Raw genomic sequence first — 226,772 nt, forward strand, 5'->3', positions numbered from 1 at the left:
TTTGTGTTTGGTGGGGGGTTTTCTACCCTTTATTGGGGGGGGTGGTGGGCTCCTACACCCGTGTGGGGGGGCGGCGCGGCCCGCCCGCGCCCCCCACCCCAACGACGAGAAGCTGACCCTGCTGATCGTCTTGGTCTTCGGCATCCTCGTCGCGCCGACTGCGTTCGGGCAGGGCCTGCGTACGTCGTGGGGCAGCTCGCCGCCGGTATCAATGTCTCCAGTCGCTGACCCCAGAGAACCGTGGCCACGTTCCGGCTTCGCTCGCGTCACGGTGCCCGAAGCGGCACGCTGGAAGGGTGACCAGCGCGCCCATCGTCGTGCACCGGCCCTCCCTGTCGGGAGGCCGGACAGTCACCGTGCACCGTTACGGACGCGACGAGATCCTCGGCACCGCCTATAGCGACCACGACCTGGTGGTGTTCCTAGAGGACGCCGGCATCGCCGACCCGGAAAGTGTCCTCGATCAGCCGCAGTGGGTGGAATGGCGCCAGGGTCCCGCCCACGACTTCGGTGCGGCATGACACCCGGGCTGCGCTCGCTCCCTGAACGGCTCTGTGTACGAGCGGGCGCGGGGCAGGCGGTCTAGCGTGACGGAGACGGCTTGTGTCGGCCCCGCACGCCTGCACAGCCGTGTGACGTGTCCGGCCGGGGTCGCCGACCTCTCCTCCCCGGCCGGACACGGCGCGTCAGTCTCCCCGGCGGCTTGATGCACGAGAACGGGTTCTGGCACGACTTCTGGGAGGTATTTCGGGGAGCACCCGAGTCGATTTGCTCGCGGATCGAGACCGGCACACCGGACAGCGGCCCTGGGGCTCACAGCATGCCGCTCCTGAGGAAATCCAGGCTCTCTTCCACGGCTCGCTGGTAGATCTCGTTGTGTTGCTGAAGGCGGCGCCAGTGGCGGGTACGGCACGTCGTGTCGCAATGGTGCATGTTCGGGCCGGCGTCTGTGGGCAGCGGTCCTGCCCGCATCGCCGCGTCGGCTTCCTTGGCCTCCAGAGTCCCAGAACGTGAGTCTCGCGGGTGCCGTCAGGTGAGGTGGGGCCCTGGTACCGGGCGCGGTCACCCAGGGCCCCCGCGTGCGTCCCCGTGGGGGCGAAAAAGCACGCGTCACCACGACGAGTAACGACCGGTGGCTTCGTGGGACACGGAGTCTCACCCGCAGGAGCGCTGACACACCGCTGCGGTCCGCTGGACGCCAGCGGTGACGTCGGCGAGGAGGATGGAGTTGAGGTCCGGAGAATGGCATGGGACCGGTATGTCCGGGTAGTTGCTCGCCTCGGCCGGGAAGGGCTGTGACACCTGGGGAGGTCGAAGCAGTTCTTCCCAGCCGGTCCGGTCGCTGACCGCGGGATTGCGGGCAGGGCTTCGACACGAGGTGCCGTCAGTGTCCTGGCCAGGCGGGTCGGCAGGCGCGGGGCCATCCTTCGTCGTGCTGGCCGGGGACGAGGCGGCCGTTAGCCTCCCACGTCCGTCCGAGTTCGGTGAAGATCGGTTCCAGGCCGGGGTGCGGCGCCGCGCCGACGTTGCGTGGGTGGCGGGGGACGGGCGTGAGCCGCATCGTCGCGCCTGCGCCGGATGCGGTGCTGTGCGGGTTCGGGTCATCCATGGGCGGTACCGACTTCCCGGAGTGCGGCCTGGGCCTGATCTGCGAGCAGCAGGGCGAATTTGTGGCAGGCGAGGTGCATGACGTCGTCGGGTGTGTCCCGGCGACCGGCTGGTGCGCGGGGCGCGTGGCGAGGTGGGCGGGGCCGCGGGCGACGATCCGTGTCCGCTCCACGTCCTCGAGCGTGCTGTCGTTGAGAGCGGCCAGGACGTGCGCCACAGCGTCACCGAGGCAGGGCATGCCGTCGGTCACGCGCTCATTCTCCCCTGGCCCGGCCACCTGCTGTGAACAGCGCTACAGGCAATGTTCGCCCCGGAAGATCGAAAGTCCCGGCCCTGCCGCACACAGTCGAGCTCTATGCTGGCCGTTCTGATACAGCCAGGCTGCCCCCGTGGTCCCCGCCGCGGCAGGCAGCTTCCCGGGTGCCCTGGGCACGCCCCCACCTCCGTGCCCGGGGCACCGTCCCCCGCGGCCTGGTACGCCAGCCCCCGAGGACGGTGAGTTCAGCGGGCACTGGGAGAAGCCGCGCCGGCAGGACCGCCTGCGCTGCGAGGCGGCTTGATGGCCCAGCGTGCTGCATAGCCGTCACGTGGTGACGTGGCCGCCATGCTCGTGAGCGTCGGTCCGGGCCGGCGTCTCGGGAAGCGGCGCCCTGCAGTGCCCGCCTCCCGTGTCGGCTTTCTTGGCACCTCCCCAGAGTCCCATCCGGACCGCCCGTTCGTTCCAGCTCGAACGTCTGGCGACAGCAAGCACGGACCGATTCTCCTAGAAGTGGGATCTGGTGGATCCGCAGTGGATGCCGCTCTCCGGTGTGCAACAGCGGCCCGTGCGCTCAGGTGATCCGGTAGGGCCTGAGGTAGCCCATCTGCTCATCCCGCACGACATCGGATTCGAGCTGTTCCAGGGCCGGGTGCGGCCGTGTTCGTCCAGCAGCATGATCGCGGCAGACCGCGATGGCATGGACGCGGTCCAGTGGGGCCAGGCCTTGCACCGCTGCGGTGAGCCCTGTCTCCTTCATGGGGCCCGGCGCATCGTTGTCATCACCGCCAGCTCGGTCTCCAGCGGTGCCAAGGCAGCCGCCGCATGGGGTTCCCGCACCGACATGCACGGCTCCTCCAGGGCGCCGAAGAGTGCGTTGGGATCAAGAACCAGCCACGTCAGGACGCGACCGGCTGCGGCGGACAAGCCTGTTCGGACAGCCATGGGCAATCTATGGGTTCGGCCCCGGTTGCCGCCTCGGCCACGCGTGCCGGCATGTCGCGGGTTCCTGAAGACTGACCCCCAGGAGTCTTCCGAAAGTTGACCCCCCTTGTTGATCATGGAGGGTGCTAAAGGTGGAGGACTGGGCCGAGATACGTCGTCTGCATCGAGCGGAGGGCGTGCCCATCAAGGAAATCGCGCGGCGGTTGGGGGTGGCCCGAAATACGGTGCGGGCCGCGTTGTCCTCGGACCGACCGCCCAAATACGAGCGGGCACCGCGGGGTTCAGTGGCGGATGGTTATGAACCACAGATCCGGGCCTTGCTGAAGGAATGGCCTCGGATGCCGGCCCCGGTCATTGCGGAGCGGATCAGGTGGCCGCACTCGATGTCGCCGTTGAAGAAGCGACTGGCTCTGCTCCGGCCGGAATACGTGGGGATTGACCCGGTGGACCGGTTCCACTACGAGCCCGGCGAGATCACGCAGTGCGATCTGTGGTTTCCCGAGCCAAAGATTCCCGTTGGTGCCGGGCAGGAGCGGATCCTGCCGGTGTTGGTCATGACCCTGGGATTCTCAAGGTACTTGTCTGCGGCGATGATTCCGACCCGGCAGGGCGGCGACATCCTTTCGGGCATGTGGTCGCTGATCAGCGCGATCGGCCGGGTCACCAAGACGCTGGTCTGGGACCGGGAATCCGCTATCGGCGGCACGGGGCGGGTGACCGCGTCGGCGGCGGCATTCGCCGGAACGTTGGCGACCCGGATACAGCTCGCACCACCGCGCGACCCGGAATACAAGGGAATGGTCGAGCGAAACAATCTTTTCCTGGAGACCTCGTTCCTCCCCGGTCGGCACTTTGCCTCACCGGCAGACTTCAACGGCCAGCTGGCTGAATGGCTGGTGCGGGCCAATTCCCGCACGGTCCGCTCAATTCAGGGCCGGCCGGTGGATCTGCTGGAGACCGACTATCTGTCGATGCTCCCGCTGCCGCCGATGGACCCGCCGATCGGACTGAATAGCCGGATCCGTCTGGCCCGTGACTATTACGTCCGCGTCGACACCGTCGACTACTCCGTGGACCCGCAGGTGATCGGCCGGTTCGTCGACGTGGTCGCGTCGCACGAGACGGTGACGGTGTTCTGCGACGGCCAGGTTGTCGCACGTCACCAGCGGTCCTGGGCCAAGCAGGCCGTGGTCGCCGACCCCGCCCACGTGGCCACCGCCGCCCGGATGCGCCAGGCCCTCGCCCTGGACCGCCGCCAGCGCGAGGCCGCCACCCGCCATCACCCCGACGGCCACGCGGTCACGCTGCGGGCCCTGCCCGACTACGACGCCCTTTTCGGTGTTGATTTCGACCCCACGCCCACGAAAGCGAGCAATGAATGAGCACTGTCACCATGGATAGTTCGGGCCACAAGGACGGACTTCCGTCGATGATCGCCTATCTCACACGGGCGTTGAAGATGCCGACGATGGCCGCCGTCTGGGAAGACCTCGCCGCTCAGGCAAGGGACGAGAACTGGTCCCACGAGGAGTGCTTTGCGGCCCTGCTGCAACGGCAGGTCGCCGACCGGGAATCGAAGGGCACCGTGATGCGGATCCGCACCGCTCACTTCCCGCAAGTCAAAACACTGGAGGACTTCAACCTCGACCACATGCCCTCGCTACGGCGTGATGTTCTCGCACATCTGGCGACCGGCACGTTCGTCGCGAAGGCAGAGAACGTAATTCTCCTCGGTCCACCGGGACTTGGGAAAACGCATCTGGCCATCGGGCTCGGAGTCAAGGCGGCCCACTCAGGCTACTCGGTTCTGTTCGACACCGCGAGCAACTGGATTACCCGTCTCAGCGAGGCCCACCAGGCCGGCCGTCTGGAAGCCGAGCTGAAGAAGATTCGCCGCTACAAGCTGATAATTATCGATGAGGTCGGCTACATCCCGTTCGACCAGGATGCCGCGAATCTGTTCTTCCAACTCATCGCGTCCCGTTACGAACAGGGATCGGTGATGGTCACCTCAAACTTGCCCTTCGGACGCTGGGGAGAGACGTTTTCCGATGACGTCGTGGCCGCCGCGATGATTGACCGTCTGGTCCATCACGCGGAGGTTCTCACGCTGACCGGCGATTCGTATCGGACCCGCCAACGGCGCGAACTCCTCGCCCAAGAGAACCGCGCAAACCGGGACTGAACCGACCTCAGGGGGGTCAATTTTCCGAGACCCGCAAGGGGTCAGATTTGAGGGAGCGTTGACACGGCACTCTGCATTGCCAGGGCGGATACGCGAAGAGTGCCTTTCACGGGTCGCGTAGCGCGCGGCGTCGGTCCCGGCCCCGCCGAGGCTGCCGCGCAATCGGTGGACTACAACTACGGCAACGACGTACGCAGTGCAGCGGGTAGACGACGGGGCCGGGACATGAGTAATGAACACGACTTGTATGTGGACGGATACGCTCGGATCATCGCGGACGCCTCCGCGACCGGGCGTCGTCTGACCCGTGAGGAACTCGACTCCCGTCGGGCACTGGGTGAGCGGGCCGCTGAAGCCGGCATGGGACTGCGCCCCGCAGTCGCCGCCCATCTGGCTGCCACCCGGACCAACTGGCTCATCGATGCGGGAGTCACCGCCGACGCCGTGCTGTCCGCCGCGGCGCAAGCCATCGACGCGTTCGCCGAGGGACACGAACGCGCCCAGCGGCGAGCCGTACGCCAGGAGGAGGCCGCTCGTCGGGAGTTCATCGACGATCTGCTTTACGGGCGAAGTGACCTGGGGCGGTTGGCCCAGCGCGCGGAACGCTACGGACTGCGGTTGTCCTACGAGCATGCTGTTGCTGTGGCCAGCGGCGGTGTCGCTTACGACGAGGGGGACGCGGTTGCGCAGGAGGTGGAACGCGCCTTGATCGGCCGGTTCGGTGACCGGAGCATCCTGTTGACCACGAAGGATGGCCGGCTCGTGTGCATCGCCCCTGGCGACCAGGACGAGGTCCTGACCTACTTCGCCAAGCAGGCGTTCGCCGCTACCGGCGGCGGGCGGGTGGCGATCGGCCGACCTCAGCCCGGCGCGGCCGGCGTAGTCCAGTCCTACGAGGAGGCTCTGAACGCTCTCGACCTGGCCGAACGCCTTGACCTCGACGGCCCCGTACTGCGCGCCGCCGACCTCCTCGTCTACCCGGTCCTCACCCGCGACCGGCAGGCCATGGCCGACCTGGTGCGCAGCACGCTGGGTCCGTTGCGCCAGGCGCGCGGAGGCGCGCAGCCGCTCATCGACACGCTCACCGTGTACTTCGATTCCGGCTGCGTAGCGGCGGAGGCAGCCCGCAGGATGTCGCTGAGTGTGCGCGCCCTCACCTACCGCCTGGAGCGAGTACACACGCTGACCGGTGCGGATCCGTCCGACCCGGTGCACCGCTACATCCTGCAGACATCGGTGATCGGGGCGCGGCTGCTGGACTGGCCGGAGAAGGGATAATGCTGGTCAGGCTAGTTGGCGGGCCAGCCCCCGCAAGTACCACGGCCCTCGTCATGGTAGGCCGAAAGTGAACGCAAGGTATCCCGCTCCCTTGCCCATGTCCGCACCACTGCGCCTATCGCGTCATCCGCTTCATGAGCGAATAAGCAGTGCTGGACAATTGCAGCCGCCCCCTACAATGGCGAGACCGGGCCCTGCACGCGCGCATCGGTCGTAAGAGGTGTGTCATGGATCTTTGGCTGATCTGGTTGATCATCGCCGCCGTGCTGGCTGTGGCGGAGATCTTCACTCTTACTGCTGCGCTGGGAATGTTGAGTGCCGCCGCGTTGATCACGGCGGGGTCCGCCGCAATCGGGCTGCCGCTGCCCTTCCAGCTACTGGTGTTTGCCACCGTCGCAGCCGTCGCCGTGCTGTTCGTACGCCCCCTCGCGTTGCGCCGTGTTCGGCAGCCTCAAGGGGCGCGTTTTGGTATAGACGCACTGGTCGGCAGGGCTGCATACGTGGTTGCGGAGGTGTCGGGCCGGGATGGAAGGGTTCGTATCGACGGTGAGGAGTGGACGGCCCGCGCTTATGACGAGACGTTGGTGATCCCTCTCGGGAAGACCGTCGATGTCATAGAGATCAGTGGTGCTACCGCGTTTGTCTACCCCCGGGACTGAAAACCATGGAAATCTCTGCATTTCTCATCGCCGGCCTGATCGTCGCGCTGATCGCGGTCTTCACGGTTGTGCGGGCGGTGCGCATTGTCCCGCAGGCGCGGGCTCGTAACGTCGAACGACTCGGGCGCTACCACCGCACCCTGAATCCCGGTCTCAACCTCGTCATCCCGTACATCGACCGTGTTTACCCCGTGATCGATCTGCGGGAACAGGTCGTCTCCTTCAAACCACAGCCGGTCATCACCGAGGACAACCTGGTCGTCGAGATCGACACCGTCCTTTACTTCCAGGTCACCGACCCGCGGGCCGCCTTCTACGAGATCGCGAGCTTTCTTCAGGCGGTCGAGCAGCTGACGGTCACCACCTTGCGCAATGTCGTGGGGTCCATGGACCTGGAGAAGACCCTCACCTCACGGGACACGATCAACAGCCAGCTCCGCGGTGTACTGGATGAGGCCACGGGCAAGTGGGGGCTGCGGGTGAACCGGGTGGAGATCAAGGCCATCGACCCTCCGCAGACGATCAAGGACGCGATGCAGAAGCAGATGCGGGCCGAGCGGGACAAGCGGGCCGCTATCCTCGGCGCCGAGGGCCAGCGTCAGTCGCAGATTCTCACCGCCGAGGGCGACAAGCAGGCCGCTGTTCTGCGCGCGGAGGGCAACCGGACCGCCGAGATTCTGAAGGCCGAGGGGCAGTCCCGGGCCATCGACGAGGTGTTCCAGGCCGTACACCGCAACGATCCCGACCCGAAGCTGCTTGCCTATCAGTACATCCAGACGCTGCCGCAACTCGCCGAAGGCTCCGGTAACAACTTCTGGGTGATCCCCAGTGAGATCACCGCCGCTCTACAGGGTGTGTCCAAAGCCTTCACCGAGGACCTGCCTCAGTCGCCGGCCACGCGTGAGAAGCCTGCCGCCGACAGTGCCTCGCAGGCCGCGGACGACACCGCTCGGGCCACGGAAGCAGCTGCTGCGGCCGTCGCGGACGCGGCCAAGGCCGATGGCGTGCCCTCCGCCGGTCTGTCGCCTCAACAACCACCTCGCTGACGGCATTTGCTGATCAATGAGCACTTACCTCTCGACTTCGGTACGTCGTTCCTGGGTTGTCACAGCTCGCTGAAGCGTTCGGTCTCCCGGGTGCGTTCGGCGACGATGATGGTGTCGTCGGCTCCGACGACGATGTCGGCGGGCGGCTTGGTTTTGACCATGGCGAAGTCGTCCTCGAACTCGATGTAGTCAGCGTGCGGCCTCGTACCAGGTGGGCGACGCGCTGGCCCATGTCGTGTTCGGGGTAGACGACATGGCGGACGCCGAGCTGGGTGAGGGTGCGGCCATGGGCTTCGCTGATCGCTTTCGCCCAGACGTCCTGTATGCCGAAGGAGATCAGCAGCGAGGCGGTCAGGATGCTCGCCTCCAGGTCGGTGCCGATGGCGGCGACGGCGCGGTCGAACTCGTGGACGTCCAGTTGGCAGGACCTGCACCCACGCGCTGGACCGCAACCTGCTGATCCAGGATCAACTCGCCGACCTCCTCGCCCGGGACGGCACGCCACTGGAAGAACTCCCGCCGCAGGAGGACAGGGAGCGGTGATCATCGGCCGACTCGACGGCTCCTCGGTGATGGTCTCGCGGATTACGACAGGGGCTGACCGGTGCCGGCGCCGGCCTCGCGACCACGTCGGGTAACGATCAACGCTTCCTGGAACACAGCCGACGCCCATCGCCGCGTCAGGTCCTCGCAGAAGAAGCGGACGATCTCGCCATCACACCCACCGCCACACACCTGTGCCCGGCGCGCGCCGGCCTACATGCTGCAGAGCGCCACCATCGACGCCCGGCTCCTGGACTGGTCCGCCCAAGAATGCTGTGCACGCTCCAGAACGCCCTCGTCGACACAGCAGACATCCGCCCGTCGGCCACCCGGTCCGCCCCGCATAGGTGCAGACGACACGCTTCCCGGGGCCGGATAACGGTCCGGTCTCACGTGCTGGGATTCTTGCCGGTCACGAACCGTAACGTGAGATACATCACTAAAGGTTCGGCAAAGACGTGGTAGAACAGCGCAACTCCGCAGGTGACTCGGTCGGCCACCGCGATCTGCGGGGTTGGCCTGCATCCCCACTACGCCCGGGCTGATCACGTTCCGAAACCGCACCGTATGGCCCGGGTTCGCTCATCGGACAACGACGTTCGCCCAGAGACCGCTCACCCAGGCGGCTCCCCGCCCGCCACACCTGCGTCACCGAGGTAGCCACGTGTCACTCGACTCCGTCACCCAGTCCGTCGACGAAGCAGTCAGCGGATTCTTCGAGCCCATAGCCAAGTGGCTGGGGGAGGTGGTCTTTTACGCCGTCCCCGTGGGCGGAACCGACCTGCCCCTCATCGTCGCCTGGCTGGTCGTCGCCGGTCTGGTCTTCACCGGCTGGTTCGGGTTCATCCAGCTCCGCAAGTTCAGACTCGCCGTCGACGTGGTGCGGGGGAAGTACGACGAGAAGGGGTCGGCCGGTGAGGTCAACCACTTCCAGGCACTGACCGCGGCGGTCTCCGGCACCGTCGGTCTCGGCAACATCGCCGGTGTCGCCGTCGCCGTGTCCATCGGCGGTCCCGGTGCCACGTTCTGGATGATCCTGTGCGGCCTGCTCGGCATGGCCACCAAGTTCGTCGAGGTCACGCTCGGCGTGAAGTACCGCGACGTGCACGCCGACGGCACCGTGTCCGGTGGCCCCATGCACTACCTCCCCAAGGGCCTCGCCGAGCGCTTCGGGAAGAACGGCAGGACGCTCGGCAAGGTCCTGGCGGTCCTCGCCTCGTTCATGATCCTGTTCTTCGGCCTCTTCGGCGGCAACCTCTTCCAGGTCAACCAGTCCTACGCCCAGCTGGTCTCGGTCACCGGCGGCGAGGACGGCGCGCTCGGCTCCTCGGCCGGTGCCCTGTTCTTCGGCATCCTGATCGCCGCCGTCGTCGGCATCGTGCTCCTCGGCGGCATCCGCTCCATCGCCAACGTCACCAGCAGGCTCGTACCGGCCATGGCGGGCATCTACATCGTCGCGTGCCTGGTCGTGATCCTGGTCAACGTCACCGCCGTCCCGGACGCCGTGGTGTCGATCGTCGAGGGCGCCTTCAACCCCGAAGGGGTCGCCGGCGGTGTCCTCGGCGCGCTGATCATCGGCTTCAAGCGGGCCGCGTTCTCCAACGAGGCCGGTCTCGGCTCCGCCCCGATCGCCCACTCCGCGGTCAAGACCAAGCACCCCGCCAGTGAGGGTCTGGTCGCGCTGCTGGAGCCGTTCATCGACACGGTCGTCATCTGCACGATGACCGCGCTGACCATCGTCATCGCCAACCCGGCCAGCTGGGGCGAGGCCCGCGCGGGCGAGGACATCGGCGGTGTCACGATCACCTCGGACGCCTTCGAGACGGTCCTGCCCTGGTTCCCGTACATCCTCACCGTCGCGGTGCTGCTGTTCGCCATCTCCACGGTGCTGACCTGGGGCTACTACGGCCTCAAGGCGTGGACGTACCTCTTCGGCCGCAGCCGGGTCAGCGAGATCACGTACAAGGTCGTCTATACCGTATTCGCCATCGCCGGGTCGCTGCTGACGCTGCAGACTCTGATCGACCTGGCCGACGCGGTCCTCTTCTCACTGGCCGTCATCAACATCATCGGCCTGTACCTGCTCGCCCCCGTCGTCAAGCGCGAACTCAACACGTTCCTGGAGTTCGTCCGCGCCCGGAACGCGGGCGGGAGCGCCGGGGGCGACGACGATGACCAGGAGTCGGTGAAGACGACCGTCTGACCGCTCACACGGTCCGGCTCCTGAACGGGCCCGTGCTCACCTCGCGCCTTGGTGAGCACGGGCCCTTCGCTGTGCTGGCATCCGCGAGGATCGCCATGAACGGGCCGTCGAACCATGAGCTGGACCAGTGCGGTCGGGTCTGGGCGATGTCCGCGCGGCTGCCCGGCCGGACCGGGCTGCAGAACAACACCCGCCCTTCGGCGTCCGGGAGGACTATGGCCTTCACGGCGTTCTGCGGAAAGCCCAGGCCAATGACTGGCGCAACGGTGCAGCCCCGCTGCGTGAGCGGGGGCCGCACCTCGCCGATGGACGGGGTATGGAGGCCTGGCTCGGGGAGGCGAGGAGATCAACGATCTCCTCGGCACAGCGGCGGGCTCCTGATACCGGACACGCGGGGGCGAGGTGCAGCTGATAGCCGTCACTGAATGTGACAATTTGCCCCGTCGGTGCGCGTGACGGTGAATCGGTCGGGTGCTCCGAGTGTCGGGGAAGGCGCGTGCGTTCTCCCTGTGCCGGCCGAAGCGAGTCGTAGGCGGTACGGGGCTCTGCTGAACGGTCTCGCGTCACTGATCATGCGGTGCAGCGAACGCTGCACCGCATGCGCTGGAGCCGGATCGAGCAGGATGCAGCAGAACTGAAACAGGCCGGTATGTCCCCTTCCCCAAGAAAAGTGCAGGTGAGAGGCATCACTTGAATGGGTTCGAGTCCCACCCGCCCCACTCCTGCCCTCTCGGGCAAAATCGTTCTGACCTGCGTCGGAGCGCCCAGCCTCGGACTCGGCTACCGGGCCCGCGGCCGATTCTTCCCGCGGAGTGGTCACGGACCGGTCATGCCGCGCCGGAAGATCGCTCGGACGGAGTCTTCCGGGCGGGCCAGTTGTCGATCAGGGTGGGAACGGAAGGTGGCGGGCCAGCTCGGTCAGTTCGGCTGGAGTCGTCGTGTCCGTGCGCGACCATTCCTCGTGCACCGCTCCGGCCAAGCGGTACTCGTCATGCGTCAAGCCCTTCGCAGCCAGCCACCGCAACTGATCCAGAAGCGCGGACCGCACCGTGGAGTCCCGGGACTCCACGGCCCGGCAGGCGAGCAGATGGGCGGTTCGGGCGGTGCTGGGCGGGAGCGATGCAGCGAGTGAGCGGGCCGTCCGCAGCGAGGTCTCGCGCTCGCCGTCCGACATGGACGAGCGCAACACCATACGCAGCAGACGGTGCAGTTGCAGGGATCCGGTCTGGTGGTCGATTCGGGCCAGCGAATGGTGGTTGATCGCGCGTACGGCCCGGGAGACCGCCAGGGGACCGCCCGCCGGCCCGTGGTCGCCGTCGCGATGGCGGAACGCCGACGTCGGCACGGGCTCGGGAGCCAGCCAGGCGAGGGTGTGGAGGAGTTCCACGGCCGTGAGGTTCTCCTCCCGCAGCCGGTCCAGGGCGAGGTTCCATGCCGCGTTGACACTGTGTTCGTAGTCGTACGGGGGTGTCTCGTCGAGGAGCGCCGTGACCCGCCGTTGGAACAGCGCGAGATATTCGCTCGTCGGCATCCCGGTATCCACCAACCAGGCCGTTGCCACCGCCAGGGCGAGAGGGAGGTCGCCCAACGTCTCGGCCAGTGCGTCGGCCTCGTGCTCGTCGAGGAGGGGGAGGCGGCGGCGTACCAGTGCCGTGCTCTCCTCTCGGTGGAAGACGTGGACCTCCAGCGCCCGTGCGACATGCGCCCACTGCGACGAACGCGCGGTGACCAGCACGGCCCCCGGGCCGCCGAGAGGGAGGAAGGGCCGGACATCCTCGACGGACTCGGCGTTGTCGAACACCAACAGCCACCTCCGCCGCAGGTCACCGGCGCGCAGCGCCTCCCGTACCGTGGACACCGCATCGTGGGGGGCCGCCTCGTGGGCGAGCGGCAGGCCCAGCGCCGTGGCCAGGTCGTGGAAGCCCGAGAGAATCGTCGAGGGCCGCTCGGCGCGGATCCACCAGACGAGGTCGTACTCGGAGCTGTGCCGGTAGACGTATTCGACGGCGAGCTGGGTCTTGCCCACGCCGCCCAGGCCCGTCAGCACATGGGCCGTCTCCATCGACCGGTCTGGGGCCAGTAGGCCGTGCAAGGTGTCCAGCAGGTCCTGCCTGCCAATGAAATGCACGTTGCGGGGAGGCACTGCACCCCAGATCGTGGACGCGAGACGGGGCTCGGGCCGAGGGAGGGACACGGGTGGCGGCTCCGGCACGTCCAGGCTGGGGGCCGCCGCTTCCGCGGCGGTGTGACCCGGTCGGGAGATCGCGGTCTGCGGCCCTTCGTCGGGGGCAGCGGAGCCCTCCTCCTGCCGAAGCGCCGCCCGGGTGCGTCGTACGGTGGCGCCATACGGACCCGACAGTGCCGTCAGCACTGTTGCCGCGAGCGCGACCGACTCCCGGTTGCCGTCGGTGATCTCGGGCACCGGCGGCTCCCGTCCGTCGAGCGTGTCGATCAAGAAGCGCTGCCCGTCGCTCCACAGCTCGGCGGGCATCGAGTGGATCACCTCGCGCACGACCCGAGTGGTCTCCTGCAGGGTGCCGTGGGCGAGCAGCTCTTCCCGTACGCCCGGCTTGAAGTCGAACGGGAAGTGAGCCGCGTCTGCTTCAGCCGTGCCCTCGACCTGCTCCGGTACGTACCGCAGCAGGCCAAAGGCGAGAAGTTCGCCCAGGTGCTCCGGCGGGGAGCCCGGCAGCACCCGCCGCACGGTATGGAGAGGCTGCGGCACCGAGGCCAGACGGACGGCGAGCAGGAACACGGCCGGTGACAGGGTGCCCCGGGCGCGCCGCACCACGTCCGCGCCCGTGGCTTGGGCAAGAGGGGTCCCCGCGGGCGGGGCCAGGGGCGGCTCACGGGTCGCCGCCATCACCGGCAGCAGATCCGTGGCGCTGACATTTCTGCCCGCCATCAGCCGGGCCCAGATGTGCAGTCCGCCGCCATCGATCTCCAGCACCGGCACCGGGACGTGCGTCTGCCCTGAGCCACCGGACTCCCGCAGGTCGGGTGGTCGACGCTCGTCGTCGGACCAGTGCAAGGCCGCGTTGCTCGCAGGCGCGGCCTTGGCGGACACGCGCAGACGCACCAGAGCGGTGGACACCCCGGTGAGGCGCCAGAGCTCGGACGGCATCACCTGCAGGACGGCCAGCGCCTGCCGTCGGCCGAGGTGGTGCAGCAAGGGAGTCACGGTGCCCGCGAGCCAGGCGGGACCTAGCCCGTCGGTCAGAACCAGGATGAGCCTGCTGCGCGCCGGGGAACCGAGGTCACTGGGGTGCACATCACGCGAGCGTGAGCGAAGCCTGGGCACGGCGGGCGCGCCGTCCGGGCCGGATCCGTCACCGGGGCCGGTGAGCAGCTGAACGGTGCGCACGGACCCGAAGGCGCCGAGGCGGGAGAGTAGTTCGGTGAACTCCCGGACCTTGGCCCGCCAAAGGACCATGGAAGGGCAGTCGTCCACAACCAGCACCACCTCGGTCCAGGCACGCTCGGACGCGGGGCGCAACACCGGCAGCCACAGGCCGCCTTCGACGGCGCGCTCGGCTGTAGCCTCCTCGTCCAGCACCTGCGTCACCCGGGTGGGGCCGCCCCGCCTGCGCAGAGGGCGCAACGCGCGCTCCACTAGAAGAGGGTCGGCGAGAGCCCGCCCTCGTGGCGGGGAGAGAGGCCTGGCGAGCTGCCTTTGAAGCCGGACCTCGGCCCCGTCAGCGGGCATGCCGCCCCGGAGGGATGCTGGGGGAGGGGCGGCGTCGGAAGATGTCCACGCCTGGTCGTCCTGGCCGGAGAGCGGAGGGGCGGGTATGCCGTCCCGGAGGCCCTCCTGCGCCGTGGGTTCGGCCGGCGGCGGTCGTTCGGTGTCGGGGAGGGCGGGGGCATCGGCGTCCGAACCGTCGGGTGCCGCGCCTCCCCGGGGCCCCACCAGCGACGCCAGCCACAGGAGTTCGGCGATCTCTGTGGCCGTCAGACCGTCCGGGTGCACGGGTTGCTGCTCGTCCACCGTGTGCCTCCCGGGCTGCATGGATCCGTTGATCAAGGACGCTCCGCGACTGCCTGGCGGTCAGCGCCGGCGCGGACGGTATCGGTCAGTGGTCGTTCAGCCGTCGCCAGACCGAGGCCATCAACTCGTCCCAGTGACCGTCCCGCGGTGGCGGACTTCCCTGGGTCTTGAGATGGACGGCGTTGAGCAACTGGTCGATGGCCAGACTGCCGTGGTCGACGCTGCGCTGATGGAAGGCCGCGATGATGTCCCGGGCCTCCTCGGCGACCTGGGTGGAGAAGTGGGCCGCCACCATGGTGGCCAGCGCGTCGAGACCCGGGATGGGCAGGTCCAGCCGCAGACAGCGCCGCAGGAACGCCGGGGAGAACTCCCGCTCGCCGTTGCTGGTGACGACCACCACGGGGAACTCCCGGCACAGCACCCGCCCTTGCGTGATCGGCGCCCTGCTGTGACCGTCCTCGGTGAGCACCGACACCTCCCTCTCGCGTGACCGGACCAGCTCGGGGACGACGTACGCGCCCTCCTCGAACACGCTCAACAGGTCGTTGGGCAGGTCCAAGTCGCTCTTGTCCAACTCGTCGACGAGGAGGACACGGGGCCGCGCATGAGGGAGGAGCGCGGTGCCCAAGGGGCCGAGGACGATGTAGTCGCCGATGGAGTGCGGCTCGGTGAGGTGATCGGGATCGCCGGCTCGCGCCGCGGTGGCGGCCGACTTCGTGGACTCCCGCAGTACGGCGGTGTCCTGTACGCGGCCGATGGCGTCGTAGGCGTACAGGCCCTGCTGGAGAGTGGTGCGACTGCTGACAGGCCAGTACAGCACCGGGCCCAGCTGCAGTTCATGGGCGATGTGGTAGGCCAGGGTCGACTTGCCGGAGCCGGGCGGACCCGTGACGAGGAGAGGCCGACGCAGACACAGTGCCGCGTTGACCACGTCCAGCGCCGCTGCCCCCAGGGGCGCGGTGTGGGCGAACGCACCCAGCCTGCGGTCCGTCTCGAGTTCCTCCTGGAACGGCGGCGGCAGCAGCGGCCCGCCGTGGAAGGTGCGCCACGGCGGCGCGGGCGGCAGCTCTGCCGCTTCGCCCGGGCGGAGGACGCCGTCGCCGCGGAAGACACGCCACTCACGGGTGGCGCTGCTGTCTGAGCTGGGCACGGTCACGGGTTCCTCCCCTGACGGCGACATGTGGCGCGTCCGCTTCCGCCGTCCCGGCGGAGGTTCACGGACCTCCATCCTTTCCGAACAGACCGGTCATGGACCACCGATGCCGGAGGATTGCGTCTGTTCGGGCTGCTCGGCCCCTTCGGTATGGGTGAAATGCGCCAACTCGCCTTCCAGGCGGCGCGCGTGCGCGTCGTAGGGGCCGGACAGTGCCTTGAGCACAGCGAGTTGCACGCGCAGGAACGGCTCGGAGCGTTGCGTAACCGTGCTGGTGCCCGGTTCCTGGGGGTTTCTCAGAAGCCGGTCCCAGCCCTGGACCTCCGAGACCCCCAGTTCGTGCTCCAGGAAGTGGGTGGCATCCTTGAAGACGTCGGCGGTCGTCGGCTTGTGCAAGGACGCGAGCAATAACTCCCTCACACCTGTGCGGAACTCGAACGTCACACGGTCGTGGCTGCGTATCTCGGCGCGGTCCACAACCGGTACCAGGAGGTCCGCGATGAAGATCTCCGACAGCAGGTCCGGAGCCGTCCCCGGCAACAGCCGGGACTGCATCCGGTGCATCACCGGCAGATTGAGCGGCACTCCGGACAGTCGGGTGGCCAGCTTCTTGGCGTCCTTCGAGGCCGACCCGAAGTCCCGCAGCAGGTCCTGTGCCGTGGCGGACACCGTGCGGCCGGATGGCTGTGGTGCGGGAGCGGCTGTGGCCGTGGCGGGCCCGGGGGCGTCGGCGGACACCAGGATGGTCGGCAGATTGCTCCAGCCCTCGGGGCCCCGGGCGAGGAACTTCGCCCAGCGGTGCAGGTGGTGCTCGCGCAGTGCCAGCACCGGCACGGCGACCGTCCCCGGGACCGCGCCCTCGCAGTCGACCTGGGCTGCGGGTGCTCCCCGCAGCGGTGAGCGCAGCGCTCGGGGCTGGGGCACGATCGCGGTGCTGGGCCACAGCGTCTCCGGCAGCAGATGAACGACGGCGACCGGGGACCGCAGAGCCCAGGAGTGGAGTCGGGGGACGACCGCACTGGTGCGCCAGGCCATGGCCAGCCCGTCGGTGAGCAGGAGCACGGGGCGCGCCGCCCGTGCAGCACCGGACGGATCCGCGCCGTCCGGAGGTGAGATGTCGAGGGGGCCCGGCGCCGACTCCGTGTCGAGCGTGACCAGGGACTCCTGGCGGCACAGCCCCATGCGGACCAGAAGCGCGACGAGTTCCTCCACCACGGGACGCCAGAACTCCATCGTCAGGCTTCCGTCGGCCACCACGGTGAGCTCCCAGGGAGCCGTGTCCGCGGGACGGGGGCCCTCCGTCTGCCAGACCGGGCCCGGCGCGGGTGGCCAGGCGAGGTCCCGCGGTGCCGCGCCGGCGACGGACGTCGTGGGCAGCAGCGGCTGAAGTGCCTGGGCGATCCGGCGCTCCGCGAGGAGTGCCGCCGCCGGAGACGTGTTCGGCGCGACCCAGGCCGGGCGGCGCAGCGACCGGCCCATCACCCACTGGCCGGCGGCGTCCTGGGCGCCTCCCGAGTCGCCCGGCCCCTCGGGTTGAGCCGACCGCGTGTTCACGAACTGCTCCAGGGCGTGCCGAGGGGTCCGTCCGCGTCGGGCTGTTGCGTCGGGTCGTCCCACAGCACGACGACATGCCGGTCCAGCTGTCCGTCTCGCCGCAACCGCCCGAGACGCTGCGGCAGTTCGGCCAGCCGCCCACCCGACAGCAGTTCCTCAGCGGCCGCGCGGAACCCGGGCCGCTGACAGTCGAGGCGGTCCCACACCACGATCGGCAGGCCGTGCCAGAGGGCCGCGCGGACTTCGGCGTACCCGTCGCCGTCGTACGAGCCGGGAGGTCTGCTCAGGACGTACGCGACCAGGCCCGGGTCGTCGGCGAGCGCGTGGGTCATCCGCTCCAGAGCTGGGCGGCCGTTGGACGAACTCCACAGGACGCGCCCCTCGCTGCGCAGCAGCCGCTGCCAGCGGGTGTGCCAGTTGTGGTGCGTGCCACGGGCACGCATCCGGTCCAGGCTGCGGACGATGACCGGGCGGCTCGGGACAGTGGCGCCGGTGGCCTCTCCGGCCGGCTCGGACATGCTTGAAGCGCCCCATCGTTCCACCGGGGAATTGAGCAGCTCCAGCGGCAGGATGAACTCCACCGCAAGGTCCGGCACTTGCCGCCAGTGCGTCTTTTCCTCCGCGTCCGTCAGCATCCGGGCAACCGCCTGCTCCAAGTCGTCCCGGGGCGCCACGCTCTCCGCCAGACGGTACGGTGACCAGCGGTCCGGGTCCGCCTGTGCCCAGCAGGTGAGGTGGTAGCGATCGGGGTCCAGGACGTTGGGGACGAGCTGCACGATCACCGACCGGGTCGGAGGACCGGACGGCTGCTCGGTGGCCTCGGAGCGGTACTCCTCCGCCTGACGGTCGTACTCGTCCTCCAGCGCGCTGTGCCGTGCCCAGGCGCGGGCCCGGGTCTCCAGTTGCCGACGGCGTTCCTGACCCAGCTCCGAGCGTACTGCGGGGGAGTGGACGAGCAGGAGCAGGAAGGCCAGAGCCGGTGGCAGACCGGAAGGCGGCGCGTTCCACGTCGTCAGATGCACCAGGGCGTGCCAGGCCGTGCCGCCGGTGGGGCCCTCACCCGGTGGGAGCCTGCCCTCCGTCGCCCGGTTGACCAGCCGTGGCAGGTCGGTCGGCACCAGCACCGAAAGGAGAGCCCGCAGAGCGTCCCAGTCGGTGTCGGGGTGGAATGACAGGGCCTGCCACTCCTCGGCGAGCTGCTCCACAGTCTTCGTCGTCTGGGGCGAGGCGCCCATGAGGTGCAGCGTTCCCGCGAGGCCGGCGAGTCCGAACGGCTCCCTCATGCAGGCCCTGACGAGCGCTTCGACACGACCGTGGGCGCTTGTGGAGGGCTGGAGGGTGTCCACGGCCGGGTGCTGTCCGAGGTGACGGCTCAGTTCGTCGAAGCGCGCGAGCCCCGTGTCCAACAGCACGGGATCACTGATCAGCACGTGGACCACCTCGGATGCCACCCGGAACTGCGCACGGACGGCAGACCGCCCGGGCTCCGGGCCGTCCGCCCGCAGGTCTGTGACGTCACTCACCACGACCACCGCCCGTCGTCGGTCCGTGCCCCGTCGGACCCTCGATGTACCGGCCCAGTCGCCGGCTCAGCGCCGTGGCCATACCCGTCAGGACATCCCTGACTTCGGTGCTGGTCACCTCACCGGACGCGAGGCGGTCGGTGATCCAAGCCGCGGTGGTCCGGGCGTCGCCCGGTGGGCTGGTGTCCCAGGGGACGGGCAGCCAGTGCAGCACCACCTCCGTGGCGGCCTCGTGCAGGATCGGGTCCGCGGGTGTCAGGCCGTGCAGGATCGGCAGCCAGTCGCCCAGCAGTCCCAGCCCCACCAGCCGTGCCCGCTCCAGGCTGGGGTGGTGGCCCCGGGTGTCCAGCTGCCGCAGCCAGGAGCGCGCTTCCCGCATGGCTCTCAGCCGCTGCCCCTCGCCCGCCAGCCGACCGAACCAGCCCACGGCGGTGACGGCATGGGCGGCCAGGGCGAGCTCGACGATCCCGTGGTGCGAGTGGCCGTACGTCACCAAGGTCCGGGCGGCCCACTCGGAGCGGGCCACGTCCTCGACGAACGGCCTCGCCTCCACGACCCCCGCATAGGCAACGGCCTGGACGAACCGCAGCACCTCGGCGGGGGAGGCGGCCGCCTCGCCTCCGGCGGCCGCCGCATCGTCCCAGCCCGCCGGGCGGTGTGCGAGGACACGGGTGAGGGCCTCCTGCGACAGCGTCAGGCGTTCCGGACGGCCGACCGCGGTGAGCAGGAAGTCCATGCCGCTCATGTGGTCCATCGCGAGCCGATGGCCCTCCTCGTCGTCGTGCTCCAGGAGGGCGGCGAGCACGTCGTGACCGACGTCCGCGACGTAGTAGGTCTGGGCCCATGTCCCTCTCATCGCGTGCTCCGCGTCCAGGGCCCGCACCACCCGGGAGGCCGCGTGCAGCAGCTGGACGTGCAGCACGTTCGACTGCTGCCCCACGGCCCCGATCAGAGCGGCCAGCCCGTCCAGCCACCGCGGATCCCCGGGCCGGGGGCGCGCGATCAGGCCCCTGACCAAACGCTCGGCCAGTGACATGTCCGCGAGGGCGAGACTCTCCACCACGGAGGCGGCGGCGAGCAGCCGCTGCCCGGAGGATCCGGGGGTGACCAGGTCGAGCAGCTGCCGGGGCGGAACCTCGCCGTCGGACAGCAGCCGGTGGGCGGCGGCGACCGCCTCCCGGTCGGACCCCTCGGCGAAGGCGTCCATCGCCTGCCGGCGGCCGTCGCCTTCGGCGCCGGTCAGCAGCAGGCCTGCGAGCGGATCGCCGGGGCAGGCCGCGCGGCGGTGCCCCGCCGCGGTGGACAGCATCTCCGACCAGTTCGGCAGCTCGGTGAGCCCGGGATCGAAGCGATGGTCCAGCAGCACTTCCAGGGAGTCCGCGTCGTGCGACTGCGCCACGACGGACAGCAGTTCGCCGCGTTCCCGCGCCAGGGCGGCGCTGTCGGTCAGGCGCGTGGCTTCCCGGGCTTCCCGGTCCGCGGCGGCGAGCCGTCGGCGGCATGCCGCGTTCCGCGCCTTCCGGGCGTCGGGAGTGAGTTCTACATCGAGCGCGGTGAGCGCGGCGGCGGCCTCCTGGACGACCGGCCAGGGCCGCCCGGCGTCGAGGCGTTCGGCCGGATAGCCGGACAGGGTGAGCAACTGCCCCTGGCCGATGGCCCTCAGGGCGGCGGCCTCCACCTCGACGGGCACCGTACGGCCCAACACGGCGACGACCGCGCTCCGCAGGGACCTCCGCGCCGCGTCCTCACCCGTGGCGCCGGCGCCACGTACGGCGGCGCTCATGGCCCGCAGGCAGGCCACCACGGCTTTGGCGGGAGCATCGTCGGACGACACCACCTCTTCGAGCACCGACCAGGCGGCGTCGGCACGCAGCAGGGTGAGGGCCACGGCTGCGCGGTCCCAGTCCCGCACCGCCGCCGGATCCGACGCCAGGACGTGCCCCTGCCGCTCGACGAAGCTCCGCGTCAACTCGGTCGGTACCCGGGGCGCTTCACGCATCAGCCACGCCCCGTACCGGGCGTCCGCATGGGCGGCGCGCTGCCACACCCGTTCCAGGACCGCCCGGTCGACGTCCGGAAGCCCGACGAGCATGCGTGCCGGCTCCTGCCACTCGAACCGCAGGACGCGCCGAAGCAACTCCGCCTCGTCGTGCGTCGCCAGCCGGGCCAGCAGACGCCCCGCGCAGTAGGCCTGGAAAAGCTCGTGCCGGAACCGCACCAGCCCGTGCGCCACATCAAGGAACTGGGAGGCTACGACCTCGTCGATCACGGCCCGCCAGTCCTGGCGCACTTCGGCCAGCCGGGGCTCCATCCGCTTCAGAGGCATCGGGCCGTGCTCGACGAGCAGTTCGGCGACCGATTCCAGCAGGTCGAGCTTCTCCTCAGGAGTGAACCGCAGGTCCGGAGGCTCGTCCAGCCGGTCTCGGTGGTGCCGCTCGGCCAGATACCACGTGGAGAACACGGCGAACAGCTCACCGGCCGTGCGCGGCGGCGTCGCAGTGGAGCCGTGGGACTCGACAGCCATCCACAGGAACAGTGGCGTGTGCAACAGCTCCAGCAGTCCGGCGGAGACCAGACCCTCACCCGGTTCACCCTCCCGACGTCCGGCCGGTGGGAGCCCTTCACTGAAGAGCGAGGTGAACCACGGCGTACTGTTCGGGTCGGCGAGGCGTTCGGCCGCATAGTGGCGGGCCTGTTCCGTCGTGACGGGGTGCAGGGTGATCGCCGGCGCCGTGAGCGGTTCGGCCGCCGGAGCCGTGGGGTAGGCCGAAGTTCGCTGACCCAGGACCACCGGCGTGTCCCGGTACTGCGTGCGTAGGGTTCGCAGCCACCGCAGCACATCGGCGCGCTTGTGCGGGGGCACCTCATCCAGGCCGTCGACCAGCAGCTGCAGCCCCCGCAGCATCAGGAGCCGGTCGCAGGCGGCGCCACCGAGCCGGGCGCCGGCGGTGCAGGCACGGGCCAGGACCTCGCCGTAGGCACCGGGTGCCGCCAGTGCCGTCGCGAGGTCCGCGGCGTGCATGGACAGCGGCATCCGCGGGGGCAGTGCGGGATCCGTGGCCTCCCCGGTCACGGCCCCGGCGTACAGACGCTCCAGTACTTGGAGAATCGTTGACTTCCCGGCGCCCGCCCGGCCGACGAGGGCCACCGAACCGTAGCCGGCGGCAAGGCGCAGGGCGTCTTGGGGCCGTTCGGGGGGCGTCCCGCCCGGTGAGTTGGAGGACGGCGGGAGCGCCTCGCCGGACACGGATCCGTGCAAGGGGATGAAGTTCGTCCCGGTGCGCAGCAGTTTGCGCAGCCGCTGATCCGCGGCGTCGGCGCACATCACGCGCACGGCCCGGTCGCAGGCCGTCCGCACCGCCTGCCGTACCGGGGGGTGTGCGCGACCGCCCGGACGCCGGTCCAGTTCGGACACGAGCTCCAGAAGCAGCCGCAGTTCGTCGTCGTGTCCCGGCTCCAGCTCCGGGAGCACCCGGGCGGCCAGCTCGTGCAGTTCCGTCGACGGCCAGTAGGCGAAGCAACCCGGTGTGCCGGTCTCCTCGCCCTTCAGGAACTCGCCCGCCACACCGGCGGCTATGAGCGCCGCCGCCACGGTCTGGGGTGTCTGCGCCTGCCGGGGCCACTTCAGGGTCCGGCAGGCCGCGAGCGTGAGCTGCGCCAAGTACTCGTGCCACCACGGCTGCCGGCCCTCGGCCGGATAGCCGAAGCGGACAGCGGCGCGCACGTGCCAGAGGAGGCGGAACGCCACCCGGAAGGCCGGGGACTCCCCCGCTAGGGCCCATGCCGGCGACTCGGCACCGTCGCCGTCCGCCTCCCGGCCGCCGTCCTCCTCGCCGTCGGCGCCGTGGAGGGAGGCGACGGCGAGGCAGCGGTTCAGCCGGATCAGTTCCGGTGGGCTCAGCGCCGGGGCCACCACATTCCGCAGCAGATTGATCTCCAGCCAGGCGGGATCGCCCAGCAGGGGAAGATCCTCGTCGACCCGCGCGTGATCGATGAGGTACGGCTGATCGTCGGCCTGAAGCACCTTGCGGGGGGTGTACCGGTCGTCGGCGGTGAGCACATTGCGTGGATTGAGGTCGTCGTGGACGGTGGCGGTCACCCAGCCCTCCGTGACACCGCAGATGATGGACCGCAGCCGGGCGAACGGATGACCCACGAGGTGCTCGCCGAAGCGCAGGCCGTGAGTCTCCGGTACCGCGTCGTCGCCCAGCAGTTCGCGTACGAGACTCCAGTAGCCGAGAACGCGCGTGCTCACCACCCGGGCCCTCAAGGGCCCTTGGACGGTGCACGTGCCGTCGGCCCGCACGTCGGAGACCTTCAGCTGCCTGGTGGCCCTCGCCGTCGGCCGCACCTCGATCCGGGTGTCGTCCGACGGGTGAACGGTCAGTACCCCGCTCTTCAGCCGTCCCTTCTGCACCGGTACGGAGATCCAGGACCCGACGGCGAAGCGGGGATCGCCGTCGCCCGTACCGGCTGAGCACGAGGCCGCGAACAGGTCCGCCGGATACACGTGCCGCACCGCGTCACCCGGCTGTGCGTCCTCGTCCAGCTCCACGACCAGGTCGGCGCCGAGCCGGGGGTTGAGCCGCTGGAGCCGTCCGCTGGTGGGGTGGGGGCGTGCCGCGCGTGACAGCGTCCCCCGCAGCCGCCGCACCAGCCGGTCCACGAGCAGCACCGCGCGGCGCGCCGCCTCCTCGGAACCCTCCATGGCCGACTGTGCGAGCTGCTCCAGGGTGACCACCGGAAACCCCGGTTCCCCCATCCGCTCGCTGACGTGCACATACACGACCGCCGCACGCTCTCCGGCCGGTGGCCCGCCGGGCTCCAGCAGAGACTGGCTCACGGCGGCGATCTCCGTGAGGTAGGCCGCCTTCAGCTCGGACATGTGGTCGCGGTAGGCCTGCCACTCGGTCCGGGCGGTCTCGGCGTCCTGGAGTTTCACCACGTACCACACCTCGGACCCCGGAGAACCGCAGAGGACCTTGATCTCCAGAACCTGTGCCCCGCTGAGCCCACCGGAGATCTGCCGGACGACCTCCACACCGTGCACCGGTCCCCGCAGACGGCCGTCGCCTTCGCCCTCGTCGATTCCGTGCAGAAGCCAGTCGATCTCCGGCCGCTCCTCGTCCGGGATCTCACAACCGGGCGGGAATCGCACTTCCACCTTGTCGCCCCCCAGCCCAGTCGGTTCACTGTAGTTTGGCATCCGGGCGGGCACGGGGGGACGGGGACGCGAGTGCTGGAAGCCATCTGGACCGGTCTACTGGTCGCGCTGCTGTGCTGGATCGCATCGGTGCTGTGGAACAACCGCCGCAGGTTGCCCGTACTGGTGGCCTCCTGGCGCCTCTTCGGCGAAGTGCGCGTCTCCGTCGCGTCGTTGCTCCGTGTCCAGGACGACGACCGGTATCTCCTGCTGCACTCGCCGTACCGGCCCGACTCCTACGGTCCGCCCGGTGGTGTGGTCAAGTACCACCCGGCGGCGCGCCCGGCGCTGGACCGGCTCGGGTTCCGCGAGGAACCGCGGGTGGACCAGCGCATGCGCAGCGATCTGCGTGGCTTCTTGCCGGGCCGTGCGCTGCCTGGCTTCGTCCGCTGGCTCGACCGTCAGGAGGACCGCGAGTCGGCGCTCGAATGCGTGCGCCGCGAACTGGCCGAGGAACTCGCCGAGATCGGCCACCAAGAGCTGACCGCCGGCATCGACCGCCTCCACTTCACCCATGTGCGGCACGTGGTGGACGGCCCGCTGAAGGTACCCGGACGGCCCTACCGCGTGGTCCGCCTCTTCGACGTCTGGGACCTCAGCCCCGACACCCCCGAAGCCGTGGCGCTGCGGGACGCGTTGACGGCGCTGGCCTCTGACTCCGCGGACCACGGTGTGCTGGTCGCCACTGCGGACGACATCGTGCACGGTCGCCGCCGCCACGCCTATCTGGCCCCGCACGCGGCCTACTTGATGGGGGAACGCCGCTTCCACTCGGACCTGCCGCCCCTGAACTCGTGAACCGCTCTCGCGGCGGGTGGCCGGTCCGCGCCATGGCGATCCCAGTCAGGAGTCGCCGAGCTCCGTGAGCCGGTCCAGTGCGGTCTGCTTCGCCTGCTGGAACCGGGCCAGCTCCTCTCCGGCCTTCGCGCGCACCGGCTTCTCCGCCCGCGCCTGGACGTCGACGATCCGCTGGTGCGTGTCCGTGGAAAGCTGGCAGGCCAGATCGTCCCCGGCCAGGTCCAGTTCCCGGTCTCCCACGGCGAGAACCCGGTCCCGATCACCCTCCGCCTGCGCCAGTCGGTCCAGGATCTCCTTGCGGGGGTCCTCCAGCGTGGCGTAGGAGTAGCCCAGGTCCGCCATGCACCCGGCCCAGCCCCTCTCCACGTCCTGGAAGTCAGGTGAGTCCAGGGTTCGCCGGATGACCTCATTGCTCAGGTCCTCGACCGTGTAGCGCAATTCGGCCCAACCTTGGCCGTATACCTCGTCTCGCGCCTTCTGGGCGCAGGAGTCGGGGTCGTAGCTGATCTGCCGTCCGCTGGGCAGCGAGATCTCCACATGGTCGTCCAGGCTGCCGAGGAGCGCCTTCTGCCAATCCTCCCGCTTCGCTTCCGAAAGACCGGCCAGCATCTCCCCGTTCGGATCGTCCGATGGTCCCTCCAGCGCCTCACTGGTCAGTCCGTAGCCGTCGCTCTTCGACCACTGCGGCGACAGCACGGTGTAGGGGTTGACGGCGGCTGCTCGTCGCGCGTCAGGGGCGGGGCCGATCCGGTAGTCGTACCCGCGCTCACGCATACAGGTCTGGATCAGTGTCTCCTCGGACTCCCGCAGCGCCGTGTGCTCATCGGCCGAGTAGTACATCGCGCCCGCCAGGGGCAGGGGCATGGGTACGTCGGGTTCCGTCGCGGCCTCACGGCCGGGTGCGGCGCACCCGGCCGTGAGGAGCACAGCGGCAGCTGTCCACAGCAGTCGGCGCACGCTCAGCAGACCCAGATGTTGGAGCCGACGCCGTCCTTGAACTTGGTGGTGCTGGTGTCCGAGACGACGTAGCCGCGCAGGAAGCCCTGGGACTCGCCTCGGAACCAGGTCTTGGTGAACAGCGTGACGTCGCAGGAATTTCCGTTGTTGTACAGCGACTTGGCATTGTCGAACTTGTCGTACTGTCGCAGGTCGCTGTTGTTGCCCCAGACCTGGCCGGGGGTGCCGCCCCCCTTGGTCTTCGAGTAGGCGCACAATGCACCAGATTCACAGTCGTCCCAACTGGCCTGCGCCGGGGTCGCCGTGAGGCTGACCCCCAGCGCAGCCACCAGCGTGCCGCCCGCTGTGATGGCCGCGACCCTTGTCCTGAATCCCATGATGGATTCCCCCCAGTAGCTCACCGGCACTCGTGCTGATCACGAGTGGAAGTCGACGATGGTCAGGCTAGGCGGCCAGGCATGGGAAAGGCCCCTGCAACTATCCAGGGTGCGGAGAGACGAAGGGGCGGCCAGCGCCGTGTCGCGGCAGGGTCCGGGTGGCCCGTGCGCAGGCGGAGCGGAACCAGACGCGTTCTTGTGGCTCGCGTCAGGACACCAGGCGAAGCGCGAACGCGAGGGAGTGGGTGAAGATCTGCTCCACCTGGGTGTCGGGTACGCCGTGCCAGCCGTGGTCGGCGTTCGGGATCGTCCACAGTTCGGCCGGTGACGAACCGGCCGTCTCCAGTGCCGCGGCGAGGGCTTCGCTGTGTGAGCAGGCGACCATGGAGTCCTGTTCGCCGTGAACGAGCAGGAACGGGGGCGCGTCGGCGTGGACTTGGGTGAGGGGGCTGGCCGCTCGGGCGCGTTCCGGGGCGGTTGTTGGTGGCGTGCCGAGCATGAGTGCCTCGGGGGAGGCGGGGTCCTCCGGGGTGAAGGGGCCTCGCGCGGTGGTCAGGTCGCTCGGTCCGTACCAGATCACCACCCCGGCCGGTGAGGGGTCGGTGTGGGTGAGGGCGAGGAGCGACGCGAGGTGGCCGCCGGCGGACTCTCCCCACGCCACCGTCCGCCCGGTGTCGATGCCCAGTTCCGCGGAGCGCAGCGTGAGCCAGCGCAGTGCGGCGCGCAGGTCGTCGAGCGGGGCCGGGAAGGCGGCCTCGCCGCTGAGCCGGTAGTCGGCGCAGGCGACGGCGAAGCCCTCGGCCGCGATGCGCGCGAACGGGCCCGGGGACCAGTGGCGCGTCCGCATGCCCAAGTCGTCGCGCCGCCCCCGCCGCCAGGCGCCGCCGTGCACGAACAGCACCAGCGGAAGCCGCCCGGCCCCGGAGCGCTCCGGCAGCCACAGGTCGAGCTCCAGGGGGCGGCTGCCCTCCACAGGGAGGTACGGCACGCCGCGCAACTCGCGTACGCCGTGCTCGTTCAGGGGCGCGGACGGGAGCGGAGCGTGGTCGGGGTGGGGTGCGGAGATCAGATCGCGCAGCGAGGGGCCGGAGTCCGCATCCGTCATGGCGTCCGCCACTGGTGGTCGGGCAGGAAGCGCACGTCGAACCGCTCGGGCACGGTCGCGAACTTGCCGGGGGCCGGGACGACGGGCGCGTGGGGCAGTCCCATGTGATCGGCCGGTACGCCGAGGTTCTCGAAGAACCGCTCGAAGGTTCCTCCGGGGCCGGCCGCGACGCCGACGACCTGGCTGTGGTGGCGCTCCATGCGGTAGGCGTGCCGGCAGTTCTTCGGTACGAAGCCGAAGTCGCCCGGGGTGAGGAGCTTCTCCTGCTGCTCGCCCTCGGTGTCCTCGACGAACAGCCGCACCGCGCCCTGCGTGATGTAGAAGACCTCGTGGGTGTCGGCGTGCACATGGGCGGGGATGACGTCGCCCCTGGGGCCCTCGACGGTGAAGAAGTTGAAGGTGTTCTCGGTCTGCTCGCCGCCCGCGTAGATGGTGATCAGGTCGCCGAACAGGTGGGCCCGGTCGCCCTCGCCCTTCTCGATGAAGTAGGGCTTGCCCGGTTCCGCGGGGATGCGTGACGCCCGCCGGTAGGGGGTGGCGTACTCGATGGTCATGCCGTCTCCCTGGATCGACCTCCGTGGTGAATGTCAGGTAGCCTGACATGAGACACTGTCGGTAATCAAGCACTGGATGTGAGCCCGGCCCCCTCGTGAGGAAACGATGCAGTCCACCCGCCGCTACCTTCCGCAGTTGCTCGGCGAGGCCCGGCGGTGGTTCGAGGAGGGGCTGCTCGCCGCCCTCGAAGCGGCCGGTGCCGTGCCGGTGTCCCCGACGCAGGCGCAGCTCTTCGCCGTGCTGGACGACCAGGGCGCCACGGTCTCGGAGCTGGCCCGGCGTATGGGCGTCACCCGGCAGACGGCGCATCAGGCCGTGCACGGCCTGGTCGCCGCGGGGCTCCTCGATCAGGTCGCCGACCCCAACTCCCTCCGGCAGCGGCTGATCCGGCGGACCGAGGAGGGGGAGCGCGTGCACCGCCAGGCCGGCCTCATCCTCGAGCGGCTGGAGGAGCAGCTTGCCGAGCGGATCGGCGGGGAGGCGGTCGACGCCCTGCGGGCGGCGCTGGAAGCGCCCTGGGGGCGTCCGCCCGGCCCGGGCTCGGGCTGAATGTCCGCATACCTCTTATCGGGCTAAAATGTACATATAAGGTTATCCGGGCTTTCCGGTCTTCTTGGTTGAGCGGCAGGTCCACCCCGCTCGGCGCCCTCTCAGGAAGGCAAGACGATGACGGACACCTCTCAGCGCAGTGACCGTGGGACCTCGACCGGGCCGTCCGCTGTCGGCGGGCGGGGTCAGTCAGCGGGCCGGGGGCGCACGAGTATCGCGGACATCGTGGTGCTGAAGATCGCCGCGATGGCGACCCGCGAGGTCGGCGGGGTCCACGCGATGGGCAACGTCTTCCGCCGTGCCGCGGGCGCGGTACGGGACGCCACTCCCGGCGCGGGGCGGGCGTCCGTGACCCGGGGGGTGAAGGCCGAGGTCGGGGAGCGGCAGGCGGCGATCGATCTGGCGATCGTGGCCGAGTACGGCGCCCGGATCGGCGACGTGGCCGATGAGGTGCGCGAGAACGTGATCTCCACCTTGGAACGGCTGACCGGGCTGGAGGTCGTGGAAGTGAACATCTACGTCAGCGACGTCCATCTCCCCGACGAGGAGGAGGACGAGCCGGAGGGCCCGCGGCGCGTCGCGTAGCGGCGGCCGGTGTCAGAGGCCGAGCCGGGCCAGGGCCGTGCGCAGGGCCGCGCGTACCTCCGGGGGTGGGGGCGGGCCGTCGTTCTCGGTGCCCGCGGTGACCGCGGCGGCGACGTCGCGCAGCTTGGTGTTGGAGAGCTGGGAGGCCTCCCGGAGGATGTCCCAGGCCTCGTCCGAGGTGCAGGCGTGCAGGGCCATCAGTACGCCGCGCGCCTGGTCGATGACCGGACGGGAGGCGATCGCCCGGCGCAGCTGGTCGACCTCCTCCTCCAGGACGTGCAGCCGCTCGGCGGCGGTGGTGGTGCGCAGGGGGTCGGTGGTGTCCAGACCGGCCAGCTCCAGGACGCGCAGCGGCTGGCCCCGCCAGTTCGCCGTCGTCGCCGGTACCGCCTCCCGGTGGCTGTAGCCGCCCAGCAGGTCGAGGAAGCGCAGCCCGCCCGGGTCCATGAACTCCACATCGCTCATGTCCAGGTCGAGCCGGGAGACGCCGGCCGGCAGTGCGGCCAGTGCCTCGGCCAGGATGTCCGTGCACCCGTGGACGAGCCGGCCGCGCGCGACGAGCAGCGCCCGCCCGGCGGTCACCCTGCCGTCGATGACCAGGAAGGCCGGCTGCCCCGCCAGACGCGGCGGTGCCGTTGAGGTCATGTCACCCGCCCTTGTCCGTCCCCGACAGTCCTGGTCGACGCTCGCGACGTCGCTCGGTCCCCTTCGCCGTGGCGCCTGCCCGCCGTACGGCCGACTACACCCAACGCCGGGGAATGAGTGGCCGAAGAGAGGGTAAAGGCAGTGCCGGTGCGCCCCACGTCCACGCGGTCACAGCGGCGACCACCAGGTCACCGTCGTGCCGTCCGCCCGGCGCCCGGCGCCCTCCTCGCCCTCGCCGTCGTCGAAGACCGTCAGCCGTACGCCGTCCCGGCCCCCGTCCGCCGCGGCGCCGGTCGCGTCCACGGTGACCTCGACGCGGGAGACGGCCGCGCGGACGGTCGCGTCGGTCAGTGCGCGGCGCAGGGCGGTGAGCAGGTGTCCGGCCACCCGGTCGGGTACGCGGGTGTCGACGGCGCCCCTGAAGTGGGTGGACGGGGCGAAGCCGAGCCGGGCGGCGGCGGACGCGGTCTCGCGCAGGACCCGGCCGCGCAGCCCCGTCGGCGGCTCGGCCGGCGGCTGCTGGAGCGCGAAGATCGCCGTGCGGACCTCCTGGACCGTGGACCGCAGCTCGTCCGCCGCCCGCGCGAGGATGTCCCGCACGTCCTCCGCGCCACCCCGGCGCTGCGTCGACTCCAGCATCATCCCGGTGGCGAACAGCCGCTGCACCACCAGGTCGTGCAGGTCCCGCGCGATGCGGTCGCGGTCCTCGTAGACCGCCAGCCGCTCCCGCCCGCGCCGTGCGTCGGCCAGCACCAGGGCGAGCGCGGCCTGCGAGGCGAACTGGGTGGCGAGCCGCCGCTCCAGGTCCGTGTACTGGCGTTCGCCGCGCCGGCGGGGCAGGGCGAGGGTGCCGATCAGCCGGCCGTTCGCCTGCAGCGGCAGCATCATGCTCGGCCCGAACCGGTGCCGTACGTGCGTCGTCATCCGCGGATCGGTCGCCGAGTCGGTGAGGAAGACCGGCTCGCCGCCGAGCAGTTGCTCCAGGACGGGGCTGCCCGGCGCGATGGTGGCGCCGACGATGCCCCCCGGGTCGTCGGGCGTCGACGCGGTCACGATCTCCATGCCGCCCTCGGCGGTCGGGTGGAGGATGACGCCCGCGGAGGCGTCGGCGAGCAGCCGGGCCCGCTCGGCGACCGTGGTCAGCGCGTCGTCGGCGCCCTCCTCGGTGAGCAGCGCCGTGGTGACGGCCGCCGCGCCCTCGATCCAGCGCTCGCGCTGCCTTGCCGTCTCGTACAGCCGGGCGTTGCCGATCGAGATGCCGGCCTGGGTCGCCAGCACCCGCAGCAGTTGCTCGTCCTCCGCCGTGAAGGGTCCGGCGCCCGGCCGGCCCGCCAGCCGCAGCTCGCCGAACGCCTCGTCGCGCACGTGGATCGGCACCCGCAGCCGGGGCGCGGTCGCCGCCACGGGTTCCGGGCCCGGGGTGCGGATCTCGGCGAGGCCGTCCCGGCCGGGGTCGAGCATCGCCAGGGCCGCGCGGTCGGCGCCGGTCAGTTCGGCGGCGCCGTCCACGAGGTGCTGGAGGGTGCTGCGCAGGTCGAGGTCGGTGCCGACCTCCAGGACGGCTTCGAGGAGGCGGGTCAGTCGGGGCGCGGGCCGCGCGGTCATACCGTCCGGGCTCCTCGGCGTACTCGGCTCCCTCGGCGGCGGGTCAGTCGGACGCGGCCGGCTGGAGCGAGATCGGCTCCACCCGGCCCTCCAGCATGCTGCCGAGCCCCTGGACCGCGCACACGTCGGGCCGCTCCGCGATGTGCACCGGCATGCCCGTGGCCTGACGCAGCATCTGGTCGAAGCCGGGCAGCAGCGCGCTCCCGCCGACCATCATGATCCCCCGGTCGGCGAGGTCCGCGACCAGGTCCGGCGGGCAGTCCCGCAGCACCCGTCCGATCCCGTCCAGCACGGCCGTCAGCGGCGTCTGGATGGCGTTGCGCACCGACGCGGTGTCGACCTGCACCGAGCGCGCGAGGCCGGTCGCCACGTCCCGGCCGTGGATCTCGGTGGAGGCCGGTCCCTGCGGGGTCAGCCCGTTGCCGGACAGGGTCAGCTGCAGCGGACGTACGGACTGGCTGGGCAGCACCAGCTCGTGCTGGTGGCGCAGGAGCTGCACGATCGCGTGGTCCACCGCCTCGCCGCCGACCGGGATGCGGGCGGCGGTCACGATCGAGCCGAGGGAGAGCACCGCGACCTGGGTGGCGTGCGCCCCGCACACCATGATCATGGTCGCCTCGGGCTGCTCCACGGGCAGCCCGCAGCCGACGGCCGCGGCGATCAGCGTGTCGACCAGCTCCACGCGGCGCGCGCCGAGTCCGACCAGCGTCTCGATCGCCGCCCGCTGCGCCAGCGGATCCGCGTCGTGCGGGGTGCAGGCGGCGGCGCGCAGCCGGGGCTTGCGGCGCAGGGCGCGGCGGATCTTGTCGCCGAGCAGGTGCCGCAGCATGCGCTGGGCCATCTCGATGTCGACGACCGTGCCGCCGGACACGGGCCGCACGACCCGGATGTAGCCGGGGGTGCGGCCGGTCATCTTCTCCGCGAACTCGCCGACCGCGATGAGCGCGCCGGTGCGGGTGTTGACCGCGGCGGCGGAGGGCTGGTCGACGACGAGCCCGGCACCCTTCACGTACACGCGGGTCCGTGCCGCGCCCAGGTCGACGGCGAAGTGGCAGCGGCGCAGCTGCTCCAGACTGGCGGTACTGGCGGTCATGGCGGATCCTCCCGAGAGCGCGACCGTGCGGCCGCCCGGTGGGCGGCCTTGCTGGCATCGTGCGCGGGAGCGGGGGCGGGCGCCCGTTGGAGGGGGCCGGGCGGGGGGCCGCCGAACGGGCGGTCTCCGACGGCGTTCCCTTTCGACGTTCCCTTTCGGCGTTCCCGGCCGCGCCCGGTCAGCCGTTCTCGGCCGCCGTCAGCAGCGGACGCAGGTCCGGTACGAGGAGCGCGTCGTCGTCCGCCGCGCTCAGCTCCCGCCGGACCCGTTCGCCGCCGCAGTGCCCGATGAACGGCAGACCGAGCGCGCGGGCGGCGGACTGCTCGGCGACGGACGAACCGATCAGCACGCACGTGTCGATGGTGGCGTCGAGCCGCTCCAGGGCCCGCAGGAGGACGTCCGGGTCGGGCATCAGACGGGTGAGGTCGGTGCCCCTGCCGTGCACGTCCCCGGCGAGGGCGTCCAGCAGGCCGCGTCGCCGCAGGTAGGCGGTGACCGGGGCGGGGTCCCGGTCGGTGACCACGGCGGTGCGCACCCGCCGGGCGTCCAGCGCCTGGACCAGCCGGTCGGCCAGGGGCACCGGCCGTGCGGTGCGTGCCGCCCGCGCCTCGTGCCGGTCGAGGCGGAGCCGTACGTCGGGGGCGAGCCGGTGCCCCGCCAGGGCCCGGACGAAGTCGAGTGTGCCGGCGTATCCGTCCGTCGAGACCCGGGGCAGCGGCACGCCGGACAGCGCGTCCTCGGGGTCGCGCTCCTCGACGAAGAGCCGTGCGATGTCCAGCAGCACCTCCCGCTCGGCGGCCGGCCGGTACAGCCGGGCCAGTACCTCGTCGAAGCCGAGGAGGACGCAACGGGCGCCCGCGATCAGGTCGGCGGGTGAGCGCGGGGTACGGCGGGGCGTGAACGCGGGGGCGCCGGACTCATGGCGGAGGTTCCAGCCGACGGAGTAACCGGGCGCGTCGATCTCCGCGAGTTCGACCGCACGATCCTCCCGGACCGCGGCGAGCATCTCCCGGTTCCGCTCGGCGACCACCTTGCGCAGGTCGCCCGCCCGGTTGCGCACCGCCTCGACCGGGTCCTCGACCCGCCACGTCACACTGACGCCCGTCAGCGCCGTGGCGAGGCGGTACTCGGCCAGGTCGACCTCGAAGTACTGCCCGGCCGCACGCAGGGCCGGGGGCGTGGACCGGGCCAGGTCCGAGTCCTGCGGGGCGAGTGTGCCGTCGGGCAGCCGCAGGACGACGACCCAGGAGGCGCCGCGCGGGAGGGGGAGCGCGCCGTCGGACGGCATCGGAAAGGGCCCGCTCACCGCTCCGCCGTCCGACGCCTCCACCCTCGGCCCCCCGGCACCCTCGACCGGGCGGTACCAGCCGGTGTCGTCGTCCAGCGGCCGGAACAGGTCCGGATCGAAGGCGGGTCCGTCCTCCGCCGGCTCGTGCACCTCGTCGTGGTAGAGGGAGTCGGAGAGGACGACGAGCGCCTGCGCGTCGGACGCGTCCAGGACCGCGCCGACCGACCCGGCGTCCGCGCGGAAGGACTGCTCCTCGGTTCCGTCCAGCCGGAACTCCACCTGCCAGAACTCGACGAGCAGGTGCTCCCCGCCGACGTGCGCCAGCTGTTCGGGCAGGCCGTCCACGACCGCCCGCAGGAGCCGGGCGGCCTCCATCCGTGGCTGCAGCAGGACGAGCAGGCCCTCCCTGTCGTCCACGAGTTCGTACGCGGTGGCGTCGAGTCCGCTGTCCGCCAGCAGGTTCGTGACCACGGTGCGCAGCGGCGCGAGGTCCGCCTCGTCCCAGGGGTGCTCGGTGTAGGAGAAGCGGACGCAGTCGCGGAAGTCGGTGTCGAAGTCGGCGTCGAAGTCGTCCTGCACCTGCTCGTCCGCCTCGGTCGGCTGTTCGGGCTCCTCCGGTTCCTCCGGCTCCGCCTGCCGTTCCTCGGGCTCCGCCGGTTCCTCCAGCCGCGGCACCCAGAGGTCGTCCTCCGTGGGGAACGGGCCCTCCGGCAGCTCGTCCGGCGCCGACACCGTCCCGTGTGCCGCGTCGTCCCGGTCCGACGCGGTGCCCTCGTACTCCGACCACGGGGCGTCGTCGACCGGCTCGGCGTGCTCCTCGCGCAGTTCGCGGCCCAGCGCCGCCAGGGCCGGACTCCGCCCGCCGGACAGCTCGTACTCCTCGTACAGCTCCAGGGCCTCCGCGCCCCGGCCCTGGCGGCGCAGCGCGATCAGGTAGAGGCGGCGGAAGTCCTCCCGGTGGGGGTGGTCGCGGAGCAGGCGGGACAGTTCGGCCGAGGTCCGGTCGTAGTCGCCGAGGGACAGGTCGAGTTCGGCGCGCTTGGTGTGCAGGGCGAGGCGGAGCCGCAGGAGCCGGGCGCGGGCGGTACGGGCGGCGGGACCGGGCACGTGCGCGAGGGACTCGGGGCCGTGCCAGAGCGACAGCGCCTCGGTGACCAGGGCGCGGGCCTCGGTGGGCGCCCCCTCCAGCCGGGCCGCGTCGGCGCGCCGTACCAGCTCGTCGCAGTGCACCAGGTCCACCTGGTCGGCGCTGGTGTGCAGGGCGAGGCCGTGGGCGGACGTCGCCAGGGCACCGGGGCCGAGGGCGTCCGCCAGCCGCGTCGCCAGCGCGTTCACGTCCCCCCGCGGGTTGCGTGGTTCCTCGCCGGGGTCCCACAGCCCCCACCGCAGCTCCTCGTGCGTCACCGTGCGGCCGTGCTTGAGCAGCAGCATGGCGAGCAGCGCGCGTACCCCCGGTCCGAGGGCGGGGGACCCGTCCGGCAGCGTGACCCGCAGCACGCCCAGGGCGTGGTAGCGGCGCGGCTCGTACGCCTCGCGGGCCCGGGTGAGCGAGTGCGGGTCGGTGAGCAGGTCCACGCCCTGGGCCTGGGTCGTTGGTGAGGCGGACATCAACTGGTCGAAGGCGTGCGCGTAATGGATGCGCAGGGCGGCGGGCAGCCGGTCCAGGTGGCGGGAGTCGATCGGGACGGTCAGCCGCGAGGTGCCCGAGGTCAGCAGCAACAGGATGTCGCACAGGGCCCGGAGGTCCTCGGAGCGTCCGGACGGGCCCGAGGTCCTGCCCGGTTCGAAGAGGCTGAGCCGGACCGTGCCGTCCGGCAGCAGGACCACCCGGGACGCCTCCAGGCCGCCGTGCGTGACGCCCGCCCGGTGCAGGGCGGTGAGGGCACGCGCCAGCTGCGCCCCGACCGACACCGCCAGCGGTGCCGGCAGCCGTCGCGCGTTCGACCGGGCGAGCGTGTGCAGAGCGATGCCGTCCAGGTGCTCCATGACGACGTACGGGACGTCGTCCTCGATGCCGGCGTCGAGGACGGTCACCACGTTCGGGTGGGTGAACTCCGTCAGGCGGCGCGCGTCCCGCAGGAACGCCCGGCGCGAGGCGGGGTCGTGGTCCGGGTCGTGCAGCCGCACCGCCACGGTCCGGTTCGCCTCGGTGTCCTCGGCCAGCCACATCCTCCCGGTCGGCGCGAGCCGCCGGGCCGGCCGGTAACGGACACCCAGCGCGGGCGGGAAGGGGGAGGGGCCCGCGGGCCGCACCGGTGCGGCCAGCTGCCGGGCGCTCTCCTGGCTGATCGCGGCGAACGTCTCGCCGCCGTCGGCCCGTTCGGTGCCGTCCCGGGAGGGGACCAGCGCGCGGAACTCGCCCGGCGACCGGCCCGCCCGCTCGTCGATCAGGCCGCCGGTGCGCAGCAGCAGTTCGTGGGTGCGGTTGCGGGCGGTGCGGGGCAGCCCGCGCAGCAGGAGGTCGCGTACGCCGGGGCGGAAGGCGTACGAGCCGGGCGGCCCGGCGACCGTGGTGAGCATGCCGCTGAGGATGATCTCGGCCAGGTGCTGGGGCCGGGGCTCCGGCTCGACCGCGGCCTGCACCAGCCGCATCACCGGCAGGTCCGGGCGCCCGAGCGCGAGGTGCCCGGCCAGCCGGAAGGCCTGGGGGGACGCGCTCGCGCGAAAACGCAGCACCAGTTCCTCGGGGGACAGGCGCGTGACGTCGGCGCGGTCGTCGGCGTCGGCGGGCAGCGGGCGGTGCAGCACGGCGGCGGCGCCCGGGTGGCGGGTGCCGCCCGGACTCGCGACCAGGGAGGCCCAGTTCGCCAGCCACTCGGGCCCCGGTTCCAGCACGGGGAGGTGCAGGGTGCCGCCGGGGGCCGGGGGTGCGGTGTCGTCGTACGGGGTGAAGGCGAGGGACGCGCTGGGCGCGGCCCGGTGCGGGGCCGACAGCCGGCCCGGGACCGGCGGCAGGGCGGTGTCCCGCCACAACTGCTCGGGGAGCGGCTGGAGAACGGCCAGCGGTGTGCGGTGTGCCCAGCGGCGCAGCGTGTCGAACCAGCGGCTGCCGGCCGGGCCCTCCCGCCACTGCGGTCCCATGCAGTCGCTGATCAGCAGGGTGACCGTACGGCCGTCGGGGGGCGCCTCGGCTCCCTCGCCGCGGACGGTGCCGTCGGCCTCCGCGCGGTGCAGGACGACCGTGCGGAAGACGCCCGACTGGGCGAGCGTGGCGTGCAGTTCGCGCACCAGCGGCTGCCAGACGGGCATCGTCGGGCCCGCGTCGTGCACCAGGTTCAGCCGCAGCCAGCGCTCCCGCACCGGGCGCAGCACCGGCAGCCACCCGTCGGGCCCGCCGCCCAGCCGCGCGATGCGGTCGGCGGTCGCGGCCTCGTCCACCTCGTGGCCCACGGGCGCGTCGGTACGGCGCTTCAGCGGGCGCAGGGAACGCTGCAGCGCCAGCGTGTGGCGCAGCATCGGCGGGGCGGGCGCGAGCAGGGCGCTGTGCGGCTCGGCCGCCGACGTCCCCGGCGCGGGGGCCGGGGAGGGCAGGCGCAGTGGGGTGCGGGAGGCGTCGGGAGTGTCGGGCCGCGCCTCGGGCGGATCACCGACGGGCTTCCGTCCCTGTCGGCGCGGCGGGTTCCGTACCGTCTCCGGCCTCGGCGCGGGAACGGGCGGTGCGGGCTCCCCGGCCGCCGGGCCGGTCGCTCCGTCGTCCGTCGGCCCAGGGGTCGCCGGGTCCATGTGCCCGGCCAGCCAGAGCAGTTCGGCCAGCTCCAGCGGGGTCGGGCGGACACCCGAGGAGACCCGGCCGAGGAGGTCGGCCAGGCGGGGCAGGGGCTCCGGTGAGCCGGGGCGGTCGGCCGGCATCAGAAGGCGTCGGGCTGCGGGGACCTGCCCAGGTAGGGCATCAGCTGCTCGGCCAGCTCGTCCAGGGAGTCGGCGCCGAGACCGGAGGAACGGGCCAGGTAGATGGCGTTGAGCAACTGGTCCGTGGCCAGTTCGCCGCCGCCCACCCGGGACAGGAACCGGTGGATGAGCTGCTCCGCGTACCCGTCGGGCTCGCCCAGGTGGGCGCGGACGATCTCGGCGAGGTGGTCGTCGTCCGGCTGCCGCAGGCGCAGCGAGACGCAGCGGCGCAGGAACGCGGGTGGGAACTCGCGCTCGCCGTTGCTGGTGAGGACGACGAAGGGGAACGCCTTGCAGCGGACCCGGCCGCGCTCCACCGGCACCCGCCGGTCGGTGCCGTCGATCAGCACCTCGGCCCGTCCGTCCGGGGTGTCCCGCGAGGCCCGCACCAGTTCGGGGATCTCGTACTGGCCCTCCTCCAGGACGTGCAGCAGGTCGTTGGGCAGGTCGAGGTCGCTCTTGTCGATCTCGTCGATCAGCAGGGCGCGCGGGCGGGCGTAGGGGAGCAGCGCGGTGCCGAGGGGGCCCAGGCGCAGGTGGTCCTCGATACCCGTGGCCGCCGCCGGGGCGTCGGGGCCCTGCGTGGCGTGGCGGGCCGCGTACAGCCGGGAGAGCGGGTCGTACGTGTAGAGGCCGTCGTGCAGCGTGCTGCGGCTCGTGATGTTCCACCGCAGGACCGGGCCGAGCCGCAGTTCGCGGGCGACCGCGTAGGCGAGGGACGACTTGCCGGTGCCGGGCGGGCCGGTGACCAGCAGCGGGCGCCGCAGGTACAGCGCCGCGTTGACCAGTTGCACCGTCTGCTCCGTGGCCTGGTACGTCACGGCACGGTGCGCGCGGTCCGGCGAGGCGGCCGGGTCGTCGCCGTCCTCGACGGGCGCGTCGAGCACCGGCCCGCCGGCGAAGGCCCGCCAGGGCGGCGGCGGGGGCAGCTCGGCGATGCCGTCGTGGGGGGCCGGGGCGCCGGTGTAGACGGGCCACAGGGGCATGGGTTCTTCTCTCCGGGTGGTCGTGGGCCGGCGGCCCGTTCCTGTGTGTGGGGCCCTGGTCGTCGGGTACGGCGGGTGGGCGGTCATCCGGGCGGGGACGGTTCATCGGCGGCGTCGCCCCGTCAGCCGACGGGTGAGTGCAGCAGGGCCGCGGGCTCGCTGAAGCAGCGGGGGTCGTCCCACAGGAGCTGGACGTCGCGGGCCCAGTGACCGTCGGGGTCCTCGGCCGCCTCCGCCGTCTCGCGCAGCTCCATGACCAGGCGGGGGAGTTGGGACGGTGGCACGTGCGCCACCGACTCCGCCAGCTCGTCGAGGAACGCCGTCCCCGGACAGGGATCGTCGTGTCCGTCGCCCGAGCACCCGCGGCGCGGCCACAGCAGTACGGGCACGGGGACGGTGAGACCCACCTCGAAGTGCTCCCGCGCCGTCGTCGGCGGGGTGCCGAAACCGGCCAGCTCCGCGTCGTCCCGCAGCCGCTTGCGCAGGCCGGCCGGCCGCTCCGGGGTGCCGCAGTCGACGCGCCGCAGCGGTACGCCCTGACTGGCCCCGAGCCTGCCCCACTTCTTGCGCAGTTGGTGGCGGAGCCGTCCGCTGCGGTGGCGGTGGCGGTCGGTGACGACCAGCGGGTAGGCGCAGCCGAGGGGCGTGGAGTCGTCCTCGCCGCACTCCCAGTGCGCCACCGGTTCGTTGAGCCACTCGCGCGGCAGCACGAAGGTGAGCAGCTCGTCGGCGCCCGGATCGAGCTGGGTGCACGCCTCGTCGATATGCTCCTGCACGAAGGCGCGCACCGCGCTGCGGGCCAGCCGGCGCGAGCCCACCGGGCGGCGCTGCCCGTCCCGGTAGGCGGACACCTCGACGGTGACCTGGTCGGCGCCGGCGCCGCTGTGGTCGATCTCCACGACGATCGGCGACCAGGTCGTGGGGCGGGACGGCGGTGCGTGCAGCAGCTCCTCCAGCCGGTCGGCGAAGCGGGTCACCGCGTCCGGCTCCGGCACCTCCCACTGGACGTAGGCGGCGGCGTCCCGCAGAGAGGCGAAGCCCTCGTCCGGGGGCGGCGGGTCGAAGGCGTCCGTGGCGGAGACGTACAGCCGTTTCGGGTCGCAGCTCAGCCCGGTCTCCTCGGCGCGGCGCAGCAGCGCGTACAGCCGTCTGCGCGCGTCCGACCGGTGCCCCGGGGTGGGCACCAACTCGCCCAGGTCGGGCCAGTGGCGCGCCATGACCTCGACGGGCAGCATCCGGCCGACGCGTACGTCCTTGGCGCCGGCGACCGCGGTGACCATGCCGACGACGGTGCCGTCGGCCAGTGCCAGCGCCGCCCCGCTGAACCCGGCCGCCAGCGGCTGCCCGTGCGCCGTGAGCGCCTCCAGCTGGACCCACTCGCCCGAGATGAGCGGTCCGGGCAGGGCGCGGTAGGAGGCGAGCATGCCCTCGTCGTACCCCTTGGGGAAGCCGTAGGCGATCAGCTCGGGGGCGGGCGCGGTCCGTTCGGCGCGGGGCGGGGCGAAGGCGGCCGGGGTGAGCGGCACGTCGCGGTCCAGTTCCAGTACGGCCAGGTCGCCGGGGTCGGCGGCGCCGCCCTGCCAGCCGCCGTGCACGGCGACCGCGGCCGACAGCCCGCCCAGGTCCCGGCGGCCCGGGAAGCTCACCGTGACCGGCGCTTGGTCCGCCGACCTGACGACATGGGCACAGGTCAGTAACCGGCGGGCGGAGACCAGGAATCCGGCGCCGACCTCCGGCCCGCACTCGACGCGGGCGTGCCACGCGGCACCGCTCATGACCGTGCGGCGGCGTCCGGGCCCGCGGGGCGCGCCGGTCCGGGCTCCGGAGCCCAGCTCAGCTTCACCACCAGATGGCCTTCCGCCGTGCCCTTGGCGATGACCGCGCCGGCCTCCGCGCTCAGCTTGACCCCGAACTCCAGCTCCACCGCGTCGGGTCTGAGCGTGCCGTCCCTGAAGACCCGCAGCGCGGACGCGGCCGCCGCCCGGACGCCCTCCAGGGACTCCTCGAAGGTGCGGGCCGCCCGGGCGGGTCCGTCGCCGCGCGAGACCAGCCGCGCGCCGTCCTCGTCCTCGACGCCCTCGACGACCACCCGCACGCCGTCCCCGGTCTTGAACTCGACCAACCCGTCCATGCCGCCGCTCGCTCCCCGTGTGCCGTACGTGTCCGTGCGCAGCACCATGCGCAGCACCATTGTGACGGACGGTACTCGGCCGTGTCGCGGCTCGAGGTGCCGGTCCGCCGGACCACTGGCGGAAACCCGCCAGGGCGCCAATCCGCCACGCTCCGTCAACTCCCGTGTACCAGAAGCCCCCTGAGACTGCTCACAGCACTCTTCACAGCACTCTACGACGACACGACGACGCGAAGTGAGGCGTGGATGAGCAGAGGACCAGTCCGACGCGGGGCGACCCTCCTGTCGGCGGGGCTCGTGATCGCGCTGCTGCCGGCCGGGACGGCGGCGGCACAGGATCCGCCCCCGGAGCCGGCGCACCCCCCGGCCGCCGCCGCCCGGGACACCGCGGCCCGCACCGTCACCCTCGTCACCGGCGACCGGGTGACCGTCACGGACCTCGGCGGCGGACGGAAGACCGTCACGGTCGAGCGGCCCGAGGGTGCCGACGGCGCCGTGCACACCCGCAGTTCCGGCGGCCGGACCACCGTCGTACCCGACGAGGCCCTGCCGTACCTGCGCGACGGCAGCCTCGACGAACGGCTCTTCGACGTCGGCGAGTTGCTGGAGCAGGGCTTCGCCGACACGGAGACCGGCACGCTGCCGCTGATCGTGACCTACGAGAAGGGCGCGCGGTCGGCCACCCCGAAGGGCACCGAGCGGACCCGGGCGCTGCCCAGCGTGCGCGGGGCCGCGGTGGAGGCCGGCAAGGGGCGTGATTTCTGGCGGGAATTCACCCGTGGCGCCGGCATCGACGGGGTGTGGCTCGACGGCCGGGTCACCGCGGCCATGGCCGAGTCCAACGCGCAGATCGGCACCCCGGAGGCCTGGCGGGCCGGGCTGACCGGCAAGGGCGTCACCGTCGCCGTGCTGGACAGCGGTGTGGACGCGGGCCACCCCGACCTGGCCGGACGGGTCGCGGAGAGCCGGAGCTTCATCGCTGGCGAGGAGGTCGCCGACCGCAACGGGCACGGCACGCATGTCGCCTCCACCGTCGGCGGCAGCGGCGCGGCCTCCGACGGCAAGGAGAAGGGCGTCGCCCCCGGCGCCGCGCTCGCGATCGGCAAGGTCCTGGACGACTCCGGTTCGGGCAGCGAGTCCGAGATCATCGCCGGCATGGAGTGGGCCGCCCGGGACGTGGACGCCGACATCGTCTCCATGAGCCTCGGCTCGACCGAGCCCAGCGACGGCACCGACCCGATGGCCGCGGCCGTCAACACCCTGTCCCGCGAGACCGGCGCCCTGTTCGTCGTCGCGGCCGGCAACACCGGCGCCCCGTCCTCCATCGGCTCGCCCGGCGCCGCCGACTCCGCCCTGACCGTCGGGGCCGTGGACTCCGCCGACGAGGCGGCCTGGTTCACCAGCGCCGGGCCCCGCCACGGCGACCAGGCGCTCAAGCCCGACCTGTCCGCGCCGGGCGTCGGCATCCTCGCGGCCCGGTCCCGGCTCGCCGAGGGCAGCGGCGACTACACCGCCATGGACGGTACGTCGATGGCGACGCCGCACGTCTCGGGCGTGGCCGCCCTGCTCGCCGAGCAGCACCCCGACTGGACCGGCGCGCGGCTCAAGGACGCGCTGATGTCCACGTCGAAGGGGCTCGACGCCTCCGCGTACCGACTGGGCGCGGGCCGGGTCAGCGTGCCGGACGCGATCGCCGCCGACGTCACCGCCACGGGCAGCGCCGACCTCGGCTTCCACCCCTGGCCCCACGACGGCGACGAGCCGGTCACCCGGACCGTCACCTACACCAACTCCTCCGACAACGCTGTCGAGTTGAAGCTCTCCGCGCAGGGCGCCCCCGACGGCGTCGTCACCCTCGCCGACACCGCCCTCACCGTGCCCGCGCACGGCACCGCCTCCACCACCGTCACCGGCGTCGTGTCCAAGGCCCCGGCCGGGACGACGAGCGGCCGGATCGTGGCGTCCGGCGCGGACGGAAAGCCCGTCGCGCACACGGCGTTCGGGCTGGTCAAGGAGGACGAGCGGTACACGCTGACGGTGCGCGTCAAGGACCGCTCCGGTGCCGCCGCCCCGGCCGACCTGGTCGTCCAGCACCTCGCCGAGGGCGTCGACCCCGTCCCCGCGCACGTCGGCGACTCCGGCACCCTGGAACTGCGCCTCGCGCCGGGGACGTACAGCCTGACCTCGTTCCTCGACGTGCGCGGCAGCCACGGCGCCGACTCGCTCGGACTCGGCTTCCTCGCCGCGCCGGAGGTCGTCCTCGACCGGGACCGCGAGATCACCCTGGACGGCACGGAACTGAGGGAGATCAGCGCGGACGTGCCGAAGCGCACCGAGACCCGGCAGCTGATCATGGAGTACGACCGCAGCGCGGGCGGCGCCGACCTGTTCGGCGCGGTCCAGGTGCCGCTGAAGTACGACAGCGTCTTCGCCGCGCCGACGAAGAAGGTCACCGAGGGCGGCTTCGAGTACCGGACCGTGTGGCGGCTCGGCAAGCCGCTGCTGGAGGTCAAGGGGATCGGTGAGGCCGTCGTCCAGCCGGGCGGCACCCTGACCGAGGGCCGTGAACGGCTGCCGCTGGTGGACGTCGGGGACGGCCCCTTCCCGGAGGGCGTCCGGGGCAAGGCGGTCCTCGCGCGGCTCACCGAGGGCACCGCACCGGCCGCCCTCGCGCAGGCAGCTCAGGACGCGGGCGTGAAGGCGCTGTTCGTCACCGACGACGCGCCCGGCCGGCTGCTGGCCTGGTGGGGCACGGACGACAACGCCGACCGGCCGCTCCAGATCGCCTCGGTCGACGCGGACGACGCCAAGCGGCTGCGGAAGGCCGGGCGGGTCGACATGACCGGCACCCGCGACACGCCCTACGTGTACGACCTGTCCGAGGGGCACCCCGGTGCCGTGCCCGACCGGGACCTCACCTACGAGCCCGGGCGGCGCGGCCTCGCCGAGGTGCGGACCCGGTACCACGGGGCCGAGCCCGTGAGCGGCGGCGAGTTCCGGTACTCGATCACCGACACGTTCCCGATCGGCCTCGGCTTCAAGGAGCGGATCGCCTACCCGGCCGAGCGCACCGAGTACGTGTCCACCGGTCCCGGCCAGCTGTGGCACGAGTCCGTGACGAGCGCCGGGGAGGCGCTGGAGGAGCGGAGCGGACTGGTCCGGTACCGGGGCGGTGACCGCACGGAGCTGAACTGGTTCAAGCCCGTCTGGCACCCGTACCTCGGCACCGGGCTCGGCTGGGGGCAGCAGCGTTCGGGCAACCGGCTCCAGTTCAACGCCCCCGGCTGGGGCGACTCCGGCCCCGACCACACCGGCTTCGGCGACGTGTGGAGCGAGGAGAGCGGGATGACGCAGACCACGTCGGTGTACCTGGACGGCGAACTGGTCGACGAGGGGCCGAGTTCCGCCGCCTACGTGTGGGAGGCGCCGGCCGACGAGCACACGTACCGGCTCGTCACCGACACCGCGCTCGACGCGGAGCGCTGGCCGCTCGCCACCGAGGGGCACGCGGAGTGGACCTTCCGCTCGGCGGCGACCCCGGACGACCGGTGGACCTTCCTGCCCCTGATCAACCTCTCCTTCGACGTCGACACCGACCTCGCGGGCGAGGTGCGCGGCGGCAAGAGGCTGCGGGTCGGGCTCGGCGCCGAGTACGTGGCGGGCGCCGCCGGGACCGGCAGGATCGGCGACGGCCGTCTCGAGGTGTCGTACGACGACGGGAAGTCCTGGCGGCAGGTGCGGCTGCGCGACGGTGACGGGGCGGCGTCCTGGCACGGGACGCTGAGCGTGCCGCGCGACGCCGAGCGCGTCTCGCTGCGGGCCTCGGCGCGCGACGACCGGGGCGGCTCGGTCACGCAGGAGATCGTGCGGGCCGTGGCCGTGCGGTGACACGCGGACGGCGCCGCCTCCCTGGGACGGGGAGGCGGCGCCGTCGGTTTCTCGGACCGTCAGACCAGCCAGCCGACGAAGTGGACGATGCCGGCGAGGATGTCGGTGAGAAGGTTCATGATCGTGCAGCTCCTTGCGCTGTGCATGTGTGGGACCTACTTGGGACATGTGCGTCAACTACGGTCTGCAGCCCGTTGCTTGCACACCGTAAGTATCGTTGGTCCCTGCAGTCACATACGCTCTTCAGAGCGACGATCACCTGTTCCAGGGAACAACTGATCGCCTGTTCGGATCACGCCCAGCTCGGCCAAGTCCTGCGGACGCAGCCGCAGTTGGTCCGCCGTCGCCTCCACCTCCTCGGGCGGTCGCTTCAGGATCGCCGCCGCGAGCTCCGGCGCGATGACGGAGAAGTAGCTGTCCGGGGTGGCCCAGGTGCGGCCGGGCGCCGCGAGCGCCAGCGCCCCGCCCGAGCCGCCCTCGCCGATCACCAGCGTGGTCACCGGCGTGCGCACCGAGGCCATCACCCCGAACAGCTCGGCGATCGCCGCGCCCACGCCCTGCCGCTCCGCTGCCGCGTCGTTGGCCGCGCCCGGCGTGTCCACCAGGGTCAGCACGGGGATGCCGAGCCGCTCCGCGAGACGGATCAGCCGGGTGGCGGTGCGGTATCCGGCGGGCCCGGTCGCCGTCCCCGTCTGGGCGGCGTACGCGACCGTCCGCCCCGCGTGCTCGCCGAAGCCGCACAGCATGCCGTCCGGGTCGGTGCCGCCGCAGCGGTCCCCGGAGACGGCGACGCGGTGGGTGAAGTAGGCGTCGAGATACGCGGCGGCACGCGGACGGCGGGGTGCCCGCGCCCGGCGGACCGCGTCCCAGCCGGTGGCCGGGAGGCTCCGCGCCCCCAGCGGTCCTGGCACCGGCGCCGGTTCGGCGGACGGCGCCGTCAGCAGCCGCAGCCACCGGCCCAGCGTGCCGCGCAGCTCCCCGGCCGGTACGACCGCGTCCGCGCTGCCCGCCGCCACCTGGGCCTCGGCCGTGTACGCCGCCGGATCGGCGTCCGGCGGCCGGACCCGGGATCCGGCGAAGCCGACCTGTGCGCCGGGCAGCGCGAGGACCACGTCGGCGCCCGCGCCCAGGGTCGCCCAGCCGCCGCCGGTGGCCGGGTCCCGCACCACCGCGATCTGCGCCAGCCCCGCCTCCCGGGTGAGCGCCGACTCCCGCGCCACCCGCTGGAGCTGGGTCAGCGCGAGCATCCCCTCCTGCATCCGGCTGCCGCCGGTGGCGACCAGCGGCACGACCGGCAGCCGGTGTGCGCGGGCGTACGTGTACGCGTCCTCCAGCCGGTCGCCGGTGCGCCGGCCCAGCGAACCGCCGAGGAACCCGAACTCGAACGCGACGAGCACGGCCCGCACGCCCGCCACGTGCCCGGTGCCGCAGACCACCGACTCCTGCTCGCCGGTGTGCTCGGCGGCGCGGGCGCGGGCGGCGTCGTAGCCGGGCCAGCCCAGCGGGCCGTCGGGCGCCGACCGGCCCTCGGGGTGGGGGAGTTCGGCGAAGTCGTCGGTGACGAGGGCGAGGAACTCCCGCGCGGACGGACGGTCAGTCACGGTTCAGCGCCCGCTTCATGATCTTCCCCATGTCGTTGCGGGGCAGCGCGTCGAGGTAGCGGACCACGCGGGGCCGCTTGTGCGGGGCGAGCCGGGCGGCCACGTGGTCGGCCAGCGTCTCCAGCGCGGGCGGCGCCCCGGCGTCGGCGGGCACGATCCACGCCACGATCCGCTCCCCGAGGTCCGGGTCGGGCTCACCGGTGACGGCCGCCTCCCGCACCCCCGCGTGTTCGAGGAGCGCGTTCTCGATCTCGCCGGCCCCGATCTTGTACCCGCCGCTCTTGATCAGGTCGGTGGCCTTGCGGCCGACGATGCGGACATAGCCGTCGGGGTCGCGCACCGCCATGTCGCCGGTGCGGAAGAAACCGTCCCCGGTGAAGGCGGCGGTGGTGGCGTCGGGGCGGTTGAGGTACTCGGTGAACAGATTCGGGCCGCGCACCTGGATCTCGCCGACGCTCTCCCCGTCCGGCTCCGCGATCGGCGTGCCGTCCTCCTCCACCAGCCGCAGCTCCACCCCGGGCAGCGGCACGCCCACGGTGCCGGCGCGCGGCTCGCCGTCCGCCCGCACGCTCGTGTTCATCAGCGTCTCCGTCATGCCGTACCGCTCGATCACCCGCCGGCCGGTCGCCGCGGCGATCCGCTCGTGGTCGTGCACGGGCAGCGCGGCCGACCCCGAGACCAGCAGCCGGGCCCCGGACAGGGCCTTCGCCAGCTCCGGGTCGCCGGGCAGCGACTCGGCGATCCGGTGGTACATCGTCGGCACCCCGAACAGCATGGTCGCGCCGTCGTTCAGCTCCCGCGCCGCGCCCTCGGCGGAGAACCTGCCCAGGTGCCGCACGGAGCCGCCGCGCCGCAGCGGCCCGAGGATGCCCAGCACGAGCCCGTGCACGTGGAACAGGGGCAGCCCGTGCACCAGCACGTCGTCGCCGGTCCACCGCCAGGCGTCGGCGAGCGCGTCCAGGGTCGTCGAGAGCGCGCGCCGGGGGATGACGGCGCCCTTGGGCGGGCCGGTGGTGCCGGAGGTGTAGACGACGAGCGCGGGGTCCCCGTCGCCGGAGCGGTCCTCGGGCACCGGCCCGGTGGCGTGGACGTCGACGTCGACGCGCTCCAGGGCGCCGAGGGCCGACGGGAGTTCGGCGCCGGGAGGCGTCAGGACCAGCGACGGCTCGCTGTCGGAGAGGATGTGCGCCAGTTCCTTGTCGCCGGACTTCGGGTTGAGCGGTACGGCGGGGACCCCGGCCAGCAGCGCCGCCACCACGGCGACCGCGGTCTCCATCGCCGGTGTCGCCCAGACGGCGACCCGGCCGGCGGTCCCGATCCGCCCGGCCGTGGCGCCCGCGGCGGCGGCGAGTTCCGCGTACGTCAGTGAGCGCTCGCCGAACCGCAGGGCGGGCCCGTCGGCGGGGGTCGGGGAGAGGGCCGGGAAGAGAGAGGACACGCGTCGTACTCCTTAGCTGTTGCTCACGATTGCCGGTCTTCCGAGGGGCCTACCCGAAGCCGGGCACGACCAGTACGAGCCACGCCAGCGCGGGCACGGCCGCCACCACGATCCCGCCGTACACCATCAACTGCCGGAAGAAGCGGTCCCGGTCGACGTCCGGCGCCGCGGCCAGCACCAGCGCGCCGTTGGTGGAGAAGGGGCTGACGTCCACGACCGTCGCCGACACCGCGAGCGCCGCCACCATGCCGACCGCGCCGATCTCGCCCTGCGCGAGGAACGGCACCGCCAGCGGGATCAGCGCGCCCATGATGCCCACCGAGGAGGCGAAGGCCGACACGATCGCGCCGATGTAGCAGAGCAGCACCGCGGCCAGCAGCGGGACGCCGATGCCGCCGACGCCCTCACCGGCCCAGGTGATGGTGCCCATCTCCTCCAGCACACCGACGTAGGTGAGGACACCGCAGATCAGCAGGACGGTGGACCAGGCGATCTCACCGACCGCGCGGCGGCTGTCGTCCGGCCAGGCGGTGCTCAGCACCACGGCGAGGCTGACCGCGGTCAGACCGGCGTCCAGGTCGAACCCGAGGACGGCCACGACCAGGGCGACCAGGGCGACCAGGGTGGCGATCCGGGCGGGGGTGAGGCGGGTGGCGCCGCCGGTGCCGTCGGCGTCCTGGTCGGGGCGCACGGCGACGGCGGTGGGGGCGGTTCCCGCGGTGCCGGTGCTCTTCTCCGCACCCCCGCCGGTGCCCCCGCCGGCACCCGTGCCGGTCGCCTCGGTCGGGCCGGCCTCGCCGTCCACCGGCACCGACCCCCGCGCCCACAGCTTCCGCCCGCCGAGCACCGCGAACAGCACGGACGCGATGAGGAGGTTGGCGATCAGGGAGGCGAGGAAGAGGCCGACCTCGCTGCCCGGCAGGTCCTCGCGCTCGACGATGCCGTTGACGATCGAGCCGTAGATGCTGATCGGCGAGAACCCGCCGGCCTGCGCGCCGTGCACCACCATCGTGCCCATGAGCAGCGGGCTGATCGAGTACCGGGTGGCGAAGCTCAGCGCGATCGGCGCGACGATGGCCACCGCGGCCGGGCTGACCGCGCCGATCGCCGTGAGCGCCCCGGTGAGTGCGAACATCACCCAGGGGATCAGCGCGACCCGCCCCCTGACCAGCCGGACGGCCGCGTGCACCAGCCAGTCCGTGGTGCCGTTGGCGCGGGCGATCGCGAACAGGTAGGTGACGCCGACGAGGACGACGAAGAGGTCGCCGGGGAAACCGGCGAAGATGCCGTCCGCGTCGAGGTCGGCGACGAGCGTGCCCACCCCGAAGGCGGCGGCGAAGGCGAGGGCGCCCATGTTGACGGAGCGGGTGGTGGCGATGACGAACACCACGACCAGGACGAGGATCGAGACGAGTTCGGGGGACATGCGGGGGCTCCCGGGTGCTGTCCTGATGGAAACCTGACTGGCTGAGAAACCTGACTGGCTGAGTGGCTGAGCCACTTGGAAGGTGCGGTTGGCAGGTCAGCGTGGGCCCCGGCCGGAGCGCCGTCAAGGGGTCGCGCAGGAATTGGCTCAGCCACTCGGCCACGCGGGGCCCGGTGCTAGGCTCCCGACGAGAGGGGGATCTCCGTGACCGACGCCCTGCGCCCGATGACCAAGCAGCGCCTCTACGAGCAGGTGCTGGAGCGGCTGCGCCAGTACGTCACCGACGGCGGCCTGCGGGCCGGCGACCGGCTGCCGCCCGAACGGGACCTCGCCCAGCGCCTCGGCGTCAGCCGGGCCTCCGTGAAGCAGGCCATCGTGGTCCTGGAGGTCCAGGGCCTGGTGGAGGCGCGGCACGGCGGCGGGACGTACCTGGTCCGGGACAGCCTCGACGTGGAACCCGTCGAGAAGATGGTCGAGCGCCGACGGCGCCTGCCGGACGTCCTGGAGGCCCGGGAGGCGCTGGAGACGAAACTCGCCGAACTGGCCGCGGAGCGCCGCACGGAGGACGACCTGACCGCGATGCGGGCCGCGCTGACCGTGATGGCCGAGGAGATCGAGCGGGGCGACCATGGGGTCGAGGGCGACCGCCTCTTTCACGCGGCGGTGACGGCGGCGGCGCACAGCAGTCTCCTCGCGGAGTTCATGCGCTCCATCGCCCACCAGATCGCCGAGAGCCGCACCGAGTCGCTGCGCCAGCCCGGCCGGCCCGGCCGTTCGCTGGCCCAGCACCAGGCCATCCTCGACGCGATCGCCGCCGGGGAGCCCCGGCAGGCGGCCACCGCGATGCGCCGCCACGTCCGCACCGTCGCCAAGGTCCGCCTGCTGGACTGGGACCCGGAGGACGAGCGCTGACCGTGACCCCGGGCAGGCGTTAGCCGAGAGGCGCCCGGCCGGTGACCGCCGTGCGCTGGAGCAGCCCCCACGTGAACTCCGCGACCACCTCGTGGCGTACGCCGTCCCGGTCCGGGGCGGTGAAGGCGAGGCCCCAGCGGGTGGGCGCCGAGCCCTGGAGCGGGCGCGCGGGGGCGAAGGCGCGGGCCGCCTCGTCGACCGTGCAGGACCAGGGCGTCAGGTCGTCCAGAGTGCGCAGGTCCGGTGCCGCGGCGCCGGGGGCGCGCACCAGCCACTCGTTCCAGACCACGCCCTTGTCCGCGACGAGCACCTCGAACCGCAGGTCGGGCCAGAGGGGCAGCGCCCACTGCCGGGCCTCGCACTCCAGGTCGCCGATCCGGCGGGGAGCCGTCGACTCGGGTTCGCCGAGGACCGAGCGGTAGCGGGCGGCGGCCGAGCGGGAGCGCGGCGAGCGGAGCATCGCCTGCCAGCGTTTGTTGGCCTCCCGCATCTCGGCGAGCGAGGCACCCAGCTCGCGCCGGGCGTCCTCCACCGGGCCGGGGTTGTGGTCGGCCATGCGGCGCAGCAGCACCAGCTGGAAGTCGCGCGGGGTGAAGGGGCCGGCGGGCTGCTTTCCGGTGGGCATGGAGCCCATCGTGGACCATGCGCGGCGACGCAGGGCCATTGCCCCGGCAAACACGATATGAGTAGCCTGTGTTCGCGATTACGACCGCTTGTTGAAATCTCGAACACACCTAGGGAGGGGGCCGGACATGGGACGTCTCGTACCCGCCGTGACCCGGGCTCTCGACATTCTGGAGCTCTTCCTCGACGGGGACGGCACGCTCTCCGCCCCCGACATCGTGCGCCGGCTCCAGCTGCCCCGCACCACCGTGCACGAGCTGGTCACCACGCTCGCCGCCCGCAAGTACATCGTCCCGGTCGCCGGGCAGCCCGGACGGTACCGGCTGGGCGTGCGCCCGTACCAGCTCGGCGCCCGCTACGCCGAGCACCTCGACCTCGCCGCCGAGGGCCAGCAGGTCGCCCGGAGCGTCGCCGAGACCTGCGACGAGACGGTGCACGTGGCGATCCTGGAGGACACCGACGTCATCTACATCGCGAAGGTCGACTCCACGCACGCGGTGCGCATGGTGTCCGCGGCCGGGCGCCGGCTGCCCGCCCACTGCACGTCCGTCGGCAAGATGCTGCTGGCCTCGCTGCCCGAGCCGGAGGTCGCCGCGCGCTTCCCCGACGGCACCGAGCTGACCGCGATGACCCCGAACAGCATCACCGACCCGGCCGCCCTGCGCGAGGCGCTGGCCGGTGTCCGCGCGCGCGGCACGGCGGTGGAGAGCCGCGAGTCCAACCCGGACGTCTCCTGCGTGGCCGCCCCGGTGCGGGACCGCACGGGCCGGGTCGTCGCCGCGCTGTCGATCTCCGTGCCCATGATCCGCTGGAGCGAGGAGCGCCTCGGCGAGCTGGAGGAGCTGGCCGTCAAGGGCGCCGCCGAGCTGTCCGAGCGGCTCGGCCACCGGGGGGCGGCGTGACGGCGGGCGGTACGGCGTACGAGGTCGCCGTCCGGGCGGAGGCGGCCCTCGGCGAGGGGCCCACCTGGGACCCGGCGACCGGCCGGCTCCTGTGGATCGACATCCTGAACTCCCGCGTCCACACCTACGACCCGGCCACCGGGCGGCGCACGGTGCGCCGCACCGACCAGCACGTGGGCGCCGTCAAACCGCGCGCGGGCGGCGGGCTCGTCCTCAGTCTGCGCGACGGGATCGGCCTCCTCGACCCCGACGACACCTTCCGCTGGCTGCACCGCGAGCCCGTCCCCGGCCGCCGCGCCAACGACGCCGCCGTCGCCCCCGACGGCAGCCTCTGGGCGGGCACCATGCGCTACGACGAGGCGACCGGGGGCGGCACGCTGACCCGGTTCACCGGGGACGGCACGGCCGAAGTCGTCCTCGACGACGTGACGGTGAGCAACGGCACCGGCTGGAGCCCCGACGGCCGGCGGATGTACTACGTCGACACCCCGACCCGGCGCATCGACGTCTTCGACACCGACCCCGCCGACGGCCGGATCACGGGCCGCCGCCCGCTGGCCGTGATCGAGGACGGCGCGGGCTTCCCCGACGGCCTGTGCGTCGACGCCGACGGCAGCGTCTGGGTCGCCCTGTGGGACGGCGGCGCGGTACGCCGCTACACCCCGACCGGCGCCCTCGACCGCGTACTCCCGCTCCCCGTCCCCCGCGTCACCGCCTGCGCCTTCGGCGGCCCCGACCTGACCGACCTGTACCTCACCACGGCCCGCACGGGCCTGCCGACGCCGCCCCCGCTCGCGGGTTCCCTCCTGGTGATCCCGGACGCGGGCCGGGGTCTGCCCCAGCCGGCGTTCGCGGGCTGAACCGGGGATCCCGCAACCTCGCGTGAGGGGCCGTCAGACCCCCGTGCGGTCCAGCGTGCCCAGTACCCCGCGTTCCTCCGGGGTCAGGGGCGGACCCGACAGCGGGGGCAGGGGTGAGCCCGTCAGGGCGGCCAGGGCGGCGTCGGGGCGGAACATGCGGGTCGGAGGGGTGCGCATGCTCGTGACGTCCCAGATCGCCGAGGCCGCCGCGAAGGAGCCGGTGGCCGCCCTCGTCATGCGCCGCGTGTACGCCGTCACCACCCGGTCCGTGGCGCCGGGCCGCCCGCCGCGCACCCCGGGATAGAGGACGTCCTGGCCGACGGCCATCGACCACGCCGCGTCCACCGAGCGGGCCGCGCCCCGCAGCACCCGCCGGGCGAGACCGGGCGCGTCGACGCCCCCGGCCCGGTCCAGTTCCTGGCCGAGGACGCGCGCGCCGAACGCGGCCACCGACATGCCCTGCCCGTAGGCCGGGTTGAAGGTGCCGAGCGCGTCGCCGAGGACCACGAAGCCCTCCGGCCAGACCGGCGCCTTCTCCAGGTAGCGCCGCACATTGCTGGTGGACCGGCTCAGATGGATGTCGGTGAGCGGTTCCGCGCCGGAGATCAGCCGCCCCACGATGGGGTCCGGCAGATCGAGCGTGTACCGCAGGAACCCCTCCGGATCGGCCGGCGGTTCACCGCCGCGCGAACCGCCGCAGCTCACCAGCCAGCGGTCGCCCTCCACCGGCATGACCATCGCACTCCGGGCCGGCCGGCCCACGTACGGGTTGGCCTGCACGATCGTCAGCGGGAACCGCTCCGCCCCGGCCGGCACCCGGTACACGCGCGAGGCGTTGACCAGCCCCGAGTCCACGGTCCGCGTCCGGACGCCGGACAGCCCGAGGCCCTCCAGCCAGCCGAGCACCCGGGTACCGCGTCCGCTCGCGTCGACGACCAGGTCGGCGTCGAGGTCCGTGTCCCCGCCGGGCGCCGCGATCCGCACCCCGCGCACCCGCCCCGCGGACCCGGTCAGCCCGACCACCGCGGCCCTGCGGACCTCCACCCGCGCCTGTTCGAGCACCGCGGCCCGCACCGTCCAGTCCACCAGCGCCCGGGTGCAGGTGAGCATGACCGGCCCCTCGCGCCGCCACCGGCGCAGCCAGCCCTCCGGAGTGAGGGCCAGCATGCCCGAGCTGAGGGATATCTCGTGGGCCCCGGCGGCCAGCAGCCGCTTGCCCAGGCTCACCCCCGGCACGATCTCCTCCATCGCCGCGAGCCCGCCGGTCATCAGCAGATGCGCGTGCCGCCCCTGCGGCAGCCCCCGGCGCTGGTGCGGCCCCTCGGGCAGCTCGTCGCGGTCCAGCACGATCACCTCGTCCACGCCGGCGGCGGACAGCACGGCCGCGGCCAGCATGCCGGCCAGACCGGCACCGACGACGACAGCTCTACGCGACATGGGGCTCCTCGGGTTCGGTCAGGGTTCCGGTCATGGCGGACGGTGCCGCGCCGTCGGGCGCGGTGGCCCGCCCGGGCGGGTGAGGCAGTGCCTGCGCCAGCTCCACCAGCCCGCTCGGGCCGGGCACTTCGGTGGCGTGCAGCCGGTAGGTGGCGGCGCTCTGCGGCGGTTCCTCGCGCGCGGCGGCCCGGCGCGCCGCGTCGGTGAGCATGGCGGCCTCCGCCGCCAGCCGGGCCTGGTGGGGGGAGCGGCCCGCGCGCAGGGCGGTGTCCCGCACCCGCTCACGGACCCGGTGGTCGAAGTACGGCGCCAGCGTGAGCAGGGCGTCGTGGATGGACACCTCGCGCCACTGGAGCCGGGCCTGCGGAAGCTGCCACCAGGTCGCCGGAGGCTTGGGGGCGGTGGACACCGAACGCACCAGCGACCACAGCGGATCCAGCCGCCGGTAGTCGTCAAGACCCCGCCAGTGGGCGACCACGGGCGGCAGCAGCCTGGGCAGCACGAACCCCGCCGAGCACAGCAGCGCGGCCAGCGAGGCCATCGGCGGGGCCACCGAGGTGGACAGGAAGTCGAGGTCGTGACCCGTCCAGCGGGCCACCACGGCCGTGTACTTGGTCAGCTGGAACCCCACCACGTCCAGCGCCGCGCCCAGCAGGATCAGCCGCAGCCCGGCCCGCAGCAGGCCGCCGACCTCGCGGCCCCACTTGACGCAGACCGCGCACATCACCAGCATCGCCGCGCTGTGCCCCAGCAGGTACAGCAGGATCATCTCCCGCATGAAGGGCGTACCCGCGTAGTACGTGTCGAGGTCGGTCAGCCGCTCGGTGTCCGCGTCGGCGAGCAGGAACAGCACGACGATGGCGACCACCAGCAGCCCGTAGGCGGCCATGCTGCGCAGCACCATGCGCCGTACCCGCGCCCGGGGCCCGCCCCGCCAGTTGATCAGCAGCACCAGCACGGCGCAGCTGTACGCGGAGAGCATCCCGTAGGTCAGCGGGGCCCCGAAGTTGGGGACGCCGGTGAGTTCGTTGACGGTGGCGAGGGTGGCCGGCGCGGCGCACACGAAGACCAGGGCGCCGAGGACGATCGCCACGCAGGTGGACAGCGTCAGCGGGTTGCGCATGGCCGTGCGCGGCCGCCGGAACAGCAGCACGGAGGTCATACCGAACACCAGCGCCGCCAGGTAGACGACGAGACTCATGCCGGACAACTCCTCTCGTGCGGGGTTTCGTTCACGCGGTTCCCGCCGTGGTCGTACCGCTCGGCACGGCGGCGAGGGCCGGCGCCGGCGGGGCGGTGGCCAGCACGTCGGCGATCCGGCCGAGGGCGGCCGGGCCCGGCGCCGGGCCGACGGGAGGGCCGACGGGGGAGCCGGGGGACGCGCCGGGGGGAGAGCCGCCGCCCGCGGTCGCCGCGACGGCCCGCGCCGGATCCGCCTCGCGCCGTACCGCCTCGGTGATCACCGCGGCCCAGGCGGCGGCCTCGGCCCGTTCCGGGTCGTCCGTCGCCGCCAGTACCCCGGCGCGGGTCCGGTCGTACAGGTCCCGGTCGAGATAGGCGTCCAGATGACCGAGCGCGTTGTGGATGCTGGTCTGGCGCCACATCAGGCGGGTGGCGGGCGAGGCGAACCGCGGCCGGGGCAGCCGCAGCGCCCGCCGGGTGAGCAGGTCGTCCAGCACCTGCTCCAGCGGCCCGAGCCGGGCGTACGTCCGGCCCGCCCGCCGCCACTCGGCCACCCGGGGCGCCACCAGCGGGACGAGCACGCCGACGACCGTCAGCAGCGCGCCGAGCCCGGCGGCGGCCGGGGAGACGGTGGTGCCGAGCGCCGACCAGTCCCGCCCGGACCAGCGCGCGCCCACCGCGACGAGCTTGGCCGTGCTGTACCCGGCGCCGCACAGCGCACCGGCGCCGAGGAGGGTCAGGCCGGCGCGCAGCCCGCCCCGCACCTGCCGTGCCCAGCGCAGCGCCGAGAAGGTCGTGACGGTGACCGCGGTGAGGTGCGCGACCAGGTACAGCACGATCATCTGGGCGATGAACGGGGTCGTCGCGTAGTAGGTGTCCAGGTCGGTACGGCGCTCCACGGGCGCGTCGCCCAGCGCGAACAGCACCCCGATGCCGAGGACCACGGCGGCGTAGGCGAGCGTCCACCGGCGCACCGTCCTGTCCACCCGGGGCCCGCCCCGCCAGCGCACGATGAGGACCTGGGAGGCGGCGCAGTACCCGGTGATGGCCGCGTAGGTGAGCGGTGCCGCGAGGTTGGGCACGCCGCTGAGCCGGTTGACGGCGCCGACCGTCGGCGGCGCCCCGAGCAGGAAGCAGAGCCCGGCGAGGCCAAGTACCGCGCAGATGGCGCCCAGATACGGATCGCGCCGGTGCCGCAACAGGTCGGGCGCCTTGACCACCAGGCAGAGCCAGAGCACTCCGCAGCTGACGTAGTTGATCAGGCCGTTCATCTGGTCGTCCCGCGGTAGTTGAGCGCGGCCCCGATGCGGCCGGCGAGGTCGGGCGGGTCCTCCGGTCCGTCGCCCTCCGCCGCGAACACCGAGTCCGTGGAGGCCTCCAGCCAGGTGCGCAGCCGGCCGCCCATCAGCATGCCGAAGCGGTCCGCCTCCTGCTCCTCGGCCAGGGAGAAGTCGGTACGCGCGGCGACCGGCCGGGGCAGGCCGTCCGGGGCGCCGTCCGCCTCCGCCTGCCTGCGCTTCATGTGCCACACCTCGTGGCAGAGGATGACGATCTGGTGCCACATCGCGGCGCGTTCGTCCACCACGATGTCGTCGTGGTGCTCGCGCTCCAGCCAGAGCCCGCTCGCGGTGTGCGGCGGGAACGCGGCCCGGTGCACGACCACTTCGCGGCCCCGCCACGCGCTCACGGACGCGACGAGCGCCTCGAACAGGACCTCGGGATCCGCCGGCACGGGAACCCGGATGGGGTCGATGAGGGCGTCAGCGAGGCGACGCATCTCCTTCCTGGTACGCACCGCTGTCTCCCCGTTTCCCCGGCTGCTGCTCGGTCACCAGTGCAATATGCCAAGACGGGGGCCGTCCGGGCCAGTTCCAGGTGTGTCTCGGTCACTCGGTGACCGCCATCGTGTCCCCGGGTGCCATCGCGCGCGCCCGGACCTCACGGATCACGTCGGGGTGGCCGAGGGCGCGGGAGACCGCCCCGATCCCGCTCAGGAGGTCCGTGGTGTCGGGTTCGCCGCAACCGCCGTCGCCGTGGCCGTCGTCGCCGTCGTCCGTGCCGGGACGGGCGTCGACCGCGTCGAGGACCACCACGGCCGCGGCGAGCGCCTTCGCCCGCTCCGGGGCGAACCCGAGACCGAGGGCGGCGCGGTACGAGCGCGCGCCCAGCCGTTCGTCGGTGCGGCGGGCCAGCGGCAGCAGGACGTCGCGGATGAAGGTCTCGCGGCGGGTCAGGCGCAGTTCGGGACTGGCCCGCAGGACGAACGGCACCCCGGAGCCGTGCACGGAGCGCATCAGCCGGTACAGCGGCCGCAGTTCGCGGTGGGCCAGCCGGATCCGCCGCCGCTCGCGCAGGTACTGGCCGGCGTGCGGCAGGATGAAGCCGACCGCGATCGACACCGCGGACAGACAGGCCAGGGCCGGGGCCACGTCCAGGCTGAGCCAGTCCAGGTCGTTGCCGGTCCAGCGGGCCACGACGGCGGTGAGCTTGGCCGCGTCGAAGGCCAGGTTGAGCGCGTAGCCGACGCCCAGGAACCGCAGCCCCCGGCGCAGCCAGGCGTCGAATCCGCCGGTGCGGATCCAGTTCCAGATCAGCCGTGAGGTGATGAGGACGGCGGTGGTGTGCGCGAGGAGGTAGAGCAGGATCTCCTCGCGCATGAAGGGCGTGTTGGCGTAGTAGGTGTCCAGGTCCCGGGTGCGCTCCACGGGCACGTCGGCGAGGGCGAACAGCACCCAGAGGGCGACGATCACCCCGCCGTAGACGGAGACGACCCAGCGGGTGGCCCGGCGGGTCGGGGCCGAGCGTTCGGACAGTCCGTCGCGCCAGGCGATGATCAGCACCAGGCAGGCGCCGCAGAACGCGGTGAGCAGCGAGTACACCCAGGGCGCCGAGATGTTCGGCACGCCGGTGACGCGGTTGACCCAGACGATGGTCGAGGGGGCGACGAACACGAACACCGCGCAGGCCAGCAGCAGCAGACCGCCGACCGCGCGCAGCAGCGGGTCCTTCCAGAGCCGGATGATCGTCGGCAGTTTGATCGCCAGGGCGGTGGCCAGGACCGCGGCGGGGATCCACCAGTAGGACGTGTAGAAGGCGCTGAGGAACGAGGCCGGACCCGTGGCCGCGTCCGCGGACTCCATCGCGTCCCTCCGCTCTCGCTCGCAGCCGCATCCAAGGCCGTACGAGCCTACGCGGCCGGACGTGTCCGCGTCAGGCGAGTTCCGTTGTCCGGAGGGCCGGATTCCGGAGCGCCGGCCCGAGTTCCTGCCCGAACCATTGACGCGCAAGCGCTTCACATCTACGGTCCCGTTCGAAGTTACGAGCGATGATCGAAATCTCGAACAGATGGGGCAGGGCATGGGACGACCTGGCCTGGATCGCAGGCACTTCCTGGCCGCGGCGGGCGGCCTCACGGTCGCGGGCAGCTTCGGCTTCGCGGCGCTCGGCACCGGGGCCGACGCGCTCGCCTCCGGAGCGGACACCCGCGTGCGCTACTGGAACCTCTTCAGCGGCGGCGACGGCTACAACATGATCGCCATGCTGGACGCGTTCCGCGGGGACAACCCCGGCATCGACGTGAAGGACTCGACCCTCCAGTGGGGCAGCCCCTTCTACACCAAGCTCGCCATGGCGGCGGCCGGCAACCGCGCGCCGGACCTCGGCGTCATGCACCTGGGCCGCGTCACCGGCTTCTCACCCGGCCGCCTCCTGGACCCCTGGGACCCCGCACTGCTCGCCAAGTACGGGGTGCGGGAAGAGGACTTCAACCCCGAGCTGTGGAAGCGCGCCGTCATCGACGGCAGGCTCTACGCCCTGCCGCTCGACATCCACGTCCAGCTCTGCTTCTACCGCAGGGACGTGCTGAAGAAGGCGGGCCTGCTCGGCGCGGACGGCCGGATGGTGCCCGTCACCTCCACCGAGGCGTGGTTCGACGTGCTGAAGGAGGCCAGGAAGGCCACGGCGAAGGGCCTGCAGACCATCGGCCTGTGGCACAGCGACCAGAACTTCCAGTGGTGGTTCTTCGTCGCCTTCTACACCCAGCTCGGCGGCACCTGGTTCGACGACGCCCGCAGCGAGGTCACCTTCGACACCGACAAGGCCACCGAGGTCCTGGAGTTCCTGCGCAAGCACGTCGCCGACGGCTACGCCAACCCCGCCTTCGGCGGCAACGCGGGCGCCGAGCAGTTCGTCAACGGCTCCCCCTTCGCCTGGGAGGGCAACTGGTCCGTGCCGGTCTTCGACGCCGCGGAACTCGACTACGGGGCGACCCCGTTGCCGCCCGTCTTCGGCAGGCGGGCCACCCACGCCGAGTCCCACGCCTTCGTCCTGCCCCACCAGTCGGACCGCGGCGGCGCCGCCAACGAGGGCGCGCACCGCCTCGCCGCCTACGTCGTCCAGCACGCCCGGCAGTGGGCGGCCGGCGGCCACATCCCCGCGTACACCCCGACCCTGTCCACGGCCGCCTACCGCGCGCTGCGTCCGCAGAACGAGTACGTCTCGGCGATGGACCACCAGGCCACCGAGCCGAAGGTGTGGTTCGCCGGGTCCACCGGCATCCTCGCCCAGCGCGTCGGCCCGGTCGTCGTCTCCGCCACGACGGGCTCGGCGAAGCCCGAGGCCGCCGCCCGCCGGATGCGGAGCACGCTCGCCGAACTGCTCGCCATGCAGAACCCCATGGACGGCACCGCCGCGCGGGGAGGTGCCGCATGACCGCCGCCGGCGCCGAGACCATCGTCCGCCCGGCGCGCGCGAGGACCGCCGTCGCCGGCGCCACGCTCCGCCGCCGCCAGGGCTTCCAGCACGGCGGCTGGTTCGTCGCCCCGTTCCTCGCCCTGTTCGCGCTCTTCGTGGTCTGGCCGCTGCTGCGCGGCCTCTACCTCAGCTTCACCGACGCCAACATCTCCGGCGACGACGCGAGCTTCATCGGCCTCGACAACTACCGCGAGGCCCTCCAGGACCCGCTGATGTGGGACGCGCTCGGCCACAGCGCGTACTTCACGCTGCTCGTCGTGCCCTGCATCACCGTCCTCGCCTTCCTCCTCGCGATGCTCGCCCACCACATCGAGCGCGGCAAGTGGCTGTGGCGGCTCTGCTTCTTCCTGCCGTTCCTGCTGCCGTCCACCGTCGCCGCCAACCTCTGGCAGTGGCTGTTCAACCCCGGCACCGGAATGGTCAACCACGTCTTCGGCATCGAGACGCCCTGGCTGACCGACAAGTCGTACGCGATGCTCGCGGTCGTCATCACCACCCTGTGGTGGACCGTCGGCTTCAGCTTCCTGCTCTACCTCGCCGCGCTCCAGGGCATCCCCGCGCGCCTCTACGAGGCCGCCAAGCTGGACGGCGCGAACGCCTGGCACCGCACGGTCCACATCACCCTGCCGATGCTGCGCAACATCACCGGCCTCGTCGTCGCCCTCCAGATCCTCGCCTCGCTCCAGGTCTTCGACCAGGCCGTCGTGATCCAGGACTTCGGGCCGGGACCCGAGGACTCGACCCGCACCTTCGTGCAGTACACCCTCGAACAGGGCTTCACCAGCTACCGCGTGGGCTACGCCTCCGCGATCTCCATCATCTTCTTCGTGCTCATCGCGGCCGTCGCCCTCGCCCGGATGTGGCTGCTGCGCAACCGAGAGGAGGGCGGCCGATGACCACCGCGGCGACGCAGACCCCCACCGGACCCCGCAGGTCCTGGACGCCCGGCCAGATCGTGCTCACCCTGCTCGGCACCGCCGTCTCCGCGGTGTTCCTCGCCCCGCTCGCCTGGGCCCTGTTCACCTCGCTCAAGTCGGAGACCGAGGCCGTCGAGGTGCCGACCCACTGGCTGCCCGAGGACTGGACGGGCCAGGCGTGGCAGGCCCTCTTCGAGACCGGCAACATCACCGACTGGTTCGTCAACTCCCTGGTGGTGTCGGTGTGCGTGACGACCGTCGTACTGCTGGTCTCCGCGCTCGCCGGCTACGGCTTCGCCCGCACCGAGTTCCGGGGCAAGGGCGTCCTGATGGGCGCGGTGATGGCCGGCCTCATGATCTCCCCGGCCGTCCTCGGCGTCCCGCTGTTCACCAGCGTCCAGCAGATGGGGATGGTCGACACCTACTGGGGGATGATCCTGCCGCAGTGCGCGCCCGCCGCGATGGTCTACATCCTCTACAAGTTCTTCCAGGGCATCCCGCGCGAACTGGAGGAGGCCGCCTTCATCGACGGCGCGGGCCGCTGGCGGGTCTTCTTCACCATCATCGTGCCGCTGTCCCGCCCCTCGCTGGCGGCGGTCGGCATCTTCACCTTCATCAGCTCGTGGAACAACTTCCTGTGGCCGTACATGGTCACCAACAACCCCGACCTGATGACCATGCCCAACGGCATCGCGACCGTCATGAACTCCTACGGCATCCAGTGGGCCCAGCTCATGGCCGGCGGCCTGATGGCGGGCCTCCCCCTGATCATCGTCTTCGTCTTCTTCCAACGCCAGATCGTCGCGGGCGTGGCCCACACGGGCCTCGCCGGCCAGTAGCCGGAGTCTCCTTCGAAAGGACACCATGCGAACCGCCCGCTTCACCCTCGACCCCGCCTTCACCGTCGGAGACGTGAACCCCCGCCTCTTCGGCTCCTTCGTCGAGCACCTCGGCCGCTGCGTGTACACCGGCATCTTCGAACCCGGTCACCCCACGGCGGATGTCGAAGGGCTGCGCCAGGACGTACTGGATCTCGTCCGGGAGCTCGGCGTCACCGCCGTCCGCTACCCCGGCGGCAACTTCGTCTCCGGGTACAAGTGGGAGGACTCGGTCGGTCCGGCCGAGGACCGCCCCCGCCGCCTCGACCTGGCCTGGCGCTCCACGGAGACCAACCGCTTCGGCCTGTCCGAGTACATCGCCTTCCTCAGGAAGGCCGGCCCGCAGGCCGAGCCCATGATGGCGGTCAACCTCGGCACCCGCGGCGTGGCCGAGGCGCTCGAACTCCAGGAGTACGCCAACCACCCCGCCGGCACCAGGCTGTCGGACCTGCGGGCCGAGCACGGCGACAAGGACCCCTTCGGCATCCGGCTCTGGTGCCTGGGCAACGAGATGGACGGCCCCTGGCAGACCGGCCACAAGACCGCCGAGGAGTACGGCCGCCTCGCCGCCGAGACCGCCCGCGCCATGCGCCAGATCGACCCGGGCGTCGAACTCGTCGCCTGCGGTTCGTCCGGCCAGTCCATGGAGACCTTCGCCGCGTGGGAGGCGACGGTCCTCGAGGAGACGTACGACCTCGTCGACCACATCTCTCTGCACGCCTACTACGAGCCGCTCGACGGTGACGTCGACTCCTTCCTCGCCTCCGCCGTGGACATGGAGTCGTTCATCGAGAACGTCGTCGCCACCTGCGACCACATCGGCGCCCGGCTCAAGTCGAAGAAGCGGATCAACCTCTCCTTCGACGAGTGGAACGTCTGGTACATGTCGAAGTCGCAGGCCGAGGTGAGCGCCCTCGACTGGCCCGAGGCGCCCCGCCTGCTGGAGGACAACTACAGCGTCATGGACGCGGTCGTCTTCGGCTCGCTCCTCATCGCCCTGCTCCGGCACGCCGACCGCGTCGCCGTCGCCTGCCTCGCGCAGCTCGTCAACGTCATCGCCCCGATCATGACGGAGCCGGGCGGCCCGGCCTGGCGCCAGACCACGTTCTTCCCGTTCGCGCAGGCCTCGCGGTACGGCCGCGGCGAGGTCCTCGACGTGCGGGTGGACTCACCGACGTACGGGACGGCGAAGTACGGCGAGGCCGACCTGCTGCACGCGACGGCCGTGCGCGCCGAGGACGGGTCGGTCACCGTCTTCGCCGTCAACCGCTCCCGCACCGAGCCGCTGCCGCTGGACGTCGCCCTCGGCGCCCTGGAGCTGACGGACGTCGTCGAGCACAGCGCCCTCGCGGACGCCGATCCCGACGCCCGCAACACGCTCGCCGAACCCGAACGGGTCGTCCCGCACCGGGTGGACGGCACGGCGCTGCGGGGCGGCACCCTGACCGCCGTACTGGAGCCGCTGTCCTGGAACGTGATCCGGCTGCGCTGAGCCCCGGCCCGGTCAGTCGCGGCGCCGGCCGGGGGAGGCGACCGGCTTCACCGGTACCCCTCCGGCCGCGCTGCCCAGCAGCTCCAGCCGTACCGTCCCGGGCCCCGGCGCCGACTCGCCGTCGGCCAGCACCGCCAGGGCCAGGGTGTTGGCGGCGGCCCGGGTGTGCAGGATGCCGTTCGGCAGGACGAAGGTGTGCGCCGCGCCGGTGCGGCCGCCCGCGTACTCGCCCATGTTCCAGCCGTTCAGGAAGACCTGGACGCGGTGGTCACCGTCCGGGGCGTCGTCGAGGACGAGGCCGACCGAGGCGTCCACCTCCGGCGGCACGTCCAGCCGGAACGTGGTCCGGTACCAGGTCACGCCCTGGCGCCGGGCCCCGCGCGGGAGGTCCGCCGGGGACACCTTCTCCCAGTCGCCGTCGTCGTACCCCGGCAGATACCAGCCGTGCCGTTCCCCGTACAGCCCGCCGTGGTTGAGCGGCCCGCGCACGGGGTCGGGCGTGACCGCGCCCCGGATCCGCCAGCGCACGTCCGGCGAGGCCCCCTCGAAGGCGGCCGACGTCAGTCCGCGGGCCGCCCGCGGGTCGTCCTGGCCGTGCTGGGTGCGCCGGACCAGGACGGACAGGACGGCCGAGTCGCCGCCGTCGGCGCGCTCCCGCCGGGTCCCGCGCAGACCCGCCGGCACGCCCAGTTCTGCCGTGCCGGTCCAGGTGTCCGGCCCGTCGTCCCCGCCGTCCGGACGGTGGGCGCCCAGCGGCTCGCCGTCCAGCCACGCCATCAGCAGGCCGCGCGCGCCGGTGGCGTAGGACAGGGACACCGACTCCAGACCGGCGGCCCCGGTGAGACGGGCGCGGTACCAGACGTCGCCGTAGTGGTAGCCGTAGTCGTCGGCGAAGAGCACGGGCTGTCCGTCGGGCACCGGGGTGGTGCTGTGCGACGTCCGCCGGTCGGCGACCGTCCACCCCGAGTCGCCGTACTCCGGCGCGGACTCGGGGTTCTCGGTGCGGCGCCGCCAGCCGTCGAGTCCGGGCAGCGCCACCTCGGGCATGCCGGGCAGCGGCCACACCGTCATCAGGCTCTGGGCGCGGCCGAAGGACCCCTGCACCGCCGTGCCGTTCCAGGTGATTCGGCCGATGCCGCGCGGCGCCCACACCTCCAGCTCGCGCTCGTCGACGGTGTCACCGGTCAGCCGGATCGTGTCCCCGTCCAGCGCGGCCTCGCGCAGCAGCTCCGGGCCGCGGACCAGGATCCGGCCCGACGGCGTCTCGTACGGCCACAGCCGCAGTGAGGCGGCGTCGTCGGCGAAGAGCAGCAGCAGGGTGCGTTCGGACTCGCCGCTGCGCACCCGCACCCGGCTCAGCCGGTCCTCCTCGAGTGGCACCGTCACATGCAGTTTCCCGTGGTCGAACGCCCAGGCGGCCTCCTCGTCCAGCCGGGTCGGCCAGGGCTCCTGCGGGCAGTCGAGGACCAGGTGCGCCATCTCCCCGGCCCGTCCCACGAAGGCGGCGATGTCCACCCGCCCCACGCTCAGGGACAGCATGGGCTGCACGGTGGCGTACGCCAGTTTCCGTCCCGCGCCCAGGTGGAGGCCGGTGGCGAGCAGCTTGGCGTCGCGGGCGGGGACGGTGACCTCGACGTCGGTCCCGCCCATCGGGACGGTGGAGGTGACGGCGGCGGCGGAGTCGTTGCGCAGCACGTAGGCGTGGGCGCCGGTGTCCGGGTTGGCCAGGTGCCGCACCTGGACGCGGTCGTCCGCGGCCCGGACCTCCGCCGCCTCGTCGAGCCGGGTGAAGTCGGGGACGTGGCGCAGCAGGTGCCCGAGCTGGTGGAGCGGGGCGAGTTCGGCGGTGGGCCGGCGTGCCTCGTCGATGGCGGCGGCCGGGTCGTAGGTGGGGGTGGGCGCCGACGGCGCGGGCAGCCAGCCCCACGAGGTGCCGCCGAACGCCATGTGGACGTTGTGCAGCGTGGTCCCCCGCGCCAGGCCGTCGAGGTGCACCCGCCGCGCCTCGGCGGCGTCCCGGGTCGGCTCCGCCTCGTCCCAGGCGAGGGTGGTGCCGGCGTGCAGCAGGGGTACGTCGATGCCGTCGGCGCGGATCCGCTCGTGCAGGTGGGTCAGGTCGGCGCGCTCGGGGGCGTCGGCCCGGTAGAGCAGGACGGTGCCGGTGCCCCGGGTGAACTGGTGCCGGGCGACGACGGCGTTGACCCGGCTCAGCCACTCGTCGGCGTGGCGCAGGTACGCGGGGTCGGTGGTCCTGGGCCGGGCCCCGGTGGCCGCCAGCCAGCCGGGCAGGCCGCCCGCGTCCACGTCGGCGCCGATGTACGGGCCGGGGTGGACCACGACGTACAGACTGCTCTCCGCGGCCGTGCGCAGGAACAGGTCGAGGTCGCGGACGCCGGTGAAGTCGTACGCGCCCGGGGCGGGGGAGTGCTGGTTCCAGGCGAGGCGGACGCTGACCGCGTTGTGGCCGTACGCCCGCATCTTCTGGAGCACGTCACGCCACAGGGACGGGCTGGGCAGCCGGAAGGGGTGCAGCTCGCCGGACCACAGCGACAGCCGTCTGCCGTCCACCAGCAGGGAGTACCGGTCCAGGGTGACGCGGTGGCGCAGCCCGTCGGCGCCGGGCGGCCCGGGCGGCGGGCCGGTGGGCACGGGGCCGGGGGGTCCGGTCAGCGCCGCGCCGCTCACGCTGCCGCCGAGCGCGAGCCCGAGGACGGTGGTGCCCGCGAGGGCGCTGAACGCTCGTCTGCTGAGACTGCTGAGCTCCAAGGGAGCCTCTCCTGTTGCCGTGCTTGTGGTGCTGCCGCGTGAGCGGGACCTCCTGTGCCCGGCCATTCTTCCAGCGGACCCCACAATGGTCGGTATGAGGATCTCGGCGCGTGCGGACTACGCGGTGCGGGCGGTGCTGGAACTGGCCGTCCAGCAGGACGACCGGCCGGTCAAGGCGGAGGACGTGGCCACCGTCCAGGACATTCCGCACAAATTTCTGGAGGGGATCCTCGGCGATCTCCGGCGTGGCGGCATCGTCGAGAGCCGGCGCGGCGGGGGCGGCGGGTACCGGCTGGCGCGCGAGGCGTCGGCCATCACGGTGGCGGACGTGATCCGGGCGGTGGACGGCCCGATCGTCTCCGTGCGCGGGGAGCGGCCGACGGGACTGGTGTACACGGGCACGGCGGGGCCCCTGCTGCCGCTGTGGGTGGCGCTGCGCGCCAATGTGCGCCGGATCCTGGAGGGCGTGACGATCGCCGACCTCGCGGCGGGCACCCTGCCGGACCCGGTCCGGGAGCTGGCGGCGGAACCGGCCGCCTGGGAGAACCCGTAGGTCACAGGTTCACGGGGTGGGAACCGGCCGGTGTGAATGGCCGGGGAGACGTCTGTCCGCACCCGGCGAGGGTGCCTACGATGCGGACGTTGCGTAAATGTCATGTGCAGAACACGTGTAGATGGCGAACGCATTAAACGACATCCACCCCCCACTGACCGGGATGGGAGACCCATGGCCACGGGCCTGCTCCTGAGCGGCACCATCGCCGCGCTGCTCACCTCCGCGCTGCCGGCGCAGCACCAGCCCTCCGGCGGGTTCGAGGACCCGCCGCCGGACAAGATCGTCATCAAGGTCGCCACGGTGAACGGCTCCGGCTGTCCGCAGGGCACGGCGGCCGTCGCCGTCTCCGACGACAACACCGCCTTCACCGTCACCTACAGCGACTACCTCGCCCAGGCGGGCGGCGACTCCGCGCCCACCGACTTCCGCAAGAACTGCCAGCTCAACCTGCTCGTCCACGTCCCGCAGGGCTTCACCTACGCCGTCGCCAGCGCGGACTACCGCGGCTTCGCCGCCCTCCAGCCCGGCGCCAAGGGCACCCAGCGGGCCTCGTACTACTTCCAGGGCTCCCCGAACACGGAGTTCCGCACCCACCCCTTCGGCGGCCCGCTCAACGACAACTGGCAGGCCACCGACTCCACCGACTGGGCCCAGCTGGTCTGGGCGCCCTGCGGGGTGCAGCGCAACTTCAACATCAACACGGAGCTGCGGGTGAGCACGGGCACGTCCGACCCGAGCAAGGTGAGCTTCATGACGATGGACTCGACGGACGGCGAGATCAACACGGTGTACCACCTGGCGTGGAAGGAGTGCCCGGAGTCCTGACCGGCGGCCGGCCCGCGGGCCCCCGGCGGTCAGCCGGCGGCGTCCTCGACGCTCTCCCCGGCGGGACCGCCCTCGCGCGGACCGCCGTCCTCGGGGCCGACGGGCCGGCCCTCCCAGTGCAGGACGCGCCACCCCGCGTCCGGGGCGCCGGACAGGATGACGACACCGGTGTTCCCCAGCCCGTGGGCGGCGGCGAAGGCGGCGTCGATGTTCTCCGCCCGGGCCGCCGCCCAGGTACGGATCACGGCGCCGTGACTGACCATGGCCACGGTCCCGGCCCCGCCGGCCGCGGCCTCCTCGACCACGGCGTCGAAACGCGCCAGCGCCTCCACGCCGTCCTCCCCGCCCGGCACGCGCCGCGCCGTGTCCCCCGCCGACCAGGCGAGCGCCGTCGTCAGGTAGGCCTCGACGGCCTCCGGGTCGCCGCGCATCTCCAGCTCACCGGCGGACAGCTCCCTGATGCCCTCCCGCACCACGATCTCCAGCCCCGTCCGGGCCGCCAGCGGCGCCGCGGTGAGCCGGGTGCGCAGCAGCGTCGACGCGTAGAGGGCGTCGATCCGCTCCGCCGCCAGCGCCTCCGGGAGCGCGTCCGCCTGCTCCTGCCCCAGCGGGGTCAGCGCGGGACCGGGTGCGGCCGTGTCCAGCAGGTGCTTGAGGTTGGACGGGGTCTGGCCATGCCGAATGAGCAGCAGTCGCATCGACGGATCAGTCTCCCTTGAGCCGGGACGGGGGAACCTCCACTGTGCCATCCCCGCCTTACGCCCCGTCCGGGCGGCAGAGCAGGGGCTTGTCCAGTTCGGAGCAGGGGCGGTGGCCCTTGGAGCGGATGACGTCCTTGCCGACCTCGGCGGCGAGGTAGCGCAGGAAGCCCGCGGCGATCGAGTCGGCCGGCGGTTCCCCGTAGGTGTAGGCGATCTCCGTCTGCCAGTACGGGTACGCCCCCTCGTCGGCGCCCTCCAGGGTGGCCGGGTAGCCGTCGACGCGGACCTGCCGGACGTCGTCGCGCGCCGAGGCGGCGCCGACCTCGCTGTGGCCGAGGGCGCCCGGGGTGGAGGCCACCGTGTCGAGCAGGGTCGCGGTGCCGCCCACCTCGCAGCGGCCCGGCCGGTCCGGGGCCAGCCCCGCGCAGTCGGCCGTGGTGACCGCCGGGAGGGACCGGCCGTCCAGGACCTGCTGTTCGAGCGTGGTCCGGGTGCCCGAGCCGGGGTTCCGGCTGACCAGGCGGACGGGTACGTCGTTGCCCCCGACCTGGCTCCAGTCGGTGACGCGACCGGCGTAAATGTCCCTGACCTGCTTCAGGGAGAGGTCCCGGACCCCGGCGTCCTCGTGCACGACCAGGGTGAACAGCGACAGGGCGACGGGCCGGGGGAGCAGCTGCGGGCGGCCGTCGGACTTCGGCCCGTCGCTGAACGACAGCCTGTTCCCCAGGCCCCGGCCGTCGGTGAGTTCGGCGCCGGCGCCCGCGGCGGCGAGCGTGTCGAGACCGTCGACGCTGCCCTTGAAGGAGTTGGCGGTCAGCGGGATACGGGCGTCGGGGCAGGTCCGCTCGTACTGCTCCGCGGCCTCCCGCAGCACCGGCGCGAAGGCCGTGGAACCCGACAGGTGCAAGGTCCCGGCGGCGCAGTCCAGCGGCGCGGCGGTGTCGTCGCCCCCGGCGAAGGTGAGCGCGGACTGGGTGGCGCTCACCAGGATGAGCGAGGCGAGCAGCCAGCGGACCTGCCGGGAGGCGAACGGGTAGTACGCGGTCTTCTTGATGTTCCCGCCGCGAACCCCGCCGACGACGCCCGCGGTGACCTCCGGCTCGGGGAACTCGGGCTCGGTGAAGCCCTCTTCACGGTCCAGGACCGCCAGGACCTTGTAGTGCGCCCTGCGGTTCAGTATCACCTTGGGCAGCTTGATGACCCGGCCCGTGGTCTCGAACCCCTCGGCTCCCGGTACGAAGAAGGTGGGCGGCACCTGGGGGCTGCGCTCCGTCACCGTCATGCCGACCACCCGGCGGCCGGGGAAGGCGATGCTGATGCCCACGGGGTCGTTGACGGGAGCGACGTAGTCACCGGCGACCACGGGGCTCCAGCCGGCGTTCTCGATCCGCAGCAGGACGACCGAGGGGTCCCGCAGGTTCGTACCGTCCCACTGCATGCGCTGGAGCACCGTCGTCTCCGGCCCCGAGGCGGCCGAGTCCCGGATGGTGGTGTCCAACTGGACGCGGTAGCCCAGCCGTTTGCGGCCCGCCAGCACGAACTCCCACAGGGCGGCCACGACGGGCACCGTCAGACCCAGGACGGCGGCCACGGACTCCCACGACAGACTCACGTCCGCCTCCCCCTCAGGACGGTGACATGGGAGGCCATGGTGGCTGCGGAGGGGGGAAGGAGCCCGCGGATTCGGTGAGTCTGCTGTTCGAATTCACGCGCAGGTCATCTGCGACACCCGGTGTTCGCCTGACGCGGGGTCAGTCCGTGCCGTCGTGGCCGCGCAGGTGCAGTGAGCGGAGGGCGACCTCGATGGCGAACCGGTGGTCGGGGTCGGCGAGCCGGTCGCCGAGGTAGGCGTCCAGGGTCCGCAGGCGGTAGCGGACGGTCTGGGCGTGCACGCCGAGCACCTCGCCGACCTGCTCGGCCGGCGCCCGGGTGGAGACGTGGACGCGGAGGGTCTCGACGAGCCGGTCGCGCCGTCTGGCGGGCAGCTCGTCGAGCGGGGCCAGTTCACGCGCCGCGATCCGGTCGACGAGGGCGGAGTCGGACAGCAGCCACAGCGTCGTCAGGTGATCCTCGCAGCGGACCAGCGGAACGTCGGGTATGACATCGTCGTCAACGAGCTGCAGCACACGGCGGGCCCAGCGGACGGAGTCGGCGGCCTGCGCGACCGGTACGGTCAGGCCGAGCGCGGCGCGGGTGCCGGCCAGCGCCGTACGGAGCATGTCGAGGCGGGCGGGGGTGAGGTCCCCGGGGACGAGCAGGTGCGGCTGCGGAATGTCCAGATCGGTGAGGACGTCCCGGTCGAGCGCCGCCTGGAGGTGTTCCGGCGCCGGATGGTGCAGGGCGACGAGGAAGCACGACCGGGGCAGCTCCCAGGCGGCGGCCTTGCACAGTTCCGAGATGGTCGTCCGGGGCAGCGGCGAGGCGGTCAGCAGGAAGTGCAATAACTGTCTTCGTAACGCGGACTCCTCCGAGGCCGCCCGCTCCCGTACCTCCGCGTATCCCTCGCGGGTGATCGCCTCCAGCTCCTCGACGTAGGCGAAGAGGGCGTCGGCGAAGGCGAGGATCAGCGCGGGGGAGAGGCTGTACTGCCGTCCCAGGGTCTTGGCCCGGCGCAGTGCGATGCGGGCGCCGAGCCGGTAGGCGCCTTGCAGGATCTCCAGGTCGCGGCCCTCGTAGGCCTCCACCCGGCCGAATCTGCGCAGCAGTTCGTCCCGCACCTCCGAGCTGCTGCCGGGGTTGTCGACCCGGTCCACGAAGGCGGTCAGGGCCTGCTCGACCCCCTGGCGGATCGCGTCCCCGTCCGGGCCGTTGAGCAGCCTGCCGTACACCGGGTAGCTGCGGGTGACCTCGATGCGTATCTCGTTCAGCAGCCCCGGCAGCAGTGGTCGCATGAAGGCCGCGAACTTCTTGGGCAGGGGGTCGAGCGGTTCACCGAGCACCGAAGGACGCGCGATGGAGGGCATGAGTGTTCCCTTGCTCTGCGACATGTCCGGTGGGGTGGCCGGCCGGGCTCCGTTTCGCGTGGGGTGGAACCTGGCCGGTCCACCAGGCGTTCACCGGCTTGGCAAGCCGACGGTAAATCAACTTCGTTGTGATGTACATCTCTTGGGGAGTAATCGTGCCACTGTTGTGTGGGCTCGTGGCCGTTACTTGACGGCGGAGTGCCAGTTCTCGGCCAGTACCCGGCCGGCGTCGGGGACGACGGTCCCGGGCGCGTTCAGGCCGGTGAGGTGGGTCTGCGTGTCGGCGAGGGTCAGGCTGTTGTTCCCGGCGGCGGAGGGCAGTCCGGTCTTCGCGTTGACCGCCGCGTTGATCAGGCCGACGTTGAGGCCGCAGCCGGTGGCGCCGGGCACCGCGAAGGTGCTGTCGTTCTGGGTGGCGCCGGTGAGGTTGATCCGGCTCATCTCGCCGGCCTCGTCCACGGTGCCGTCGCCCCGGAAGAAGGACATCCCGAACTCCGGATAGGTGCGGTTCTCCGGCCGCAGGACGATCGGCTTGGCGGCGGTGCCGATGTAGCACTTGTCGCCGAGGAGCGGGTTCTCCAGGTGGATGCGGACCGGCAGGGCGACGATCGGCATGTCGGTGAGGACGCCCGCGGTCTGGTCGAAGGCGTAGGGCGCGCCGACGGATTCCATGGTCGCGGTGATCTTGTTGAGGCTGGAGTTCTCCAGCGACTTGCAGATGCCCGTGATCACGAAGATGTCGCTCGGACACATCAGGCCGAGCAGTCCGCCGGGCACCGTGGCGGGCTCGGCGACCAGCGCGCCGGAGGCCGGGGCGACCACGGCGCTGGTGCCGTCGGCGTTCTGCACGACGCCGATCTGGAGGTTGGTCCGGCCCGTGACCACGGTGGTGTTGCCCAGCTTGATAGAGCCGCCGGCCGAGGTGGACACCACGCACTGCGGGGTCTTCTCGAAGCCGTCGGCGGCCAGCATCGCCGGGGCGTCGACCGGGCAGCGGTTGAAGGGGGCCCACTCGCCGTTCAGCGAGGGGTCGGCGGCCGTCGCCGTGCCCAGGGACGCGAAGGCGCCGAGGGCGGTCAGTGCGGAGACGGTGGCGAGTCGGGTGCGGGTGGAGGTCGGACGCATGGTGGTGGCCTTCCGTGGAGGTGGGAGGGACGGGAGGGCTCAGCGCTCGGCGACGGGGATCTCGTAGGGCTGGAGGTCTTCCGTGCACTGGCCGGGGGTCTCGGGGGTCGGGAACACGGGGGCGGCGATCGCGCATGTCTGGCCCTGGACCTGTTTGACGTGGTTGCCGGGGCCGGAGACGGAGGCGGTGAGCAGACGGTCGAGGTCCTCGCCGTCCGCCGTGCCGCAGCCGGTGAAGGCCGGGATGCTCGTCTCGCCGGACAGCGTGCCGCCGCTCAGCAGCAGGTAGCCGGTGGCCTCCTGGCCGATGAGCTGCTCGCCGCGGCCGTAGAGCACCAGGTGGTCACCGGGATGATTGGCCGGATCCGGGTCGGCGGAGGTGAGGGACGTCGTGGTCCGGCACCCCGGACCGACGTCCAGGGGGGTCCCGTTGACCTCCAGATCGGTCACGTGCAGGACCAGCGGCGCCCGTACATAGGTGTCCGTGACCGTGGTGAAGTCGGAGAGGCGCAGCTTGATGCGCGAGTCGATCCTGATGGGGCCCGTCTGCTCCAGCACCATGGTCGCTTTCACCGGGGCGAAGTCGAAGGACAGGAAGGTGCTCTGGAACGGCGGTGTCTGCTTGCGCTCCTGGTAGTGGAAGTTCGCCCACGACACGGTGTCGAAGATGATGTGTTCCGGGTCGGGCGGGCCGTTCACGGGGATTCCCTGTTCGATCAGCAGGCAGGACGGCGGGAGGTGGGCGGCGCCCTTCATCTTGTTCACGTTGGCGTAGCCGGTGACGTAGGCGTTGAGCGACACGTCCGTGGGCGGGTGCTGCTCGTCGTAGCGGCACGGCGGTACGTCGTCGCGGTCCGGGGCGGCGCCGGGCGGGGTCTCCAGCACCTCGGGCGACCGGTCGCCCTGCCGCTCCTCCTGTCCCTGCCCCTGCGCCTCCCGGTCCGGGGTGCGGGAGGGCCCGGCCGGGCCGGACGGTGAACCGCTCGGGCTCGGAGAACCGTCCCCGCCTACCCGCACGGTGGCCAGCAGTCCTTGGTCCGGCGCGTCCTCGGCGAGGGCGCAGCCGACGGTGAGCGAGTCGGAGCCGGAGCCGGAGTCGGGGCCGGAGCCGGTGGTGGCGGGCCGTGGGGCGGCCGGGTCCGTGGCGGCCGGGTCCGCCGCGTCGAGGGCCAGGTCGATGGCGAGGGTGCCCGCCGTGAACGTCAGGTCTCCGTCGCCCCGGCCGGCCACGGAGGGGACGTCGCCCTTCGAGACCAGGGTCAACGGCCCCGACCCGGGCAGGGCGACGGGCTCGGCGCCGCCCCGCCAGGTCGCCTTCGCCGCCGCCTCGTTCTGGGCGACGCCCACCTCCAGCCGGGTCGCCGCCCGCACCTGGGCCGCGCCGCGCGCGCTGAGGTCCGCGACGGCCTCCGCCGGGAGCTGGACGGCGGTGGTGACGTCGGACGGCGAGAACGCCTCGCCCGCGTCGGCCCGTTCTGGGAACTCCGCCGAGATCCTTACCTTCGTGGGCAGTTGCCCCGACGGGAGGGTGCAGACGTAGGGGAGTTCGACCTCGACCTCCTGGGTGCCCGAGGCGGAGGCCGTGGTCGGGATCAGGGCGGCGAGCACGACGAACGCGGCGATCGACGTGGTACGGGCACGGACCCGGGGCGGCCGGGGTGCGGCGGCTCGTTGGGCTTTCATGCGACTCCGCTCGGATGGCTCGGGCAGCGTGGGCGGTCGGGCAGGGGCGGGCAGGGGCGGACGGCTCGGGCCCGCGAACGCCCGGCCGGGGTGCCGGCCGGGCGGACGTGAGGGGCGGCGGTGGCCTACGGGTTGGAGCCGACGATCGTCGGGATGGCGTTGGTGCTCTTCACCTTGACGGCGTAGTTGCCCTTGAAGGTGGGCTTGGTGGCCGTCGTGACCACGGCGCCGCAGTTGACCGGCGCCGGGCTGCTGCTGACCGTCAGGTCGCCGACGGCGCTGTTGACCGCCAGGACGCCGGTGGAGTTGGTGTAGGTGGCCGAGGCCTTGCCCACCACCGTGAACTTGCAGGCGCCGGCGGTGACCTGCGCCTTGACGTTGCCGACGTGGCCCTTGGTGACGCCCGTCGAGGCGTTGTAGTCCACCGCGACGACGTCCCAGGGGGTGACCGAGGTGGTGGTGACGTTGCCCAGGACACTGGTACACGGTGACGCGGACGAGCCGAAGGTCATGGTGGTGATGTCGGCGACGTCCCCGGGGTTGCCGGTGGTGCTGTTCATCGAGCCTTCCGCACCCGAGGTCGTGCAGGTCATCGGGATCGTGGCGGTCAGCACGATGTTGCCGACGTTCGTGGCCTTGAACGCGGCCGGCGAGGGGGTGACGGTCCACACCGTGGAGGGGACCGCCGAGGACGGGCCGACGGCGAGGCCCAGCGCCGACGCGGCCGCGCAGACCACGATGGCCGACCTTCTCGTGTTCTTCTTCATGGCTCGGGACTCTCCTTGAGGGTTGACCGGCGAAGACGGGCCTGACGTTACTCGCGGGAAACTTAGCCGAACAATGCGGTAGTCCATGATTCTTTTAAAAGTGGGACCACCTGTTTCCGGGGTGAGTGATCCGCGGTTCTCCTTGCTCACGTGACGCCAAGTCCGGGAAATGTGAACGGCGTCCGGGCTGTTCACAGCGGTGTCGCTCCCATCGGGTCCCGATGCTCACCGGCCGACAAGTTTCCGAGCGGTTTTTGTGTCCGGCCTGACAGGTTCCGGATGGCCGAAGTCGGCATCCCGGAAAACTCCGATTCCGGTGTTGCCCGCCGAGGTTACTCGGCCGTAACGTGCCGGTGTGGTGCTCGGTTCCAGGTCGGTGGCCCCCGTCGGCCGGAGCCATGACGGATACTTTTCGGCCCTCCCTCCATCGGGCCCGGGTGTCCGTCGGCAGGGTCCCGCGGGGCCACACCCCCCGGAACCGCGCGACCCTGCCCTGTCTCCCCGGAGACAAGTGCGGGGCCGCCGTGTTGTCTGCGCGGTGACAAGTTCGGCAGGGCGGCCGGAGATCCGGTGCCGACCCGTTGTCAGTGCGCTCCGCGCCGAATTAACGTGCGCCCGCAGCGCGTATCCGATTGACGTCCGCTGGAGGTGATATGGGAATCGAAGTAGTGGTCGAGGGTCTGACCAAGTCCTTCGGTAAGCAGAGCATCTGGCGGGACGTATCACTCACTCTTCCGGCCGGCGAGGTCAGCGTGATGCTGGGCCCGTCCGGAACGGGTAAGACCGTTTTCCTGAAGTCGCTCATAGGGCTGCTCAAACCCGAGAAGGGCCGTGTCCTCATCAACGGAGTGGACATGGTGAACAGTCCGGAAAGAGACATCTACGAGACCCGGAAACTCTTCGGTCTCATGTTCCAGGACGGAGCCCTCTTCGGGTCCATGTCCCTTTTCGACAACATCGCCTTCCCGCTGCGCGAACACACCCGCAAGAAGGAGTCCGAGATCCGTCGCATCGTCATGGAGCGGATCGAGGTCGTCGGACTCCTCGGCGCGGAGGGAAAGCTTCCCGGGGAGATCAGCGGAGGTATGCGCAAGCGCGCCGGACTGGCCCGCGCGCTCGTCCTCGACCCGCAGATCATCCTGTGCGACGAGCCGGACTCCGGGCTCGACCCGGTCCGCACCGCCTACGTCTCCCAACTGCTGATCGACCTGAACGCGCAGCTCGACGCGACGATGCTGATCGTCACCCACAACCTCGACATCGCCGCCACCGTCCCCGACAACATGGGGATGCTCTTCCTGCGCGAGCTGGTCACCTTCGGCCCGCGCGAGGTGCTGCTCACCAGCGACGAACCGGTCGTGTCCCAGTTCCTCGGCGGCCGGCGCGAGGGCCCCATCGGGATGTCCGAGGAGAAGGACGCGGCCACGCTCGCCGCCGAGGCGGGTGCCGCCTCGGCCGCCCCCGCCGCGCCCCGGGTGATCGTCCCGCAGCTGGAACCGTCGCCCGGCCTGCCGCCGCGCAAGGCCGTCGCCCGACGGCGTCAGCGTGTCATGGGCATGATTGACAGCTTGCCGCCCGCCGCGCGGTCCGCCATCCGGGAGACCTACGCGAAGGACTCCGAGGCGGCCACCCTGCCGATGCCCGCCGCCGGGAGCGGCGCGTGATCACCGGAGCGCTGCGGCAGACCGGCCGGCTCTTCGCGCTCGCCGCCGAGGTCGTCCGGGCCGTCTTCCGACGGCCCTTCCAGTTCCGCGAGTTCGTCGAACAGTTCTGGTTCGTCGCGAGTGTGACCATCCTGCCCGCCGCCCTCGTCTCGATCCCCTTCGGCGCCGTCATCGCCCTCCAGGTCGGCTCGCTCACCGAGCAGCTGGGAGCCCAGTCGTTCACCGGCGGCGCCAGCGTCCTCGCCGTCGTCCAGCAGGCGAGCCCGCTCATCGTCGCCCTGCTGATCGCCGGCGCCGGCGGCTCGGCCATCTGCGCCGACCTCGGCTCCCGCAAGATCCGCGAGGAACTCGACGCCATGGAGGTCATGGGCGTCTCACCGGTGCAGCGGCTCGTCGTGCCCCGCGTCCTGGCCGCCATGGGCGTCGCGGTCCTGCTCAACGGCCTGGTCTCCGTCGTCGGCATCCTCGGCGGCTACTTCTTCAACGTCGTCATGCAGGGCGGCACCCCCGGCGCCTACCTCTCCAGCTTCTCCGCCCTCGCCCAGCTGCCCGACCTGTACGTCAGCGAACTCAAGGCGCTGGTCTTCGGGTTCATCGCGGGCATCGTCGCCGCCTACCGCGGCCTCAACCCGCGCGGCGGCCCCAAGGGCGTCGGCGACGCCGTCAACCAGTCCGTCGTCATCACCTTCCTCCTGCTCTTCTTCGTGAACATGGTGATGACGGCCGTCTACCTCCAGATCGTCCCGCCGAAGGGAGGCTGACCGATGGCCTCCCCGCTCGTCTGGCTCGACCGGTCCGGCGATCAACTGCTGTTCTACGCACGGGCCCTGCTGTGGATACCGCGGACCCTGCGCCGCTACCTCAAGGAGGTGCAGCGCCTCCTCGCCGAGGTGGCCTTCGGCTCCGGCGGTCTCGGCGTCATCGGCGGCACCATCGGCGTGATGATCGCGATGACGCTCTTCACCGGGACCGTCGTCGGACTCCAGGGCTACGCGGCCCTCGACCAGATCGGCACCGCCGCGTTCACCGGATTCGTCTCCGCCTACTTCAACACCCGCGAGATCGCCCCCCTCGTCGCCGGACTCGCCCTCTCCGCGACCGTCGGGGCCGGCTTCACCGCCCAGCTCGGCGCCATGCGCATCAACGAGGAGGTCGACGCCCTGGAGGGCATGGGCATCCGCTCCATGCCCTACCTGGTCACCACCCGCATCATCGCCGGCGTGGTCGCCATCGTCCCGCTCTACGCGATCGGGCTGCTCTCCTCCTACCTCGCCTCCCGCTACGTGACCGTCCTGTTCAACGGGCAGTCGCGCGGGACGTACGACCACTACTTCAACCTCTTCCTCTCCCCGACGGACGTACTGCTCTCCGTACTGAAGGTGCTGATCTTCAGCGTGATGGTGATCGTCGCCCACTGCTACTACGGCTACCGCGCCTCGGGCGGCCCCGCCGGCGTCGGCGTCGCCGTCGGCCGGTCCGTGCGCAACGCCATCGTGCTGATCAGCGTCACCGACTTCTTCCTGTCGCTGGCCCTGTGGGGCGCGACCACGACCGTGAAGGTGGCGGGGTGAGATGAGCGGACCGCGCGGAAAGACGCTGGGCCACCGGTTCGCCGGGGTGGTGTTCCTGCTGGTGCCCGCCCTGCTGATCTGGCTGGCGGTCGCCGTCTACGACAAGGAGTTCACCGAGTCCGACCCGGTGGTCGTGGAGACCGGCAGCGCCGGCAACCAGATGCACCCGGGCGCCGAGGTGAAACTGCGCGGCGTCGTCGTCGGCGAGGTCCGCGAGATCGACGCCACCGGAGACGGGGCCCGGCTCACCCTCGCCATGAAACCCGGCTCGCTGGACCACGTACCGTCCGACGTGCGCGCGCAGATGCTGCCGACCACCCTGTTCGGCGAGCGGTTCGTGGCCCTCGTACCGCCCGCGAACCCCTCGGCCGAGCCGCTGGCCGCCGGGGCCGTCGTCCCCCAGGACCGCTCCGCCAACGCCATCGAGCTCCAGCAGGTGCTCGACGACGTCCTGCCGATGCTCACCGCCGTCCAGCCGCAGAAGCTCGCCGCCACCCTGTCGGCCGTCTCCCAGGCCCTGGAAGGGCGCGGCGAGCGGCTCGGCGAGACGCTGAGCCTGCTGGACGAGCACCTGGAGGAGTTCAACCCCAACCTGCCCGCCCTCAACCGCGACCTCAAGGAACTCGTGAAGGTCAGCCACGTCTACGCGGACGCCGCGCCCGACATCATCACGGCGCTCACCGACTTCACCACCACCAGCGGCACCCTCGCCGAGCAGGAGGCCGAACTCGCCGCCACCCTCGGCGCCACCACCCGGACCTCCGAGGACGTGACCGCCTTCCTGCGCAAGAACCGGGACAACATCATCCGGCTGAGCGCCACGAGCAGGCCGACCCTGGAACTGCTCGCCGAGTACTCCTCGGCGTTCCCCTGCACCCTGCGCACCCTCGCCGAGTCCGTCCCGGCCATGGACAAGGCGCTCGGCAAGGGCACCGACCGGCCCGGCATCCACGTCGACGTCACCACCGTCCCCTCGCGCGGCGCCTACCGCCCCGGCCGCGACACCCCGGTGTACGACTCCGGCGGCGGCCCCCGCTGCCCCTCCGTGCCGTACGTCGGCGCACTGCCCCGGCCCACCGCGCGGACCGCGTCCACGGCGGCGGACCAGGACCTCGGGCCCGCCAACTCCCCCTCCGAGAACGACCTCGTCAACGAACTCCTCGCCCCCGCCGCAGGCGCGAGCCCCGAAGACCTGCCCGACTGGAGCAGCCTGCTCGTCGGCCCCGTCTACCGCGGTACGGAGGTGACGCTCCGATGACCGGTGCCGACAGCGCGCACACCCGGCGCCGCCCGCTGACCGGGCCGCTGCTCAAGTCCCTCGTCTTCGTGGTGGTCACCGCCCTCGCCACGACCGTGCTCGGCCTCGGCGTCGCCGGCGGCGGTGCCGGCTCCGACTCCGGCGCCCGGACCTACAAGGCCCTGTTCACCGACGTCACCGGGCTCATGGACGGCGACAGCGTGCGCATCTCCGGCGTTCCGGTCGGCGAGGTGACCGACGTACGCGTCGTGCACCGGCGCACCGCGCAGGTCACCTTCACCGTCCGCGAGGACCGCACGCTGCCCCGGTCGACCACCGCCGCCGTGAAGTACCTCAACATGGTCGGCCAGCGCTACGTCGCCCTCGGCCGCGGCAGCGGCGACCTCACCGGCAGCCTCCCCGAGGGCGGCACGGTCCCGCTCGACCGCACCACGCCCGCGCTCGACCTGACCCTGCTCTTCAACGGCTTCAAGCCGCTGTTCGAGGGGCTCTCCCCGAAGGACGTCAACGGACTCGCCGGGTCGATCGTGCAGGTGCTCCAGGGCGAGGGCGCCACCGTCGACAGCCTGATCCGCCACATCGGCTCGCTCGGGACGACCGTCGCCGCCAAGGACAAGGTGATCGGCCAGGTCGTCCAGAACCTCACCACCGTCCTGGACACCCTCAACGACCGCGAGGACAGCTTCGACGACCTCGTCGTCACCCTCCAGCAACTCGTCACCGGCTTCAACGAGGACCGCAAACCCCTGGGCAAGGCCGTCACGGCCATGGGCGAACTCACCACGGTCACCGCCGGCCTCCTCGAGGACGGCCGGGAGCCCCTCAAGCAGGACATCCGCGAACTGGGCCGGCTCTCGGCCAACCTCGGCGAGCACACCCCGCAGATCGAGGACTTCCTCGAACGGACCCCCGCCAAGATGACCGCCCTGACCCGCCTGTCCTCCTACGGATCGTGGTTCAACCTCTACCTCTGCGAGGCCCGCGTGAGCGGAGTGACCACCTCCGACGGCTCCGAACCGCCGACCGGTATCGCGATCACCGAATCGAGGTGCCGCGGATGAGGCGCCCGCACCTCAAGCCCGTCAAGGAACGCGACCCCGTCGGCGTCGGCCTCGTCGGACTGCTCGTCCTCGCCGTGATCGCCGTCCTCGTCTACAACGTGGACCGGCTGCCGCTCGGCGGCGCCACCTCCTACAGCGCCGACTTCTCCGAGGCCGCGGGCCTGGACGACGGCGACGAGGTGCGCATCGCCGGCGTCAAGGTCGGCAAGGTCACCGGCGTCGCCCTCGACGGGCCCAAGGTGAAGGTCACCTTCGAGGTCGAGGACGCCTGGCTCGGCGACCGGACCACGGCTGCCATCGCCATCAAGACCGTCCTCGGCGACAAGTACCTGGCGCTCGACCCGCTCGGCGCCGCCCGCCAGGACCCCGGCAGCCGCATCCCGCTGACCCGCACCACCTCCCCGTACGACGTGACCCAGGCGTTCCAGGACCTCAGCGGCACCGTCGACGACATCGACACCCGCAAGCTCGCGGAGAGCTTCGAGACCATCTCCGACACCTTCGCCGACTCCCCGCCCCACGTCCGCAAGGCCGCCACCGGCCTGTCCGACCTGTCCCGCTCCGTCTCCAAGCGCGACTCGGAACTGTCCCAACTCCTCAAGGGCAGCGCAAAGTTCACCAAGACCCTGAAGAACAAGAAGTCCAGCTTCGAGACCCTCATCGAGGACGGCGGCCCGCTCCTCGGCGAACTGCGGGACCGCCGCGCCGCCATCAGCGCCCTGCTCAAGGGCAGCCAGGACCTCGGCATCGAACTCGGCGGCCTCGTCAAGGACAACGAGAAGCAGCTCGGCCCGACCCTCAAGGCGCTCGGCCGCGTCACCGGTGTCCTGGAGAAGAACAACACCCAGCTCGGCAAGACGCTCGCGCTGGTCGGCCCGTACTACCGCCTGGTCGGCAACACCCTCGGCAACGGCCGCTGGTTCGACAGCTACCTGTGCGGGGTCGTGCCCCGCGCCTACCTGCCCGAGACCTCCCAGCCCGAGACCGGATGCCTGCCGCCGAAACAGCCGGCCGCGGCCCAGGGGAGCGGTGAGTGATGAACCGACGCCGGAAGATCCTCACCGGTCTGCTCGCCCTCGCGGTGCTCGCGGCCGCCGGACTGGTCACCGCCCGCGCCCTCGAAGCCGACGGCACCCGCCTCACCGCCTACTTCGACCGCGTCATCGGCGTCTACGCCGGATCCGACCTGCGCGTCCTCGGCGTCAGGGTCGGCGAGGTGGAGTCGGTGCGGCCGCAGGGCACCACGGTCCGTGTCGGCCTCCGCCTGGACGAGGGGGTGCGGGTCCCGAAGGGCGCGCGGGCCGTCGTCGTCGCACCGAGCGTCGTCTCCGACCGCTACGTCCAGCTCACCCCCGCCTACGCCACGGGCCCCGCCCTCGCCGACGGCGCCGTACTGCCCGCCTCCCGCAACCACGTCCCCGTCGAGATCGACCAGATCTACGACTCCATCACCGAACTCGGCGACGCCCTCGGCCCGGACGGCGCCAACTCCGAGGGCGCCCTGTCCGAACTGCTGCGCACCGGCGCCGCCAACCTCGACGGCAACGGCGAGGCCATCGGCACCGGCATCGAGGAGTTCGGCAAGGCGGCCAAGACCCTCGACGGCAGCAGCGGCGACCTGTTCAAGACGCTCAGCAGCCTCCAGACCTTCACCACCATGCTGAAGGACAAGGACACCGACGTGCGCACCGCCCAGGAACGCCTGGACGAGGTCGTCAGCTTCTTCGCCGACAACAAGGACGACCTCACCGGGGCGCTGGAGGAACTCGGCAAGGCCCTCGGCCAGGTCAAGACCTTCATCGAGGACAACCGGGGCGAGCTGAAGAAGAACGTCGACCGGCTCGTCCCCATCACCCGGACCCTGGTCGAGCAACGGGCCTCGCTGGCCGAGGCGCTGGACGTGGCACCACTGGCCGCGGGCAACGTCGTGAACGCCTACAACCCCGACACCCGCACCCTCGACGGCCGCGCCAACCTCAACGAGATCAGCATCGGCGGCCCCCTGCTGCCGCTGCCCGTGACGGGCGCGACCGATGAGCCGGAGAGCGACGGGAAGAAGGGAGACGGCCGATGAAGCGCCGCACCCTCACCGCCGGCCGGGCCGCCGGACTGACCGCGGGCGGACTGATCGCCCTCGGTCTCGGCTTCGCCCTGGCCCTCGGCGGGATCACCGTCGTGCCCCGCGGCTTCGGCGGCCTCGACGACCTGCCGCTGCCCGGCGGCGCCGACCTCGGCGACCACCCCCGCACCGTCACCGCGGAACTCCAGGACGTGCTCAGCCTGGTCCCGCACTCCGCGGTGCGCGTCAACGACGTCGCCGTCGGCCGGGTCACCGGCATCGAACTCGGCGAGGACGACTGGTCGGCCCGCGTCACCATGGAGATCAACGGCGAGGTGCGGCTGCCCGCCGACACCACCGCGCGGCTCGAACAGTCCAGCCTGCTGGGAGAGAAGTACATCCAGCTCGTCGCGCCCGCCAAGGAGACCGGAGCCGGGCCGCTCCAGGACGGAAGCGTCATCCCGCTGGCCCGCACCGGCCGCAACACCGAGGTCGAGGAGGTGTTCGGCGCGCTGTCCCTGCTCCTCAACGGCGGCGGCGTCAGCCAGCTCAAGACCATCACCCGGGAACTGGGCGCGGCGCTCGGCGGCCGCGAACCCGAGGTCCGCTCCATGCTCAAGCGGGTCAACACCCTGGTCGGCGACCTCGACGACCACCGGGGTGACATCACCGACGCCCTCGACGCCGTCAACCGGCTCTCCTCCACCCTCGCCACCCGCAAGGAGGACGTCGGCACCGTCCTCACCGGCCTCTCGCCCGGCCTGAAGACGCTGGAGAAGCAGCGCGGCTCCCTGCTGACCATGCTGCGCTCCCTCGACACGCTCTCCGGCGTCGCCGTCTCCACGATCAACGCGAGCAAGGACGACATGATCGCCGACCTCAAGGCCGTCGCGCCGACGCTGAAGGCGCTCGCCGACGCGGGCACGGACCTGCCCGACTCGCTCCAGGTGCTGCTGACCTACCCGTTCACCGACGAGGTGCTGCGCGGCGTGAAGGGCGACTACCTCAACACGTACCTGTCCATGGTCGCCGTGCCCGGCACCCAGGTGATCCCGCCCCTCGTGCCCGAGGGCACACCGGCGAAGAAGCGGTCCTCCGCACCGGCGCGGAAGCAGACCTCCTCGCCCCTGCCGCTGCCCTCCGTGTCCGAGCCCGGAGGTGAGCGCGGGTGATCACCCTCGCCGTACGGCTGAAGAACCTCGCCTTCCTCCTCGTCGCCGTCCTCGCCCTCTCCTACCTCGGCATCCGCTACGCCGATCTCGGCCGGTACGTGGGCGTCGCCGACTACTACACCGTCGACGTACAACTCCCGCGCACCGGAGGACTGTTCACCCACTCCGACGTCACCTACCGGGGCGTCTCGGTGGGCCGCGTCGGCCCGATCGACCTCACCGCCGAGGGCGTCGTCGCCGAACTGCGCATCAAGAAGTCCGCACCCCGCATCCCCGCCGACACCAAGGCCGTGGTCGCCGGGCTCTCCGCCGTGGGCGAGCAGTACATCGACCTGCGGCCCGAGAGCGACGGCTCTCCCTACCTGGCCGACGGCGCCCGCGTCGAACAGGCCGACACAAAGGTGCCCGCACCCGTCACCGACGTCCTCACCAGCGTCGACGACCTCGTGGGCTCCGTCCCGCTGGAGGATCTGCGCACCGTCGTCGACGAGTTCGGCAAGGCGTTCGAGGGGCACGGCGACGACCTCCAGGTGCTTCTCGACAGCGGCAGCGACTTCGTGGAGGCCGCCGACCGGGCCCTGCCGTCCACCACGCTGCTCATCAACGACGGCGAGACCGTCCTGCGTACCCAGGCACAGGAGTCCGAGGCCATCCGCGACTTCGCCGTCGGGGCCGAGGAACTGGCCGCCGCCCTCAAGGGCTCGGACGCCGACCTGCGCCGCCTCCTCGCGGTCACCCCCGAGGCCGCCACCCAGGTCAGCGGCCTGCTGCGGGACCTCGACCCGAGCCTGGGCGTCGTCCTCGCCAACCTCCTCACCACCTCCGAGGTCGCCGTCACCCGGCAGCGCGGCATCGAGGAACTCCTCGTGAAGTACCCGGCGGCCGTCTCCGCCGGTGCCACCGCCGTCGACGGAGGGAAGCTGAACCTCGGCATGGCCGTCACCTTCTTCGCCCCCCTGCCCTGCACCGACGGATACGGCGGCACGCGCTACCGCAACGGCCTCGACCTCGGCACCGCGCCCGCCCTCAACACCGACGCGGCCTGCACCGCCCCGGCCGCCGGCGGGTCCAACGTGCGCGGCTCGGGGAACGCCCCGAAGGGCGGCCCGGTACCCGAACCGGCCAGGCCCGGCTCCCTGCCCTCCGGGGGCGCCGACACCACGGGCAGCGGCGGCGGCGCGGCCCTTCCCGGCGCCCTCGCCCTGCCCGGACAGAGCGGCGAGGCACCGTCCGACCTGTCCGCGCTCCTCGCCCCGGCCACCGGCGGTGCGCGGTGAGGCGGGCGCGGATCCTCACCGGAGCGGCGCTCGCCCTGGCCCTCGGCGTCTGCTCCACCGGCGCCTGGACGTACGCCCAGGCACGCACCGACGACTCGCTCGCGTACGGCCGGGAGCGGGACGAGGCGCTCGCCGACGGCCGCGAGGGCATCGCCGTACTCACCACGCTCGACGCCTCCACCCGGCAGCGGGCGGAGCGGAGCATCCGGGACTGGCGCGCCGTCTCCACCGGGCCGCTGCGCGAGGAACTCGGCGGTACTGAGCCCGCCGTGGGGTCCTCGGCGCGCGCCACGGTCACCGAGGCCGCCGTCACCGCGCTCGACACCCGGTCCGGCACGGCCAAGCTCATCGCCACGGTCCGCGTCGAGGTCACGCCCGCCACGACGAAGAAGCCGGCCACCGACCGCAAGCGCCTGGAGGCGGTCCTGGCCCGCACCGGCGAGGGGGAGTGGAAGGTGCGAGCGCTGAGCGCCGTACCGGTCGAGGGGGAGAGGGAGGGCGAGGAGCGATGACGACGGAACCCGTCCTCGAGACCGCCCCCGCGGACGCCCCCGGCGACGCCCCCGCCGGGCGGTCGCCGAGCAGGCGCCTGCGGCGGGCCGTGCTGGCCGGCACCGCCGCCCTCCTCGTCCTCGGCGGCTGCGGCTTCTTCTACGCGGCCCACCAGGTGAGGTCGGCCGAACCCGCCCGCAACCAGGCGCTCACCGACAGCGAGGCCACCTCCCGCGTCGCCGGAGACGTGGGCAACGCCCTCGCCCGGGTCTTCTCCTACACACCGGACGGCACCGCGGCCGCCGAGCGCTCCGCACGCACCGTCCTCGACGGCCGCGCCGCCCGCCAGTACGAGACCCTCTTCGCCCGGGTCCGCGACGACCTCACCGAGCAGCGCGTCACCCTGAGCACCCGCGCCGTCCGCATCGGAGTGATCGAACTCGACGGCGACGAGGCCCGCCTGCTGGTCTTCCTCGACCAGACCTCCCACCGCGGAAACGACAAGGACAAGGCCAAGGACAAGGCCAAGGGCGAGAACGCGACCACCACCGCCGCAGCCCAACTCACGGTCACGGCACGGCTCCAGGACGACCGCTGGCGGATCGTCGACCTCAAGGCCCGCTGAACATGCGGCAGACGGGAGTACCCATGAAACGCGCGGCCCGCGTCCGCACCGCACTCCGCCTCCGGCCGCTGCCGGCCCTGGCCCTCGCGCTCACCCTCGTCGCGGGCGGCTTCGCGGCCTGGGCGGGCCAGGACTGGTACGGGGCGGCCCACGACGAGCGGGCCGCCTACGCCGAGCAGCGGGACGCGGCGCTCAGCGCCGGGGAGCAGGCCGTGCAGAATCTCAACACGCTCGACCACCGCGAGCTGGAGCGGGGCCTGGACCTCTGGGAGTCGTCGACCACCGGCGAGCTGCACGAACAACTGGCCTCCGGCCGGGCGGACTTCGCCGACCAGGTGAAGGAGGCCAAGACGGTCAGCACGGCCCGGGTGCTCTCGGGCGCCGTCACCGAACTCGACGACCGCGCCGGCCGTGCGCGTGTGCTGGTCGCCCTGCGCGTCACGGTCAAGGCGGCCGACGGATCGAAGTCCGACAAGGACAGCCGCATGCTCGGCGAACTCACCCGGACCGACGGCCGGTGGAAGCTGAGCGCCCTGGGCCAGGCACCCGTGGGCGGCGCACCGGCCGGCTGACCGGTCCCGTACCCGCAGAAGCCGGCCGCAGCGAGGAGGACACCGCACATGTCGACGACCCGTCACCACATCAACCGCCAGCGGCGCCGCCAGGCCCGCGAGACCCGGCCCACCTCCGGCGGTACGGCCGTCCTGACGTCCCCGGAGACCGCCGAAGCGCCGCCGCCGTCCTCCGCACGGAAGCCGAAGCCGAAGCCGAGGCCGGCCGCCGCCGAGGCCGAGCGGGCGAAGACCACCCCGGCCGGACGGCGTCGGCCCCTGGGCCTCGTGCTGCTCTGCGCGCTGACGGTGCTCCTCGGCGTCTTCGCGGGCTGGGCGCACGCGGAGGCCGGGGCGCTCCGGGACGAGCCCGCGCGGAGCAACACCGCGCTGACCGACCTCGCCCGCACCAGCGAGATCAAGGGACAGGCGGCCAAGGCCGTCGACCGGCTCTTCTCCTACGACCACGCCGACCCCGGCGCCCTCGACAAGGCGGCGCGGGACCTCCTGACGGGCAAGGCCGTCGCCCAGCACCGGGAGTTGCTCGCCGACGTCCGCGAACGGGCCGACCGGCAGAAGGCGGTGATCACCACGGCGGTCACCGAGAGCGCGGTCGAACGGATCGACGGCGACCGGGCCCGGGTCCTCGTCTACGCCGACCAGAGCAGCGTCGCCACCACCGGCACCAAGGCGGGCGAGAAGACCGGTGACGGGAAGGACGCCGCCAAGGACCAGGGCGTGTACGCGGCGGCCATGCTCGCCGTCGACGTCGTGCACCGCGACGGACGCTGGCTGGTCTCCGCCCTCGACACCTTCGGCCGCTGAGGCCCGCCCCCCACAACGTCTCCGACGGATCCGACAGGAGTGACGACCATGTCCGTACGCCGTGCCCGACACCGGTACGCCGGCCGGAGCCGCAGGCGACTGCGTACCACCGCCCTCGCCGTGGCGGCCATGGCTGCCCTCACCGCCTCCCAGGCCCCCGGCCTCACCGGGGACGCGAAGGACACCCACGCCGGACCGGCCGCCGACGACCTGAACCTGTCGCCGCCGGGCGGCCCGTTCGCCGCCCTCGCGCCACCCGGTGACGGCTCCTACCACACCGAACTCCCGCCCCTGACGACGCGTCACGGCACCCCGGCCTCACCGGTGCTCGGGCGGGAGATCCGCGCCCAGTCCGGCATCCCCGCCACCGTGCTGCGCGCCTACCGCGCCGCCGAGACCGCCGTCGGCGGGACCGACCCCGGCTGCCGGCTGCCCTGGGAACTGCTCGCGGCGATCGGCAAGGTCGAGTCCGGCCAGGCGCGCGGCGGCGCGGTCGACCGGAAGGGCGCGACGCTGAGCCGCATCACCGGGCCGCCGCTGAACGGCCGGGGCTTCGCCCTGATCCGGGACACGGACGGGGGCGCCCACGACGGCGACACGGTCTACGACCGGGCGGTGGGCCCGATGCAGTTCCTGCCCTCCACCTGGGCCCGCTGGGGCGCCGACGGCAGCGGTGACGGCCGCGCCGACCCGAACAACATCTTCGACGCGGCCCTGGCGGCCGGGCACTACCTGTGCGCCGGCGACCGGGACCTGCGCCGGGCGGCGGACCTGGACCGGGCGATCCTCAGCTACAACAACTCCCGCTCCTATCTGGAACTGGTCAGGTACTGGCTGGAGTTCTACAGCCGGGGCGTCCACACCGTCCCCGACGGCGAGGGCGTCGTCCCGAGGAGTCCCGGCGCGGGCGGCGACACCCCGGCGACCGAACCCGTCGACGGCGAGGGCGGCGGCGGGAAGGACCGCGGCGAGGACGACGGCATCGTCATCGGCCCGGACCCGACCACGACCCCGGGCGGCGCCGAGCCCTCGCCCTCCCGACCCGTACCGTCGGGCCGCCCGTCCACCCCGACGACGCCCCCGACGAGCCAGGGGCCCTCCACGCCGCCCACGGAGACACCCACCGAGAGCCCCACCGGGAACCCGTCACCGTCGCCGGACCCGACCGACCCGATCCCTTCGCCGACCGCGACGGACGACTGCTCCCCGGAACCGGGAACCCCGTCGCCCGACCCCTCGGCCACCCCGACCGGCGCACCCTGCCCGACCCCGTCCACCACCTCGCCCACCTCGGCCACCTCGACGGAGCGGTAGCGGCCGGCGCGGCCCGGCGCTCAGCCCGCTCGGCCCATCCCGGCGGCGTTCGGCCAGCCCGTCGCCGGGACCGACTCCAGTCCGTTGGTGCCCCTGACCTGGGCGGCCGTGAGGCCACCGTGGGCGGGGACGCCGGGCGGGGTGGGACCCATGGGCGGGTAGGGGGCCGCGGCCGCCGCCGGGGCGGGCGCGGGCATCGGCATGGGCACCGGCGCCGGTGCGGGCATGGGCTGGGGGACCGGTGCCGGCTGGGGGACCGGCACCGGCCCGGGGTACGGCGCCGGCTGGGGGACCGGCGCCGGGGGCGGGACCTGCGGGGGCACCGCGGCGGGGAGCGGCATGCCGGTGCCGGCGGCCGGCGCGGCGGCGATCCCCGGGACACCGGCACCGGCGGCCTGGGCGGCGATCGCCCGCATGCCGGCCCCGTTGGTCTGGGTCATCAGGCGGTCCACCGCCGCCGTGCCCGAGCTGTAGCCGGTCCCGGTGGCCGGCTCGGGCACGGCGGCTCCCCTCCTGGACCCGTAGAGCACCTGTTCCAGGCCGGACACCAGGCGACGTACGTCCACCTGGGGGCGCACCACGAGACGCAGGAAGCGGCTGGACGAACCGATCTTGTTGCCGCACTCGCGGACCAGGACCCGGTGCTCGGTGAGCATGCGGTCCCGGACGACGGTGCCCTCCGCGCCCACCGGGAGGCGCACGAAGAGGAAGTTGCCCTGGGAGGGGTAGACCGTCAGTCCGGGCAGCGCGGACAGCTGGCCGGCCATCTCCAGCCGGTCGCGGCGGACCTGGTGGAGGCTCTGCGCGTACTCGCCGCCGTGGTCGCGGAGCATGAACACCACGTGCTCCGCGAAGGAGTTGAGGTTCCACTTGGGGAGCATGGCGCGCACCCGGCCCGCGAGCGCCGGGTTGGCGACCAGGTAGCCGAAGCGGATGCCGTGCAGGCCGAAGTTCTTGCCGAGGCTGCGCAGTACGACGACGTTGGGGCGCAGCATCGCCTCCTGGACCACACTGGGTTCCGCCTCCGCGTCGGCGAACTCCAGGAACGACTCGTCGACGACGACCAGGTCCCGGTCCGCCATCGCGTCCATGAACTGCACCAGCGCCTGCTTGTGCAGATAGCCGCCGTCGGGGTTGTTGGGGTTGCAGACGACGGCGACGCGGGTGCCGCGGGTCCGGATGAACTCGGCGTACCGGGCGAGGTCGAGGGCGAAGCCGCTGGACTCCTGGAGCGGGAACATGTCGACCCGCTTGCCGGTCTCCATGGGCTGGTCGGTCCAGCGGCCGAAGGTGGGGACGGGGACGGCGAGGGACTCCCGCACCAGCAGGTGGTCGATCCAGGTGATCAGCTCCGTGGAGCCGTTGCCCATCGCCACGCACTGCGGCGGAAGCTGGAGCAGACTGCACAGTTCGGCGGTGATGGTGTCGGCGCTGCTCGGGTAGTACGTGATGATGTCCCGCAGCCGGACGGCCATCTCGTCGAACATGGCCGGGGTGGGGAAGTACGGATTGCACGGAATGCAGAAGTCCACCGGGCCGGCGCCCGCCTCGTCCCCGCCCTCCCGCGTCAGCGCAGCCATCGAGGGGCTGTGCGCCGCGGTGCTGCGGAACAGCGAGGTGACGTTGCCGGACAAATGGACCTCCGTAGGTGGGCGGCCCGCGATGGGAGGTGCGGGCCGCCCTTACATACGGAGGCGGTAGGGGCGTCGTTCAACGCGTGTGAAGAAAGTGTGTCCTCACGCGCCGAACGAGTGCACCGTCGAGGTCCGGTACGTCTGTCCGGGCCGCAGCACCGTCGACGGGAACGACGGCTGGTTCGGCGCGTCCGGGAAGTGCTGCGTCTCCAGGCACAGGGCGTCGCCCTGGCGGTAGAGCGCGCCGCCGGTCCCGGTCAGGGTGCCGTCCAGGAAGTTGCCCGAGTAGAACTGGAGGCCGGGCTGGTCGGTGGCGATGCGCAGGGTGCGGCCCGAGCCGGGGTCGCGCAGGGTGGCGACGTGCTCGGGGCGGTCGGTGACGCCCTTGTCCAGCACCCAGTTGTGGTCGAAGCCCTTGGCGGTGACCAGCTGCGGATGGTCGTCCCGGATGTCCCGGCCCACGGGCTTGCCCCGGCGGAAGTCGAAGGGCGTCCCGGACACCCGCGCCAGTTCGCCGGTCGGGATCAGGCCCGCGTCGGTGGGCGTGTAGCGGGAGGCGGCGATCGACAGCTCGTGGTCCTCGACGGTGCCGCTGCCCTCACCGGCCAGGTTCCAGTACACGTGACTGGTGAGGTTGACGACGGTGGCCCGGTCGGTGGTGGCCGCGTAGTCGATGCGCCAGTCCCCGCGCCGGGTGAGCGTGTACGTCACCCTCACCCGGAGCGTGCCCGGGTAGCCCATCTCGCCGTCGACGCTGGTGTAGTGCAGGACCAGGCCGACGTCGGGACCGTCGGTGAACGGCTCGACGTCCCACACCCGGTGGTCGAAGCCGAGGGCGCCGCCGTGCAGGGAGTTCTCGCCGTCGTTGACCGAGAGCTGGTACCGCCTGCCGTCCAGGGTGAAGCGGCCCTTGGCGATCCGGTTGCCGTACCGCCCGATCAGGGCGCCGAAGTGCGGGCTGCGGGCCACGTAGTCGTCGAGGTGGTCGAAGCCGAGCGAGACGTTCGCGTGGCGGCCCCGGCGGTCGGGGATCTCCAGCGACTGGACGGCCCCGCCGTAGGAGAGGACCCTCATCCGCGTGCCGCCGTTCTCCAGCGACCAGCGGTACACCTTCGTCCCGTCGGCGAGCCTGCCGAAGAGTTCCTTCACCGGCTTCGTGCCTCCCGTGGCGTGTGCGGTGCCGCCGGCCGCGCCGGCGGTGAGACCGACGGCGGCTGCGCCGGCGATGACCGTGCGCCTGTTCAGTTCCATACGGCCACTCCTCAAGTGGGTTGACAGAACCGCCCCTTCAGGGGCGCGGGGAACTGCGCGACCGGCCACGACCGGCCCGCAGTCTCCGTACGGCCCCGATGGACCGCTTCTCAGGAACCGACCCGCCGTTTGTTCCACACGTCGAATCCGACCGCGGCCAGCAGCACCGCGCCCTTGATGACCTGCTGCCAGTCGGACCCGATGCCGACGAGGTTCATGCCGTTGTTCAGCACACCCAGGACCAGGCCGCCGATGATCGCGCCGAGCACCGTGCCCACGCCGCCGCTCATCGAGGCACCGCCGATGAACGACGCGGCGATGGCCTCCAGTTCGAAGTTGAGGCCCGCCTTGGGGGAGGCCGCGTTGAGGCGGGTGGCGAAGACCAGACCCGCCAGGGCCGCGAGCATGCCCATGTTCACGAAGACCAGGAAGGTGACCTTCTTGTCCCGCACGCCCGACAGCTTGGCCGCGGGCAGGTTGCCGCCGATGGCGTAGATGTGGCGGCCGATGATCGCGTTGCGCATGACGTATCCGAAGCCGACCAGCAGCACGCCCAGCACCAGCAGCACGATCGGCGCGCCCTTGTACGAGGCGAGCAGCAGCGTCACGACGAGGATCGCGGCGACCAGCGCCACCAGCTTCAGCGCGAACAGCTTGACGGGCGGCACCTCCAGCGCGAACTGCTGCTGCCGCTTGCGGTCCCGCATCTCCTGGAACACGACGAACGCGATCAGCGCGATACCCAGCAACAACGTGAGGTTGTGGTAGTTGGTCTCGGGGCCGACCTCCGGGAGATGGCCGGTGGAGACCTTCAGCAGGCCTTCCGGGAACGGGCCGAGCGTCTGGCCCTCGAGGAAGATCTCCGTCAGGCCGCGGAAGATCAGCATGCCGGCCAGGGTCACGATGAACGACGGTATGCCGCCGTACGCGATGAAGAACCCTTGGACGGCTCCCGCGACCGCGCCCATGGCCAGGCAGAGGATCACCGCGAGCGGCCAGGGCAGATCGTGTCTCACCATGAACACGGCGGCTATCGAGCCGATGAACGCCGTCAGCGAGCCCACCGACAGGTCGATGTGACCGGCGATGATCACCATCATCATGCCGATCGCCAGGATCAGGATGTAGCTGTTCTGCACGACCAGGTTGGACACGTTGCGCGGCAGCAGCAGGTCGCCGTCGGACCACACGGCGAACAGGGCCACGATCAGGCCGAGGGCCATCAGCATGCCGTACTGGCGCATGTTGCGCCGCATGCCGTCGAGCACCAGCCGCAACAGGCCGTCGCCGGCGGCTGACCCGCCCTTCCCGGGCGGCGCGGGGGCCGGGGTCTTGGCGGTCACGTCCGTGCTCATCGCGTTACCTCTTTGTCCGTCTTGTCCTTCGTCATCCGACGCATCAGCGCTTCCTGCGATGCCTCGGCCCGCGAGAACTCACCCGTCAGCCGCCCCGCGGCCATGGTGTAGATGCGGTCGCACATGCCGAGCAGCTCCGGCAGCTCGGAGGAGATGAAGACGACCGCCTTGCCCTGGGCGGCCAGCCGGTCGATGACCGTGTAGATCTCGTACTTGGCGCCCACGTCGATGCCGCGCGTGGGCTCGTCCAGGATCAGCACCTCGGGACCCGCGAAGATCCACTTGCTGAGGACGACCTTCTGCTGGTTGCCGCCGGACAGCTTGCCCACCGGCTCGAAGACCGTCGGCGCCTTGATGTTCATGGACTTGCGGTACTCCTCGGCGACCTGCCGCTCGCCGTGCTCGTCGACGACACCCCGCTTGGCGACCTTGCCCAGCGCGGTCAGCGAGATGTTCCGGTTGATGGTGTCGATGAGGTTGAGGCCGTAGTGCTTGCGGTCCTCGGTGACGTACGCGATGCCCTGCCGGACCGCCTCGGGGACGGTCCTGGTCCGTATCTCGGTGCCGTCCCTGAGGACGGTGCCGGCCGCGTGCCGGCCGTAGGTGCGGCCGAAGACGCTCATCGCCAGCTCGGTGCGGCCGGCGCCCATGAGCCCGGCGATGCCGACGATCTCGCCGCGCCGGACCTCGATGGAGACGTCGTCGACCACCTTGCGCTGCTGGTCGATGGGGTGGTGCACGGTCCAGTTGCGGATCTCCAGGGCGGGCGCGGCCCCCTCCTCGGGGTGGTGCGGCGTCCGGTCCGGGAAGCGGTTCTCCAGGTCGCGGCCGACCATCCCGCTGATGATCCGGTCCTCGGTCGTCCCGGCCGCCTTCACGTCGAGCGTCTCGATGGAGCGCCCGTCGCGCAGGATCGTGACCGAGTCGGCCACCCGGCGGATCTCGTTCAGCTTGTGCGAGATGATGATCGAGGTGATGCCCTGCTCCTTCAACTGAAGGATCAGTTCGAGGAGTTTGCCGCTGTCCTCGTCGTTGAGCGCCGCCGTCGGCTCGTCGAGGATGAGCAGCTTCACCTTCTTGGAGAGCGCCTTGGCGATCTCCACGAGCTGCTGCTTGCCCACGCCGATGTCCGCGACCCGGGTCTCCGGGTGCTCGTCCAGACCGACCCGGCGCAGCAGTTCGGCGGCATGCCTGAGGGTGTCGTTCCAGTTGATCAGCCCGCGCTTGGCGTGCTCGTTGCCGAGGAAGATGTTCTCCGCGATGGACAGGTACGGCACCAGCGCCAGCTCCTGGTGGATGATCACGATGCCGTGCCGTTCGCTCGCCCGGATGTCCTTGAACCGGCAGGTGTCGCCCTCGAAGAGGATGTCCCCCTCGTAACTGCCGTGCGGATGGACGCCGGAGAGCACCTTCATCAGGGTGGACTTGCCGGCGCCGTTCTCGCCGCAGATGGCGTGGACCTCGCCCTGGCGGACGGTCAGCGTGACGTCAGACAGCGCCTTGACACCGGGAAAGGTCTTGACGATCGAGCGCATTTCCAGGACGGGTCCCGCCATGGTCGTGCCTTCCAATCCTTGAGGGGGCCCGGTTACTTGAGGTCGTCCGCGCTGTAGTAGCCGCCGTCGACGAGGACCTTCTGGTAGTTGGACTTGTCCACGCTGACCGGCTGGAGCAGGTAGGCGGGCACGACCTTGGCACCGTTGTCGTACGACTTGGTGTCGTTGACCTCGGGCTTCTTGTCGTTCAGGACCGCGTCGACCATGTTCGAGGCGACCTTGGCGAGCTGGCGCAGGTCCTTGTAGACGGTCTGCGTCTGCTCACCCGCGATGATCGACTTCACCGAGGCGATCTCGGCGTCCTGGCCGGTGACGACGGGCATGGGCTTGTTGGCGGAGCCGTAGCCGTCCGACTTCAGGGCGGACAGGATGCCGATGGAGATGCCGTCGTACGGCGAGAGCACCGCGTCCACCTGGGCGCTGCGGTAGCTGGACGTCAGCAGGTCGTCCATGCGCTTCTGCGCGGTGCCGCCGTCCCAGCGCAGGGTGGTGACCTGGTTGAGGGCGGTCTGCTTGGAGCGGACGACCAGCTGGCCCTTGTCGATGTAGGGCTTCAGGACGTTCATCGCGCCCTGGAAGAAGTACTTGGTGTTGTTGTCGTCGTTGGAGCCGGCGAACAGCTCGATGTTGAAGGGGCCCTTCTCGCCCGCCTTCAGACCGAGCTTGTCGAGGATGTAGCCGCCCTGCAGCTCGCCGACCTTCTCGTTGTCGAACGAGGCGTAGTAGTCGACGTTCTCGGTGCCGAGGATCAGCCGGTCGTAGGAGATGACCGGGATGTCGGCGTCCTTCGCCTGCTGCATGACGTTGTTGAGCGACTTGTTGTCGATCGCGGCCACGATCAGCGCGTCCACGCCCTGCGTGATCATGTTCTCGATCTGCGAGACCTGCTGGTCCGGGTCGTCCTCGCCGTAGACGAGCTTGGTCTCGTAGCCCTTGCCCTTCAGTTCCTTCACGACGTTGGCGCCGTCCGCGATCCAGCGCTCGGAGGACTTGGTCGGCATCGCGATGCCGATGGTGGCGCCGTCGGCACCGCCCTTGTCCTCCTCGCTGCCACCCTCGCTGTTCTGGCCGCAGGCGGTCAGCGTCAGGGCGAGGGAGGCGGCGGAGGCTATGGCGGCGAGGGCGGCTCTGCGGTTGCGCATGGTCATCATCCTTGATGTGGGTCAGGGCTCGGTCCGAGAGCAGGTGTGTGGGATTGTGCGCGGCTGTGTCTTCTTTTGTGAAGGGAGTTTCCGGAACGTTATGACGAGATCTCGAACCGGTTGAGCGGACCGGGCAGCCGCGTGCCGGGAGGCGCCATGTCCCCGTCCGCCCCGTGCCGGGCGAGCAGATCGAGCGCGAGCCGTCCGCGCCGCACCCGCTCCTTCGCGGTGGCCAGCGTCAGTTCGCGCAGGTGGTGGCCGTACGGGTAGATCCCGGGCGCCTTGGCGAGGCCGAACTTCAGGTACAGCGGGGCGCCGCGCCGGATCAGCTCGGCGATCTCGTACATGCGCACATAGCCGCCCAGGTCGTCGGGGGCCTCGATGTACAGGTCCATGGGCGCGGCCGAAACCCGCCGTATTTCGGTCAGGTGATCCGGCGTCAGATCGCTGGGCACGTTGATGGAGTCGGCGCCGAGCCGCTCGTAGACCGCGTACGAGGCCGGGTTGACCGGTCCGACGAGTGCGGAGAGCTTGAGCGTGGTGTCGGCGGGCACGAGACCGGCCGCCCGCGCCCGGTGCAGCGTCCACAGCACGCCCTCGTCGGCGACCAGCAGGCACTTCACGCCCAGCTCCGTGGCCCGTATGGCGTCCTCGACGCAGCCGGCGACCGCGTCGTGGCCGCGTGCCCTGAGGCCCGCCCCGCCCGAGTCGGTGCGGGTGGAGCCGCCGATGTCCCAGGTGCCGCGCGGGCCGGTGAACAGGCAGAGTTCGATGTCGCGTTCGGCGGTGGCCTCGACCATCTCGGTGATCTCGGCGTCGGTCAGCATCCACACACCGCTGCCCTGGCTGATCCGGTGGATCGGCACGTCCAGCCGCGAGGACTCCTTCAGCACCACCGCCAGTGCCTCCGGCCCCTCACAGGAAGGGATCTCGGTACGCCAGCGGCCGCCGTCCGGGAAGGAGTGCGGCGAGGCGTCGGCGGGATCGGGGGCGGGCGCGGCCAGCCCGAGAGCGGTGAGCGCCGGCTCACCTGGCCTGCGTACGGAGGCCGGGGCGGAAGCGTCGGTCACAAGCTGTCCTTAGTGTTCGATATGTCGGACGAGGTTCGCGGCTCAGGGCGCGAGCGGCGCGGTCCGGTGGGTGTACGCCGGTACGGAGGCCGTCAGGTCGCCCCCGCACCGGCGTACGGCTCAGGAGCCGGGGCCAGGGGCCGGAGTCATGGACGCAGCAGCACCTTGCCGACCTTCGGATCGCCGGACCCCACCAGCTCGATGGCCTCCGGGAATCCGTCGAGCGGCAGTTCGTGCGTCACCAGCGGACGCGGATCGAGCAGGCCGGCCGCGAAGACCCGCACCGTGTGCGCCCAGGCGTCCGGCGGCGCCCCGAAGACGGTGTGCACCTCCAGCTGCCGCACCACCAGGTCGGTCGGGTCGAGACCGCCGGCGCCCGGCGCCGGGATGCCGGTCAGCACCAGCCGACCGCCCCTGCGCAGCAGCGCGGCGGCCGTGCGGGCGGCGTCCGCGGACCCGGCGGTCTCGATCACGAGGTCGAAGTCGTCCGGGAGCGGCCGGTCCCTGGTGCGGAAGTCGCTCGCGCCGAACCGCCGCGACAGCGCCTCCCGGTCCCCGCGTGTGCCGACGACCAGCAGCTCGGCCGGGGAGGCGGCGCGCAGGAACTGCACGGCGAACATGCCGAGCGTGCCGGTGCCGACGACGGCGACCCGCTCGCCGGGCCGGGCACCCGCCTTCAGCGCGGCGGCGGCGACACAGGCCGCGGGCTCCAGCAGCGCGGCGGCGGTGAGGTCGGCGTCGTCGGGCAGCACGTGCAGCAGCCGCGCGGGCAGGGTCAGCGTGGGCGCCATCGCACCCGGCCGGGTGAACCCCGTCTCCTCGTACCCCGCCGTGCACAGCGTCGTCTCGCCCGCGTGACAGCGGTCGCACACCTGGCAGTTGCGGAACCCCTCGCCCACCACCTTCCGGCCGGCCAGCGACGCGGGCACCCCGGCGCCGGTCCGCTCCACGGTCCCGGACCACTCGTGGCCGGGCGTGAGCGGGTAACGCACGTACCCCTCGGGCCGGTTGCCCTGGTACACCTCGCGGTCGCTGCCGCAGATCCCGACGGCGTGCACCCGCACCAGCGCCTCGCCGGGGCCGGGTTCGGCCGGCTCGTGCGGCACGAGCCGATGCGCCCCCGGCGCCTCGACGACGACCGCGACCGCGCCGCTCATCCCTGCGTCCCCTTGGGCTTGCGCTGCTCCCAGCCCTCGGCCCACAGGTCGAACCGGGCCTGCTGCTGCGGGAACTCGGCCGCCGCGTCGGTGTCCAGCTCGACGCCGAGGCCGGGCGCGTCGGACAGGTGGAAGCACCCGTCCTCCGGGTCCACCTGCGGGGCGCCCTTCACCACCTTCTTGATCTCCGCGTCCGCGAAGTCGTTGAAGTGCTCCAGGATCTTGAAGTTCGGCGAGGTGAACCCGACTTGGAGGGAAGCGGCGGTGAGCACGGAACCCCCCACATTGTGCGGCGCGACGAGCGTGTAGTGCGTCTCGGCGGTCGCGGCCAGCTTCCGGGTCTCCCAGATGCCGCCGAAGTGGCCGACGTCGGGCTGGATGACGTCCACCGACTGGTCCTCGAACAGCTCGCGGAACTCGATCCGGTCATGGATGCGCTCACCGGTGGCGACGGGGATGTCCACCTTCTCGGCGACCTTCCGCAGCGCCTTGAGGTTCTCCGGCGGGACCGGCTCCTCCAGCCAGGCCGGCTTGAACGGCGCGAGTTCGCGGGCGAGCCGGACGGCGGTGGAGGGCGAGAACCGGCCGTGCATCTCCAGCATCAGCTCGGCGTCGGGCCCGATGGCGTCCCGCACGGCCTCGATCAGCGACACGGCGTAGTTCGTCTGCCGCTGGTCCAGTTCGAAGTGCCCGGTGCCGAACGGGTCGATCTTCAGCGCCCGGTACCCGCGCTCCATGACCCCCTGCGCGGCCTTGTGGTACGCCTCCGGCGTCCGCTCGGTCGTGTACCACCCGTTGGCGTACGCCTTGACCTTGTCGGTGACCTTGCCGCCCAGCAGCTGCCAGACCGGGACGCCGAGGGCCTTGCCCTTGATGTCCCAGCAGGCCATCTCGACGACGGCGATGCCGGACATCACGATCTCGCCGGCGCGGCCGTAGTCGCCGTACTTCATGCGGCGCACCAGGTCCTCGACGGCGAACGGGTCGGAGCCGAGGACGTGGTTCGCCTCGGCCTCCCGCAGATAGCCGACGAGCGCGTCGGTGTGCCCCAGCATCCGGGTCTCGCCGACGCCGGTGACGCCCTCGTCGGTGTGCACCTGGACGTAGGTCAGGTTCCGCCACGGCGTCCCGACCACGTGTGTGCTGATTCCGGTGATGCGCACGGCGGCTGCCCTTCGCTCTGTTCGATATTTCGTCACTCGTTCGAAATGCTGGCGTGACAGTAAGGACGGGGTGGTCGGAGTGTCAATGGGTCGCACACATAACGGTTTCGGCGATTTCGAGGGTGCGGGCGGACCGGCCCGGGACGCTTTCCCACACAACCTTCACAGCCGCCTCTAGGAACACGGCCGCCCCGGAACTTAACCTTCCCGCGTCATGGACTACTGCCACCCGTGCCGACGGCACCTCAACGGCGCCCTCGCCTGCCCCGGGTGCGGTACGCCCTTCGAACAACTCGGTTCCGCCGAGCCGCCCCTGACGGCGACTGGGGCGGTCACCCCGCCCCGGCCCGCCGAGGACACGGACGCGGCCAACACGGTCCCGGACGAGACCCCGGACGACGCCCCGTCCGGCGCCCGCTCCAGCCGCCGCGACCGCAAGGCCGCCGCGCACCGCCGGCGCCGCCGCCGGACCCTGTTCGTCACCGCGGGCTTCGTCCTGGCGGCCGGCGGACTGAGCCTCGCCGAACTCGGCACGGACGCCCCGCACTCACCACCTCGCCCTGCCGCCGCCGGCGGCGAGACGGCGGACGGCGAGGCGACGAAGGAGGTGGGGGAGGGCTCGGCACTCCCGGCCGACGCGACCTCGGACCGGAGCACCGCCTCGGACGCCCCGTCCCTCGACGCCTCCACCTCGGCATCGTCGTCCCCGTCGAAGTCCCCCGACGCGGACGCCTCCGACACACCCCCGGAGTCCGACACCCCCGCCGCGTCCCGCCCCCCGGCCCAGGCCGACACCCCGACCCGCGCCCCGGACCCCGCCCCGTCGTCCCCCCGGTCCGACGACCCACCCCCGACCACCACCCCCACACAGCCGGACGAGCCGACCCCGACACCGACGGAGACGTGCGACCGCTTTCTGTGGTGGTGCACCTGACGCGCTGACCGCGGCGCCGGTTCAGTCCTGGAGCATTCTCCGCAACGCGTCCCGCAGCGCCACCCGCTCCCCCTCCGACAACCCCGCCAGCGGCTCCCGGGCGAACCGCAGGGAATCCCGCAGCCCCCGTGCCACCCGTCGGCCCTCCTCCGTCGCGGCCGCGACCTTCACGCGCCGGTCGGCCGGGTCGGGCCGTCGCTCGACGAGCCCCCGGGCCTCCAGCCGGTCCACGATGCCGGTGACGTTCGACGGCTCGCACTTCAGTTTCTGCGCCAGTTTCCGCATCGGCAGCGGCTCCAGTGACAGCAGGCTGAGCAGCTTGGCCTGCGCCCCGGTCAGCGCGCGCTCGGCGGCCGCCTCCTCGTAGTCGGCGTGGAAGCGGGCCACGACCTCTCCGATCAGCTCGACGACTTCGAGGGTGAGTGCGTCGGGTCGGCGCGTGGTGTCGCGTGGTGTGGCCATGCGATCCAGGGTACCCATTTGTTTGACAAGGTGAAATGTTCAGCCGCATGGTTGTTTCAGAACCTGAAGCATTTCGCCCAACGACGAAAGGCGCCCCCATGACCGACTCCCCCTCCCTCCCCGCCGTCAACCGCGAATGGCACCTGGTCACCCGCCCGGTCGGCTGGCCCAAGCCGGAGGACTTCGCCCTGGTCGAGACCGAGGTCCCCACCCCGGGCGAGGGCCAGGTCCTGGTGCGCAACCTGTACGTCTCCGTCGACCCCTACATGCGCGGCCGCATGAGCGCCGCCAAGTCCTACGCCGAGCCCTACGAGCTGGGCAAGGCCATGCAGGGCGGCGCGGTCGGCGAGGTCGTCGCCTCCAACGCCGAGGGCTTCGCCGTCGGCGACCACGTCCTGCACTTCCTCGGCTGGCGCGAGTACGCCGCGGTGAACGCGAAGAGCGCCGTCAAGGTCGACCCGGACGCCGCGCCGCTGTCGACGTACCTCGGCGTGCTCGGCATGACCGGCCTCACCGCGTACGCCGGCCTGCTGCGCACCGCCGCCTTCAAGGAGGGCGACACGGTCTTCGTCTCCGGCGCGGCCGGTGCCGTCGGCAGCCAGGTGGGGCAGCTCGCGAAGCTCAAGGGCGCCGCCCGGGTCATCGGCTCGGCCGGCTCGGACGAGAAGGTCCGGCTGCTCGTCGACGAGTACGGCTTCGACGCGGCGTTCAACTACAAGGACGCCCCGGTGAGCGAGCAGCTGCGCGCCGCCGCCCCGGACGGCATCGACGTCTACTTCGACAACGTGGGCGGCGACCACCTGGAGGCGGCCATCGGCTCCCTCAACCTGAACGGCCGCATCGCCATCTGCGGCGCGATCTCCGTCTACAACAACACCGAGCCCGCCCCCGGCCCGAAGAACCTCGCCCGCCTGATCCAGACCCGCGGCCGCATCGAGGGCTTCCTGGTCGGCGACCACTACGACCTCCAGCCGAAGTTCGTCGAGGAGGTCGGCCCCTGGGTCGCCTCCGGCGCCCTGAAGTACCGCGAGACGGTCGTCGAGGGCATCGGGAACAACCTGGAGGCGTTCCTCGGCGTCCTGCGCGGCGACAACACCGGGAAGATGATCGTCAAGCTGTGACCTTTACTGAGTGACTTCACTGCACTTCCGGCATGCGGTAGCGTCATTCCGAAATCCGTCGTGGTCGTGGGCGCGAGTCACGGCGGACCGAGGAGGAAGACACCGCATGCCCATCCAGCAGTCCGAGGTCCTCTACACCGCCGTCGCCACCGCCGAGAACGGTCGCGACGGACGGGTGGCCACCGATGACGGCAAGCTCGACCTGGTCGTGAACCCGCCCAAGGAGATGGGCGGCAACGGCGCCGGCACCAACCCCGAGCAGCTGTTCGCCGCCGGGTACAGCGCCTGCTTCCAGGGCGCGCTCGGCGTCGTCGCCCGCCAGGAGGGCGCCGACATCTCCGGTTCGACCGTCACCGCCAAGGTCGGCATCGGCAAGAACGACGACGGGTTCGGCATCATCGTCGAGATCTCCGCCGAGATCCCGGCGGTGGACGCCGCCACCGCGCGGTCCCTGGTGGAGAAGGCCCACCAGGTGTGCCCCTACTCGAAGGCGACCCGCGGCAACATCACCGTGACGCTCGTCTGACCGGGGGCGACGCCCGCACGCGGCGGCGCTCAGCAGGCCGACGCCGCCGCGTGCACCGCCGCCACCAGCCGCTGGTTCTCCGGGGCCGCCCCGCCCGGACAGGCGGAACGGCGCCGGGTGTACCCGTAGGCCAGACCGCCCGACGGGTCCGCGAAGCCCTGGCTGCCGCCCGCACCGCCGTGCCCGATCGTCCCGGCGCCCAGGAACGGGTGCCAGAGGTCCGCCGTCGCCTCGAAGCCGATGCCGTACGACCCGTGCGTCCGGGTCACCAGGTCGTAGCCCACCGAGTGGAACTGGCCGAACTCCGCCAGCGTGTCCGGCTTCAGCAGCGGCGCCCTGCCCTCCACCTCACCGATCGCCGCCGCGTACAGCCCCGCGAGACCGCGCGCCGAGGCCACCCCGCCCACGGACGCGGGGCCCCCGGCACGGACCGCCGGCTCGTTGGGCAGGGTCTCCAGACAGGTGCGGTGCGCCGCGTTCCGGTTGAACGCGATCGCCGCGATGGAACGCGGACCGTCCGGGCACGCGGCCTCGGCCCGCTGCACCGGCGTGAGGACCATCGGCCGCGCGGCGCGGAAGCGGTGGTCGAGCCCGGCCGGCAGACCCAGGTGGAAGTCCAGGTGGTGCGGGGCGCGGACCCGGTCCTCGTAGACCTCCTGGAGCGTGTGGCCCGTGGCCCGGCGCACCACCTCGCCCGCGAGGGCCCCGAGCACCAGCGCGTGGGATCCGAAGGCCGTGCCGGGCCGCCAGTACGGACGCTGGTCCGCGAGGCGTTCCGCGATCACCCGGTCGTCCGCCAGCTCGGCGGTGCTGAACCCGGTGTCCGTACCGATCACCCCGGCGCGGTGCGCCAGCAGGTCCCGCAGGGTCAGCGCGCCCTTGCCCTCGGCCGCGAACTCCGGCCAGTAGTAGGTCACCCTGCGGTCCAGCTCCAGCGTGCCCTCCTGGACCAGCAGCGCGGCCACCAGGTGCGCGGCGCCCAGGGTGGCCGTGTGCACCCCGTACAGCGAATTCGCCCCCGCGCCGTCGCCGGTCCACAGGTCGACGACCCGGCGCCCGTGCACGTACACGCACAACTGGCCCTCGTGGTCCGCCGGTTCCCCGGTCACGACGGCCGTGAACTCCTCACGCACCCGTTCGAAGCCGTCGGCGACGGTGCCGTGGACCTCCTGCGTCATCCGCTTCTCCTCACCCACTCGCCGGGCCCGCCCGCGGCCCGCCACCGGTCGGTACGTCCACCGGACTTCCACCGATCGGTACGGCGGGACTAGCGGGTTCGACTCAATCGGGGCGCGGCGGTGGCGGCGCGGACCGGTAGAGTTCCGCCCATGCGCGATCTTGGGGCGGGATTCGGCCATCTCCTGAAGGGCCAGCGCTGGGTGGCCCGGCACGGCAAGAGCTACGGCTTCGGGCTCGTCCCGGGCCTGATCACCCTGGTGCTGTACGCGGCCGCGCTGGTCGCGCTCGCGATGTGGGGCACGGACTTCGTCGCCTGGACGACCCCCTTCGCCGACGACTGGTCGAGCCCCTGGCTCGGGCTCTTCCGCGGCTTCCTGACCGTCGTCCTGTTCGCCCTCGCCCTGCTGCTGGCCGTCCTCACCTTCACCGCGGTCACCCTGCTGATCGGCCAGCCCTTCTACGAGGCCCTGTCCGAGCGCGTCGACCGCGACGTCTCCCCGGACGGCACCGCCCCCGAGTCCAACCTGCCGCTCTGGCGCGAGGTGTGGCTCTCCGGCCGCGACAGCCTGCGGATCCTCGTCCGCGCCGCCCTGTGGGGCGTGCTGCTCTTCGCCCTCGGCTTCATCCCGTTCGTCGGGCAGACGGTGGTCCCGGTGATCGGCCTCTTCGTGACCGGCTTCTTCCTCACCGAGGAGCTGACCTCCGTCGCCCTGCAGCGCCGCGGGGTCGAGCTGCGCCGGCGCCTCGCCCTGCTGCGCTCGCGCAAGAGGCTGGTCTGGGGCTTCGGCACCCCGCTGGCGGTGTCCTTCCTGGTGCCCTTCGTCGCCGTGTTCCTGATGCCGGGCGCGGTCGCCGGAGCGACGCTCCTCGCCCGCGAACTGCTGGGCGAGGAGACCCGCGACGGCCGCGACGACCGCTCCGGCGGCGGCCCGGCCGACCCGGCGGTCAGCCCCGGTCCGGCTCCGGCGCACTGACCGCCACGGCCACGATCGCCCGTACCTGCGCCACGATGTCCAGCCGGTTCCGGACGAACTCGGGGTCGGTGACCGTGCCCGTCGCCGGGTCGGTGTTCTGGGCCCCGAACTGGAGCACCGGCGTGTGGACGTGCCCGCCCGGCAACGTGCCGTGCAGCCCGAGCCGGTCACGCAGCAGCGTCGCCCGGTAGGCGATCTCGTTGGACAGGTAGTTCCCGCCGCCGCCCTCCCGGGCCGTCGAACCGGGCGTGGGCCCGTCCGGCCGTACGACCGCCTGGGTGGAGCCCGCCGGGATCTCGGTCACGCTCGTGTTGTCGTACACCGGGAAGCGGCCGGTCTCCGCCGCCGCGATCGCCGCGTACGGCAGCGTGGTCGTCGTCCACTGCGGCTGCGAGGCCGGGTCGGCGACGGGCACCGTCTCCGTACGGGACACGTTCTCGTTGTCGGGGAAGCCGCCCCGCCAGGCCCCGTTGGTCCGCTCCACGTCGAACTTCCCGACCCGGCCCTGGCTCACCGTGGTGAACAGGTCCGCCCTCGGCAGATACGGCCGCAGCGCCCGTTCCACGGTCCCCTCCGCGAAGTCCCGCCAGCGCACCGGGAACACGGCCGTCTCCACCCGCGCGGGCCCGTCCGGGGTGTCGATCACCGCGCCGTCCAGGGCGAGCGCGGCGGCGCCGGACGGGTTGGAGATGCGGATGTCGCGGTCCAAGGTGAAGGGGTCGAAGCCGGTGAGCAGGACGCGCTTCACGCCCTTTCCCCGGTCGCCGTCGTGCCGCTGCGGCAGGCGGATGTCGGACTGCCCGCGCGAGGTGCGCTCCAACACGTCGAGGAGCGCGTCTCGTTGCCTTTCACCGAGCCCGAACCGGGGCTCCCAGGTGCGCAGTTCCCGTGTCATCGAGAGCCGCGCCCAGTACAGCGGCCGGTCGTCGTCCCGGCTGATGGCCCCGTGCGCCGGCCCGCGCCCCCGCGCCCGGTCCACGGCCCGCCGCCACAGCGCGGAGCCCTCCCGCTCGACCAGGCGCCGGGCCTCGCGATAGGAGTCCGCCCGCCCGAGCCCGCGCGCGAACGCCGGTGCCACGGCGGCGAACCCGGAGCCGCGCAGGATCTCCCGGGGCACGTCCCCGTCGAGCCGCCGCTCCTCGACCGTGGGAGCGGGGGCGGTGGCCGTGGCCCCCGGAGGAGCCGCCGTGGCCGTCCCCGGGGCCGCGAGCCCCGCCACCAGGGCCAGTCCGAGTACGCCGATCCGAACACGTAGGGGAGTCAAGGGAGTCCAGGTCCTTCCGTCGCCGTGGGGTGCGCTGCGGACGGCCGAAGTATCGCGTGACGGGAGGGACGAGCGCTACGGCCTGTCGGCACCCGGTCCCGGTTCGAACGCGGGCCCTGGGGCGACCTCGCCGACGCCCCGGTCACCCGGGTCACCCCGGCCGACGGCGAACTCCCTTACGAGGAGGACCTGTTCATCGGCTACCGCGCCTGGGACCGGGCCGGCCGCACCCCGGCGTACCCCTTCGGCCACGGCCTCGGCTACACCGACTGGACCTACGAGTCGGCCCACGTCGACGGCGCCACCGTCACGGTCCGCCTGCGCAACACCGGCGACCGCCCCGGCCGCGAGGTCGTCCAGATCTATCTCGCCCCCGTCGAACCCGACCCCACCCGCCCCGCCCGCCGCCTCGCCGGATTCGCCGGGGCCGAGGCCGGGCCCGGCGAGCGGGTCGAGGTCACCGTCGAGCTGCCGCGCCGCGCCTTCGAGGTCTGGGACGAGGCGACCGGCTCGTGGGCGTTTGTGAAGGGTTCGTACGAACTCGCGATCGGACGCTCGATCGCCGACCACCGGATCACATCGGCGATTACCGTCTGAACCGGGACGCCCGCGAGGGCCTTCCCCCGCGAACAGCCCCGGCCCGGGACCTGACGGCCGGGCCGGGGCTCGGCGGACCCACTCGGTCCGCTACCGCGCCGAGAACCCGTACACCGTCCGCGAGCGGAACACCTCGCCCGGCCGCAGCGCCGTGCCCGGGAAGTCCGGCCGGTTCGGGGAGTCCGGGAAGTGCTGCGTCTCCAGCGCGATGCCGTCACCGGGCGCGTGCGGCTCGCCCAGCTGGTCGGCGGTGTACACCTGGAGGCCCGGCTCGGTCGTCGCCACCGTCAGCACCCGCCCCGACGCCGGGTCGTACAGCTCCGCGACCTCCTCGGCGGTCTCCGTCACACCCTTGTCCAGGCAGAAGTTGTGGTCGTAACCCGAACCGACCTTGCGCGCCCGCCGGAAGTCGAACCGCGTGCCCGTCACGTCCGCCGGTTCGCCCACCGGGATCAGCCCCGCGTCGACCGGCGTCATCCGGGAGGCCGCCAGCCGCAGCTCGTGGCCACCCGCGTGCCCGGAGCCGCCCAGGTTGAAGTAGCTGTGGTTGGTCGGGTTCAGCACGGTCGGCGCGTCGGTGACCGCCTCGTAGTCGATCCGCAGCGCCCCCGGCTCCTCCAGCGTGTACGTCACCGAGATCGCCACCCGGCCCGGGTAGCCCTCCTCGCCGTCCGGGCTGACCAGGCTCAGCCGGATGCCGTGCCCGTCGTCCCCGACCGGCTCCACGTCCCACACCCGCTTGTCGAAGCCCCGCTCACCGCCGTGCAGCGAGTTCGGCCCGTTGTTCCGCGCCAGCGTGTACGTCCGCCCGTCCAGCGGGAAACGGCCGCCCGCGATCCGGTTGGCGTACCGCCCGACGAGCGCGCCGAAGTACGGCTCCGGATGCCGTACATAGCCGTCCAGGTCCGCGAACCCCAGCACCACGCCCGCGGTGTTCCCGTCCCGGTCCGGGACCTCCGCCGACTGGATGATCCCGCCGTACGACAGGACCCGAACCCGTACGCCGGCCCGCTCCAGGGTCCAGCGGTGTACCGGCGTGCCGTCGGAAAGTGTGCCGAAGAGTTCGTTCATGTGCGAACTCTAGGACACGCCCAGGTCAGGGCCGCTCGGCGGTGACCGCCCGGTACGCGATCTCGGCCAGCCTGGCCTGGCCGTCCACGCTGGGGTGGAACCAGTCCCAGTGGCTCAGCTGGTCCGTGCCGAAGCGGTACGCGTGCACCGCGCCGTCGTCGGTGCGGCAGCGCCGGTCCTTCGCGCAGACCTCCCGCAGCACCTCGTTGTAGTCCGTCACCCGGTCCCGCACGGTGTTCCGCCGCAGGGTCGCCGCCGAGTCCAGGGAGTCCGCGTCGCCCAGCATCGACGGGCAGAGGCCCAGCTTCCACACCTGCTTGCCCAGCGCGTTGGTGCGCCCCTGGGACCACAGCCGCTTCAGGTCCGGGATGCTCGCCACGTACACCTGCGCCTTGGGCAGTTCGCGGCGCAGGGTGCTCATGGCCTTCTCGAACTGGGCCCGGAAGTCGGCCACCGGGGTCATCGCCGAGGTCGTCGCCCGGCAGGCGTCGTTGGCCCCCATCATCACCGCGACCAGCTCGGGCTTCCGCGCCGCCGCCCGGGTCACCTGCCCGGCCAGGTCGGCCATCCGGGACCCGGTGACCGCGTAGTTCCAGCTCCGCTCGGCCGCCTCCGTCTTCCCCAGCAGCCGTACGGCGAGACTGTCGACCTCGGCGCTGCCGCCGGTCGCCCAGGACACGTCGGGGCAGTCCGACAGCACCGAGCAGGCGTCGAAGCCGCGGGTGATGGAGTCGCCCACGGCGGCGACCGAGTCCGGGCCGCGGTCCCAGGCCGGGGCGGGCTTCGGACGCTTCGACGCGCTGCCGGACGGGGCGGGGGAGTCACCGCCCACGGCGTCGCAGCCCGCCACGCCCAGCACGGCGGCGGTCAGGACGGCGAGCGCGCCACGCGCCCGGCGCCGTACACGGCGCGTCTCCCGGTCCTTCCCCTGGCCCATACACGTCCCACCCCTCGCCTCGTGCCTCCAGTGTCCTCAACCCATGACACCGCGCGAGGGTTCCCGAGGGCGGCGATGCGACGGCTCACACCCGTACAAGCGTCCTGCCGGGTGAATGGCGCGGCTTTGTCGGCACCGGGACCGACGGTACGTCACACTCCTTGCCCCGTCGCACGGTAGCCTCGCCCTCAACGTGACCCGCCCGGTCACAGCCGTCCGCCCGTTCCGAGATGTCCCGCTCAGCCCGGAGGTTCCGGTGACGACACGTGGAGTCCTGTACGTGCACTCCGCGCCGCGCGCGCTCTGCCCGCACGTCGAGTGGGCCGTCGCCGGGGTGCTCGGCACGCGCGTCGGCCTGGACTGGATCCGGCAGCCCGCGGCACCCGGCACCTGGCGCTCCGAGTTCTCCTGGCAGGGCCAGGCGGGCACCGCTTCCAAGCTCGCCTCCGCGCTGCGCGGCTGGCAGCTGCTGCGCTTCGAGGTCACCGCGGAACCGTCCGCGGGCGCCGAGGGCGAGCGCTACAGCTGCACCCCCGACCTCGGCATCTTCCACGCCGTCACCGGCATCCACGGCGACATCCTGATCCCGGAGGACCGGCTGCGCGCCGCCCTGGTCCGCTCCCAGCGCGGCGAGACCGACCTGGAGTCCGACATCGCGAGACTCCTCGGCAAGCCCTGGGACGACGAACTCGAACCCTTCCGCCACGCAGGCGAGGGCGCCCCGGTCCGCTGGCTCCACCAGGTGGTGTGAGAACGCCGCCCCCGCAAACGCGCCCCGTTAGGGGCGCGGGGAACTGCGCGATCAGCCACAAACGGCCCGCACCCGGCACACTTCGGACGAAGAACGGCGATGGCCCGAACCCCCAACCGGGGCTCGGGCCATCAATACGTTCAGCGACGCCGATCAGACCGAACGGAACGCCAGAACAACATTGTGCCCACCAAACCCGAACGAGTCGTTCAGCGCGGCGATCCGCCCCTCGACCGGCAGCTTGCGAGCCTCACCCCGCACGATGTCCGCGTTGGCCTCCGCCTCGGGGTCGAGGTTCTCGACGTTGATGGTCGGCGGCGCCACCCGGTGGTACAGCGCGAGCACCGTCGCGACCGACTCCACGCCGCCCGCACCACCGAGGAGGTGACCGGTCATCGACTTGGTACCGGAGACCGCCATGTGGTCCACGTCGTCGCCGAGCACCTTGCGCAGCGCCTTCAGCTCGGCGATGTCACCGGCCGGCGTCGAGGTGGCGTGCGCGTTGACGTGCACGATCTCGGCCGGGTTCAGGTCGGTGCCGTCCAGCAGGTTCTGCAGGGCGTTGGAGATGCCCCGGCCCTCGGGCTCCGGCTGCACGATGTCGTGGCTGTCGGCGGAGATGCCCTGCCCGACCGCCTCCGCGTAGACGCGGGCACCGCGCGCGGCGGCGTGCTCGGCGGACTCCAGGACGAGGACGCCGGCGCCCTCACCGAGGACGAAGCCGTCACGGCCCGTGTCGAAGGGGCGCGAGGCACCCTGCGGGTCGTCGTTGTTCTTGGACATCGCCATCATGTTGCCGAACGCGGCGATGGGCAGCGGGTGGATCGCCGCCTCCGTGCCACCCGCGACGACGACGTCGGCGCGGCCGGTGCGGATCATCTCGATGGCGTAGCCGATGGCCTCGGCGCCCGACGCGCAGGCGGAGACCGGCGTGTGCACGCCCGCGCGGGCGCCCACGGCCAGACCCACGTTGGCCGAGGGGCCGTTCGGCATCAGCATGGGGACGGTGTGCGGGGAGACGCGGCGGACGCCCTTCTCCTTGAGCACGTCGTACTGGTCGAGCAGGGTCGTCACGCCACCGATGCCGGAGGCGATGACCGCACCGAGCCGGTCGGGGTCGACATGGGCCCCGGCCTCGGCGTCCGGCGTGCTCTCGCCCGCCTTGCCGGTGAAGCCGGCGTCCTTCCATGCCTCCTGGGCCGCGATCAGCGCGAACTGCGCCGAACGGTCCAGACGGCGGGCCTGCGGCCGCGGGATGACCTCGGAGGGGTCAACGGCGACCGGCGCGGCGATACGGACCGCCTGGTCGGCGGCCCACTCCTGCTCCAGGGGCTTGACGCCGGACTTGCCGGCGACCATGCCCTCCCAGGTCGAGGCTGCGTCGCCACCCAGCGGTGTGGTTGCGCCGATACCGGTGACGACCACGGTGCGATTGGTCGAGCTCACGGGAATTCTTTCTCCAACGGGATACGGATTCGTACGGCGCCACCGCCGGGTGGCGGGGCAGTCTGCCCGGATACTCGGGACATGCCCGAGTATCGGCGGATCAGGCCTGGTGGTCGAGGATGTACTTGGTCGCGTCGCCGACCGTCTTGAGGTTCTTGACGTCCTCGTCCGGGATCTTGACGTCGAAGCGCTCTTCGGCGGCGACGACGACCTCGACCATGGACAGCGAGTCGACGTCCAGGTCGTCGGTGAAGGACTTGTCCAGCTGGACGTCCTCAACCGGGATGCCGGCGATCTCGTTCACGATCTCCGCGAGACCGGCGACGATCTCTTCCTGAGTGGCGGCCATGATGGCGCTCCTTCTTTGTTGTCCAGAGGGTGTGGCGGCCCGCCGCGTCGCGGCGAGTGTTGCTGCTCTCCGTTCCGGACCGCATGATCCGGCACGGAGTGCCTAGGGGAGGGTAACGACCGTCGCGGCGTACACGAGACCCGCCCCGAAGCCGATGACGAGCGCGGTGTCGCCGCTCTTGGCCTCGCCGGTCGCCAGGAGCCGCTCCATCGCGAGCGGGATCGAGGCGGCCGAGGTGTTGCCGGTGGTGCGGATGTCACGGGCGACCGTGACGTGCTCCGGCAGCTTCAGTGTCTTCACCATCGAGTCGATGATCCGCACGTTGGCCTGGTGCGGGATGAAGACGTCGAGGTCGTCCGGGCTGATCCCGGCCGCGTCCAGCGCCTGCTGCGCGACCTTCGCCATCTCGAACACGGCCCAGCGGAACACCGCCTGGCCCTCCTGCGTGATCGCAGGAAACTTGACGTTGCCCTCGGAGTCGAGCGGCAGTTCGGAGACGTCGCCGATCCGGAAGCGGTCCCAGGGGATGGTCTGCTTGATGGTCTCGGACTTGTCGCCCTCCGAGCCCCAGACCGTCGGGCCGATCTCCGGCTCCTGCGACGGGCCGACCACGACCGCGCCGGCCCCGTCGCCGAACAGGAAGGCCGTGGCCCGGTCCTCCAGGTCGGTCAGGTCGGAGAGCCGCTCCACGCCGATGACCAGGACGTACTCCGCCGAACCCTCGACGACCATGCCCTTGGCGAGGGTCAGGCCGTAGCCGAAGCCCGCGCAGCCCGCCGAGATGTCGAAGGCGGCGGCCTTGTCCGTGCCGAGCCGGTCGGCGATCTCGGTGGCGACGGCCGGGGTCTGGCTGAAGTGCGAGACGGTCGAGACGACCACGGCGCCGATCTGGTCGGCGGAGATCCCGGCGGCCGCGATGGCCTTGCCGGACGCCTCGACCGACATCGCGGCGACGGTCTCCTCGGGGGAGGCCCAGTGCCGCGTCTCGATGCCGGAGCGCGAGCGGATCCACTCGTCGGACGAGTCGATCGTCTCGAGGATCACCTCGTTCGGCACGACCCGGGTCGGACGGTAGCCGCCGACCCCGAGGATGCGCGCGTACGGGGCGCCCTTGCTGGGCTTGATCTTCGACATGCTGTCGCGCTCCTTGTCAGTCCTGCTGGGCGTGCTCGGCGACGAGCTCGCGGGCCGCGTCGAGATCGGCGGGGGTCTTCAGGGCCAGCGTCTTCACGCCCGGCAGCGCGCGCTTGGCAAGACCGGTCAGCGTGCCGCCCGGGCACACCTCGACGATCGCGGTGACGCCCAGTTTGCCGAACGTCTCCATGCACAGGTCCCAGCGGACCGGGTTGGCGACCTGCCCGACCAGGCGGTCCAGCACCTCGGCGCCGGTGGCGACGGCCTGCCCGTCCTTGTTGGACACGTAGGTCACCCTCGGGTCGCCCGGCGTGAGCGCCGACGCGGCCTCGGCGAGCTTGTCCACCGCGGGCGCCATGTGGCGCGTGTGGAAGGCGCCGGCCACCTTCAGCGGGACGACCTTGCGCACGCCCTCGGGCTTGTCCTCGTTCAGCGCGGCCAGCTGCTCCATGGTGCCGGCCGCCACGATCTGACCGGCGCCGTTCACGTTCGCCGGGGTCAGGCCGAGCTTCTCCAGGTGCGCGACGCTCACCTCGGGGTCGCCGCCGAGCAGCGCCGACATACCGGTCTCGGTGACCGCGGCGGCCTCGGCCATGGCCAGGCCCCGGCGGCGTACGAGGGTCAGCGCGGCGGTTTCGTCGAGGACGCCCGCGAAGGCGGCGGCGGTGATCTCGCCGACACTGTGGCCCGCGACGGCGCCGGGAATAATGTCACCGAGTGCCGCGGCGGACAGCAGGCCCGCGGCGACCAGCAGCGGCTGGGCGACGGCCGTGTCTCGGATCTCGTCCGCGTCGGCCTTGGTGCCGTAGTGGGCGAGATCGAGTCCAATGGCGTCGGACCACGCGGCGACGCGGTCCGCGGCGCCGGGGAGAGCGAGCCAGTCAGTCAGGAAGCCGGGCGTCTGGGCGCCCTGGCCGGGAGCGACGAGTACGAGCACTCTCACACTCTCTCTTGAGGACGGCCGCGACCGCCCGTGGGGACAAGGACGAAGAACAGCAGGGGGTTTTGTGGACCCCCGACAAAAGCTTAGAGTTGCGGATCTCCATCGGCCAGACGCCCCAGGATGAGCGCGATCCGCAGTGTGAACGCAGACCGTACATCAGAGGGTGACCATCCGGTGACGTCAGTCACACGTCGGAGCCGGTAGCGCACGGTGTTCGGGTGAACGAAGAGCATCCGGGCAGCGCCCTCCAGACTGCTCGCCTGCTCCAGATAGACGCTGAGCGTCTCCAGCAGCGCGGCCCCGGCCTCCTCCAGCGGTCTGTAGATCTCCTCCACCAACTGCTCGCGGGCCGCAGGGTCGGAGGCGATCGCGCGCTCCGGCAGCAGATCGTCCGCCAGCACCGGGCGCGGGGCGTCCTGCCAGGCGAAGCAGGCCTTGAGCCCGGCGGCGGCGGCCTGCGCGGACCGCGTCGCGGCCAGCAGGTCCGGCACCACGGGACCGGCCACGACCGCTCCCTGCGCGAACGGCCCGATCAGCGACTTGGCCACCGCCAGCGGATCGTCACGGCCCCCGGCGATCACCACCAGCCGGTCCCCGAGCACCCCGGTCAGCACCTGGAGCTTGGCGTGCCGGGCCGCGCGCCGGATGGCCTCGACGGTCAGCTCGGAGTCGCCGTCCGGCGCGGTGCCGAGCACGACACACACATGGTCGGGCGAGTTCCAGCCGAGCGCGGCGGCCCGGGACACCGCCCCCTCGTCGGCCTCGCCGCTGAGCACGGCGTTGACCACCAGCGACTCGAGACGCGCGTCCCAGGCACCGCGTGCCTCGGCGGCCTGCGCGTACACCTGGGCGGTCGCGAAGGCGATCTCCCGGGCGTACACCAGCAGCGCCTCGCGCAGCACCGACTCGTCGCCGGGCGCGGCGACCTCGTCGATGGCGGACTCCATCACCTCGATGGTCGTCCGCACCATCTCCACGGTCTGCCGCAGTGTGATCGCGCGGGTCAGCTCGCGCGGCGCGGTGCCGAACACGTCGGTGGAGATGGCCTGGGGCGCGTCCGGCCGCCGGAACCACTCGGTGAAGGCGGCGATGCCGGCCTGGGCGACCAGCCCGATCCAGGAACGGTTCTCCGGTGGCATCGCCCGGTACCACGGCAGTGTCTCGTCCATCCGCGCGATGGCCTGCGCGGCGAGCGATCCGGCGGACTGCTCCAGCCGCTTCAGCGTCGCAGTGTGCGAATGGACGGCGTGCGCCGCGGGCTCGGGCTTGCTGGTTTCGGGTTCGGGCACGGGACAAGACTGCCTTATCAGGACGGGAGCACGCGCCGCCGGGTCTACCGTGGACGTCGTGACGGACGTACGGCGCGCCGACGAGCGCTATCCCGGGGGCGACGAGGCGGCGGGCATCGCCTCCCGCCACGCCTTCTCCTTCGGCCCCCACTACGACCCGGGCAACCTCCGCTTCGGGGCTCTGATCGCCTGCAACGAGGAGCGCCTCGCCCCCGGCGCCGGCTTCGACGAGCACCCGCACAGCCACACGGAGATCGTCACGTGGGTGGTCGAGGGCGAGCTGACCCACCGGGACTCCGCGGGCCACGAGACGGTCGTCCGCGCCGGGGACGTGCAGCGCCTCAGCTCCGCGGCCGGCGTCCGCCACGTCGAACGCAACGACGCCGCGGTCCCCCTGACCTTCGTCCAGATGTGGCTGGCCCCCCGCGACCCCGGCGGCGACCCCGCCTACGAGATCGTCCGCGGCATCGCCGACTCCACCCCGTACGCCGTCCCCGAGGCCGCCGCCATGCTCCACGTACGCCGCCTGGGGGCGGGGGAGCGGACGGCGGTGCCGGACGGGGCGTACGTGTACGTCCATGTGGTGCGGGGCGAGGTGACGCTGAGCGGGGAGGCGCTGGGACCGGGGGACGCGGCGCGGATCACGGACGCCGAGGGACTGGACGCGGTGGCGGGGGCCACGTCCGGCGCGGAGTTGCTGGTGTGGGAGATGGCGGCGCGCTGACGCGACAGGAGCAGCGCGTCAGGTCAGAGGATGCGTGAACGGACCCGCCGCGCTCTCGAAGGCCGCGAGGGTGATCTCCGGGACGAGAACTGCATCGTGCTCCATGCCCTCGGGGAGGTGTCCGCGCATCTCCTCCCGGCACAGGAACGTGCCGTCGGGGAGGAGGATTGCCACACGGAGCCGATCCGCCAGCTCGATGATGATTTTCCACACGTCACCGACCTGCGGGCGTATCACACTGATCCGGCCGCCGGAGACGCTCACCTCGGCCTCGCTGCCGTCGGCGGCGCGGATCCAGTACTCCGTCGCCCCGTCGATCACCCCCTCGGGCACGGCTGCGACGGGCGAGAGGACCGCCCGGACCACGTCCATGTCGAACTCGGCCATCTCGCCGTCGGAGAACCGGTAGAGGCCCAGGGCGTAGCCCACCTCAGCCCCGCGCCTCCGCGAGCACCGCGTCCGTGAAGGGGGGCCACGCCTCGGCCGCCCAGGGGCCGAAGGCGCGGTCGGCCAGGGCCGCGCAGGCGAGGCCGGCGGCCGGGTCGATCCACAGGAAGGTGCCCGACTGGCCGAAGTGGCCGAAGGTGCGCGGGGAGGACGAGGCGCCCGTCCAGTGGGGGGACTTCCCGTCCCGGATCTCGAAGCCGAGGCCCCAGTCGTTGGGGTTCTGGTGGCCGTAGCCCGGCAGCACGCCCTTCGTGCCCGGGTACTGCACCGTCATCGCCTCGGCGACCGTGCGCGGGTCGAGGAGCCGCGGTGCCTGCACCTCGGCGGCGAAACGCAGCAGGTCCTCGACGGTGGAGACGCCGTCCTTCGCCGGGGAGCCGTCCAGGGCCGTGGACGTCATGCCCAGCGGCTCGAGGACCGCCTGCCGCGCGTACTCGGCGAACGGCATGTCCGCCGCCTTCGCGATGTGGTCGCCGAGCTGCTCGAAACCGGCGTTGGAGTAGAGCCGGCGCTCGCCGGGCGGGGCGGTCACCCGGTGCTCGTCGAAGGCCAGCCCCGAGGTGTGCGCGAGCAGGTGCCGGACGGTCGACCCGGCCGGGCCCGCGGGCTCGTCCAGCTCGATCGCGCCCTCCTCGTACGCCACCAGCGCCGCGTAGGCCGCGAGCGGCTTGGTGACCGAGGCGAGGGGGAAGCGGTGCGCGACCGGGCCGTGGGTGCCCAGGGTCGTGCCGTCGGCCCGGACGACGCCCGCCGCGGCGGTGGGGACCGGCCAGTTCTCGATCAACGCGAGGCTCTTCAAGGACATGCCACCGAGCCTAAGCGGCTCAGAGGGACAGCCTCATGGAGGGGTCCGTGTCCCGGGTGAAGCCCATCGCCGAGTACAGCGGCTCGGCGTCGGCGGACGCGGTGAGCATGACGTGCCCGGCGCCCCGCTCGCGGAACCACTCCAGCAGCTCTTCCATGCAGGCACGGGCGTACCCGCGACGCCGGGCGTCGGGGTCGGTGGCGACGCTGAAGACGTAGCCGATCAGCCCGTGCGGATTGCCGGACCGCCCGATCCGGTACTCCAGCGTGCCCACCACCAGCGCCGCCAGCGCGCCGGGCCGCTCCGGGGACTCGACGACGAACGCCGCGAGCTCCCCCTCGGGGTCGGCGAGCCTCGCCCGCAGCACGGGCAGGGACTCGGCGTGCCAGTCCGTGGACGCCGGCCCGCGGCCCAGCGAATCGATCATCACCTGACGCAGACGGAGCACTTCCTCCGCGTCCTGGGCAGTGGCACGGCGTACGAGACTCATACCCGCACGCTAATGACCCGGCCCGCCCCGTGTCCCGCGGTTTTCCGCTTGCTTGGAGTGCACTCCAAGGTCATAGCGTGGAGGACATGACGGTGATGCAGAACACGGCCGGGACACTCGCGCCGAACGCCACCAGAACAGACATCTGCTCCGCTCCGCCCCCGCGCCACCCGCGCCCCGACGGAGAGGACCGCTACACCATCAGCGAGGTCGTCGCCTTCACCGGGCTGACGGCGCACACCCTGCGCTGGTACGAGCGGATCGGTCTGATGTCCCACATCGACCGCTCGCACACGGGCCAGCGCCGCTACACCAACCGCGACCTGGACTGGCTCGACTTCGTCGGCAAGCTGCGCATGACCGGCATGCCGGTCGCCGACATGGTCAGGTACGCGGAGCTGGTGCGCGAGGGCGAGAGCACCTATCTGGACCGGCGGGAACTCCTCGAGTCGACGCGCCGCGACGTACTGACGCGGATCACCGAACTCCAGGACACCCTCGCCGTGCTCGACCGAAAGATCAGCTTCTACGGGGACGCCGGACGTTCCCGTGAAGGGGAGAGGACCCGATGACGGACAGCAGGATCCCCACGACGCGGCTCGGCGACGACGGCCCGGAGGTGGGCGTCCAGGGCCTCGGCTGCATGGGCATGAGCTTCGGATACGGCCCGTCGGACGCCGTCGCGTCGCGGGCCACCCTGGAGCGGGCGCTGGAGCTTGGCGTCACGCTGTACGACACGGCCGACGCGTACGGCGCCGGTGACAACGAGCGCTTCCTGGCGCCGTTCTTCGAGGCGCACCGCGACGAGGTCGTGATCGCGACCAAGTTCGCCCTCTCGATCCCGCCGGACGACCCGACGAAGCGGATCATCCGCAACGACCCGCCGTACATCCGCCGGTCGGTCGAGGCGAGCCTGGACCGCCTGGGCGTCGACGTGATCGACCTCTACTACATGCACCGGCGCGACGTGAACGTGCCGATCGAGGAGACCGTCGCCGTCATGGCCGACCTGGTCCGCGAGGGCAAGGTCAAGCACCTGGGCCTCAGCGAGGTGACCGGCGACGAGCTGCGGGCCGCACAGGCGGTGCATCCGATCGCCGCCGTGCAGTCGGAGTGGTCCCTGTTCAGCCGCGACATCGAGGCGGGCGTGGTCCCGGCCGCCCGCGAACTGGGCGTGGCCCTCGTCCCGTACTCGCCGCTCGGCCGGGGCTTCCTCACGGGTTCCTTCGCCAACGCCGACCAGGACCTCACCGCCGACGACTTCCGCCGCCGGCAGCCCCGCTTCACCGGCGACAACGCGGCGGCCAACGCGGCCCTCCTCGACCCCGTCCGCACCATCGCCGAGGCCCACGACGCCACCCTCGGCCAGATCGCCCTGGCCTGGTCCCAGCAGCGCTCCCAGACCCACGGCCTGCCGATCATCCCGATCCCGGGCACCCGAAAGCCGACACGAGTGGAGGAGAACACAGCGGCGACGAGGATCGTCCTGACCCAGGACGAGCTGTCCCTCCTGGACCCGATCGCGGACAAGGTCGCAGGCAACCGCTACGCGGACATGACGTTCACGTCGGCGGCTCGCGAGTAGGCGAGCGCCCCGCAGGGGCGCGGGGAACTGCGCGAGCAACCCACCACGACCCGCACCCGGCAACGAACCTAAAGCTCCGCCAGCAACTCCGCCTTCTTCGACGAAAACTCCTCGTCCGTCACCAGCCCCTGCTGATGCAACTCCCCAAGATGCCGAATCCGTTCGGCAATATCCGCGGGATCCCGCCGAGGCGCCGGCGCCGGAACCGGAACAGGGGCGCCGGCGCCCCGCTCCCGCACCGCAGCCAACACCGCCGCGGCGAACGGCAGCGACTCGTGCACAGGCCCGTACCCGAGCCCGAACACGACGGACGCCGGATCCTGGTCGGCCTGCGGAGCAACCCCCGCGGCGTCCCGCGGCAGCAGCCGCAGATACCCCTCGAACACCTCGGGGGACCGCCACTCCACCCCGCCCAGGTCGGCGACCGGGAAGCTCTGGTCGCCGGCCTTCCACTTCGCCGAGGACGCGCCGGTCCAGGACCACCGGAAGGACACCGCCTTCCCGTCGAAGGACGCCTTCCCGTCGTACGCCTTGAAGTGCAGCGGCGCGTCGGGCGCCGCCACCAGGTACCGGTCCGCCGGTTCGGACGCTCCGGAGCCGGTCAGCAGTCCGCGCAGCTCGTCGGCGTAGTACTCCGCCAGCGTCTCCCGCTCGGCGGGCAGCACCAGCCGGTACGGGTCGCCGCTCTCCTTCAGCTGTCCGGCCGCCGCCTCGATCAGCGGATCGGCGCCCTCGCGAGGTTCGACGCGCAGCACGACGCTGCCGCGCCGGCCCGGCGTGAGCGTCACGCCGGCGATGGCCTCCAAGGGCACCCGGCGTTCCCCCAGGGCCTGAAAGAGCTTGGGCGTTCGAATCCCCCGTTCGTAACGGATGAGCACGGAGTCGGACTCGAACTCCCAGGCGGCATGAAATCCGGCCAGTACGTCACCCATGCGGCTCATCGTATGCGGCACGAGCCTCTCCGTCCCCTCCCCGTGCAAACCGGAGTTTCTGCGCCTCTACGCGCGTCCGGCCGCCGTAGCCACGGACAAACCCGCCCGGCATGTGTCACCTTCTCCCGCACAGGCGACCGTGCGGTATGCGCCAACGCCGATCTCCGCGAAGTTGCGCAGGCTCTCCGTGCCCGGCACGAAGTAGCCGCTGTGCCCCTGGGCGCCGCGCGCCGACAGCACCCGCGCCCCGAACGCGGCGGACACCGGGTCGGCGCCGTGCCCGAGCCCGCCGACCTCCAGGTACGGCACGTCCTGGATCCAGTCGTCGGTGTCCCGCATCGCCCATACGCGGGCGGAGGTGTGCAGGTGGGAGGCGTTCTCGGCGCGCATGCCGGGGCTGCCGGCCACCGCTATGTCGGTCACCCGCAGGGGCAGCGTGTCGGCGGCGAGGCCGCACACCACCGAGCCGTAGCTGTGGCAGAACAGCGAGACCGGGGCGCGGCCGGGCAGCGCCCGCAGCAGCCCGTTCAGCCGGGCGGCACCCTGCTCGGCGCGGGTCGCCGTGGCCGCCTCCATGCCGAGGCCGCTGGGGGAGGTGTAGTCGGCCCACGCGATCACGGCCGTCCGCGTGTCGGGGCTCGCGGCGCGTTCGGCCTCGTACAGCGACTCGGCCATGCCGACGGGTGCCGAGTACTTGCGTTCGGTGCGCTCGAAGGTGACCAGTTCGGTGTCGACACCGGGCACCACCACGGACACGCGTTCAGCGCGGTTGAGGTTCCCGAACACCTCGGCGACCTTGCCCGCGCCCGCCGGGTCGAAGGCGAGGATGTGCCGGCCCGGCGCGAGCAGCGAGTCGTAGTGGTTCATGCGCTTCCCGGCCTCGCGCTGGCCGGACAGGGACAGGCGTTTGTCGTGCATGCGCGCGCGCTCCACCGACCGCGCCTTCTCGAGCGCCGTCCGGTTGGCGAGGTAGCGCAGCTGGACGGGGGCGCCGTTCATGTTGCCGACGGCCAGCGGATACCGGCGGGCCAGGCTCTCGCGCTGCCATTCGCGGAGCGAGGTGAAGAAGCGGGCCAGCCGCGCGGGGGCCGTGTGCACGTCGGGCAGCGAGCGTCCGCCGATCCGGCCGTGCTCCCAGGCCGAGACCGACGCCTCGAGCGCCGTGGGGCCCCGCTGGTTGCGCAGAGCCGTCCAGCCGGTGGTCGCCAGCATCACGAACACCACGGCCAGGGCGAGCAGTGCGCGCCAGACGTTCAGCTGCGGGGAGGTGTCGAAGGAAGTCACTGGGAGGACACACTAGGAGAACGGGACGGTCTCGCGTGAATCCAGTGACACGGATCACGTTTCGCTGCTGCGCTGCGAGGTTGAACCGGCACGCTCGGCGAGCGGACGCCCCCGCCAGTCGCCGGTGAGCGCCGGTGCCACCTGGTCCAGATAGGAGGCCGTCAGGTCGCGCAGCGCCGCCAGACCGGCGTCGTCCCGGGCCGACCAGATCCGTTCGGTCACCCGCATCACCGCTCCGAAGACGGCCACGACCACCCGCGGCCGCGGATCCGCGTCCACGTCCAGGCCCTCGCGGTCGGCGATGAGGCGCGCGATCTCCTCCTCCAGCTCCGTCGCGCGCCGCAGATGCGCGGCGAGCAGCGCGGGCGTCGACTCGATCACCCGGTAGAAGCGCAGGTGCAGCTCCATCGGGATCAGCCGCTCGACGGCCTCGCCGATGGTGCTCCAGCTCTCCACGAGGGCGAGGCGCAGCGCGTCCAGCGGCGCCTCGCCGGGCGGGCGCGCGCGCACGGCCTCGACGAAGTGCGACTCCGCGAGCCGCGACACGAAGAACGCCGCGTCCTCCTTGGAGGCGAAGTAGCGGAAGAAGGTGCGCTGCGACACGTCGGCGGCGTCGGCGATGTCGTCGACGGTCGTCTCCTCGTACCCGCGCTCGGTGAACAGTTCGAGGGCGGAGCGCAGCAGGAGGTCCCGGGTGCGCTGCTTCTTGAGTTCGCGCAGACCCAAAAGTTCGCTCCTCCACCAGGGTGCCGCGGTTTGTTTCCGCAGTTCAGGCTATACGCAGATGACATGTCAGTTACTGACACGTGAATTGGTTTGTCAACTGTCAGTGGCTGTCATTAGCCTCACCGTATGACTAGTCAGACCACCATCGACAAGACCGGACCGGGGGACGGCGTCCCGTCGGGTTCCGCGCCCGCCAAGGGGTTGCGCGGCCATCCGTGGGTCACCCTCGTCACCGTAGCGGTCGGGGTCATGATGGTGGCCCTGGACGGCACCATCGTGGCGATCGCCAACCCGGCCATCCAGGACGACCTGGACGCCAGCCTCGCCGACGTCCAGTGGATCACCAACGCCTACTTCCTGGCCCTCGCGGTCGCCCTGATCACCGCGGGCAAGCTCGGTGACCGCTTCGGGCACCGGCAGACCTTCCTCATAGGCGTGGCGGGCTTCGCCGCCTCCTCCGGAGCGATCGGACTGTCCGGCAGCATCGCCGCGGTCATCGTCTTCCGTGTCTTCCAGGGCCTGTTCGGCGCCCTGCTGATGCCGGCCGCGCTCGGCCTGCTGCGGGCCACCTTCCCGGCCGAGAAGCTCAACATGGCCATCGGCATCTGGGGCATGGTGATCGGCGCCTCCACCGCGGGCGGCCCGATCCTCGGCGGCGTGCTGGTCGAGCACGTCAACTGGCAGTCCGTGTTCTTCATCAACGTGCCGGTGGGCATCGTCGCCGTCGTCCTCGGCGTCATGATCCTGCTGGACCACCGGGCCGAGAACGCGCCGCGCTCCTTCGACCTCCTCGGCATCGCGCTGCTGTCGGCCTCGATGTTCGCCCTCGTCTGGGCACTCATCAAGGCTCCCGAGTGGGGATGGGGTTCCGGGCAGACCTGGCTGTACATCGGCGGCTCGGTGGTGGGCTTCGTCCTGTTCTCCCTCTGGGAGACCAAGGTGAAGGAGCCGCTGATCCCGCTGGCGATGTTCCGCTCGGTGGCGCTGTCGGCCGGTGTGGTCCTGATGGTCCTGATGGCCATCGCCTTCATGGGCGGCCTGTTCTTCGTCACCTTCTACCTGCAGAACGTGCACGGCATGAGCCCGGTCGACGCCGGTCTGCACCTGCTGCCGCTCACCGCCATGATGATCGTCGCCTCGCCGCTGGCCGGCGCGATGATCACCAAGGTCGGCCCGCGCATCCCGCTGGCCGGCGGCATGGCCTGCACCGCGATCGCCATGTACGGCATCTCCACGCTGGAGACGGACACCGGCAGCGCCGTCATGTCGATCTGGTTCGCCCTGCTGGGCCTCGGCCTCGCGCCCGTCATGGTCGGCGCCACCGAGGTCATCGTCGGCAACGCGCCGATGGAGCTGTCCGGTGTGGCCGGCGGTCTCCAGCAGGCGGCGATGCAGATCGGCGGCAGCCTCGGCACCGCGGTCCTCGGCGCCGTCATGGCCTCCAAGGTCGACAGCGACCTGGCCGGCAACTGGGCGGACGCGGGACTTCCCGAACTGACGCCGGAACAGGCCCACCAGGCCTCCGAGGCGGTCCAGGTCGGCGTCCCGCCGGTGGCCCCGGGCACCCCGGAGCAGATCGCCGCGAAGATCGCCGACGTCGCCCACAACACCTTCATCGACGGCATGAGCCTGGCCTCGCTGGTGGCCGCCGGTGTCGCGGTCGTGGCGGTGGGGGTCGCCTTCCTCACCAAGCGCGGAGTGAACCCGGACGGCGGCGCCGGCGTGGGTCACATCTGACGGACCGCCGGTCCCCGTTCGCTCATCAGGGTGACAGGACCGGCGAACCCTCCCCTCCGGCGGGCCGCACAGGTCACAGTGGGTCAAGTCCTCCGCAGGACATGGCGGACGGCATGCTGCGGCGCGCTGCCGGAGGGGGGGGCAGCGCGGGCAGGTGACCCGATCGCCGACGTGATCGTGCGATCCGGGTCGGCCGTCCATGACGAGGGGAGCCCCCCGGCCGCGGGGCCGGGGGGGGGGGCTCCCCTCGTCATGTGCCTCGTCAGCGCGTGCGCGTCACGCGTCCCCGCCGGCCACGCCCGGGTCGGCCGCGGCGACGTCGAGCAGCCGGTACCGGTCGATCGCCTGCTTCAGCACCGACCGGTCGACCTTCCCCTCCCGGGCCAGCTCGCTCAGCACGGCCACCACGATCGACTCCGCGTCGATGTGGAAGAACCGCCGTGCGGCCCCGCGCGTGTCGGCGAAGCCCCACCCGTCCGCGCCCAGCGACTGGTACGTCCCCGGCACCCACCGGGCGATCTGGTCCGGCACCGACCGCATCCAGTCGGACACGGCCACGAACGGCCCCTGCGCGCCCGCCAGCTTCCGCGTCACGTAGGGCACCTGCTGCTCCTCCTCGGGGTGCAGCAGATTGTGCTCCTCGCACGCCACCGCCTCGCGCCGCAGCTCGTTCCAGGAGGTCGCCGACCAGACGTCGGCGCGTACGTTCCACTCCTCGGCGAGGATCCGCTGGGCCTGGACGGCCCACGGCACCGCGACCCCGGAGGCCATGATCTGCGCCGGGATCGAGCCGCCGGTGCCCTCGCTGAAGCGGTACACGCCCTTGAGGATGCCCTCGACGTCCACGCCCTCCGGCTCGGCCGGGTGCTGGATCGGCTCGTTGTAGACCGTGAGGTAGTAGAAGACGTCCTCGCCGTGCGGGTGCTGTTCGTCCCCGCCGTACATCCGGCGCAGGCCGTCCTCGACGATGTGCGCGATCTCGAAGCCGAACGCCGGGTCGTACGCCACGCACGCCGGGTTGGTCGAGGCCAGCAGCTGCGAGTGGCCGTCCGCGTGCTGGAGGCCCTCACCGGTCAGCGTCGTACGCCCCGCGGTCGCACCCAGCACGAAACCGCGCGACAACTGGTCACCCATCTGCCAGAACTGGTCGCCGGTGCGCTGGAAACCGAACATCGAGTAGAAGACGTAGACCGGGATGAGCGGCTCGCCGTGCGTCGCGTACGCCGAACCCGCCGCGATCAGCGAGGCCGTGCAGCCCGCCTCCGAGATGCCGTCGTGCAGCATCTGCCCGGTCGGCGCCTCCTTGTAGGCGAGCAGCAGATCCCGGTCCACGGACTCGTACTGCTGTCCGAGCGGGTTGTAGATCTTCGCACTCGGGAAGAACGAGTCCATGCCGAAGGTGCGGTACTCGTCCGGCGCGATCAGCACGAACCGCTTGCCGATCTCCTTGTCCCGCATGAGGTCCTTCAGCAGCCGCACAAAGGCCATCGTCGTCGCGATGGACTGCTGACCCGACCCCTTCTTCACGGTCGCGTACGTCTTGTCGTCCGGCAGGGCGAGCGGCTTCGACCGCACGACGCGCGTCGGGACGTACCCGCCCAGACCCAGCCGGCGGTCGTGCATGTACTGCATCTCCTCCGTGTCCCGGCCCGGGTGATAGTACGGCGGCGGGCCGGACTCCAGCTCCTTGTCGGAGATCGGCAGGTGCAGCCGGTCGCGGAAGCGCTTCAGGTCGTCGACCGTCAGCTTCTTCATCTGGTGGGTGGCGTTGCGGCCTTCGAAGTTCGGCCCGAGCGTCCAGCCCTTGATCGTCTTGGCCAGGATGACCGTCGGCTGGCCCTTGTGCTCCAGCGCCGCCTTGTAGGCCGCGAAGATCTTCCGGTGGTCGTGACCGCCGCGCCCCAGGTGCAGGATCTGGTCGTCGGTCATGTTCTCGACCATCGCGCGCAGCCGGTGGTCGTCGCCGAAGAAGTGGTCGCGGATGTACGCGCCGGACTCGGTGGCGTACGTCTGGAACTGCCCGTCCGGCGTGGTGTTCATCCGGTTGACCAGCACACCGTCGCGGTCCTGGGCGAGCAGCGGGTCCCAGGTGCGGTCCCACACCAGCTTGATCACGTTCCAGCCGGCGCCGCGGAAGACGGACTCCAGCTCCTGGATGATCTTGCCGTTGCCGCGCACCGGCCCGTCCAGGCGCTGGAGGTTGCAGTTGACCACGAAGGTCAGGTTGTCCAGGCCCTCGCGGGCGGCGATGGAGAGCTGGCCCAGCGACTCCGGCTCGTCCATCTCGCCGTCGCCGAGGTAGGCCCACACGTGCGAACGCGAGGTGTCCGCGATCCCGCGCGCGTGCATGTAGCGGTTCATCCGCGCCTGGTAGATCGCGCCGATCGGGCCGAGACCCATCGAGACCGTCGGGAACTCCCAGAAGTCCGGCATCGAACGCGGGTGCGGATACGACGACAGGGCGTGCGGCGCCTTCGACTTCTCCTGCCGGAACCCGTCCAGGTGGTCCCCGCTGAGCCGGTCCAGCAGGAACGCGCGGGCGTAGATGCCCGGCGAGGCGTGCCCCTGGAAGAAGACCTGGTCACCGCCGTCGCCGTCCTCCTTGCCGCGGAAGAAGTGGTTGAAGCCCACGTCGTACAGGGAGGCCGAGGAGGCGAACGTCGCGATGTGGCCGCCGACGCCGATACCGGGCCGCTGCGCGCGCGAGACCATCACCGCGGCGTTCCAGCGGGTGGCGTTGAGGATCTTGCGTTCGATCTCCTCGTTGCCGGGGAAGAACGGCTCGCTCTTGGTCGGGATGGTGTTGACGTAGTCCGTGCTGCGCATCTCGGGCACGGCCACGCGCTTCTCGCGGGCGCGCTCGATCAGCCGCAGCATCAGGAAGCGGGCCCGCTCCCGGCCGCGCTCGTCGACGGCGGCGTCGAGGGAGTCGAGCCACTCCTGCGTTTCCTCGGGGTCGAAGTCAGGAACCTGACTCGGAAGGCCGCCAATGATGATCGGATTGCGATCGGATGCGGAAGCCACGCTGTTCCTTCGCTCTCAGAGGGCCACTTGGCCGGGTTGTCTGCGCCGATTACCCGCCGGTTCCCCATCGTGTACCTCACGGGGGCAATCGTCATCTGTACCGTGGGGTAACCGGTTCCTTCGCGGGAATCGGGGGCACGTTCATTCGAGTCTCGTACCCACGCATGGTTCCCAAATACGCAAACGGGGCAGATAGGTGTGGTGTACGTCACCTTTGGTCTGGACGGCATGGCTGGAGTTGCGGCGACACGGCCGGGATCGTCACCGTTTCGGCGGTCCCAGACGCCGGGTACTTGCGCGATCGGTCCCGCCCGTGTGGACTACGGCCAAGCTTCGCGCACGCGCGAGGCTGAAGACATCTACCGAAACATGATCAGGAGGCAACCCGTGAGCGCGACCGCGGACCACGCGGAGGAGCGGACGAACCCTGCCGCCAGGCTGGGGTTCCAGCCCGGGCAGGTGGTCCAGGAGATCGGCTACGACGACGACGTCGACCAGGAGCTCCGCGAGGCCATTGAGGGCGCCGTCGAGGGCGAGCTGGTGGACGAGGACTACGAGGACGTGGCCGATGCCGTCGTGCTGTGGTTCCGTGACGACGACGGCGACCTGACGGATGCGCTGGTGGATGCCACCACGTACATCGAAGAGGGCGGGTCGATCCTCCTTCTCACGCCGAAGACCGGCCGTGATGGATACGTCGAGGCCAGCGACATCTCGGAAGCCGCGACGACCGCCGGACTGACGGCGTCCAAGAGCGTCAGCGTAGGCAAGGACTGGAGCGGCAGCCGGCTGGCGACGCCCAAGGCCGCCAAGTCCAAGCGGTAGCCGCACGGCCTCCGCACCACCCCGGACTCCGGACGGGCCGGCCTCGGTCGGCCCGTCCGCGGGTTCGCGATGATCCCTGCGTAGGGTGTTTCCAGCGAACACCTCCGGAAGGGACGAACAGGACATGGCGATCCAGGTCGGCGACAAGGCCCCCGACTTCGAGCTCAAGGACAACCACGGCGCGACCGTCCGGCTGTCCGACTTCCGCGGCCAGAAGAACGTGGTGCTGCTCTTCTACCCGTTCGCCTTCACCGGCGTGTGCACCGGCGAGCTGTGCGAGGTGCGCGACAACCTGCCGCAGTTCTCCGACCGCGACACCCAGGTGCTCGCCGTCTCCAACGACTCCATCCACACCCTGCGCGTCTTCGGCGAGCAGGAGGGCCTGGAGTACCCGCTGCTGTCCGACTTCTGGCCGCACGGCAACGTCTCGCGCTCCTACGGCGTCTTCGACGAGGACAAGGGCTGCGCCGTCCGTGGCACCTTCATCATCGACCGGGAGGGCGTCGTGCGCTGGACCGTCGTCAACGGTCTGCCGGACGCCCGTGACCTGAACGAGTACGTGAAGGCGCTCGACACCCTGTGACCCGGCACCCGTGACCCGACACCGCGATTTGTCGGCCGCAGGGCCTGCGGGGGGCGGGAACCCGTCACTAGGATCGAATCGTTGATCCGATATCCACGCACTACGGGGCACCCCGCCCCCGGACACCAATGGAGGACTCGTGGGAGTCAGCCTCAGCAAGGGCGGCAACGTATCGCTGACCAAGGAGGCCCCCGGCCTGACCGCGGTCATCGTCGGTCTGGGGTGGGACATCCGCACCACGACCGGCACGGACTTCGACCTCGACGCCAGCGCGATGCTGCTGAACAGCGGCGGCAAGGTCGCCAGTGACGCGCACTTCGTCTTCTTCAACAACCTCAAGAGCCCGGACGGGTCCGTCGAGCACACCGGCGACAACCTCACCGGTGAGGGCGAGGGAGACGACGAGCAGATCAAGATCGACCTGGCCACCGTCCCGGCCGACGTCGAGAAGATCACCTTCCCGGTATCGATCTACGACGCCGAGAACCGCCAGCAGTCCTTCGGCCAGGTGCGCAACGCGTTCATCCGCGTCGTCAACCAGGCCGGCGGCGCCGAGATCGCCCGCTACGACCTGTCGGAGGACGCCTCCACGGAGACCGCGATGGTCTTCGGCGAGCTGTACCGGCACGGCGCGGAGTGGAAGTTCCGCGCCATCGGCCAGGGCTACGCCTCGGGCCTGCGCGGCATCGCCCAGGACTTCGGCGTGAACGTCTGAGCGACCAGAACTACCGGGGCACTCGCCTCGATCGTCCGGCGCCGCACGGTTTACGTGCGGCGCCGGACGCGCAGGAACCAGGAATCATCACCCGGGGAGGGACCACACCATGGGCGTCACGCTTGCCAAGGGCGGCAACGTCTCCCTGTCCAAGGCCGCACCGAACCTGACACAGGTTCTAGTCGGACTCGGCTGGGACGCGCGTTCCACCACCGGAGCACCCTTCGACCTCGACGCCAGCGCCCTCGTGTGCGGCAGCGGCCGGGTGCTCGGCGACGAGTGGTTCGTGTTCTACAACCAGCTCAAGAGCCCGGACGGGTCCGTCGAGCACACCGGCGACAACCTCACCGGTGAGGGCGACGGCGACGACGAGTCGATCCTGGTCGACCTCTCCGCGGTGCCGGCCCACTGCGACAAGATCGTCTTCCCGGTCTCGATCCACCAGGCCGACGAGCGCGGCCAGGCCTTCGGCCAGGTCAGCAACGCCTTCATCCGGGTCGTCAACCAGGCCGACGGCCAGGAACTCGCCCGCTACGACCTCAGCGAGGACGCCTCCACGGAGACCGCGATGATCTTCGGTGAGCTCTATCGCTACCAGGGGGAATGGAAGTTCCGCGCGGTGGGGCAGGGGTACGCGTCGGGGCTCCGAGGCATCGCTCTAGACTTCGGAGTCAACGTTTCGTAAAGCCGCGTACGGCGCGGGGGAGCCCCGTACACACACGATTGGGTAGCCAGTGGTTCTGAAAACCTTCGGGTGGTCGTTCGCGGTCACCGCGCTCGGCCTGGTGGCCGCGGTCTTCTACGGGGGGTGGGCCGCCTTCGGTGTCGTGGCGATCCTGTCCGTCCTGGAGATCTCGCTGTCCTTCGACAACGCGGTGGTCAACGCCGGGATCCTGAAGAAGATGAATGCCTTCTGGCAGAAGATCTTCCTCACCATCGGCATCCTGATCGCCGTCTTCGGCATGCGCCTGGTCTTCCCGGTCGTCATCGTCGCCATCAGCGCGTCCCTCGGCCCGATCGAGGCCGTCGACCTCGCCCTCACCGACAAGGACCGCTATCAGGAGCTGGTGACGGACGCCCATCCGTCGATCGCCGCCTTCGGTGGCATGTTCCTCCTGATGATCTTCCTCGACTTCATCTTCGAGGACCGGGACATCAAGTGGCTCGGCTGGCTGGAGCGCCCGCTGGCCAAGCTCGGCAAGGTCGACATGCTGTCGGCCTGCATCGCCCTGATCGTGCTGCTCGTCTCCGCGATCACCTTCGGCGCCCACGCCCACCAGCACGGCGGCACCCACGCCGACAAGGCGGAGACGGTCCTGCTCTCCGGTATCGCCGGTCTGATCACCTACCTGGTCGTCGGCGGCCTCTCCGGCTTCTTCGAGGACAAACTCGAAGAGGAGGAGGAGCGCGAGCATGAGGCCGAGGAGAAGGCCGAGCGCGAGGGCAAGCCCAAGTCGGCCGTCAAGCTGGCCGGCAAGGCCGCGTTCTTCATGTTCCTCTACCTGGAGGTCCTGGACGCGTCGTTCTCCTTCGACGGTGTCATCGGCGCCTTCGCCATCACCAACGACATCGTGCTGATGGCCCTCGGCCTCGGTATCGGCGCCATGTACGTCCGGTCGCTGACCGTCTACCTGGTCCGCGAGGGCACCCTCGACGACTACGTCTACCTGGAGCACGGCGCCCACTACGCCATCGGCGCCCTGGCCGTCGTCCTCCTCGTGACCATCCAGTACGAGATCAACGAGTTCATCACCGGCATGATCGGTGTGGTCCTGATCGGTGCCTCCTTCTGGTCCTCCGTGCGCCGCAACCGCGCGCTCGCGGCGGCCGGCGGCGGCGATCAGGAGAAGACGGAGGTCTCCTCCGGGGTGTGAAACCACTCCGTTCCCGGGCCGGGTTCGCCCCCGGTGCGCCCGCACCACTGGTGTGAACACGGCCCGGACGAGGAACGCTCTGAGCGGGGCGGCCGACGAGGACGACTCCTCGGGGCCGCCCCGTCGGCGGTCGAAACAAGGTGGGGGCGGCAATGGGCTTCTTGGACGGACTGTGGCGCGGCCGCGAGTCCGAGTTCGACTCGGGCAGCGCGGCGACCAACTCCATCCAGCTGACCAAACGGCACAGCCAGGTGTCCCTGACCAAGCAGGGCGCGGCCACCGGCCACCTGCGCATCAACCTGGCCTGGCGCATGCGCACGTCGGACATCATGGGCGCCCAGCGCGAGAGCCTGCTGCGGCACCCCTTCAAGGCGCTCAAGCCGCCCGAGGTCGTCGGCCACAGCCAGAGCATGGTCAACGTCGACCTCGACCTCGGCTGCCTCTACGAACTCATGGACGGCACCCGCGGCGTCGTCCAGCCGCTCGGCGGCTTCCTGGGCGACGTCAACGCCCCGCCGTACGTCAAGCTCAGCGGCGACGACCGGTTCGGCTCGGCCTCCGGCGAGACGATATACGTCAACCTCGACCACAAGGACGCCATCAAGCGCCTCCTGCTGTTCGCCTACATCTACGACCAGACCCCGGCCTTCGACCGGACGCACGCCATCGTCACGCTCTACCCGAGCAACGGCCCCCGCATCGAGATAGGCCTCGACGAACGCCATCCCCAGGCCCGGTCCTGCGCCGTGGTGATGATCGAGAACATCAAGGGCGAGATCTTCGTCCGCCGCGAGGTGAAGTTCGTGTACGGCTTCCAGGGCGAACTGGACCGGCTGTACGGCTGGGGCCTGCAGTGGGGCCGCGGCCACAAGAGCAAGGCGGACCGCTAGGGCCCGCCCGCACCGCCGAGTGGCCGGGTCGCCGGGGCGGCTAGCGCCCGACGAACTGCGGCCCCTGCGGCGGCATCCGGAAATCCGGGTCGGGAGCCGCGGTGACCGGCTGCGGATAGCCGTAGCCGGACTGGGCGCCGGCGGCCGCGGCCGGGGCCTGCGGATATCCGTACCCCGGCGCTCCGGCCGGCTGCGGGTAACCGTAGGCGGGCTGGGTGGCCGGCGGCGGCTGCGGAAAGCCGTACGCGGGCTGTGCCGGTACTCCCGCGGGCTGCTCCGGCGGCAGCGGCCGCGAGGCCCCAGGGAGGGGCTGGACGGTCGTCGGCTGCTCGGGACCGACCACCGGCGGGGCGGGGGCTGGCTGGGCGGCGGCGGTCTGCGCGGGGGCCGGCTGCGCGGGCGGGAACGTCGGCTCGGGGCGAGGGGCCGACAGGGGGTCGTCCGCCCCCTCCGACTCGTCCACCGAGATGCCGAAGTCGGTCGCCAGGCCCTTGAGCCCGTTCGAGTACCCCTCGCCCAGCGCCCGGAACTTCCAGCCCTCCCCGCGCCGGTACAGCTCGCCGCAGATCAGCGCCGTCTCCTGGCCCGTCTCCGGTTTCACGTCGAAGTACGCCAGCGGTTCCGCGTCGGCCGAGGCGGCGTCGTGCACCAGGATGCGCAGGGACCGCACACGGTCGAAGGTGACCCCGTCCGCGGACGCCACCAGCAGGATCCGGCCCACCGAGGGCTCGACCCGGGAGAGGTCTGTCTGGATCGTGTCGGTCAGGCCCTCGGCGACCCGCTTCTTGCCGAGCCGCCAGACCTGGCCGGAGGGGTGCCGGGGCTGGTTGTAGAAGACGAAGTCCTCGTCGGAACGCACGCGGTCGTCCGGCCCCAGCAGCAACGCGGAGGCGTCGATGTCGGGGGCTCCGGACCCGGGTGTCCAGCGCAGCACGGCGCGTACCGTGGTGGCTTGCAGCGGGACGTTCGATCCCTTCAGCATCGCGTGCGTCATGCGGTCATCCTGCCCTCTCGGTCCTGGTCACGACAACGCGGGGGCGGGTACTCGACCCGTGTCCGCCCGCCCGGGTAGCCATCGATGACATGGCCGGGTTACCTGGAATTCATGCCCGGTGGGAACCTCCGACATGGATACGTACGTACTATTACCGGCCACCTTTCGACGATTCACAGGTTGCCCAGACACCACGGGGGAGTTTAAATGCGTCATTTCGGACAGATTGCCCCGGAAGTGCGGAAGCGTCTGTTCCACCAGGAGCCCTGCGCCTTCTCGGCCGACTCTCCGGCCCGGCTGCTCTCCGCGGCCCTGGGTGCCACGCTCTACAGTCCGGCCACCCGGCCGAATCTCGCCGAGGACGTCCTCAAGCAGGGCGCGCGCGGCGTGGTGTCGATGGTGCTGTGCCTGGAGGACTCGATCGACGACGCCGACGTACCGGTCGGCGAGGCCAATCTCGTCCGTCAGCTCAATGATCTGGCGAAACGTTCCGACGCCGACGTCCCCCTCCTTTTCGTCCGGGTCCGCACCCCCGAGCAGGTACCCGACCTGGTGCGCCGCCTCGGCTCCGCCGTGCGGCTGCTGTCCGGATTCGTGCTGCCGAAGTTCACCGAGGAACGCGGCGTGCCTTTCCTGGAGGCGCTCTCCGCCGCGGAGGCCGCCAGTGGCCGCAGGCTCTTCGCCATGCCGGTCCTGGAGTCCCCGGACCTGCTGTACCGGGAGTCCAGGGTGCAGACGCTGGAGGGGATCTTCCGCGCGGTCGACAAGTACCGCGACCGCGTGCTCGCCCTGCGGCTCGGCGTGACCGACTTCTGCTCCTCCTACGGGCTGCGCCGGGGCCCCGACATGACGGCGTACGACGTCCAGATCGTCGCCTCCGTGATCGCCGACGTGGTGAACATGCTCGCCCGCGCCGACGGCACCGGATTCACCGTGACCGGGCCGGTGTGGGAGTACTTCCGCGTCCAGGAGAGGATGTTCAAACCGCAGCTGCGGCAGAGCCCCTTCCTGGAAGGCCAGGCCGTCGGACTGCGCCAGAAACTGATCGAGCACTCGATGGACGGCCTGCTGCGGGAGATCTCCCTGGACCGCGCCAACGGCCTGCTGGGCAAGACCTGCATCCACCCCTCGCACGTGCTCCCCGTCCACGCGCTGTCCGTCGTCAGCCACGAGGAGTTCAGCGACGCCCAGGACATCCTGCGGCCGGAACGCTGCGGCGGGGGTGTGATGAGGTCGGCCTACACGAACAAAATGAACGAGGTGAAGCCCCACCGCGCCTGGGCCGAGCGGACCCTGCTGCGGGCCGAGATCTTCGGGGTGGCGAACGAGGACATCGGCTTCGTGGAACTGCTCGCCGCCGGACTGTCCGACTGAACGCAACGATTCACGACCGAGGCAAGGGCCCAGGCCGAGATGGACAACGGGAGGCACGAGTACATGACCGAGAGGGCGCGCGCCGAGGGGCGCGCCGGAGTCTGGTCCGGCAGCTGGGTCGCGGAGCGGCTCGGCGTCGAACTCGCCGGTGACGACAGTCTGACCGGCCTGCTGGGCCTCGCCCTGCGCCGCAACCCCAAACGGGCGCACCTGCTCGTCTCCAACGTGCTCGGCAAACACGTCCCGCAGTCGCCCTCCGTCGTCCACGGCCACGGTGTCGCCCTCGGCCGCCGCGTCCGCGACCTGCTCGGCGCCGAGACGGCCGGACACGCGGTCGTCCTCGGCTACGCGGAGACCGCCACCGGACTCGGCCACTCGGTCGCCGACGGCCTGGGCGCCGCGCCCTACCTGCACTCCACCCGCCGTCCGGTCGCCGGGGTCGGCCGCGCGGGCGGCTTCGAGGAGTCCCACTCGCACGCGACCTCCCACCTGCTGCTGCCCGAGGACCCGGCGCTGCTGGCCGGCGACGGGCCGCTCGTCCTCGTCGACGACGAGTTCTCCACCGGCAACACGGTGCTCAACACCGTCCGCGCCCTGCACGAGCGCTATCCCCGCAAGCGGTACGTCGTGGTCGCCCTGGTCGACATGCGCTCGCCCGCCGACGCCGGCCGGCTGGAGGACTTCGCCCGGGAGATCGGCGCCCGCGTGGACCTGGTGACGGCTGCCTCGGGCACGGTGCGGCTGCCGCCGGGGGTTCTGGAGAAGGGGCAGGAACTGGTCGCGCGGTACGAGGCCGGGGGTGCGGATGCGGGTCCCGGCGCCGGGGGAGCCGTCGGCCGGGTCGCCCGCGTCGACCTGTGCTGGCCCGACGGGGTTCCCGACGGCGGACGGCACGGGTTCACGGCCGCGCACCGTGAGCGGCTGGAGAACGCGCTGCCCGGCATGGCGGCCCGGATCGCCGACGCACTGCCCACCGGCGCCCGACGCGTGCTCGTCCTCGGCTTCGAGGAACTGATGTACGCCCCCCTCCGCCTGGCCGACGCACTCGAGCGGACCACCGACGCCGACGTGCGCTACTCCACCACCACCCGCTCTCCCGTTCTCGCGGTCGACGACCCCGGCTACGCCATACGCACCCGCCTGGTCTTCCCCGCACACGACGACCCGGCCGACGGCCCCGGCGAGCGCTACGCCTACAACGTCGCGGGCGCCGGCTTCGACGCCGTCGTCGCCGTCGTCGACTCGGCCGCCGACACCCCCGCACTGCACGCGCCCGACGGGCTGCTGGCCCGGCTCGCCGCCCATGTCCCGCACGTCCTGCTCGCGGTCGTCCCGTCGTACGTCCCGCACGCCCCGCACGCTCCCGAAAGGCCCTCCATGCTGCCCGAGCCCCTGCGCGGCCCCGACTTCTCCTCGTACGCGTCCGACGAGGTCGGCTGGCTGCTCCAGGACTTCTCGGACGTGACGCTGGAGGCGCCGACCGAGGAGCGCGAGGAGGCCATCCAGAGCGGCGGCGCGCACTACGCGGAGTCGCTGCCCGTGGAGTACCAGCCCAGCGAGCAGTACCAGGAGCTGTTCCACGCGGCCCTGGACGCGTCCGCCGCCCGGCTGGCGCGCGCCGTCGGTGCCGTCACCGAGATCGTGCTCGCGGAGCGGTCGCCCCGCCCCGTCCTGGTCTCCCTCGCCCGCGCGGGCACCCCCGTGGGCATCCTGATGCGCCGCTGGGCGCAGTACCGCCATGGTCTCGACCTCCCTCACTACGCCGTGTCGATCGTCCGGGGCCGGGGCATCGACGCCAACGCACTGCGCTGGCTGGCCGCCCACCACGACCCCGCCGATGTCGTCTTCGTCGACGGCTGGACCGGCAAGGGCGCCATCACCCGCGAACTCGCCGCCGCCCTGTGCGACTTCGAGGTCTCGGACGGCGTCACCGGTTTCAACCCGGAGATCGCCGTGCTGGCCGACCCCGGCTCCTGTGTACGCACCTACGGCACGCGCGACGACTTCCTCATCCCTTCCGCCTGTCTCAACTCCACCGTCTCCGGCCTGATATCCCGCACCGTGCTCCGCGCCGACCTGGTGGGCCCGCACGACTTCCACGGCGCGAAGTTCTACCGTGAACTCGCCGGCGCCGACCTGTCACCCGCCTTCCTCGACGCCGTCTCCGCGCACTACCCGGACGTCACCGACACGGTCCACGCCCAGGCCAAGGAACTGCTGGCCGCCGACCGCACCCCCACCTGGGAGGGCTGGGCCGCCGTCGAGCGGATCAGCGAGGAGTACGGCATCGACGACGTGAACCTCGTCAAGCCCGGCGTCGGCGAGACCACCCGCGTGATGCTCCGCCGCGTGCCCTGGAAGGTCCTCGCCCGAGCCGGCGCCGGCGCGGACCTGGACCACGTTCGCCTGCTGGCCGAGCAGCGGGGCGTGCCCGTCGAGGAGGTCGACGACCTGCCCTACACCTGCGTCGGGCTGATCCACCCCAAGTACACCCGGGGCGCTACCGGCGCCGACGGCAAGGCGGTGGCACTCTGATGTCCGTCCTCGTCGCCAGCGACCTCGACCGCACACTCATCTACTCCGCGGCCGCGCTCGGGCTGACCATGCCCGACCTGCGGGCACCCCGGCTGCTGTGCGTGGAGGTCTACGAGAGCAAACCCCTCTCCTACATGACCGAGACCGCCGCCCAACTGCTCACCGACCTCGGCGACACGGCCGTCTTCGTGCCGACCACCACCCGCACCCGCAAGCAGTACCAGCGCATCAACCTCCCCGGCCCGGTGCCGAAGTACGCGATCTGCGCCAACGGCGGCCACCTGCTGGTGGACGGCGTCTCGGACCCCGACTGGCACGCACGCGTGACCGCCCGGCTCGCCGACGAGTGCGCCTCGCTGGCCGAGGTCCGCGACCACCTGATGAACACCGCCGACCCGCTGTGGGTGCGCAAGCACCGGGTCGCCGAGGACCTCTTCGCCTACCTCGTCGTCGAGCGCGAACTGCTGCCGGAGGAGTGGGTGAAGGAACTCGCCGTGTGGGCCGAGAACCGCGGCTGGACCGTGTCCCTCCAGGGCCGCAAGATCTACGCCGTCCCCAAGCCGCTGACCAAGAGCGCCGCCGTCCACGAGGTCGCCCGCCGCACCGGCGCCGAACTCACCCTCGCCGCCGGGGACTCGCTGCTCGACGCCGACCTGCTGCTCGCCGCCGACCGGGGCTGGCGCCCCGGCCACGGTGAGCTGGCGGACTCCGACTGGACGGCTCCGGCGATCAGCGCCTTGCCCGAGCGCGGTGTCCTGGCCGGTGAGCGGATCCTTCGGGAGTTCCTGCGCGCGGTGAGTCCGGCTCGCTGACTTCGCTGGCCGTGTCACCGGCACCGTCCTCGGTGCCGGTGCCGGTGCCGGTGCCGGTGCCGCGGCCACGCCTGCGGTTGCCGGCTCCCGGCCGCAGCAGGCGCATGCCTATGAAGACCAGCAGTGCCAGGGCGGCGATCGCGAGGATCACCTTCGAGTACGTGGAGGCGATGCCCGAGACCTCGGACCAGTTGTCGCCCAGCGCGTAGCCCGCGAGGACGAAGATCGTGTTCCATATCGCGCTGCCCAGCGTGGTCAGGGCGAGGAAGACGGGCAGCCGCATCCGCTCGACGCCCGCCGGTACCGAGATCAGGCTGCGGAAGATCGGGATCATCCGGCCGAAGAACACCGCCTTGGTCCCGTGCTTGAGGAACCACGCCTCCGTCTTCTCGATGTCGGAGACCTTCACCAGCGGCAGCTTCCCCGCTATCGCCACCGTGCGATCCCGGCCGAGCAGCGCGCCGATCCCGTACAGGGCGAGCGCGCCGATCACCGAACCCGCTGTCGTCCACAGCAGGACGGCTATCAGGTTCATCCGGCCGGAGCTCGCCGCGAATCCGGCGAGCGGCAGGATCACCTCGCTCGGCAGTGGAGGAAAGAGGTTCTCCAGAGCGATGGCGAGCCCGGCGCCCGGTGCGCCGAGCGCGTCCATGAGGTCGTTGATCCACTGCGGTGCCGCGCCGCTGTCGGCGGCCGGCTGCGCTGCGATGGCTGTCATGACGACCACGCTAGAAAATGGCGGCTGAAGAGACCCTGAGGAAGACCGCAAGATCGACTGCGGTGTACCGCAGGCGGGAATTGCGGTTTTCCGCAGTGTGCGCCGCTGCCGCGCCCGGCTAGCCTCGCGATCATGCGAGTCATGGCGCGACGTGTAGTGCGGTGCGGGGTGGGCCTGATCATGGGGACCGCCGCGGCCGCCGTCGAGCTGCTCTTCGCCCTGCTGGCCGGGGTGGCCCTGCTGCCCGTCGCGGCCTGGCCGGCCGCCCGCCGTGCCGTCCTGCGCCCGGTCCTCGCGGGCGCGCGGATACTGGCGGAGCTGGAGCGGGCCCGGCTGCGGATGTGGCTGGACCTCCGGATCACCCCCGCGTACGAGGACGCGCGGGCCCTGCGGTACGTGGCCTGCCACTGGGCGCTGGGCGCCCTGGGCGGGGTGGTGATGCTGACGGCCGCCATCGGCCTCGGGTACGGCACCTTCGGGCTGTACGGCTGGTTCCTGCTGGACGGCATACGCAACCCCGGTTCGTTCGTCCTCGGCAGTCTGGGCGGCCTCTTCCTCGTGTTCCTCGCCGTGCAGGGACTATTCGGGGTGGTCGGCCTGGAGGGGCAGCTCGCACGTCACTTCCTCGGCCCGCGGCACCAGGAGGAGCTGGAGCGGCGGATCGCGGAGCTGGCCGCCAGCCGCGCCGCCGTGGTGGACGCGGTGCACGACGAACGGCGCCGCATCGAGCGGGACCTGCACGACGGCGTGCAGCAGCGTCTCGTCGCCCTGGGCATGCTGCTCGGCCGGGCCCGCCGCAGTCAGGAGGCCGGCCGCCGTGACCGACTGCTGGGCCAGGCCCACGACGAGAGCCGCCGCGCCCTGGACGAGCTGCGCGAGGTGGCCTGGCGGATCTATCCGACGACGCTGGACGAGGCGGGGCTGCGGGCGGCGCTGGAGACGGTCGCCGAGCGGGCGTCCGTGCCGGTGGGGGTGGAGTACGACCTCGCCGACGAACCCGAGCGGGCGGTGGCGACGGTCGCCTACTTCGTCGTCTGCGAGGCGGTCACGAACGCGGTCAAGCACGCGGCGCCGACCCGGATAAGCGTCGCCGTCAGAGCGGAGGAGGAACGGATGTACGTGAGCGTCCAGGACGACGGCTGCGGTGGGGCCGACGCCGCCGGCAGCGGACTGTTCGGGCTCGCCCGCCGCGTCGCCGCCCTCGACGGCAGCCTCAGCGTGGTGAGCCCGCCGGGCGGGCCCACCCTCGTCTCCGCGGAGCTGCCATGCGGCTGATCCTCGCCGAGGACTCGACCCTGCTGCGGGAGGGGCTGGTGCGGCTGCTGACGGAGGAAGGGCACGAGGTGCTCGCGGCCGTCGGCAATGCGGAGCTGCTGCTGAAGGCCGTCGCCGAGGACCCGCCGGACGTGGTCGTCGCCGATGTCCGGATGCCGCCCACGCACACCGACGAGGGCCTGCGCGCGGCCCTGGAGATACGCGAGCGGTGGCCAAAGGTCGGGGTGCTGGTGCTCTCGCAGTACGTCGAGAAGCGGTATGCGACGGAGCTGCTGACCGGGGAGACGGAAGGAGTCGGATACCTGCTCAAGGACCGGGTGGTCCAGATCGACGAGTTCCTGGACGCGCTGGAGCGGGTGGCCGCCGGGCGCGCGGCCTTCGACCCCGAGGTCGTCCGCCAGCTGCTCGGCCGTACGACGCACAGCGATCTGCTCGCCCGGCTCACCGGACGGGAGCGGGACGTGCTGGGCGAGATGGCGCAGGGGCACACCAACGCGGCGATCGCGCGGCGGCTGCACATCTCGCAGAGCGCGGTGGAGAAACACACCAACGCGATCTTCGACAAGCTGGAACTGACGGGAGGTGAGGGCTATTCACGCAGAGTGCTGGCGGTGCTGCGCTATCTGGGCAGCTGAGGGAGGCCGCCCCGCGGGCTCAGCCGCAGCAGCCCCCGCCGCAGCAGCCGCCACCGCCGCCACCGCTGCCCGGCGACGGCGCGGGGGCGGACGAGCCCGCCGAGCCGCCGACCGCGACCGTCGACAGCAGCTTCACCGTGTCGTCGTGGCCCGCCGGGCAGGCGGCGGGGGCGGAGGACTCAGCCATGGGACGGCTCAGTTCGAAGGTGTCGCCGCAGCTTCGGCAGCGGTACTCGTAGCGAGGCATGCGCACAGGTTAGCCGGACCGGCCCGCGACCGGGCCCGGCGGCGGAGAAGTGGCCGCCCTCCCGCCGTGCGGTCAGTGGCCGGCCCCGCGCTCCTCACGGATGTGGGAGACCACCTGGCTCGTCGACTGCCGGACCGCTTCCGTCTCCGTCAGGAAGTGCCAGTAGTCGGGGTGGCGGCCCTCCAGCGTGGTGATCGCCCGTTCCAGCCGGGCCACGGCCTCGTCCAGGGGGCGCGCGTGACGCGGGTCGGGGGTGTTGCGGCCCGCCATGGCCAGGCGCTGTGCGTCGCGGATGGCGAAGCGGGTGCGCTCGATCTCCTGCTGCGGGTCCTTCTGCACGGCGTTGAGCTGCCGCAGCCGGTCACCGGCCGCCGAGACCGCCTCGTCGGTCGTGTTCAGCAGCGCCCGGACCGTCGAGAGCAGGGCGGTGGCGTCGGGCCAGCGCTGTTCGTCGCGGGCGGTCTGTGCCTCGGTGAGCTTCCGCTCGGCCTGCCGGACCGATTCGGTGGCCTGGTCCGGGACCTGCTGAAGGTCCTGCCAGCAGGCGGCGGTGAACCGGCGGCGCAGTTCGCTCAGCACCGGCTCGACCTGCTCGGTGCGGGTGGTCAGGGCCTGGGCGCGGGTGCGCAGGGAGACCAGCCGGTGGCTGATCTCGTCGGCGCGCTCGGGCAGCCGTTCCGCCTCGGCGCGGACCGCCTCGGCCTCGCGGGTGACCCGTTCGGCCCGTTCCAGGGTCTGGGGCACGCCGTGCTGTCCCGCGCCCTGGTTGAGCCGGGTCAGCTCCGGGCCGAGGGTGGCGAGACGGGTGGCGAGGTCGTCCGCCTTCAGCCCGGAGCCGCGGGCGGAGTCCAGGGCGTTGGAGGCGGCGAGCAGGGCCTGCCGGGCGCGTTCGACGGCGGGTGCCAGCCGGGCCAGCTGGGTCTCGGCCTTGCCGAGCAGGGGACCGAGGCCGTCGGCGAAGCGGTCCAGTTCCTGCTTGACCCGGCCCAGCTCGTTCTTGGCCGCGGTCAGTTCGTCGCGGGCACGGGAGGCGGCCGACGCCTCCAGGTCGTCCCGGTCCAGGTCGTGGGCGTCGACGGCACCGATGTACTGATGGCTGACCTCGTCGATGCGCCGGCCGAGCGCCTCGAAGTCGGTGACCGCGCGCCGGGCGGCGGGGGAGGAGTCGACGGCCGCGATGGTCTCTATCGAGATCCGCAGGTCCCGCTGGGCGCTGTCCAGCTCGTAGAAGGCGGCTGCCGCGTCGTCCTTCGCGGCCTGGGCCTCCGCCCGCTGGTTCTCGGCCCGCCCGCCGAACCAGCGCCGGGTGCCGCCTCCGGTGAACGCGGCGGGCAGCGCGAGTACGGCGAGGACCGGCAGGGCCATCAGGGTGAGCGTGTCACGGACCGCGCTCGGAGGGCGGCGACGCGAGCGCTGCGGCGGGCGCGACGCGCGCGCCACCATCGGCGAGTACGGCTGCGATGGTGTCGCCGTCACATCCCTCTCCCGTGTCGTCCGTCCTGCCCGGGTCCATTCTCCCACCCGATAGGGACGAACACACGGGCCGGTCAGTTCGCGGTTCGGACCGTGACTTTGCCGTCTTCGGTCCGGGCGTTCACCACGTGCGTGCTGGTCTCGTCCCGCGGCACGGAGACGTCGACCCCGCCGTCACCGGTCTTCGTCGACACCTTGTACGTGTCCCGGGGCAGGGTGATCGACACGGAGCCGTCGCCGCTGCGGGACTCCACCACGTCCGGGACGGTGCCGAGTTCGAGGCGGACCGAGCCGTCCTCGGTGTGTGCGCTCACCCGGCGGGAGGAGACCTCCGCGCGGACGGAACCGTCGCCGGTGCGCAGTTCCAGCGGTCCGGAGGTGTCGGTGACGTGCACGGATCCGTCGCCGGTACGGATGTTCAAGGCATCCCGGAACCCTCGTGCCCGGACGCTGCCGTCCCCGTCCTCGACCTTGACGGCGATGCCCCGCGGCACCTCGATGCGGTGCTTGGACTCGCAGTCGGCGATCACGCCGGAGCAGTGCACCCGCAGCTCCAGCCGGTCGCCGTCCATCTTCCAGGTCACCTCGGGCTCCGAGCCGACGGCGACCGACCCGGAGAACCAGTGGGTGGCCTCGACCTTCCCGGACTCGTGGTCGTCCGAGGCGACGATCTCCAGGGCGGAGTCGTCGGAGTCGACGGTGAGGGTGCTGCCCCGCAGACCGAAGGACCGGTGCTCGGGTTCCTTGTCGTCCGAGGCGGAGGCGCAGGCGCTGAGACCCGCGACGAGAACGGCGACGGCACCGGCGGCGGCGAAGGCGCGAGCGTGAACGGTACGGGCGGGCATGACGGTCTCCCCCTGGGACGGACGGTGTAGTGCCGCGCCGGGGCCTTCCGCCTTCCGGAGTGGAGGCGGCCCCTGCCGACGAGGCTCTTCGACCGTACGGAGCACGGGTCCGTAGGGGGATCCGGGTCACTACCGGATCCGGGGTGGGGATAACCCCCGGCCCGGGCCATGTAGGCTGTCGACTCGTCCTGGGTGCGTAGCTCAGGGGTAGAGCGCCTGCCTTACAAGCAGGATGTCGGCGGTTCGAAACCGTCCGCGCCCACCAGGACCGGCGCCCCTGTCGTCGGTGATGAGGCCCCCGGAGATCCTCCGGGGGCCTCTCGCGTGGGGGCGCCGGTGATCTCTCTAGGATGAGCTCCGTGAGGAGCCCCGAGCAGCACGTCCCGCGACCGCCCGTGCGGTGGTGGCAGGCCGTGTGTGTGCTCGGACTGCTGGCCGGACTCTTCGGCATGCACGGGCTGGCACCCGGCGGAGGTCTCCCGGAGCACTCCGCCCGGCACTCCCTCCCGAGCTCCGCGCCGCAGGCCGGGGCGGCCCACGCCGGATGCGCCGAGGACCACGGTTCCTGCGGCGGCGGACATCTGGGGCACGCCGATTCGGTGTGCGCGTCCGGCGCGGTGAGTCAAGGGCCGGCGCTGCCCGGCCTCGTACCCGACCCGGTGCCCGTGGCCCCCTGCGCCGGGGTCGTACACGCGTACGCGGCCGACGCGCCGGACGGTGCGCGGGCGCCGCCCTCCCTGGCCGAACTCCAACTCCTGCGGATATAGGCACCGCCTCCCCGGACCGCGCCACCCGTGCGTGGTCGGGAGCTGAGGCATGTCCATCCCCCTTCACACAGCAGGAGTTCACGCATGACCGGCATCAGCCGCAGTACCCGTACGACCAGCACGACCCGCACGCGCCGTATCGCGGCCGTCGTGGCGACGGCCGCCGCCGCGTTCGTCCTCGCCGCCTGCGGAGGCGACGGCGGCGGTGGACACGAGGGTCCGCACGGCGCCGCCTCGGCGTCTGCCACCGACCCCGCGGGCCCCGCCGGGAACGAGGCCGGCGAGCAGGCGCACAACGCCCAGGACGTCGCCTTCGCGCAGGGCATGATCCCGCACCACCGGCAGGCACTGGAGATGGCCCGGCTGGCGGCCGACCGGTCCGCGACGCCCGAGGTCGCGGAACTCGCCGCACGCATCGAGAAGGCACAGGACCCTGAGATCACGACCATGACCGGCTGGTTGAAGACCTGGGGCGAGGAGGTGCCGGAGCCGACGGGGTCGATGCCCGGCATGGATCACTCGGCGCACTCGGGCATGCCCGGGATGATGGACGGACAGGACATGGCGGAGCTGGAGAAGGCCTCGGGGCGGGCCTTCGACACCAAGTTCCTGACCATGATGGTCGAGCACCATGAGGGCGCCGTCGAGATGGCCGGGACCGAGAAGGCCAAGGGCCGCTACGCCCCCGCCAAGGCCCTCGCCGACGACATCGTCACGGCACAGCAGGCCGAGATCACCGAGATGAACAGGCTCCTCGGCAAGGACTGAACACCCGTACGGGTCCCGCCCGGGTGACGTCTCTCAGGCGTCCCCGGGCGGGGTCTCCGGGAGCGGGGTGTCGTGGGCGCGTTTGAGCTCCGACCGGGCGTTCACCTGGTCGGGGCCGGTTATCTCCGACCAGTAGCGATGCGTGCTGACGAAGACGGCCAGCTCGCGCTCGCGCTGCCGGAGCTTCTCTACCTCGGCCTGTTCGTCCGCCGACCAGCCGGGCGAGGCCGGGCGCTCGACCTTGCGCCAGCCGTTGTCGTCGCTGAATCCGTCCAGGGGTTCCACGGACCAGGGAAGCCTCTTCAACAGGGCCGTCAGCTCGGCCCGGACCTGATGCAGTTCCTCCTGACCGGCGAGGAGGTCACTGGGGAAATCATAGGTCGTTGCCACAGCCTCAATGATACGCCTGTTCGATTTTGAGGCGCGCGTTCCCTTCGGTGGTTCACGCGAAAGGGTGGCCCGGGAGCACGTCGGATCCGGCCCGACTGTCAGACCCCTGCCCTACCGTGAAACACATGGATGGCGTGGACGAGCGGGCCGGACGGAGTGGGGAGCGGGTGCGCCTGATCCCCTGGGCGGAGGGGGATCTGTGGCTGCTGCGCAGGACCAACAGCGCCGAGATGACCGCGCACCTCGGCGGCCCGGAGACCGAGGAGCAGCTCGCGGCCCGGCACCGGCGGTACACCGAGTTGCGGACGGGGCGGATGTACCGGGTGACGTCGGCGGACGGTACCGAGACCTTCGGCTCGATCGGGTTCTGGCGGCGGACCTGGCAGGACGCGGAGGTCTGGGAGACCGGGTGGGCGGTCCTGCCGGAGTTCCAGGGGCGGGGGCTGGCGGTGCGGGCGGCCCGGGCGGTCCGTGAGGCGGCCCGCGCCGACGGGATGCTCCAGTATCTGCACGCGTTCCCCAGTGTCGATCACGCCGCCTCCAACGCGGTCTGCCGCGGAGCCGGGTTCACCCTGCTCGGACAGGCCGACTTCGAGTACCCGAAGGGCCACTGGATCAGGTCGAACGACTGGCGGGTGGACCTGGAGAGAGGAGACTGAGGCCATGTGCCGCAGCATAAAGACCCTGCGTCCGCCAGCGATGCCCGAGGAGGCCACGGAGGACGAGATGAGGGCCGCGGCCCTCCAGTACGTGCGCAAGGTGTCCGGGTTCCGCGCGCCCGCCGCGCACAACCAGGAGGTCTTCGACCAGGCGGTGGAGGCCGTCACCCGAGCCACGGCCGACCTGCTGGCCGGCCTGGAGATACGGGGCGCCTCCGGCGCCCGACGGGCCTCCTGACACCGCCGAGCGCAGGCCGCCCGCTGCCACGCGGGCGGCTCGGCTCGGCGTACGCGTCCGCCGACGAAGCCGCCGATACGGGCGACGTCTCTGCGGCACGAGGGCCGGGGTCCAGGGGGTCCTGAGGTACGAGACCTGCCGCCCGGCGCATCCCTGAGCTGCGAAGTGCGACTCAGGACGCCTCCACGGCGGCACGCCGCCTGCGGCGCCCCCCGGACGCGAAGGTCCGGCCTGCAAACGGATGACGCCCTCCCCGGACGACGCTCTCGGCCGACGACACCCCGGCAGGCGAACCCGGCCTACGGCGCCCCGCCCGACGACACCGGCCTACGGCGCCGTGCGGCTCACGGTGCCGTGCGGCTCATGGCGCCCCGGGACGCGAAGGCTCCGGCTGCGAACGACCGACGCCCTCCTCGGACGACACTCTCGGCCGACGGCGCCCCGCCTGCGACACCCCGGCCTGCGACACCTGCCTACGGCACCGGCCGAGGGCTCTCGGCCATCGCCCCTCGCCTGCATTACGTCGCGCGGGGCGTGCACCCCGCCTGACGCACTCCGGCCGACGGCACCGGGCCTGCGACACCCGGCCGACGACACGCCGCCTAAGGCATCCGGCCTGCGGCACCCCATCCGAGGACACCAGGCCTGTGGCACCCCGGCCGACGGCACCGGGCCTGCGACACCCGGCCGACAACGCGCCGCCTACGACACCCGGCCTGCGGCACCCCATCCCAGGACACCCGGCCGACGACACCCCGCCCACAAAACCCCCGCCGACGACACCCCGCCGACAAACCCCCGCCTACGACGCCTCCGAAGCCCGAGGCTGGCGGCGCATCAGGTACGCCGCCCCCGCCCCCGCGCCGAACAGCGCCACCACGGACACCGCCGCCGCCAGCCAGGTCGCGCCGAGCCACTGGCCGCCGAAGTAACCGAGCGCGACGCTGTAGGCGGCCCAGGCCAGGCCGGCGAGGGCGGACCATGGGAGGAATTCGCGGATCCGGCGGTGCGCGGTGCCGGCGACGAGTGAGACGACGGAGCGGCCCGCCGGGGCGAACCGGGCCAGGACGACCAGGGCGCCGCCGCCTCGGGCGAGGGCGCCGCCGAGACGTTCCTGCGCCGTGGTCAGCCGGCGGGAACGGGCGATGGCGCGGTTCAGGCGCGGCCCCCCGCGCCAGGCGAGGCGGTAGACCGCCAGGTCACCGAGGACGGAGGCGGTCGCCGCGCACAGGGTCAGGACGAGGATGTCGGGAACGTCCTCCGGCCCCCGCCCGGCAGCCGCCGCGCCGGAGCCCGCGGCCGCCGCAGTGGCCGCCGTGATCACCAGGACACCGCTCGGCAGCACCGGGAGGAAGATGTCGAGGAGCACCGAGACGGCCACCAGCGCGTAGATCCATGGGCTGCTGACCAGCGACCCGATACTTCCCAGACTCTCGACCACCACAACTCCCCGTTAGTCCCCCGTGGGCCGGACCGTGCCGCGAGACGCGGGGGCTTCGGAGCGGCCCATCACAGCCATACAGCGTACGCCCGGGGTGTGACAGAGGGTTCACAGGGGGCTCGTGTGTTCGGCACGGGACGTTCACCTCGGAGGGGACATTCACGCCCTCCAGGCCGCGGCGGGCCGCCCCAGGGAGCCGGGCAGCCGGGCAGCCGGGTCAGGCCGCGACCGGCGTCTTCCGGTCCGCGGCGGTCTCCTCCCGCTCCGCACCCCGCCGCGCGAAGAGCCGGTCGAGACCGAACGCGCCGGAGCCGGTGAAGGCGAGCAGGAGGAAGGCCCAGCAGAACATGGCGGCGGCCTCGCCGCCGTTCTCCATCGGCCACAGGGCGCCCGGCTGGTGCACCTTGAAGTACGCGTAGGCCATCGAGCCCGAGGACACGATCGCGGCGGCGCGGGTGCCGAGGCCGAGCAGCACGAGGCCGCCGCCGACCAGTTGGATCACGGCCGCGTACCAGCCGGGCCAGGTGCCCGAGTCGATCGTGCCGCCGGTGCCTCCCGCACCGCCGAGGACACCGAAGAGGGAGGCGGCTCCGTGGCAGGCGAAGAGGAGGCCGACGACCATGCGGAACAGGCCGAGGGCGTAGGGCTGGGCGCTGTCGAGGCGTCCGGACATGTGGGGGGTGCTCCTTCGGTCGAGCCGGTCCGGAAGGGACCGGTGGGGGACGGAACCGAGTGGGCTGCCCACGTTAGGTCGACCTAACTAGTGCTTGCAAGTTCAACATTTGGCCACGGCTTGACGTGGGAGCACGCCGACACCCCGGTCGCCTCCGCAGGTGGGAGCGCTCCCACTCCCGGGCCGAGGCCCGCCGACGTGACTCAATTCATACCCGGCGGGCCCCCGCCCGTAAATGCCGACCGCTCCCGCTACGCCAGATCCCGCTCCATGGCCGTCCGCAGGGCGATGCCCCCGCCCCGGTCCGTCCGGGCCTGCTCCAGCCGCAGCCGTGCCGAACGCCCCCGCAGGGTCAGCGTCATGAGCTGGTTGCCGAACCAGGGCCCGCCGGTCTTGCGCCAGCTGACCGCGGCCGGCGCACACCGTCCGTGCCGGGCGATGCGCCGCCCGAGGGCGCGGGCCAGGGCGCTCCAGCCGAAGCGGAAGCCGAGCCGGATCGACGGCGGCACGGAGTTGTGGACGGGGGAGCAGGTCAGCTGGGCCACCCGGGCGTCGGGCGTGCGGCCCGCCCAGGACGGTTCGGCCACGTAGGCGTGGTGCACGTCGCCCGAGAGCACGCTGATCGTTGCGGGCGCCCCCGGCCCCGTACCGGCCTCGGCGATCAGGTCGGCGAGGGCGTCGAAGGACGACGGGAAGGCGGACCAGTGCTCCAGGTCGGCCCCGCGCCGGATCCGCTCGCCGCGCTGGGCCCAGCGGGCGCCCCGTTCGCCGCCGCACATCGCGGCGTTCCAGGTCTCCACGTCGTGCACCAGGTGGGGCAGCAGCCAGGGCAGGGAGGTGCCGATCAGCAGGTGGTCGTAGGAGTCCCGCTCGTCCAGGGCCTGTTCGCGCAGCCAGGCCGCCTCACCCGGGTCGAGCATCGTGCGGCTGTCCTCCTCCAGGACGCGGGCCGCGCGGGAGTCGACCATGAGCAGCCGGGTGCGGCCGAAGTCGCGCCGGTAGCTCCAGCGGACGGACGCCGGCTCGGCGTCGGCGCGGGCGGCGAAGTCGCGCAGGGCGTCGGTGCCGTCGGGGGTCTCGCGGACGGCCGCGTAGAGGGGGTCGGCGGCCAGCTCGTCGGGGGAGAGGTTGCCCAGTTGCTGGTACACCCAGTAGGACATCAGCCCGCTCATCAGGCGTTCGCGCCACCAGTCGGTGGCCCGCATGTCGGCGAGCCAGGCGGCCGAGGTGTTCCAGTCGTCGATGACGTCGTGGTCGTCGAAGATCATGCAGCTGGGGACGGTGGAGAGCAGCCAGCGCACCTCGGGGTCGAGCCAGGACTCGTAGTAGAGGCGGGTGTACTCCTCGTAGTCGGCGACCTGGTCGCCCGGGGCCTCGTTCAGGTCGCGGCGGCCGGAGATCCACTGCCGCGTGGCGTCGGAGACCTCGTCGGCGTACACCTGATCGCCGAGCAGGAGCAGTACGTCGGGCCGCTCGCCCCTGGGGGCGGCCGCGATGCGGGCGGAGAGGGTGTCCAGCGCGTCCGGGCCCACCGGGTCCTTCCCGCCGGCGGGCGGCGCGGCCCAGCGGCAGGAGCCGAAGGCGACGCGCAGGCCGTCCTCCTCCGTGGGCGAGGTGATCACGGACGGCGGGAACGGCGAGTCCGGCGGCGGCCACGCGCGGGTGCCGTCGAGGAGCACCTCGTACTCCGTCGACGTACCGGGCGTCAGGCCGCTGACCGGGACCAGGGCGTAGTGGTGCCCCGCGACCTGGAAGGTGCGGGTGGTGCCGCGGGCGCCGTCGGCGCAGCGCACCTCGGCGGTGCAGGGCCGGTTCGTCTCGACCCAGACGGTCGCGCACGAGCCGTCGGTGTATCTCAGCAGTGGCCCCAGGCGCAGACCGGCCATGGTGATCCCCTCTCCGTCGCCCCGTACGGTACGGAACGACGGAGGCCGGTGGGGAGGATCCGCGCCGAACAGTTGGTGGACGGTGCGTCAGCAGTTCGCGAGCCGGCTCTGCAGGGCCGACTTCTCGGCGGAGTCGACCGAGAGGTCGTAGTAGTACTTCACCTGGACCCAGGCGCGGACGTAGGTGCAGTGGTAGGCGGAGCGCGAGGGCATCCAGGTGGCCGGGTCCTGGTCGCCCTTGGACTGGTTGACGTTGTCGGTGACCGCGAGGAGCTGGGGGCGGGTCAGGTCGTTGGCGAAGGACTGGCGCCGCGAGGTGCTCCAGGAGCCGGCGCCGGAGTCCCAGGCCTCGGCGAGCGGGACCAGGTGGTCGATGTCGACATCGCCGGAGGCGGACCAGGTGGCGCCGTCGTAGGGGGAGTACCAGCTGCCGCTGGTGGCGGCGCAGGAGGAGTCGGTGACGACGCCCGAGCCGTCGCGCTTGAGGACGGTCTCGCGGGTGTTGCAGGAGCCGGACTGGGTGATCCAGTGCGGGAAGAGGTCGCGGTCGTAGCCGGTGCGGTTCTCGGTGGCCACGGTGAGGGAGGCGAGGTAGGAGCGGGCGGTGGCGGCGCTGACCGGGGTGGGGAGGGCGGCGGAGGCGGCCGGGCCGTTGAGCAGCCCGGCCGAGGCTATGAGGCCGGTGAACGCGGCGACGAAGCCGACCCGTCGACGCGCGTAGAACTTCGGCATGCGAACTCCCTTGGGGTGTGGGGGTGTTGGGACGCGGGCAGGGGAATGCTCGCGACGCCGCATGGCGCACAGATGTGCGGCCGGTTAGAAGTTAGTGACGTGTGCATGGCACGTCTATAAGCGCGACGGGACTTTCGGCCCTCGGAGTCGCATCGGGGTTCGCGTACTATGGACGGCGCAGAAGGGGAGTAGCTCTTCGCCGGACCGTCGACATACTGCTCAGCTCGCCTGAGCCGGCGCCCGGAGGCGGACCTCGTACGCGAGGCCCGCCAGCGAGACCTTCGGCAAGCAGTGCACGCCCGTGCCGTACGGCGGGGGCGGACCAGTGCGCTGCCGTGCCGAGGTGTCGCGCGACGCGGACATGATGAAGTCCGCGGGAATCAGCACTCTCGGTGGGGTGGCCCCGACCGATTGAGGAATCTTGATCAGCCTGACCGTGACGGCGCTCGTCTTCGGCGTCGTCTTCCTCGCCGAACTGCCCGACAAGACCGCGCTCGCCGGCCTCGTCCTCGGCACCCGCTACCGCGCCTCCTACGTCTTCGCGGGCGTGGCCGCCGCCTTCGCGTTGCACGTCGTGCTCGCGGTCGCGGCCGGCAGCGTGCTGACCTTGCTGCCGCAGCAGCTCGTGCACGCGCTGACCGGTGTGCTGTTCCTGGGCGGCGCCGCCGTGCTGCTGATGAAGAAGGACGAGGAGGACGAGGAGATCCGCAAGCCGGAGGACCAGTCCTTCTGGAAGGTCTCCGGGGCGGGCTTCATGCTCATCCTGGTCGCCGAGTTCGGTGACCTCACGCAGATCATGACCGCCAACCTGGCGGCCCGCTACGACGACCCGCTCTCCGTCGGCCTCGGCGCGGTGCTCGCGCTGTGGGCGGTGGCCGGGCTCGGCATCGTCGGCGGGAAGGCCCTGATGAAGCGGGTTCCGCTGCGGCTGATCACGAAGGTGGCGGCGCTGCTCATGCTGGGTCTCGGCGTGTGGAGCCTGTGGGAGGCGATCGCCGGCTGAGCCGCGGCCTCGGGCCCGCGCGCGGGACGCGTGAGCTGAACGCCGCGTGAACGTTCCGGCGGCCCGGTGGCGCGATCCCCGGTCTGTTTTGTACCGTGGATGAACAAAGTGGCTCCCGCCCGTTCTCCCTGACCGGCGGGCGGGGCCGCCTTGTTTCCTCCCCGCACCCTGGAGACTGCCGATGACGGCCACCGCCACCACCGTTCTGCCCGCCCGCGCCCTGCTGCTCGACATGGACGGCACCCTCGTCAACTCGGACGCCGCCGTCGAGCGCGTCTGGCGGCGCTGGGCCGACCGGAACGGCCTGGACGGCGACGAGGTCCTGAAGGTCGTCCACGGACGGCAGGGCTACGCCTCGATGGCGCTGCTGCTGCCGGACCGGCCCATGGAGCAGAACCACGCCGACAACGCGCGCATGCTCGCCGAGGAGACCGCCGACACCGAGGGCGTCGTCGCGATCCCCGGCGCGCCGGACTTCCTCGCCTCGCTGCGCGGCCTCCCGCACGCCCTGGTGACCTCCGCCGACGTGGCGCTGTCCACCGCGCGGATGGCCGCCGCCGGGCTCGCGCAGCCGGACGTCCGGGTCACCGCCGAGTCGGTCGGCGCCAGCAAGCCCGACCCCGAGGGCTTCCTCAAGGGCGCCGCCGAACTGGGCATCGCCCCCGCGGACTGCGTCGCCTTCGAGGACTCCGGTGCCGGCATCGCGGCCGCCCGGGCCGCCGGGATGCGGGTCGTGGGCGTGGGCCCGCGGGCCGGCTTCCACGGTCCGGACGTGGTCGTGGAGGACCTCACGGCGGTACGGGTGGAGGCCGGCGCCGACGGCGGCCTGCGGCTGCACATCGGCTGACCTCCTGGCCGGGGCGTCAGGGCTCGCGCGTCTCCGACTCCAGTTGGCGCCGGGTGTCCGGTCCGTAGACGCCGAGGTCGTCTGAGCGGATGCCGCGGGCCCACTGGTACGTGCGGACCGAGTCCTCGACGCGGTGGTTGTAGCTGCCGTCGATGTCACCGGTGTACAGGTACAACTCGGCCAGCCGCTGCTGGAGTTCCACGACCTCCGGGCCCCGGTCGCCGCGCTGCAGTCCCGGGCCGCCGTAGAAGTCCTGGCCGTCGTCCTCCGACTCCTGCGGGGCCTTCTCGGTCGCCGTGGCCGTCGCGCTCGGCGTCGGTTCGGCCGACCGGGACGGCGAGGGCGACGCGCTCGACGCCGACGGGGACGGCGAGGCCGACGGGCTCGCGGAGGCGGACGCGGAGGCCGACGGGGACGGCGCCGCGGAGCCGGCCTGCGGGACGGGGGAGGCGGTCGTTCCTGCGGTCGGGGTGCCCTCACTGGCCGACGGGTCCGGCACGCTGGCCCGGACCTCGTCCGGCAGCGCTCCGTCCCGTGACGGCGCCTCGTAGGAGAACAGCCCGCTCGCGTACCCCGCGGCGCCCACCACGACCACGACCGCTCCGGCGGCGCTCAGCAGCATGCCCTTACGCCGCCTGCGCGACCGGCGCCGGCCGGAGCCGTCCGAGGGTCCCGCGCCGGACGGTACGGGCGCGGTGGCCGCGGTCTCGAAGAGGCGCAGGTCGTGCGCGCGGGGTGGGGCGGCCGAGGGTGCCAGCGGGGTGGGCAGCGCGGAGGTCGCCTCGGCGCCGACGGCGCGTAGCGTCATGGTGGCGTCCGGGTCCGTGCCGTGCGAAGCCGCGTTCCCGGCGGGCGCGGCCCCCGAGGACGTGGCACCGGACGAGGTGGCCTCCGAGGGCGCGCCCTCCGCTGCCGAAGCACCCGAGGATCCGCTCCCCGGTGCCGAAGCCCCCGACGACGTGGCACCCGAGGACGTGCCCTCCGCTGCCGAGCCCTCCGAGGTCCTACGCCCCGGAGGGTTCGCCCCTGGAGCCACGGTCCCCGTGGGCGCAGTCCCCGGAGCCGTAGCCCCTGTGCCCGGAGCCCCTGGAGTCGAAGCCCCTGGGGCCGTAGCTCCCGTGGCCGCAACGCCGGGACTTGAAGCCCCTGGGGCCGTAGCCCCCGTGGCCCCAACCCCGGGGCGTGAAGCCTCCGGGACCCCAGCCTCCGGGACCCCAGCCCCCGGGACCCCAGCCCTCGTGGCCGCACCCCCCGGACCCGCGCTCCCGGAAGGGTTCCCGGCCCCCGAGGGGTTCCCGGCCCCCGAGGGGTTCCCGGGCCCCGAGGGGCTTCCGGCCCCCGACGAACTCCCGCCCCCCGAAAGGCCCCCGCCCCCCGAAGCAGCCCCGCCGTCCAATTCGACATACGGCCGGATCCGCAGCGGGTTGAAGTCCTCGGCCGCTGCCGCCTGTGCCGTGCGCGCGTCGCGCAGGGCGTCGGACGCCCGTGAGCCGCAGCCGCAGGAAGGCGTGTTGTCCGCCTCTCTGGGTGTGCCGCACTCCGGGCACGAGGCCCCCGTGGGCCGCTCCTGTTCCACGCGTCCGTCCCTCCCCTCGCGACTCCCCTCGCGAACTCCAGAGATTATGCAGATATTCTCCACACTTCCGCGCACGAGCCCCCGGAATGTCGGCTTCCCCAGACGGAAACAGGCCCCTCAGGCGGCGACCCGGAGCCCTTTCGCGAACCAGTGCTGGGCGTACGGGCTCTCGTTGTGGGCCTCGGTCTCGGTGTAGCCGAGGCGTGCGTACAGGGTGCGGGCCTCGACGAGGTCGGTGCGCGTGTCGAGGATCATGCGGGCCGCCCCGAGCGCCCGTGCCGCATCCTCGGCGGCCCGCACGAGCAGCGCCGCACCGCCCCGGCCCCGCATCCCCTCGTACACGAAGACCCGGGTCAGTTCGGCCGTGGTGGCGTCCAGCAGCCGTACGCCCGAGGTGCCGGCCGGTTCACCGCCGTACCGCGCGACCAGCAACCGCCCCCGGGGCGGGACGAGTTCGGCGCCGGACTCCGCCGCGATCTCGCGTTCCAGCTCGCCGGGGTCGGTGCGCCGCCCCTCGTGCAGCAGGTACCAGCGGTCGCTGACCTCCGTGTAGTACGCGCGCCAGAGGGCGGCGGCGACGGGGGAGTCGTACGGTTCCGGGGAGATGGTCCAGGTCATGAGCACATTGTCGGGAGAGAACCGGCGCGGCGGGCAAGCGTATTTTCCCTCCGGCTCCCGGCGGCGTGCGGTCGGCGCGCCCCGACGGCCGTTTGAGCGCGCGGTCCGGGGCAACACGAACGGCGAACCGGCCCGTTCGGAGAGCCGGTAGGGCCGAAACCCGGAAGGCACTCATGTCCACAGGCGTGATCATCGCTTTGATCGTGATCGTGGCGGCCGTGCTCGTCGTCGCGGCCGTCGTTGCGCAGCGAGCACGGGGTCCCCAGCACGGCGGAAGCCTGAAGCGCCGCTTCGGGCCGGAGTACGACCGGGCGGTTGCCCGGCACGACGGCGACACCAAGGCCGCCGAGCGTGAACTGGGCGAACGGGTCGAGCGGCACGGGTCGTTGCACACGCGGCCGTTGGAGTCCGCCGAGCGCGAGCGCTTCGAGGCGCGCTGGACCGCCGCCCAGGAGCGCTTCGTCGACTCCCCGCGCGAGGCGGTCGGCGAGGCGGACCGGCTGCTCGCGGAGCTGGCCGGGGTCCGGGGCTTCCCGGGCGGCGACCAGTACGACGAGCAGCTCGCGGCGCTGTCCGTGCACCACGCCCACCAAGTCGACGGCTACCGGCGCGTGCACCGCGTGACGCACACGCGCGTGGACGGCGCCCAGGAGAGCGGCGCGGACACGGAGGAGCTGCGCGAGTCCATGGTCGCGGCCCGCGCGCTGTTCGAGGAGCTGGTCCGCCCGGGCCGGCACGAGACCGCCCGCCCCCGAACCGCCACGGACACCGGTGAACCCGCCCCCGCGGCCCGCGCCCCGCACACGTGGTCGCTCGGCAAGCGCCGGCCGAAGGAGAGCTGAGGCATGCCCGACGTGACCCGAAACCCCGGCGACACCCCCGACCCCAAGGCCACCCCGCTCCCCAAGGCCACTCCGGTCTCCGAGGGCACCCCTGCCCCCGAGGCCACACCCGCCCCGAAGACCGGAACCCCGCTCAAGGAAGCCCCGGTCACAGCGGTCACCCCCGTAACTCCCGCCACCCCTGCCCACCCCGAAGCCTCAGCGACACCCGATGCCCGCACCACCCCCACCACCCCGGCCACCCCCACTACCCCGGCCACCCCCACCACTCCCACCACCCCCGCTCACGACGCCGCCGGTCCGCTCCTCCCGCACGACGAGGGCGACAAGCTCGGCCAGCGGCTGCACCACGCGGTGGCCGGGTTCGTGGACGCGCCGCGCGCCTCCGTCGAGGAGGCGGACCGGGTGCTGGAGGAGCTCGCCGCCCGCCTGGCGGACGCGGTGACGCACCGCCGCGGGACCCTGCGCACGTCCTGGCAGGACACCGGCGAGGACGGCCGCGCACCGACCACCGACACCGAACAACTCCGCCTGGCCCTGCGGGACTACCGCGAGCTGGCGGACCGCTTGATGCGCCTGTGACGCGCAGGCGTCACCGCTCCGCCCGGCGCTCCCGCCACTGCCGTACGACCTCGTCGACGTCGTAGGGCTTCCTACCCAGCGGGGGGCCGGGCGGCGGCTTGAGCAGCATGTCGCGGATCTTGACGTTGACCGCCTCGATGATCCGGCGGACCACCCGCTCCGACGGCGCCTTCAGGGCCGCCTCCAGGGCGTCCTCCGCCTCCTTGCGCAGGGCGAGGGCGGGCGGCAGCACGGAGAAGCCCTCGCGGGCCATCTTCCTCTTCACCCACCACAGTTCGTCGTAGGTGCTGTCCATCTCGCTCGCGAGGGGCTTGCCCGCGCCGGACAGGCCGGCGAATTCGCCGCGCGCTTCCGCTTCGCGAATCTGTTTGTCGACCCAGGACTCGAAGTCGACGCCCGGTGGCTTTCGCTCGGTCATGACCCCATTGTGCCGGACACCGTGCCACCGGCCGATCTATCATTCGGCGGCGACAATCCAACGACGGACGTCCTGAGGTCTTCGAAGGAGCGCACGTGCTCGAACTGACCATGGCCACGGTCACCGCGGCGGACGCGGGAGCCACGGCCGGCATGCAGATGGCCGAGGCGCCCAGCGAGCCGGACGCGGTACTGCGGGTGGGCCGGGACAAGTCCGTGTGCCGGCTGTCGACGCCGGAGGACTGGCTGTTCGTCTCCCGGGTCCACCTGGAGTTCCGTTGCGGCGCCGACGGCACGTGGCGGCTGACCTGGCTGCGCGGCTCCCAGCCGGATCCGTCCTCGGAGGTCCGGCTGACCGTGGGTCCGCACGTGCAGTCCGTGGCGTACGGCGGCACCGTGCCGCTGCCGAGGGGCGGCAGCGGCGAGATCGTGGTCCAGGACCGATCGGAGCCGCGCAGCGTCAACGTCGGCTTCTACCACGAGGTCTAGCACCCGGAAGCGGTCGTTCAGGCCAGCACGCGCGCCAGTGCGAAGCCGTCGTAGCCCTTGCCGCCGACGGTCTGGATCGCGGTGCCGCTGAGCCTGGGGTGGGAGCCGATCAGTTCGATGGCGGCGCGGGTGCCGCGTACGTCGTCGGCGGTGTCGTCGGGGTCGGCGACCCGCCCTTCGCGGACCACGTTGTCGACGACGATGAGGCTGCCGGTGCTGGTGAGCTTGAGGGCCCACTCCAGGTAGTGCGGGTTGTTGCCCTTGTCGGCGTCGATGAAGACCAGGTCGAAGGGGGCCGGGTTCTCGTCGGCGAGCTTCGGCAGCGACTCCAGCGCGGGGCCCACGCGTACGTCGACGAGGGCGTCGAGCCCGGCCCGGGCGAGGTTGCGGGTGGCGACCTCGGCGTGCCGGGCGCTGTACTCCAGCGTGACGAGGCGGCCGTCGGCGGGCAGGGCGCGGGCCATCCAGATGGTGCTGTAGCCGCCGAGGGTGCCGATCTCCAGGATGGTGCGGGCGCCCTGGATCTGGGCGAGGAGCTGGAGGAGTTTGCCCTGGTTGGCGGTGACGTTCACCGGCGGCAGCTGGGCGGCCTCGCTCTCCCGCAGGGCGGCGTCCAGCGCGGGGTCGTCGGGGGTGAGATGGCTGATGAAGTAGGCGTCGACGTCTTCCCAGAGCTGCGACTCGCTCATGACGGGCCTCTCGTGTGCGTCGTTAGTCTTCCTAAGTAGATGCGCTGACGAAGATATGCCGTGGGGTAGGGGCGTGTCGGGCGTTCCGGTGGGCGTGTTTCGGCCGCACCCGGCGTGGGTGTGGACGCGGGGTGGGTGACGCGGACCGGCGCTGGCCGGGTACCGCTCTCTTTGGGACGGGTGCCGCCCCAGCGGCACGACTGCCCGCAGCTAGGCCGTGTATCACGGACGAGCAGTGGGCGGTGCTGGCACCGTTGTTGCCGATTGACGGCATACGGTTCCGGACTGGTGTGCCGTGGCGGGACGTGCTCGCCGAGTACGGGCCGTGGGGCCGGGTCTATGACCTGTTCCGTCGATGGCAGCGGGATGGCACCTGGCACCGGATCTTTACCCATCTCCAGTCCCTGGCCGACGGGAAGGGCGCGATCACGTGGGACCTGAGTGTCGACTCCACGGTGTGCCGTGCCCACCAGCATGCGGCCGGGGCCCGCAAGCGGGGCGACCTGCAGAAGGAACCGCCGGGCGGCGTGTTTGACAAGGCGTACGCCTCCCGCAGGAACCGCGCCTGCCTGCGCCGCCGCGGGATCCGCTGCACCATCCCGGACAAGGCCGACCAGGCCCGCAACCGCCAGAGGCTCGGCTCCCGCGGCGGCCGGCCGCCGCACTTCGACCCGGTCGACTACCGCGAGCGCCATACGGTCGAGTGCGGGATCAACCGCCGCAAGAGGAACCGCGCTGTCGCCACGCGCTATGACAAGCTCGCGGTCCGCTACGAGGCGACTGTGCTGGTCGCAGCGATCAACGAATGGCTATGACCCTGTCTCACGCGTCATCACGTAGGTGTTCCCGATGTCGGGATCGCCGTAGAAGAAGAACAGCTTCAACTCGCCGTGCTGATCACGGTCCACATACAAGGACCACGCGTACGTCGATGGTGGTTCAGGGGTCGAGGTGTTGGTGGCCGTCGCGAGGGAACGGCTCTCCACTCGGGTCCGGGCTGCCAGCGCGAGTCGGACAACCTGCCCGCCGTCGTCGTCGGCCAGTTGCCAGGTTCCCGTGCCGGACAGGCGCCAGCCGTCCTCGAAGTCGAAGTCCTGCCCGTCGAGCTTTTCGAGGAGAGCCGTTCCGTCTTTGCGAAGCACCACACGGGTCCCCTCGACGTTTTCCCAGCCCCCAGCGACTTCGGCCGCCGTGGCGTCGTGGATCCCTGTTCCCTCGTAGTACTGATAGGGACCGGCGCACGCCGTCAGAGCAGCCAAACCACCATCAAGCCACCGAGAGCCGCCCCCAATGCACGCAGCCTGCTTTCGCCCGCCACCAGGACCCCCCTCAGTCCGCATCGGCCAACCGGTAGGAGTGGGCCGTGGAGAGATACCTTGGCAGGCTTATTGAACGCGTTCAACTCTGCGGCTGGAGAGGTAGCGTGCACAACCCCCGGCTCGTGGCGGGATAGCCGCGTACGGCGCGAAGGGGTCGTGTCGGGGGGTGTCCGCCCGCAGCGGTTGGCGCGTCAACTCAGGGCACTTCTGTGGCCGACCGATTCCGCGCCGTTCCGAGGACGGACACCCCCCGGCGCGGCCCCGACCCACCACGCAAACGCACCGCGCTACGCGCACCCCCACCGAAGCAGCCACAGGCCGCCGCAGGCATCAGCGGCCATCAGCCGCCGGTGCAACCGCCGGCGCCGACCCCGGCAACGGCCGCCCCGCCGACTCCGACATGAACCACACCGCGACGCCACCGACCACAGCCGCCGCCATCATGTAATACGCGGGCATCATCATGTCCCCCGTGGCCCCGATCAGCGCCGTCACCACCAGCGGCGTCGTCCCGCCGAACAGGGACACGGAGATGTTGAACCCGATCGACAGCGACCCGTACCGCACCCGCGTCGGGAACAGCGCCGGCAGCGCGGACGGCATCGAAGCCGTGAAGCACACCAGCAGCAGCCCCAGCGCGGCCATCCCCAGCCCCACGGCCACCAGACTGCCCTCGCGGATCAGCAGCAGCGCCGGGACGGACAGCAGCAGGAACCCCGCGCAGCCCGCCGCGATCACCGGCCGCCGCCCGACCCGGTCGGTCAGCGCGCCCGCGAACGGCTGGACGACCATCATCAGCGCCATCACGGCCAGCACCACGAGCAGCCCGTGCGTCTCGTCGTACTTCAGCTCGCTCGTCAGATAGCTGGGCATGTACGACAGCAGCATGTAATCGGTGACGTTGAAGACCAGCACCAGCCCGACGCAGAGCAGCAGCGCCCGCCACTGCCCGGTGACCATCTCCCGCAGCGGCACCTTCGGCCGCGTCTTCTCCGCCTTCGCCACCTCGGCCGCGAACGCCGGCGTCTCCTCCAGCCGCATCCGCAGATACAGCCCGACGATGCCCATCGGCCCGGCGATCAGGAACGGGATCCGCCAGCCCCACGACGTGAGGTCGCCGTCCGAGAGCAGCGCCGTCATGAGGGTCACCAGGCCCGCACCGCCGATGTACCCGGCCAGCGTGCCGAACTCCAGCCAGCTCCCGAGGAACCCGCGCCGCTTGTCCGGCGCGTACTCCGCGATGAAGGTGGACGCGCCCGCGTACTCACCCCCGGTCGAGAACCCCTGCACCAGCCGCGCGGCCAGCAACAGCACCGGCGCCCACACGCCGATCGTCGCGTACGACGGGATCAGCCCGATCGCGAACGTACCCGCAGCCATCAGGATCATCGTCAGGGCGAGCACCTTCTGCCGCCCGACCCGGTCCCCGAGCGGCCCGAAGACCATGCCGCCGAGCGGCCGGACCAGGAAGGCGGCCGCGAAGGCACCGAAGGTGGACAGGAGCTGGGCCGTCGGGTTGCCCGACGGGAAGAACACCTTGCCGAGCGTCACGGCGATGTAGCTGTAGACACCGAAGTCGAACCACTCCATCGCGTTGCCGAGCGCCGCCGCCTTGACGGCACGCCGGACCAGCGCGGGATCGGTGACGGTGGGCTCGGCGCCGGAAGGCGACGGAGACGCGGACGCGGACGCGGAGACCGAGGGGGACGACGCAGCGGCGACGTGGGCGGCCGACAAGACTTCGCTCGCCTACCTTTCGACGGGGACAGGGACGCCACGACCCGCACGGCGGCGCTGTCGCCGGGCCGGAAAGAGCCCGCGGCACTCGGCCACGGGCAGAAAAGCGACCATAGGCGCTGATCCGCCGCTTACGCCCGGTATGCTTTTCGTTGCACTGTGCACCAAAACGGCGTACATGCAGGGACGTCCGCGCGCCGCGGACCACCGTGTACGCCGCGACCTGTGATCCTTCTCGCGAAAAAGGTCCCGGAAAACGCGGAACGAAACGCGGACGGCGGTCAGGTTGAGCGGGGGCTGCCTGCGTCTCCCCCCGGGGGTGGTGCGAGCCTCATAGGGTTCGCAGGAAAGACACACTGCGTACACGGGCGCGGTACGGGCGGTTCTACGGGGCGGGAGGCCGACGAGGCGTGGCGAATGCGGAGCACAGTGGGCGACCGGCGGAGTCCTTCGGAGCGTCGGCCGCCGACGCGACCAGAGCAAGGCTGCGCGCCGCGCGCCTGGGCCTGTGGCTGATCGCCGCCGTCCTCGCCGTACGACAGCTGGCCGCGGTACTCGGCACACCGCGCGGCGAACGCCTGACGGACCTGGAGACCTGGGTGGGTGAGTACGGCGTCCTGCATGTGAAGGGGTCGCTGTACGAATCCACGCAGTTCACCGGCACCCCTTTCGTGGGCCTCGTCCTCAAACCCTTCACCCGCGCCGCCGAACAGGCCCTCGGCTGGGGCTGGACCTTCGGCTCGCTGCTGCTGGTCGTGGCCCTCGGCCTGGTGGCCGCCCGCGCCCTGCCCCAGCCCGTCGGCCGCCGTACGGCGCTGCTGGCGGCGCCCGTGGCCGTCAGCCTGCTGATGCTGTCCCTGCCGGTGCGCAACGCCCTGTGGCTCGGCCAGACCAGCATCATCCCGGTGCTCCTCGTCCTGGTCGGCTGCTTCGCCGTACGCGGCGCGCACGGCGACCGGATCGGCGGAGTCCTCATCGGCGTCGCCGCGGCCTTCCAGCCGACCGTTCTGCTCTTCGTCCCCCTGCTGTGGTTCACCGACCGCAGACGCGCCGCCGTCTCCACGGGGATCACGTTCGTCGCCTGCACCGCCGTCGCCTGGGCGGCCATGGCACAGGACTCGTACACGTACTGGGTCCACCACATGGCCGGCGTGGGCCTGGGCGGCGAGGCCGACGACCTCGCCAACCAGTCACTGCACGGCGCCCTGCTGCGGCTCGGCCTCTCCGGCCCGCTGGAGATCGTCCTCTTCCTCGCCCTCGGCGCGGCCGTCGCCGGCCTCGCCCTGCGCCGCGCCGTGCGCTACGCCCGCGACGGCCAGCTGCTGCTCGCGGTCGCCGTGACCGGCTGCGCGGCCGTCGTGGTGTCCCCGGCCACCTGGCAGCACCAGCTGCTGTGGGTGCTGCCCGCCCTGGTCGGCCGGGTCGGCAAGCGCGCCTCCGACCGGTACGTGTGGCCGGTCGCCGTCGTCCTGGTCATGACGCTGCCCGCGAAGATGATGCTGCCGAACATGGCGGCCCTGTACCCGCTGCGCGACAACGTCGTCCTGCTCGCCGCCCTGGCCGCCGCCGTCGCCGTGCCCTTCCTGTCCCGCACGTCGCCGTACTTCGAGACGCCGGTCCCGACGAGCCACGCCCCGGCGGTCCCGACCCGTTTCAAGCACGTCCCCCTGCTCCCGTTCCTGCGCCGGGTCCTCACCCGCCCGAACCTGCTCCTGGAGCTGCTCCTCATCCGGGTCACGTACGCCGCCTACTCCCAGGTCCGCCTCGCGGCGACCGGCGGCAGCAACTCGGCGGGCCGGGCCCGCGCCGAGGAGCACGGGTGGCAGATCCTCGACATCGAGCGCTTCCTGCACATCGACGTCGAGCACGCGATCAACCACGCGGTGGTGAAGGTCGGCTGGCTGCGGGACTTCTTCGACTTCTACTACACGTCGTTCCACTTCGTCGTCCCGCTGGCGGTCCTGGGCGTCCTGTACTGGCGCCGCCCGGTCGACTACCGCTGGGCCCGCGCCTCCCTGGGCTTCGCCACCCTGCTGGCCCTGGTCGGCTTCTGGCTGTATCCGCTGGCCCCGCCGCGGCTGATGCCGGGGCTCGGCATCATCGACACGGTGCACGGCGTGCAGGACTTCACGAAGCCGGACTACGGCACCCTGACGCACCTCACCAACCAGTACGCGGCGATGCCGTCGCTGCACTTCGGCTGGTCGCTGTGGTGCGGCGTGGTGATCGCGATCATCGCGCCGAAGATGTGGATGAAGGCCCTGGGCCTGCTCCACCCCCTCTTCACCGCCTCGGCGATCGTGGCGACCGGCAACCACTGGCTGCTGGACGCGGTGGGCGGCGCGGCCGTGGTCGCCGCGGGCTTCGGCCTGACGTACCTGTTCCAGGGCCCGCGGGCCAGGACCCTCACGGCGGCGGCGGTCACCGTGACCACGCCCAGGCCCCGGGGCACGTCGGAAGGAGTCAGCAGCGGTCCGCCGAGCCCGGCGAAGGACCGTACCGGGAGCTGAGCCGGTACTCACCCGGCGCCTCGACGGTCAGCCGGGTGAAGTCGCCGTCCCGCGCGAGGCAGCCGCCGTCCGACCGCAGCCACGGCGACCAGGCGACCCGCACGGTCACGGCGCCGGGCCGGTCCACGCGCAGCACGAGGTCGACGCCGGTGCTGGTCACGACGGTGCCGGGGGTGGAGACGAGCGGTACGGCGTCCCGCACCCGGTAGACCCTCCAGTGGGCGTCCTGCCAGACGGGCTCCAGCCAGTCGGGCCGCAGCTCCGGGTCCCGTACGAGTGCCGCCTCGGCCCTGGCCGGGCCGTCCGGCTTGCCGAGGGGGAGGACGACGAAGCCGACCGCCCAGTGGTCCAGCCAGGCCCGGTAGGTGGACGGGGAGAAGCTGCCGTCGTAGAAGAGGCGGGCGCGCTCCACGTCGAGCTGCCGGTTCCAGCCCCGGGCCAGATTGATGTGCGGGGCGAGCCGGGCGGCCTCGCGGTGGTCGCGGGCGGGCACCACCTCCACCCGCGTACGGTCGGCGCCCAGCCCTTCCAGCGCCCGCACGACCCCGTCCGTCCGGGCCGCCCAGGCGGGCACCACGGTGTACTCCGTGAGATCGTCGGCGGTCTTCTGCCCCACCCACCCGACGGAGTAGACCAGCGCGACGGCCAGCAGACCGCGCGCGAGCCGCCGCAGCCGGGGCGCGATGTCCGCGGGCGACGCGGAGAGCAGGGCCGCCAGCAGCACGGCGGGGGCGAACAGTTCCGCGAACCGTTCGACGTTCGTCCCGACCGGCGAGGCGATGAGGTACGTCAGTACGGTCCCGATCGCGTAGACGGCCCCGCCCCACCGGGCGACCCGCCAGGTACGCGGGGCCAGCACGGTGACGGCGAGGCCGAGCACGACCGGCGGCCATATGCGGCCCGCCGGCATCGGCTGCTCCCCGCTGAAGGGGAACAGCAGCGTCGTCAGCCCGACGACGGCGGCCGGGGGTATGAGGAGCACGAGAGCGCGCCCCCAGTCGCGCACCATCAGGTACCCGGCCCCCACCACGGCGAGGAACAACCCGGCCACCGGCGAGGCCAGGGTGGCCAGCGCCGCGTACCCGGCGGCGAGGTACAGCCTCCGCTCCCGGACCAGCGGCACGCAGGCGGCCACGGCGAAGGCGACGCCGAGCGCGAAGGTGGTCCGGCCCGAGGCGACGTTGCACCACAGCGCGAGCGACGCGAGCAGCGCGGGCCACAGCGGCCGGCGTACTCCGCTCCGTACGATCAGCACGGCCGTCAGCCAGGAGGCGGCCAGGCCGGCGACCAGGGTGACGGTGCGCACCCCGAGCAGGGCCATCAAGTACGGCGAGATGACGCTGTAGTTGGCGGTGTGCATCCCGCCGTACCAGAACAGCCCGTACGCCGAACCCCCGTGCCGCGACGCGAAGTCCGCCCACGCCTGCTGGGCGGCGAGGTCACCCCCGCCCGTGGCGAGAAACACCCACCACACCGCGTACAGCGGGATGATGGGCAGCGTGGCGAGCAACGGCACGCGATGCCGGTGCCCGAAGGCACGCAGGGCATCGCTCGCGCGTCTCTCCTGACGCCGATCGGGCCTGGGGACGGTGAGTTCGGCAGGGACCACGGTCGAGGTTTCCGTTCGGCGTCATCGGGGTGCACGGCGGGGGCACGTGCGAAGACGATAAATCGAACAGAAACGTTGTCCGTGACCGGTCAGATCATTCGGGAGTGGCGGAGGCCCAGCCGACGAAGGTGGCGAACGTGGCGGGGGTGAGGGTGAGGATCGGGCCCGCGGGGGTCTTGGAGTCGCGGACGGCGACGGTGGGGTGGGGGGTCAGCTCGGCTACCTCGACGCAGTTGCCGCCTTGGTCGCCGCTGTAGCTGGACTTACGCCACTGGATCCCCGTCGGAATCGCCTTGCTCTCCATAGCTGTCCTCCATCAAGCCCCGGATGAACTCCGCCGATTCTCGGAGGGAGAGTGCGGATGCCTGGAGATGATCGTATCGGAGTGAGCAGTCTTTGACGGTGTCCGGATTGGCGGTCGGATGCCCACTTCCGTACCCCTCGGTATAGACGATGGACGGATCGCTCGCGAATCGGTAGACGTCGAACGAGCCTTGTAGCCCCGCGTGTGCTCCCGCCGAGAAGGGCAGAATCTGGATGTTGATCCGTGGATTGGCCTCGAAGGCCAACAGGCGGGCGAGTTGCTCCCGCATGACCCTGCGACCACCGATCTTCTGATGCAGCGCGGCCTCACTGAGCACGGCCCAGAAGACCGGCGGCACCTCCTTCTCGAAGATGTTCTGGCGGGCGATCCGGACGGCGGTGCGGTCGTCGAGGTTGCTCTGGTCCAGGGCGCCGAGGACGGCACGGGCGTACGCGTTGGTCTGCAGTAGACCGTGGACCATGTGCGTCTCGAACGAGTAGATCTCGGTGGCCCTCGCCTGCAACTCGGCCACCTGTTGAAACCATGCGGGCTGCTGGCTGCGCATCACCAGGTCGACCAGCCGGGACAGTAAGCCGCCCGTACCGAGCGCGGCGTCTACGCGCTCGCTGAACTCACGCGTCGGAACCTTCCGCGCTGTTTCGATCTGCCCGACCAGCGAGCCGGTGTAGTTGACGATGTCCCCGAGCTGCCGCTGCGTGAGACCGGCCGCCTCCCGATGGCGGCGCAACTCGAAGCCGTAGTAGTCGAGCGGTGAGGCGCCCGGGTCGAGGACGTTGACGTGGGTCATGCGAAGAGCCCCCTCTCGCACAACTCGGCCCACTGCGGGACCGGTTGTATCCGTTCCGTAGCCCACGGTAGTCGTCCGACGTCAGGCTCGTGCCGTGAATCAATTCTTTCTCTATCGGATGAGCTTCACGGCCGGCGCGCACTCGGCCCGGCACGTCCGCCGCATCGTCCGCTCGTACCTGCGCGAGTGGGACCGCACCGACCTGGCCGAGGCCGTGGAACTCGGTGTGACCGAGCTGCTGGCCAACGTCGTACGCCATGTCCCGGACCGCCGCTGCACGGTGCTGTTGCTGCGGCAGGCGGGCGGTGGCGTCCGGGTGGAGGTGGCGGACGGCAGTCCCCGGCACCCCGTCCTGGCCGCGCGGGTGAGCGACGACTCGGAGAGCGGGCGGGGGCTGGTGCTGCTGGACGCGGTGGTGGACAAGTGGGGCGTGGAGCCGGGGCCGAGGGGCGGCAAGGCCGTGTGGTTCGAGTGCGGGGGCGGCTCCGCACCGGACTAGAGCTGTGCGAGGAAGGGATCGATCGCCGCCCAGGTCGCGTCGGGGGCCTCGAGGTGAGGGAGGTGTCCGGCTTCCGGGACCTCGATGAACTGCGCGTCGGGTACGGCGCGTGCGACGGCCCGCCCATAGGCCGGCGTGACGACGCGGTCGCTCTCGCCCCAGACCACGAGTGTCGGGACGTCCACCGTGTCGAGCCGGCCGAGCAGCGTCGGATCGCTCATGCTCCGGCCCGCGACGGCGGCCACGGCGCGTCGGTTCGCCTGCTGGATCGCCCGCTGCTCGTCGGTGAGGCGGGCCGGGTCGACGTAGCCGCGCTCCGGGTCGTGCCAGGCGGCCTCGGCGAGCCCGCGGGCGTCGAGGGCGAAGAAGTCCGCGACGGGCTCGCCGTCCACCACCGGGCCGACGCCGTTGATGACGACCACGCCCCCGATCACTCCTGCGTGGCGGTCGTCGGAGGCGGCCTGCACCGCCATCTCAAGAGCGACCCACCCGCCGATCGAGGACCCGATCAGCACGACGTCGCGCGCTTCGTGCTCGCGCAGGCGGGCGAGATAGGCGGCCGCGAGCTGAGCGATCGAGGCGATGGAGTCGGGGCGCGCCGTGCCCTCCCAGCCGGGATGCGTGGGCGCGAACGAGTGCAGGGTGGCTGCGAGATGCCCCACGACGGGCGCGACGGTCCGGGGTCCACCGCCACCGTGCAGCACGAGGGCGGTGCGTGCTGCGGGGGAGCCGGCCTGGAGGGCGGGAAGGTCCTCGACGAGAGAGAGGTTCATGGCGCTCCGCTGTAAGCAATGAATCAACATATTTATATAAGAGTGTTGATACGCTACCACCATGACGACCGACCTGGAAGCCCTCGGGCAGGCGATCAAGCGTGCCCAGTACCGCAATCACCGTGCGATGGACGCCGCGCTGCGCGAGATCGGGGTCAGCCTCGTCCAGTGGGACGCTCTGCGCGCCATCGAGCGGATGCCCGGAGCCTCCGGGCACGAACTCGCTGTCGCGACGTTCCAGAGCGACCAGGCGTTCGGCACGCTCGCGAACCGGCTCGTGGATCGCGGGCTCATCACCCGGTCCGCGGGCCATGGGCGACGCCTCGAACACGCGCTCACCGAGTCGGGGCAGGCAGCACTCGCGGAAGGCCGGCAGTTGGCGACCGGCGCCCTGCGGGACCTCTTCGCACCTCTCGGCGAGGCGCAACGGGCGCACCTGCTTCGAGCCCTCCGGGATCTCACCGAGGACCACTAGGCCGGGGCTAGGTCAGGGACTCCTGCGACGGCACGACGACCCCGTACATGTCGGCGACCGTGGCGAGGGCGCTGTAGTGCACCTGGCGGGCGTCGAGTTCGGTGTCCGCGACCGGGAGGGCACGGGTGGCGCAGGCGTCGGCGACGACCGTGGGGCGGTTGCCGCGCAGGAAGGCGCCCTGGGCGGTGAAGGCCACGCACATGTGCGTCATGAAGCCGATGACGACGAGGTCGTTGTTGCCTGCCGCGTCGACGTGCTCGCCCAGGTCCGTGCCGAAGAAGGAGTCCGGTGCCTTCTTGGTGACGACGGGTTCGCCGTCGACCGGTGCGACGCTCGGGTGGATCTGCCCGATCTCGGCCCCGAGGTCGTACGGGGTGCCCTCGCCGCCGTCGTGGACGACGTGGATGACCTGGGCGCCTTCCCGGCGGGCGCGGGCCAGCAGCCGGGCACCGGCGTCGAGCGCGGCCTGCCAGCCGTCGAGTTCCATCACGCCGGTCGTGTAGGTGTTCTGGTAGTCGACGAGGACGAGGGTGGAGTCGGCGAGCTTGGCGGGGGTGTCGTCGAGTCCGTTGAGGCGGCGGAGGGTGGTTCTGGGCATGGGAAGACTCCTGGTTCCGGAGGGAATTGGTATACCTGCGCCTTCGACGCTATGACCCTCCGACGATGTCGGCAATGTCGTCTAACCTGCAGATACCGACATGGCGGCGATGCCCGGCACCTGGGAGACCCTTGAACCCCTTGAACCCCTCTCACCCCGTAAGAAGACTGATCGTCGTCGTCCTCTTCGAGGGCGTCGACCTGCTGGACGTCACCGGACCGCCGGAGGTGTTCTCCCTCGCGCGGCGCGAGACGGAGGACGCGGCGGGCTACGAGGTGGTCCTCACCGCCGGGACCATGGACCCGGTCACCACCGCCGCAGGGGTCCGCGTCCTGCCCGACGCCACGTTCGAGGGGATGTCCGCGCGGCGTATCGACACCTTGATCGTGCCCGGCGCGGTCGAGATCGACGACCGACGCAGGGTCCGGGCGCTCACCGACCCGGCGGTGGTCGAGTGGGTGAGGAGGCTCGCGGAACGGACCCGACGGGTCACGTCGGTCTGCGTCGGAGCGCACATCCTGGCCGCCGCCGGACTCCTCGACGGCAAGCGGGCCACGACGCACTGGTCGACTGCGCGGCAACTCGCGGACGACCACCCGGCGGTCGAGGTCGACGCCGACCCGATCTTCGTCCGCGAGGGCGACGTGTGGACCGGCGCGGGCATCAGCTCCTGCCTGGACCTGTCCCTCGCCCTGGTCGCCGACGACCTCGGCGAGGCGGTGGCGCTTCGCGTGGCCCGGCAGTTGGTGATGTACCTGAAGCGGCCGAGCGGGCAGAGCCAGTTCAGCGTCCCGCTGGAGCAGGTCTCCACGACCCGGCGCGTCGAGGAGCTGCGCCATCACATCATGCGCAACCTCGCCGAACCGCTCACCGTCGCCGACCTCGCCGCCCGCCTCCACGTCAGCGACCGCCAGCTCACCCGCATCTTCAAGACCGAACTCGGCACGACCCCGCACGCCTACATCGAGTCCGCCCGCGTCGAGGCGGCCCGCCACCAGCTCGAATCCACCGACGCCACCCTGGACCGCCTCGCCACCACCTGCGGCTTCGGCACCGTCGACACCCTGATCAGAGCCTTCCGCCGCCGCCTCGACACGACCCCGACGGAGTACCGGCGCAGGTTCCGGACGGGGCTTGGCTGAGTGGCCCCGATCACCCTTTACGCGGGACGGTTCGCCTTGTCGGGGTCTTCGAAGGTGATCGGGGCCTCGAAGGCCGCTCTGCGGGTGGCGCGGCGTAGCGCCTTCAGGACCGGGGTGCCGAGGGTGAGGGTCAGGACGACCGTCATCGCGGCGCGGCCGCCGTCCCAGCCGAGGGACGTGGCCAGGCAGTAGGCGAGGAAGCGGGCCAGGTTGGAGGCGACCGACGCGTCCGGGTCGAAGGCGATGTTCGAGGCGAGGGTGTTCATGAAGGTCCAGCCCGCCAGATTCATCACCGTGCCGTAGGCGAAGGCCGCCAGGAAGCCGTACGCGGCCAGCAGGAGGAGTTCGGCGCGGCCGCGCAGGCGGTCGGGGGCGGGCAGCAGGCCCGCGCCCATCGTGAACCAGCCCATCGACAGCATCTGGAACGGCATCCACGGGCCCACCCCGCCCGTGAGCAGCGCAGACGCGAACATCGTGACCGAGCCGAGGACGAAGCCGAAGCCCGGGCCGAGGACCCGGCCGCTGAGGACCATCAGGAAGAACATCGGCTCCAGACCGGCCGTCCCCGCGCCGATGGGGCGCAGGGCCGCGCCCGCCGCCGCCAGGACGCCGAGCATCGCCACGGCCTTCGGGCCCAGGCCCGACTCCGAGATCGTCGCCGCCACCACGGCCACCAGCAGCACCAGCAGGCCCGCGAACAGCCACGGCGCGTCCTGGGCGTGTGCGTTGAGGGAGGCGTCCGGCGGTGCCAGGAAGGGCCAGCCGAAGCCGGCCACGCCGACCGCGCTGACCAGGATCAGTGCGGTGACCGAGCGAGGGCCCAGGCGGACGGCGCGGGCCTGGCGGTCGTGGGGAGCGACACGGTTCCCGGTCATGCCAGGGCCTCTCGTACCTGCGCGACCGTGAGCCACTTACGCGGGGCCAGTACCTTCGCCACCTGCGGCGCGAAGGACGGGGAGGCCACCACCACGTCCGCCGCCGGGCCGTCGGCGATCACCTCGCCCTCGGCGAGCAGCACCACCCGGTGGGCCAGCTCGGCGGCCAGCTCCACGTCGTGCGTGGCCAGCACGATCGCGTGCCCCTCGGCCGCCAGACCGCGCAGGATGCCGGCCAGGCGGGCCTTCGCCGCGTAGTCCAGGCCGCGCGTCGGCTCGTCCAGCAGGAGGAGGGGAGGGCGGGCCGTGAGGACCACGGACAGGGCGAGGGTGAGGCGCTGGCCCTCCGAGAGGTCGCGGGGGTGCGTGTCGTCCGTGACGCCGGGGAGCAGTTGGGTGAGGAGGGCGCGGCAGGTGCCGGGGGTCGCGTCCGCGTCCCGGTCGGCGGCCGCGCACTCGCCGGCGACCGTGTCGGCGTACAGCAGGTCCCGCGGCTCCTGGGGGACCAGGCCGACGCGGCGTACGAGGTCGCGGGGTGCCGTGCGGTGCGGTACGGCGTCGCCCGCCCGGACCGTACCGGAGGACGGTGCGACGAGGCCGACGAGCGCGGAGAGGAGCGTCGACTTGCCCGCGCCGTTGCGGCCCATCAGGGCGACGGTCTCGCCCGGGGAGACGGTCAGGTCGATGTGGCGCAGGGCCTGGACGCGGTCGCGGCGCACGGCGAGGGAGCGGACCTCGGCGGCGTACGGGGCGGGGGTGGGGGTGGGGTTGGCGGTCGGCTGCGCGGCCTTGCGGCCGCGGAGTCGTCGGCGGCGGGGGGTCGCGCCGAGGGCGGGCGGTGCGGGGAGTACGGCCGTCGGCGGGGTGTGCTCCGGGATCCGGCGGTCGGCCAGCCGTTCCCGCAGCGGGGCCGCGCGGCGGCGGGCGTCGCGGATCGTCAGCGGCAGCGGGGACCAGCCGGCCAGCCTGCCAAGACCCACCACCGGCGGATACACCGGGGACATGGCCATCACGTCCGCGGGGGCGCCGAGCACCGGCGCGGCACCCGGGGCCTGGAGCAGCACGACCTGGTCGGCGTACTGGATGACCCGCTCCAGGCGGTGCTCGGCCATCAGGACCGTCGTACCGAGGTCGTGGACGAGGCGCTGGAGGACGGCCAGGACCTCCTCGGCGGCGGCGGGGTCCAGGGCGGAGGTCGGCTCGTCCAGGACCAGCACGTCGGGATGCGGGGTGAGGACCGAGCCGATGGCGACCCGCTGCTGCTGGCCGCCGGAGAGCGTGGCGATGGGGCGGGAGCGGAGGTCGGAGAGGCCCAGGAGGTCGAGGGTCTCCTCGACCCGGCGGCGCATCACGTCGGGGGCCAGGCCCAGCGACTCCATGCCGTAGGCCAGTTCGTCCTCGACGGTGTCCGTCACGAAGTGGGAGAGCGGGTCCTGGCCCACCGTGCCGACCACGTCGGCGAGTTCACGCGGTTTGTGGGTGCGGGTGTCGCGGCCGGCCACGGTGACCCGGCCGCGCAGGGTGCCGCCGGTGAAGTGCGGGACGAGGCCGCCGACCGCGCCGAGGACGGTGGACTTGCCGACGCCGGACGGGCCCGCGAGGAGGACCAGTTCGCCCTCCGGGACCTCGAAGTCCACGCCCTGGACGGCTGGTTGGGTCAGTCCGTCGTACGTGACCGACACGTCCTCGAAGCGGATCACGACGGCTCCTTCGCGGCGGTCTCGGGTGCGGGGGTGATGAACGCCGGGAGCAGGCCGACGAGGATCGCGGCGGCCGGCCACAGCGGGAGCGACGGCGCGACCAGCGGGACCACGCTCGGGTGCAGCGCCGCCGGGTCGCGGGCGGCGGCGAGGAACAGCGCGGCCGCGACCGCCACGCCGGAGCCGGTCACCAGCCAGGCGCGGGCGTCCCAGCGGTCCGGGCGGTAGCGGGTGCGGACCGTGCGCCGTCCGCCGAGCCACAGGCCCGCGAGCGCGGCTCCGAGGCCGACGACCAGGACGGGGATGCCGTATGTGCCGCCCGCGGCGGTGAGCAGCCCGTACGTTCCCGCGCAGACGCCGAGCAGGCCGCCCAGGGTGAGGGCGGCGGTGGTACGGCGGACGGCGGTGGGGACCTGGGCGGTACGGCCGTAGCCGCGGGCGTCCATCGCGGCGGCGAGGGCGACGGAGCGCTCCAGGGCGCCCTCCAGTACCGGGAGTCCGACCTGGAGCAGGCCCCGTACGCCCTTGTCTGGGCGGCCCCGGAGGCGGCGGGCGGCGCGCAGGCGCTGGACGTCGGCGATGAGGTTCGGCGCGAAGGTGAGGGCGACGACGACGGCGACGCCCATCTCGTACAGGGCGCCGGGGAGGGACTTGAGGAGGCGGGAGGGGTTGGCGAGGGCGTTCGCGGCGCCGACGCAGATGAGGAGCGTGGCGAGCTTCATCGCGTCGTACAGGGCGAAGGCGAGGCCCTCGGCGGTGACCCGGCCGCCCAGGCGGATGCCCTGCGCCCAGTCGGGGAGGGGGACTTCGGGGAGCGTGACGAGGGTGTGGGTGCCGGGGATGGGGGAGCCGAGGACCGTGGTGAAGAGGAGGCGGATGACGAGGACGGCCAGGGCGAGCTTGACGAAGGCGCCGTAGGAACGGGACCACGGGGCGTGGGGGCGGCGGGAGATCACGACGTAGGCGGAGACGGCGATGAGGAGGGAGAGGAGGAGGGGGTTGGTGGTGCGGGTGGCGGCGGTACCGAGGGAGAGGGCCCAGAGCCACCAGGCGCCGGGGTGGAGGGGGGTGGGGGGCTGGTGGAGGGGGGTGGGTGCGGCGGACCGCGGTCGCGCGGTGGCGGTGTGCTGGTGGCGGGGGGTGGGTGCGCTTGCCGGCGCTTGCCGGGTGCCGCCTGCGCCCACCCGTGCCGCCCCAGCGGCACGACTGCCCGCAGGCTGGGTGGGACGGCTGCCTGCGGGCTGGGTGGCGCGGCTGCCCGCAGGCGGCGTGGCGCTGGTGTCCGCAGGCTGGGTGGGACGGCTGCCCGCGGGCTGCGCGGCACGGCTGCCCGCAGGCGGCGTGTCTCCGGGCTCAGTCGGCGGCATTCCTGCGCCGCCTTGCCTGCCAGGCTGTTGCTCCGGCCAGGACTGCCACCACCGCGATGCCCGCGATCAGGCCGACGGACGGGCCGTCGTCGGTGTTGTCGTCCTGGGTGGCCTGCTGGTCCGGGGATTCGGTGGCCGTCGGGTTGGCCTCCTGCGACACCTGCTCGCCGCAGCCCGACTTCGGGTAGCCGCCGATCGCGCACAGCAGCGCGCTGGTGTTGTAGCGGAGCGGGCCCGCGACGTCGGCCAGGGCGTCGGCCGTCGTGGCGTCCGGAGCGACCTGCGCGCAGGCCGTGCGCCGGGCCGGCGGGGTCTCGCCGGACGGCGCGTCGGCCGCCGTACCGAAGTCGAGGACGAGGGCGACCCGCTTGCTGCCGTCCTCGGCCGGGGTCTTCGCGCAGATCGACGCGAAGTCCGCGGTGCCGCGCGGCTTGGCCGCGTCGCCCGAGTTCGCGCTCACCGCGAAGCGGAAGCCCTGGACGTCGCCGTCCGAGGGACGGGCGAGGGACGGGCCCTGGGTGGCGTACACCCACCGGTCGCCGTCGCGGTCCCAGAAGGACCAGTAGCGGTACCCGGCGGCCTGCGCCTGGCCCGCGCTTCCGATCAGCAGGAACGCGGCCAGGAACAGGAGGACGAGACGGCGGGTCACGGCTGCTGCTTCCGCTTGCGGCCGCTGAGCAGGAAGCCGATGCCGATGCCGAAGACCAGGCAGACGCCGACGAACCACCAGACGCCGAAGCCGGAGTCGTCGCTCTTCTCGTTCTCGTTCCCGTCCGCGGCCTGGTCGCTCGCCGTGGCGGAGTCGCTCGCCTTCGCTCCCTGGGGGGCCGGCCCCGTCGCGTTGAGTCCCTCCACCAGGTCCGTGCCGCCGAAGTCGCGCGGATCGGTGCCGGTGGCGTGGGCGGCGAAGATCAGCTGGGCGTAGGCGGACGGGCCGCTCTCCTTTGCCCACTTCGCGGCGTTCTTCTCCAGCCAGGCCAGCGGCTCGGCCGCCTTGTCCGCGCCGCCCTGCGCGGCGAGCGCGACGACCGCGTCGGCGGTGTTGCCGTAGTCGGGCTGGTCGGGGGAGCCGCCGAGGGCGGACTTGAGGTGGCCGTCCTTGGCGACGGCGGCGGCGAGGTACGCCGCGCCGTTCGCGGCGGCCTGCTCACGGTCGGGCTTGTCGGCGCAGGTGGCGGCGGCCGCCTTCTTGCCGGGCTCGGTGACCAGGCCCTTGCCGAGCGAGCCGAGGACGCCGGCGGCCGTGGCGTCGGCGTTGGGGAGCAGCTTGCCGTCCTTGTCGGGCTGGAAGGCGAAGGCTCCGTCGTCCTTGGAGCAGGGGAGGGCGAACGTCAGCAGGGCGTCGTACGGGGACTTGCCGCCCTTGGTGACCTTCGTGGGATCGGTCTCCGTGGCGGTCAGGGCGCCGATGACGAGGGAGGTGGAGTTCGCGTCACTGGGGCCGCCGGCGGCGTAGCCCCAGCCGCCGTCCTTGTTCTGCACGGACTTCAGCCAGTCGAGGGCGTCCTCGACGACGTCACCATGTCCGCCGACGGCCCACAGCGCCTGGACCGCGGCGGCGGTCTGGTTGGTGTCGACCATGGTCTTGGCGTCGCACGCCTTGGCCGGGTCGGCGCGGAACGGGGCGAAGGCGCCGTTCGCGCACTGCTGGCCGGTGAGCCACTCCACGGCCTTCGGCGACGGGATCACGCCCACGGTGTCCTGCGCGAGCAGCGCGAAGGACTGGCGCCAGACGCCGTCGAACTGGGGGTCGCCGGTGCCGAACAACGCGGCCGGCTTGGACGCGGAGGCGGAGGCGGAAGGTGACGGGTCGGCGGCGATCGCGGGCGCGGCGGCGCCGATCACTGCTGCGGCGGCCAGGACCGCGGCGCTGCCTCGACGACGGACGTTCATGATCGGCGGGTGCCTTTCCCTGTGCGGGACCGGGCAGCACGGGGCACCCCCGGCGGCTCGGCCCCGTATGCCTCGACGGTGCCCGTGCTCCGGCGGGCGCCGGGCACGTGAGCCGGTCACGTCCGCGCGGGGCATTCCGGCTGACCGTCCGCGGAGGTCCCTGGGCGGGCGCGGCCGGTTCACGGTTGCGGGTCAGCGCCGGAATTGCACCGGCTTCCCCCCGTACGGGTGATGACGACCCCGCCACTTTACCCGCCCGGTGCGCACCGGCCGAGGGGCGGCCGGGCGGGGGAGCGGGGGCGGGCGCGCTGGGGCTGGGTGTACGGCCCCTGCTGCGCCGACCGGAGGTGCGTCGCTCAAGTCGGCGTCACACGTGCGTCGCCGCCGCCCGCCCCGGGCCGGTCTCCGTCAGGTCGAGCAGGCGGCAGACCGTTTCGATGTCCACGCGTACCTGGGCGAGGGAGGCGCGGCCGGCGAGCCAGGTGATCAGGGTGGAGAGCCAGGTGTGTTCGATGACGCGGACCGCGGAGAGCTGGGCGGGCGTCGCGTTCTCCATGCCGCCGATCGCGTCCAGGATGATCGCGGTGGTCTGCCGGGAGACCTGGTCGACCTCCGGGGAGACGCTGCGGTCGGCGAAGGTCAGGGCGCGGGCCATCGCCTCGGCCAGCCGGGGTTCGCGTTGCAGCGCGCCGAAGGCCCGCATCAGGGTCTGGGCCACCCGGTCACCGGCCGTGTCGCCGGCCGGCGGGCTCTTGCGCAGGGTGCCGTGCAGCCGCTCCAACTGGTCGTGCATGGTGGCGACCAGCAGATGCACCTTGGACGGGAAGTACCGGTACAGCGTGCCGAGGGCCACCTGCGACGACTCCGCGACCTCGCGCATCTGCACGGCCTCGAAGCCGCCCCGGCAGGCCAGCTGGGCGGTCGCGTGCAGGATGCGGCGGCGGCGCTCCCGCTGCCGCTCGGTGAGGGGCGGGGAAGGGGAGAGGGAGGGGGAGAGGTGCTGCGGAGCAATGGCTTCCGCTTCCGGGTTGTCCACCTTGGTCACCTTCTCCCCGTCGTCCGTCCGGCACGGTAGCCCGGCGGAGTGCCGCGCCGTGGCGTGAATCACCTGATCCACTCGTCCCAGCTCCGCTACCTGCCGGTAGATTCGGAGCCTCTGACGATCAAGTCTGAAACTTGTTCTAGATTAACGTCCCGGCGTAGTGTCGCGGGACAGTGCAGTGAGAAGGGGGCCCGGGAGTGACCGCTGAGGCCAGTGGGACGGGTCCCCGTCCGGAGCCCGCCGCCGACGGCTTGCGACCGCTCCGCATCGCCCTCCTCACCTACAAGGGGAACCCGTTCTGCGGCGGCCAGGGCGTCTACGTCCGCCACCTCTCGCGCGAACTGGCCCGCCTCGGCCACCGCGTCGAGGTCGTCGGCGCCCAGCCCTATCCGGTCCTGGACGAGAACCCCCTGGCCGGCGACCGGCTCTCCCTCACCGAGCTGCCCAGCCTCGACCTGTACCGCCAGCCCGACCCCTTCCGCACCCCGGGCCGCGGCGAGTACCGCGACTGGATCGACGCGGTCGAGGTCGGCACGATGTGGACCGGCGGGTTCCCGGAGCCGCTGACGTTCTCGCTGCGCGCCCGCCGCCATCTGCGCGCCCGCCGCGGCGACTTCGACGTCGTGCACGACAACCAGACGCTGGGGTACGGACTGCTCGGCGACGTCGGCGCGCCGCTCGTCACCACCATCCACCACCCCATCACCGTCGACCGGCAACTCGAACTCGACGCCGCCGACGGCTGGAAGCGCCGCTACTCCGTGCGCCGCTGGTACGCCTTCACCCGCATGCAGAAGCGCGTCGCGCGCCGCCTGCCCTCCGTACTCACCGTCTCCGGCACCTCCCGCCAGGAGATCGTCGACCACCTCGGCGTACGGGACGACCGGATCCACGTCGTCCACATCGGCGCCGACACCGACCTGTTCTCGCCCGACCCGTCGGTGCCCCGGGTGCCGGGCCGGATCGTGACCACGTCCAGCGCGGACGTGCCGCTCAAGGGCCTGGTCTTCCTCGTCGAGGCGCTCGCGAAGGCCCGCACCGAGCATCCGCGGGCGCACCTCGTCGTCGTCGGCAAGCGGCCCGCGGAGGGACCCGTCGCGCAGGCGATCGAGCGGTACGGCCTCGAAGGCGCCGTCGAGTTCGTCAAGGGCATCTCCGACGCCGAACTCGTCGACCTGGTGCGGTCGGCGGAGGTGGCGTGCGTGCCGTCGCTGTACGAGGGGTTCTCGCTGCCGGCCGCCGAGGCGATGGCGACGGGCACGGCGCTGCTCGCCACCACCGGCGGGGCCGTCCCGGAGGTCGCCGGACCCGACGGGGAGACCTGCCTCGCGGTGCCGCCGGGCGACGCGGACGCGCTGGCCGCGGGCCTGAACCGGCTGCTCGGCGACCGGGAACTGCGGATGCGGCTCGGCGCGGCCGGACGCGAGCGCGTGCTGCGGCACTTCACGTGGGCCCGCGCCGCCGAGGGCACCGTCGCCCGCTACCGCGAGGCCGTCGGCCCCGCCCGGGCCACCCCGAGGCCCGCCCCCGCGACCCCGACCACCACCAGTGACACCGGCGTCTACCCCGAAAGCAGGGCCACGTGCTGACCGTCGACTTCTCCCGGTTCCCGCTCGCCCCCGGCGACCGCGTACTGGACCTCGGCTGCGGCGCCGGCCGGCACGCGTTCGAGTGCTACCGGCGCGGGGCCCGGGTCGTCGCGCTGGACCGGAACGCCGAGGAAATCCGCGAGGTCGCCAAGTGGTTCGCGGCGATGGAGGAGGCCGGCGAGGCCCCGGCCGGCGCCACCGCCACCGCGATGGAGGGCGACGCGCTGGCCCTGCCCTTCCCCGACGAGTCCTTCGACGTGGTCATCATCTCCGAGGTGATGGAGCACATCCACGACGACAAGGGCGTCCTCGCCGAGATGGTCCGGGTGCTCAGGCCCGGCGGCCGCATCGCGGTCACCGTCCCGCGCTACGGCCCCGAGAAGGTCTGCTGGACCCTCTCCGACGCGTACCACGAGGTCGAGGGCGGCCACATCCGCATCTACAAGGCCGACCAGTTGCTCGCCCGGATCCGCGAGGCGGGGCTGCGGCCGTACGGCAGCCATCACGCGCACGCGCTGCACTCGCCGTACTGGTGGCTGAAGTGCGCGTTCGGCGTCGACAACGACCAGGCGCTGCCGGTGCGGGCGTACCACAAGCTGCTGGTCTGGGACATCATGAAGAAGCCGCTGGCGACGCGGGTCGCCGAGCAGGCGCTGAACCCGCTGATCGGCAAGAGCTTCGTGGCGTACGCGACCAAGCCGCACCTGCCGCCGGTGGACGCCGCGTGACATCGCCCCGCAGTCCTCGCACGCCCCGCACCGAACACCTCGTCCTGCCCGGCGTCCTCACCGACGCCGAGGCCGCCGCGACCGTCCGCGGCATCCTCGCCGTGCAGCGCGAGGACGGGGCGATCCCGTGGTTCCGCGGGCACCATCTCGACCCGTGGGACCACGTCGAGGCGGCGATGGCCCTGGACGCGGCCGACGAGCACGAGGCCGCCGAGCGGGCGTACGGGTGGCTGGCGCGGCACCAGAACGCGGACGGCTCCTGGTACGCCGCCTACGCCGACGGGGACTTCGCCGACGTCACCGACCGCGGCCGGGAGACCAACTTCGTCGCCTACGTCGCGGTCGGCGTCTGGCACCACTACCTCGCCACCGGCGACGACACGTTCCTGGAGCGGATGTGGCCCGTCGTCCACGCGGCGGTCGAGTTCGTGCTGCGGCTCCAGCAGCCCGGCGGGCAGATCGGCTGGCGGCGCGACGACGACGGCACGGACACCACCGACGCGCTGCTGACCGGCAGCTCCTCCATCCACCACGCGCTGCGCTGCGCCCTCGCGATCGCCGAGCAGCGTGAGGAGCCGCAGCCCGACTGGGAGTTGGCGGCGGGCGCGCTGCGGCACGCCATCCGGCGCCACCCGGAGCGGTTCCTGGACAAGGGCCGGTACTCGATGGACTGGTACTACCCGGTGCTGGGCGGCGCGCTGACCGGCACGGAGGCCAGGTCCCGCATCAAGGAGAGCTGGGACCGCTTCGTCGTCCCCGGCCTCGGCGTGCGCTGCGTCGTCCCCAACCCGTGGGTCACGGGCGGCGAGTCGGCCGAACTCGCCCTCGCCCTGTGGGCGGTGGGCGAGTCCGACCACGCCTTGGAGATCCTCCAGTCCATCCAGCACCTGCGCGACCCGGACAGCGGCCTCTACTGGACGGGCTACGTCTTCGAGGACCAGGCCATCTGGCCCCGCGAACTCACCACCTGGACGGCCGGCTCCCTGCTCCTGGCCGTCGCCGCCCTCGGCGGCCACGAGGCCACCTGCCAGGTCTTCTCCGGCGACCACCTGCCGAGGGGCCTGGACCCGGACTGCTGCGTCTGACCGGTCAGCGCCGGCCGAGGCGGCCCGCGATGGCGTGGCCGATGAAGAGGTAGACCACGGCGGCCAAGCCGTAGCCGGCGACCACGCGGGCCCAGTCCTCGTCGAAGGTGAAGAGGTCACGTGACCAGCCGGCCAGCCAGTTGGCCGCGTCATGGACGAACTGGACCAGGTCGTTGGCCCGGTTGGCGTCCAACAGGTACATCAGAATCCACAGGCCGAGGATGAAGGCCATGATGTCGGCGACGACCGCTATGGCTCTGCCCGCGGAACTGGAACCGTGAGATCTAGACATGCCTTGCGTATGGCCCCGGAAGCCCGGCGGAAACCTACGGCGACGGCCCTCCGTCCGGAAGCGGGTCCGGGCGGAGGGCCGTTGAGGTGCCTGCGGGGCGGGCGGGTCAGCCGCGCTGGATGCCCGAGGTGTCCTGGAGGACGCCGCGGCGGCCGTCCTGCGTCTGCGCGACCAGGTTGGCGCCGCGCTGCTCGACGGCCAGGTACCAGGTGCCCGGCGCCAGCTCGGCGATCGGCGTGGGCGAGCCGTCCTCCGCGAAGAGCGGACGCGGCACCGGCACGGCGAACCAGAACGGGGAGAAGTCCCCGGCCGGCTGCGCCTGCGCCTGGGCCTGCTGCGGGGCCTGCGGCTGCGGCTGGGCCTGACCCGGCTGCGGCTGACCACCGAAGGGCTGACCCGGCTGGCCCGGCTGGCCGGGCTGACCCGGCTGGCCGCCGTACGGCTGCTGCTGCGCGCCAGGGTAGCCGTAACCGCCCTGCGGCTGGCCGCCGTAGGGCTGCGGCGCCGCCGGTCGCGAGGCCGGGATCAGGGCGCCCTTGAGCGCGGGGAGCAGCGGCGTGGCCACCGCGGCGGCGGCCATGACCAGCGTGGCGATGAGGGCGAGGATCAGGCCCAGGCCCGCGCCGAACTCGTCGACGATGCCCCCCTCGCCGTCGAAGGCGCCCGCCGGGTCGAAGATGTTGCCGAGCGCGCTCCAGGCCGCGAAGACCGTGAAGGCGATGCCGAACTGGCCGAGGTCGAGACCGGCCACCTTCTTCGGCTGCGGCAGCGCACGGGCCACGACGATGAGCGCGGCGCCGATGACGCCCGCCAGGACGACACCGAGCACGACCGGCCCACTGCCCCACAGGCTGGGGATGTCGGCGCTGTCCGAGGCACCGTCGATCGAGTAGATGTCGAGGAACGACGCGATCAACAGCAGAACCGCTGCTCCGATCACCACGCCGTCGCCTCGAGTGAGGGAGCGGATATTCACTTCAGGTCCTTCGTAGGTCGTCTCGTCGTCAATAGAGGCGTCGCTGTCACGCTGTCGCCGTAAGGCCTGGTGTGAAGCGCAGGGGTGGCCCCTCATCGTAAGGATGACCCTATCGTTGGTCCGGTGAGGCTGTCTTGCGGGGATCAGGCGCAGATCACCACTCGCGCAGGAAACTCACGATTCCGTTACTCGAAGTCTCGGCGACTCTCGGCATTCCAGACGTTTTCGCCTGGAAGGTCCGTGACGGTGTCACCTCAGTGCGTGTTGCTTCGGTGTCCTGACGACGGTCTCCCGCTTCCTTCCGCCGCTGGTGCGGCAGGCTTGCGCCACCTGCCCGTCCGCCCCGGCCGGCGTTGCGGCCGGGACGTTGACGGCGGGTCTTACGGTCGGCTCCACGGGGCTTCGACACGCGGGGCGTGTCCTGGTCTCCGGCCACTCCGGTACCAGTGGTGCAGGCCGCCGCGAGGCCGACCAGGTTGCGGGCTGCGTTCTCGTCCCGGTCCAGGACCAGGCCGCAGGTGTCACAGGTGAAGACTCGGACGTGCAGCGGCAGTTTGGCTTTCACCGCGCCGCAGTGCGAGCAGCTCTTTGAGGTGGGTTGCCAGCGGTTGGCCACGATGGTGGGGCAGGCGTTGCGTCGGCCCTTGTAGGTGAGTTGGCGGCGGATCTCTCCGAACCCGGCATCGGCCACCCGGCGGGCGAGTCGCTTGTTGCGGAGCATGCCGGCGACGTTGAGATCTTCGAGTACTACCGTGCCGTACTCGGAGCGCACGCGGGTGGTGAGCTTGTGCAGCGCGTCGGTCCGCAGGTTCGCTACCCGGTGGTGGATCTTGTTGCGTTCGCGGTTGGCCTTCTCCCACCGCTTCGACGGCTTCTGGCCGGTCCTTCGGTCCGGTCCCTGCCGTCGGGAGACGCGGCGGGAATGGAACCTCAGCAGCTTGAGGGCGCCGTCCAGGTGCCTCGGGTTCGGCTCGTACCGTGTCTGCCCGGAACTGTCGGCCAGGACCGCGAGGTGCTTCACGCCCAGGTCGATGCCGACAGCCGTGTCCGGCTGGTCGACGTGGGTAATCTCCCGGGCTGTTTCTACCTGGAAGGAGACGAACCAGCGTCCGCGCTCATGCCGGACGGTCGCGGAGAGGATGCGCGCTCTGTCGGCCTGGATGCGGTCCAGGAGCTTGATGGTGGGTTCGTGGGTGCGGATCCTGCCCAGCCGGGGCAGGGTGACATGCCGGTTGTCGGGCTCGATGCGGATCGTGCCGGTGGTGAACCGGCATGCCAGGCGGGGCCTTCTGCTTCGTCTTACGGCGCGGGACACCCACCCTGGCGCCTTTGCGTTTGCTCTGCTTGGACTTGGCGTAGTTGTCGAACGCGGCGGCTGCGTTCGACAGGCCCGTATTGTAGGCCTCCTTGGAATTCTCCTGCCACCAGTCGGTGAATCTCGGATCGGCGGTCTTGACCCGGTTGAACTCCTTGCGCAGTGAGGGCAGCGACCACGGCCGCCACAGCGTCAGCTCCTCCTCAACGATGCCGTAAGAAGCTTCGGCCTTACGCTGCCACCACGAGGCGGTCACCCATGACACGGCCCAGTTGTAGGCGGCGCGGGCGGCACCGCAGTGCGAGCGCAGCGCCTGCTCCTGTCCGGCGTTCGGGTCGAGCGCGAACTTGTAGGCCTGCACTACACAGCCGGGTCGCGGCTTGAACTTCCGGCTCATTCGGCAGCCTCACCCCCACTTCGAAGATCACCTCGTTGCACCCAACGAGGATGGGCAGCCGAAGGTCACGCATTCGATGAGGGAACACCAGTTTCCGTCTGAGGAGTCAAAGACCCCGGCTCGCGATACACAGGCGCGCCATTGCCCAGCGGTGCTTGTCTACTTTCTCAGAAAGCTTGCAAGGCCATCCGAGATCCCTTGCGCCGCCTTCTGCCGCCAGCTGCCGCTGGTCAGCAGCGCCACGTCCTTGTCGTCGCGCATGTTGCCGCACTCGATGAACACCTTGGGAACCGTTGACAGATTGAGACCGCCCAGGTCCGTGCGTGTGACCAGGCCGGTGCCGTCGCCCACGTAGTTGGACGGCGCGCTGCCCGTGGCGCGCACGAAGTTGCCCGCGACGCGCTCGCCGAGTTCGGCGGAGGGCGCGACGATGGCGCGGGTGTCCGCGTCGCCGTCGTGCACCGAGCCCGGCAGGATCACGTGGAAGCCGCGGTTGCCGGCCCCCGACCCGTCGGCGTGGATCGAGATCGCGGCGTCCGCGTCCGCCTCGTTGCCGATCCGGGCCCGCTCGTCCACGCAGGGGCCGTACGAACGGTCGCCGTCCTGCGTCAGTTTCACCGTGGCGCCCTGCTTCTCCAGCAGCGTGCGCAGCCGGTGGGCGACGTCGAGGGTGAACTTCGCCTCCGGATAGCCCGCGTTGGTGGCGGTGCCCGTCGTGTCGCACTCCTTCCAGTGCGTGCCGACGTTCACCTTCCGGTTGATCTCGGACGCGTGCTGGAAGTTGCCCGGGTTGTGCCCGGGGTCGATGACGACGACCTTCCCCTCGAGCGGCCCGGACGCCCCGGCGGGCGCGGACTTGGAGTCGGAGGGGGACGCGGTCGGCTTCCCGGTGGCGGAGGGCGAGGAGTCCGCGGGCTTCTTGGCGTCGTCGCTCGCGGAGGCCGCGCCTTCGGAGGGTGCCGCCGAGGACGTCCGCGCGCCGGCCGCGTCCCCGCCGTCGTCGGAGCCGCCGACCGCCGCGTACACCCCCCACCCGAGCAACGCCCCGGGCACCAGCGCGGCGACCGCCACGGTCAGCGGGCGGCGCAGCGGGGAGCGACGGGGCCGGGGAGGTTCGAAATCGGGGCCTGTGTACGACACGTCAGCGACTCTAACCGTGCCCTCAGATCCCCGTGCCCGTTCGCCGCAGGACGCGCAGCGAGTCGGTCACGGAGACCTCCGTGAAGGCGCCGGACGCGAGGGCCCTGAGGTAGACGCGGTACGGGGCCTGGCCGGTGAACTCGTCGGCCGGGTGCGGGAAGACGTCGTGGATGACCAGGAGGCCGCCGTCGGCCACGTGCGGTGCCCAGCCCTCGTAGTCCGCGTTCGCGTGCTCGTCGGTGTGGCCGCCGTCGACGAAGACGAGGCCGAGGGGGGAGTTCCAGACCGCCGCGACCTGGGGCGAGCGGCCGACGAGGGCGACCACGTGGTCCTCCAGACCTGCTCGGTGCAGGGTGCGGCGGAAGGTCGGGAGGGTGTCCATCACGCCCAGCTCGGGATCGACCGTCTCCGGGTCGTGGTAGTCCCAGCCCGGCTGCTGCTCCTCGCTGCCCCGGTGGTGGTCGACGGTGAGCGCGGTGACCCCGGCCCGGCGGGCCGCGTCGGCGAGCAGGACGGTGGAGCGCCCGCAGTACGTGCCGACCTCCAGCAGCGGCAGCCCGAGCCCGCCTGCCTCCACGGCGGCGGCGTACAGCGCGCGGCCCTCGTGCACGGGCATGAACCCCTTGGCGGCCTCGAAGGCGGCCAGGACATCGGGGGCGGGCGGCGCGGACATGCGGGTCCTCTCGGCGACACGGGGCGCCGGGCAGCGGCGCGGTTCGGCGCCCATGCTGCCGCACCTCCTGCCGGGTGTGCGGGCGGGGGTGCGACGAGGAGGTTGGGGTGGGCGTGCGGGGGCGGGGAGAGCCTTGCCGGGCCCGGCGCGGAGTTGGGCGCTTGTACTGCCGCACGCCCTGCCGGGTGTGGCCGGTGAGGGTGCGGCCCCCCATCGGCCCGCACCCCCTGCCGGGCGTGCGGCAGGGGGTGCGGTGAGGGAGTGACGGCGTGCGGGTCAGGCGGGGACCGTCTCGCCCGGCAGGGACAGGTCCAGGGCGACCTGGTCGTCGCCGCCGTGGGTCGCCGCGTGGGCGAGCGGCCCGTGTCCGGCGGCGCGGGCGGCCAGTACGTACGGGCCCCGCGCGGGCACGGCCAGGGCGTAGCTGCCGTCCCCGGCGGAGAGGGTCGCGCCCGCCTGCCGGCCGTGCCGGTCGATCAGCGTGACCTTGGCGCGGGCGACGGGGGCGCCGTCGGCGGCCAGCACCCGGCCCCGGAAGCCGCGCGGCGGCTCACCGGCGAGTGCCTGCTCGGCGCGGGCCAGGTTCGCGTCCTCCTCGCTGCTCGCGCGCAGCTGCGTGGCCGTGGACGGGCGGCGGCGGGGGAGGAAGAAGGCCAGCGCCAGGCCGACGGCGACCGCGCCGGTCGCGATCAGGAAGGAGACCCGGAAGCCATGCATGGTGGGGACGGCGACCCCGCCGACGTCGTTCGCGGTGTTGGCGAGCACCATGCCGATCACGGCGCTCGACACCGACGTACCGATGGACCGCATCAGGGTGTTGAGGCCGTTGGCCGCGCCCGTCTCCGAGGCCGGGACCGCGCCGATGATCAGCGCCGGCAGCGAGGAGTAGGCGAGGCCGATGCCCGCGCCGATCAGCACGGAGGTGATGACGGTCTGCCAGGCGGCGTTCATCAGGCCGAGGCCGCCGGCGTAGCCGATCCCGATGATCAGCAGGCCGATGATCAGGGTCGTCCGGGGGCCGTAGCGGGCGGACAGCCGGGCGTACACCGGCGCCGTGAACATCATCGTCAGGCCCAGCGGCGCCACGCACAGGCCCGCGACGACCATCGACTGGCCGAGACCGTAGCCCGTCTCGGCGGGCAGCTGGAGGAGCTGCGGCAGGACGAGGGAGATGACGAAGAAGGAGACGCCGACCATGATCGAGGCGAGGTTGGTGAGCAGCACCTCGCGGCGGGCCGTGGTGCGCAGGTCGACCAGCGGGGCGGCGACGCGCAGCTCCATCAGGCCCCACAGCAGCAGGACCACGACGGCGGCGGCGAACAGGCCGAGCGTGGTGGGCGACGACCAGCCCCAGTCGCTGCCCTTGGTGATCGGCAGGAGGAAGAGGATCAGACCGGCGGTCAGACCGACCGCGCCCGGCAGGTCGAAGGAGCCCTTGGCGCGCAGCGGGGACTCCGGTACGACCAGCAGGGTCAGGGCGATGGAGAGCACGCCGAGCCCGGCGGCGCCGTAGAACAGGGTGTGCCAGTCGGCGTGCTGGGCGACCAGGGCCGCGGCGGGCAGCGCGAGGCCGCCGCCGACGCCGATCGAGGAGCTCATCAGCGCCATCGCCGAGCCGAGCCGCTCGCGGGGCAGCATGTCGCGCATCAGGCCGATGCCGAGGGGTATCGCGCCCATCGCGACGCCCTGGAGCGTGCGGCCGACGATCATCGGGAGCAGTGCGTCGGTGAACGCGCTGATCAGCGCGCCCACCACCATCACCGAGAGGCTGACGATCAGCATGCGGCGCTTGCCGAACAGGTCGCCGAGCCGGCCCATGATCGGCGTGGCCACGGCTCCGGACAGGAGCGTCGAGGTCAGGACCCAGGTGGCGTTGCCGGGGGTGGTGTCCAGGAGCGCGGGCAGGTCCTTGATGACGGGGACGAGCAGGGTCTGCATCACCGCGACGACGATGCCCGCGAAGGCGAGCACCGGGACGGTGGCCCCGCTCGCACTCCGGGTGGGTTCGTCGGTCGTCGTGTGGGACATGGGGTGGGGCCTCCAGGCCGGGGGGCGTCGAATGCGGTGCGGTACGGCTGTGCGGGATGGCTGCAGGATGAACCTCGTCAGCCGGGGCAACTATTCCGTTGCTTCGGGTCCCTAATGAATTCTTGACCTTCTCTTGGTCCTCGTCCTGGTCCTCGACGCCTGGGTCCGAGGACCTAGGCCGGTCCGGGACCAAATTCCGATGTACGGACCGGGCTGCCGTTGAGACCATGACACCCATGCCCGAAGCAACCAGTTCCCCCGTCTCCGCCACCGCGCGGACATCCACCCGCCGCACGCCCCCGACCTGGCTGATCGTCGCCCTGGCCTGTGCCGGACAGTTCCTGGTCGTGCTCGACGTGTCCGTCGTCAACGTCGCCCTGCCGTCCATGCGCACCGACCTCGGGCTGAGCGCGCAGGGGCTCCAGTGGGTGGTCAACGCCTACGCCATCGCCTTCGCCGGGTTCATGCTGCTCGGCGGCCGGGCCGGTGACCTGTACGGGCGCAAGCGGATGTTTCTGGTCGGGCTCGGGCTGTTCACCCTGGCCTCACTGGGCGGCGGCCTGGCCCAGGAGGGCTGGCAGTTGCTGGCCGCGCGGGCCGTGCAGGGCCTCGGCGCGGCCGTACTCGCGCCCTCGACGCTGACGATCCTGACGGCGGCCGTGCCCGAGGGGGCCGCGCGGGCCCGGGCGATCGCGACCTGGACCGCCGTGGGCGCCGGGGGCGGCGCCGCGGGCGGACTGGTGGGCGGCGCCCTGGTGGACGGGCTGTCCTGGCGCTGGGTGCTGCTGATCAACGTGCCGGTGGGCGCGGTGGTGCTGGCCGGCGCCGTGCTGTGGCTGACCGAGAGCCGGGGCGCGGCGCGGCGGCGCCTCGACCTGCCGGGCGCGCTGCTGGTGACCGTCGGCCTGGCCACGCTCGCCTACGGCATCTCGCAGACCGAGTCCGAGGGCTGGACGGCGACGGCGACGCTGGTGCCGCTGCTCGCCGGCCTCGCGCTGCTCGGGCTGTTCCTCCTCGTCGAGGCGCGGACGGCGGCGCCGCTGATGCCGCTGGGGCTGCTGCGGCTGCGGTCGGTGGCGTCGGCGAACGTGGCGATGCTGGTGTCCGGCTCGTCGATGTTCTCGATGTGGTACTTCATGACGCTGTACGCGCAGAACGTGCTGGGCTACACCCCGCTGGAGGCCGGTCTCGCGCTGGTGCCCAGCTCGCTGGCGGTGATCCTCGGGTCGAAGGCGGCGCCGCGGTTCATGCCGGTGCTCGGGGCGCGGAACGTGGCCGTGCTGGGCACGCTCGTGGCGGCGGCCGGCTTCGGCTGGCAGTCGACGATGACCGCGGACGGGGGCTTCCTGACGGCGATCATGATCCCTGGCGTGCTGATGATGCTGGGCGCGGGCATGGCGGCGACGCCGTTGGCCTCGCTGGCCATCTCCGGTGCGGCACCCGGCGACGCGGGGCTGGTCTCCGGCCTGGTCAACACCTCCCGCACGATGGGCGGTTCGCTGGGCCTCGCGGTGATGTCGACGATCGCGGCGGCGAGGTCCGGCGGAGAGCACGCCGGCCCGGTGGCACTGACGGACGGCTACGCCCTGGTCTTCCGCACGGGAACGGCGGTCCTGACCGCCGCCGCCCTCCTCATGTGGGCATGGCTCCCGGCCGGAAAGCCAAAGCCCACCCCTGCATGAGCGCCCCGCAGGGGCGCGGGGAACTGCGCGAGCAACCCCCACCGTCCCGCACCCGAGGAACCACCCCGGCCTGAGCGCCCCAAAGGGGCGCGGGGAACTGCGCGAACAACCCCCACCGGCCTGCACTCGAAGAACCACCCCCCTCGCCGGGAGGGCCCCCACTCACACCCACCCCTGCCGTCGAGCCTCGCGCAGCGCCTCCGCCCGGTTGCGCGTAGCCGTCTTGCCAATGGCCGCCGACAGATAGTTGCGCACCGTGGACTCGGAGAGATGCAGAACCGCGGCGACGTCGGCCACGGTCGCCCCGTCCGCCGACGCCCGCAGCACGTCGCACTCCCGGGCCGTGAGCGGGCTCGGCCCCGCACTGAGCGCGGCGGCGGCCAGTACAGGGTCCACGACCGTCTCACCGCCCAGCACCCGGCGGACCGCACCGGCCAGTTCCTCCACCGGACCGTCCTTCACCAGGAAACCGGCGGCGCCCGCCTCCATGGCCCGCCGCAGGTACCCGGGACGGCCGAACGTGGTCAGGATCAGCACCCGGCAGCCGGGCACCCGCTCCCTCAGTTCGGCGGCGGCGTCCAGGCCGCTGCGGCCCGGCAGTTCGATGTCGAGCAGGGCGACGTCCGGACGGTGCGCGAGCGCGGCGGCGACGATCTCGTCCCCGGCCGACACCTGCGCGACCACCTCGATGTCCTCCTCCATCCCGAGCAGCAGCGCGAGCGCGCCGCGCATCATGCCCTGGTCCTCGGCGAGGAGGACGCGGATGGGGTGGGGGCGGGGAGGCGTGTCGGTCACGGGGGAAGACTCGTCGGTCACGGGGCCAGGTTAGGGCGCCGAAGCCCCCACCGGCCTCTCCTCCTCCTCCTGGACCGGCAGTTCCGCCGTCACCGCGAAGCCGCCCCGCGGCTCCACGCCCGCGGTCAGGGAGCCGCCGGCCGTGAGGAGGCGTTCCGTCAGGCCGGTCAGGCCGGTGCCCGGACCTTGCGTGGGGCCGACGGCGCCCGTGCCGTTGTCCGTTACGGTGAGCCGGACCCGGTCCGCGCCGCCCGACACCGCGATCTCGCACCGGCTCGCCCCGCTGTGCCGTACGACGTTGGTGACCGCCTCCCGCACCACCCACCCCAGCAGCGCCTCGGCCTGCGGAGGCAGCGGCGGTCCCGAGCGGAGGACCACCGGCTCCACGTCCGCCGCGGCCAGCGCCGAACGGGCCCGGTCCAGCTCGGTCCCCAGGCTGCCCTCCCGGTATCCGGTGACCGCCTCCCGGACCTCCGTCAGCGCCTGGCGCCCGACCGCCTCGATGTCGGTGATCTGGGTCAGCGCGGCGTCCAGGTCGCGGTGCGCCAGCCGCCGGGCCGCCTCCGACTTGACCACGATCACGGACAGGGTGTGCCCGAGCAGGTCGTGCAGGTCCCGGGAGAACCGCAGCCGCTCCTGCGCCACCGCCCGCGTCGCCAGTTCCTCCCGGGCCGCGCGCAGTTGCCGTACGGCGTCGGACAGGCCCAGGATCGCGGCCGTCACCATCGTCGACAGGAAGGTTCCGTAGGCGATGTTCAGGCCGGTCCAGCCGTCCTTGACGCCGGCCACGATCCCCGCCACGGCCGCCAGCGTCCAGCCCCACCGGCCCAGCCACCGGCCGCGCAGCGCCGCGCCCACCGCGAGGCCGAGCAGCGGGAAGAACAGCAGCCAGCTGCCGCCGTAGGCCAGGGACAGGCCGCAGGTCACCAGCGCCATGCCGGCCAGGGCCAGCCGCGTCGACGGCGACTCGCGCAGCTCCTTGTCGAAGGAGCGGAAGGCCACGTAGATGTAGAGCGAGTTGAAGACCAGCAGCCCCAGGCCGCCGATCCACGGGTTCGACGTCCGTCCCTGGAAGATGTTGGCCAGGCTGCCCAGGCCCATCAGCAGCCAGGGCAGGAGCGCGAAACCGGTGGGCGGCGGACCGACCCGCTCCGGCAGCTCGCCCGCCTTCGCCGCCTCCGCCGGCTCGGACTGCCGCGCCAGCTGCCACGCGTCCAGGCGGCACGAGACCCCGCGCAGCCACCCTCCGGTCCCGGTCATCGCCCTCGGCTCCTCTCCTCGGTCGTTCACGTGCTCAGCCGCGTTCCGCGCCGCGCCGGTAGGACAGGACGGCGTACGCCCCGAACGCCAGCAGCCATGCCGTCAGTACGAGAATCGCACCCGCCGGGGGCGCGTGCCCCGTGGCGATCGAGGTGCCCAGCTCGGCGAAGCGGTTGGTCGGGGTGTACGAGGACACCGCGCGCAGCCACTCCGGGAACAGCGCCAACGGGAACCACAGCCCGCCCAGGACCGCGAGCCCCAGGTTGGCCACCATGTTCGCCACGCCGGTGGTCTGCCCGGTCAGCCGGTAGCCGTTGCCGAGGCCCAGCAGCGTGAAGGGGACCGACCCCAGCCACAGCAGCAGCGCCAGCGCCGCCCACTGCCACGCCTCCAGCCGTACGCCGTTGACCAGGCCGCCCGCGGCGAGTACCGCCGTGATCGCGGGCAGCACCGTGACCGAGGCGGTCAGCGCGCGGCCCACCACCACCTGGTGCGGCGGCATCGGCGTCACCCGCAGCTGCCGCAGCCAGCCGATCGCCCGGTCCTCGGCGACCCCGCCGCCGGTGTTCAGGGCCGAGCCGACCGCGCCGTACGCCGCCATGCCGACCATCGCCCCGGTCTTCCAGTCGCCCGCATCGCCGCCGCCGAGGTTGGTGAAGAGGAGGTACATGAGGACCGGCATGGCGATGCCGCCGATGACGAAGCCGGGGTCGCGCAGCGTGCGGCGCGTCTCCAGCCGCAGGTAGTCCCTCATCGCACCGGCTCCGTCTCCGTGGTGGTCTTCGCAGTGGTCTCCGCGGGCCTCGTCGTCAGGGCCAGGAAGGCGTCGTCCAGCGACGCCGGGGCGACCTCCAGGCCGCGGATCGCGCCGCGCTCGGCGAGGGCGATCACGGTCGCGTCGGAGTCCTCGGTGCGCAGCAGCGCCCGGTCCCCGCGGATCTCCAGCGCGCGCACGCCGGGCAGCAGCGCCAGGTCGCCGGTGGCCCGGCCGGCCAGGTCGAAGGAGACGCGGCTGCCGCCCGCCGCCCGGCGCAGTTCGTCACCGGTGCCGTCCGCGACGATCCGCCCCCGGTCGAGGACGAGGATGCGGTCGGCGTGCGCCTCTGCCTCCTCCAGGTAGTGGGTGGAGAAGAGGACGGTGCTGCCGCGCCGCGCGTAGGCCCGCATCGACTCCCAGAAGGTGTGCCGGGCCTCCACGTCCAGGGCCGCCGTGGGTTCGTCGAGGACCAGCAGGCCGGGGTTGCCGGCCAGCGCGACCGCGAACCGCACCCGCTGGGTCTGCCCGCCGGACAGCCGGTCCACACGACGCCCGGCCAGCCGCTCGATCCCGGCCAGCTCCAGGGCCTGCCCGACCGGCATCGGCGCCGGGTAGCGGCCGGCCACGAAGGCGACCAGCTCGCCCACGGTGACCCGGGGCACCGCCCGTGCCTCCTGGAGCATGGCCCCCACCCGGCCCGCGCGCACCGCCCGCTCCGGCTCCCCGCCGAACAGCGCCACCGTGCCCGCGTCGGGCGGGCACAGGCCCAGCAGCAGCGCGATCGCCGTGGACTTCCCGGCGCCGTTGCGGCCGAGCAGCGCGACCGTCTCGCCGCGCGCGATCTCCAGGTCCACGCCGTCCACGGCGCGCACGTCGCCGTACGCCTTGGCCGCTCGCGTGAAGGAGACGGCGCTCGCGGTGGCCTCTGTCGCTCTCATGCCGATGACGCTACGGAGCGGGCGGGGGCGGGCGGCAGATGCGGTTGTCCGGAGTTCGGGAGGACAAATGTCCCGGCCGGCCGGCGTCCCGTACGGTCGTGACCGCCGGTCACCGTCCACATGCCCGGGAGGCCCGGGAGGCCCGGGAGAAGGGGACAGCCATGCCCATCGACGCGGCCACGGCACTCGCCGCACCGCCCCACGTCCGCGAACTCGCCTGGGACCACAAGGACGTCCAGCTCTACCACCTCGGGATCGGCGCGGGACTGCCCGCCACCGACCCCCGCGAGCTGCGCTACACCCTGGAGTCGCGGCTGCACGTGCTGCCGAGCTTCGCGACGGTGGCGGGCGGCGGACCCCCGGGCGTGATCGGCGCGCTGTCCAGGCCCGGCGTCGACGTCGACCTCGCCCGCGTCCTGCACGGCGGGCAGCGCCTGCTGACGCACCGGCCCGTCCCGGTGCGCGGCCGGGCGAGCGCGGCCTCGCGCGTCGTCGCCGTGTACGACAAGGGCACGGCGGCCGTCCTCGTACTGCGCACCGACGTCACCGACGCGGACGGGCCGCTGTGGACAGACGAGGCCGAGATCTTCGTACGCGGGGAGGGCGGCTGGGGCGGTGAGCGGGGGCCGTCCGGGCGCCCGGCCCCGCCGCCGGACACGGAACCCGATCGGGTCGCCGAACTGCCGGTGCGCGAGGACCAGGCCCTGCTCTACCGGCTCACCGGTGACTGGAACCCGCTGCACGCCGACCCGGAGTTCGCCGCGCGTGCCGGCTTCGAGCGGCCCGTCCTGCACGGGCTGTGCAGCTACGGCGCCACGCTCAAGTCGGTGGTCGACACGCTGCTGGACGGTGACGTGACCCGGGTACGCGAGTACCGCACGCGGTTCGCCGGGGTGGTGTATCCGGGGGAGACGCTGCGGGTGCGGATGTGGCGGCCGGCGGTGCCGGACGGCGGCCGCTCGGTGCGGGTGGCGGTGAGCGCCGTCGAGCGGGACGACGCCCCGGTCCTCGCCGACACCGTCGTCCGGTACGGGTGACGACGACGGCCCCGTCCGTCGGAGTGACGCACGGGGCCGTAGCCGCTTGCCTGCTTCTTTACTGCGTGTGTGTCGTGCCTCGGCGTGCCGTCAGGCCGCCGTCCCGGACTCCTCGGACGGCTTGCGGTGACGGCCCCGCGGGGTCGCCGCGGCCTCCTGGCTGGAGACCGGTCCGCGGTGCTTGCCGTGGCCGGTGTCGGACTCGGAAACGTCGGCACCGTCGGCCTGCATCGGCTGGGTCGTGCTGGCGTCGTTCATCGGAAGAATTCACCCCGTCAACATGATCTTTCTTACAGCCGGGCGAGTGTAACCGGCACCCCTCGACCCGAATCCAGGCGGCCACGCCAACCGGCACTACTTCGTTACAAGCCGCGCCAGCGGGGCCTGTTGAAGGGGTACGGGGCGGGGTGGAGGGGGTGCCTGTTCATCCTTTTCGTCCCGCTTTTCGTCCGGCTTTCCGGCCGGCATTCCGCCCGGCTTTCCGTCCGGCTCGGCGGGCCGGTCCGGAGCCGTGTCCTCCGTATCGGCGGCGCCTCCCGCTCCTCCCGCGCCGTCGGCGTCTTGCGCTTCCCCCGGGGCCAGCCGCGCCACCCCGCACGGCAGCTCCGGGGTGGAGCACGGCAGCCGCAGCTCCCCGTCCGGCGTCCACAGTCCGGCCCCCGTCAACCACCCCTCGGGCGCCGGAAGATGACGCACCCGCCGCTCGGCGGGCCGCCACACCCCGACCCAGCTGCCGAACGGGCCGTCCACGCGCAGCGCCACCGCGCAGCGCTCCGGCGTCAGCGCCTGCCCCGGCTGGATCGCGACCGGCGTCACCACGCAGTCCGGCAGCCGCAGGCACTCCGGGAAGCGCACCGGCAGCGTGCTGCCCAGCACCCCCCAGCCCAGCCGTTCCCGCCCCGGCGAGGGCGCGTCCGAACGGATCAGCACCAGCCCGCTGTCGGGGTCGGCCAGCAGTATCCGGTCGTCGCTCTCGGCGGCGATCTGCAGCAGCGGCGACACCTCTCCGTCCCGCTCCAGGTCCACCGCGACCGCCTTCACGCGTCCGCCGGTCTCCCGGTCCAGGGCGAGTATCCGGCCCGCGCGGTCCAGCCAGGCCCCGCCCGAGCAGCGGCCGGGGATCTCGGCCACCCGCTCCGGCCCGAAGGCCCCGCCCGCGACCTGCCACAGCACCGTCGCGCGCGGGCCGACGGCGAGCGCGTACGCCCGCTCGCCGCCCGGCACCGGCGGGAGCAGCCGCAGCCCGGTGGTGTCCGGCGGGCACTCCACCGCGCCGAGCGGCAGCTCACCGGTGCCCGGGCCGGTCGGGTACAGCAGCGAGAAGAGGTGCCGTCCGGCCGCGACGCGGTGCACCAGGACCCGCCCGTCGGCCATCGGCTGCACCTCCGTGCCGGGCTCCTCGGGCTGGTTGCCGGGCAGCGGCACCGCGTACGGCTCGGGGCCGTCCAGGGTCCAGCGCTCCGGGTACCAGGAGTCCCCGCGCCGGGCGAGGCGCGCGGCGTAGGCGCCCTCCGCGGTGATGCTGCAGCCCGCCCGCGGGGCCCCGCTGTTCCCGGACTCCGCCGAAGGCTCGATCGCACAGGCCGTCATCGTTCGGTCACCTCCGGCGACGAAGCTAGTTTTCGCACGCACGGGCGGGGGACCGGCCGCCGTCCCCATCACACGTACGTGTGTCACAGGAACGATTCGCCTGAGAGGAGGGAGGGGTGTGTGCTGTGCCGGACCGGGGCCGGCGGCGAGGGCCGCGGCGGGTACGGGCGACGGGTACAAGGGCACAGAACCTCCAGGTAGCCTTGCCTTCGTGCCCCGTCTGTCAGAAGTCATCGCAGCGCTGGAGAACCTGTGGCCCGCCGAGCGGGCCGAGTCCTGGGACGCGGTCGGAACCGTCGTGGGCGAGCCCGGCCAGGAGGTCTCCCGGGTCCTGTTCGCCGTCGACCCCGTCCAGGAGATCGTCGACGAGGCGGTGAAGCTCGGCGCCGACCTGCTCGTCACCCATCACCCGCTCTATCTGCGGGGGACGACGACGGTCGCCGCCTCCACCTTCAAGGGCCGCGTGGTGCACACGCTCATCAAGAACGACATCGCCCTGCACGTCGCCCACACCAACGCCGACTCCGCCGACCCGGGCGTCTCCGACGCGCTGGCCGGGGCGCTCGACCTGCGCGTCGTACGGCCCCTGGTGCCGGACCCGACCGACCCCGAGGGGCGCCGCGGCCTGGGCAGGGTGTGCGAGCTGGAGCATCCGCTGACCGTCCGCGAGTTCGCCGCCCGCGCCGCCGAGCGGCTGCCCGCCACCGCGCAGGGCCTGCGCGTCGCCGGCGACCCGGAGGCGACCGTCCGCACGGTCGCCGTCAGCGGCGGCTCCGGCGACAGCCTCTTCGACCACGTCCGGGCGGCCGGCGTCGACGCCTTCCTCACCGCCGACCTCCGACACCACCCGGTATCGGAGGCCCGCGCCCAAAGTCCCCTCGCGCTGCTCGACGCGGCGCACTGGGCCACCGAGTGGCCCTGGTGCGAGCTGGCCGCGGCCCAGCTCGACGAGATCTCCGACCGCAACGGCTGGGACCTCAGGGTCCACGTCTCGAAGACGGTCACCGACCCCTGGACCGCCCACGCGGCGTCCGCCCCGAACTCCAACACAATGGGAGCCCCCAACTGAAAGCCGAGCCCGCCGACCAGATCCGACTCCTCGACGTCCAGGGCCTCGACGTCCGGCTCCAGCAGCTCGCGCACAAGCGCCGGTCGCTGCCCGAGCACGCCGAGATCGAGTCGCTGACCAAGGACCTCACCCAGCTGCGCGACCTGCTCGTGGCCGCGCAGACCGAGGAGAGCGACTGCGCCCGCGAGCAGACCAAGGCCGAGCAGGACGTGGACCAGGTGCGCCAGCGCGCCTCCCGCGACCAGCAGCGCCTGGACTCCGGCGCCGTCACCTCCCCGAAGGACCTGGAGAACCTCCAGCGTGAGATCGCCTCGCTCGCCAAGCGGCAGGGCGACCTGGAGGACGTCGTCCTGGAGGTGATGGAGCGCCGCGAGTCCGCGCAGGAGCGGGTCGCCGAGCTGACCGAGCGGGTCGGCTCGGTCCAGGGGAAGATCGACGACGCCACCGCGCGCCGGGACGCCTCCGTCGAGGAACTGGACGGCGAGGCGGCCTCGGTGACCAAGGAGCGCGAGGTCATCGCCGGCTCGGTCCCCGACGACCTGCTGAAGCTCTACGACAAGCTGCGCCAGCAGCAGGGCGGCGTCGGCGCGGCCAAGCTGTACCAGCGCAGCTGCCAGGGGTGCCGCCAGGAGCTGGCGATCACCGAGCTGAGCGAGATCCGCTCGACGGCGCCCGACACCGTCGTACGCTGCGAGAACTGCCGTCGCATCCTGGTGCGCACGGCCGACTCCGGGCTGTAGGGGCGGTTCGGTGACGGCTTCGGCAGCAGCTTCGGCGGCCGGTCCGGTGCGGGAGTTCGTCGTCGAGGCCGACGGCGGGTCGCGGGGAAACCCGGGGCCCGCGGGCTACGGGGCGGTGGTGCTGGACGCGGCGACCGGGGAGTCCCTCGTGGAGGCCGCCGAGTACCTGGGGGTCGTCACCAACAACGTGGCCGAGTACCGGGGGCTGCTGGCCGGACTGCGTGCGGCGAGGGATCTGGACCCCGACGCGCGCGTGCACGTACGGATGGACTCCAAGCTCGTCGTGGAGCAGATGTCGGGCCGCTGGAAGATCAAGCACCCCGACATGAAGCCGCTGGCGGCCGAGGCGGCGCGCGTCTTCCCGCCGGGCCGCGTGACGTACGAGTGGATCCCCCGCGCGGACAACAAGCACGCCGACCGCCTGGCCAACGAGGCGATGGATGCGGGCGCGCGCGGTGAGCAGTGGTCACCGGCCGACTCGACGGCGGAACTGGACGCGGGGGGCGCCGCGCGTACGGCCGGTGCCGCCGTCGGTGAGCGGGTCGCCCAGGCCGCTCGCACCGGTGCCGAGGCCGACACCGACGCCGACACCGGCGCGGACGCCGACGTGCGCGCCGCCAAGACCGTGGCGTCCCCCGGCTGGGGACCCCCCGACATGGGCGCCCCCGCCACCTTCGTACTGCTGCGGCACGGCGAGACGCCCCTGACCCCGCAGAAGCGGTTCTCCGGCAGCGGTGGCAGCGACCCGCCCCTGTCCTCCGTCGGCCGGGAGCAGGCCGAGAGGGTCGCCGCGAGCCTGGCCCGGCGCGGCACGGTCCAGGCGGTCGTCGCCTCGCCCCTGGCCCGCACCCGCGAGACCGCCGGCATCGTGGCCGCCCGCCTCGGCCTGGAGGTGACCATCGAGGAGGGCCTGCGGGAGACCGACTTCGGCGCCTGGGAAGGGCTCACCTTCGGCGAGGTGCGCGAGCGGTACCCCGCCGACCTGGACGCCTGGCTGTCCTCCCCGGACGCCCGGCCGACCGGCGGCGGCGAGAGCTTCGCGGCGACCGGCGAGCGCGTCGCCGCCACCCGCGACAAGCTGGTCCAGGCCTACGCGGGCCGCACCGTGCTGCTGGTCTCGCACGTGACGCCGATCAAGACGTTCCTGCGGCTCGCCCTGGGCGCCCCGCCCGAGTCGCTGTTCCGGATGGAACTGTCCGCGGCCTCGCTGTCGGCGGTCGCGTACTACGCCGACGGCGGCGCCAGCGTCCGCCTGTTCAACGAGACGTCCCACCTGCGCTGAGCGCCGCCGCCGCACGGGCCAGCGACTCCACCCGGTCCCAGTCCCGGTCGGCCACGGCGTCCTTCGGCAGCATCCAACTGCCCCCGACGCAACCGACGTTGGGCAGTGCCAGGTACTCCGGGGCGGAGTCGGGACCGATGCCGCCGGTCGGGCAGAAACGGGCCTGCGGCAGGGGAGCGGCGAGCGCCTTCAGGTAGGCGGTGCCGCCCGCGGCCTCGGCCGGGAAGAACTTCATCTCCCGCACCCCGCGCTCCAGCAGCGCCACCACCTCCGAGGTGGTCGACACCCCCGGCAGGAAAGGCACGCCGGACGCCCGCATCGCGTCCAGCAGGACGTCCGTCCACCCGGGGCTGACCAGGAACCGCGCCCCCGCCGCGACGACCTCGCCGACCTGGCCCGGCGTGATGACGGTGCCCGCGCCGACCACGGCGCCCGGCACCTCGTCGGCGATGGCGCGGATCGCGTCCACCGCCACCGGCGTCCGCAGCGTCACCTCGATCGCGGGCAGCCCGCCGGCGACGAGCGCCCGGGCGAGCGGTACGGCGTCGGCGAGATCGTCGACGACCACGACGGGCACGACGGGGGCGAGATCCAGCACCGAGGTGGCGGGGGAGGAGGGCAGCGGAGAACTCATGACCTCATCGTGCCGCCGCAACGCACGACACGCAACGCACGTTGCGGCATGCGCAACGGCAGCGAAAGCCGTCCTACCGGAGCGTCAGTGGATCTCGTCCACCAGCACGTCCAGCGACCACGGCCGCCCCGCCTTCGCGGGCGCCGCGGCCTCCACCTCGTACCCCAGGTCCCGCAGCGCCTCCACCAGCTCCGCCGGACCGCCCGGCGCGCTCCCGGACGTCAGCAGGCTCCGGACGATCCGCCCCTTGGTCGCCTTGTTGAAGTGGCTGACCACCTTCCGGGTCGGCGCGTGCAGCACCCGTACGGTCGCCGTCCGCCCGGCGACCTCGCCCTTCGGCTTCCAGGCCGCCGCGTACGCCGACGAGCGCAGGTCCAGGACCAGCCGCTCCCCGGCCGCCTCGGGCAGCACCTCGGCCATCGGTGCCCGCCAGTACGCGCCCAGCGCCCCGAGCCCGGGCAGCTTCACGCCCATCGAGCACCGGTAGGAGGGGATCCGGTCGGTCACCCGCACGGCACCCCACAACCCGGAGAACACCAGCAGCGAACGGGCCGCCCGCCGCTTGGCCGCCGCGTCGAGCGAGGCCAGGTCCAGCGCGTCGTACAGCACACCGGTGTAGATCTCCCCGGCCGGCCGGGCCCCCGCCGTCAGCAGCTCCACGTTCTTGGCGACCTCGCCGCGCAGCCCCTCGCTCAGCCCCAGCACCTCGCGGGCCTTCTCCTCGTCCCCGGCGCACAGGTCGACGAGTTCGCCGAGGACGGTCTCGCGGGCCGGGGTCAGCCCCGGCAGCGACAACGCGTCGGTCTTCAGCGGGGCGCCCCGGCCGGACGCGGCCTTCCCCTCGGACGGCGGCAGCAGGACAAGCACAGGCACTCCTTCGATCCAAGCTCCCGGTCAGGGTACGGCGTGCCCCTCCCGCGCCTGGTTGAGGGCCCGTACGAGGCCGCCGACGTCGTCGGCGTGGCAGCGCACCACGCTGACCTCGTGCCGCCGCCCGAAGAAGGTGACGTGGGTGACGGGCTCGGTGAGTTCGACGGTGACGGACGTCTGCGCGCCCACGGCGAGGTTCAGCTCGCCGTCCTTCGGCTCGTGCGTCGCGCGCAGTTCGCGGCGGACCGAGGCGATCCGCTCCAGCGGTATCCGTACGTCGACATGGACGGCCCGGCGGATCCGCAGCGTGCCCGCGTCCGGGTCCAGGACGTGCGGGCGGACCACGGACGCGGCGTGCAGCCCGATGACGAAGACGACGGTGTACACGTCCAGGACCAGCACCACGTGGTGGACGGTGGGCCAGTCGCGCAGCAGCACGGACATCCCCACGGACTCGACCACGCAGACGAACGCGAAGCCGAACATCATCGCGCCCTGCCCCCGTGCGTACCCGAAGGCGGCCGAGCCGTCCGCCGTGCCGTGGGTCCGCCGGGTCATCCACAGCCACAGGCTCGCCAGCAGCCGCAGCTCGTGCCGGACCAGCAGGTACGGGACCGAGGCGAGGGAGGAGCCCGTCATGACCGCCGCCCTCTCGACACGATCTCCATGGCCTGCCGGATCGCCTCCGCCTGCCCCGGCGCGAAGTCCGCGTACAGGGCGCGCAGGATGCTGTGGTCGAAGTCGAGGTCGACGCCCTCCTCGGGGACCAGGTCCGCCGGCATGGACTCGGCGAGCACCCCGGCCGCCGCCGCCACCCTCGGATCGTCGGCGCCGACGTCCACCAGCTCGTCGAGCAGCGCGTACGCCCTGTGGGCCCGCGCCACCGCCTCCGGCGACCCCAGCGCGCCGCGCAGCGAGGCCACCAGCCCGGCCCGCTCCTCCGGGGGCACCGTGCTCTCCAGCGTCGCCAGCATCTCGCGGTCCCGTACGGCCATGGGGGAACCGGAGACGTCCCCCATCCCCGCGAACAGCTCGGCCAGCTCCGGCGAGACCGGCCCCTCGGGCGGCAGCCCGCCCTCCGACTCCAGCAGGGCCCGCAGCCGCGTCCGGCGCTCCCGGATCGCGGCCTCCTGCCGCGCCAGATCCGCGTCCAGTTCCTCCAGCACCTCGGCCAGCTCCTTCCCGGCCTCGTCCGCGAGCACGTCCCGCACCTCGGCGAGCCCGAGCCCCAGCTCGGCCAGCCGCCGGATCCGGGCCAGCACGACGACGTGCCGCAGCGTGTACGACCGGTACCCGTTGGCCAGCCGTTCCGGCTCGGGCAGCAGCCCCTGGTGGTGGTAGTGCCGCACGGTCCGCGTGGTGACGCCGACGGCGTCGGCGAGTTCTCCGATCCGCATGCCCCCAGTAGAAACGTTGACGTTGCGACAGGGTCAAGCGAACGCACTGGACATCGCCGTGTTTCCTCTGATCCCGTACGACCAGGGGGTGGGGACGGTGGACGCACGCGAACAGGCACGGTGGACCAGGGCCCGGCTGGGGACCGGCGGCCCGCCCCTCGACCTGCTGACCGCCCGCTTCGACCGGCACGTCTACGCCCCGCACGCGCACGACGAGTTCACGGTCGGCGTCACCGTCGGCGGCCTGGAGGTCATCGCCTACCGGGGCGGCCACATCCACTCCGGCCCGGGATCCATCGTCGTCCTGGAACCCGGCGAGATGCACACCGGCGGCCCGGCCGCCCCCGACGGCTACTCCTACCGCGCCCTGTACGCGGCCCCCGCGCTGCTCGCCGACGGGCTGCGCGGCGACTCTCTCCCGCACTTCCGCGAACCCGTCCTCGACGACCCGCGGCTCGCCGCCGCCCTGCGCGCCGCGCACACGGACCTGACCCGCTGCCCCGACCCCCTGGAGGCCGAGTCCCGGCTGCCCTGGCTGCTCACGGCCCTGGCCGGCCGCCATTCCACGTCCCGGACGGCCGACGACACCGTGGTCCCGGGCGCCGCCGGCGTCGCCCGCCTCGTCCGCGACCGCCTCGCCGACGAACTCCTCGCCCCGCCGACCCTGGCGTCCCTCGCCACCGACCTGGGCCTGTCCCGCTACCAGCTCCTGCGCGCCTTCCGTACGACGATGGGGATACCGCCGTACGCCTGGCTCGCCCAGCACCGGGTGGCCAGGGCGCGCGGTCTCCTGGAGGCCGGGCTGCGCCCCGCCGAGGTGGCGGCGCTGGTGGGCTTCGCGGACCAGGCGCACCTGACCCGCTGGTTCCGCAGGGTGCTCGGCGTGACCCCGGCGGCGTACCGCAACAGCGTTCAAGACGGCGCCCCCTGAGGAGCCCGAGACTCGCCGCATGACTGCACGCGGCTGGTTCCTGTTCTCCCTGATGGGAGTGGTCTGGGGCATCCCCTACCTGATGATCAAGGTGGCGGTGGACACCGTCTCCCCGTCCGGGGTGGTGTTCACGCGCTGTGCGCTGGGCGCCGCCCTCCTGCTCCCCTTCGCGCTGCGCAAGGGCGACCTGTTCCGGACCGTCCGGGCCCACTGGAAGCCGCTCCTCGCCTTCGCGGTCATCGAGATCATCGGCCCCTGGTGGACCCTGACCGACGCCGAACGCCACCTGTCCAGCTCCACCGCGGGCCTGCTGATCGCGGGCGTCCCGATCGTCGGCGTCGCCCTGGCCCGCTTCTTCGGCGCCACGGAGACCCTGGGCGCGCGCCGGATCTGCGGCCTCGCCCTGGGCCTGGCGGGCGTGGCGGTACTGACCGTCCCGCACCTGACCGGCGGCAACGCCCGCTCTCTCGCCGAGGTGCTGCTGACGGTGGTCGGGTACGCCACGGCGCCGCTGATCGCCGCCCGCCACCTCAAGGACGTACCGTCCCTCCACCTCACCGCGTCCTGCCTCACCCTCGCGGCCCTCGTCTACGCCCCCGCCGCGATCCTCACCCGCCCCGACACACTCCCGGCGCCCTCGGTGCTCGCCGCCCTCGCCGGCCTCGGCGTGGTCTGCACGGCGATCGCCTTCGTCGCCTTCCTGGAGCTGATCAAGGAGGCCGGCCCGACCCGCGCGACGGTCATCACGTACGTCAACCCGGCGGTCGCGGTGACGGCGGGCGCCGTCTTCCTGGACGAGCCCCTGACACCGACGGTCCTCGCCGCCTTCGCCCTGATCCTGACGGGCTCGGTCCTGGCGACGGCGGCCACGACGGCCACTGGACCGATCCGCCGCACCCGCCCGGTACCATGGTCGACACGGCAGACGAGCCGGGCGGGCGGCCGCGTGGAGTCCCTCACGGGACTTCCCGAGGAACGTCCGGGCTCCACAGGGCGGGGTGATGGCTAACGGCCACCCGGGGTGACCCGCGGGACAGTGCCACAGAAAGCAGACCGCCGGGGACTTCGGCCCCCGGTAAGGGTGAAACGGTGGTGTAAGAGACCACCAGTGCCCAGGGCGACCTGGGCAGCTAGGTAAACCCCACCCGGAGCAAGGTCAAAAGGAGCGCCGTAAAAAGCGCTCTGCGCGGACGTACGAGGGCTGCCCGCCCGAGTCCGCGGGTAGACCGCTGGAGGCCGGTGGCAACACCGGCCCTAGATGGATGGCCGTCGCCGGAGGGCCCGCGAGGACCCTCCGGAACAGAACCCGGCGTACAGCCCGACTCGTCTGCCGCCACCTGCGACTCGGTCCTGCGCCCCACGCCTGTCGGACGCGGCGAACACGCCGTCCAGCTCAGGAAGTGAGCAGCAGCTGAATCCCCTCGCCCAGCCGTTGCCCAGCTCGCTGACTTGTAGCATCTCAGCACCGATGCACAAGGGGGACGCGTGATCGAACTGGCTGACATGATCCGAGAGTTGCGTGAGCAGCTGACCACCACCCTGGCGTACGGCGACGGCAGGATGCTCCGCTTCGAGCTGGGACCCGTGGAGGTCGAGGCATCCGTCGCCGTCGCACGGGAGGGCGGCGGGGACGCGAAGGTACGGCTGTGGGTCGTCGACGCCGGGGCGAGCGGTAAGTACGGCCACGCCGAGACACAACGGATCACACTCACGCTCGTTCCAAAGGTCGTACCGCCGGGCGGTGGCCTGTCGGAGACGGCGATGATCACGGGTGACGAGGTTGACGACGAGATCTGATCGAGGGATACGCCCGGAGCGGATCGCGGAGGTCATCGTCACCCTGCCGGTGGGCGGGAGCAGTGGGCGGCGCGGATCGGGGTATCTCGTCGCGTCCGGCACGGTTCTCACGGCTGCGCACGTCGTCGCGGGTGCCGACGGTGTCCGGGTCCGCTTCCAGGCCGACCGGCCGGGGGAGCGAGTCGTCGAGGCGATGGTGGCCTGGTCGAACGACAGCATCGACGTCGCTGTGCTGACTCTGCCGGAGAGCGATGCCGGTGACATCCCGCCCGTCTCCTTCGGCGGGATCGGGGAGCAGGACGCGGTGCTGAACTGCACGGCGATGGGGTTTCCCCGATTCAAGCTCCGTACGGACGCCGCAGGCCGCCGCTTCCGGGACGCCGAGCACTTGGACGCCACGTGTGCGGTGCTGGCCAACCGGCGTGAGGGCACTCTGGATCTGAGGATCACCGCGCCGCCCGCCGAGGATCCGGATCCCGAACGGGACGCCTGGGAGGGAATGTCGGGCGCGGCCGTCTTCAGCGGCGGACACTTGGTCGGCCTGGTCAGCCGTCATCACCGCAGGGAGGGGCCGGGCCGGATCGCGGCGGGTCGGGTGGACCGGTGGTCGGACGGTCTGGGAGCGATCGAACGGGCCGTTCTGGAGGGCCTGCTGGGCCACGGCCTGGCGGCACTGCCCTCCGTAGCGCCGGCCTCTGCCCTCGACCTCGTCCAGGAGAACCACAGAGCACAACTCACGGACATCGCGCCGGAGTTGCTTGACGAGCGGGAGGCCGAGCTGGCGGACCTGGTTTCCTTCTGCGGCGGACCGGAGCCGTACCGCTGGCTGCAGGGCCGCCCGTGGGCGGGGAAGACCGCGCTGGCGGCCTGGTTCGCGCTGCATCCGCCGCGGGGGATCGTGCCGGTGTGGTTCTTCATCACCGCCCGGTATGCCGGTCAGTCGGACGGCAACGCGTACACGGGGGCGGTCATCGACCAGCTCGCGGCGATCGCGGGCCGCGAACCGGCTACCGTGGGCTCCCCGGCCGCGCGCGACGGCGAACGCCGGCTGCTGCTGCGTCAGGCCGCGGAACGGGTCGCCGAGGACGGCGGCACGCTGCTGCTGGTCGTTGACGGCCTGGACGAGGACCAGTCCCGGATGCCTGGCGGCGGGGGCACCAGCATCGCCTCTCTCCTGCCCGAACGTCTCCCGCCGAATGTCCGCGTCCTGGTGACCAGTCGGCCAAGCCCCGGCATCCCGCCGGACGTCGCGGGCGGGCACCCGCTGCGCCACTGCCCGGTAATGGAGCTCTCCACCTCGCAAGCAGCCCGCCACACCGAGCACGAAGCCAAGTACGACCTCCAACGGGCACTGGCCGGCGACCAGTTGGAGCGCGACGTGGTCGGGCTCCTTACCGCTGCGCGCGGCACCCTCGCCGTCGAGGACCTGCGTGAACTGACGGGCGAGCCCGGCTACACGTTGCGGCAGAGGCTCGGGAGTGTGTTCGGCCGTATCCTGCGGCTGCGTGGCGGCGGCTTCGACAGTTCCGCCGAGACCGACGTGACGCTGTACACGACCAGCCGCGGCTACCTCTTCGCCCACGAGACACTCCTCGTGGCCGCCCAGGACGAACTCGGGCCGGACGCGGATTCGTATGGGGAGCGGCTGCACGCCTGGGCGGAGACGTACGAGCGCCGGGGCTGGCCGGAGGACACGCCGCTGTACCTGCTGCAGCCGTACGGCCGTCTGGTCGCGCTCCTCCGAGACGCAGGTCGAGCCACCGCTCTGGCCACGGATCCACGACGGCGAGATCGGCTGCGCGAGGCGACGGGGAGCGATGCGGCCTGCCTCGCGGAGATCGCGGCGGCGCGGGAGACGGTTGGGCTGGCCACCCCCGACGACCTGGGGGCGCTGGGGGCGCTCGCGGCGACGAGGGACCTGGTGGCCCGGCGCAACGAGTCGCTGCATCCCGACATCCCGGCCGTGTACGCGCGTCTCGGCCGTATCCGCCATGCCATCGGCCTCGCCCGCAGTGTCTTCCGGACCACGGACCGCGCCAGGGCGGTGATCGGTGTGGCCCGTGTCCTGGCGGAGGCGAGTGACCGGCGGGCAGCGGGGCTGGCGGAGGAGGCGGTGCGGCTGGCGGAAGAGGCCGCGGACGAGTCGGCGTCGCCCGACACGGTCGACTCGGCGCGGGCCATGAGGGCGACGGCCCTGGCACTGGCGGGCCGCGAGACAGAGGCGGCGCAAGGGTTCCGCGTCGGGCCCCGACCGCACGATGGCCCGAGCACCAAGGCCTTCGTCAAGGCCCTGATCACGACTGCCACCGTGCTACGGAATCCGGCGGGTGCGGTCGGCCTGCTCGGGCAGGCGGAGAAGTCCGCCGAGCTGATCGAGTTCCTTCCGGACCGTGTGCGCGTTCTGGCGAGCGTCGCCGAGGCATGCTCGGCGTGCGGCCTTCCCGAGGACGCGACACGGCTCTACGGCTCCGTGGTCCAGCTCGCCCAACGTCATGACACGACCGACTTTGAGAACCTCTACGCGGTCGCCGCAGAGGCCCTGCGCGATGCGCTCCCCTCCGAGGCCGAGCGGCTGGCCTCGTTGGCCGCGACGAAATCGCACCCGGGCGGGCACGGCGTCGGTGACGAGGCGACCTGTGGCGACGTCTGCGCACTCGTCGCCACGGACCGCATGACGGATGCCCACCGGCTCGCGGAGTACGTCGGCAATCCCGGCACGCTGCGTGCCCAACGGGTCACCTGGTCGGTGGTTGCCGAAGGCTGGGCCCGCAGGGGTGCGACCACCGAGGCCTGGGCGGCACTCGAACAGTCCCGGCAGGCCCGCCTGCGCGACGGCGACATCGACGACACCACGCAGCGTGTCACCGAGTTCCTCGCCCGCGCCGGTGCCGCCGAGCAACTGGTGACCACGCTGCTCACCCAGGAGTACTCCTCACCGGATGGCCCGACATGGTGGGAGGCCGCCGAAGTGCTCGCCGGTCTCGCCGGCCACCTCATCCCCGTCGACCCGCGGCGATCGCTGGATCTGCTCCACACGGCCGAGTACGGACATCAGCCAACGGCCACCGCGGTCAACCGGGTTGATCAGCAACACCTGGCCGCCTTGGCGGGTGCCCTCGCCACCGCAGGCAGACCCGACGACGCGGAGCAACTCGTGGCGGCGATCAGTGAGACCTCGGTGCGCGCCTGGGGCCTCGCCGTCGTGTCCCTGGCCGTCGCCGACAGCGACCCCGGCCGGGCACTGCGTCTCGCCGAGGAGGCCGTCGACCTGTCGTCAGCGGTCGGCTGGGACTGGGCTTCTCCTTCCCCCATGGCCACTGCCATCCAGGCGCTGGCCTGGGCCGGCGCGGCCGAACGCGTCGCGGGCATCCTTCGGGAACCCGAGCACGAGGACAGACCGTGGAGAGGGTACGACCATGACCGTGCCTGTACGGAGGCCGCCGCGGGCCTCTGGTCGCACGACCCCGAACTGGCGGCCCGGCTGGTGGACGACGTACTCCAAGGCGTGCACCTTGATCCCGTGTTGCCCCTCGCACCGCTGCTCGTCGCTGTCGGGTCCCACGACGGTGAACGCAGTGCGCGCGTCTGGCAGGCCCTGCACACCCCACACGTACTGGACCCCGCGCACGATGACTACGACGGGTTCCACCCGGACAGCAGAAGGGTGCTGCTCAGTCTGTTGACCGCCACAACCGACCCGGCCGCCGCACGCGGGCGACTCGACATGCTTCCGAGGCACGCGCCACCAGGGTTCAATGACGCCCAGGCAGTGAGCGGATCGGCCCTCGCCCACGCCGCGCTCGGTGATCACGAGGCGGCCCGGACCATGGCCGGGCGCGGAGAGGATGCGGAGCAATGTGCGGCGGTCTTCGCTCACCTCGCCGCGTACGTCGCTTCGCTGCCCGGCGACCGCCTCCCGGTTCCGCTCCACGCCCAATTCGACATCGCGCCGCTCGCGCGACGCTTGGCCACACTCCTCGTCCCGCCCCCCTCCGGTCCCGACCTCCCGCGCGCAAGGGCCCTCCTCGCGGAGGCCCTCACCCCAGAGGGCTGGCATCACGCGCTACCGGTGCTCGCCGTGATCGATGCCGATGCGGTCCTTCGGGTGCGGGATGTCCTTCTTGCCGCTGACTCGTCCGCCACGGCTGGTCGAACGCCGTGGAGTGGCGCGAATGGGTGATCACTACACGTGTGCTGGTCGGCGCCGGCAGGTCACGGAACGTCGCGGGATCAGCTCTCCCGCCCCGTCGCCGCCACCGTCACGCCGAGGCCGATCATCGTGAGCCCGCCGGCCCCGCCCACCAGGGAGAGTCGCCTGGGTGAGCGGGCGAACCAGTCGCGGCCGGTCGACGCGGCGAGGCCCCACAGGCTGTCGCAGGCCAGCGCGATGACGTTGAAGACCAGCCCGAGCAGCAGCATCTGGACCGTGACGTGTCCCTGCGCGCGGTCGACGAACTGCGGCAGTACGGCGGCGAAGAACACGATGGTCTTGGGGTTGGCGACCCCCACCGCGAACCCCTCCCACAGTGTGCGCAGCCCGCCCCGCGCCGGCTCGTCACCCGTGAACGCCGCCCGCAGGGCACCGCGTTGCCGCCACGCCCTGACCCCCAGGTACACCAGGTAGGCGGCGCCGGCCAGCTTCAGCGCGGTGAAGACGAGGACGGAACGCTCCACGACCGACCCGACCCCGAGGGCCACGGCCACGACGAGCAGATAGGCGCCCAGCGTGTTGCCCACGACCGTGGTCAGCGCGGCGCGGCGGCCCTGGGCCAGCGCCCGGCCGATCACGAACAGGACGCTGGGTCCGGGGACCACGATCAGCAGGAACGACACGGCCGCGAAGGCGAACAGACGGTCGGCAGACACCATGCCGCCCATCGAAGCATGGCCGGGATTGCTTCTCAGCTCGATTTTTCGGCTCTTCGAAACTTTCGTTTGATTCGATCTTCATTTCTGACTTGGCGCGGGAAAAGGTGAGTTCTGGCTGCATCGATGGGCTCTTTGCGAGGCAATTAGCGTGGCGAAGGTTTCGAAAAATGTGCCGAAAGTGTTGACGCTCGACGTGTACATGCCAACCCTGGCGCCGTCCCCGAACCTTCAGCCGTGAGGAGTTCGCATGCGTTCCCTTGTTTCCGGGGTGGCCGTCGCCGTGTTGGCCGTCGCCGGTACCGTCGTCACCGGTGCCGACCCCGCGCAGGCCGCCGTCTGCAACGGCTACGTCGGGCTCACCTTCGACGACGGGCCCTCCGGTACCACCCGGGCCCTGCTCGACGCGCTGAAGCGGAACGGGCTGCGGGCCACCATGTTCGACCAGGGGCAGTACGCCGCTCAGAACCCGTCCCTGGTCCGGGCCCAGGTCGATGCCGGGATGTGGGTGGCCAACCACAGCTACACCCACCCGCACATGACCCAACTGAGCCAGGCCCAGGTGGACTCGGAGATCTCCCGGACCCAGCAGGCCGTCGCCAACGCGGGCGGCGGGACGCCCAGGCTGTTCCGGCCGCCGTACGGCGAGACCAACGCCACGCTCCGGTCGGTCGCGGCCAAGTACGGGCTGACCGAGGTGATCTGGGACGTCGACTCGCAGGACTGGAACAACGCGAGCGTCGACGCGATCGTGCGGGCCGTCTCCCGGCTGGGCGACGGACAGGTCGTTCTCATGCACGACTGGCCGGCCAACACGCTCGCCGCCGTCCCGCGCATCGCGCAGACCCTGGCGGGCAAGGGCCTGTGCTCCGGCATGATCTCGCCGCGGACCGGCCGTGCGGTCGCCCCGGGCTGACCGCACCCCAGGGGCCCGCGCGAAGAAATGCACGTGCGGGTCTCCGGGCCGGTGGGATACGTTCCCACCTGTTCGAAGGGGGGCCAGACATGGCGAAGTTGAACCAGATCATCGCGGTCGAGAAGGGCGTCAAGAGCAAGTCGCTCCAGGACGTCACCGCCGCGCACCAGAAGGTGCAGAAGCCCGCGCTGCTGGCCGGGATCTCGCGTACGTACCAGCCGAAGGACGAGGAGGGCGAGCAGCTGCCGCCCGAGTCGACGCGGGTGCAGGTGCGGGCCGAGGACGTGCTGCGCGAGATGGGCTCCTCGCTGACGCGGCTGTTCGACGTGACCGCGACCAAGGACTGGGCGAACTGCTCGGCCCGCGCGGACGTCACCGTCGACGGGCGGACGGTCGTCGCCGACGTTCCGGTCAGCTACCTGCTCTTCCTGGAGAAGCAGCTCACCGATCTGCACGCCTTCGTGAAGAAGCTGCCGACGCTCGACGCCGCCGAGGCGTGGGCGCAGGACCCGTCCACGGACTGGTGGAAGACGGACCCCGTCCGCACCATCCGGACGAAGAAGGTCCCGCGCAACCACGTGAAGGCCGAGGCCACGGAGAAGCACCCGGCGCAGGTCGAGGTGTACTACGAGGACGTGCCGATCGGGTACTGGACGACCGTGAAGTTCTCCGGCGCGCTGCCGGCGCGGCGGGTGAACGAGCTGCTGGGGCGGGTCGAGAAGCTCCAGCAGGCCGTCAAGTTCGCCCGGGAGGAGGCCAACGGCGCCGAGGTCACCGACCAGCGGGTCGGGGACGCGGTGTTTGGCTACCTGTTCGACTGAGGCCCCTCGCGGGCCCTCGTACGGGTAGCCCCCACAGATGCCCCCGCGTGCGAGCGCGGGGGTGCGCAAGCTGAAACTGACGTTCAGCCTGAAGAGGCGCGCCGCACGTGTCGCGTGCGGTCCGTGCCGTCAATCTCAGACTCTCGCTCCAGCTTCAGCATCGCCGCCGATCACCGGAGCGACAAGGCCGGACGACCGCCGTCGGATGCGAGTTCGAATCTCGTCTGCACCGCTTCCTGGTGCGGTAGTTCAAAGGCAGAACACGACGGCCTGACGACTGATCCGTCCTTTCACAGGACTCCGGTGTGCGCATCAGGTGGCATTCCCAGGGGCCCGGGAGCAGGCTACGCTCCCGGGCTCCGCCACGTCAGGACGCGGTGGTGCCGCGCGGCCTGCCCGCCACCCGTGCCAGATGGCGGCCGAAGACATGCCGTGCCTCGGGTGTCAGGGTCCGCAGCGCCACCATCGCCGTGATCACCACGTCGCACAGCTCCGCCTCCACGTCCTCCCAGGTGTGGGTGGTGCCCTTGCGCGGGTTCTGGCCGGTCGCGCCGATCACCGCCTCGGCGACCTCCCCGACCTCCTCCGACAGCTTCAGCATGCGCAGCAGCAGGCCCTCCCGGCCGCCGACGGGCTGGTCCGCCTCCAGCCACTTGCACAGGTCGTCGATGGTGTCCCAGAGATGGTCGGCCGGGGTGCCGACGGGGTTGTCGCTCATGCGGAGCAGCGTGCCATGCCCGGTCGGGGCGTGGAGTCGGTCCGGCGTCGGCGCGGCCTCAGTCGAACAGGGGCTCCTGCTCGCCCTCGGCCGCCTTCCGTACCCGCTTGTTGCGGGCGCCGACGACCACCGCCGTGGCCGCCGCCGTCGCCGCGAAGGCGGCCGGGACCATCCAGTTGCGGTTGACCGCGTGGCCGAGGGCGTGGTCGAGGGAGAGGCGGCCGGGGCCGGTGACCGCGAGGCCGGTGGCGGTCAGGGCGAGGGACGCGGCGTACTCGTAGCCGCCGGCCTGGGCGAAGAAGCCGTTCGGGGCGTGCACCGCCGCCGCGCCCGCCATCGCGCCGGCCGCCGCGGCACCCGCGGCCGGGGTGGCCAGGCCCAGCGCCAGCAGCGTCCCGCCGCCCGCCTCCGCCAGGCCGGCCATGACCGCGCTGGTCCGGCCGGGCTCGTACCCCATGGCCTCCATGGCCTGGCCGGTCCCCTCGATGCCGCCACCGCCGAACCAGCCGAGCAGCTTCTGCGCCCCGTGCGCGGCCAGTACGCCGCCGGTACCCAGTCGGAGCAGCAGCAGGCCCAGATCGCGCCGGTCGTAACAGTTCACGTCGACTCCCTCGCAGACGGCGGCGGCTCACACCCCACCACCGTCTCCCGGGTGTCCCGCGCGGGCCCGTCGCGGGCGCCGTTCGGGTGGCGGACCGGTGGCGGGGGCGCCGGGCCGGTGTGACGCTGGCCGGCATGACCATTCAGACCACGCGACTCAGCGACCCGGCCGTCCGCGGCTTCGTCACCGCCGTCAACGCCCACGACCGCGACGCCTTCCTCGCGCTGCTCGCGCCGGACGCCACCATGGCCGACGACGGAGCCGACCGGGACCTCGCCGAGTGGATCGACCAGGAGATCTTCTCCTCCAACGGCCACATGGAGGTCGACAACGAGTCGAACGGCGGTCGCGCCCTCATCGCCCGCTACCGCAACGACACCTGGGGCGAGATGCGTACCCGGTGGGACTTCACCGTGGACGACGACGGCCGGATCGCGCGGTTCGAGACCGGGCAGGCGTAGCCGGGAAACGGTGCGGCAGCCGTTCCGTCCACCGGTCTGCCGGTGTGGCGGAACGGCCGCCGCCTCCCCCCTCGGTATGGCCCATGGAGCGTGGTGGAAGGGCCTTGTGGAAGACCGACGCTTCAAGTGTGGAGTTCTGGTGAAGGGGATTTGAGCATAGGCCCTCCACCGGCCGCAATACTGCGGACTTTGATATTCCGATTGTGTGAATCGACTCAGCCGCGCCCCACGTACGGCATCGCCGTCGCCATGACCGTCGCGAACTGCACGTTCGCCTCCAGCGGCAGCTGCGCCATGTGCCGCACCGTGCGCGCCACGTCGGCCACGTCCATCACGGGCTCGGGTGCCGTCTCCCCGTTGGCCTGGAGCGCGCCGGTCTGCATCCCGGCCGTCATGTCGGTCGCCGCGTTGCCGATGTCGATCTGGCCGACCGCGATGCCGTAGGGACGGCCGTCCAGCGACAGCGACTTGGTCAGGCCCGTCAGCGCGTGCTTGGTCGCGGTGTACGCCACCGAGTGCGGGCGCGGCGTGTGCGCCGAGATCGAGCCGTTGTTGATGATCCGGCCGCCCCGCGGGTCCTGCTCCTTCATCTGCCGGTACGCCGCCTGCGCGCACAGGAACGCGCCGTTCAGGTTGGTGTCCACCACGTGCCGCCACGCCTCGTAGGGCAGTTCCTCGACCGGCACGCCGCCCGGGCCGAACGTCCCGGCGTTGTTGAACAGCAGGTCCAGGCGTCCGAAGCGGCCGCGTACGGCGGCGAACAGGGCCGCCACGTCGTCCGGGCGTGACACGTCGGCGCGCACGGGCAGCGCCGCGGCGCCCGCCGGGGCCAGCGCGGCCGTCTCCTCCAGTGTCTCGGGGCGCCGGCCGGCCAGCGCCACCGCCCAGCCCGCGGTGAGCAGTTCCACGGCGACCGCCCGGCCGATGCCGGAACCGGCGCCCGTCACGACGGCGATCTGCTGCGCGCCGACGGTTTCCTCGTCGGTGGTTCTCACGGAGTTCATGAGTCGGCAGCGTACGGGTCGCGGATCATGCGGACCTCACCGTCCCGACACGGGGTCGCCATGTTCGCGCCAAGCGAGTGTCGTTCCCGGACCGTCGAATGCCCCTTGCAACCACCGCAAGGGGAGGAACGGATGACACCCGCGAACCAGCACGCCCAGTCCCAGCCCTCGCACGCGCCCGAACTCCGCGCCGCCGCCGAACTGGACGCCGGAGTAGTGTGATTGGACTAGCCCGAGTAGCTGAATGTAATATGTTGCGCACGCTCAGCGACAAACAGCTGGGCAGACCTGAGCATTGCCCACGTCGCGGCGGGGTACGCCGGAGGGGTGACAGCCCGCAAGGGTTCGAGCGCTCGTGAACTTCAGCCCATCTGGGCTGGAATCCCGCGGATTCGGCCAAGGGAGGATGCCAACACACCGTGCACGTCGAGAGGGTGGGGTCGACCACCTCACCTTTCCGGCCACGTCTACTGCTACTGCTTCCGCGCCGGCCGCACCCGCACCGCGCCCCTCGCCGTACAGCGGGTCTCCGACCTCACCTTCGGTCTCGTCTCCTGCCAGAAGTACGACGAGGGGTACTACACCGCGTACCGGCACCTGGCCCAGGAGGACGTGGACGTCGTCTTCCACCTCGGCGACTACCTGTACGAGTACGCCGTCAACGACACCGGCGGCCAACGCGCCTACCCCGCGGGCACCCTGCCCGGCCTCTTCAACCGCGAGACCGTGACCCTGGAGGACTACCGGCTGCGGTACGCCCTCTACAAGTCGGACCCCGACCTGCGGGCCGCGCACGCCGCCCACCCCTTCGTCGTCACCTGGGACGACCACGAGAACATGCCGCTGCGGCGGCCCCAGCTCCCCGACGGCCCGGACCTCAAGCTCTACCGCCGCCTGCACTGGGGCCGACTGGCCCAGTTCTACGTGCTCGACACCCGCCAGTACCGCTCCAACCAGGCATACGGTCGAACGCCCTGTGGAACGTGGTGCCCCAGCAGGTCACCTTCGCCCGCCGGTACAACTCCACCACCCTGCCGTCCAAGGTCTCCATGGACTCCTGGGACGGCTACCCGGCCTCCCGCGAGCGGGTGCTGGCCGGCGCGCAGGCCGCCGGGATCGAGAACCTGATGGTCCTCACCGGCGACGTGCACGTCTCCTACGGCTTCGACATCAAGCGCGACTTCGACGACCCCGGCTCCCGCACCCTGGGCACCGAGATCGTCACCACCTCCGTCACCAGCGGCCGCGACGGCTCCGAGAAGCCCTCCAACTGGGACACCCTCATGGCCGCCAACCCGCACCTGAAGTTCTTCAACGGGCGGCGCGGCTACGCCAAGGTGTCGCTCGGCCGGGAACTGGCGCGCGCCGACTTCAAGACGGTGTCCCACGTGACCACGCAGGGCGCGCCGCTCACCACCGCCGGGTCCTTCGTGACGGAGGTGGGGGAGCAGGGGCTCAAGCCGGCGTGACCGCGCGCTCCTCGCCGGGATAGCGGACGCCGACGCGCTCACGGACCGCGTCGAGCGTCCGCATCACCGCCAGCGTGCCGTCGAGCGGCACCAGCGGCGACTCCGTCTCCCCGGCCCGCAGCGCCCGCATCACCTCGCGGGCCTCGTGCTGGAGGCTGGCCCGGGGGCCGTCGGCCGGATCGGCCCGGAACTCCTCCGGGTCCCTGCCGTCGCGGTGCAGGACGAAGTGGTCCGGGAAGAAGAAGCCGTACGGGACGTCGATGCGGCCCTTGGAGCCGGTGACCGAGGCGGAGTTGGGGGTGCCGCCGATGATGGAGCAGTGCACCGACGCGAGCGCGCCGCTCCCGTAGGAGAGCAGGGCGCCCGTCTGGAGGTCGACGCCCTCGTCCGAGAGGACCGACCGCGCGACGACGTCCGACGGTTCACCGAGCAGCAACTGCGCGAACGACACCGGGTACACGCCCAGGTCCAGCAGCGCGCCGCCGCCCTGCGCGGGGTCGCGCAGACGGTGGGTGGGAGGGAAGGGGCCCGCCAGTCCGAAGTCCGCGTGGACGCTGCGGATCTCGCCGATCGCGCCGTCGGCGACGAGTGCCCTCAGGCGTCGTACCAGCGGGTTGCAGTACATCCACATCGCTTCCATGAGGAAGACGCCGCGCTGCCGGGCGAGCGCGACCAGCTCCTCCGCCTCGCGCGCGTTCAGCGTGAACGGCTTCTCGCAGAGCACGTTCCGGCCCGCCTCCAGGCACAGGCCGGCGGCCGTCCGGTGCGCCGAGTGCGGGGTGGCGACGTACACCACGTCGACGTCCTCGTCGCGCGCCAGCGTCTCCCAGTCGCCGTACGCCCGCGGTATCCCGAACCGCTCCGCGAACGCCTTCGCCGACGCCTCGGTCCGCGAGGCCACCGCCACGACCTCCGCGTCCGGCAGATCGACCAGATCCGCCGTGAACGTCGCCGCCATCCCGCCGGTCGCCAGAATCCCCCAGCGCACCTTCTGCCCGGTCACCGCTGACACGCTGCCCCACCCTCGCTCAGGTTCGTTCGAGTCTGTTCGTTCAAGTGCGTACGAGCTGAGAGCATAGGTGGCGGATCTGTAGAAGAGGGAGGGGCACATGCCCGAGCGCGGGCCGTCCATATCGTACGAATCGACCGACACCACGAGCCCCGGAACGGGGCCGGCCGTCCACTCGCTGCGCGCCGCCCGCCGCACCGGGCTGCTCGTCACACTCATCCTCGGCAGCCTCACCGCGACGCCGCCGCTGGCGATGGACATGTACCTCCCCTCGCTCCCGGAGGTCACCCGGTCCCTGAACGCGCCCGCCGCGACCGTCCAGCTCACGCTCACCGCCTGCCTGGCCGGCATGGCCCTCGGCCAGCTCGTCGTCGGACCGATGAGCGACAAGTGGGGACGCCGGCGTCCGCTGCTCGCCGGGCTCGCGGTCTACGTCGTCGCCACCGCCCTGTGCGCGATCGCGCCCACCGTCGAACTCCTCGTCGCCTTCCGGCTGATCCAGGGGCTCGCGGGTGCCGCCGGGATCGTGATCGCCCGGGCCGTGGTCCGCGACCTCTACGACGGTGTGGCCATGGCCCGCTTCTTCTCTACCCTCATGCTGATCTCCGGCGTCGCGCCGATCGTGGCGCCGCTCATCGGCGGGCAGATCCTGCGGGTGACGGACTGGCGGGGCGTGTTCGTGGTCCTCGTCGTGGTCGGGGTGGTGCTCGGCGTCGTGGTCTGGGCCAAGCTGCCCGAGACGCTGCCGGAGGCCGAGCGGCACGCGGGCGGGGCCCGTGACACCCTCCGCGCGATGCGCGGGCTGCTCGCCGACCGCGCCTTCACCGGCTACATGCTCGCGGGCAGCTTCGCCTTCGCGTCCCTGTTCGCCTACGTGGCCGCGTCCCCGTTCGTCATCCAGGAGATCTACGGCGCCTCCGCGCAGACCTTCAGCCTGCTGTTCGGGCTCAACTCGATCGGCCTGGTCGTCGTCGGACAGATCAACGGCAAGATCCTCGTCGGCCGGGTCCGGCTGGACCGGGTGCTGTGCGTCGGCCTCGTGATCGTGATCGCCGCCGCGACCGCGCTGCTCCTGATGTCCCTGGGCGTCTTCGGCGAGGTCGGGCTCGTGCCGGTCGCCGCCGCGCTGTTCGTGCTGATGTCCGCGATGGGGATCAGCCTGCCGAACACCCAGGCGCTGGCCCTGATGCGGGTCAAGAAGTCGGCCGGCTCCGCGTCCGCGCTGCTCGGCACGTCCTCCTTCCTCGTCGGCGCCGTCGCATCCCCGCTGGTCGGGATCGGCGGCGAGGACACCGCCCTCCCGATGGCCGTCGTCCAGCTGACGGCGGCGGTGGTGGCGCTCGGCTTCCTCGTGTTCCTCGTGGGCATGGGGCGTCCCTCGGCGGAGCGTGCGAGCGTGCGGGGAGCCGCGAGCGGGCAGGGAGCGGAGAACTGAGCGCTCCGAGACTGCGCGGTGGCAGCCCTGAGCGGGCCGGGCTCGATCCCCGGCAGCTCCGCCGTGTCGTCGCCGACGTGCACGCCCTCACCGCCGGTGCGCGGCCCTGGGCGGCGGGTGCCGTCGTGGCCGTCGGGCGCGGGCCCGTGCTCGCCGTCGAGGAGGCGGCGGGGTGGGCCGTGCGGTACGCCGCCTACGATCCGCACACCGACCGGGGGGTGGAGCTGCCGGAGCGGGAGCGGGTGCCGATGAGCGTGGGGACGCCGTTCGACCTGGCGTCCCTCACGAAGCTGTTCACCTCCGTCGCCGCGGTGCAGCAGATCGAGCGGGGGACGCTCGGCATCGACGCGGAGGTGGGCGCGTACCTGCCGGACTTCCGGGGTGCGGCCGAGCACCGGGTCACCGTGCGGCAACTGCTCACGCACACCTCCGGGCTGCGGCCCGAACTTCCGCTGTACGACTGCGCGGACGACGCGGAGCGGCTGGCGCTGCTGCGGGCGGAGCGGCCGGTGGGGGTGCCGGGTGGTACGTACTGCTACTCGGACCTGAACATGCTGCTCCTCCAGCAGGTGCTGGAGCGCATCACCGGGCGCGGGCTCGACGTCCTCGTCCGGGACGGGATCACCCGGCCGCTGGGCATGACGGCGACGGGCTTCGGGCCGTGCCCGTCGGCTGCGGCGACGGAGGACCAGCGGCGGCCGTGGGGGAAGGCCGACCGGGGGATGCTGCGGGGGGTCGTCCACGACGAGAACGCGTGGGCGCTGGGCGGGGTGGCCGGGCACGCGGGGCTGTTCTCGACCGGGCGTGACCTCGCGGTCTTCTGCCGGGCGCTGCTCGGGGGCGGGGCGTACGGGCCGGCCCGCATCCTCGGTCCCGACTTCGTGGAGCTGCTGCTCACGGAGCCGGGGCTGGGGTTCGCCCTCGACCAGGCGTGGTTCATGGGTGAGCTGGCGGGACGCGGGGCGGCGGGGCACACCGGGTTCACCGGCACGATGCTGGTCCTCGACCGCGTGACGGACACCTTCGCGATCCTCCTCGCGAACACGGTCCACCCGCGCCGGGGGCTCGCTGCCAACGGGCCCCGGGCGGGGGTGTGCACGCGGGTGTCCCGAGCGGTACGGGATGCCTGACGGCGGTGCTGTGGCGGGTGGGTCGGGAGCGCCTATCGCGTTACCGCGGGCAGATGTGCCGCCTGGGGCGGCACGGGTGGGCGCGGCGGCACCCGGCAAGCGCCGGGTCGCGTCACCCACCCCCGGCCCGGCCCGCGCAGCCCCTCGTAGAATCGTCGCGTGAACGACCCTGCCGACATCCTGCGTGCCGCCCTCGCCGACCTCGTCGACGGGCTGCCGCCGCGGCAGGCCGCGCAGGCCGTGGAGCGGCTGATCGGGAAGTACCGGGGGGACACCCCGACCGACGCCCCCATCCTCCGCGACCGCGCCGACGTCGTCGCCTACGCCGCCTACCGCATGCCCGCCACCTTCGCCGCCGTACGCTCCGCGCTGGCCGCGTTCGCGGACGCCGTGCCGGGATGGGTGCCGGGCAGCCACGTGGACGTGGGCGGCGGGACCGGTGCCGCGACCTGGGCCGTCAGCGACACCTGGGACGGCCGCCGCCCGGTGACCGTGCTGGACTGGGCGGAGCCCGCCCTCGCCCTCGGCCGGGAGATCGCCGCCTCCCACCCCGCCCTGCGCGACGTCCGCTGGCAGCGCTCCCGGATCGGAGCGGCCCTCACCGTCGAGAGCGCCGACCTCGTCACCGTCTCCTACGTGCTCAACGAGCTGACCCCCGCGGACCGCGCCGCCCTCGTCGACGCCGCCGCCGGTGCCGCCCAGGCCGTCGTGATCGTGGAGGCCGGCACCCCCGCCGGGTACGCCCGCGTCATCGAGGCCCGCGACCGGCTCATCGCCGCCGGGTTCCACGTCGCCGCGCCCTGCCCGCACAGCGCCGCCTGCCCCATCGTGCCCGGCACGGACTGGTGCCACTTCGCGGCGCGGGTCAGCCGTTCCTCCCTGCACCGGCAGGTCAAGAGCGGGTCCCTCGCCTACGAGGACGAGAAGTTCAGCTACGTCGCCGCCACCCGGCTCCCGGTCTCCCCGGCCCCCTCCCGCGTGGTCCGGCGGCCGCAGATCCGCAAGGGCCAGGTGCTGCTCGACCTCTGCGAGCCGGACGAGCGGCTGGAGCGGCGGACGGTCACCAAACGGCACGGCGACCTGTACAAGGCGGCGCGGGACGCGGCCTGGGGAGACGCCTGGCCGGGGGCGGCGGGCGGCAACCCCGCGAACGAGTAGGGTCGTTGGACCGACGATCCGGAAGTGGGGCCCGTGGAAGATCAAGAGCGCCGCGCCCTGCGGGTCGTCATCGCCGAGGACGACCCCTTGCTGCGCGAAGGGCTCGCCCTGCTGCTGCGCGCCGAAGGGCTGGACGTGGTCGCCACCGCGGGCACCGGTGAGGCTGTCCTCCTCGCGATCGACGAGCACCGGCCCGACGTCGCCGTCCTGGACGTACGGATGCCGCCCACGCACACCGACGAAGGCGTCCGCGCGGCCGTCGAGGCGCGGCGGCTCCGTCCCGACCTGGCGGTACTGGTGCTGTCCGCCTACGTCGAGCAGTCCTTCGCCACCGATCTGCTGACCGGCGGCGTGGGTGGCCTCGGCTATCTGCTCAAGGAACGGGTCGGGCGGGTCGAGGAGTTCATGGCGGCGCTGCGGCGGGTCGCGGGCGGCGGTACCGCCATCGATCCGGAGGTCGTCGCCCAGCTGTTCACCCGGAGTCGGCAGGACACCCGGCTCGAACGGCTCAGCCCCCGGGAGCGCGAGGTGCTCGGCCTGATGGCCGAGGGCCTGGGCAACAGCGCCATCGCCGGACGGCTCGTCGTCACCGACGGCGCCGTCCACAAGCACATCCGCAGCATCTTCGCCAAGCTCGACCTCTCCCCGGCCGACCAGGTGGACCGGCGTGTGGCCGCCGTCCTCCACTACCTGGAGAACGCGCAGCCACACTGACCGGGCCCGATCTCACGACGCCTCTTCGGTGCCGTCCCCCTCCTGACGGGACTGCCGTCGTTCCTGGAGTTTGCGCAGCAGCTCCCGTTTCTGTTCCTGCGGGCTCGGGGCGCCGCCGGTCCTGCCGGAGCGGTCGCCGCCGCGCAGGGCGTCGCGGCCGAGCTTCCGGCGGGTGCCGCCGACGCCCAGCATGTTTCCTGCTCCACCTCGGGACATGGGGTCTCCTTCGGACTATCGGTGGCACGAGACGGTTCGTCTCGCACCGTGTGCCTTCACTGTCCGGCGAGACGGGGCGTCTTGTCAACCTGATAGATTCGAGACATGGCCGCTCAGAAACCCGCTCACGCCCCCGACAAGCCGCTCCCCGACGCCACCCGGCGCAGCCAGCGCTCCCGCCAGGCCATCTACGACGCCGCCCTCGCCCTCGTGGGGGAGGTCGGCTACCCCAAGACCACCATCGAGGGCATCGCCTCCCGCGCCGGTGTCGGCAAGCAGACGATCTACCGCTGGTGGTCCTCCAAGGCGGACGTCCTGCTGGAGGCCTTCCTCGACCTGAGCGACCGGGCCGCGCAGGCCGCCGGGGCCGAGACGCAGGCGACGTACGCCATCCCGGACACCGGCGACCTGGCCGCCGACCTCAAGGCCGTACTGCGCATGACCGTCGACCAGCTGCGGGACCCGCTGTACGAGGGCCCCTCCCGTGCCCTGGCCGCGGAGGGTCTGGTGGACGAGAAGCTCGGCCGGCGGTTCGTCGCCAAGCTGCTCGAGCCCTCGCTCCAGCTCTATGTCGACCGGCTGCGCGCCGCCCAGGCCGCCGGCCAGGTGCGGCCGGAGGTCGACCCGCGCATCGGACTGGAACTCTTCGTCTCCCCGCTCGCCCAGCGCTGGCTCCAGCACACCGCGCCGATCTCCTACGAGTACACCGACACGCTCGTCGACTACGCGCTCCACGGGCTCGCCCCTCGGTGACCAGGGAAGTTTGTCCCTTCGCGACCCCGAAGCGCGGAATGGTGCGACCATGGGGCATGCTGGTGCGCACGACGGCGAGGCAAGGGGTTTGATGAGCGCGGAGTTCGGCGGTCGGAGCGGTCTGCAGGGCAAACTCTCCTCGTGGTTGCGCGGACGCCGCCCCAAGGAGGCCGCCGGTGACGGTGGCCGGGAGGACCTGCTGCTCGCCGCCGCCGGTGCGGGACTGCCGCTGGCGCCCGCCGCGCACCCCGCCGGATACCGTTGCTCCTGCGACCGCGTGGGCTGTCCCACCCCGGCGCGGCACCCGGTCTCCTTCGCCTGGCAGACGCAGTCCACCACCGACCGGTCGCAGATCGAGCGCTGGGCCCGGCATCAGCCCGAGGCCAACTTCATCACCGCGACCGGCATGGTCCACGACGTCCTCGACGTGCCCCTGGAGGCCGGTCGCGAGGCGGTCCGGCGGCTGCTGGACGCCGGCATCGACGTCGGCCCGGTCGCCGAGAGCGACGACGGCCGCATGCTGCTGTTCACCCTCACCCGCGGCACCCCCGAGGACGAGGACGAGTGGTGGCCCTGCGAGCTGGACTGCCACCCCGAGACCATGGACGAGCATCCCGGGCTGCGCTGGCACTGCCGCGGGTCCTACGTACTCGTACCGCCCGCCCGGCTGCCCGGCGAGGACCGCACGGTGCACTGGGTGCGCGGACCCGAGCACCCGCTGCCGGACCCGCTGACCCTGCTGGAGACCCTCACCGACGCCTGTGCCCGGCACGCCGGTGAGGAGAGCGACCACGCGGGCACGGCCTGGCCGCTGCGCCGCTGAGCCCGGTGGCCGGGTGGCGGGGCTACTCGCCCTTCGCCGACGTCAGACCCTGCACCCGGCCCAGGATCGACACCTTCCCGTCCGCCGGGTCGAGCGCCACCTCGTTGGACACGAACTCCATCGTCAGCGACTGCTTGATCTCGCCGTCCGTCAGCGCCAGCACGTCCTTGTTCGGCGTCGGCACCGCCGCGCCCCGTGCCGAGGTCTGCTTCTCGAAGTGGCGCGTGGTGAAGAACACCAGCGCACCGCCGTCCTTCGTACGCAGCGCCAGCGGCGCGTAGTCGCCGTTCGTCAGCGGTTCGTCGATGAACTGGGTGACCAGGCCGGGGCGGCTGGACCGCTTCTCCCGCACCTTCCGCCAGGAACTGGTGTGCACGCCGTCCGCGAAGGACGCGCCGCCGTCCTGCAGATACGTCGTGTAGTCCTTGCTCAGGTCGGCCGGCGGTGCGGCCAGATCCGTCGAGTTGGCGGGGACCGCCTCGGCCCAGCCGTCCGCGTCGGTCTTGAACTCGGGCATCCGGTCCGGGGCGACCAGCGTCAGGTACGTCGCCTGCCAGGTCTCGTCCATGCCGTCGCGGGTGAACACCAGCAGCCAGCGCGACTTTCCGCCCTTGTTGGCCTTGGTGTCCGCGACGAACCAGCGGGGCCAGCCCGCCTTCTTCGGAATCGTGTACTTCGCGTCGGTCAGCTCCAGCGGCGCGTGCGCCGGGTTGCCGTCCGGATGGTTGGCCCGGCCCGCCTTCAGCCGCGCCGAGTCGATGGCGGCGAGGGCGCCGGCGGTGTGGTCGGCGTCCAGGGACGCGTCGTACGCCTTGTCGGCGGCGTTGTACGCAGAGGTGAACTGTTCGAGCGCCTTGGCGGCTTCGGCCCGGGTGGCCGAGGGGAGCACCTCGCGCTCGCCGTGCACCACCACGCATCCGCTCGCCGTCAACGACAAAGCGGTCACCGAGGCCGCCGTGAGTATCTTCCGGTCAAGCCGGAGGGGCCTTCGAGGGCCGCGATCCCTGCTCATCAGGTTCCTTCACCTTCCCCTTCCCGGAGGCGAACCCTACCGGGGCCGGGTGGCGTCCGAACGCCGGGACCGGGGACAGCCGCCACACCGTGACCTCCGCTCACGCCTAGGGCCTGTCGTTCGGATCATGCCGGCGTCGCGGGGCGTGGCACGCACATCTGCCGCGTTGTCGTCGGTTGCCAACTCCCCCACGCTCGGCTTCTCCCCCACTCTCGGCTTCGCTCGAGCGGGGGGACCCCCATGCGCGGGGGACCCCCATCGCGTTGTCGCCCTCCTCCGCCTTGCAGCTGCACGCACCACGCCCCGCTCGGGTGGGTCGAAAGGTGCAGCCTCTTTCAGCCGGCCTGATCCGAACGACAGGCCCTAGCGGCGCGGGACGACCAGCAGCGCACCCGTGCGCGGGTGCGGCAGCACCTCCACCGGCTGGTCGTAGACCTCGGAGAGAAGGCGCTCGGTGAACACCTGCGCCGGGGGGCCCTCGGCCGCGATCCGGCCCGCCCGCAGGATCGCCACCCGGTCCGCGTACGCCGCCGCCAGCGCGAGGTCGTGCAGGACGACGACCACCGCGTCCCCGGCCCGCGCCCGCTCCCGGCACAGGCGCAGGACGAGTTCCTGGTGCCGCAGGTCCAGGGCCGCGGTCGGTTCGTCCAGGAGGAGCAGGGGCGCGCGCTGCGCGAGGACCCGGGCGAGCGCCACCCGGGCCCGCTCGCCGCCGCTCAGCGCGGAGAAGGGGCGCCCGGCGAAGCCGGTCACCTCCGTGCGCGCCATCGCCTCGGCCACCGCCGCGTCGTCCTCGTCCTCCCGGTCGCTCCCCGCCCAGGGTGCCCGGCCCATCCGGACGACTTCCGCCACCGGGAACGGGAAGGACAGCGACGCCGACTGGGGCAGCACCGCCCGGCGCAGCGCCAGTTCGGGTGCCGACCACTCCGCCACCGGGTGGCCGTGCACGCGTACCAGCCCCTCGGCGGCCGGGACATCGGCGGCGAGGGCGCCCAGCAGGGTGGATTTCCCGGCACCGTTGGGACCGACCAGGGCCAGTACCTCGCCCGCCCGGACGGTGACGTCCACCCCGTCAAGCACCGGCCGACCGCCGAGGCGCACGCGCAGACCATCGGCCTCGGCCAGGACGTCGCCGGGCGCGGCCGGGGGCGGCGGCAGCGGACGGGACGGTACGAGGCGCAGCAGGCCCCGCGTGGTCGACACCTTCGTGGCTCTCATGCCCAACCCCCTTGCCTGCGCCGGGTGCGGCGCAGCAGCCAGAAGAAGAACGGGCTGCCCAGCAGCGCCGTCAGTACCCCGAGCGGCAGCTCGGCGGGCTCCGCCACCGTGCGCGCGGCCAGGTCGGCGGCGAGCAGCACGAGCGCGCCGAGCAGCGCGCTGCCCGGGATCAGGAAACGGTGGCCCGGACCGGCGATCATCCGCAGCAGATGCGGCACGACGAGGCCGACGAAGCCGATCACCCCGGCCACGCTCACGGCCGCCGCCGTCAGCAGCGCGATGACCAGGACCAGCACGATCCGCAGGCGCTCCACCTCCACGCCCAGGTGCCGGGCGGGGCGTTCGCCGAGCGCGAGCAGGTCGAGGCGGCGGGCGTACAGCGGGGCGAGCCCGAGTCCGAGGGCCGCGCACGGCAGCACCGCCAGCACCTTCGGCCAGGTCGCCTGGGCGAGCGAGCCCAACTGCCAGAAGGTGATCTGGTTGACCGCCGCCGTGTCCGCGAAGAACAGGAACAGGCCGATCAGCGCCCCCGCGAAGGCGTTCACGGCGATACCGGTGAGGATCAGCGTGACCACCTCCGTGCGGCCGCCCGCGCGGGACATGGCGTACACGACGAGGACCGTGATCAGGCCGGAGACGAACGCGAAGACGGACACCGTCCAGTTGCCGAGGAAGTTCAGCCCGAACGCGATGGCGCCGACCGCGCCGACCGCCGCGCCCGAGGAGACGCCGATGACGCCCGGCTCGGCCAGCGGGTTGCCGAACACGCCCTGCATCAGCGCGCCCGCGCAGCCCAGCGAGGCGCCGACGAGCAGGGTCAGCACGATCCTCGGGAACCGCACGTTCCACAGCACCGACTCGGCCACCCGGTCGAGTTCGGTGCCCCCGAGCCCGGTGCGGTGCAGCAGGGAGCCGAGCACGTCGCCGAGCGGGACCGGGTAGGCGCCGGTGCCGGCCGCGACCGGCACCAGGACCAGCAGGCCGGCGGTGAGGGCGGCGGTCAGCAGCCAGGCGGTGGTGCGCCGGGTGCGGGGCGGCGCCGGGTCGGCGGGCGCCTGGGGGCGGGCCGGCTTGTCCAGTACGGTCACCGCGCGCCGTCCTCGCCGTACAGCTGCGCCACGACCGACTTGAGCACCTGGTCGGTGCGGGGGCCGTAGTTGAGGAGGACGCCGTCCTCGACGGAGACGATCCGGCGGTCCATCCCGGCCGGGGTCTGGGCGACGCCGGGGATCTTCACCAGGCCGTCGACGCCGCCGACGGACTCCAGGCCCTTGCTCATCACGAGGATCGCGTCCGGCGCGGCCTTCACCAGGGCCTCGCTGGTGATCGCGGTGAAGTCCTTGTCCAGGCCCGACGAGGCCCCGGCGTCCACCGCCCCGGCCGCCTCGATCAGCGAACCGGCACCCGAGTCCGCGCCGCCGATGAGGTAGACGGAGGCCGAGCCGCGCAGGTACAGGAAGGCGACCCGCGGCTTCTCCCCGTGCGGAACGTCCTCGCGGGCGGCCTCGATCCGCTCCTCGGAGCGCCGCGTCAGCTCCTTCCCGGCCGCCGGTACGCCGAGGGCGTCGGCGACCGCCTGGATGCGCTGGCCCACGTCGTCCAGGCCCTTGGCCGCCTCGACGAACAGCACCGGGACCCCGGCGGCGCGGATCTGGTCCACCGCCTCCTCCGGTCCCGTGGTGGTCTCGGCGATCACCAGGTCCGGCCTGAGCGACAGCACGCTCTCCGCGGAGACGTCGTGGCCCCGGGTGACCACCGGGAGCTTCGCCGCCTGCGCGAAGGTGGCGGTGACGTCGCGGGCGACGACGCGGTCGCCGAGTCCGAGGGTGAACACGATCTCGCTGAGGCTGCCGGACAGCGGGACGACGCGCTCGGCCCCCTCCACCGTGACCTTCTCGCCGTCGGCGGAGCGGACGGTCGCCGGGAGCCGGGGCGTGGGTCTCTCCGCCAGGGGCTCGACCCGGTTGGCCACGGACTGCCCGGCGGTCGGGGCCCCCGAGCCGGCCGTGCCGCCGGGCGACGCCTCCGAGGAGCCTCCGCATCCGGTCGCGGTCAGGGTGAGGGCGAGCACGGACAGCGCTGCTCCCGCCAGTCGGTTCCGCAAGCGTCGCACGATCCGTCCCGTCCTTCCGTCGACTGCCGGTATCAGTCGGCTAGAGCTTAGGTTAGCCTTACCTTCGTTCGCTACCGGCCCCCCGATCCGGAGGACTTCGCCATGCCCGCCCGCCTTCGCGCCCTGGTCACCGTGTTGTGCGCGGCCGTCCTCGGAGCCCTGCTCCCCCTGACCGCCGCCCACGCCGAGAGCCGGACCGTGCAGGGCGGACGGCTCGACTGGGGCATCAAGTCGTCGTTCCAGAGCTACGTCACCGGGCCCATCGCCAAGGGGAGTTACTCGCTGACCGGGGGAGCGGCCACCGTCGGCGGCAGCGCCTTCCGCTTCCACTCCGCGACCGGCGCCTACGACGGCGACCAGGGCACCTTCCGGGCCGGCTTCTCCGGCGGCGTGCGCTTCCTCGGCCACCGCACGAGCGGCGGCGGCCATCAACTCGACCTCACCATCAGCCGTCCCACCGTGAGCATCTCCGGCGCCACCGGCACGCTCCTCGTGGACGTCACCAGCAAGGCGAAGGGCACCGGGGCGGTCACGACGTCCCGTCAGGTGCCCTTCGCCACCCTCTCCCTCGGCTCCATCGACATGCGGGGCGGCGGCGACACCGTGGCCCTGACCAACCTGCCCGCCACCCTCACCGCCCAGGGCGCCCGCTCCTTCGCCGGGTACTACACCGCCGGCACCGCCCTCGACCCGGTGAGCCTGTCCGCCGACGTCGCGGCGGCGGCGCGGCAGCCGGAGAAGAAGCCGTCGAGCACCCCCGCCCCGGCCGACAAGTCCCCGAAGCCCAAGGCGGCTCCGGGCGGCGCGATCAAGGACGGCGCCGTCGACTGGGGCGTGCGCCGCACCTTCCGCGAGTACGTCACCGGGGACATCGCCGACGGCGAGTGGACGCTGTCCGCGGGCGCCCAGGACGGCGGCGCGCTCTTCCGCTTCCCGGGCGGCGCGGGCACGTTCGAGGACGGCGACCTCACCGCCGCCTTCGAGGGCGCGGTGCGCTTCACCGGCGCGCACGGCCTCGACCTGCGGCTGAGCGCCGTACGGGCCACCGTCGAGGACGGCAAAGGCACCCTGTACGCCGACGTGACCGGCCCCGACGTCAAGGACCGCAAGGTGCCCCTGGTCACCTTCACCGCCAAGGACCTCAAGGCCACCGGCGGACTGGTGAAGGTGACCGAGGCCCCCGCCAAGCTCACCGCGCGCGGCGCCGAGGCGTTCGGCGGCATGTACCGGGCGGGCACCGCCATGGACCCGCTGTCCCTGGCCGTCGCCCTCACCGCCGACGCCGAACTGCCCGCCCTGCCCGACCTCGGCAGCGAGCCCACGACCAGCCCGAGCCCGCGGCCCGCGAAGACCGGGGCCGACACCTCCGCCGCCCCCGTCGCGAGCGCCACCGACGACGGCGACTTCCCCGCCCTGCCCGTCTCCCTCACGGCCGGCGCCCTGCTGCTGGTGGCCGCGGCCCTCGTGGCTGTCGCCCTGCGCAGGCGCCGGGCCCTGCCCGCCGCGTCCCCCGCGGACGAGGGCTGACCCCGGAGACAACGACACCGGACCGCCCCCCGGCGACCCCTCACCCAAGGAGAACCGAGCCATGCCCGTCAGACGACGCCGCTCCACCGCCCTCGCCGCCGCCGTGGCCACCGCCGCCGCGCTCGGCGCCACCGTCCTCGTTACGGCCGGCGCAACCACCGCCACGGCGGCCGAAGTGCCGCTCAAGGACTACGAGCTGACGTGGGGCGTCAAGCAGTCGTACCGCTCCTACGTCGGCATGTTCGGCACCTTCACCACGTCGGGCGGCGCGACGCAGGCCGCCGGCAACGGCGCGTTCACGTTCGTCGACGGCACCGGCACCTACGACACCACGGGACACACCGTCGACCTGGCCTTCAAGGGCGGGCTGGTGAGCAAGTCCGCGGCGCACGGCTTCGAGATCACGCTCACCGACGTGCGCTTCGACAGCAAGGCCGGCGAGATCACGGCCGACATCAAGAAGGTCGACACCTCCGCGGGCGCCCCCAAGACCACCGAGGGCGACGACGTCCCGCTCGCCACGGTCGCCGTGACCCGTGCGATGAAGGACATGGCCACCACGCTCACCGCCGAGGCGGGGGAGTACCTCGGCAGCGCGAGCTACGCGGGCGCGGCCGGCGACCCGCTGACGGTCGTTCAGAAGACACCGCCGAGCACGCCGCCCACCTCGCCGTCGCCCTCCCCGTCGCAGACGCAGACGCAGACGCAGGAACCGTCCCCGTCCGCCTCGCAGACCACCCCCACCGAGAACCCCGAGACCGAGTCACCCGCCCCGGCCCCGACGAAGACCACCAGCACCGGTCCGTCTCCCGCCGCCTCCGCCACCAAGGGCGAGATCGCCGACGGCACCCTCGGCTGGGGCGTGAAGCAGACCTTCCGCGCCTACGTCGTCGGCCCCATGGCCAAGGGCAGGGTCACCGTCTCCGGCGGCGCGACCCAGGCGGCCGGCAACGGCGCCTTCACCTTCAAGGACGCCACCGGCACCTACGACACCGACGCCGACAGGCTCACCGCCTCCTTCCAGGGCGCCGTGAACTTCAAGGGCCACGAGACCAACGGCACGTACGGCCTCGACCTGACCCTGAGCAACCTCAAGGCCACCCTCGACGGCGGCAGCGGCAAGCTGAGCGCCGACGTGAACAGCCTCGGCACGCTCACCAAGGGCGTGGTGCTGGCCGACCTGAAGGCCAAGTCCGCCGACCTCACCGCCGAGAAGGACGTCATCACGGTCGACGACGTCGCCGCCACACTCACCGCGGCCGGCGCGAAGGCCTTCGGCGACTTCTACCCGGCCGGCACGGCCCTGGACACCGCCGACCTGTCGGTGGCGCTGACCGACGCAGCCCAGCTCCCGGACGGCGGCTCCTCGGGCACGACCGGCGGCACGGGCGGTACGGGCGGCTCGGCCGGCGGG

The 226,772-nt window shown here is 72.2% G+C and carries 198 protein-coding genes, 1 tRNA gene, 1 other RNA gene, 8 pseudogenes and 1 riboswitch (1 of these 209 only partly in view); of the genes and pseudogenes, 95 read left to right on the forward strand and 113 right to left on the reverse strand.

Annotated features, from left to right (window positions below; translation table 11 throughout):
* Window positions 1-296: 296 nt before the first annotated feature.
* From ACFC1X_RS06685 to ACFC1X_RS06710, 6 genes are all read left to right on the forward strand, one after another.
* Complete coding sequence (locus ACFC1X_RS06685; protein ID WP_376349354.1) at window positions 297-521, forward strand: hypothetical protein; 225 nt, start codon at window positions 297-299, stop codon at window positions 519-521.
* Between the two features lie 2,410 nt (window positions 522-2,931).
* Window positions 2,932-4,191, forward strand: a complete 1,260-nt coding sequence (istA, locus tag ACFC1X_RS06690; protein WP_376349356.1) for an IS21 family transposase — start codon at window positions 2,932-2,934, stop codon at window positions 4,189-4,191.
* On the forward strand, window positions 4,188-4,994 hold the full coding sequence (gene istB, locus ACFC1X_RS06695) for an IS21-like element helper ATPase IstB (protein WP_376349358.1): 807 nt from the start codon (window positions 4,188-4,190) through the stop codon (window positions 4,992-4,994). Before istA ends, istB begins: the two co-directional genes overlap by 4 nt.
* Before the next feature lie 225 nt (window positions 4,995-5,219).
* Window positions 5,220-6,272, forward strand: coding sequence for a PucR family transcriptional regulator (locus tag ACFC1X_RS06700; RefSeq protein ID WP_376349790.1), 1,053 nt, complete (start codon window positions 5,220-5,222; stop codon window positions 6,270-6,272).
* Window positions 6,273-6,499: 227 nt separating this feature from the next.
* Complete coding sequence (locus ACFC1X_RS06705) at window positions 6,500-6,931, forward strand: NfeD family protein (RefSeq protein ID WP_376349360.1); 432 nt, start codon at window positions 6,500-6,502, stop codon at window positions 6,929-6,931.
* Between the two features lie 5 nt (window positions 6,932-6,936).
* A complete protein-coding gene (locus ACFC1X_RS06710) occupies window positions 6,937-7,977 on the forward strand; it encodes an SPFH domain-containing protein (RefSeq protein WP_376349362.1) in 1,041 nt (346 codons plus the stop codon).
* 301 nt (window positions 7,978-8,278) lie between these two features.
* On the opposite strand, the pseudogene ACFC1X_RS06715 reads toward ACFC1X_RS06710, so the two are convergent.
* Window positions 8,279-8,650, reverse strand: a pseudogene (locus ACFC1X_RS06715) (hypothetical protein); the annotation flags it as partial.
* A 534-nt stretch (window positions 8,651-9,184) separates the two neighbouring features.
* Between ACFC1X_RS06715 and ACFC1X_RS06720 the strand changes: the two are divergent.
* Window positions 9,185-10,723, forward strand: a complete 1,539-nt coding sequence (locus ACFC1X_RS06720; RefSeq protein WP_376349364.1) for an alanine/glycine:cation symporter family protein — start codon at window positions 9,185-9,187, stop codon at window positions 10,721-10,723.
* A gap of 883 nt (window positions 10,724-11,606) precedes the next feature.
* Here ACFC1X_RS06720 and fxsT read toward each other — a convergent pair.
* The 5 genes and pseudogenes from fxsT to ACFC1X_RS06745 form a co-directional block, all read right to left on the reverse strand.
* Window positions 11,607-14,711 (reverse strand): FxSxx-COOH system tetratricopeptide repeat protein, encoded by a 3,105-nt coding sequence (gene fxsT / locus ACFC1X_RS06725; protein ID WP_376349366.1) that lies wholly within the window; start codon window positions 14,709-14,711, stop codon window positions 11,607-11,609.
* Window positions 14,712-14,796: 85 nt separating this feature from the next.
* The gene (locus ACFC1X_RS06730) at window positions 14,797-15,861 is read right to left on the reverse strand and encodes an AAA family ATPase (protein WP_376349368.1); all 1,065 of its coding nucleotides are present in this window, start codon (window positions 15,859-15,861) and stop codon (window positions 14,797-14,799) included.
* 96 nt (window positions 15,862-15,957) lie between these two features.
* Window positions 15,958-17,493: pseudogene (locus ACFC1X_RS06735) on the reverse strand (SAV_2336 N-terminal domain-related protein); the annotation flags it as partial.
* Window positions 17,415-18,950 carry a hypothetical protein gene (locus ACFC1X_RS06740; protein WP_376349370.1) on the reverse strand — a complete coding sequence of 512 codons (1,536 nt, stop codon included), beginning with the start codon at window positions 18,948-18,950 and terminating at the stop codon, window positions 17,415-17,417. The gene ACFC1X_RS06740 and the pseudogene ACFC1X_RS06735, both read right to left, overlap by 79 nt.
* A complete protein-coding gene (locus ACFC1X_RS06745) occupies window positions 18,934-24,099 on the reverse strand; it encodes a hypothetical protein (RefSeq protein WP_376349372.1) in 5,166 nt (1,721 codons plus the stop codon). The genes ACFC1X_RS06740 and ACFC1X_RS06745 overlap by 17 nt, the downstream gene beginning before the upstream one ends.
* Before the next feature lie 78 nt (window positions 24,100-24,177).
* Between ACFC1X_RS06745 and ACFC1X_RS06750 the strand changes: the two genes are divergently transcribed.
* Window positions 24,178-24,942, forward strand: a complete 765-nt coding sequence (locus ACFC1X_RS06750; RefSeq protein WP_376349374.1) for a hypothetical protein — start codon at window positions 24,178-24,180, stop codon at window positions 24,940-24,942.
* A 45-nt stretch (window positions 24,943-24,987) separates the two neighbouring features.
* On the opposite strand, the gene ACFC1X_RS06755 is transcribed toward ACFC1X_RS06750, so the two are convergent.
* The 4 genes from ACFC1X_RS06755 to ACFC1X_RS06770 form a co-directional block, all read right to left on the reverse strand.
* Window positions 24,988-25,806, reverse strand: a complete 819-nt coding sequence (locus ACFC1X_RS06755) for a hypothetical protein (protein WP_376349376.1) — start codon at window positions 25,804-25,806, stop codon at window positions 24,988-24,990.
* Window positions 25,807-25,901: 95 nt separating this feature from the next.
* Complete coding sequence (locus ACFC1X_RS06760) at window positions 25,902-26,276, reverse strand: peptidase inhibitor family I36 protein (RefSeq protein ID WP_376349378.1); 375 nt, start codon at window positions 26,274-26,276, stop codon at window positions 25,902-25,904.
* 208 nt (window positions 26,277-26,484) lie between these two features.
* Window positions 26,485-27,381: an alpha/beta hydrolase fold domain-containing protein gene (locus ACFC1X_RS06765; protein WP_376349380.1), complete on the reverse strand. Its 897-nt coding sequence runs from the start codon at window positions 27,379-27,381 to the stop codon at window positions 26,485-26,487.
* A complete protein-coding gene (locus ACFC1X_RS06770) occupies window positions 27,378-27,935 on the reverse strand; it encodes a quercetin 2,3-dioxygenase (RefSeq protein WP_376349382.1) in 558 nt (185 codons plus the stop codon). The genes ACFC1X_RS06765 and ACFC1X_RS06770 overlap by 4 nt, the downstream gene beginning before the upstream one ends.
* Window positions 27,936-28,041: 106 nt before the next feature.
* Here ACFC1X_RS06770 and ACFC1X_RS06775 point away from each other — a divergent pair, with 106 nt between their 5' ends.
* Window positions 28,042-28,485 carry a MarR family winged helix-turn-helix transcriptional regulator gene (locus tag ACFC1X_RS06775; protein WP_376349383.1) on the forward strand — a complete coding sequence of 148 codons (444 nt, stop codon included), beginning with the start codon at window positions 28,042-28,044 and terminating at the stop codon, window positions 28,483-28,485.
* A gap of 117 nt (window positions 28,486-28,602) precedes the next feature.
* Window positions 28,603-29,070 carry an Asp23/Gls24 family envelope stress response protein gene (locus ACFC1X_RS06780; RefSeq protein WP_376349385.1) on the forward strand — a complete coding sequence of 156 codons (468 nt, stop codon included), beginning with the start codon at window positions 28,603-28,605 and terminating at the stop codon, window positions 29,068-29,070.
* A 12-nt stretch (window positions 29,071-29,082) separates the two neighbouring features.
* Here the strand turns inward: ACFC1X_RS06780 and ACFC1X_RS06785 are convergent, their stop codons facing one another.
* The 7 genes from ACFC1X_RS06785 to ACFC1X_RS06815 all read right to left on the reverse strand — a co-directional run bounded on the left by ACFC1X_RS06785 (window position 29,083) and on the right by ACFC1X_RS06815 (window position 40,706).
* Complete coding sequence (locus tag ACFC1X_RS06785; protein WP_376349387.1) at window positions 29,083-29,715, reverse strand: ANTAR domain-containing protein; 633 nt, start codon at window positions 29,713-29,715, stop codon at window positions 29,083-29,085.
* 168 nt (window positions 29,716-29,883) lie between these two features.
* A complete protein-coding gene (locus tag ACFC1X_RS06790) occupies window positions 29,884-31,320 on the reverse strand; it encodes a GAF domain-containing sensor histidine kinase (protein WP_376349389.1) in 1,437 nt (478 codons plus the stop codon).
* A gap of 43 nt (window positions 31,321-31,363) precedes the next feature.
* On the reverse strand, window positions 31,364-32,413 hold the full coding sequence (locus ACFC1X_RS06795; RefSeq protein WP_161327219.1) for a rod shape-determining protein: 1,050 nt from the start codon (window positions 32,411-32,413) through the stop codon (window positions 31,364-31,366).
* 178 nt (window positions 32,414-32,591) lie between these two features.
* Entirely contained in the window at window positions 32,592-37,550 is a 4,959-nt protein-coding gene (locus ACFC1X_RS06800) for an SAV_2336 N-terminal domain-related protein (protein WP_376349391.1), read from the reverse strand.
* Complete coding sequence (locus ACFC1X_RS06805) at window positions 37,550-38,575, reverse strand: AAA family ATPase (RefSeq protein ID WP_376349393.1); 1,026 nt, start codon at window positions 38,573-38,575, stop codon at window positions 37,550-37,552. The genes ACFC1X_RS06800 and ACFC1X_RS06805 overlap by 1 nt, the downstream gene beginning before the upstream one ends.
* Window positions 38,576-38,697: 122 nt before the next feature.
* Entirely contained in the window at window positions 38,698-40,350 is a 1,653-nt protein-coding gene (locus tag ACFC1X_RS06810) for a trypsin-like peptidase domain-containing protein (protein WP_376349394.1), read from the reverse strand.
* Window positions 40,347-40,706, reverse strand: coding sequence for a CU044_2847 family protein (locus ACFC1X_RS06815; RefSeq protein ID WP_376349791.1), 360 nt, complete (start codon window positions 40,704-40,706; stop codon window positions 40,347-40,349). Before ACFC1X_RS06815 ends, ACFC1X_RS06810 begins: the two co-directional genes overlap by 4 nt.
* Window positions 40,707-40,952: 246 nt before the next feature.
* Here ACFC1X_RS06815 and ACFC1X_RS06820 point away from each other — a divergent pair, with 246 nt between their 5' ends.
* Window positions 40,953-44,594, forward strand: coding sequence for a S8 family serine peptidase (locus ACFC1X_RS06820; RefSeq protein ID WP_376349396.1), 3,642 nt, complete (start codon window positions 40,953-40,955; stop codon window positions 44,592-44,594).
* Between the two features lie 230 nt (window positions 44,595-44,824).
* On the opposite strand, the gene ACFC1X_RS06825 is transcribed toward ACFC1X_RS06820, so the two are convergent.
* The 3 genes from ACFC1X_RS06825 to ACFC1X_RS06835 are packed head-to-tail and all read right to left on the reverse strand — an operon-like array spanning window position 44,825 to window position 49,059.
* A complete protein-coding gene (locus tag ACFC1X_RS06825; protein WP_376349397.1) occupies window positions 44,825-46,195 on the reverse strand; it encodes a carboxyl transferase domain-containing protein in 1,371 nt (456 codons plus the stop codon).
* Window positions 46,188-47,633 (reverse strand): acyl-CoA synthetase, encoded by a 1,446-nt coding sequence (locus ACFC1X_RS06830; RefSeq protein ID WP_376349398.1) that lies wholly within the window; start codon window positions 47,631-47,633, stop codon window positions 46,188-46,190. The genes ACFC1X_RS06825 and ACFC1X_RS06830 overlap by 8 nt, the downstream gene beginning before the upstream one ends.
* Window positions 47,634-47,682: 49 nt before the next feature.
* A complete protein-coding gene (locus ACFC1X_RS06835; RefSeq protein ID WP_376349400.1) occupies window positions 47,683-49,059 on the reverse strand; it encodes an SLC13 family permease in 1,377 nt (458 codons plus the stop codon).
* Between the two features lie 204 nt (window positions 49,060-49,263).
* On the opposite strand from ACFC1X_RS06835, the gene ACFC1X_RS06840 reads away from it, so the two are divergent.
* On the forward strand, window positions 49,264-49,971 hold the full coding sequence (locus ACFC1X_RS06840) for a FadR/GntR family transcriptional regulator (RefSeq protein ID WP_376349401.1): 708 nt from the start codon (window positions 49,264-49,266) through the stop codon (window positions 49,969-49,971).
* Window positions 49,972-49,990: 19 nt separating this feature from the next.
* On the opposite strand, the gene ACFC1X_RS06845 is transcribed toward ACFC1X_RS06840, so the two are convergent.
* On the reverse strand, window positions 49,991-50,596 hold the full coding sequence (locus tag ACFC1X_RS06845) for a hypothetical protein (protein WP_376349402.1): 606 nt from the start codon (window positions 50,594-50,596) through the stop codon (window positions 49,991-49,993).
* A 127-nt stretch (window positions 50,597-50,723) separates the two neighbouring features.
* Between ACFC1X_RS06845 and ACFC1X_RS06850 the strand changes: the two genes are divergently transcribed.
* Together ACFC1X_RS06850 and ACFC1X_RS06855 are read left to right on the forward strand one after the other, a co-directional pair.
* The gene (locus ACFC1X_RS06850) at window positions 50,724-51,497 is read left to right on the forward strand and encodes an IclR family transcriptional regulator (RefSeq protein WP_376349404.1); all 774 of its coding nucleotides are present in this window, start codon (window positions 50,724-50,726) and stop codon (window positions 51,495-51,497) included.
* On the forward strand, window positions 51,494-52,357 hold the full coding sequence (locus ACFC1X_RS06855) for an SMP-30/gluconolactonase/LRE family protein (protein ID WP_376349405.1): 864 nt from the start codon (window positions 51,494-51,496) through the stop codon (window positions 52,355-52,357). The genes ACFC1X_RS06850 and ACFC1X_RS06855 overlap by 4 nt, the downstream gene beginning before the upstream one ends.
* Before the next feature lie 33 nt (window positions 52,358-52,390).
* On the opposite strand, the gene ACFC1X_RS06860 is transcribed toward ACFC1X_RS06855, so the two are convergent.
* The 5 genes from ACFC1X_RS06860 to ACFC1X_RS06880 all read right to left on the reverse strand — a co-directional run bounded on the left by ACFC1X_RS06860 (window position 52,391) and on the right by ACFC1X_RS06880 (window position 58,116).
* On the reverse strand, window positions 52,391-53,794 hold the full coding sequence (locus ACFC1X_RS06860; protein ID WP_376349406.1) for an NAD(P)/FAD-dependent oxidoreductase: 1,404 nt from the start codon (window positions 53,792-53,794) through the stop codon (window positions 52,391-52,393).
* Window positions 53,784-54,995 (reverse strand): MAB_1171c family putative transporter, encoded by a 1,212-nt coding sequence (locus ACFC1X_RS06865; RefSeq protein WP_376349407.1) that lies wholly within the window; start codon window positions 54,993-54,995, stop codon window positions 53,784-53,786. The genes ACFC1X_RS06860 and ACFC1X_RS06865 overlap by 11 nt, the downstream gene beginning before the upstream one ends.
* Before the next feature lie 31 nt (window positions 54,996-55,026).
* Window positions 55,027-56,247 carry an MAB_1171c family putative transporter gene (locus ACFC1X_RS06870; protein ID WP_376349409.1) on the reverse strand — a complete coding sequence of 407 codons (1,221 nt, stop codon included), beginning with the start codon at window positions 56,245-56,247 and terminating at the stop codon, window positions 55,027-55,029.
* Window positions 56,244-56,771, reverse strand: a complete 528-nt coding sequence (locus ACFC1X_RS06875) for a toxin (RefSeq protein WP_376349410.1) — start codon at window positions 56,769-56,771, stop codon at window positions 56,244-56,246. Before ACFC1X_RS06875 ends, ACFC1X_RS06870 begins: the two co-directional genes overlap by 4 nt.
* Window positions 56,772-56,862: 91 nt before the next feature.
* Window positions 56,863-58,116 carry an MAB_1171c family putative transporter gene (locus tag ACFC1X_RS06880; protein WP_376349412.1) on the reverse strand — a complete coding sequence of 418 codons (1,254 nt, stop codon included), beginning with the start codon at window positions 58,114-58,116 and terminating at the stop codon, window positions 56,863-56,865.
* A gap of 217 nt (window positions 58,117-58,333) precedes the next feature.
* On the opposite strand from ACFC1X_RS06880, the gene ACFC1X_RS06885 reads away from it, so the two are divergent.
* Genes ACFC1X_RS06885 through ACFC1X_RS06900 form a run of 4 tightly spaced genes read left to right on the forward strand, consistent with a single transcriptional unit; the run spans window position 58,334 to window position 63,015 of the window.
* Window positions 58,334-59,686 (forward strand): extracellular solute-binding protein, encoded by a 1,353-nt coding sequence (locus tag ACFC1X_RS06885; RefSeq protein ID WP_376349413.1) that lies wholly within the window; start codon window positions 58,334-58,336, stop codon window positions 59,684-59,686.
* Complete coding sequence (locus tag ACFC1X_RS06890) at window positions 59,683-60,624, forward strand: carbohydrate ABC transporter permease (protein ID WP_376349415.1); 942 nt, start codon at window positions 59,683-59,685, stop codon at window positions 60,622-60,624. The genes ACFC1X_RS06885 and ACFC1X_RS06890 overlap by 4 nt, the downstream gene beginning before the upstream one ends.
* Window positions 60,621-61,484, forward strand: coding sequence for a carbohydrate ABC transporter permease (locus ACFC1X_RS06895; protein ID WP_376349416.1), 864 nt, complete (start codon window positions 60,621-60,623; stop codon window positions 61,482-61,484). Before ACFC1X_RS06890 ends, ACFC1X_RS06895 begins: the two co-directional genes overlap by 4 nt.
* A 25-nt stretch (window positions 61,485-61,509) precedes the next feature.
* Complete coding sequence (locus ACFC1X_RS06900) at window positions 61,510-63,015, forward strand: alpha-N-arabinofuranosidase (RefSeq protein ID WP_376349418.1); 1,506 nt, start codon at window positions 61,510-61,512, stop codon at window positions 63,013-63,015.
* Between the two features lie 12 nt (window positions 63,016-63,027).
* Here the strand turns inward: ACFC1X_RS06900 and ACFC1X_RS06905 are convergent, their stop codons facing one another.
* Window positions 63,028-65,781: a beta-galactosidase gene (locus ACFC1X_RS06905; RefSeq protein WP_376349420.1), complete on the reverse strand. Its 2,754-nt coding sequence runs from the start codon at window positions 65,779-65,781 to the stop codon at window positions 63,028-63,030.
* A gap of 94 nt (window positions 65,782-65,875) precedes the next feature.
* Here ACFC1X_RS06905 and ACFC1X_RS06910 point away from each other — a divergent pair, with 94 nt between their 5' ends.
* Both ACFC1X_RS06910 and ACFC1X_RS06915 read left to right on the forward strand, forming a co-directional pair.
* Window positions 65,876-66,334 (forward strand): RrF2 family transcriptional regulator, encoded by a 459-nt coding sequence (locus tag ACFC1X_RS06910; protein WP_376349422.1) that lies wholly within the window; start codon window positions 65,876-65,878, stop codon window positions 66,332-66,334.
* Window positions 66,335-66,508: 174 nt separating this feature from the next.
* Window positions 66,509-67,162: a DUF4360 domain-containing protein gene (locus ACFC1X_RS06915; RefSeq protein ID WP_376349424.1), complete on the forward strand. Its 654-nt coding sequence runs from the start codon at window positions 66,509-66,511 to the stop codon at window positions 67,160-67,162.
* 29 nt (window positions 67,163-67,191) lie between these two features.
* On the opposite strand, the gene ACFC1X_RS06920 is transcribed toward ACFC1X_RS06915, so the two are convergent.
* The 6 genes from ACFC1X_RS06920 to ACFC1X_RS06945 form a co-directional block, all read right to left on the reverse strand.
* A complete protein-coding gene (locus ACFC1X_RS06920; RefSeq protein ID WP_376349426.1) occupies window positions 67,192-67,860 on the reverse strand; it encodes a histidine phosphatase family protein in 669 nt (222 codons plus the stop codon).
* A 58-nt stretch (window positions 67,861-67,918) separates the two neighbouring features.
* Complete coding sequence (locus ACFC1X_RS06925) at window positions 67,919-69,475, reverse strand: substrate-binding domain-containing protein (protein WP_376349428.1); 1,557 nt, start codon at window positions 69,473-69,475, stop codon at window positions 67,919-67,921.
* A 139-nt stretch (window positions 69,476-69,614) separates the two neighbouring features.
* On the reverse strand, window positions 69,615-70,826 hold the full coding sequence (locus ACFC1X_RS06930) for a helix-turn-helix domain-containing protein (protein WP_376349430.1): 1,212 nt from the start codon (window positions 70,824-70,826) through the stop codon (window positions 69,615-69,617).
* Between the two features lie 183 nt (window positions 70,827-71,009).
* The gene (locus tag ACFC1X_RS06935; RefSeq protein ID WP_376349432.1) at window positions 71,010-71,951 is read right to left on the reverse strand and encodes a hypothetical protein; all 942 of its coding nucleotides are present in this window, start codon (window positions 71,949-71,951) and stop codon (window positions 71,010-71,012) included.
* 39 nt (window positions 71,952-71,990) lie between these two features.
* Window positions 71,991-73,634 carry a DUF6801 domain-containing protein gene (locus ACFC1X_RS06940; RefSeq protein WP_376349434.1) on the reverse strand — a complete coding sequence of 548 codons (1,644 nt, stop codon included), beginning with the start codon at window positions 73,632-73,634 and terminating at the stop codon, window positions 71,991-71,993.
* Window positions 73,635-73,759: 125 nt separating this feature from the next.
* A complete protein-coding gene (locus ACFC1X_RS06945; RefSeq protein WP_376349435.1) occupies window positions 73,760-74,401 on the reverse strand; it encodes a hypothetical protein in 642 nt (213 codons plus the stop codon).
* Between the two features lie 653 nt (window positions 74,402-75,054).
* On the opposite strand from ACFC1X_RS06945, the gene ACFC1X_RS06950 reads away from it, so the two are divergent.
* The 14 genes from ACFC1X_RS06950 to ACFC1X_RS07015 are packed head-to-tail and all read left to right on the forward strand — an operon-like array spanning window position 75,055 to window position 88,270.
* On the forward strand, window positions 75,055-76,065 hold the full coding sequence (locus ACFC1X_RS06950) for an ABC transporter ATP-binding protein (RefSeq protein ID WP_376349436.1): 1,011 nt from the start codon (window positions 75,055-75,057) through the stop codon (window positions 76,063-76,065).
* The gene (locus ACFC1X_RS06955) at window positions 76,062-76,826 is read left to right on the forward strand and encodes an ABC transporter permease (RefSeq protein ID WP_064727728.1); all 765 of its coding nucleotides are present in this window, start codon (window positions 76,062-76,064) and stop codon (window positions 76,824-76,826) included. The genes ACFC1X_RS06950 and ACFC1X_RS06955 overlap by 4 nt, the downstream gene beginning before the upstream one ends.
* Before the next feature lie 3 nt (window positions 76,827-76,829).
* Window positions 76,830-77,636 (forward strand): ABC transporter permease, encoded by an 807-nt coding sequence (locus ACFC1X_RS06960; protein ID WP_064727727.1) that lies wholly within the window; start codon window positions 76,830-76,832, stop codon window positions 77,634-77,636.
* Window position 77,637: 1 nt separating this feature from the next.
* Complete coding sequence (locus ACFC1X_RS06965) at window positions 77,638-78,894, forward strand: MCE family protein (protein ID WP_376349438.1); 1,257 nt, start codon at window positions 77,638-77,640, stop codon at window positions 78,892-78,894.
* On the forward strand, window positions 78,891-79,955 hold the full coding sequence (locus ACFC1X_RS06970; protein WP_376349440.1) for an MCE family protein: 1,065 nt from the start codon (window positions 78,891-78,893) through the stop codon (window positions 79,953-79,955). Before ACFC1X_RS06965 ends, ACFC1X_RS06970 begins: the two co-directional genes overlap by 4 nt.
* The gene (locus tag ACFC1X_RS06975; RefSeq protein ID WP_376349441.1) at window positions 79,952-80,992 is read left to right on the forward strand and encodes an MCE family protein; all 1,041 of its coding nucleotides are present in this window, start codon (window positions 79,952-79,954) and stop codon (window positions 80,990-80,992) included. The genes ACFC1X_RS06970 and ACFC1X_RS06975 overlap by 4 nt, the downstream gene beginning before the upstream one ends.
* Window positions 80,992-82,029, forward strand: a complete 1,038-nt coding sequence (locus ACFC1X_RS06980; RefSeq protein WP_376349442.1) for an MCE family protein — start codon at window positions 80,992-80,994, stop codon at window positions 82,027-82,029. Before ACFC1X_RS06975 ends, ACFC1X_RS06980 begins: the two co-directional genes overlap by 1 nt.
* Complete coding sequence (locus ACFC1X_RS06985; protein WP_376349444.1) at window positions 82,026-83,186, forward strand: MCE family protein; 1,161 nt, start codon at window positions 82,026-82,028, stop codon at window positions 83,184-83,186. Before ACFC1X_RS06980 ends, ACFC1X_RS06985 begins: the two co-directional genes overlap by 4 nt.
* Entirely contained in the window at window positions 83,183-84,463 is a 1,281-nt protein-coding gene (locus ACFC1X_RS06990) for an MlaD family protein (RefSeq protein ID WP_376349446.1), read from the forward strand. The genes ACFC1X_RS06985 and ACFC1X_RS06990 overlap by 4 nt, the downstream gene beginning before the upstream one ends.
* Entirely contained in the window at window positions 84,460-84,975 is a 516-nt protein-coding gene (locus ACFC1X_RS06995) for a hypothetical protein (protein ID WP_376349448.1), read from the forward strand. Before ACFC1X_RS06990 ends, ACFC1X_RS06995 begins: the two co-directional genes overlap by 4 nt.
* A complete protein-coding gene (locus ACFC1X_RS07000; protein ID WP_376349449.1) occupies window positions 84,972-85,580 on the forward strand; it encodes a hypothetical protein in 609 nt (202 codons plus the stop codon). The genes ACFC1X_RS06995 and ACFC1X_RS07000 overlap by 4 nt, the downstream gene beginning before the upstream one ends.
* 23 nt (window positions 85,581-85,603) lie before the next feature.
* The gene (locus tag ACFC1X_RS07005) at window positions 85,604-86,152 is read left to right on the forward strand and encodes a nuclear transport factor 2 family protein (protein WP_376349451.1); all 549 of its coding nucleotides are present in this window, start codon (window positions 85,604-85,606) and stop codon (window positions 86,150-86,152) included.
* A 48-nt stretch (window positions 86,153-86,200) separates the two neighbouring features.
* A complete protein-coding gene (locus ACFC1X_RS07010) occupies window positions 86,201-86,956 on the forward strand; it encodes a hypothetical protein (protein ID WP_376349453.1) in 756 nt (251 codons plus the stop codon).
* A gap of 48 nt (window positions 86,957-87,004) precedes the next feature.
* Entirely contained in the window at window positions 87,005-88,270 is a 1,266-nt protein-coding gene (locus ACFC1X_RS07015; protein ID WP_376349454.1) for a lytic transglycosylase domain-containing protein, read from the forward strand.
* Between the two features lie 20 nt (window positions 88,271-88,290).
* On the opposite strand, the gene ACFC1X_RS07020 is transcribed toward ACFC1X_RS07015, so the two are convergent.
* The 8 genes from ACFC1X_RS07020 to ACFC1X_RS07055 form a co-directional block, all read right to left on the reverse strand.
* Window positions 88,291-89,904 carry a pyridoxal phosphate-dependent aminotransferase gene (locus ACFC1X_RS07020; RefSeq protein WP_376349456.1) on the reverse strand — a complete coding sequence of 538 codons (1,614 nt, stop codon included), beginning with the start codon at window positions 89,902-89,904 and terminating at the stop codon, window positions 88,291-88,293.
* A gap of 102 nt (window positions 89,905-90,006) precedes the next feature.
* Window positions 90,007-91,155 carry an aldose epimerase family protein gene (locus tag ACFC1X_RS07025; RefSeq protein WP_376349458.1) on the reverse strand — a complete coding sequence of 383 codons (1,149 nt, stop codon included), beginning with the start codon at window positions 91,153-91,155 and terminating at the stop codon, window positions 90,007-90,009.
* Between the two features lie 110 nt (window positions 91,156-91,265).
* Entirely contained in the window at window positions 91,266-92,510 is a 1,245-nt protein-coding gene (gene mmsB / locus ACFC1X_RS07030; protein WP_376349460.1) for a multiple monosaccharide ABC transporter permease, read from the reverse strand.
* A complete protein-coding gene (gene mmsA, locus ACFC1X_RS07035) occupies window positions 92,507-94,066 on the reverse strand; it encodes a multiple monosaccharide ABC transporter ATP-binding protein (RefSeq protein ID WP_376349462.1) in 1,560 nt (519 codons plus the stop codon). Before mmsA ends, mmsB begins: the two co-directional genes overlap by 4 nt.
* 32 nt (window positions 94,067-94,098) lie before the next feature.
* Complete coding sequence (chvE, locus tag ACFC1X_RS07040) at window positions 94,099-95,208, reverse strand: multiple monosaccharide ABC transporter substrate-binding protein (protein WP_376349463.1); 1,110 nt, start codon at window positions 95,206-95,208, stop codon at window positions 94,099-94,101.
* Between the two features lie 98 nt (window positions 95,209-95,306).
* Complete coding sequence (locus ACFC1X_RS07045) at window positions 95,307-96,278, reverse strand: hypothetical protein (protein ID WP_376349465.1); 972 nt, start codon at window positions 96,276-96,278, stop codon at window positions 95,307-95,309.
* A 146-nt stretch (window positions 96,279-96,424) separates the two neighbouring features.
* Window positions 96,425-97,435, reverse strand: coding sequence for a zinc-binding dehydrogenase (locus ACFC1X_RS07050; protein WP_376349467.1), 1,011 nt, complete (start codon window positions 97,433-97,435; stop codon window positions 96,425-96,427).
* Window positions 97,432-98,598 (reverse strand): mandelate racemase/muconate lactonizing enzyme family protein, encoded by a 1,167-nt coding sequence (locus ACFC1X_RS07055; protein ID WP_376349468.1) that lies wholly within the window; start codon window positions 98,596-98,598, stop codon window positions 97,432-97,434. Before ACFC1X_RS07055 ends, ACFC1X_RS07050 begins: the two co-directional genes overlap by 4 nt.
* 214 nt (window positions 98,599-98,812) lie before the next feature.
* Between ACFC1X_RS07055 and ACFC1X_RS07060 the strand changes: the two genes are divergently transcribed.
* Complete coding sequence (locus tag ACFC1X_RS07060) at window positions 98,813-99,532, forward strand: hypothetical protein (RefSeq protein WP_376349470.1); 720 nt, start codon at window positions 98,813-98,815, stop codon at window positions 99,530-99,532.
* A 21-nt stretch (window positions 99,533-99,553) separates the two neighbouring features.
* On the opposite strand, the gene ACFC1X_RS07065 is transcribed toward ACFC1X_RS07060, so the two are convergent.
* The gene (locus tag ACFC1X_RS07065) at window positions 99,554-99,994 is read right to left on the reverse strand and encodes a MarR family winged helix-turn-helix transcriptional regulator (RefSeq protein ID WP_064731734.1); all 441 of its coding nucleotides are present in this window, start codon (window positions 99,992-99,994) and stop codon (window positions 99,554-99,556) included.
* A 98-nt stretch (window positions 99,995-100,092) separates the two neighbouring features.
* Here ACFC1X_RS07065 and ACFC1X_RS07070 point away from each other — a divergent pair, with 98 nt between their 5' ends.
* Window positions 100,093-101,115 (forward strand): NADP-dependent oxidoreductase, encoded by a 1,023-nt coding sequence (locus tag ACFC1X_RS07070; RefSeq protein ID WP_376349472.1) that lies wholly within the window; start codon window positions 100,093-100,095, stop codon window positions 101,113-101,115.
* Between the two features lie 106 nt (window positions 101,116-101,221).
* Entirely contained in the window at window positions 101,222-101,641 is a 420-nt protein-coding gene (locus ACFC1X_RS07075) for an organic hydroperoxide resistance protein (RefSeq protein WP_122620306.1), read from the forward strand.
* Window positions 101,642-101,670: 29 nt separating this feature from the next.
* Here the strand turns inward: ACFC1X_RS07075 and ACFC1X_RS07080 are convergent, their stop codons facing one another.
* Window positions 101,671-102,819, reverse strand: coding sequence for a serine hydrolase domain-containing protein (locus ACFC1X_RS07080; RefSeq protein ID WP_376349473.1), 1,149 nt, complete (start codon window positions 102,817-102,819; stop codon window positions 101,671-101,673).
* Window positions 102,820-102,969: 150 nt separating this feature from the next.
* Here ACFC1X_RS07080 and ACFC1X_RS07085 point away from each other — a divergent pair, with 150 nt between their 5' ends.
* On the forward strand, window positions 102,970-103,794 hold the full coding sequence (locus ACFC1X_RS07085; protein WP_376349474.1) for an EI24 domain-containing protein: 825 nt from the start codon (window positions 102,970-102,972) through the stop codon (window positions 103,792-103,794).
* On the opposite strand, the gene ACFC1X_RS07090 is transcribed toward ACFC1X_RS07085, so the two are convergent.
* Entirely contained in the window at window positions 103,766-105,058 is a 1,293-nt protein-coding gene (locus tag ACFC1X_RS07090) for a pyroglutamyl peptidase (protein ID WP_376349476.1), read from the reverse strand. The genes ACFC1X_RS07085 and ACFC1X_RS07090 overlap by 29 nt on opposite strands.
* Window positions 105,059-105,175: 117 nt before the next feature.
* Between ACFC1X_RS07090 and ACFC1X_RS07095 the strand changes: the two are divergent.
* Window positions 105,176-105,655: pseudogene (locus ACFC1X_RS07095) on the forward strand (fibronectin type III-like domain-contianing protein); the annotation flags it as partial.
* Between the two features lie 90 nt (window positions 105,656-105,745).
* Here the strand turns inward: ACFC1X_RS07095 and ACFC1X_RS07100 are convergent.
* Together ACFC1X_RS07100 and ACFC1X_RS07105 are read right to left on the reverse strand one after the other, a co-directional pair.
* Complete coding sequence (locus ACFC1X_RS07100) at window positions 105,746-106,726, reverse strand: aldose epimerase family protein (RefSeq protein WP_376349477.1); 981 nt, start codon at window positions 106,724-106,726, stop codon at window positions 105,746-105,748.
* 25 nt (window positions 106,727-106,751) lie between these two features.
* Window positions 106,752-107,663 carry an SGNH/GDSL hydrolase family protein gene (locus ACFC1X_RS07105; protein WP_376349479.1) on the reverse strand — a complete coding sequence of 304 codons (912 nt, stop codon included), beginning with the start codon at window positions 107,661-107,663 and terminating at the stop codon, window positions 106,752-106,754.
* A 256-nt stretch (window positions 107,664-107,919) separates the two neighbouring features.
* On the opposite strand from ACFC1X_RS07105, the gene ACFC1X_RS07110 reads away from it, so the two are divergent.
* On the forward strand, window positions 107,920-108,414 hold the full coding sequence (locus ACFC1X_RS07110; protein ID WP_376349481.1) for a DUF3145 domain-containing protein: 495 nt from the start codon (window positions 107,920-107,922) through the stop codon (window positions 108,412-108,414).
* 153 nt (window positions 108,415-108,567) lie between these two features.
* Here the strand turns inward: ACFC1X_RS07110 and ACFC1X_RS07115 are convergent, their stop codons facing one another.
* From ACFC1X_RS07115 to fasR, 5 genes are all read right to left on the reverse strand, one after another.
* Window positions 108,568-109,860, reverse strand: coding sequence for a beta-ketoacyl-[acyl-carrier-protein] synthase family protein (locus ACFC1X_RS07115; RefSeq protein ID WP_376349483.1), 1,293 nt, complete (start codon window positions 109,858-109,860; stop codon window positions 108,568-108,570).
* A 100-nt stretch (window positions 109,861-109,960) separates the two neighbouring features.
* Window positions 109,961-110,209 (reverse strand): acyl carrier protein, encoded by a 249-nt coding sequence (locus ACFC1X_RS07120; protein WP_052842858.1) that lies wholly within the window; start codon window positions 110,207-110,209, stop codon window positions 109,961-109,963.
* A gap of 102 nt (window positions 110,210-110,311) precedes the next feature.
* A complete protein-coding gene (locus tag ACFC1X_RS07125; RefSeq protein WP_376349485.1) occupies window positions 110,312-111,343 on the reverse strand; it encodes a ketoacyl-ACP synthase III in 1,032 nt (343 codons plus the stop codon).
* A gap of 16 nt (window positions 111,344-111,359) precedes the next feature.
* Window positions 111,360-112,280 (reverse strand): ACP S-malonyltransferase, encoded by a 921-nt coding sequence (locus ACFC1X_RS07130; protein ID WP_376349486.1) that lies wholly within the window; start codon window positions 112,278-112,280, stop codon window positions 111,360-111,362.
* An 89-nt stretch (window positions 112,281-112,369) separates the two neighbouring features.
* Window positions 112,370-113,575, reverse strand: coding sequence for a fatty acid biosynthesis transcriptional regulator FasR (gene fasR / locus ACFC1X_RS07135; protein WP_376349488.1), 1,206 nt, complete (start codon window positions 113,573-113,575; stop codon window positions 112,370-112,372).
* Window positions 113,576-113,633: 58 nt separating this feature from the next.
* Here fasR and ACFC1X_RS07140 point away from each other — a divergent pair, with 58 nt between their 5' ends.
* Entirely contained in the window at window positions 113,634-114,299 is a 666-nt protein-coding gene (locus ACFC1X_RS07140; protein WP_376349490.1) for a pirin family protein, read from the forward strand.
* Window positions 114,300-114,317: 18 nt separating this feature from the next.
* Here the strand turns inward: ACFC1X_RS07140 and ACFC1X_RS07145 are convergent, their stop codons facing one another.
* Genes ACFC1X_RS07145 through ACFC1X_RS07155 form a run of 3 tightly spaced genes read right to left on the reverse strand, consistent with a single transcriptional unit; the run spans window position 114,318 to window position 116,041 of the window.
* The gene (locus ACFC1X_RS07145) at window positions 114,318-114,728 is read right to left on the reverse strand and encodes a hypothetical protein (RefSeq protein ID WP_376349491.1); all 411 of its coding nucleotides are present in this window, start codon (window positions 114,726-114,728) and stop codon (window positions 114,318-114,320) included.
* 1 nt (window position 114,729) lies between these two features.
* Window positions 114,730-115,551: a serine hydrolase domain-containing protein gene (locus ACFC1X_RS07150; protein WP_376349493.1), complete on the reverse strand. Its 822-nt coding sequence runs from the start codon at window positions 115,549-115,551 to the stop codon at window positions 114,730-114,732.
* Window positions 115,552-115,570: 19 nt separating this feature from the next.
* Window positions 115,571-116,041 (reverse strand): GNAT family N-acetyltransferase, encoded by a 471-nt coding sequence (locus ACFC1X_RS07155; RefSeq protein ID WP_376349494.1) that lies wholly within the window; start codon window positions 116,039-116,041, stop codon window positions 115,571-115,573.
* Window positions 116,042-116,127: 86 nt separating this feature from the next.
* Here ACFC1X_RS07155 and ACFC1X_RS07160 point away from each other — a divergent pair, with 86 nt between their 5' ends.
* Both ACFC1X_RS07160 and ACFC1X_RS07165 read left to right on the forward strand, forming a co-directional pair.
* Window positions 116,128-116,613 carry a MerR family transcriptional regulator gene (locus ACFC1X_RS07160; protein ID WP_376349495.1) on the forward strand — a complete coding sequence of 162 codons (486 nt, stop codon included), beginning with the start codon at window positions 116,128-116,130 and terminating at the stop codon, window positions 116,611-116,613.
* Window positions 116,610-117,626, forward strand: a complete 1,017-nt coding sequence (locus ACFC1X_RS07165) for an aldo/keto reductase (RefSeq protein ID WP_376349497.1) — start codon at window positions 116,610-116,612, stop codon at window positions 117,624-117,626. Before ACFC1X_RS07160 ends, ACFC1X_RS07165 begins: the two co-directional genes overlap by 4 nt.
* A 68-nt stretch (window positions 117,627-117,694) precedes the next feature.
* On the opposite strand, the gene ACFC1X_RS07170 is transcribed toward ACFC1X_RS07165, so the two are convergent.
* The 3 genes from ACFC1X_RS07170 to ACFC1X_RS07180 form a co-directional block, all read right to left on the reverse strand.
* Complete coding sequence (locus ACFC1X_RS07170) at window positions 117,695-118,558, reverse strand: DUF4429 domain-containing protein (protein WP_376349499.1); 864 nt, start codon at window positions 118,556-118,558, stop codon at window positions 117,695-117,697.
* A gap of 66 nt (window positions 118,559-118,624) precedes the next feature.
* Window positions 118,625-119,842, reverse strand: coding sequence for an alpha/beta hydrolase family protein (locus tag ACFC1X_RS07175; RefSeq protein WP_376349501.1), 1,218 nt, complete (start codon window positions 119,840-119,842; stop codon window positions 118,625-118,627).
* Window positions 119,843-119,896: 54 nt separating this feature from the next.
* Entirely contained in the window at window positions 119,897-120,568 is a 672-nt protein-coding gene (locus tag ACFC1X_RS07180; protein WP_376349502.1) for a TetR family transcriptional regulator, read from the reverse strand.
* 126 nt (window positions 120,569-120,694) lie between these two features.
* On the opposite strand from ACFC1X_RS07180, the gene ACFC1X_RS07185 reads away from it, so the two are divergent.
* Window positions 120,695-122,305, forward strand: a complete 1,611-nt coding sequence (locus tag ACFC1X_RS07185; RefSeq protein ID WP_376349503.1) for an MFS transporter — start codon at window positions 120,695-120,697, stop codon at window positions 122,303-122,305.
* A gap of 276 nt (window positions 122,306-122,581) precedes the next feature.
* Here ACFC1X_RS07185 and aceE read toward each other — a convergent pair whose 3' ends face one another.
* Window positions 122,582-125,329 (reverse strand): pyruvate dehydrogenase (acetyl-transferring), homodimeric type, encoded by a 2,748-nt coding sequence (gene aceE / locus ACFC1X_RS07190; protein ID WP_376349505.1) that lies wholly within the window; start codon window positions 125,327-125,329, stop codon window positions 122,582-122,584.
* A 387-nt stretch (window positions 125,330-125,716) separates the two neighbouring features.
* On the opposite strand from aceE, the gene ACFC1X_RS07195 reads away from it, so the two are divergent.
* The 6 genes from ACFC1X_RS07195 (at window position 125,717) to ACFC1X_RS07220 (ending at window position 130,216) form a co-directional block, all read left to right on the forward strand.
* The gene (locus ACFC1X_RS07195; RefSeq protein ID WP_166661640.1) at window positions 125,717-126,154 is read left to right on the forward strand and encodes a DUF3052 domain-containing protein; all 438 of its coding nucleotides are present in this window, start codon (window positions 125,717-125,719) and stop codon (window positions 126,152-126,154) included.
* Window positions 126,155-126,278: 124 nt separating this feature from the next.
* Entirely contained in the window at window positions 126,279-126,737 is a 459-nt protein-coding gene (locus ACFC1X_RS07200) for a peroxiredoxin (RefSeq protein ID WP_125493419.1), read from the forward strand.
* A 139-nt stretch (window positions 126,738-126,876) separates the two neighbouring features.
* Window positions 126,877-127,452, forward strand: a complete 576-nt coding sequence (locus ACFC1X_RS07205; RefSeq protein WP_161325843.1) for a calcium homeostasis/redox stress adaptation protein — start codon at window positions 126,877-126,879, stop codon at window positions 127,450-127,452.
* Window positions 127,453-127,561: 109 nt separating this feature from the next.
* Window positions 127,562-128,137 carry a TerD family protein gene (locus ACFC1X_RS07210; RefSeq protein WP_161325844.1) on the forward strand — a complete coding sequence of 192 codons (576 nt, stop codon included), beginning with the start codon at window positions 127,562-127,564 and terminating at the stop codon, window positions 128,135-128,137.
* 49 nt (window positions 128,138-128,186) lie between these two features.
* The gene (locus tag ACFC1X_RS07215; protein WP_376349508.1) at window positions 128,187-129,326 is read left to right on the forward strand and encodes a DUF475 domain-containing protein; all 1,140 of its coding nucleotides are present in this window, start codon (window positions 128,187-128,189) and stop codon (window positions 129,324-129,326) included.
* Window positions 129,327-129,478: 152 nt separating this feature from the next.
* Entirely contained in the window at window positions 129,479-130,216 is a 738-nt protein-coding gene (locus ACFC1X_RS07220) for a Tellurium resistance (RefSeq protein WP_125493423.1), read from the forward strand.
* Between the two features lie 40 nt (window positions 130,217-130,256).
* Here ACFC1X_RS07220 and ACFC1X_RS07225 read toward each other — a convergent pair whose 3' ends face one another.
* Window positions 130,257-131,210 (reverse strand): TerD family protein, encoded by a 954-nt coding sequence (locus tag ACFC1X_RS07225; protein ID WP_376349510.1) that lies wholly within the window; start codon window positions 131,208-131,210, stop codon window positions 130,257-130,259.
* 207 nt (window positions 131,211-131,417) lie between these two features.
* On the opposite strand from ACFC1X_RS07225, the gene ACFC1X_RS07230 reads away from it, so the two are divergent.
* From ACFC1X_RS07230 to ACFC1X_RS07240, 3 genes are all read left to right on the forward strand, one after another.
* On the forward strand, window positions 131,418-132,584 hold the full coding sequence (locus ACFC1X_RS07230; protein WP_376349512.1) for an HpcH/HpaI aldolase/citrate lyase family protein: 1,167 nt from the start codon (window positions 131,418-131,420) through the stop codon (window positions 132,582-132,584).
* Window positions 132,585-132,647: 63 nt separating this feature from the next.
* The gene (locus ACFC1X_RS07235; RefSeq protein WP_376349514.1) at window positions 132,648-135,119 is read left to right on the forward strand and encodes a phosphoribosyltransferase; all 2,472 of its coding nucleotides are present in this window, start codon (window positions 132,648-132,650) and stop codon (window positions 135,117-135,119) included.
* The gene (locus ACFC1X_RS07240; RefSeq protein WP_376349515.1) at window positions 135,119-135,931 is read left to right on the forward strand and encodes an HAD family hydrolase; all 813 of its coding nucleotides are present in this window, start codon (window positions 135,119-135,121) and stop codon (window positions 135,929-135,931) included. The genes ACFC1X_RS07235 and ACFC1X_RS07240 overlap by 1 nt, the downstream gene beginning before the upstream one ends.
* On the opposite strand, the gene ACFC1X_RS07245 is transcribed toward ACFC1X_RS07240, so the two are convergent.
* Window positions 135,849-136,649, reverse strand: a complete 801-nt coding sequence (locus tag ACFC1X_RS07245; protein WP_376349517.1) for a DedA family protein — start codon at window positions 136,647-136,649, stop codon at window positions 135,849-135,851. The genes ACFC1X_RS07240 and ACFC1X_RS07245 overlap by 83 nt on opposite strands.
* 132 nt (window positions 136,650-136,781) lie before the next feature.
* On the opposite strand from ACFC1X_RS07245, the gene ACFC1X_RS07250 reads away from it, so the two are divergent.
* Both ACFC1X_RS07250 and ACFC1X_RS07255 read left to right on the forward strand, forming a co-directional pair.
* Window positions 136,782-137,924 carry a sensor histidine kinase gene (locus ACFC1X_RS07250; RefSeq protein ID WP_376349519.1) on the forward strand — a complete coding sequence of 381 codons (1,143 nt, stop codon included), beginning with the start codon at window positions 136,782-136,784 and terminating at the stop codon, window positions 137,922-137,924.
* Window positions 137,915-138,559, forward strand: coding sequence for a response regulator (locus ACFC1X_RS07255; RefSeq protein ID WP_376349521.1), 645 nt, complete (start codon window positions 137,915-137,917; stop codon window positions 138,557-138,559). The genes ACFC1X_RS07250 and ACFC1X_RS07255 overlap by 10 nt, the downstream gene beginning before the upstream one ends.
* A 19-nt stretch (window positions 138,560-138,578) precedes the next feature.
* Here the strand turns inward: ACFC1X_RS07255 and ACFC1X_RS07260 are convergent, their stop codons facing one another.
* The 3 genes from ACFC1X_RS07260 to ACFC1X_RS07270 form a co-directional block, all read right to left on the reverse strand.
* The gene (locus ACFC1X_RS07260; protein WP_376349523.1) at window positions 138,579-138,806 is read right to left on the reverse strand and encodes a zinc ribbon domain-containing protein; all 228 of its coding nucleotides are present in this window, start codon (window positions 138,804-138,806) and stop codon (window positions 138,579-138,581) included.
* Window positions 138,807-138,878: 72 nt separating this feature from the next.
* Window positions 138,879-140,282, reverse strand: coding sequence for a hypothetical protein (locus tag ACFC1X_RS07265; protein ID WP_376349524.1), 1,404 nt, complete (start codon window positions 140,280-140,282; stop codon window positions 138,879-138,881).
* A 71-nt stretch (window positions 140,283-140,353) separates the two neighbouring features.
* A complete protein-coding gene (locus ACFC1X_RS07270; RefSeq protein ID WP_376349526.1) occupies window positions 140,354-141,124 on the reverse strand; it encodes a DUF4097 family beta strand repeat-containing protein in 771 nt (256 codons plus the stop codon).
* A 190-nt stretch (window positions 141,125-141,314) separates the two neighbouring features.
* Between ACFC1X_RS07270 and ACFC1X_RS07275 the strand changes: the two genes are divergently transcribed.
* The 3 genes from ACFC1X_RS07275 to ACFC1X_RS07285 all read left to right on the forward strand — a co-directional run bounded on the left by ACFC1X_RS07275 (window position 141,315) and on the right by ACFC1X_RS07285 (window position 142,659).
* Window positions 141,315-141,389, forward strand: a tRNA-Val gene (locus ACFC1X_RS07275).
* Between the two features lie 85 nt (window positions 141,390-141,474).
* The gene (locus ACFC1X_RS07280; protein ID WP_376349528.1) at window positions 141,475-141,891 is read left to right on the forward strand and encodes a DUF6153 family protein; all 417 of its coding nucleotides are present in this window, start codon (window positions 141,475-141,477) and stop codon (window positions 141,889-141,891) included.
* A gap of 84 nt (window positions 141,892-141,975) precedes the next feature.
* A complete protein-coding gene (locus ACFC1X_RS07285; protein ID WP_376349529.1) occupies window positions 141,976-142,659 on the forward strand; it encodes a DUF305 domain-containing protein in 684 nt (227 codons plus the stop codon).
* A gap of 33 nt (window positions 142,660-142,692) precedes the next feature.
* Here the strand turns inward: ACFC1X_RS07285 and ACFC1X_RS07290 are convergent, their stop codons facing one another.
* Complete coding sequence (locus ACFC1X_RS07290) at window positions 142,693-143,049, reverse strand: hypothetical protein (protein WP_307011738.1); 357 nt, start codon at window positions 143,047-143,049, stop codon at window positions 142,693-142,695.
* 125 nt (window positions 143,050-143,174) lie between these two features.
* Between ACFC1X_RS07290 and ACFC1X_RS07295 the strand changes: the two genes are divergently transcribed.
* Together ACFC1X_RS07295 and ACFC1X_RS07300 are read left to right on the forward strand one after the other, a co-directional pair.
* On the forward strand, window positions 143,175-143,708 hold the full coding sequence (locus ACFC1X_RS07295) for a GNAT family N-acetyltransferase (protein ID WP_376349531.1): 534 nt from the start codon (window positions 143,175-143,177) through the stop codon (window positions 143,706-143,708).
* A gap of 4 nt (window positions 143,709-143,712) precedes the next feature.
* The gene (locus ACFC1X_RS07300) at window positions 143,713-143,946 is read left to right on the forward strand and encodes a DUF2277 domain-containing protein (protein WP_352153103.1); all 234 of its coding nucleotides are present in this window, start codon (window positions 143,713-143,715) and stop codon (window positions 143,944-143,946) included.
* Window positions 143,947-144,748: 802 nt separating this feature from the next.
* Here the strand turns inward: ACFC1X_RS07300 and ACFC1X_RS07305 are convergent.
* The 4 genes from ACFC1X_RS07305 to ACFC1X_RS07320 form a co-directional block, all read right to left on the reverse strand.
* Window positions 144,749-145,387 (reverse strand): DedA family protein, encoded by a 639-nt coding sequence (locus ACFC1X_RS07305; RefSeq protein WP_307011735.1) that lies wholly within the window; start codon window positions 145,385-145,387, stop codon window positions 144,749-144,751.
* A gap of 217 nt (window positions 145,388-145,604) precedes the next feature.
* Window positions 145,605-146,060 (reverse strand): DoxX family protein, encoded by a 456-nt coding sequence (locus ACFC1X_RS07310; protein ID WP_376349533.1) that lies wholly within the window; start codon window positions 146,058-146,060, stop codon window positions 145,605-145,607.
* 251 nt (window positions 146,061-146,311) lie between these two features.
* Window positions 146,312-147,946 (reverse strand): alkaline phosphatase D family protein, encoded by a 1,635-nt coding sequence (locus tag ACFC1X_RS07315; protein ID WP_376349535.1) that lies wholly within the window; start codon window positions 147,944-147,946, stop codon window positions 146,312-146,314.
* 87 nt (window positions 147,947-148,033) lie between these two features.
* Complete coding sequence (locus tag ACFC1X_RS07320) at window positions 148,034-148,678, reverse strand: HNH endonuclease family protein (RefSeq protein WP_376349537.1); 645 nt, start codon at window positions 148,676-148,678, stop codon at window positions 148,034-148,036.
* A gap of 421 nt (window positions 148,679-149,099) precedes the next feature.
* Here ACFC1X_RS07320 and ACFC1X_RS07325 point away from each other — a divergent pair, with 421 nt between their 5' ends.
* Both ACFC1X_RS07325 and ACFC1X_RS07330 read left to right on the forward strand, forming a co-directional pair.
* On the forward strand, window positions 149,100-149,681 hold the full coding sequence (locus ACFC1X_RS07325; protein WP_234954245.1) for a TMEM165/GDT1 family protein: 582 nt from the start codon (window positions 149,100-149,102) through the stop codon (window positions 149,679-149,681).
* Between the two features lie 181 nt (window positions 149,682-149,862).
* The gene (locus ACFC1X_RS07330; RefSeq protein WP_234954243.1) at window positions 149,863-150,528 is read left to right on the forward strand and encodes an HAD-IA family hydrolase; all 666 of its coding nucleotides are present in this window, start codon (window positions 149,863-149,865) and stop codon (window positions 150,526-150,528) included.
* Window positions 150,529-150,544: 16 nt separating this feature from the next.
* Here ACFC1X_RS07330 and ACFC1X_RS07335 read toward each other — a convergent pair whose 3' ends face one another.
* Together ACFC1X_RS07335 and ACFC1X_RS07340 are read right to left on the reverse strand one after the other, a co-directional pair.
* Complete coding sequence (locus ACFC1X_RS07335; RefSeq protein ID WP_376349539.1) at window positions 150,545-151,336, reverse strand: peptidoglycan-binding protein; 792 nt, start codon at window positions 151,334-151,336, stop codon at window positions 150,545-150,547.
* A gap of 885 nt (window positions 151,337-152,221) precedes the next feature.
* On the reverse strand, window positions 152,222-152,722 hold the full coding sequence (locus tag ACFC1X_RS07340) for a GNAT family N-acetyltransferase (protein WP_376349540.1): 501 nt from the start codon (window positions 152,720-152,722) through the stop codon (window positions 152,222-152,224).
* Window positions 152,723-152,895: 173 nt separating this feature from the next.
* On the opposite strand from ACFC1X_RS07340, the gene ACFC1X_RS07345 reads away from it, so the two are divergent.
* Together ACFC1X_RS07345 and ACFC1X_RS07350 are read left to right on the forward strand one after the other, a co-directional pair.
* A complete protein-coding gene (locus tag ACFC1X_RS07345) occupies window positions 152,896-153,564 on the forward strand; it encodes a hypothetical protein (protein WP_376349542.1) in 669 nt (222 codons plus the stop codon).
* A 3-nt stretch (window positions 153,565-153,567) separates the two neighbouring features.
* Complete coding sequence (locus ACFC1X_RS07350; protein ID WP_376349544.1) at window positions 153,568-154,146, forward strand: hypothetical protein; 579 nt, start codon at window positions 153,568-153,570, stop codon at window positions 154,144-154,146.
* 10 nt (window positions 154,147-154,156) lie between these two features.
* Here the strand turns inward: ACFC1X_RS07350 and ACFC1X_RS07355 are convergent, their stop codons facing one another.
* Window positions 154,157-154,564 (reverse strand): DUF1992 domain-containing protein, encoded by a 408-nt coding sequence (locus ACFC1X_RS07355; RefSeq protein WP_376349546.1) that lies wholly within the window; start codon window positions 154,562-154,564, stop codon window positions 154,157-154,159.
* 95 nt (window positions 154,565-154,659) lie between these two features.
* Between ACFC1X_RS07355 and ACFC1X_RS07360 the strand changes: the two genes are divergently transcribed.
* Entirely contained in the window at window positions 154,660-155,052 is a 393-nt protein-coding gene (locus ACFC1X_RS07360; RefSeq protein WP_376349548.1) for a hypothetical protein, read from the forward strand.
* 17 nt (window positions 155,053-155,069) lie between these two features.
* Here ACFC1X_RS07360 and ACFC1X_RS07365 read toward each other — a convergent pair whose 3' ends face one another.
* A complete protein-coding gene (locus ACFC1X_RS07365) occupies window positions 155,070-155,741 on the reverse strand; it encodes an O-methyltransferase (RefSeq protein ID WP_376349550.1) in 672 nt (223 codons plus the stop codon).
* A 200-nt stretch (window positions 155,742-155,941) separates the two neighbouring features.
* Here ACFC1X_RS07365 and ACFC1X_RS07370 point away from each other — a divergent pair, with 200 nt between their 5' ends.
* Window positions 155,942-156,556 (forward strand): transposase, encoded by a 615-nt coding sequence (locus tag ACFC1X_RS07370; RefSeq protein ID WP_376349793.1) that lies wholly within the window; start codon window positions 155,942-155,944, stop codon window positions 156,554-156,556.
* Here the strand turns inward: ACFC1X_RS07370 and ACFC1X_RS07375 are convergent.
* The gene (locus tag ACFC1X_RS07375) at window positions 156,551-157,000 is read right to left on the reverse strand and encodes a hypothetical protein (protein ID WP_376349552.1); all 450 of its coding nucleotides are present in this window, start codon (window positions 156,998-157,000) and stop codon (window positions 156,551-156,553) included. The genes ACFC1X_RS07370 and ACFC1X_RS07375 overlap by 6 nt on opposite strands.
* A 390-nt stretch (window positions 157,001-157,390) precedes the next feature.
* Window positions 157,391-158,797, reverse strand: coding sequence for a glycine betaine/L-proline transporter ProP (proP, locus tag ACFC1X_RS07380; protein WP_376349554.1), 1,407 nt, complete (start codon window positions 158,795-158,797; stop codon window positions 157,391-157,393).
* Between the two features lie 410 nt (window positions 158,798-159,207).
* On the opposite strand from proP, the gene ACFC1X_RS07385 reads away from it, so the two are divergent.
* Window positions 159,208-161,307, forward strand: coding sequence for a bifunctional glycosyltransferase 87/phosphatase PAP2 family protein (locus ACFC1X_RS07385; RefSeq protein ID WP_376349556.1), 2,100 nt, complete (start codon window positions 159,208-159,210; stop codon window positions 161,305-161,307).
* On the opposite strand, the gene ACFC1X_RS07390 is transcribed toward ACFC1X_RS07385, so the two are convergent.
* From ACFC1X_RS07390 to ACFC1X_RS07400, 3 genes are all read right to left on the reverse strand, one after another.
* Entirely contained in the window at window positions 161,261-162,916 is a 1,656-nt protein-coding gene (locus ACFC1X_RS07390; RefSeq protein WP_376349557.1) for a hypothetical protein, read from the reverse strand. The genes ACFC1X_RS07385 and ACFC1X_RS07390 overlap by 47 nt on opposite strands.
* Window positions 162,917-163,010: 94 nt before the next feature.
* Window positions 163,011-163,220, reverse strand: a complete 210-nt coding sequence (locus ACFC1X_RS07395; RefSeq protein WP_376349559.1) for a DUF397 domain-containing protein — start codon at window positions 163,218-163,220, stop codon at window positions 163,011-163,013.
* Window positions 163,180-164,028: a helix-turn-helix domain-containing protein gene (locus ACFC1X_RS07400; RefSeq protein ID WP_376349561.1), complete on the reverse strand. Its 849-nt coding sequence runs from the start codon at window positions 164,026-164,028 to the stop codon at window positions 163,180-163,182. Before ACFC1X_RS07400 ends, ACFC1X_RS07395 begins: the two co-directional genes overlap by 41 nt.
* 118 nt (window positions 164,029-164,146) lie before the next feature.
* Here ACFC1X_RS07400 and ACFC1X_RS07405 point away from each other — a divergent pair, with 118 nt between their 5' ends.
* The gene (locus tag ACFC1X_RS07405; protein ID WP_376349563.1) at window positions 164,147-164,527 is read left to right on the forward strand and encodes an ATP-binding protein; all 381 of its coding nucleotides are present in this window, start codon (window positions 164,147-164,149) and stop codon (window positions 164,525-164,527) included.
* On the opposite strand, the gene ACFC1X_RS07410 is transcribed toward ACFC1X_RS07405, so the two are convergent.
* Window positions 164,524-165,300, reverse strand: a complete 777-nt coding sequence (locus tag ACFC1X_RS07410; RefSeq protein ID WP_376349564.1) for an alpha/beta fold hydrolase — start codon at window positions 165,298-165,300, stop codon at window positions 164,524-164,526. The two genes, ACFC1X_RS07405 and ACFC1X_RS07410, sit on opposite strands and share 4 nt — an antisense overlap.
* A gap of 61 nt (window positions 165,301-165,361) precedes the next feature.
* Between ACFC1X_RS07410 and ACFC1X_RS07415 the strand changes: the two genes are divergently transcribed.
* On the forward strand, window positions 165,362-165,775 hold the full coding sequence (locus ACFC1X_RS07415) for a MarR family winged helix-turn-helix transcriptional regulator (protein ID WP_376349566.1): 414 nt from the start codon (window positions 165,362-165,364) through the stop codon (window positions 165,773-165,775).
* 7 nt (window positions 165,776-165,782) lie between these two features.
* On the opposite strand, the gene ACFC1X_RS07420 is transcribed toward ACFC1X_RS07415, so the two are convergent.
* On the reverse strand, window positions 165,783-166,373 hold the full coding sequence (locus ACFC1X_RS07420) for a cysteine hydrolase family protein (RefSeq protein WP_376349568.1): 591 nt from the start codon (window positions 166,371-166,373) through the stop codon (window positions 165,783-165,785).
* 140 nt (window positions 166,374-166,513) lie between these two features.
* Here ACFC1X_RS07420 and ACFC1X_RS07425 point away from each other — a divergent pair, with 140 nt between their 5' ends.
* Window positions 166,514-167,515, forward strand: a complete 1,002-nt coding sequence (locus tag ACFC1X_RS07425; RefSeq protein ID WP_376349570.1) for a GlxA family transcriptional regulator — start codon at window positions 166,514-166,516, stop codon at window positions 167,513-167,515.
* 17 nt (window positions 167,516-167,532) lie between these two features.
* Here the strand turns inward: ACFC1X_RS07425 and ACFC1X_RS07430 are convergent, their stop codons facing one another.
* From ACFC1X_RS07430 to ACFC1X_RS07455, 6 genes are all read right to left on the reverse strand, one after another.
* Window positions 167,533-168,390, reverse strand: a complete 858-nt coding sequence (locus tag ACFC1X_RS07430; RefSeq protein WP_376349571.1) for an ECF transporter S component — start codon at window positions 168,388-168,390, stop codon at window positions 167,533-167,535.
* The gene (locus tag ACFC1X_RS07435) at window positions 168,387-170,090 is read right to left on the reverse strand and encodes an ABC transporter ATP-binding protein (protein WP_376349573.1); all 1,704 of its coding nucleotides are present in this window, start codon (window positions 170,088-170,090) and stop codon (window positions 168,387-168,389) included. The genes ACFC1X_RS07430 and ACFC1X_RS07435 overlap by 4 nt, the downstream gene beginning before the upstream one ends.
* Complete coding sequence (locus tag ACFC1X_RS07440; protein ID WP_376349575.1) at window positions 170,087-171,274, reverse strand: energy-coupling factor transporter transmembrane component T; 1,188 nt, start codon at window positions 171,272-171,274, stop codon at window positions 170,087-170,089. The genes ACFC1X_RS07435 and ACFC1X_RS07440 overlap by 4 nt, the downstream gene beginning before the upstream one ends.
* A gap of 169 nt (window positions 171,275-171,443) precedes the next feature.
* A complete protein-coding gene (locus ACFC1X_RS07445) occupies window positions 171,444-172,106 on the reverse strand; it encodes an SCO2322 family protein (protein ID WP_376349577.1) in 663 nt (220 codons plus the stop codon).
* Entirely contained in the window at window positions 172,103-173,350 is a 1,248-nt protein-coding gene (locus ACFC1X_RS07450) for a prenyltransferase/squalene oxidase repeat-containing protein (RefSeq protein ID WP_376349579.1), read from the reverse strand. The genes ACFC1X_RS07445 and ACFC1X_RS07450 overlap by 4 nt, the downstream gene beginning before the upstream one ends.
* 129 nt (window positions 173,351-173,479) lie before the next feature.
* A riboswitch (cobalamin riboswitch) is annotated at window positions 173,480-173,570 on the reverse strand.
* Window positions 173,571-173,717: 147 nt separating this feature from the next.
* The gene (locus ACFC1X_RS07455) at window positions 173,718-174,386 is read right to left on the reverse strand and encodes a TetR family transcriptional regulator (protein WP_376349581.1); all 669 of its coding nucleotides are present in this window, start codon (window positions 174,384-174,386) and stop codon (window positions 173,718-173,720) included.
* A gap of 203 nt (window positions 174,387-174,589) precedes the next feature.
* Between ACFC1X_RS07455 and ACFC1X_RS07460 the strand changes: the two genes are divergently transcribed.
* From ACFC1X_RS07460 to ACFC1X_RS07470, 3 genes are read left to right on the forward strand one after another with little or no spacing between them, the layout of a single operon-like run.
* Window positions 174,590-175,981, forward strand: a complete 1,392-nt coding sequence (locus tag ACFC1X_RS07460; protein WP_376349583.1) for a glycosyltransferase family 4 protein — start codon at window positions 174,590-174,592, stop codon at window positions 175,979-175,981.
* Window positions 175,975-176,709, forward strand: a complete 735-nt coding sequence (locus tag ACFC1X_RS07465) for a class I SAM-dependent methyltransferase (RefSeq protein WP_376349585.1) — start codon at window positions 175,975-175,977, stop codon at window positions 176,707-176,709. The genes ACFC1X_RS07460 and ACFC1X_RS07465 overlap by 7 nt, the downstream gene beginning before the upstream one ends.
* Window positions 176,706-177,794, forward strand: coding sequence for a prenyltransferase (locus tag ACFC1X_RS07470; protein ID WP_376349587.1), 1,089 nt, complete (start codon window positions 176,706-176,708; stop codon window positions 177,792-177,794). Before ACFC1X_RS07465 ends, ACFC1X_RS07470 begins: the two co-directional genes overlap by 4 nt.
* Window positions 177,795-177,798: 4 nt before the next feature.
* Here ACFC1X_RS07470 and ACFC1X_RS07475 read toward each other — a convergent pair whose 3' ends face one another.
* The 7 genes and pseudogenes from ACFC1X_RS07475 to ACFC1X_RS07505 all read right to left on the reverse strand — a co-directional run bounded on the left by ACFC1X_RS07475 (window position 177,799) and on the right by ACFC1X_RS07505 (window position 184,615).
* Window positions 177,799-178,086: a hypothetical protein gene (locus tag ACFC1X_RS07475; RefSeq protein ID WP_376349589.1), complete on the reverse strand. Its 288-nt coding sequence runs from the start codon at window positions 178,084-178,086 to the stop codon at window positions 177,799-177,801.
* Between the two features lie 106 nt (window positions 178,087-178,192).
* The gene (locus tag ACFC1X_RS07480; RefSeq protein ID WP_376349590.1) at window positions 178,193-179,062 is read right to left on the reverse strand and encodes a hypothetical protein; all 870 of its coding nucleotides are present in this window, start codon (window positions 179,060-179,062) and stop codon (window positions 178,193-178,195) included.
* 154 nt (window positions 179,063-179,216) lie between these two features.
* A complete protein-coding gene (locus tag ACFC1X_RS07485; protein ID WP_376349592.1) occupies window positions 179,217-180,377 on the reverse strand; it encodes an RNA-guided endonuclease TnpB family protein in 1,161 nt (386 codons plus the stop codon).
* Window positions 180,378-180,681: 304 nt separating this feature from the next.
* Window positions 180,682-180,774: pseudogene (locus ACFC1X_RS07490) on the reverse strand (hypothetical protein); the annotation flags it as partial.
* 159 nt (window positions 180,775-180,933) lie between these two features.
* The gene (locus tag ACFC1X_RS07495) at window positions 180,934-181,914 is read right to left on the reverse strand and encodes an N-acetylmuramoyl-L-alanine amidase (RefSeq protein ID WP_376349594.1); all 981 of its coding nucleotides are present in this window, start codon (window positions 181,912-181,914) and stop codon (window positions 180,934-180,936) included.
* Window positions 181,915-181,936: 22 nt separating this feature from the next.
* Window positions 181,937-182,587 carry a class I SAM-dependent methyltransferase gene (locus tag ACFC1X_RS07500; protein ID WP_376349795.1) on the reverse strand — a complete coding sequence of 217 codons (651 nt, stop codon included), beginning with the start codon at window positions 182,585-182,587 and terminating at the stop codon, window positions 181,937-181,939.
* Between the two features lie 276 nt (window positions 182,588-182,863).
* Entirely contained in the window at window positions 182,864-184,615 is a 1,752-nt protein-coding gene (locus tag ACFC1X_RS07505; RefSeq protein ID WP_376349596.1) for an MFS transporter, read from the reverse strand.
* Between the two features lie 227 nt (window positions 184,616-184,842).
* Between ACFC1X_RS07505 and ACFC1X_RS07510 the strand changes: the two genes are divergently transcribed.
* Entirely contained in the window at window positions 184,843-186,297 is a 1,455-nt protein-coding gene (locus ACFC1X_RS07510; RefSeq protein WP_376349598.1) for an MFS transporter, read from the forward strand.
* Window positions 186,298-186,459: 162 nt separating this feature from the next.
* On the opposite strand, the gene ACFC1X_RS07515 is transcribed toward ACFC1X_RS07510, so the two are convergent.
* Genes ACFC1X_RS07515 through ACFC1X_RS07530 form a run of 4 tightly spaced genes read right to left on the reverse strand, consistent with a single transcriptional unit; the run spans window position 186,460 to window position 190,047 of the window.
* Window positions 186,460-187,092 carry a response regulator gene (locus ACFC1X_RS07515; protein ID WP_376349797.1) on the reverse strand — a complete coding sequence of 211 codons (633 nt, stop codon included), beginning with the start codon at window positions 187,090-187,092 and terminating at the stop codon, window positions 186,460-186,462.
* A 30-nt stretch (window positions 187,093-187,122) separates the two neighbouring features.
* Window positions 187,123-188,352 (reverse strand): sensor histidine kinase, encoded by a 1,230-nt coding sequence (locus ACFC1X_RS07520; protein WP_376349600.1) that lies wholly within the window; start codon window positions 188,350-188,352, stop codon window positions 187,123-187,125.
* Window positions 188,353-188,386: 34 nt separating this feature from the next.
* Complete coding sequence (locus ACFC1X_RS07525) at window positions 188,387-189,106, reverse strand: ABC transporter permease (protein ID WP_376349601.1); 720 nt, start codon at window positions 189,104-189,106, stop codon at window positions 188,387-188,389.
* Complete coding sequence (locus ACFC1X_RS07530) at window positions 189,103-190,047, reverse strand: ABC transporter ATP-binding protein (protein WP_376349603.1); 945 nt, start codon at window positions 190,045-190,047, stop codon at window positions 189,103-189,105. Before ACFC1X_RS07530 ends, ACFC1X_RS07525 begins: the two co-directional genes overlap by 4 nt.
* 161 nt (window positions 190,048-190,208) lie before the next feature.
* Between ACFC1X_RS07530 and ACFC1X_RS07535 the strand changes: the two genes are divergently transcribed.
* Window positions 190,209-191,084, forward strand: a complete 876-nt coding sequence (locus ACFC1X_RS07535; protein ID WP_376349605.1) for a MaoC/PaaZ C-terminal domain-containing protein — start codon at window positions 190,209-190,211, stop codon at window positions 191,082-191,084.
* 90 nt (window positions 191,085-191,174) lie between these two features.
* On the opposite strand, the gene ACFC1X_RS07540 is transcribed toward ACFC1X_RS07535, so the two are convergent.
* Complete coding sequence (locus ACFC1X_RS07540) at window positions 191,175-191,342, reverse strand: hypothetical protein (RefSeq protein ID WP_114532719.1); 168 nt, start codon at window positions 191,340-191,342, stop codon at window positions 191,175-191,177.
* Window positions 191,343-191,438: 96 nt separating this feature from the next.
* On the reverse strand, window positions 191,439-192,674 hold the full coding sequence (locus ACFC1X_RS07545) for a hypothetical protein (RefSeq protein ID WP_376349607.1): 1,236 nt from the start codon (window positions 192,672-192,674) through the stop codon (window positions 191,439-191,441).
* A gap of 211 nt (window positions 192,675-192,885) precedes the next feature.
* Between ACFC1X_RS07545 and ACFC1X_RS07550 the strand changes: the two genes are divergently transcribed.
* Genes ACFC1X_RS07550 through ACFC1X_RS07560 form a run of 3 tightly spaced genes read left to right on the forward strand, consistent with a single transcriptional unit; the run spans window position 192,886 to window position 195,765 of the window.
* Window positions 192,886-193,743, forward strand: a complete 858-nt coding sequence (locus ACFC1X_RS07550) for a Nif3-like dinuclear metal center hexameric protein (RefSeq protein WP_376349609.1) — start codon at window positions 192,886-192,888, stop codon at window positions 193,741-193,743.
* Window positions 193,740-194,483, forward strand: coding sequence for a zinc ribbon domain-containing protein (locus tag ACFC1X_RS07555; RefSeq protein WP_376349798.1), 744 nt, complete (start codon window positions 193,740-193,742; stop codon window positions 194,481-194,483). Before ACFC1X_RS07550 ends, ACFC1X_RS07555 begins: the two co-directional genes overlap by 4 nt.
* Before the next feature lie 46 nt (window positions 194,484-194,529).
* On the forward strand, window positions 194,530-195,765 hold the full coding sequence (locus ACFC1X_RS07560) for a bifunctional RNase H/acid phosphatase (protein WP_376349800.1): 1,236 nt from the start codon (window positions 194,530-194,532) through the stop codon (window positions 195,763-195,765).
* On the opposite strand, the gene eda is transcribed toward ACFC1X_RS07560, so the two are convergent.
* From eda to ACFC1X_RS07580, 4 genes are all read right to left on the reverse strand, one after another.
* On the reverse strand, window positions 195,740-196,399 hold the full coding sequence (eda, locus tag ACFC1X_RS07565) for a bifunctional 4-hydroxy-2-oxoglutarate aldolase/2-dehydro-3-deoxy-phosphogluconate aldolase (RefSeq protein ID WP_376349611.1): 660 nt from the start codon (window positions 196,397-196,399) through the stop codon (window positions 195,740-195,742). The genes ACFC1X_RS07560 and eda overlap by 26 nt on opposite strands.
* Window positions 196,400-196,483: 84 nt before the next feature.
* Window positions 196,484-197,266: a peroxide stress protein YaaA gene (gene yaaA, locus ACFC1X_RS07570; protein WP_376349613.1), complete on the reverse strand. Its 783-nt coding sequence runs from the start codon at window positions 197,264-197,266 to the stop codon at window positions 196,484-196,486.
* A 27-nt stretch (window positions 197,267-197,293) separates the two neighbouring features.
* Window positions 197,294-197,908, reverse strand: a complete 615-nt coding sequence (locus tag ACFC1X_RS07575; protein ID WP_376349614.1) for a hypothetical protein — start codon at window positions 197,906-197,908, stop codon at window positions 197,294-197,296.
* Window positions 197,905-198,666: a MerR family transcriptional regulator gene (locus tag ACFC1X_RS07580; RefSeq protein WP_376349615.1), complete on the reverse strand. Its 762-nt coding sequence runs from the start codon at window positions 198,664-198,666 to the stop codon at window positions 197,905-197,907. The genes ACFC1X_RS07575 and ACFC1X_RS07580 overlap by 4 nt, the downstream gene beginning before the upstream one ends.
* Before the next feature lie 97 nt (window positions 198,667-198,763).
* Here ACFC1X_RS07580 and ACFC1X_RS07585 point away from each other — a divergent pair, with 97 nt between their 5' ends.
* The 5 genes and pseudogenes from ACFC1X_RS07585 (at window position 198,764) to ACFC1X_RS07605 (ending at window position 205,574) form a co-directional block, all read left to right on the forward strand.
* Window positions 198,764-199,597, forward strand: a complete 834-nt coding sequence (locus ACFC1X_RS07585) for an AraC family transcriptional regulator (RefSeq protein WP_376349801.1) — start codon at window positions 198,764-198,766, stop codon at window positions 199,595-199,597.
* Window positions 199,598-199,616: 19 nt separating this feature from the next.
* A pseudogene (locus ACFC1X_RS07590) lies at window positions 199,617-200,396 on the forward strand (DMT family transporter); the annotation flags it as partial.
* Between the two features lie 127 nt (window positions 200,397-200,523).
* Window positions 200,524-200,927, forward strand: an RNA gene (rnpB, locus tag ACFC1X_RS07595) — RNase P RNA component class A.
* Between the two features lie 155 nt (window positions 200,928-201,082).
* Complete coding sequence (locus tag ACFC1X_RS07600) at window positions 201,083-201,394, forward strand: trypco2 family protein (protein ID WP_376349616.1); 312 nt, start codon at window positions 201,083-201,085, stop codon at window positions 201,392-201,394.
* Complete coding sequence (locus ACFC1X_RS07605; protein WP_376349618.1) at window positions 201,378-205,574, forward strand: trypsin-like peptidase domain-containing protein; 4,197 nt, start codon at window positions 201,378-201,380, stop codon at window positions 205,572-205,574. The genes ACFC1X_RS07600 and ACFC1X_RS07605 overlap by 17 nt, the downstream gene beginning before the upstream one ends.
* 50 nt (window positions 205,575-205,624) lie before the next feature.
* Here ACFC1X_RS07605 and ACFC1X_RS07610 read toward each other — a convergent pair whose 3' ends face one another.
* Entirely contained in the window at window positions 205,625-206,263 is a 639-nt protein-coding gene (locus ACFC1X_RS07610; RefSeq protein ID WP_376349620.1) for a LysE family translocator, read from the reverse strand.
* Window positions 206,264-206,510: 247 nt separating this feature from the next.
* On the opposite strand from ACFC1X_RS07610, the pseudogene ACFC1X_RS07615 reads away from it, so the two are divergent.
* Window positions 206,511-207,170: pseudogene (locus tag ACFC1X_RS07615) on the forward strand (polysaccharide deacetylase family protein); the annotation flags it as partial.
* Window positions 207,171-207,265: 95 nt separating this feature from the next.
* Entirely contained in the window at window positions 207,266-207,997 is a 732-nt protein-coding gene (locus ACFC1X_RS07620; protein WP_376349621.1) for a hypothetical protein, read from the forward strand.
* A gap of 367 nt (window positions 207,998-208,364) precedes the next feature.
* Here ACFC1X_RS07620 and ACFC1X_RS07625 read toward each other — a convergent pair whose 3' ends face one another.
* Together ACFC1X_RS07625 and ACFC1X_RS07630 are read right to left on the reverse strand one after the other, a co-directional pair.
* Window positions 208,365-208,715, reverse strand: a complete 351-nt coding sequence (locus tag ACFC1X_RS07625) for a MazG-like family protein (protein ID WP_376349622.1) — start codon at window positions 208,713-208,715, stop codon at window positions 208,365-208,367.
* 58 nt (window positions 208,716-208,773) lie between these two features.
* On the reverse strand, window positions 208,774-209,316 hold the full coding sequence (locus ACFC1X_RS07630) for a DoxX family protein (protein ID WP_376349624.1): 543 nt from the start codon (window positions 209,314-209,316) through the stop codon (window positions 208,774-208,776).
* 134 nt (window positions 209,317-209,450) lie between these two features.
* Between ACFC1X_RS07630 and ACFC1X_RS07635 the strand changes: the two genes are divergently transcribed.
* Window positions 209,451-209,777, forward strand: coding sequence for a nuclear transport factor 2 family protein (locus tag ACFC1X_RS07635; protein ID WP_376349626.1), 327 nt, complete (start codon window positions 209,451-209,453; stop codon window positions 209,775-209,777).
* A gap of 215 nt (window positions 209,778-209,992) precedes the next feature.
* Here ACFC1X_RS07635 and ACFC1X_RS07640 read toward each other — a convergent pair whose 3' ends face one another.
* Window positions 209,993-210,781, reverse strand: coding sequence for an SDR family oxidoreductase (locus ACFC1X_RS07640; protein ID WP_376349628.1), 789 nt, complete (start codon window positions 210,779-210,781; stop codon window positions 209,993-209,995).
* 465 nt (window positions 210,782-211,246) lie between these two features.
* Between ACFC1X_RS07640 and ACFC1X_RS07645 the strand changes: the two are divergent.
* A pseudogene (locus ACFC1X_RS07645) lies at window positions 211,247-212,250 on the forward strand (alkaline phosphatase D family protein); the annotation flags it as partial.
* Here the strand turns inward: ACFC1X_RS07645 and ACFC1X_RS07650 are convergent.
* On the reverse strand, window positions 212,237-213,253 hold the full coding sequence (locus ACFC1X_RS07650; protein WP_376349629.1) for a Gfo/Idh/MocA family protein: 1,017 nt from the start codon (window positions 213,251-213,253) through the stop codon (window positions 212,237-212,239). The pseudogene ACFC1X_RS07645 and the gene ACFC1X_RS07650 sit on opposite strands and share 14 nt — an antisense overlap.
* 106 nt (window positions 213,254-213,359) lie before the next feature.
* On the opposite strand from ACFC1X_RS07650, the gene ACFC1X_RS07655 reads away from it, so the two are divergent.
* From ACFC1X_RS07655 to ACFC1X_RS07670, 4 genes are all read left to right on the forward strand, one after another.
* The gene (locus ACFC1X_RS07655) at window positions 213,360-214,694 is read left to right on the forward strand and encodes a multidrug effflux MFS transporter (protein WP_376349631.1); all 1,335 of its coding nucleotides are present in this window, start codon (window positions 213,360-213,362) and stop codon (window positions 214,692-214,694) included.
* Window positions 214,695-214,771: 77 nt separating this feature from the next.
* Window positions 214,772-215,824, forward strand: coding sequence for a serine hydrolase domain-containing protein (locus ACFC1X_RS07660; protein WP_376349633.1), 1,053 nt, complete (start codon window positions 214,772-214,774; stop codon window positions 215,822-215,824).
* 159 nt (window positions 215,825-215,983) lie between these two features.
* The gene (locus ACFC1X_RS07665; protein WP_376349635.1) at window positions 215,984-216,982 is read left to right on the forward strand and encodes a small ribosomal subunit Rsm22 family protein; all 999 of its coding nucleotides are present in this window, start codon (window positions 215,984-215,986) and stop codon (window positions 216,980-216,982) included.
* 57 nt (window positions 216,983-217,039) lie between these two features.
* Complete coding sequence (locus tag ACFC1X_RS07670) at window positions 217,040-217,696, forward strand: response regulator transcription factor (protein WP_376349803.1); 657 nt, start codon at window positions 217,040-217,042, stop codon at window positions 217,694-217,696.
* Between the two features lie 12 nt (window positions 217,697-217,708).
* Here ACFC1X_RS07670 and ACFC1X_RS07675 read toward each other — a convergent pair whose 3' ends face one another.
* Window positions 217,709-217,912, reverse strand: a complete 204-nt coding sequence (locus ACFC1X_RS07675; RefSeq protein ID WP_376349636.1) for a DUF6243 family protein — start codon at window positions 217,910-217,912, stop codon at window positions 217,709-217,711.
* A gap of 105 nt (window positions 217,913-218,017) precedes the next feature.
* Between ACFC1X_RS07675 and ACFC1X_RS07680 the strand changes: the two genes are divergently transcribed.
* Complete coding sequence (locus ACFC1X_RS07680; RefSeq protein ID WP_376349637.1) at window positions 218,018-218,665, forward strand: TetR/AcrR family transcriptional regulator; 648 nt, start codon at window positions 218,018-218,020, stop codon at window positions 218,663-218,665.
* A 91-nt stretch (window positions 218,666-218,756) separates the two neighbouring features.
* Window positions 218,757-219,488 (forward strand): bifunctional DNA primase/polymerase, encoded by a 732-nt coding sequence (locus ACFC1X_RS07685; RefSeq protein ID WP_161329717.1) that lies wholly within the window; start codon window positions 218,757-218,759, stop codon window positions 219,486-219,488.
* Window positions 219,489-219,510: 22 nt separating this feature from the next.
* Here ACFC1X_RS07685 and ACFC1X_RS07690 read toward each other — a convergent pair whose 3' ends face one another.
* The 5 genes and pseudogenes from ACFC1X_RS07690 to ACFC1X_RS07710 all read right to left on the reverse strand — a co-directional run bounded on the left by ACFC1X_RS07690 (window position 219,511) and on the right by ACFC1X_RS07710 (window position 223,831).
* The gene (locus ACFC1X_RS07690) at window positions 219,511-220,500 is read right to left on the reverse strand and encodes a hypothetical protein (RefSeq protein WP_376349638.1); all 990 of its coding nucleotides are present in this window, start codon (window positions 220,498-220,500) and stop codon (window positions 219,511-219,513) included.
* A pseudogene (locus tag ACFC1X_RS07695) lies at window positions 220,460-220,597 on the reverse strand (iron transporter); the annotation flags it as partial. The pseudogene ACFC1X_RS07695 and the gene ACFC1X_RS07690, both read right to left, overlap by 41 nt.
* Window positions 220,598-220,863: 266 nt before the next feature.
* Window positions 220,864-221,718, reverse strand: a complete 855-nt coding sequence (locus tag ACFC1X_RS07700; RefSeq protein ID WP_376349639.1) for a heme ABC transporter ATP-binding protein — start codon at window positions 221,716-221,718, stop codon at window positions 220,864-220,866.
* Entirely contained in the window at window positions 221,715-222,806 is a 1,092-nt protein-coding gene (locus tag ACFC1X_RS07705) for a FecCD family ABC transporter permease (RefSeq protein ID WP_376349641.1), read from the reverse strand. The genes ACFC1X_RS07700 and ACFC1X_RS07705 overlap by 4 nt, the downstream gene beginning before the upstream one ends.
* Window positions 222,803-223,831, reverse strand: a complete 1,029-nt coding sequence (locus tag ACFC1X_RS07710; protein WP_376349643.1) for a hemin ABC transporter substrate-binding protein — start codon at window positions 223,829-223,831, stop codon at window positions 222,803-222,805. Before ACFC1X_RS07710 ends, ACFC1X_RS07705 begins: the two co-directional genes overlap by 4 nt.
* 102 nt (window positions 223,832-223,933) lie before the next feature.
* On the opposite strand from ACFC1X_RS07710, the gene ACFC1X_RS07715 reads away from it, so the two are divergent.
* Window positions 223,934-225,358, forward strand: coding sequence for an HtaA domain-containing protein (locus ACFC1X_RS07715; RefSeq protein ID WP_376349645.1), 1,425 nt, complete (start codon window positions 223,934-223,936; stop codon window positions 225,356-225,358).
* Window positions 225,359-225,419: 61 nt separating this feature from the next.
* Window positions 225,420-226,772: the 5' portion of an HtaA domain-containing protein gene (locus ACFC1X_RS07720; RefSeq protein ID WP_376349646.1), read on the forward strand. 198 nt of this gene lie beyond the right edge of the window; the window shows 1,353 of its 1,551 coding nt (coding positions 1-1,353); the start codon lies at window positions 225,420-225,422; its stop codon lies off the right edge, out of view.

The organism is Streptomyces sp. NPDC056128, assembly GCF_042263835.1.
Classification (GTDB): domain Bacteria; phylum Actinomycetota; class Actinomycetes; order Streptomycetales; family Streptomycetaceae; genus Streptomyces.

Bases quoted from the DNA above. Each gene is read 5' to 3' on its own strand.
- istB (WP_376349358.1), top strand. From the start codon at position 4,188: ATGAGCACTGTCACCATGGATAGTTCGGGCCACAAGGACGGACTTCCG.
- ACFC1X_RS06700 (WP_376349790.1), top strand. From the start codon at position 5,220: ATGAGTAATGAACACGACTTGTATGTGGACGGATACGCTCGGATCATC.
- ACFC1X_RS06705 (WP_376349360.1), top strand. From the start codon at position 6,500: ATGGATCTTTGGCTGATCTGGTTGATCATCGCCGCCGTGCTGGCTGTG.
- ACFC1X_RS06710 (WP_376349362.1), top strand. From the start codon at position 6,937: ATGGAAATCTCTGCATTTCTCATCGCCGGCCTGATCGTCGCGCTGATC.
- ACFC1X_RS06755 (WP_376349376.1), bottom strand. From the start codon at position 25,806: ATGCCCCTGCCCCTGGCGGGCGCGATGTACTACTCGGCCGATGAGCAC.
- ACFC1X_RS06760 (WP_376349378.1), bottom strand. From the start codon at position 26,276: ATGGGATTCAGGACAAGGGTCGCGGCCATCACAGCGGGCGGCACGCTG.
- ACFC1X_RS06765 (WP_376349380.1), bottom strand. From the start codon at position 27,381: ATGACGGATGCGGACTCCGGCCCCTCGCTGCGCGATCTGATCTCCGCA.
- ACFC1X_RS06770 (WP_376349382.1), bottom strand. From the start codon at position 27,935: ATGACCATCGAGTACGCCACCCCCTACCGGCGGGCGTCACGCATCCCC.
- ACFC1X_RS06775 (WP_376349383.1), top strand. From the start codon at position 28,042: ATGCAGTCCACCCGCCGCTACCTTCCGCAGTTGCTCGGCGAGGCCCGG.
- ACFC1X_RS06780 (WP_376349385.1), top strand. From the start codon at position 28,603: ATGACGGACACCTCTCAGCGCAGTGACCGTGGGACCTCGACCGGGCCG.
- ACFC1X_RS06785 (WP_376349387.1), bottom strand. From the start codon at position 29,715: ATGACCTCAACGGCACCGCCGCGTCTGGCGGGGCAGCCGGCCTTCCTG.
- ACFC1X_RS06790 (WP_376349389.1), bottom strand. From the start codon at position 31,320: ATGACCGCGCGGCCCGCGCCCCGACTGACCCGCCTCCTCGAAGCCGTC.
- ACFC1X_RS06795 (WP_161327219.1), bottom strand. From the start codon at position 32,413: ATGACCGCCAGTACCGCCAGTCTGGAGCAGCTGCGCCGCTGCCACTTC.
- ACFC1X_RS06800 (WP_376349391.1), bottom strand. From the start codon at position 37,550: ATGCCGGCCGACCGCCCCGGCTCACCGGAGCCCCTGCCCCGCCTGGCC.
- ACFC1X_RS06805 (WP_376349393.1), bottom strand. From the start codon at position 38,575: ATGCCCCTGTGGCCCGTCTACACCGGCGCCCCGGCCCCCCACGACGGC.
- ACFC1X_RS06810 (WP_376349394.1), bottom strand. From the start codon at position 40,350: ATGAGCGGTGCCGCGTGGCACGCCCGCGTCGAGTGCGGGCCGGAGGTC.
- ACFC1X_RS06815 (WP_376349791.1), bottom strand. From the start codon at position 40,706: ATGGACGGGTTGGTCGAGTTCAAGACCGGGGACGGCGTGCGGGTGGTC.
- ACFC1X_RS06820 (WP_376349396.1), top strand. From the start codon at position 40,953: ATGAGCAGAGGACCAGTCCGACGCGGGGCGACCCTCCTGTCGGCGGGG.
- ACFC1X_RS06835 (WP_376349400.1), bottom strand. From the start codon at position 49,059: ATGTCCCCCGAACTCGTCTCGATCCTCGTCCTGGTCGTGGTGTTCGTC.
- ACFC1X_RS06845 (WP_376349402.1), bottom strand. From the start codon at position 50,596: ATGCCCACCGGAAAGCAGCCCGCCGGCCCCTTCACCCCGCGCGACTTC.
- ACFC1X_RS06850 (WP_376349404.1), top strand. From the start codon at position 50,724: ATGGGACGTCTCGTACCCGCCGTGACCCGGGCTCTCGACATTCTGGAG.
- ACFC1X_RS06860 (WP_376349406.1), bottom strand. From the start codon at position 53,794: ATGTCGCGTAGAGCTGTCGTCGTCGGTGCCGGTCTGGCCGGCATGCTG.
- ACFC1X_RS06865 (WP_376349407.1), bottom strand. From the start codon at position 54,995: ATGAGTCTCGTCGTCTACCTGGCGGCGCTGGTGTTCGGTATGACCTCC.
- ACFC1X_RS06870 (WP_376349409.1), bottom strand. From the start codon at position 56,247: ATGAACGGCCTGATCAACTACGTCAGCTGCGGAGTGCTCTGGCTCTGC.
- ACFC1X_RS06880 (WP_376349412.1), bottom strand. From the start codon at position 58,116: ATGGAGTCCGCGGACGCGGCCACGGGTCCGGCCTCGTTCCTCAGCGCC.
- ACFC1X_RS06885 (WP_376349413.1), top strand. From the start codon at position 58,334: ATGGGACGACCTGGCCTGGATCGCAGGCACTTCCTGGCCGCGGCGGGC.
- ACFC1X_RS06890 (WP_376349415.1), top strand. From the start codon at position 59,683: ATGACCGCCGCCGGCGCCGAGACCATCGTCCGCCCGGCGCGCGCGAGG.
- ACFC1X_RS06895 (WP_376349416.1), top strand. From the start codon at position 60,621: ATGACCACCGCGGCGACGCAGACCCCCACCGGACCCCGCAGGTCCTGG.
- ACFC1X_RS06900 (WP_376349418.1), top strand. From the start codon at position 61,510: ATGCGAACCGCCCGCTTCACCCTCGACCCCGCCTTCACCGTCGGAGAC.
- ACFC1X_RS06910 (WP_376349422.1), top strand. From the start codon at position 65,876: ATGAGGATCTCGGCGCGTGCGGACTACGCGGTGCGGGCGGTGCTGGAA.
- ACFC1X_RS06915 (WP_376349424.1), top strand. From the start codon at position 66,509: ATGGCCACGGGCCTGCTCCTGAGCGGCACCATCGCCGCGCTGCTCACC.
- ACFC1X_RS06920 (WP_376349426.1), bottom strand. From the start codon at position 67,860: ATGCGACTGCTGCTCATTCGGCATGGCCAGACCCCGTCCAACCTCAAG.
- ACFC1X_RS06930 (WP_376349430.1), bottom strand. From the start codon at position 70,826: ATGCCCTCCATCGCGCGTCCTTCGGTGCTCGGTGAACCGCTCGACCCC.
- ACFC1X_RS06935 (WP_376349432.1), bottom strand. From the start codon at position 71,951: ATGCGTCCGACCTCCACCCGCACCCGACTCGCCACCGTCTCCGCACTG.
- ACFC1X_RS06940 (WP_376349434.1), bottom strand. From the start codon at position 73,634: ATGAAAGCCCAACGAGCCGCCGCACCCCGGCCGCCCCGGGTCCGTGCC.
- ACFC1X_RS06945 (WP_376349435.1), bottom strand. From the start codon at position 74,401: ATGAAGAAGAACACGAGAAGGTCGGCCATCGTGGTCTGCGCGGCCGCG.
- ACFC1X_RS06950 (WP_376349436.1), top strand. From the start codon at position 75,055: ATGGGAATCGAAGTAGTGGTCGAGGGTCTGACCAAGTCCTTCGGTAAG.
- ACFC1X_RS06960 (WP_064727727.1), top strand. From the start codon at position 76,830: ATGGCCTCCCCGCTCGTCTGGCTCGACCGGTCCGGCGATCAACTGCTG.
- ACFC1X_RS06965 (WP_376349438.1), top strand. From the start codon at position 77,638: ATGAGCGGACCGCGCGGAAAGACGCTGGGCCACCGGTTCGCCGGGGTG.
- ACFC1X_RS06970 (WP_376349440.1), top strand. From the start codon at position 78,891: ATGACCGGTGCCGACAGCGCGCACACCCGGCGCCGCCCGCTGACCGGG.
- ACFC1X_RS06975 (WP_376349441.1), top strand. From the start codon at position 79,952: ATGAGGCGCCCGCACCTCAAGCCCGTCAAGGAACGCGACCCCGTCGGC.
- ACFC1X_RS06980 (WP_376349442.1), top strand. From the start codon at position 80,992: ATGAACCGACGCCGGAAGATCCTCACCGGTCTGCTCGCCCTCGCGGTG.
- ACFC1X_RS06985 (WP_376349444.1), top strand. From the start codon at position 82,026: ATGAAGCGCCGCACCCTCACCGCCGGCCGGGCCGCCGGACTGACCGCG.
- ACFC1X_RS07000 (WP_376349449.1), top strand. From the start codon at position 84,972: ATGACGACGGAACCCGTCCTCGAGACCGCCCCCGCGGACGCCCCCGGC.
- ACFC1X_RS07005 (WP_376349451.1), top strand. From the start codon at position 85,604: ATGAAACGCGCGGCCCGCGTCCGCACCGCACTCCGCCTCCGGCCGCTG.
- ACFC1X_RS07010 (WP_376349453.1), top strand. From the start codon at position 86,201: ATGTCGACGACCCGTCACCACATCAACCGCCAGCGGCGCCGCCAGGCC.
- ACFC1X_RS07015 (WP_376349454.1), top strand. From the start codon at position 87,005: ATGTCCGTACGCCGTGCCCGACACCGGTACGCCGGCCGGAGCCGCAGG.
- ACFC1X_RS07025 (WP_376349458.1), bottom strand. From the start codon at position 91,155: ATGGAACTGAACAGGCGCACGGTCATCGCCGGCGCAGCCGCCGTCGGT.
- mmsB (WP_376349460.1), bottom strand. From the start codon at position 92,510: ATGAGCACGGACGTGACCGCCAAGACCCCGGCCCCCGCGCCGCCCGGG.
- mmsA (WP_376349462.1), bottom strand. From the start codon at position 94,066: ATGGCGGGACCCGTCCTGGAAATGCGCTCGATCGTCAAGACCTTTCCC.
- chvE (WP_376349463.1), bottom strand. From the start codon at position 95,208: ATGCGCAACCGCAGAGCCGCCCTCGCCGCCATAGCCTCCGCCGCCTCC.
- ACFC1X_RS07050 (WP_376349467.1), bottom strand. From the start codon at position 97,435: ATGAGCGGCGCGGTCGCGGTCGTCGTCGAGGCGCCGGGGGCGCATCGG.
- ACFC1X_RS07060 (WP_376349470.1), top strand. From the start codon at position 98,813: ATGGACTACTGCCACCCGTGCCGACGGCACCTCAACGGCGCCCTCGCC.
- ACFC1X_RS07065 (WP_064731734.1), bottom strand. From the start codon at position 99,994: ATGGCCACACCACGCGACACCACGCGCCGACCCGACGCACTCACCCTC.
- ACFC1X_RS07070 (WP_376349472.1), top strand. From the start codon at position 100,093: ATGACCGACTCCCCCTCCCTCCCCGCCGTCAACCGCGAATGGCACCTG.
- ACFC1X_RS07075 (WP_122620306.1), top strand. From the start codon at position 101,222: ATGCCCATCCAGCAGTCCGAGGTCCTCTACACCGCCGTCGCCACCGCC.
- ACFC1X_RS07080 (WP_376349473.1), bottom strand. From the start codon at position 102,819: ATGACGCAGGAGGTCCACGGCACCGTCGCCGACGGCTTCGAACGGGTG.
- ACFC1X_RS07085 (WP_376349474.1), top strand. From the start codon at position 102,970: ATGCGCGATCTTGGGGCGGGATTCGGCCATCTCCTGAAGGGCCAGCGC.
- ACFC1X_RS07100 (WP_376349477.1), bottom strand. From the start codon at position 106,726: ATGAACGAACTCTTCGGCACACTTTCCGACGGCACGCCGGTACACCGC.
- ACFC1X_RS07105 (WP_376349479.1), bottom strand. From the start codon at position 107,663: ATGGGCCAGGGGAAGGACCGGGAGACGCGCCGTGTACGGCGCCGGGCG.
- ACFC1X_RS07120 (WP_052842858.1), bottom strand. From the start codon at position 110,209: ATGGCCGCCACTCAGGAAGAGATCGTCGCCGGTCTCGCGGAGATCGTG.
- ACFC1X_RS07125 (WP_376349485.1), bottom strand. From the start codon at position 111,343: ATGTCGAAGATCAAGCCCAGCAAGGGCGCCCCGTACGCGCGCATCCTC.
- ACFC1X_RS07150 (WP_376349493.1), bottom strand. From the start codon at position 115,551: ATGTCCTTGAAGAGCCTCGCGTTGATCGAGAACTGGCCGGTCCCCACC.
- ACFC1X_RS07155 (WP_376349494.1), bottom strand. From the start codon at position 116,041: ATGAGTCTCGTACGCCGTGCCACTGCCCAGGACGCGGAGGAAGTGCTC.
- ACFC1X_RS07160 (WP_376349495.1), top strand. From the start codon at position 116,128: ATGACGGTGATGCAGAACACGGCCGGGACACTCGCGCCGAACGCCACC.
- ACFC1X_RS07165 (WP_376349497.1), top strand. From the start codon at position 116,610: ATGACGGACAGCAGGATCCCCACGACGCGGCTCGGCGACGACGGCCCG.
- ACFC1X_RS07170 (WP_376349499.1), bottom strand. From the start codon at position 118,558: ATGGGTGACGTACTGGCCGGATTTCATGCCGCCTGGGAGTTCGAGTCC.
- ACFC1X_RS07185 (WP_376349503.1), top strand. From the start codon at position 120,695: ATGACTAGTCAGACCACCATCGACAAGACCGGACCGGGGGACGGCGTC.
- ACFC1X_RS07200 (WP_125493419.1), top strand. From the start codon at position 126,279: ATGGCGATCCAGGTCGGCGACAAGGCCCCCGACTTCGAGCTCAAGGAC.
- ACFC1X_RS07210 (WP_161325844.1), top strand. From the start codon at position 127,562: ATGGGCGTCACGCTTGCCAAGGGCGGCAACGTCTCCCTGTCCAAGGCC.
- ACFC1X_RS07220 (WP_125493423.1), top strand. From the start codon at position 129,479: ATGGGCTTCTTGGACGGACTGTGGCGCGGCCGCGAGTCCGAGTTCGAC.
- ACFC1X_RS07225 (WP_376349510.1), bottom strand. From the start codon at position 131,210: ATGACGCACGCGATGCTGAAGGGATCGAACGTCCCGCTGCAAGCCACC.
- ACFC1X_RS07230 (WP_376349512.1), top strand. From the start codon at position 131,418: ATGCGTCATTTCGGACAGATTGCCCCGGAAGTGCGGAAGCGTCTGTTC.
- ACFC1X_RS07235 (WP_376349514.1), top strand. From the start codon at position 132,648: ATGACCGAGAGGGCGCGCGCCGAGGGGCGCGCCGGAGTCTGGTCCGGC.
- ACFC1X_RS07240 (WP_376349515.1), top strand. From the start codon at position 135,119: ATGTCCGTCCTCGTCGCCAGCGACCTCGACCGCACACTCATCTACTCC.
- ACFC1X_RS07245 (WP_376349517.1), bottom strand. From the start codon at position 136,649: ATGACAGCCATCGCAGCGCAGCCGGCCGCCGACAGCGGCGCGGCACCG.
- ACFC1X_RS07250 (WP_376349519.1), top strand. From the start codon at position 136,782: ATGCGAGTCATGGCGCGACGTGTAGTGCGGTGCGGGGTGGGCCTGATC.
- ACFC1X_RS07255 (WP_376349521.1), top strand. From the start codon at position 137,915: ATGCGGCTGATCCTCGCCGAGGACTCGACCCTGCTGCGGGAGGGGCTG.
- ACFC1X_RS07260 (WP_376349523.1), bottom strand. From the start codon at position 138,806: ATGCCTCGCTACGAGTACCGCTGCCGAAGCTGCGGCGACACCTTCGAA.
- ACFC1X_RS07270 (WP_376349526.1), bottom strand. From the start codon at position 141,124: ATGCCCGCCCGTACCGTTCACGCTCGCGCCTTCGCCGCCGCCGGTGCC.
- ACFC1X_RS07280 (WP_376349528.1), top strand. From the start codon at position 141,475: ATGAGCTCCGTGAGGAGCCCCGAGCAGCACGTCCCGCGACCGCCCGTG.
- ACFC1X_RS07285 (WP_376349529.1), top strand. From the start codon at position 141,976: ATGACCGGCATCAGCCGCAGTACCCGTACGACCAGCACGACCCGCACG.
- ACFC1X_RS07295 (WP_376349531.1), top strand. From the start codon at position 143,175: ATGGATGGCGTGGACGAGCGGGCCGGACGGAGTGGGGAGCGGGTGCGC.
- ACFC1X_RS07300 (WP_352153103.1), top strand. From the start codon at position 143,713: ATGTGCCGCAGCATAAAGACCCTGCGTCCGCCAGCGATGCCCGAGGAG.
- ACFC1X_RS07310 (WP_376349533.1), bottom strand. From the start codon at position 146,060: ATGTCCGGACGCCTCGACAGCGCCCAGCCCTACGCCCTCGGCCTGTTC.
- ACFC1X_RS07315 (WP_376349535.1), bottom strand. From the start codon at position 147,946: ATGGCCGGTCTGCGCCTGGGGCCACTGCTGAGATACACCGACGGCTCG.
- ACFC1X_RS07320 (WP_376349537.1), bottom strand. From the start codon at position 148,678: ATGCCGAAGTTCTACGCGCGTCGACGGGTCGGCTTCGTCGCCGCGTTC.
- ACFC1X_RS07330 (WP_234954243.1), top strand. From the start codon at position 149,863: ATGACGGCCACCGCCACCACCGTTCTGCCCGCCCGCGCCCTGCTGCTC.
- ACFC1X_RS07335 (WP_376349539.1), bottom strand. From the start codon at position 151,336: ATGACGCTACGCGCCGTCGGCGCCGAGGCGACCTCCGCGCTGCCCACC.
- ACFC1X_RS07340 (WP_376349540.1), bottom strand. From the start codon at position 152,722: ATGACCTGGACCATCTCCCCGGAACCGTACGACTCCCCCGTCGCCGCC.
- ACFC1X_RS07345 (WP_376349542.1), top strand. From the start codon at position 152,896: ATGTCCACAGGCGTGATCATCGCTTTGATCGTGATCGTGGCGGCCGTG.
- ACFC1X_RS07350 (WP_376349544.1), top strand. From the start codon at position 153,568: ATGCCCGACGTGACCCGAAACCCCGGCGACACCCCCGACCCCAAGGCC.
- ACFC1X_RS07355 (WP_376349546.1), bottom strand. From the start codon at position 154,564: ATGACCGAGCGAAAGCCACCGGGCGTCGACTTCGAGTCCTGGGTCGAC.
- ACFC1X_RS07365 (WP_376349550.1), bottom strand. From the start codon at position 155,741: ATGAGCGAGTCGCAGCTCTGGGAAGACGTCGACGCCTACTTCATCAGC.
- ACFC1X_RS07395 (WP_376349559.1), bottom strand. From the start codon at position 163,220: ATGGAGAGCAAGGCGATTCCGACGGGGATCCAGTGGCGTAAGTCCAGC.
- ACFC1X_RS07400 (WP_376349561.1), bottom strand. From the start codon at position 164,028: ATGACCCACGTCAACGTCCTCGACCCGGGCGCCTCACCGCTCGACTAC.
- ACFC1X_RS07405 (WP_376349563.1), top strand. From the start codon at position 164,147: ATGAGCTTCACGGCCGGCGCGCACTCGGCCCGGCACGTCCGCCGCATC.
- ACFC1X_RS07410 (WP_376349564.1), bottom strand. From the start codon at position 165,300: ATGAACCTCTCTCTCGTCGAGGACCTTCCCGCCCTCCAGGCCGGCTCC.
- ACFC1X_RS07415 (WP_376349566.1), top strand. From the start codon at position 165,362: ATGACGACCGACCTGGAAGCCCTCGGGCAGGCGATCAAGCGTGCCCAG.
- ACFC1X_RS07420 (WP_376349568.1), bottom strand. From the start codon at position 166,373: ATGCCCAGAACCACCCTCCGCCGCCTCAACGGACTCGACGACACCCCC.
- ACFC1X_RS07430 (WP_376349571.1), bottom strand. From the start codon at position 168,390: ATGACCGGGAACCGTGTCGCTCCCCACGACCGCCAGGCCCGCGCCGTC.
- ACFC1X_RS07450 (WP_376349579.1), bottom strand. From the start codon at position 173,350: ATGAACGTCCGTCGTCGAGGCAGCGCCGCGGTCCTGGCCGCCGCAGCA.
- ACFC1X_RS07475 (WP_376349589.1), bottom strand. From the start codon at position 178,086: ATGTCTAGATCTCACGGTTCCAGTTCCGCGGGCAGAGCCATAGCGGTC.
- ACFC1X_RS07500 (WP_376349795.1), bottom strand. From the start codon at position 182,587: ATGTCCGCGCCGCCCGCCCCCGATGTCCTGGCCGCCTTCGAGGCCGCC.
- ACFC1X_RS07505 (WP_376349596.1), bottom strand. From the start codon at position 184,615: ATGTCCCACACGACGACCGACGAACCCACCCGGAGTGCGAGCGGGGCC.
- ACFC1X_RS07510 (WP_376349598.1), top strand. From the start codon at position 184,843: ATGACACCCATGCCCGAAGCAACCAGTTCCCCCGTCTCCGCCACCGCG.
- ACFC1X_RS07520 (WP_376349600.1), bottom strand. From the start codon at position 188,352: ATGACCGGGACCGGAGGGTGGCTGCGCGGGGTCTCGTGCCGCCTGGAC.
- ACFC1X_RS07525 (WP_376349601.1), bottom strand. From the start codon at position 189,106: ATGAGGGACTACCTGCGGCTGGAGACGCGCCGCACGCTGCGCGACCCC.
- ACFC1X_RS07530 (WP_376349603.1), bottom strand. From the start codon at position 190,047: ATGAGAGCGACAGAGGCCACCGCGAGCGCCGTCTCCTTCACGCGAGCG.
- ACFC1X_RS07535 (WP_376349605.1), top strand. From the start codon at position 190,209: ATGCCCATCGACGCGGCCACGGCACTCGCCGCACCGCCCCACGTCCGC.
- ACFC1X_RS07540 (WP_114532719.1), bottom strand. From the start codon at position 191,342: ATGAACGACGCCAGCACGACCCAGCCGATGCAGGCCGACGGTGCCGAC.
- ACFC1X_RS07545 (WP_376349607.1), bottom strand. From the start codon at position 192,674: ATGACGGCCTGTGCGATCGAGCCTTCGGCGGAGTCCGGGAACAGCGGG.
- eda (WP_376349611.1), bottom strand. From the start codon at position 196,399: ATGAGTTCTCCGCTGCCCTCCTCCCCCGCCACCTCGGTGCTGGATCTC.
- ACFC1X_RS07575 (WP_376349614.1), bottom strand. From the start codon at position 197,908: ATGACGGGCTCCTCCCTCGCCTCGGTCCCGTACCTGCTGGTCCGGCAC.
- ACFC1X_RS07580 (WP_376349615.1), bottom strand. From the start codon at position 198,666: ATGCGGATCGGAGAACTCGCCGACGCCGTCGGCGTCACCACGCGGACC.
- ACFC1X_RS07610 (WP_376349620.1), bottom strand. From the start codon at position 206,263: ATGGTGTCTGCCGACCGTCTGTTCGCCTTCGCGGCCGTGTCGTTCCTG.
- ACFC1X_RS07620 (WP_376349621.1), top strand. From the start codon at position 207,266: ATGGCGAAGTTGAACCAGATCATCGCGGTCGAGAAGGGCGTCAAGAGC.
- ACFC1X_RS07625 (WP_376349622.1), bottom strand. From the start codon at position 208,715: ATGAGCGACAACCCCGTCGGCACCCCGGCCGACCATCTCTGGGACACC.
- ACFC1X_RS07635 (WP_376349626.1), top strand. From the start codon at position 209,451: ATGACCATTCAGACCACGCGACTCAGCGACCCGGCCGTCCGCGGCTTC.
- ACFC1X_RS07640 (WP_376349628.1), bottom strand. From the start codon at position 210,781: ATGAACTCCGTGAGAACCACCGACGAGGAAACCGTCGGCGCGCAGCAG.
- ACFC1X_RS07655 (WP_376349631.1), top strand. From the start codon at position 213,360: ATGCCCGAGCGCGGGCCGTCCATATCGTACGAATCGACCGACACCACG.
- ACFC1X_RS07675 (WP_376349636.1), bottom strand. From the start codon at position 217,912: ATGTCCCGAGGTGGAGCAGGAAACATGCTGGGCGTCGGCGGCACCCGC.
- ACFC1X_RS07680 (WP_376349637.1), top strand. From the start codon at position 218,018: ATGGCCGCTCAGAAACCCGCTCACGCCCCCGACAAGCCGCTCCCCGAC.
- ACFC1X_RS07685 (WP_161329717.1), top strand. From the start codon at position 218,757: ATGAGCGCGGAGTTCGGCGGTCGGAGCGGTCTGCAGGGCAAACTCTCC.
- ACFC1X_RS07690 (WP_376349638.1), bottom strand. From the start codon at position 220,500: ATGAGCAGGGATCGCGGCCCTCGAAGGCCCCTCCGGCTTGACCGGAAG.
- ACFC1X_RS07700 (WP_376349639.1), bottom strand. From the start codon at position 221,718: ATGAGAGCCACGAAGGTGTCGACCACGCGGGGCCTGCTGCGCCTCGTA.
- ACFC1X_RS07715 (WP_376349645.1), top strand. From the start codon at position 223,934: ATGCCCGCCCGCCTTCGCGCCCTGGTCACCGTGTTGTGCGCGGCCGTC.